This is a genomic window from Pantoea leporis, assembly GCF_028048155.1.
Lineage (GTDB): Bacteria > Pseudomonadota > Gammaproteobacteria > Enterobacterales > Enterobacteriaceae > Pantoea > Pantoea leporis.
The window spans coordinates 1-202356 of record NZ_JALMEU010000008.1; the positions used below are offsets into that span (position 1 = coordinate 1).

Consider the following 202356-nt stretch of genomic DNA (forward strand, 5'->3'; position numbering starts at 1 on the left):
CCTAATTAGGGGCGTAGTTCAATTGGTAGAGCACCGGTCTCCAAAACCGGGTGTTGGGGGTTCGAGTCCCTCCGCCCCTGCCAGAAAATAATCCTTTGCTTCGGCAAAGGATTTTTTTTGTCCAAAATTCGGCAGTGAAATGAGTTTGAGTTTCACTGTGATCCACTCAAACTCCCTCATTTATTATCTTATTGTGTCAAAACCGGATATTTAAGCAGCTGACGAATGTGACTTTGCTGATCGCTATTCTGCAGCCACACCGCATATAACGGTCGCACGGCGACGGGTGTATCTGGAATAACCATCAAATCACTATAAATGCCGTGCCAAAAATCAGGTAAAAAGGCACAAGCACCGGTGGTATGCAGTAATTCGCGTGTTAAATGTGCGGATGTGGTGGTTAATACGGGAACATCATCACTGGACAGATAACTTTCATGCTGATGAAAATCTGCGCCCCATTCCAGCTTGATATAGTCATATTTTTCACGCTTCTCGGTTTTACGCGCCCGGAATAATGCGAGCGAAATATGCCCTATTTGCTGGCTGGTTAACTCATCCATTTTTGGCGCTTCAGTTGTGATCAACAGGTCCAACTGACGTTCATGCAATTGCTTAACCAGTAAATGTCGCTGGGCGATAAGTGCCTCGAGATGAAGGCTTTCGCGATTCTCATAAAGTGTTTGCAACCAGGGAGTTAAGTACGCTTCCCAAAGGGATGCGCTACCTCCTATTGAAAGCTCATGATGCTGTTGTGTATGCGAAACTTCCTTTTTGGCCATCAGCCAGGTGCTCATCAAGCTTTCGGCATAGGGTAATAAACGCTCGCCTGCTGAAGTCAGCCGGATGTTATTACGGTGACGAGTAAAAAGGTTTACGCCCAGCTGATTTTCCAGCTGACGAATGCGAAAACTAACGGCAGATTGCGTGAGGTAAAGCGCTTCAGCAGCACGCCCGAAATGGCGTGTTCTGCTCACTTCGAGGAAAGTTTTCAGTAATTCCGTATCCACTGCATTCTCCCAAAAATTGTTTGTCGTACTGATTTAAATGTTTTGTTTTACACTCTGTCAAGCCTATCTAATACTCCGCGCCATAAATAGCACGGCCATATGAGAGTCAGGAGCGTGTAAAATGGCGGATAGCTTCGCAACAACGAATCGTTTCTTTGATAACAAACATTACCCACGTGGTTTTTCGCGTCATGGTGATTTCACCATTAAAGAAGCTCAGCTTCTGGAGCGCCACGGTTACGCCTTTAATGAACTGGATCTCGCTAAGCGTGAACCCATTACAGAAGAAGAGCGTTCATTTTTAGAAGTATGTCGTGGTCTTCGTGAGCCACAAACGGAAGCTGAACGTGTATGGTCGAAATACACCGCACGTATCAAGCGACCTAAGCGTTTCCATACGCTATCTGGCGGCAAGCCGCAGATGGATACGGTGGAAGATTTTAGCGATAGCGATGATTAAGAATAGCGGGGCTTATATAAGCCCCGTTTTTTATTCCAGAGTCTTGTGCAGATAGATCATTAAGCGGTCGATGCTGCGATATCCCACCGCTTCCTGCAAATGACTACGAGTAATCTGCTCTTCACCTGCTAAATCAGCTATTGTCCTGGCCACCTTTAAAATCCGCTGCCAGGCGCGTACTGAAAGCCCCAACGAATTCAACACTTCTTCCAGCCATTCAGCATCCTGCTGCTTCAATGGACACCAGCGCAAAATCTCTGGGTTAGAGAGATGAGCATTCACTTTTCCGCTGCGTGCTGTTTGAATCTTTCGTGCGGCGAGGACGCGAGTTAAAACTTCAGCGCTGCTTTCGCTGACTTGTTGTTTCTTACTCAGAGACCCACTGGGAAGAAGTGGGACCTCTAACGATAAATCAAAGCGATCGAGAAAAGGTCCTGATAACCGATTGAGATAGCGCAACACCTGCTGAGGTGATGAGCGATTATGGTTGCCCTGATAATGCCCGGTCGGGCTGGGATTCATCGCGCCGATCAATTGAAAGCGCGCGGGATACGTCACTTTAGCGCGCGTGCGTGAAATGGCGATTTCCCCGGATTCAATCGGTTCGCGCAAAGCATCAAGCGTTCTGCGCTCGAATTCTGGCAGCTCATCGAGGAATAACACGCCATTGTGTGCCAAGGAGATTTCTCCCGGCCGCGGCAAGGAGCCGCCCCCAACCAGCGCATAGAGTGATGAACTGTGATGAGGCGCTCTGAACGGCCGTTTGCGCCACTGATGATGGAGATTGCCACTGCTTACCAGACTGGCGATAGCGGCGCACTCCAGCGCTTCCTGGTCGTCTAACGGTGGCATGATACCGGGCAGACGCGTCGCTAACATGGTCTTGCCGGTGCCAGGCGGCCCAATCAGTAATAGGTTATGCCCGCCAGCTGCGGTGATCTCCAGTGCACGTCGGCCCTGATCCTGGCCAATGATATCGCTGAGGTCCTGCTTTTCCTGTTCAAGCGTTTCGGGCTGATAATGCGCGACAGTGAGAGTGGTTTTGTTATGGAGAAACGCACAGATTTCTACCAGATGTTTGCCAACCAGCGTCTCGCCTTGTTGAATCAACCCTACATCCTGTTGATTCTGTTCAGCTAACACCATTTGTCTGCCTGCTTGCAGTGCCGCCATCGCAGCTGGAATAGCGGCCTGAACGCCACAGAGCGCGCCGTTAAGTGCTAACTCACCCAGGAATTCAAATTGCCCCAGTTTTGCGTCTGGCAGCTGCTCAGAGGCCGCCAGAATGGCGATAGCGATGGGGAGGTCATAGCGTCCGCCCTCTTTTGGCAGATCGGCAGGCGCCAGATTGATGGTGACGCGTTTCGCCGGGAAGGTGAACCCGCTATTAATAATCGCGCTTCGCACCCGTTCCCGCGCTTCTTTTACCGTGGTTTCAGGCAGTCCAACCAGCGTCAGGGCCGGCAAGCCGTTGCTGATGTGCACTTCCACCGTCACCAGCGGAGCCTGAACACCCAGCGCAGCTCGTGTTAATACCTTCGATAAAGACATAACCGCTCCTTGTTGTCCTTATCATCAAAGCAGCCAGACAGATGAACAATGGCTTACTGCTCAACTTCAGAGCCAGATTCCTTACATTCCCTGATAATTGCCGCTCTTTCACTGAAAATCAGAGCTTGCTCGTAAACTCCAAATGAAGATTACGACGCGGGAGTTATGAATTTTTATCACAAATGTAAATAACCTTTTATTTACAATGTGATAACGGCGGGCCGCCAGCGGCATCATAAAATTTTCCAATGAAAATTATTGTCAACGGCACGCTAACTATGGTAACTCTGTAGGTATTACTTCGAACAATCGAAAAAACAAACAACACATGAAAGCCCTTCTACAAGTGATTAGCCTAGTCGTGATTAGCGTGGTGGTGATTATTATCCCACCGTGCGGGGCATCGCTTGGAGAAAGAAAGGCTTAAAAATCAAGTCTGGAATTCCAAAAACCCCCGCACCGAAAGGTCCGGGGGTTTTTTTTTGACCAGGCTAAATATCAGCAAATTAGCGAGGAACAGATTATGAGCAGTAGCATAAAATTCTGTTGTTCCCCTAGGAATACAGGAGAATAACCATGACAGGTGCACAGTGGGTAGTTCAGGCTTTACGCGCGCAGGGTGTCGATACAGTGTTTGGCTATCCTGGCGGCGCAATCATGCCAGTGTACGATGCGCTCTACGATGGCGGCGTGGAACATCTACTGTGTCGTCATGAGCAAGGTGCGGTGATGGCTGCTATCGGTTATGCCCGCGCAACCGGCAAGACTGGCGTATGTATCGCCACTTCGGGGCCCGGCGCCACCAACCTGATCACCGGTTTGGCGGATGCGATGATGGATTCGATCCCGGTTGTGGCGATCACCGGCCAGGTATCATCGGCCTTCATCGGCACCGACGCCTTCCAGGAAATAGACGTTCTTGGTTTATCGTTAGCCTGCACCAAACACAGTTTCCTCGTTGAATCGCTTGATGATTTACCCTCAGTGATGGCAGAAGCTTTTGCCATCGCGCAATCGGGTCGTCCCGGCCCGGTACTGGTCGATATCCCGAAAGACATTCAGATCGCCAATGGCGAACTGACGCCTCATCTGCTGCCAGTTGAGGAAGAAATCGGCCACTCCGCGCAGCACATTGCAGAGGCGCGCACATTGATGGCGCAATCGCATAAGCCGATGCTGTATATCGGTGGCGGCGTGGGTATGGCGCAGGCGGTTCCAGCCTTACGTGCCATGGCGCAGGAAACCGGTATTCCGATGGTTTCTACGCTGAAAGGTCTTGGCAGCGCGGATGCCAGCAGCGATCTCTATCTCGGGATGCTGGGCATGCACGGCACCAAAGCCGCTAACCTCGCGGTACAATCCTGTGATTTGCTGATTGCGGTTGGCGCGCGTTTTGACGACCGCGTTACTGGCAAGCTGGACACCTTCGCGCCGCACGCCAGCGTCATCCATATCGATATTGATCCTGCCGAGCTGAACAAACTGCGCCGTGCTCACGTTTCACTACAAGGCGATATGAATCAGGTGCTGCCGGCACTGAGCATGCCAATGCACATTGATGGCTGGCGCAAGGAAGTTAGCGCGATGAAAAGCGAGTTTGACTGGCGCTACGATCATCCAGGCGAAGCCATTTATGCGCCGTTGTTGCTGAAGCAGTTGTCTGACCGCAAAGCGGACAGCGCCGTGGTCACCACCGATGTAGGTCAACACCAGATGTGGGCCGCTCAGCACATGAGTTTCACCGCGCCAGAAAACTTCATCACCTCGAGCGGTCTCGGCACTATGGGCTTTGGCCTGCCGGCGGCGATTGGGGCGCAGGTAGCACGTCCGGAGGACACAGTGATCTGCGTGTCTGGCGATGGTTCTATCATGATGAACATTCAGGAGCTGGGCACCATCAAGCGCGGCAAGCTGCCGGTGAAAATTCTGCTGCTGGATAACCAGCGTCTCGGCATGGTGCGCCAGTGGCAGCAACTGTTCTTTGATGGTCGCTACAGCGAAACCATTCTGACCGACAACCCCGATTTCCTCACGCTGGCCAGCGCGTTTGATATCCCAGGCCAGCACATTAGCCGTAAAGATCAGGTCGACGCCGCCCTCGATGCTCTGCTGAACAGTGAAGGTCCTTACTTCCTGCATGTTTCGATAGATGAGCATGAAAACGTCTGGCCATTGGTACCGCCGGGTGCCAGCAACGCAAACATGATGGAGAAAACCGCATGAATCAGCATCAATTGTCTATTGAAGCCCGCTTTCGTCCTGAAATATTGGAGCGCATTTTGCGTGTCGTGCGTCACCGTGGTTTCCAGGTGTGTGCGATGAATATGGCCACCGCGGTCAATGCGGAGAACATTAATATCGAAATGACCGTTGCCAGCCAACGCTCAGTCGATTTACTGTCTTCGCAGTTAAGCAAACTTATGGATGTCGCTTGCGTCGAGATCCAACAACAGACAACACAACAAATCCGCGCATAGTCGCCAAAGGAAAAAGCAATGAGTACGAAGAAAGCAGACTTTATTTGGTTCAATGGTGAGATGGTTAAGTGGGAAGACGCCAAGGTCAGCGTTATGTCTCACGCCCTGCACTACGGTACTTCTGTGTTTGAAGGCGTGCGTTGCTACGACTCACACAAAGGTCCAGTGGTGTTCCGCCACCGTGAGCATATGAAGCGTCTGCATGAATCCGCTAAAATTTATCGTTTCCCGATTAAAGCCAGCGTTGATGAGTTGATGGAAGCGTGCCGCGAAGTGATCCGCGTGAACAAACTGAAAAGCGCTTATATCCGTCCGCTGGCCTTCGTGGGTGACGTGGGTCTGGGTGTGAACCCGCCAGATGGCTACACCACCGATGTAATCATCGCTGCCTTCCCTTGGGGTGCTTACCTGGGCGCTGAAGCGCTGGAAAACGGTATCGATGCCATGGTTTCTTCGTGGAACCGCGTTGCACCAAACACCTTGCCAACCGCCGCGAAAGCGGGTGGTAACTATCTCTCCTCTCTGCTGGTAGGCAGCGAAGCGCGCCGCCACGGCTATCAGGAAGGTATCGCGCTCGACACCAACGGCTATATTTCAGAAGGTGCTGGCGAAAACTTGTTCGAAGTGAAAGATGGCATTCTGTTCACGCCGCCGTTCACCTCTTCAGCGCTGCCGGGCATCACCCGTGACGCGATCATCAAGCTGGCGCAAGACATGGGTATTGAAGTGCGTGAGCAGGTTCTGTCGCGCGAATCCCTGTATCTGGCCGACGAAGTCTTCATGTCAGGTACTGCAGCGGAGATCACTCCGGTGCGCAGCGTCGACGGCATTCAAGTCGGTGAAGGTAAACGTGGTCCGGTCACCGGTCGTATCCAGAAGGCATTCTTTGGCCTGTTCACTGGCGAGACGGAAGACAAGTGGGGCTGGTTGGATCCGGTTAACGCATAACGAGATTTTTTGCGGGCGTCAGATGGCGCCCGCAACCTTATTATTACTGGAGTAAATAGAGCATGCCTAAGTACCGTTCCGCCACCACCACCCATGGACGTAACATGGCCGGTGCCCGTGCCTTGTGGCGCGCGACAGGAATGACCGACGACGATTTCGGTAAGCCGATTATCGCCGTGGTCAACTCATTCACCCAATTCGTACCGGGCCACGTGCACCTGCGCGATCTTGGCAAACTGGTTGCTGAGGAAATCGAAGCAGCTGGCGGCGTGGCCAAAGAGTTCAACACCATTGCGGTGGATGACGGTATCGCCATGGGTCATGGCGGCATGCTGTATTCACTGCCTTCACGTGAGCTGATTGCCGATTCAGTGGAGTACATGGTTAACGCGCACTGCGCCGATGCCATGGTGTGTATCTCCAACTGCGACAAAATCACCCCAGGCATGCTAATGGCGTCACTGCGCCTCAATATTCCGGTGATCTTTGTGTCTGGCGGCCCGATGGAAGCCGGTAAAACCAAACTGTCTGATCAAATCATCAAGCTGGATCTGGTTGATGCAATGATTCAGGGCGCCAATCCGAACGTCAGCGATGCCGACAGCGATCAGATCGAACGTTCTGCTTGTCCAACCTGCGGTTCCTGTTCCGGTATGTTCACCGCCAACTCGATGAACTGTCTGACCGAAGCGCTGGGCTTGTCGCAGCCGGGTAACGGTTCACTGCTGGCCACACACGCCGATCGTAAAGAGCTGTTCATCAATGCCGGCAAGCGCATCGTTAGCCTGACCAAACGCTACTACGAGCAGGATGACGTCAACATGCTGCCGCGTAACATCGCCACCAAAGCGGCGTTCGAGAATGCGATGACGCTGGATATCGCTATGGGCGGTTCCACCAACACCGTTCTCCATCTTCTGGCTGCCGCGCAGGAAGGCGAGATCGATTTCAATATCTCCGATATCGACCGTCTGTCACGCAAAGTGCCGCAGTTGTGCAAAGTGGCGCCAAGTACGCCGAAATATCACATGGAAGATGTGCACCGTGCGGGTGGCGTTATCGCCATTCTCGGTGAGTTAGATCGCGCCGGTTTGATCGACACCAGCGCGCGCAACATCCTGCAGCAGAGCATGCGTGAAACCCTGGATCAGTACGACATCATGCTGACCAAAGATCAGGCGGTGAAGGATATGTTCCGCGCCGGTCCTGCTGGTATTCGTACCACCAAGGCGTTCTCGCAGAACTGCCGTTGGGACACGCTGGATGATGACCGTACCGAGGGTTGTATTCGTACTCGCGAACACGCGTACTCGCAGGATGGCGGCTTAGCTGTGCTTTACGGCAACATTGCCGAAGATGGCTGTATCGTTAAAACCGCGGGTGTAGACAAAGAGATCCTCACCTTCAAAGGCCCGGCGAAGGTGTACGAAAGCCAGGATGATGCAGTTGAAGCGATCCTTGGCGGCAAAGTGGTAGCCGGCGACGTCGTGGTGATCCGCTACGAAGGACCGAAAGGCGGACCGGGCATGCAGGAAATGCTCTATCCGACCACTTATCTGAAATCCATGGGCCTTGGCAAAAGCTGCGCACTGATCACCGATGGTCGCTTCTCTGGCGGCACGTCAGGCTTATCGATTGGTCACGCCTCTCCGGAAGCGGCGAGCGGCGGCACCATCGCGCTGGTGAAAGATGGCGACATGATTGAGATCGATATCCCGAACCGTGGCATCAAGCTGGCGGTACCGGATAACGAACTGCACGCCCGTCGTGAAGAAGAGCAAGCGCGCGGCGATGCGGCTTATACCCCGCACGGCCGCGTACGTGAAGTCTCCTTTGCCCTGCGCGCCTATGCATCACTGGCGACCAGCGCAGACAAAGGCGCGGTGCGCGATAAGTCCAAGCTGGGAGGCTAACCGATGGCTGAGTCTCAACCGCTCTCCGCGACGCCAAACGGCGCGGAGTATTTGCGCGCAGTGCTGCGTTCACCGGTGTATGAAATTGCCCAAGTGACGCCACTGCAAAAAATGGAAAAAATTTCATCGCGTCTTGGCAACACCATTCTGGTGAAGCGTGAAGATCGTCAGCCGGTGCATAGCTTCAAGCTGCGCGGGGCTTACGCGATGATTGCCGGGCTGAACGAAGAGCAAAAAGCGCGCGGCGTGGTGACGGCTTCGGCTGGCAACCATGCGCAGGGCGTGGCACTCTCGGCCAGCACGTTGGGCATCAAATCACTGATTGTGATGCCGCTGGCCACGGCAGACATCAAGGTTGATGCAGTACGCGCATTTGGCGGTGAGGCTTATCTGTTTGGTGCCAACTTCGACGAGGCGAAAGCCAAAGCGATTGAGCTGGCAGAGCAGCAGGGTTACACCTTCGTTCCTCCGTTTGACCATCCGGCAGTGATCGCCGGGCAGGGCACGCTGGCGATGGAGTTGCTGCAGCAGGACGCGCATCTCGATCGCGTCTTCGTGCCGGTAGGCGGCGGCGGTCTGGCGGCGGGTGTCGCGGTGCTGATCAAACAGCTGATGCCGCAGATCAAAGTGATCGCCGTGGAATCGGAAGATTCAGCCTGCCTGAAGGCCGCGCTGGATGCGGGTGAACCGGTAGATTTGGCGCGCGTGGGCTTGTTTGCGGAAGGCGTGGCTGTCAAACGCATCGGCAGCGAAACCTTCCGTCTGTGTCAGGAGTATCTCGATGACATCATCACGGTGGATAGCGATGCAATTTGCGCAGCGGTGAAAGATCTGTTCGAAGATGTGCGTGCCGTGGCGGAACCTTCCGGCGCGCTGGCGCTGGCGGGTATGAAGAAGTACATCCAGCTGCACGACATCAAAGGTGAGCGCCTGGCGCACGTGTTGTCGGGTGCCAACGTCAACTTCCACGGCTTGCGCTATGTCTCCGAACGTTGCGAACTGGGCGAACAGCGTGAAGCGCTGCTGGCGGTCACCATTCCAGAACAGCAGGGCAGTTTTCTCAAGTTCTGTCAGACCATCGGCGGGCGCTCCATCACCGAGTTCAACTATCGTTACGCCGATGCGGATAACGCCTGCATTTTCGTCGGCGTGCGCTTAACGCGCGGGCTGGAGGAGCGCGGTGAGATCATCAGCCAACTGAGCGAAGCCGGTTATCACGTGGTGGATCTGTCGGATGACGAAATGGCCAAGCTGCACGTGCGCTACATGGTGGGCGGACGTCCATCGAAGCCGCTGCGCGAACGCCTGTTTAGCTTTGAATTCCCGGAAGCACCGGGCGCGCTGCTGAAGTTCCTGCAGACGTTGGGTGCGCACTGGAATATCTCGCTGTTCCATTATCGCAGCCACGGCACCGATTATGGCCGCGTGCTGGCGGCATTTGAAGCCAACGATCAGGAACCGGATTTCGAAACCCATCTCACCGCGTTGGGTTATGAATGGCATGACGAAGCGAGCAATCCGGCGTTCCGTTTCTTCCTCGCCGGGCAGTGATTACAGCTGGTGCCAGAACGCATTGATAAGCGGCTCTCCGAGCCGCTTTTTTTGTACGCAAACGCCGAGTTCCAGCGGTGCGACAGACTCCACATTCTCCAGCGTCAATACGCGATTGCGCACCGGTTCCGGGCTGTTCTCCAGCACCACATCCGGCAGCAGCGCAATACCACATCCCAGCGCCACCATCGACACAATCGCTTCATGCCCGGAAACCGTGGCATAAATCTGCGGATTGGGCATGCGCTGGCGACGGAACCATAAATCGATGCCACGGCGTGCAGGTCCTTGGTCCGGCAGGATAAACGGAATCTGCGCCCAATCGGGTTGCTCCTGCGTCGCCTGATTGCGCACCGGGCAAGGCAGCGCCGGGGCGATCAGCACCAGCGGAATCAGGCCCAGTGGCGTAAAATCTATGCTGGCCGGCAGCGATTCTGGGCGACCGGCAATGGCGAGATCGGCGTCGCCGGACTGCACCATCTCAATCGCATCGGCGGCATCACCGGTGGTGAGTTTGATCTCTACCTGCGGATGTTCAGCGCGAAAGCGATCAAGAATCGGCGGCAGATGGCTGTAAGCGGCGGTTACCGAGCAGAACAGGCGCAGTTCGCCGCTCAGCGACGGGCCGTTAAGATCCATCACATGGCGTAACTGCTGATACTGCAGCAACGTCTGCTGCGCAAACTGGCGCAGGCGCTCACCGGCTTCGGTGAGCGTGACGGTGCGGTTATCACGCAGGAACAACGCGTGACCGACATCCTCTTCCAGGCGCTGAATCTGGCGCGAAAGGGTTGAAGGGCTGACGTGCATGGCACGCGCGGTGCGACCAAAGTGGCAGCTTTCAGCCAGATGAAGGAAGAGTTTCAGGTCTCGTAAATCCATGCGCGTATCGCCTCAAGGTTATGTTGCAAATTATGCAATGTCACCTTGCTAATATATCAATTTAAGCAACGGATTTCCTGTCATATGATGGGGTCATTCGCGGCGTAAGAGACAACGTCGTTACTGAACAAAAACAAACACAACATCTAACCGGAGTACCCATGGCTAATTACTTCAACACATTGAATCTGCGCAATCAGTTAGCGCAGCTGGGCAAATGTCGTTTCATGTCACGCGACGAATTCGCAGATGGCGCTAGCTTCCTGAAAGGCAAGAAAGTGGTCATCGTTGGCTGTGGCGCTCAGGGTCTGAACCAGGGTCTGAACATGCGTGATTCTGGTCTGGACGTGGCGTATGCCCTGCGTGCTGAAGCGATTGCTGAGAAGCGTGCCTCTTTCCGCAAAGCGACCGACAACGGCTTCAAAGTCGGTACTTACGAAGAGCTGATCCCACAGGCCGATCTGGTGGTTAACCTGACGCCAGACAAGCAGCACTCGGCGGTCGTTCAGGCTGTTCAGCCGCTGATGAAAGATGGCGCTGCGCTGGGTTACTCACACGGTTTCAACATTGTTGAAGTGGGCGAAACCATCCGCAATGACATCACCGTAGTAATGGTGGCACCGAAGTGCCCAGGTACTGAAGTACGTGAAGAGTACAAGCGTGGTTTCGGTGTACCTACGCTGATTGCCGTTCACCCGGAAAACGATCCGAAAGGCGAAGGCATGGCGATTGCTAAAGCCTGGGCAGCAGCGACCGGCGGCGACCGTGCAGGCGTGCTGGAATCTTCCTTCGTTGCGGAAGTGAAATCTGACCTGATGGGCGAGCAGACCATCCTGTGCGGTATGCTGCAGGCCGGTTCTCTGCTGTGCTTCGACAAGCTGGTAGCTGAAGGTCACGACGCGGCTTACACCGAAAAACTGATTCAGTTCGGCTGGGAAACCATCACCGAATCACTGAAGTTTGGCGGCATCACGTTGATGATGGATCGCCTGTCTAATCCGGCAAAAATCCGTGCTTATGCGTTGTCTGAGCAGCTGAAAACCATCATGGCACCGCTGTTCCAGAAGCACATGGATGACATCATCTCTGGCGAATTCTCTTCAGGCATGATGGCTGACTGGGCTAACGACGACAAAAACCTGCTGACCTGGCGTGAAGAGACCGGCGCAACGGCATTCGAAAACGCACCGCAGTTTGATGGCAAAATCGAAGAGCAGGAATATTACGACAAAGGCGTCGTGATGGTTGCGATGGTGAAAGCAGGCGTTGAGCTGGCATTCGAAACCATGGTTGACGCGGGCATCATCGAAGAGTCGGCTTACTACGAATCACTGCACGAGCTGCCGCTGATTGCTAACACCATCGCACGTAAGCGTCTGTATGAAATGAACGTGGTTATCTCGGATACCGCAGAATACGGTAACTACCTGTTCTCCTTTGCGGCAGTTCCACTGCTGAAAGAGTTCATGACCACGCTGCAGCCGGGCGATCTGGGCAAAGCAGTTGAAGGTACGCAGGTGGATAACGCGCAGCTGCGTGACGTCAACGAAGCCGTTCGTCAGCACCCAATCGAATCTGTAGGCCGCAAACTGCGTGGCTACATGACCGATATGAAACGTATCGCTGTCGCTGGCTAAGCCACGCGCGACACAGTTTTCAGCACAATAAAAAACCCCGGCTTGCCGGGGTTTTTTTATTCGTGCTCGCTGTTGCTCTAGGTGTGTGCTCGGTGTCCCCCTCCTCGGTCCTCCCCCATGAATGGGGGAGGAAGATGCTGCCATTTGTTAGTTCTGAAGCTGCATGTGGCAGCGTCTCCTTCCCCCGCTAGCGGGGGAAGGCCGGGATGGGGGACAGCAAGCACGTACAAAGTACCGCCAGCTCAATCACACCGCTTCATACAGCGTCTGATTTCGCGTCTCTTTACAGGCAATCAGCGCGATCAACGTCAACACCGCCATCGAAGCCAGATAGAAGCCCACCGCCTGCAAACCGTAATGGGCGTTCAGCCAGGTGGCGATATAAGGCGCTACCGAGGCACCAAGAATCGACGACAGGTTGTAAGAGAACGATGCGCCGGTATAACGCACTTCCGTTGGGAACAGCTCTGGCAGCAGCGCGCCCATCGGACCAAACGTCAGGCCCATAATGCTTAGACCAAGGATCAGGAAGCCCATTACCAGCACCTGAGAACCGGAACCCAGCAGCATTGGGAACATCAATGCAAAGGCGATAATCATCAACGTAATGGTGATCATGGTTTTACGACGACCAAAGCGATCGGCCAGCAGACCGGCAATCGGCACCATCACACCAAAACCAATCACCGCCACCATCAGCATCCACAGGAAGCTGTTACGCGAATAGCCAAGGCCAGCCGGTGCGGGTGCAGTGCCGTAACTCATCGAATACACGGTCATGATGTAGAACAGCGTGTAAGTGGCGAGCATGATGAAGGTGCCGAGAATGGTGGCGGTCAGATGCTTACTCAGCAGCGTGCCGATCGGCATTTTCACCTGTTTGTTCTCTTTCTGCACTTTGGCGAATACCGGGCTTTCATGCAGCGAAACGCGCACATACAGGCCAATTAACACCAGCACCGCAGAGAGAATAAACGGCACGCGCCAGCCCCAGTTCATGAACTGCTCGTCGGTCAGCAACCAAGAAAGCAGCAGGAACGTGCCGTTAGCGAAGAAGAAGCCAATCGGCGCGCCGAGCTGTGGGAACGAACCATAAAGCGCACGTTTCTTCGCCGGGGCATTTTCGGTCGCCAGCAGCGCCGCGCCGCCCCATTCGCCACCAAGGCCAAGACCCTGACCAAAACGCGCCAGCGCCAGCAGCAGCGGCGCTGCCACGCCAATGGTTTCATAACCTGGCAGTAAACCAATCAGCACCGTCGAGACGCCCATGGTCAGCAGCGATGCCACCAAGGTGGCTTTACGGCCAACGCGGTCGCCAAAGTGTCCAAACACGGCAGAACCGATAGGACGCGCCACGAAGGCGATCGCGAAGGTCGCCAGCGACTGCAACGTGGCCACGGTCGGATCGCCCTGCGGGAAGAAGATGTGCGGGAAAATGATCACCGCAGCGGTGGCATAGATATAGAAATCGAAGAACTCAATGGCGGTGCCGACAAGCGATGCCACAACCACTTTGCCACGTGAATTGACCGGCGTGTCGTCGTGTTTTTTGTCGAGTGTTTCTGTGATGGAGGCTTGCATAAGTGTTTCTTAATTGTAAATGTAGACAGAGAATCTTACGCACCTGGTTTGCGGCATTCAATGGCGAAAAACCGCGTCAGACCGGGCTTTTTCGGCGAATAAGTGGATAATTTCTGAGTTGCTGCGATCAGTGGCGGATGGGAACGGGAAGTGTCACTTTTTTGGCGGGAATCTCTGCAAAAGGGCCAAATTAAAGTGACCCTTTAGCGTTTCCTGCTGGTTTTTGCTGAAAAAGCAGCCAGCAGGAGACATTTTTAGCTAGTACGGCAATTGTAACAACCTCGTTGGCTTATTTAGCCTGATGCGGCTGCGGCATCTCTTTATCATCTTTGTATTTGGCGGTGGCGATCCACGCGGCGCAGAACAGCGTCAAACGCGCAAAGAAGTAGAAGAACGCCATTAAGCCGAGTACTGAACCAAAGGCCGCGCCCGACGGCGAGCTTGCCAGCTTCGGCAGCGTCAGCGTCATTACAAACTTGATCACCTCAAAGCCAATCGCCGCCAGCAGCGTGCCGCGGAACAGCGCTTTTTTACGCGGCTTGTGGCGCGGTAAAATCCAGAAGATCCACAGGAACAGCAGATAGTTAGCCAGGATAGAGATGGATAACGCAATCACCGTCATCGCTGGACGCAGCCACTCAATGTCTTCCAGCCCCAGCGCGTTAACGATCGCTGCCTGCGCCGCGCCGGCAATCGAGGTCAGCGACAGCGTAATCACCAGCGCAAACATCAAACCCAACAGCGAAATCAGATCGCGCGCGTACTTCTTCCAGAATTTCTCCTGATCGTCCGGCGTGCGTTCCCACACGTCGCGTGACTGCGCGCGCACCGCTTCACGCAGGTTGCCCATCCAGTTAATGCCGGAGTAGAGCGCCAGCAGCAAACCGGTTAATCCCACTGTGGCACGCTGCTGAATCGCGGTATTCACCGTATTTTTCAGCGTGGTGGCCAGCGTCGGATCGCTGATGCTGTTAACGATTTTGTTGATCAACTCGGTGAGCAAATCCTGATTCGACGCCAGCACAAAACCGACTGCCGCAAAGGAGACCATCAAAATCGGTATCAGAGAGAGAAAGGAGAAGTAAGTGATCGCCGCGCCAAACTGACTACCGAGGCGATCGTTAAAGCGTTCCAGCGCGCGCATAAAGTGCGCCACCGCCGGAATCGCCTGGAACCAGGCAGCGAAGCGCGACACATTCTGAATCGAGCCGTCCACGGTTTTATTGCCGGTTTTAATATCAATCAGCGGCTTGGCTTCTGCCTCGGCCGCGGTCTGTTTAGGGGTTTTGTCCGTCATAGACGATAGTCATCCTGTTCACTGCGAAAATACAATTATAGTCTGCTAAGTTACATATTCCTGCAGGACTTGGCTGAGCCATTCCATAAACACTCGCACGCGGCGCGCCACGTTGCGGCGATGCGGATAAAGCAGCGAGATGGGCATCGGTTTCGCCGGGAAATGATGCAGCACTTCCACCAGTTGCCCCGACTCCAGTAGCGGCTGTACGCCAATCGCCGGCACCTGAATAATGCCGAGCCCTGCCATACAGGCGGCGCGATAGGTTTCGGTGCTGTTTACCGTCACTACGCCGCCGGTTTGAACGTAATGACACTGTTTGCCATCAAAATATTCAAAGCCCAATGAAGGTTGTCCCAGTTGCTGGGTGTAATGCACCATCGCGTGTTGCGACAGATCTTCCAGCCGCACCGGCATGCCGAAGCGGGAAAGGTAGCCGGGGCTGGCGCAGTTGATCAAGGCGTGCGAGCCGATTTTCCGCGCAATCAGCCCGGAATCTTTCAGCTCGCCGACGCGCACCACGCAGTCAAATCCTTCGCGAATCACATCAACCTGACGATCGCTGCTGCTCAACTCAATTTCCAGACCGGGATAGTGCTGCAAAAACTCCGGCAATCGTGGCAGCACAAAGCCGGTCGCCATCGCCACCGACATGTCCACGCGCAATTTGCCGCTTAAGGTGCCGGGATCGTGCTGGAACAGGCTGTCCATGTCGTCGAGCATCGATAGTAAATCGAGGCAGCGATCGTAATAAACCAGGCCGTCCTGCGTCAGGTGCACACGTCGTGTGGTGCGATGTAGCAGGCGCGTCCCCATTTGATTCTCCAGCGCCTGCAGCTGGCGGGATACGCTGCCTTTCGGTAAACCTAAGCTTTCTGCCGCACGGGTAAAACTGCCCATTTCTGCCACCCGCACAAAAACCTGCATAGCGTGAATTTTATCCATGTTGTTCACCGATTGTTGTTGTTAGTGAAACAGTGCTGCGTATTCCTCTGCGTTTATAGATCAATTATTCACGAATATCCTTAACACGTGTTCAATTTTCCAACTGGAGCGAAACATGAGTCATAAAATTGCATTGATTACCGGCGGAAATCGCGGTTTAGGCAAGAATGGGGCGTTGAAACTGGCTGCCAAAGGCACTGATATCCTGTTTACCTATCGCGGGCACGCGGAAGAAGCGCAGGCGGTTGTGCAGGAGATTGAAGCGCTGGGCGCGCGTGCGGTGGCGTTGCAGCTGGATGTAGGCGACACCGGCACGTTTGACGGCTTCGTGGCGCAGGTGAAAGAAGCGCTGCAGAAAACCTGGCAGCGTGACAGCTTTGATTATTTAGTGAACAACGCCGGTCACGGTCACTACAAGCTGTTTGCAGAGACCAGCGAAGATGAGTTTGATGCGCTGGTGAATGTGCACTTCAAAGGGCCGTTCTTCCTGACGCAAAAACTGCTGCCGCTGATCGTTGATGGTGGACGCATCTTGAATATCTCCAGCGGATTAACCCGTTTGACGCTGCCGGGTTCAGGCACGTACGCCTCAATTAAAGGCGCGATGGAAGTGCTAACGCGCTATCAGGCCAAAGAGTTAGGCGAGCGCCATATCCGCGTCAACATTCTGGCGCCAGGCGCGATTGAAACCGACTTCGGCGGCGGTCGCGTGCGTGATACCAAAGATCTCAACGATCATATCGCTTCCGTCACCGCGCTGGGCCGCGTCGGTTTGCCAGATGATATCGGCGATGCCATCAGCGCGATCCTCAGCGATGAAACCGGCTGGATCACCGCACAGCGCATTGAAGCCTCAGGCGGCCAAGGTCTGTAAAAATATAAACTGATGCACATATTCGTAGCGGCGCAATTTATTGCGCAATAAATTGCGCCGCTACGGATGGTGCAGATTACAATTACAGCTCAATCGTCCCGTCAATCACCGTCACGGTTTGGCCACCAATCCAGATCGCTTTATCGCTAAAACTCACCTGAATGCGACCTTCCCGCTGAATCGCGCTGCCCTGACGTGCCCGATAATCCCGCGTTTGCTTGTTAGCCTCGAAGTAGCGTGCCAGACAGGCGTTGGCGCTGCCGGTCACCGGATCCTCAGTCAAGCTGCCGTTCTCAACCAGCAATGCGCGTACTTCATACTGCTCGTTTTCGCCCGACGGCAACGCACCAAAAATTGCCGTACCGTTAACCTCAGCATGCTGATGTAAACGGTGTAAATCGGCTGCTGACGGCACCACATCCAGCACCGCTTGCGCGCTACTCATCGGAATCAGCAACCAGCGAATACCCATATCAACGATGGTCGGCATTTGGCTGAGATCGAAGCATTCACTGTTCAGCGCGCTGCTCATCAGCGCATCACTGAACGGCGTTAATGTGGCGGCAGGCGCGGCAAACGCCAGCGCACCGTCATCGCTGATTTTCACCTCAACCAGACCAACGCCGCACACCTGCACGATTTTGCCCGGCGTTTTCAGCGGCCAACCGGCTTCCAGCAGCGCATGCGCGGTGCCTAACGTCGGATGCCCGGCAAAAGGCAGTTCACCTTCGACGGTAAAAATGCGCACGCGGTAATCCGCCGCCGCATCTTGTGGCGGCAGCACAAAGGTGGTTTCCGACAGATTGGTCCAGCGCGCAATCGCCGTCATCTGCGCGTCACTCAATCCCTGTGCATCCATGATCACCGCCAGCGGATTACCTTTAAACGCCGATGAGGTAAACACGTCCACCTGTTTAAATGCGACCTTCATTGTCACTCCTTCCTCGTTGAGGTTGTCTGAAATCGGGATTTACATCCTGCTGATTGCGAAAGGCCAGCAACAGGGCTATGAATAGATTAAGAATTCTGGAATCGGAGTCCGCAATGTTAAAAGTTCTTGGCCGTACTTCATCAATAAACGTGCGAAAAGTTCTGTGGCTGTGCGCAGAACTCGATATTGCGTACGAATTAGAACCCTGGGGCGATGATCCACAATCGCTGCACTCGAAAGAGTTTATGGCACTCAATCCCAACGCCATGGTGCCGGTAATAATCGAGGACGACTTCGTGCTGTGGGAATCCAACGCTATTCTGCGCTATCTCGCCAACAGCAATGGCGGCGAATGGCTCTATCCCGACAATCCCCGCGCGCGCGCGCCAGTTGATCAGTGGATGGATTGGCAAGCCACCGAACTTAACACGTCCTGGCGTTACGCATTTATGTCGCTGGTGCGCAACTCGCCGGCGCATCAGGATCCCCGCTTGCTGGCGGCGGCGGTGAAAGGCTGGACGCACACCATGAACATACTCAACCAGCATCTGGAGAAAACCGGGCGCTATGTCGCAGGCCGCAATTTCTCGCTGGCCGATATTCCGGTTGGGCTGGCGGTGAACCGCTGGTTTGAAACCCCGCTGGAACACCCTGACTTCCCGGCGGTGCAGACTTATTACGAACGCCTGACCGAACGCGAGCCTTACACCACCTGGGGCCGCAACGGCAAACCCTGATCCTGTCCCGGCGCGAGGCCTGTCATTTCACAGGCCAGCGCGCCGGTGCGCTGCAGCGCCCACGTATAACGTTCATCAAACGGGTAGCAGCAGGAGAGGCGCAACGCATTTTTGTAGCGATCGCTCAGGGAGTAGAGCGCGCCCGGCGTCACACAGATTTGCTCCTGCAGCAGACGATGAAACATCTCTACGGTATCAATGTTCCCCGGCAGTTCGACCCAAAAAACAAATCCGCCGCGCGGCAGGGTCGCGCGCGTGCCCTGCGGAAAGTGGCGTGCCAGAATCCCGCGCGCCGCATCCAGATTGGCGGCATAGCGCCGACGCAGCGTGCGCAGATGATGATCGTAGCCGCCGCTGGCAAGAAATTCGGCCAGGGTTTCACTTAACAAGCGTGATTCCGCCATCGACGACACCGCTTTGAGGTGAGCGATAGCGTCATGAAAACGCCCGGCAGCAGTCCAGCCGACGCGGAAATCAGGCGCCACGGTTTTGGTAAAGCTGGTGCAGTAAATCACCCAACCCTCGCTATCAAACGCCTTTACCGGCGGCGACAGCGGCCACTCAAACTGCAATTCGTCGTACAAACCATCTTCCAGCAGCGGAACGTGGTAAGTGTTCACTAACTTCGCCAGCCGCTTTTTATTCTCTAGCGGCATCACATATCCCAGCGGGTTCTGCGCGCCGGGCATGGCAATCACCGCCTGAATCCGCTTCTCCTGCAGCAGCATCTCCAGCGCATCCAGCGACAATCCCTGCTGCGGATCGGTAGGAATTTCCAGCGCTTTCAGCCCCAGCGACGCCAGCAGCGGGAACAGGAAGAAATAGGTCGGCGACTCCAAACCAATGCAATCGCCGGGTTTAGTCACCGCGCGCAGCGCCAGCTGGAGTGCTTCCATGCAGCCGTGCGTCAGTGTGATCGCCTGCGGCGGCAAGTTGATGCCGTTGTGCAGGGCACGACGCGCAATCTCCTCCCGTAAGCGCTCACTACCGGGTGGAAGCGCATAGCGTCCGATAATGTCGGGATTCTGGCGCAAAATCGACGCAGTAATTCGCCCGATTCGTGCCGCCGGATAGAAGGTGCCATCCTGCGGACAGGCTAATGAGATATTGGTGTAATCGGGATTATTTTGCGCCGCGAACACTTGCTCAATCAGCTCCAGCTTCTGCGCGCTGGGATCGTTGATTTTTGCCGGCAACGGTTTTACTGAACGCGTCACGGCGGGCAGCACGCCACGCACGTAATAACCCGACTGCGGCCGCGATTCAATCAGGCCGCGATCTTCGAGGATTTGCCATGCATTGAGCACGGTATTGATACTCACCTGATGCGATTGTGCCACGCGGCGTATCGCCGGCAGCCGTTTACCCGGCTTCAGCGTGCCCTGATGTATCGACTCGGCAAAGCTATCGACCAACTGCTGATACAGCGTTTGACCGGATGAGAGTGGAAGGGACACAAAAGCCTCCGCGCGCGATGGGTACAATTCATTTTTGAGACAACTGTACCCATTACAATAGTGGTTTTGTGTCTCTGTTTCCATTGCAACATACGCATTAGCATGAAGGCATCATTGATTCTTCAGGAAGCGCATCATGCTCGATCCCTCATTCTTCAGCTACGTCACCGTGATGTCGATCACGCCGGGTCCAAATAACCTGCTGCTGGCAACGTCGGGTGTTAACTTTGGCTTTAAACGCACGCTGCCGATGCTGTTTGGCATCCTGCTAGGCTGCGCAATACAGATGCTGCTGGCGAGCGTGGCGCTGGATGCGCTGCTGCACTGGATGGGCGCGATTCGCCTGCCGCTGACGGTAGTCGGCTGTAGCTATCTGCTGTGGCTTTCGTGGAAGATTTTCCGCGCTGGCGCACCGCAGCTACGCGAACGTCCGCGTCCCATGACGCTAATTGGCGGCATCTGTTTCCAGGCGGTGAATCCCAAGGCCTGGTTGATGGTCACCAACGTGGCGCTGATGTACGCCAACAGTAACGGCGTGCTGACGGTGCTACTGGGATTCGCCGCACTGAATCTGCCGTGCATTTTGATTTGGGCAGCGCTGGGCGATCGCCTTCGCAGCCATCTGCAAGTCGCGTGGAAACGTCAGGCGTTTAACAGTTTGATGGCGCTGTCGCTGGTGGCGACAACTGCGTGGATGTTGTACGACGCGGTGCTGCTGAGCTAGCCATAAAAAAGAGGCCGCTTTCGCGGCCTCTCATCTTGCCAACATCTGATACTACCTTGTTACTTGCCCACCACGTGCGCGGTTTCGCGCGCTTCATCGTTGGCGGCATCGGGTGTAATCACCGGTTCGTAGTCGAGTTGCAGCACGCGACTGGTATCGGCCAGCACTTTCTCGGTCAGTGCGACGTCGCCGTTCAGCTTGCGGCCCCACGATGGGATCACCATGCGGATTTTGGTCTGCCACTCCGGTGAACGCATCTGTTCCGGGAAGGCTTTCGCCATCAGCTCAAGCATAATCGGTGCGGCGGTGGAGGCGCCCGGCGAGGCACCCAGCAGGGCGGAAATGGTGCCATCTTCCGAAGTCACCACTTCAGTACCAAGACGCAGCACGCCACCTTCAACGGCATCGTTCTTGATGATTTGCACGCGCTGGCCGGCAGTGACTAAACGCCAATCTTCCTGCTTCGCCTGCGGCACGTAAGCGCGCAACGCTTCCATACGATCGCTGTCGCTTTGCAGCACCTGATCAACCAGATATTTCACCAGGTCGAAACTTTTCAGGCCAACCTGCACCATCGGCTTGAGGTTGCTGGTGTTCATCGCGCCGAACATATCCAGCAGCGAACCCTCTTTGAGGAATTTGGTTGAGAAGGTAGCAAACGGCCCAAACAGCAGCACCTGTTTGCCATCCAGCACGCGGGTATCGACGTGCGGCACCGACATCGGCGGTGCGCCGACGCTGGCTTTGCCATACACCTTCGCCATATGCTGTTTCACCACGTCAGGATTTTCCGTCACCAGGAATGAACCGCCCACCGGGAAACCGGCGTAGCCTTTCACTTCCGGAATGCCGGATTTCTGCAGCAGCGGCAACGCCGCACCGCCGGCACCGATAAACAGCTGGCGCGTGGTCAGCACACGATTTTCACCGCTGGCCAGATTATGCAGCGTGACCTGCCAGCGACCGTCGCTCAGGCGTTTGATATCACGCACTTCCTGGCGCAGACGCAGGCGGAAATTGGCTTTCTTCTCTAACGAGGCAATCAGCTGACGCGTTACTTCACCGAAGTTCACGTCGGTACCCATTTCAGTCCAGGTCGCCGCCACTTTCTGTTTGCTGTCGCGGCCGTTCATCACCAGCGGAATCCACTCCGTGATTTGATCGCGATCTTCAGAGTAATTCATGCCGCGGAACAGCGTGCTTTTCTGCAGCGCATTGAAACGCTTACGCAGGAATTCAACGTTATCGTCGCCCCAGACGAAACTCATGTGCGGCGTACTGTGGATAAAGCTTTTGGGATTGCGCAGGTTGCCTTTCTGCACGTGATACGCCCAGAACTGACGCGAAATCTGGAACGATTCATTAATCGCGACCGCTTTGGCGATGTCGATGCTGCCATCCGCCTTCTGCGGCGTATAGTTGAGCTCCGCCAGCGCGGCGTGACCGGTTCCGGCGTTGTTCCAGCCATTAGAGGATTCAACGGCCACATCATCAAGACGTTCAACCATCTCGATCGACCAGTCAGGCTCGAGATCTTGCAGCCATGCGCCCAAAGTCGCACTCATCACGCCTGCGCCAATCAGCAGTACGTCGACGTCTTTTCGTTCCTGAAGGTTTGCACTTTCCATTGAAGCGGCGGCGAGCGCCAGATTTACCGCAGTAGTACTCATGAGGCGACATCTCCTCTCTCTGTTGACCTGAAGCTCAACAGGTTCGCAGGCGAAATAGCCGCGCTTCTTTCGAGCGCGTGGCGCTATCTCTCAAAGGTTAAGACTCAGGTATAAGTCACGGGGACGATAACGGTTAACTGCACGTTATGCATATGCATTCGAATATAACATTCTCGTATCGGAATTAAACGTTTGTTTATTTTTTAAAGGCGGAAATGATTCAGCATAAGAATTAATCAGCTCAACCTCGCGGTCATAAGGGATTTTTATCTCTTAATCAGACGGTTAGCGTAATGCAGTTGTTACGCTATTGTGAGGGGTTTTGACCGGGGTGAAAACGGCGGGTGATATGCATCACATTTTAATGTGTTGAAAAATATATGTTTTAACTAAATTGATTATTTATGCGGATTTTATGTTGCGCGATATTTCGCCATGTCGTGTAAAAGTAATGTTACATTTTTGTGGTGATGAATTGAGGTCTGGCCGCGTAAAGCTGCCAGAAGAAAAATGCATCACCTTGCCGGAAAAACGATCAGCGCGATCGGCGGCGCCACAGGAAGCGAATGACGAAAAACTCGATCGCGCCCAGCAGCAAAAACCACAAACTAAAGACGATGGTATACAGCTGATTAACATCCATCAGATGCAGGGTTTCCTGCAATTGTTTTGCCAGCTCAATACCAAATGAAGGCGCGGGCAGCAGCAGGGCGGAAAGAAAGCCTAGCAGCAGAATGCCGCCTGGGATGATCAGCGTTTCGAATGGGTTATTCATGGTCATTGTCCAAATCAGTTAGCGCGGGCATTAGCGCATAAAACCGCGCTACGGTGCAATCCCCGCGCCGGATCGCGCTCAGAAATTTCTTCTATTCCATTCACTTAGCGTCAAAAATAGCGGAAGTTAAGAGTTATAGCCTTTGCTATACTTAAATCCCTGATTTTACTATCTTTTTTTTGACGTTTTTGCGTGTTAGACTGCGCGCACTTTTTCATTACTGAACAATAAATGCGGACAAGTAGCGGCTTTAACGCCGGTTCCGCGGCATTGATTAAAAACCCATGACATTTATCGCAACCCTGATTTTGGCCTTTGGCATGTCGATGGACGCTTTCGCCGCAGCACTGGGCAAAGGCGCGTCGCTGCATCGCCCAGGTTTCAAAGAGGCGCTGCGAACCGGCCTGATTTTCGGCGTTATCGAAATGTTGACGCCGCTGATTGGCTGGGCAATTGGCCTCGCGGCCAGCCGCTACATCATGGCGTGGGATCATTGGGTGGCATTCGTGCTGTTAACCGTGCTGGGCGGCCGTATGATGATGGAAGGTTTTCGTCAAACCGCTGACGAGCCGTGCGAAGCGCCGCAGCGTCATGGTTTTATGGTGCTGGCGTTAACCGCCGTCGCCACCAGTCTTGATGCGCTGGCCGTCGGTGTTGGCCTGGCGTTCCTGCAGGTGAATATCATCATGACCGCCGTCACCATCGGCGCGGCGACCACTATCATGGCAACCACCGGCGTATTGGTTGGACGCTTTATCGGCCCGGTGATGGGCAAATGGGCGGAAGTGTTGGGCGGAGTAGTGCTGATCAGCATTGGCTGCACCATTTTAAGCGAGCATTTAGGCTGGTTTAACTAACCACGTTGTCGTTGTGCCATTCATGGCGACCTCTTCTTAACACCCGCACCAACCCCCAATTCTGTGATCTACTTCAAAAATAATTGCGGTAAAAACGCTCAGCGGCTATACTTTTTGCGTATTTCTTCAACAATTTTTGAACCAGGTGCTTTATGAAACGCTTTTTCCGCTACGTGTTCCGTTCTTATGTCGAGACTTTCAAACACGTACCGCCGGGTGCTTTAAACTAAGCATTCCGTCAAATACCCTCGATAATCGCGGTCAGGGATCGACCTGTGGTTATCAACGATTTTCTTATCTCTCCAGCCGCTAATCTCCCCATTTTTCCCCTAACTCGCTGATAAAACTCCTCAGCCATTAGATTTCGATCTGGCTATAGCCGCACGTTATACCCCGCTACTAAACAAGCATTCGTCACCCCATCTTCTGCGTGAAATAGTCAATTCAGGCCCTATAAACCGTCTGAAACGAGAAACATCATGCTGATCCCACAACCTTATTTACTCTTCCTCGGCGATGTAACCGATCCACTGGCCGCTAAAACCGCACGCGGCATTCACGTCTGGCGTCCAGAGCAGTGCGTTGGCGAAATCAAACTGCCGGGCTGCACCGTCACGCTTGGCCTCGACGTCCTCGACATCGCCGCTGCCAAAGCGCGCGGTGCCAAAACGCTGGTGCTCGGCACCGCCAATGCCGGCGGTTACTTGCCCACGCATTGGCTCGACACGGTAAAAAGCGCCCTCTCTGCCGGGATGAACGTGGCCAGCGGTTTGCACCATCGTCTGGTGGATGAGCCGGAGCTGGTGGCGTTGGCCAAAGAGTTCGGCGTTGAGCTGTTCGACCTGCGCCACATGCGCCCAAAACTGGAGGTCGGCAGCGGTAAAAAGCGCACAGGTAAGCGTGTACTTACTGTCGGCACCGATTGCTCGGTAGGCAAGATGTACACCTCGCTGGCGCTGGAAGCCGCGATGCGTGAACGCGGCATGCAAGCCGATTTCCGCGCCACCGGCCAGACCGGTATTTTGGTCGCGGGCGAAGGTATCGCGATTGATGCAGTGATTGCCGACTTCATCGCCGGCGCGGTCGAAGCGCTGTCGCCAGCCAATGACGCCGATCACTGGGATATCGTTGAAGGTCAGGGTTCGCTGTTCCATCCTTCCTATGCTGGCGTCAGCATGGGCCTGATCCACGGTGCGCAGCCGCACTGGCTGGTGATGTGCCATGAAATGGGGCGTCCGCATATGCGTCATCTGCCGCATCAGCCAATGGTCAGCCTGAAAGATTGCGTTGAAGCCAACCTGCGCGCAGCGCACGTTACCAGCGACGCGGTTCAGCTGGCCGGTTTCGCCATTAACACCTCGAACTACAGCGAAGACGAAGCGCGCGCCTATTGTGCAGAGATCAGCGCCGAATTCGGCGTGCCTGCCACCGATCCGGTGCGTTTCGGCATTGCGGATATCGCCGCGCTGCTGCAGGAGCGTGGCTAACATGCGGCGCATGCAGATTGAAGTGCTGGAATTGCCGCTGGCGCGTCCGTTCGCCATCTCACGCGGTACGCGCACCGCAGTCACGGTGATTCGCGTGACGCTGGAGCAGAACGGTTTTATTGGCCGCGGCGAATGTACGCCAACGCCGCGCTACGATGAAACGCCAGAAAGTGTCAACGCCGAACTGGAAGCGCTGCGCGCCGACATGGAAGCGGGCCTGAGCCGCCTCGATCTGCAAAGCCGTTTGTCTGCCGGTTCAGCGCGTAATGCGCTGGACTGTGCGCTGTGGCGTCTCGATGCCGCGCTGGCGAAGCACACGCTGTGGCAACAGTGCGAGCGTCGTCAGCCGCCATCGGTGATCACCGCCGAAACTCTCAGCCTCGACTCCATCGAAAACATGGCTGCCGCCGCTGCCGATGCGGTATCACGCGGCGCCATCCTGCTGAAAATCAAACTTAATCGCGACGACATTCTGGAGAAAGTCGCCGCGATTCGTCAGGCCGCGCCGCGCGCCACCTTAATCATTGATGCCAATGAAGCCTGGTCGGGCGTGGATTTGCCCAGCCTGTTCAACGCGCTGGCGAGTTTTAACATCGCGATGGTCGAGCAGCCGCTGCCGGCGGGTCAGGATCAGGCGTTGCAGCGCTTCACGCACCCGATTCCGGTGTGTGCCGATGAGAGCTGCCACACCCGCGAGGACATCGCGCCGCTGCGCAATCGCTACGAGATGATCAATATCAAGCTGGATAAGTGCGGCGGTTTGACCGAAGCGCTGGCGATGGTGGAGGAGGCGCAGAAGCACGATATGCGGTTGATGGTCGGCTGCATGCTCGGTTCTTCACTGGCGATGGAAGCGGCGCTGCCGGTGGCGATTGCCGCTGAACATGTCGATCTTGATGGCCCCATTTGGCTGGCCGCTGATAGCTCGCCCTTCCTTTCTTACGCTCAAGGCCAAATCTGGCTGTAACCCGCATGCGGAGCAACGATGACGGACACTTTACTCACATCCAACGCCGCCAGCGTTGCCAATTCAAAACCGGTGCTCGCGATTCAGGATCTCAGCGTCAGTTTTCGCGGCCGTAGCGGCGAAAATCAGGCGTTGAAGGGCATCAGTTTTAACATTCATCAGGGCGAAATTGTCGCCGTGGTGGGCGAAAGTGGCTCGGGTAAATCGGTCACCTCGCTGGCGGTGATGGGCTTGCTAGCCGCATCCGGGCGTATCGATCGCGGCAGCATGCAGTTCCGCGATCGTCAGGGCCACGCGCATCAGCTTGCCACGCTGAATGAAACCCAGCGCCGTGCTTTGCGTGGCCGCGAAATGGCGATGATATTTCAGGAGCCGATGACCTCGCTCAATCCGGTGCTGCGCGTCGGCGATCAGCTGACTGAAGCGCTACGTGACCATCAGATTTGCGACAAAAGTCAGGCCGACGCGCGCGCACGTGAATTACTGCGCCAGGTGCGCATCGCCGATGTGGACCGCGTAATGAAAAGCTATCCGCATTCGCTGTCGGGCGGCATGCGCCAGCGCGTGATGATTGCGCAGGTGCTGGCCTGCGATCCGCAACTGCTGATCGCCGATGAGCCGACCACCGCGCTGGATGTCACGGTGCAGGCGCGCATTCTGCACATCCTACGCGACCTGCAACGCGAGAAGCAGATGGCGGTGCTGTTCATTACTCACGACATGGGCGTGGTGGCAGAAATCGCCGATCGCGTGGTGGTAATGCTGCGCGGCGAAGTGGTTGAACAGGGCACGGTAACTGAAATCTTCAACGCGCCGCAGCATCCTTACACCAAAGCGTTACTGGCGGCGGTGCCGAAGCTCGGCGATATGCGCGAACACGCATGGCCGCAGCGTTTTCCGCTGTTGGGCAGCAATGCTAGCGATAACAGCGAGCAGCGCACCGCGCGCTATGACGAAACGCCGCTGCTGGATGTGCGTGGCCTGAAAGTGTACTACCCGATTCGCAGCGGGATTTTCTCGGCGCTCACCCATCAGGTGCACGCGGTGGAGCAGATCGACTTCAGCCTGTGGCCGGGTGAAACCCTGGCGATTGTCGGCGAAAGCGGCTGCGGTAAATCCACCACCGGCCGCGCGCTGATGCGGCTGATTAACAGCGACGCCGACAGCATCCATTTCCAGGGCAATGAAATCGCCAACCTGAAAGAAGCGCAGTTCCAGCCGCTGCGCCGTGAAATCCAGATGGTGTTTCAGGATCCTTACGCCTCGCTCAATCCACGTCTCACTGTCGGCTTCACCATTGCCGAACCGCTGCTGCTGCACGGCAGGGTGAAATCGCTGGAAGAAGCGTCGCCGCAGGTTGATGCGTTGCTGAACAGCGTGGGCTTATTGCCGGAACATGCGCGGCGCTATCCGCACGAATTTTCCGGCGGCCAGCGCCAGCGTATTGCGATTGCGCGCGCCATGGCGTTGAAACCCAAAGTGATCATCGCCGACGAAGCCGTCTCGGCGCTGGACGTCTCAATTCAGGCGCAGGTGGTGAACCTGATGATGGATCTGCAACAGCAAACCGGCGTGGCGTGGATTTTTATCTCGCACGACATGGCGGTGGTGGAACGTATCGCTAACCGCGTGGCGGTGATGTATCTCGGCCAGATTGTTGAGCTGGGCCCGCGCCAATCGGTGTTCAACCAGCCACAACATCCTTATACCCAACGTCTGCTGGCCTCGGTGCCGGTGGCCGATCCCCAGAACCGGCAACCCCGCACTTTCGAAGAGGGCGAAATTCCTTCGCCGCTGCGCAAGGTGGGAGAAACGGTCATTAAACCGCGTTATCGCCAGGTTGCCCCGCAACACTGGGTCGCTGATTTTGTTTCGCGCTAACCCTCAATACCAGGAGATTTCATGAACCCGATTTTTCGCCGTACTGCGCTTGCGCTGGGATTGACCCTCTCGCTGGCCGCCGCCGCTCAGGCGCAGGATTTGCGCATTTCGATGTATGCCGACATCACCGGCCTCGATCCGCACGATACCTCCGATAACGTCAGCTACTCGGTGCAGAGCGGCATCTTCGAGCGTCTGTTCCAGTTCGATGCAAAGATGAAGCTGCAGCCGTGGCTCGCCACCAGCTACACCAGCAACGATAGCGCCACCGAATTTACCCTGACGCTGCGTAAAGACGTGACCTTCCAGGACGGCACGCCGTTCGATGCTGAAGCGGTGAAAGCCAACCTCGATCGCCTTGCCGACCAGAGCAAAGGCCTCAAGCGCAACAGCCTTTACAAGATGATTGCTAAGGTAACGGTGCTGGCGCCGGATCAGGTGAAAATCGATCTGAACCAATCGTTTGGTGCCTTCATTAACACGCTGGCGCATCCGTCGGCGGTGATGTGGAGCCCGGCGATTCTCAAGCAGTATCCGGAAGAAGCGCAGCTCCGTCTGCATCCGGTCGGCACCGGCCCGTTCAAGTTTGTAACGTGGCAGCCGGGCAAAGCGGTGACGCTGGCGAAATACGACGGCTACTGGCAAAAAGGCTGGCCGAAAGTGGATAACGTGATCTTCTCGCCCAGCCCGGAAGATGCCACGCGCGTTGCGGCGCTGAAGTCGGGCCAGGTGGATGCGATCTGGCCGCTGCCATCCGATCTGATCGCCACCGTGCAGAGCGACAGCAAACTGGCGGTGCAGCGCGATCCAAGCATTTATCTCTATTACATGGCGATTAACACTCAGCACAAACCGCTGAATGATGTGCGCGTGCGGCAGGCGATCAACTACGCCATCGACCGCGATCTGTGGCTGAAAGTGGCGTTTGCCGGCATGGGTAAACCGGCCAGTTCAGCGATTCCGGAAGGCGTGCAGTTCTACCAGAAACAAGCTACGCCGAACTACCGCTATGCGCCAGATGAAGCCAAAGCGCTGCTGAAGGCCGCCGGTTATCCGAATGGCCTCGATCTCAAACTGTGGGTCACCAACGCCACCGCCAGCGTGCGTGCCGCACAGGTATTGAAAGCACAGCTGGCAACGGTGGGCATTCGCGCCACGGTCACGCCGATGGATTCCGGCACGCGCAACGCCAAACTATGGGGCGTGAAGGACCCGAAACAGGCGGAATTTGATCTCTACTACGGCGGCTGGTCGACCTCAACCGGTGATGCCGATTGGGCCTTGCGTCCACTCTACGCCACTGAATCCTGGGTGCCGACCTCGTATAACGTTTCGTACTTCAGCAACGCCGAAGCCGACAAAGCGATTGCCGGTGGCTTAGCCACTGCCGATCCGGCCAAGCGTGGTGAAGCCTACGCCGAAGCGCAGAAAGTGTTGTGGAAAGAGGCACCGGTAGCGTTCCTCGGCACGCCAGACAACCTGGTCGGCAAACGCAGCACGCTGAGCGGTGTGTCGATGCTGCCGGATGGTAACTTCCTGTTTAATCAGGCGACGTTTAAGTAAAGGTTGGGTGGGGTTGGGTGCTCGCTGTCCCCCTACGAATGTGCTTGCTGCACCCTACGAATGCGCTTGCTGCACCCCACGAATGTGCTCGCTGTCCCCCTCCTCGGTCCTCCCCCATAAATGGGGGAGGAAGATGCTGCCACATGCAGCTTCATCACTGGCATGTGGCAGCATCTCCTTCCCCCGCAAGCGGGGGAAGGCCGGGATGGGGGACAGCCAGCACGGTCTGGGGACAGCCAGCACGATCTGGAGACAGCCAGCACCATCTGGGAGCAACCAGCACCATCCCAAAAAATAAAGGAACCGCATGTTCGCATACATCATTCGCCGACTGCTGGAGATGATCCCCGTATTGCTGGTGGTCTCGCTGCTGGTCTTCGGCTTCATCAAACTGCTGCCTGGCGATCCGGCGCGTATCTACGCCGGGCCGGATGCGCCTTTGGCCGCGGTGGAAGCAGCGCGTCAGCATCTCGGACTTAACGATCCGCTGCCGCAGCAATATATCAACTGGATCGGCGGCCTGCTGCGTGGCGATCTGGGCGTCACTTATCGCACCCAACAGCCGGTGCTGGACGTGATCAAACAGGGCTTTATGCCGACGCTGTGGCTGGCGCTGGCCGGGTTTGCCTGGTCGGTGATTCTGGGGTTATTCCTCGGCGTATTTGCCGCACTGAAACGCGGTAAATGGCAGGACTGGACCTTAATGAGCGTCGCCGTCGGCGGCATCTCCATGCCCACTTTCTGGCTCGGTCTGCTGCTGATCCAGTTCGTCGCCATGCCGTTTGGCCTGTTCTCCGTCAGCGGCTTTAACCAGCCCAGCGACATCGTGTTACCGGCGATCACACTCGGTTCCTCGGTGGCAGCGGTGATGGCGCGCTTCACCCGTTCGGCGTTTCTTGAAGTGGCGCAGGAAGATTACGTGCGCACCGCCAAAGCCAAAGGGCTGCGCAATCGGCTGGTAACGTGGAAACACGTGATGCGCAATGCGTTGATCCCGGTGATCACCATGCTCGGTTTGCAGTTCGGTTTCTTACTCGGCGGATCGATCGTGGTCGAAAGCGTGTTCAACTGGCCGGGATTGGGCTGGCTGTTGATCGAGTCGATCAAGGCGCAGGATCAACCGGTGATCCAGGCATTAGTCATGCTGTTCGTGTTTGAATTTATCGTCATTAACCTGCTGGTCGATCTGCTGTATGCCGTGGTCAATCCAGCAATTCGCCTGCGACAGGAGCCCTGATGAGTCTGCAATCTCTGCCTGCCCACGCGCAGGAGGCGATCCGTTCGCCGTGGCGTGATTTCCTGCACGCGCTGGTGCGTAATCCGCTGGCGCTGGTCTCCGGTGGCTTTGTGCTGCTGCTGGTGCTGGTGGCTATTTTCGCACCCTGGCTGGCGCCATGGGATCCGATGGCGCCGGACTGGATGGCGCTGTCATCCCCGCCGTCCAGCACGCACTGGATGGGCACCGACGAACTCGGCCGCGATCTGTTCAGCCGCATCATTTTCGGCGCGCGTATCTCACTGTACGTTGGCGTGCTGTCGGTAACGCTCGGCATGGTGGTCGGCGTGCTGCTGGGCCTGCTGGCGGGCTATTACGGACGCTGGATCGATATGCTGATTATGCGTGGCTCCGACGTGCTGTTCGCCTTTCCCGGCATGCTGCTGGCGATTGCAGTGGTAGCGATTCTCGGTCCGGGACTCAACAACGTGATCATTGCGGTCGCCATCTTCAGCGTGCCGGTATTTGCCCGTATCGTGCGTGCTTCTACGCTGTCGCTGAAACAGGCAGCTTATGTTGAAGCGGTGCGCTGCGCCGGTGCGCCGGATCGCGTGATTCTGCTGCGCCATATTCTGCCGGGCACGCTGTCAAACGTGATTGTCTATTTCACGATGCGTATCGGCACCAGTATTCTGACCGCCGCCGGGCTGAGTTTTATCGGCCTCGGCCCGGAACCCGATGTGCCGGAGTGGGGCAATATTCTGGCGATGAGCCGCAGCATGATGATGGCGGGCTTGTGGCACGTCAGCGTGTTTCCGGGTCTGGCGATATTTATTACCGTGCTGGCGTTTAACCTGCTGGGTGATGCGCTGCGCGACACGCTCGATCCCAAACTGAAGAGCTAAGCATGGACTTTCAACAACTGCAGCGCGACCTGCTGCTGCAACGCTGGCGCAACGAGCGTCAGCTGGGACAACCGCGCAGCGCCAGCGGGCCAACCAATCGCATCAGCGATGTGCCCGGCGTGCGCGTCGGTCACTACACGCTAGCCGACGGCGAGCGACAAACCGGCGTTACCGCGATTGTGCCGCCGGGCGACAATCTGTTTATCCAGCCGCTGCCTTGTGCGGCGGCGGTGTTTAACGGTTTCGCCAAGCCGGTTGGCCTGGTGCAGGTTGAAGAGTTAGGCGTGCTGCAAACGCCGATTCTGCTGAGCAACACGCTGGCGGTTGGCACGCTGTTTACTACGCTGGTGCGCGATGCCATCAGCCGCAACCGCGAGTTGGGCCGCAGCTTGCCCACGGTCAATCCGCTGGCGCTGGAGTGCAATGACGGCTGGCTTAACGATATTCAGGCGCTGGCGATCACCGAAGCGATGGCGCAGCAAGCACTCTATGACGCCACGGCAGATTTCGAGCGCGGCAGCGTCGGTGCCGGGCGCGGCATGAGCTGTTTCAGTTTGAAAGGCGGCATTGGCACGGCATCGCGCAGTATTCCGTCGCTCAACGCCACGCTGGGCGTGCTGGTGCTGGCGAACTTTGGCGCGTTAACCGCGCTGACGCTGGATGGCGTACGCCTGGGTGAAATGATCGCGCCGCTGCTGCCGGAACTGACGCCGCAGCGCGATGCCGGTTCCATCATCATTATTATGGCGACCGATGCGCCGCTCGATGCACGTCAGCTGAAGCGCGTCGCCAAACGCGCCGGTGCCGGTTTGGGACGACTGGGCAGCTATTGGGGCCACGGTTCGGGCGATATCGCGCTGGCGTTTTCCACCCAGCCGCAGCCGCAACCGCCAGAAGAGTCCACGCTGGAACCGCTGCTCGCCGCCGCCGCCGATGCCACCGAACACGCGGTGCTGGATGCCTTACTCAGCGCCGAATCTGTCACCGGTTTTCGTGGCCATCATCGGCCGTCGTTAACGGAAGTATTGGATAAATTAATTCGATGAAAATCTTTATCTCAGCCGATATCGAAGGCATCGCCGGCGTGATGCGGCCGGAACAGTGTTCACCCGGCCACGCCGAATACCAACTGGCGCGTGGACTGATGGAACAGGAAGTTAACGCCGCAATCGATGGCGCCTTCGCTGGCGGCGCAACGGAAGTGGTGGTGGCCGACAGCCACGCGCAGATGACCAATCTGCGTGCGGAAAATATCGATCCCCGCGCGCGCATGGTGCAGGGCAAACCGCGCGGCTTATCGATGGTAGAAGGCATTGAGCAGCAGCCGTTTGATGGCCTGTTCTTTATCGGCTATCACAGCGCGGCGGGTGAACCGGGTGTGCTGGCGCACACCATTAACGGCCGTGCGTTCTGGCGCATTCACATCAACGGCAAGGTGATGGGCGAAAGCGACATTTACGCTGCAGCCGCGGCTGAACAGGGCACGCCGCTGTGGCTGGTGAGCGGCGACGACCAGCTTAAAGGCTGGATTGCCGAGCATTATCCCTCGGTGGATTACGTCTGCGTGAAACGCGCCATCTCGCACACCTGCGCCGAATCCATTAGCCCGCAGGCAGCGCAAAATGTCATTCGCGCTGCAGCGACGGCCGCCGTGCAACGCAAACGCCAGGTCAGCACCACGCGCCTGAGCGCGCCCTATGAGATGCAGCTGCAAGCCAGCAAACCGGTGCTGGCGGATCTGTTCAGCCTGATCCCCGGCGTGACGCGCATTGACGCGGTCACCGTTGGCTATCGCGCCGATGACATGAACACGTTGATTAGCCTGCTGAGCGCCTTCTCCTATCTGGCGACCACGCAGTCGTAATGTAAAATGTGCGATAAATCGCGCCGCTACCAATATGTGCACATACCGTAGCGGCGCAATTTATTGCGCGATGTGGAAAATAGCGTCATCAGGTCGGTCCGCATTTCCTGCTGAATTTTGCTAACCTGCGCGCAATTTATAGATCACAACGAGGCAGTCATGCAGCTCTGCAGTTTTTATCTTATTGACCAGCAAAGAAAAAGTTACGGTATTGTGCAGCAAGAGGGCGTGATTGATATCGGCTTGCGTCTTGGTGCTGACTGCCCGGACCTGAAAACCTTGCTGCAACGCGGCGCGTTAAGCGATCTCGACGCCTATGTGTCCCAGCCGATTGATCACCCGTTTAGCGCCATTCGCTTCCTGCCGGTGGTGGAAAATCCTGGCAAAGTGTTCTGCGTTGGCATGAACTACGCCGACAAACGCAAAGAGTTTGCCGAGACGATTGAAGCGCCGACGCTATTTGTGCGTTTCGCGGATTCGCTGGCGGCGCACCAGCAGCCGCTGCTGAAACCCATCACCACGCAGGAATTTGATTACGAAGGTGAGCTGGCGGTGATCATCGGCCAAGCGGCCTATCAGGTGAAAGCCGCCGATGCGTTGCAGCACGTTGCGGGCTACAGCTGCTTTATGGATGCCACGGTGCGCGACATGCAGTTTACCTGGTTCACCGCCGGGAAAAACTGGCAGCAGACCGGCGGTTTCGGACCGTGGATGACTACAGCTGACGAGATCCCCGATCCGCAGCAGCTGGCGATCAAAACCTGGCTCAATCAGCGCGAAGTGCAGAACGACACCACCGCCAGCATGGTGCATCCGGTGGCGAAGATCATTGAGTACATCTCCGCGTTCAGCCCGCTGTCGCCAGGCGATGTGATCATCACCGGTTCACCGGGCGGCGTCGGTAAAAAACGCACGCCACCGCTGTTTATGTTCCCCGGCGATGAGATTGAAGTCGAAATCGAGAAAATCGGCCGTTTACATCATTACGTGGCTTAGCGCCCGTCATACTTCGAGCCGCCGCTGCGTTGGCTACGTGTGCTCACCCCAGTCACTTACTGATGTAAGCTCCTGGGGATTCACCCACTTGCCGCCTTGCTGCAACTCGAATTATTTAGGGCGTGCTGTCTGTAAAAAGCGCACCACGCGGCTGCGGTTCAACAGCAGCCGCAGCGTGTCGCCTTCGCGCGCAATCGCGAAGCGCTTCTCCCACGGTCCATCCTGCGCGGTAGCTAATAGGCGATCGTTGCCCAGCGACTGCAAACGCGCACGAATCGCCGCCGGGCCGATGCCCATGATTAAGCTGTCGCCCTCAATCACCAACTCGCTGCGCCACTGCGGCGCGAACCAGCGGCCCTGCAGATGATCGAGGCTGGCCTGATCGGCCTGCACCGGCACAAAACGTCGGGCGGCATGACCAATCTCTCCCACAATCGCCGCGCCAGCATGGCGTAGTTGCATCGGGAAAGTGCTGGAGAGCGACACCGCCGTGCCGTGCACATCGTCACGCCACAAAGTTTCGCCTGCGCCGAGCCAGGTGGCGGTCGCGCCTTTGATTTCCAGCCAGTCGGCGGCGTCTTCCGCCACGTAAAGTCCGGGCGTTAAATCGTGTCCTTTCTCCGGTAACGCGCGATTGAGCAGCGCCGCCATCACGCGCAGCACGCTTTCCGACGTGGTGACATCTTCGCGGTTGGCGACCAGCGCCACGCCGATTTTCAGCTCCGGATGCAGCAGGAAATAGCTCTTATAACCGGCATGCGAACCGCCGTGACCGAACAGCGTCTGGCTGCCAAGCGTCGAGCTGGTGATGCCCAAACCGTATCCGCTGGTGCGACCATCGTTGAGATTGCGCGGCGCGCTCAGGCGCTGCAGCACGCCCGCGCCCGGCCCGCTATCGGCCAGCAGGCTTTGCAGCCAGCGCGTCAGATGATTCAGGCTGCCAGTGACGCTGCCCGATGCCGAGAGATGCAAACCGGCGCTGGAGAGTTGCCACTGCGCGCCGTTTTGCCAGTAGCCGGGCACTAAACCGGGCACAATATCGAACCAGCTTTCCGGCGCAATCAGGTTGATGTCCAGCGGATCGCAGATGTACTGCTGCAGCAGGTCATTGAATAACACGCCTTTGGCTTTCAGCGCCTCTTCAACCAGCCGATAACCGGTATTGGTGTAGGAGATTTCGCTGCCGGGCGCGTAGTTGAGATCGCCTTCGCGCGCGACAAAATCCAGCAGGTCGTCGGCGCGGGTGGCGTTGTACACCGACAATCCCAGCAGCGATAAGGTTTCGCGCACGTCCGGCAAACCGCTGCTCATATCCAGCGCCTGGCCGACGGTGATCTGGCCGTTGGCTCCGCTCAGCTGCGGCAGATGCTGCACCAGCGGATCGTCGAGCTTGAGATAGCGGCGTCCCGGTCCGGTCACCAGCGCGGCAAACAGATGTTTGGTGATGGAGGCGAAACGCACCACGCTGTCGGCGCTAAACGGCGTTTGCTGCGCCAAATCAGCTAATCCGGCGCAGTGCGTTGAGTGAATCTGCTGCGCATCAAACAGGATCATCGCACCGCCCGGCGCGCCTGGCTGTTGCCAGCTTTCAGTGATCTGTTGTGCGACATCCGCGGCGCGTTGCCAGTAAGCGGTCATGCCGGTTCCTCCAGCGTCATGCTGAGATCGAAAAGTTGGGCGGTATGTGGATGCTGGATGCGCCGCGCGCGCAGATCGTCGGCGCTCAGCTGTTCCACCATCTCGCCATTCTGCATCACGCCAATGCGCTGACACAGATGCGTTACCACCGCGAGGTTATGCGTCACCATAATGTAGGTGAGTTTGCGCTCGCTGCGGAGATCGCTGAGTAAATTGAGTATTTCGGCCTGCACCGACACATCCAGCGCCGAGGTCGGCTCATCCAGCAGCAGCACTTCCGGTTCGGCGATCAGCGCGCGCGCAATCGCCACGCGCTGACGCTGGCCGCCCGACAGCTGATGCGGATAGCGGAAACGCACCGACGCGGGCAACCCCACTTCGCTTAACCCCTGGCTGATGCGCTGTTCGGCGCGATCAAGCTGATGCACCAGCAGCGGTTCGTGCAGGATGCGATCGATGGTCTGGCGCGGATGCAGCGAACCAAACGGGTCCTGAAATACCATCTGCACCTGACGATAGAAGGCGCGGCTGCGTTTGGCGCTGAGCTGCATGCCACCAAACAGCATGCTGCCTTGCCAGTCGGCATTCAGTCCGGCGAGCGCGCGCAGGATGGTGGATTTGCCCGAGCCGCTTTCACCGACCAGGCCAAAGCTTTCGCCGTTACCGACCGAGAAACTGACGTCTTTTACCGCCGTGTGCGCACCGAAGTTGATGCGCAGGTTATCGATTTGAATCATAAATTATTCTCGCCACGCGGCATCGCGCTGCAATACGGGTAAACGCTCGCGCGGATGGCGCAACGACGGCAAACACGCCAGCAAACCGCGCGTATAGGGATGCTGCGCCTGCTGCAACTGCCCGGCATCGAGCAGCTCAACGATGCGGCCGGCGTACATCACCGCCACGCGATCGCAGAAGTGCGACACCAGCGGCAAATCGTGGCTAATCAGGATCAGCCCCATGCCGCGCGCCGATACCAGCTCGTCAATCAGCTTCAGAATCTCCGCCTGCACCGTGGCATCCAGCGCGCTGGTGGGTTCATCGGCGATCAACAATTCCGGATCGGGTGCCAGCATCATGGCAATCATCACGCGCTGACCCATGCCGCCCGAGACTTCATGCGGATAGCGTTGCGCCACGGCTTCAGGGTCGCGAATCTTCACCTGCTCCAGCAGCTCAATCGCCGCCTGCATCGCCGCTTTATGGCTGCCGCCTTTGTGCTCGCGCCAGGCTTCGGCAATCTGCTGGCCGATGGTCATCACCGGATTGAGCGAATATTTCGGGTCCTGCAGGATAAAACCGACGCGCTTGCCGCGAATTCTGCGCAGCACTTTCTCGCTGGCTCCGCGTAGATCGATGCCGTCAAAGCGCAGCACGTCGGCGCTGACTTCCGCGTTGCCCGGCAGTAGCTGCATCAGGCTACGCGCGGTCAATGACTTGCCTGAGCCGCTTTCGCCGACAATGGCGAACTTCTCGTGGCCAACGCTAAAACTGACGCCGCGCACCGCTTCAACGGTTTCGCTGCGCGAGCGGAAGGCAACGCGCAGGTTCTCAATTTCCACCAACATTTAGCGCTCCTTGGGATCCAGCACGTCACGCAGACCGTCGCCGAGAAAGTTGAACGCCAGTGACGTCAGGAAAATCGCGATACACGGCATTAATGGCACCCACCATTCGCTGAACAGGAAACGACGCGCGGTGGCGATCATCGTGCCCCATTCCGGTGACGGCGGCTGCGCGCCCATGCCGAGAAAACCGAGGCTGGCAGCGGTGATGATGATGGAGCTCATGTCCAGCGTGACGCGCACAATCAGGCTCGGCACGCACAGCGGCATGATGTGGCGCAGAATAATGCGCAGCGGCGAAGCGCCGGTCAGACGGCTGGCGGCGATAAAGTCGCTGTGGCGGAACTGCAGGGTTTCGGCCCGCGCCAGACGCGCATACGGCGGCCACGACGTCAGGGCAATCGCCAGAATCGCGCTCTCCACGCCGGGTTTCAGCGCGGCGACAAACGCCAGCGCCAGAATCAGACGCGGGAAGGCGAGGAAGATGTCGGTCAAACGCATCAGCGCTTTATCGATGAAACCGCCGGCATAGCCGGCGATGCAGCCAATCAGCAGGCCGAGCGGCGCGGTAAGCAGCACCACGGCGATCACCATGCCGAGCGTGGTGCGGCCGCCGTAGATAATGCGCGTCCAGACATCGCGCCCCAGCTCATCGGTGCCGAGCCAGTGCGCGGCGGAAGGGGCCGCCAGACGGTTTTCCAGATGCTGCATACCGGGTTCGAACGGCGTCAACCAGGGCGCAAACAGCGCCAGCAGCAGCATCACCGCCACCACCAGCAATCCGGCCATCGCCAGCGGATTACTGCGCAGGCTGAGCCACAGGCGATAACGCCGGCCCCACACCGCCTGGCGGCGATTGGCTGGCGTGTCGTCGAGCAGCCATTCTCGTGAGAAGAAGATCATTTTACGCGCGGGTCCCAAAGTCGATAGAGAAGATCAGCCAGCTGATTGAGCAGCACATACACGGTGCCGACCAGCAAAGTGGCGCCGATCACCGGGTTCATGTCGGCGTTCATCAGCGATGTAGTGAGATATTGGCCGATGCCAGGCCAGGCGAAGACGTTTTCCGTCACCACCGCGCCCTCCAGCAATCCGGCGTAGGTCAGCGCCAGCACCGTAACCAGCTGAACCGCCACGGTGGGAAACGCATGCCGCCAAATCACCCGCTGTGATGACAAACCTTTGGCGCGCGCGGTGATCACGAACTCGCCGCTCAGCGCGTTAAGCATAAAGGTGCGCGTCATACGCGTGATGTAGGCCATGCTGAAGTAGGCCAGAATCAGCACCGGCTGCGCCATGTGGGCCAGTGCATCCCAGAAGGCGTCCGTTTCTCTGGCCAGCAGCGAATCGATGGTGAGGAAGCCGGTGACCTGCGGCACCATATCCTGCCAGATGATGTCCTGCCGTCCGGGGCCGGGCGCAATGCCGAGCACCGCGTAGAACACCAGCAGGCTCAGCAGCGCCAGCACGAACACCGGCAGCGAATGGCCGGCGAGACAGATCACGCGAATGGTTTGATCGACCCACGAACGTTGACGCACCGCCGCCCACACGCCAAGCGGAATGCCAACCAGCGCCGCGATGATGATGGCCGCCGTTGCCAGCTCCATGGTGGCGGGGAAGAAGCGGGCGATATCGGTAATCACCGGATTCGAGGTGAGAATCGATTTACCGAGATCGCCATGCAGCAGTTGATTGAGGTAGTGACCAAACTGCACGTAAAGGGGCTGATCCAGCCCCATTTCCACACGTACGCGCTCAACTACCGATTGCGGTGCGTTATCACCGACCGCCGCCAGCACCGGATCGGTGGGCATGACGCGGCCAATGAAAAAGGTCAACACCGACAGACCAAACAGCGTCAGCACCAGGCTTCCCAGGGTGCTGACGATTCTCTTCAGTAACGGCATCAGGCTTTTTTCACCTGCGCATACGGCCACTGCTCCAGCACGGTCATGTGGACATCACTCAGTGCTTTGCTGGTGGCCACGTTTTTGGTCTTCTGCATCATGAAAATAAACGGACTCTTCTCGCGACCTAACTGCTGAATCTGCTGATAGAGCGCGATGCGCTTCGCCGGATCCGGCTCATGCAGCGCCTGCTCGGTGAGTTTGTTAAATTCATCGTCTGACCAGCTGCAGCGCCACGCCAGCGTTCGCGCACGCGCGTTATCACTGTTGTCGGTGTTAACGCAGAAGGCTTCGGTATTGGAGTTAGGATCAAAGTAATCGGCGCCCCACACGGTCAATGCCAGCTGATGCTGTCGTGCACGCATCTTGGTCAGCACCTGGCGGTTTTCAGCGGCGATCAGTGACACTTTGATGCCAATCGCGCCCAATTGCGTCTGAATCGCCTGCGCGATGTCCGGATACGGTTGCATGGAGTAGTGATCGAGGGTGATTTCGAAACCGTCCGGATATCCCGCTTCGGCCAGCAGCGCTTTGGCTTTCGCCAGATCTTTGTGGAATGGCGTATCGTCCAGCGCCGCCGGGAAGCCGCTCGGCAGGAAGCTTTGATGGGTAACAAAACTCATCGACAGAATGTTTTTCTGAATGCTGTCGTAATCCAGCGCCCACTTCAGCGCCTGCCACACCTGCGGTTTTTTCAGATACGGATTATTGGTGTTGCACGACATCAGCATGATGGCCGACAGCGACTGATTCACCAGCGACACGCTGCTGTCGTTTTTCACCTGCAGCAGCTGTTCGGTGGTGAGGTCATACGCGGCATCAACATCGCCTTTTTTCAGCATCAGCGCCTGCGCGGCTGGGTCGGCGATGTGTTTAAGGATCACGCGTTTGGTTTTGCTGGCGCCTTTATATTGCGGGCTAATCTCCAGAATCACCGTTTCGCTGGCATTCCAGGTGCGCAGGGTAAAGGCACCGGAACCGGCGCTGTGCTGTTTCAGCCAGCCGTTACCGAAGTCATTGTTCTGCTGGTTCGCCAGACAGGCTTTCTTCGACACGATGCTGCCGACGGTGGCGGACAAGCAGTAGAGCAGGAAGGTTTCGGCCGCCGGCGCGCCGAGTTTCATCTCCACGGTGTGCGCATCTTTCGCGGTGACCCGCTGCGTCACGTTGTCTTTGGTAAAGCCGAACTGGTTGATAATAAAGGCCGGGCTCTTATCCAGCTTGACGATACGCTCAATCGAGAACGCCACGTCTTCTGCGGTAAGCGGCGAACCATCGGCGAATTTGGCCGCCGGATCGAGATGGAAAGTGTAGGTGCCGTTATCGCTGCTGACGTCCCAGCTTTGCGCCAGTTGACCAATCACTTTATCGGCTTGCTTGGGATCGGGCGTGACTAGACGTTGATAGAGGTTGCCGCAGATCTGGCCGCCGGTGGCTTCGAAGCTTTCGTGTGGATCGAGGCTGGTGATGTTATCGAGCTGCATCGCGATCACCAGCATGGTCGGCGGCGTCGCGGCAAAGGAAGAATTCAGGCTGAGGTAGGAAACAACAGGTACAGCAGTGCATCCTGCAAGAAAACGTCTTCTGGTAACCATGTAAACTCCCAACTGATTGATAATTAAAATAAAAAATTGTTATTTGATTGTTTTTTGTCTTGACTTTACGCACCCGCCGGAGGATTAATACCGGTTCTACGTCCTTTATTTCACGCGTGTGGTTTTGCCCTTTTATGGTGCAATTTGCTCCGCCAGCTGGCAGTGCTGCGCTTTCCCCCGAACATGGAACTGAACAACATGTCTGACTCGATTACCCTCGATATTCCGGTCTTTGACGGCCACAACGATGTGCTGAATAAGCTGTGGCAGCACCATCAGCCGGACGCGGTTAATGCCTTTTTTACTGGCACCAAAACGGGCCAAATGGACTTGCCGCGTATCCGTCAGGGAAATATGGCAGGTGGCATTTTCGCCACCTGGGTGCCTTCCCATCCTCTGATTGCAAGAAGTGCGCCAGACCTCGCAGATTTTCCTCGGGAAATTATCAACTCAGCGCGCGACGCGACCTTTTCCATGCTGGCGCTGCTGCTGCGCATTGAGCAGGCCTCGAATGGCCAGGTGAAGATTTGCCGCAGCGTGCGCGAGATTCGTCACTGCATGGCGAACAAGGTGTTAGCGGTGGTGATGCACGTCGAAGGTGCGGAAGCGCTGGATACCCACGGCGAGCTGCTCGACATGCTGTACGCCAGCGGCTTGCGCACGCTGGGACCGCTGTGGAGCCGCCCGAATCAGTTCGGCGACGGCGTGCCGTTCCTCTATCCCTCGTCGCCAGATATCGGCAACGGCCTGACGGCAGCAGGCAAGCAGCTGGTGCGCGACTGTAATCGCCGCCGCATCATGGTCGACTTGTCGCATATGGATGAGAAAGGCTTCTGGCACACCGCGGAAATCAGCGATGCGCCGCTGGTGGCGAGCCACTCCAACGCGCATGTGCTCAGCGCGCAGTCGCGTAATCTCACCGATCGCCAGCTGGCGGCGATTGCCGAAACCAACGGCTTTGTCGGCGTCAATTTTGCCGTGCCGTTCCTGCGTGAAGATGGCGATCGTCATGCGCCGACCGGCGTCGATGCCATCGTGCGTCACGTTGAGTATCTGCTGGAAAAAGTGGGGGAAGAGGGCGTCGGTTTTGGTTCGGATCTTGATGGCGCCACCATGCCAGGCGATTTTAAGGACGTGGCCGGATTCCCGCTGCTGGTGCAGGCGCTGGCGCAACGCGGCTATTCACGCGAGCTGCTGGAGAAGATTTGCCACGGCAACTGGCTGCGCGTGCTTGAAGCCACCTGGGGCGAATAATCATGCGGCTGCGGCATATTGAAGTCTTTCAGGCGATTGTGCAGACCGGCAGCATCAGTGCGGCGGCGCGTTTGCTGAATGTGTCGCAGCCGAATGTCAGCCGCGTGCTTAATCACGCCGAGCAGCAGCTCGGTTTTGCGCTGTTTGAGCGGCGCGCGCAGGGCATGGTGGTGACGGCAGAAGGGCGGCGCTTGCTGCCGGAAGTGGAAGATATCTATCAGCGTTTACAGGCGATTACCCAACTGACCGAGCAACTGCGGCGCGGTGAAGGGCAAACGGTGCGCGTCGGTGCTGCGCATGCGTTTGGTCAGATGGTATTAGCACCCGCGCTGGTGAACTGGCGGCAACAGGCGGCGTCGGTCAGCGTGGAACTGGTCACCGAGCACTTCAGCACCTTGTGCCGCATGCTGATGGATAATCAGCTCGATTTCGCGCTGGTGTTTGGTCAGCAGGTGGATGCCGATTTACTGGCGGAACCGCTGTTTCAGTCGTCGATGGTGGCGTTGCTGCCGCGCGATCACACCCACCATGAGCCGGTGACGCTGGAGTGGCTGTGCGCCAACAACCTGTTGATGATGCAGAATCAGGATCCGCTTGGTCGGGTGCTGCACCGCGCGCTGCGCGATAAAGGGCTCAATCCGGCGGTATCGCTGTCGATTAAAACCTATTCGGTGATTGCTGATATGGTGCTGGCGGGCGGCGGCGTCGGGATTGTCGATCTGTTTACCGCGTGCCGTTATGCCGACCAGCTCAAGTTGTTGCCGGTCGCGCAGCCGCTACCGTTTGAGGTGATGTTAATCAGTCGCCGCGATCAACCGCAGTCGCAATCAACGCTGCAGCTGAAACAGGTGATTCGCAACAAGCTGTGGGAGATCGCGCGCCAATGCGAATCGCAGTTTTTCACCCACCCGGCATAACGCCAATTGCCGGTGCGCATATTCATAGGCATCCGGTCGCCATGCATGGCGACTTTACGGAGCTTATAGCGATTGTGAATTAAGAAAACGCATTGCTGCTGCAGCGAGGGTGTTGAGGCGACATCCCAATCCGCTGAACGATTGAGGGATTCCAGGACGAGCCGCATGGATGCGGCGAGAGGTGGCGTTGAGCAGGAGCGAATCGACACCGGTCCGTCAGGAATCGTGAATGAGTGAAGGTACCGCGAAGCGGCGGGTTGGGCTGGCGCAAGGCCTGGGAGTGCAGAGGGCGTGGCCAGACGCCCTCTGCTCGGTCGCCGCACGAAGGTGCTGCAACTGCCTCAGTACGAGGCGAACGAAAGTCGCACTGCGCTTAACTGACATGTATTACGCCATTCCTGGCGACCATTCAAACCCCATCGGTAATCGGCTTACGCACCAGCAGCAAATAGGCCAGCGCACCCACCACCGTGACACCGGCGCAAATCATCAACGCCAGGCTAAACGACTTGGTGGTATCCAGCACCCAACCGGTGATCACCGGGGCGAACGAGGCGAACACGAAGCTGGCGAAGTTCTGGATGCTGCCGACCGAGGCGGTCATGCGCGCCGTGACGTTGGCGTGAATCAGACCCCAGCACGATGTACCGGCAAAGTGGATGCAGAACAGCGCCATACCAATCATGGTGACCGCGCTGGTGGTGTCGGTGGCACGCGTTACAAAGGCGGTAAACGCGGCGGACAACAGCATGCCGGTGACGATTGAGATCTTACGCACCTTCACCGCATCATGGCCGCGACGCACCAGCGCATCGACCACATAACCGTTCAGCAGCATGCCCGCCGCGCCGAACAGGAATGGAATCGCGGCCAGTAAACCGGTGCTTTTCAGATCAAGATTATAAGTGGATTGCAGATAGCCCGGCAGCCACGCGATATACAGCCACGCGGTGTAGTTGATGCCGCTGAAGCCAATCATCATGCCCCACATGGTGCGCTGTTTGAACAGGCCGCGCCACTCGGCAAAACTCAGCGGCTCTTTGCGTGATGCCACGCTGCCCGCCTGCAGATAATGAATCTCTTCACCGCTCAGCGTGTTGTTATCGCGATCGCGGTACATCAGATACCAGCCGATGGCGAGAAACATGCCGAGCACGCCGATAGTGATAAACATGCCGCGCCAGCCCATCACCATCATCATCGCGGCCAGAATCGGTGGCGCAATCGACAAGCCAATCATCGAAGCGGCGTTAAACATGCCCATCGGCATGCCGCGATCTTTGATGTTGAACCAGTCGTTGATCACCTTCACGCCGCACGGGTTCATCGGTGCTTCGCCAATACCTAACCCGATACGCACCAAAATAAACTGGGTGAAGTTATGCACCAAACCGGCGGCCGCCTGGAACAGCGACCAGAAGAACATACCAATCGCCAGCATGATGCGCGGCCCTTTGCGATCGAGCAGCGCACCGCACGGCAGCTGCGCTAAGCCATACGCCAGCGAGAAGGCCGACAGCAGCACGCCAATTTCAGTCGCGGATAAACCCAGTTCTCCCCGGATGGTCATATTGGCCACCGACAGCGAACTGCGGTCGAGATAGTTGATCATGGCGGCGAACAGCAGCAGCAGCATGGCGGTAATCTGGATCTTTCTAATGCGCGGCGAGCGCACCACGTCACTGCGTGCCGGGATAAAATCTTGCCCGTCTGCAGCCGGTTGTGGCGCGTTTTCGCGGCCACGAGCCGAAGTATTTTCCATTGCGACCTCCCGGATCTGGGTACTTATCGTTATGCGTTTGTGTGGGATCCTGCGGCAGCAAAACGGTGCTGCCCCAACGGATTGACTTCGAGACTAGAAGCAATCAGATCGGGATGTTGCGGAGATGTTTCAGATTCGTGCGGGAGCTAATGCTTTGTGGTTTTTAATCGGTTTTTAATTGTACTGGCGGATCGAACGGATCATCGATGTCTTGGCGGTGCCGAGATGATTGTGTAGCGCACATAACGCTTCGACATCCTGACGGCTAATCAGCGCTGTCAGAATCGCCATATGTTCCTCCAGCGCCACGATATTTCTTTGCTTAAGATCGGTTTCATCCCATTGATAATGCGAGTGAAAAATCACGGAAATAATCTCCAGCGACTGATTAAAAAACGGATTGTTGGCGGCGGAGAGAATCAGCGTGTGCATCTCTTTATCCAGCGCGGCGAAGTGGCGGTAATTGCTGGCGATGGTGTCACGCATCGAACGATGGCGATCCAGCAGGTCGCGCGCCTGCATCCAGCGCTCATCCTGCGAGGGCAGGTTGAGAAAACGGGTCAGCGCGTGGGTTTCCAGCATTTCACGCAGCTCAAACAGGTTCTCGGCATACTTCTGATCGAACTTCTTCATGCGCCATTGTCCGCGCTTCACCGGTTCCAGCAGGTCATAACGCATAAAGCGCAGCAGGAATTCACGTACCACAACCGGACTGACCTTCACCTGCTGGGCTAACTGCAGCTCGCTAAAGGTATCGCCCGGCATCAGCTGACGCTGATTAATCAGGTTGAAAAAGGTCTGCTCAAACTGCAGCGCCTGCTGATCGATCGGCGGCGTCAGGGCGTTAAAACCATCTTCTTCGCTGGGATCGCGCACGATAACGTAGGTTTCATCCACCTTTTCCAGCACGCCGCGCTCATGCAGATGCTGCAAAGTGTGGCGCACCGTAGTGCGGCTGATGTTGAACATCTCGGCCAGCGCCGCCTGCGGTGGCAACGGCGAACGGATATGCCGTTTGGCAATGCCTTCCAGCATCTGATTAATCACGTTCTGACGTAGATTCTGGCTGCGGCTCATACGCGTCTCCGGTTTTTTATCTATTAAAAACCATACAAAGCCCAAAAAAAGCGGTTGGCTTCACACTTCCCCCAACGCAAAACGCCGCCATCGGCGATTTTCGCCATAACTGCGACAACAGCACAGGAGAAGCCAATGACAACGATGAAAACGCTGGTGGTCGCCGAGCCGCGCCAGATGGTATGGCAGCAGCGCGCGAAGCCGACGCCCGCCGCCCATGAAGTTCTGATCAAACCGATCGCCGCCGGCATTTGTGGCACCGATATCCACGCCTGGGCCGGAAATCAGCCGTTTTTCAGCTATCCACGTGTGTTGGGGCATGAGCTGTGTGGCGAAGTGGTAGAACTCGGCAGCCAGACCAGCGGCTTCAGGCTGGGCCAGCGCGTGGCGCTGATTCCCTACGTTGCCTGCCAGCAGTGCGATGCCTGTTTGAGTGGCAAAACCAACTGCTGCGAAAAAATCTCGGTGATTGGGGTGCATCAGGATGGCGGTTTCTGTGAATACCTTAGCGTGCCGACCAGCAATTTGCTGGCGGTGGATGAGGTTGATCCCGAAGCCGCCGCGCTGATTGAACCCTTCGCCATCAGCGCGCATGCTGTGCGCCGTGCGGCCGTTACGGCGGATGAGCAGGTTTTGGTGGTGGGCGCAGGTCCAATTGGTCTTGGCGTGGCCGCGATTGCGGCGGCAGCGGGGGCGTATGTGGTGGTGGCCGACACCAGCGAGCAGCGCCGCGCGCACGTAGCGCAGAAGCTGGGTTTGGCGACGGTGAATCCATTAGATGCCGATTTTGAAACGCAGTTGCGGGCGGAATTTGGTGGACGTTTGGCGGCCAAAGTGATTGATGCCACCGGCAGCCCTGCGGCGATGAACGGCGCGGTGAAACTGATTCGTCATGGCGGCACCATCGTGTTTGTCGGCCTGCACAAAGGCGATCTGGTGATCCCGGATATCGAGTTCCACAAAAAGGAAACCACGCTGCTGGGCAGCCGCAACGCCACGCTGGAAGATTTCGCGAAAGTAGGCGAACTGATGGCGAACGGGCAGCTTCGTGCCGACATGATGCTCAATCGCCATTATGATTTTTCTACGCTGGCAGAGCGCTTTGAAGCGGATGTGATTAACAACCGGGAACTGATTAAGGGCGTGATTCACTTCGAACGTTGATATTGGCACCAACCGTAGCGGGGCAATTTATTACGCAAAGAGGGGTTGGCACGGTGCCTTCACTGATGCGCGCGATAGATCGCGCCGCGACAAAACTGTGCCTCCTTCACCATATTGTCTGCATTGCCAAGCCAGCGTATTATCTCCCGCCTAAGGTGATGGCGTGCCACCTTCCCCAACCGCCGTTCTGGTCACAGACGGCTGATGACGCCTGACAACACTCGTATCCCTGCGCGGGAGACGGCGGTGTGTCAGGTGTTATTCTGTCCTGCCGCGGCCCTGCGCGTCATTCATATCAGGAGCTCCAAACTATGTTGAAGTCGTTACTGGCGGTGGTGCTGGGCGGTGCGGTGGGCTGTACGCTGCGTTGGTTGATCTCATTACGTTTTAACGCGCTGTTTCCTAATTTGCCGCCCGGCACCCTGATGGTCAATCTGGTAGGCGGTTTTATCATCGGCGCGGCGCTGGCCTTTTTTGTGCGTAACCCGCATATCGATCCCTTTTGGAAACTGTTAATTGTCACTGGCTTGTGTGGCGGCTTAACCACCTTTTCCACTTTTTCTGCAGAAATTGTTGGGTTGCTACAATCAGGTAAATACCTTTGGGCGATGTCGAGCGTGATGGTGCATGTTATTGGTTCGCTGCTGATGACCTTCGCCGGTTTTGCCGCGGTCAATCTGCTCGGATAACCATCGCGCTTGAAATAACTCCTCAGAGGTAGATACTGATCGCCATTCTGTGCGCGTGACGCACAGAATTTGTCACCGATTATCCGGACGATTAAGGAGCTGTGTCATGCGTTGTAACCCTAAATTCCTTAACCTGGTGTTGTTAAACGGTGAACCTGAGGAGAAGCTGCGTGCCGCACGCGCCGCCGGTTTTGAGCAGGTTGAGATCTGGCGCGACGATGTACAAGCCAGTACGCCACAGTTAGCGAAGCAGTTGCAGCTTGGCTTCACCAATGTACAGGTGCTGCGCGATTTCACCGGTGCGCCGGATCGCGACCGCCAGCAAAAACGCGAAGAGCTGCGTCAGTTTATTCAGATTGCCCAAACCATCGGCTGCGACACCATTCAGGCACCGGCCAGCACGCGTGAAGATTGTGTGGCGGCGCGTATTGATGAAGATTTACGTTGGATGGCATCGGAAGCCGCACGTTACAACATGCGCATCATGTATGAGCCGATGGCGTGGTGCAGCGTAGATAACACGCTGCCGCTGGCGTGGGAACGGCTGCAACGGCTGGACCAGCCGAATATCGGTTTGGTGGTCGATCTGTTCCACATCTGCGCGTTAGGCGGCGATGCGTCGCAGCTGGATGGCATTCCCGCTGACCGTATCTACGAAGTGCAGCTGTGCGATATGGCCGACATGCCACCACAGGATAAGCAGCCGCTCAGCGAGTACGCGCGTCACCAGCGCCTGTTGCCGGGCGATGGCATCATCGAAGTGGAACGCTTTGTCGATAAGCTGAAAAGTGCCGGTTATAGCGGGCCGGTCGGCATTGAAGTGTTCAACGATAAGTTGAAGGCGCAGCCAGCAGACGTGGCTGCGCAAAAAGCGTGGCAGGCGGTAAATCGTTACTGGCCTTAATCCTGTAAACATTGCGCAATGAAACCGGCGGCATCCATCGCACCCTGCGATGAAATGGTGTGGCCGGTTGCCGCTTCATAACGCGCTTCCACCGTCACGCCAGCCTGCTGTAAACGTTGCTCCGCCGATACGCTTTCGCTAAACGGAATCACCTCATCGGCTTTGCCGTGAATCAGCAGCGCAGGCGTATACGGCTGCGGCGTTAATGCGCCATCAAATGCCATACGGCCGGAAAAGGCCACCACGCCAGCCAGCGGATAACGGCCCGACGCCAGCGCATCTAACGCCATGATCGAACCCTGCGAAAAGCCCACCAGAATCACTTTGTCCCACGCATCCGCCATGCCGTGCTGCGCCATCAGCTGCTGCAGCGTGTTATCAAAGGCCGCGCGCGCTTCACGCACGCGCGCCGGGCGGTTTTCGGGCGTGATGCCGGTCAGGCTAAACCACTGATATCCCATCGCGTGTTCAAAAGGATAGGGCGCATTCGGCGAGGCAAACGCCACATCCGGCAGCAGGCGCGCCCAATGTTCGCCGAGCACCGCGAGATCATCGCCGTTGCTGCCGACGCCATGTAAAAAAATCACTAACGCTTTTGCCATCGCCCTATTCCTTATAAATCGTAGGCCGCCATATCCGGGCCAACCGGCACAATGCCGTTTGGATTCAGCGCTTTAATTGAATAATAGCCCTGCTTGATGTGATCGATATTCACCGTCTGACGCACGCCAGAGACCGAAAGCATACTCTTTAGATAACGATCGAGCAGCGGATAGTCGCGCAGGCGGCGCAGGTTGCATTTAAACAGGCCGTGATAGGCGGCGTCAAAGCGCACCAGCGTGACGAACAGGCGGATATCCGCTTCGGTTAAGCGCTCGCCGAGCAGGAAAGTACGGCCATCCTGCAAGCGCAGCTCCAGCTCATCTAACTGGCTGAACACATCGTTGAACGCCTGCTGATAACTCACCTGTGTGGTAGCAAAACCGGCGCGATAGACGCCGTTATTCAGGCGCGGATAGATCGATTCGTTTAGCGCGTCGATCTCAGCGCGCAGATCCTCGGGATAAAGATCGATGCGATCGTCCGCCAGCGCGCCAAAGCCGCTGTTCAGCATGCGTAGGATATCGGCTGACTCATTATTGACGATGGTTTGCGTCTTTTTGTCCCACAGCACCGGCACGGTGGCGCGGCCGGTGAAATCGGCATCGGCACGGGTGTAGAGTTCGTGAAGGTATTCGGCTTTATTCAGCCAGTCGCGATCTGCGCCAGGATAATCACCGAAGCGCCAGCCTTGCGCGCCGAGCTGCGGCTCAACCACCGACACGCTGATGACCTTATCCAGCCCTTTCAGACTGCGCGCCAGCAGCGTGCGCGAGGCCCACGGACAAATCAGCGCCACATAGAGGTGATAACGATCCGGCTCGGCAGCGAATGCGCTGGAACCATCTGCACTAATCCAGTGACGAAAACTGGAGGTCTGGCGCACAAATCCGCCTTGTTGATCGGTGGCTTGCACCGGATGCCACTCTGCACTCCACTTACCGTTTACCAGCATCGTCTTCTCTCCTCAGTGTTGATGAAGTGAGCATACAGCGCTGCTGGTTGGGCGATAATCCGGGCAAAATGGCTTTCATTGCTTCCAAAATGGAAGGAATTAGCCGGGCGGATGGTGCTGGAAATGGGCGGCGAGGAAATCGATCAGCAGCCGGGTTTTCTGCGCCAGATGACGCGCCGGCGGATAGAGCGCGAACAGGCCCATGGGCGGCGTGGCGAATTCCTCTAATAGCGAGACGATTTCACCGCGCTGCAGGGCGGGTGCGGCAATAAAACCTGGTAGCCGCGCAATGCCCAATCCGGCGATCGCCGCCTGCAAACAGGCTTCGGTATTGGAGAAACAGAGACGACCGCGAATCGGCATGCTGACGCTGTCGCCGCACGGCGTCACGAACGGCCAATGCCAGGGATCGCGGAAGTTGGTATCGCTGATGCACTGATGAGCCGCCAAATCGCGCCAGTGCTGCGGCGTGCCGTGTTGCAGCAGATAACCGGAAGACGCGGCTACGCGAATCGGCACATCGCCGAGGCGGCGCGCGATTAGGCTGCTGTCATCAAGCTTGCCGATGCGAATCGCCATATCAAAGCCTTCATCGACGATGTTAACTGCACGATCGGAGAAGTTCACGTCGAGTTCGATCTGCGGATAATGACGCGCGAACTCCACCAGCACGCTGGCCAACACCGCAGTACCAAAGGTGCCGGGCGCGCTGATTTTCAGGCGGCCGCTCGGCGTAGTGGCGCTGTCGCGCACCGTGGCATCCAGCGTATCAAAGGCTTCCAGCAGGGTTTTTACCCGCTCGTAATAGGCGCGACCGATTTCGGTGGGCGAGAGCGCGCGCGTGCTGCGTTTAAACAGCTGCACCCCGAGTTCCTGCTCCAGCCGGGAGACCAGCTTCGACGCCTGGCCGCTGCTGGTGCCAAGGCGTTCGGCAGCGCCGGCGAAGCTGCCCACTTCCAGCACGGCGACAAACATGCGGTCACAATCGAGGCGATCCATGGCGTTTCCTGACGGCTAAAAAAGCTGAGTATACACATGCCTAAAGGGCGCGCGATAAATCGCGCCGCTACGGAACTATCCACAGGTCGGTTGCGGGCACAAAGCAAGGTATACACATTCAGTGCGCTGCACCTTTTCCCACGCGGGAAAACCTGTTGAACTAGGCGCCTGCTTTCATCAGGCCGGGAGCCGTGAATGTCTTTGCTACATCTGTCGTCGCTGGCGGAGATTGCCGCCGTCGAATGGGATGCGCTGTTACCTGACGATCAACCGTTTTTACGCCACGCATTTCTCTTGTCACTTGAAGAGAGCGGCAGCGTGCGGCCCGAAAACGGCTGGCAGACGGATCACCTGCTGTGGCGCGAAAACGGCACGCTGCGTGCGGCGCTGCCGGGCTATCGCAAACGCCATTCGCGCGGTGAATATGTGTTCGACCATGCGTGGGCGGATGCCTGTCAGCGCGCCGGTATTCCTTACTATCCGAAATGGCTGGGCGCGATTCCGTTCAGTCCGGTGACTGGCGCACGCCTGCTGGGCGATGAAGAAGCGGTGCTGAAACTGCTCAGCGTGCTGCCGGATAACCTCTATCAACACGGTCTGAGCGGCGCGCACATCAACTTCACCACGCCGTTCGCCAACCACATCATGCAGCAGCAGCCAGACTGGCTGGAGCGCCTCGGCTTGCAGTATCACTGGCATAACAAAGGCTACCGCGATTTTCAGGATTTCCTCGACACGCTGATGTCGCGCAAGCGCAAACAACTGCGTAAAGAGCGTGAGCAGGTGATGAGCAGCGGCTTTGAATTCAGCTGGTATCGCGGCGATGAGCTGCGCGAGGATCAGTGGGATTTTGTTTACACCTGTTATGCCAACACTTACGCGGTGCGCGGCCAGCGGCCCTATCTGACCCGCCACTTCTTTAGCCTGCTGGCGGAGCGCATGCCGCATTCGATTCGCGTGGTGATCGCGACGCTACAAGGGCAACCGGCAGCGATGGCATTCTGCTTAATGGACGGCAACACGCTGTACGGCCGCTATTGGGGCTGTCTGGCGGAGTTTGATCGGCTGCATTTTGAAACCTGCTTCTATCAGGGCATGGATTTCGCCATCGCGGAAGGTGTGCAGCGTTTTGATGCGGGCGCGCAGGGCGAGCATAAGCTGGTGCGCGGCTTTGAGCCGCACATCACCCATTCGTGGCACTATTTGTGTCATCCCGGTTTGCGTGATGCGGTGGCGGATTTTCTGCTGCAGGAACGGGAAGGCGTGCGCGGCTGGGCAATTGAAGCGCGCGACGCCTTACCGTATCGGCGTGGTGATTAATCCGCGCCGACAAAACCGCCGGTCTGATGCTGCCACAGGCGCGCGTAAAGTCCGCCGTGCGCCAGCAGTTCGCGGTGGTTGCCCATCTCGACAATCTCACCCTGCTCCAGCACCACCAGACGATCCATTTTGGCGATAGTGGAAAGACGGTGCGCGATAGCAATCACCGTTTTGCCCTGCATCAGCGTTTCCAGGCTCTCCTGAATCGCCGCTTCCACCTCGGAATCCAGCGCCGAAGTGGCTTCGTCCATGATCAGAATCGGCGCGTCCTTCAGCAGCACGCGCGCGATGGCGATACGCTGACGTTGACCGCCCGACAGCTTCACGCCGCGCTCGCCCACGTGCGCATCCAGACCAGTGCGGCCTTGTGGATCGGAGAGCAGCGGAATGAACTCGTCGGCGCGCGCGCGGATAATCGCCGCCTGCAGCTCCTCTTCCGTCGCATCCGGACGCCCATACAGCAGGTTTTCGCGAATTGAGCGATGCAGCAGCGACGTGTCCTGCGTGATCATACCGATTTGCCCGCGCAGGCTCTCTTGCGTCACTTCGGCGATGTTCTGATCGTCAATCACAATGCGGCCGCTGTTGATGTCATACAGCCGCAGCAGCAGATTCACCAGGGTGGATTTACCGGCGCCGGACGGCCCAATCAAACCGATCTTCTCGCCCGGCTTGATGTTGAGGTTGAGGCGATTGATCACCTGACGACTGCCGCCATAATCAAAGCGCACATCCTCAAAACGAATCTGGCCGCGCGTCACCTGCATGTTTTTCGCATTCGGTTCATCCTGCACGCTCAGCGGCTGCGCGATGGTATTCAGGCCGTCCTGCACCATGCCGATGTTTTCGAAGATGCCGTTCACCACCCACATGATCCAGCCGGACATGTTCACCAGACGAATCACCAAACCGGTCGCCAGCGCAATCGCGCCAACGCTGATCAGCGACTGGCTCCACAACCACAGCGCCAGGCCGGAGGTGCTGACAATCAGCAAGCCATTCAGCGTCGAGAGCGTGATATCCATGGTGGTGACCATGCGGCTGGCGTGCTGGGTTTTGTCGGTTTGCTCCTGAATCGCCTCACGCGCGTAACGCTTCTCCAGATCGTTATGCGAAAACAGTTTGATGGTGGCGATGTTGGTGTAGCCGTCGACAATGGTGCCCATCAATTTCGAGCGCGCTTCCGATGACACCACCGAACGCTGTTTAACGCGCGGCACAAAGAAGCCCAGCGACACGCTGTAAGCCACAATCCAGATCATCAACGGAATCATCAAGCGCCAGTCGGCTTCGGCGAACAGCACCAGCGAGGTCACCGCGTAAATCACCACGTGCCAGATGGCGTCCACCAGCTGTACCGCCGAATCACGCAGCGAGTTACCGGTCTGCATGATGCGCTGGGCAATGCGCCCGGCAAAATCGTTCTGGAAGAAATTCAGGCTTTGACGCAGCACGTAGTTGTGATGCTGCCAGCGGATCATGCTGGTCATGCTCGGGTTAATACTTTGATGTACCAGCATATCGTGCGCAGCAATCACCACCGGCCGCAGAATCAGCGCGACAAAACCCATCCACAGTAATATTTGCCAGTTATCGCTGAACAGCGAAGCGGGCGTCGAGTGATTAACCAGGTCAATGATGCGGCTGAGATAGCTGAACAGCGCCACTTCGATCAGTGCTTGTGCCAGCCCGACAATCAGCAGCGCGACAAAGCTCGGCCACACCTGACGCAGATAGTAGAAGTAGAACGGCCAGACGCTGGCGGGTGGGGAATCGGTTGGCGCATCCTGGAAAATATTGATAAAACGTTCAAAACGGCGATACAACATAGAATCACTCTTCCCGAAATGGTGAGAGTTAACAGCTTAGTGCATGTGAAAAGGGATTACCGACATGGATTTACACATTCGCGGTCGTGAGCCGGGCGATGCAGCCGCCTACCAACGCCTTTACAGCCATCCTGACGTTTATCGCTGGACCACGCAGTTGCCGTGTCCGAGCATAGCGACCTGGCAGAAAAAATTCGAAAAGATGGATGAGCTGGGATACATCGGCTTTGTTGCGGAGATTGAGGGTGCGATGGTCGGTGAGCTCACGCTGTTTGTCGAACAGCGTCCGCGTACGCGTCACAGCATCAGTTTTGGTATCAGCGTCGATCCGGCGTTTGGCGGGCGCGGCATTGGTGAAAAGCTGATCCGCAACGCGATGGATTACGCCTTTAACTGGCTCGGCATTATGCGCATTGAGCTGGAAGTGTTCCACGATAACCAACGCGCGCTGCGCCTGTATCAAAAGCTGGGCTTCGAGCGCGAAGGCGTGAAGCGCAAAGCCTGCCTGCGCGACGGCGAATATCACGATATCGTGCAGATGGCTAAACTAAAAAACTGATGGGTTTTGCGCAATAAATTGCGCCGCTACGGAATTGTGCACGCATTCGTAGCGGTGCGATTCATTGCTCGCGTTTGACCTTTTACTGACTCTTCTCAACGTACTTCTGCATATTCTCTTTGGTCACCAGCTCGAACGGGATCCACACGTGTGAATCCACTTTCTCGCCTTTGATCAGCTTCTGCGCCACATCCACCGACGTTTTGCCCTGGCCGACCGCATCCTGGAAAACCGTGACCTGAATTTTGTCCTGCGACAGCGCTTTCAGGCCGTCTGGCGTAGCATCGATACCGCCAATCAGCACCTTTTTATTGCTTTTGGCCAGCGCCATGGCCGCGCCAATCGCCATCTCATCGTTATTAGCCGCAACGATATCAATCGCTTCATCGTTGCCCAGCCAGCTATTCATCAAATCCATGCCTTCATTGCGCGCGTAATTAGCGGGCTGTTTCTGTACCACTTTCATGCCGGGATATTTCGCCACCACTTGCTCAACGTCTTTGGTGCGTTGCAGCGCACCGGCGTCGGTCAGGTTACCGATCATGATCGCCACATTGCCTTTGTAGTTAGCCATTTTCGCCAGCGCTTCCATCTGCAAGGTGCCGGATTCACGCTCGTCGGAGCCGACAAACACCACGCCGGCCGGCAGCGATTTATCGCCCGGCGTGCGGTTGACGTACACCAGCGGAATTTTTGCCTGTTGCGCCAGCCTGGTGAGCTGCGGCGTGCTGGCAGAATCGACCGGATCGACGATGATGGCATCCACGCCCGCACCGATAAAACTCTGCACCTGATCGGTCTGACGTCCGACATCGCCGCGTGCATCTTCAAACTGAATATCAAGCACACGCGCTTTGGCTTCTTTATCAATCGACTGACGAATAATGGTGAGGAAGTTTTGATCGAAGTAGGCCATCGACACGCCAATTTTTTCCGCCAGCGCCGATAGTGACGTCGAGAGCAGGCCGAGCAACACAATCGCCTTGAGGATTTTCATCGCAGACTCCAGAGTAAGCTTGTTATTAGAATGGATGTTTCATCGATATTAAAAATGGCTCAATGAAATCATTTTTAGCCTACGAGCCCGCCACCCGGCTGACAATCAGCAAGGTTGGATTTTGCAGCTAAGCGCACACTTTGCTCTCGGGTGCGTCTTTCCTTCGCGCGCTCATAGTTGCACTGCGAATTATTTTCTTAGAGTTAGCGCACATTGCGGTGCAACAGCCTGATGATTTTTGAGGTTCTGTGCAGCACAGCACCTCACTTTGTGCCAGCGGCTAAATCTGGCGCTATTTTGCGCCGTCGATTCCGCCATTCGCACAATGACCGTGGGTGAAACTGCTTCCTATAGTTGCTCAACAGGGAAATAAAGCGGTATTCCGGCACGTTCATTTGAGGAATTCAGCCCATGCAAAAATCCAAAAATCGGCCACAAAACAGTCACGTACGCATCGGGATCCTTTGCCTGATCCTGTTTCTTTCCGTGGTGGCGTATGCCGACCGCTCGATCCTGTCGATCTCAGGATCGGCGATCAAAGATGAGTTTGGACTTTCAGCGATCCAGCTTGGCTTGATCCTCTCGGCATTTAGCTGGGCCTATGTGATCGGCCAGATCCCCGGCGGCCTGTTTCTCGATCGCTTCGGCACCAAAAAAGTGTATGGCGTGACGCTGGCGCTGTGGTCGATCTCCACGTTGCTGATGGGCTTTGTCGGCGAGTTCTCCAGCGGCATGACCATGGCGCTTACGCTGATGTTTGCGCTGCGTTTCGCGCTGGGCCTGATTGAAGCACCGAGTTTTCCCGCCAATGCGCGCGCAGTGATCATGTGGTTCCCCAGCGCTGAACGCGGCCGCGCCTCTTCACTCTTCGCCTCGGCGCAATATTTTGCCGTCGCCATCTTTTCGCCGCTTTCCGGCTGGCTGGTGTCGCGTTTCGGCTGGGAATGGCCGTTCTTTGTGCTGGGCGGCATTGGCGTGCTGGCGGTGTTTGTCTGGATGGGCTTTATGCGCAGCCCGCGCCATCATCCGCAGGTCTCGGAAAATGAATTGCGCTACATTGAGCAGGGCGGCGCGCTGGTTGATATTGATTCGGCACAAACGCTAAAAGCGCGTCCGCCGTTGAGCAAAGCGATGTTCAGGAAGCTGCTCAGCAACCGTATGCTGTGGTGCGCCTATATCGGTCAATACTGCATCATCGCGTTGAGCTACTTCTTCATTACCTGGTTCCCGATCTATCTGGTGCAGGCGCGCGGCATGAATATTCTTGATGCCGGTTTTGCCACCATCGCACCAGCGGTATTTGGTTTCCTCGGCGGCATCAGCGGTGGCTATATCTCCGACAAACTGCTGGCAAGCGGCTGGAGTTTATCCTGGGCGCGTAAAACGCCGTATATTGTCGGCATGCTGATGGCGGCATCGCTGGTTCTGGCGGCGGTGATCCCCAGCAACGTCGGCATTATCGCCATGATGTCGTTCGCCTTCTTTGGTAAAGGCGTGGCGGCGGGCGCCGGAACCTGGACGATTGTCAGCGATACCGCACCAAAAGAAGCGGTTGGCCTGGCGGGCGCGATTTTTAACGGCATCGGCAATATGGCGGGTTTTATCACGCCGCTGCTGTTCGGCATCATCGTCGGCTTAACCGGCAGCTACAGCATCGGGCTGGTGTTTGTCGGCGCGCACTGCGTGGTCGCCGCACTGCTGTTCCTGCTGGTGATGGGACCGATTGAACGCGTTGGTGCGGAGCAGAATTCCGTAGCCCCTTATGAAAAGCCGGAGAAAGCGCGCGGTATTAAAGCGGTTTAATCGTTCAGCGAGATACCTTACTTGATGGCCGCACATACCGTAGCGGCGCGATTTATCGCGCAATAAATTGCGCCGCTACGGAAGGTGCGGTGATTTGATACGGTGCTTAACTGATCGGCATTACGCCATAAATGGCGATCCAACGTCGTAAAATTCGCATTTATACGCACCCCTCGCGCAAACCTCACCGATCGCACAAATCCACTCTGAAGATTTTTTGCTCAGCTGCCGATACCTCCTTACCACCCACTGATATTAAGGAGCGATATCGTGATAAAGCTGATTAATGTTGACGAACTGCGGCAGGGAATGTTTATCCACAAACTGGAGGTTTGGTGGGTCAAAGATAAGCGCATTCGCAACCAAATGCTGATCACTGATAAACGCCAGATCGCGATGATCCGCAATGAGGGGATCCTGCAGTTATGGATCGATCTCGACAAATCGGTACAGGCACCCGTCACGCCTGCGCCGAAAAAAGAGATTCCTCAAACCCCGTTTTTCCAGGAGATGGATCAGGCGCAAAGCATCTTCAATCAGGGGAAACCGCAGGTGCTGGCGATGTTTAACGAGGCGCGCATGGGACAAGGCCTCGACCTCGATTACACCCTTGATCTGGTTGATCAAATTGCCGGTTCGATCACCCGCGAACCCACGGCGCTGCTGAGCGTGGCGCGCCTGAAGAATCACGACGATTACACCTATCTGCACTCAATGGCGGTGTGCGGTTTGATGATCTCGCTCGGCAAAAAAATGGGCCTCGATGAGCATCAGCTGCGGCGCGTTGGTATGGGCGGTTTGCTGCATGATGTGGGTAAAGCCGCGGTGCCGCTGGAGATTCTCAACAAACCCGGCAAGCTCAGCGATGAAGAGTTCACCGTGATGCGTCAGCATCCGATTGTGGGCGCGCAGATGCTAATGGAAGCCAATGCCGGTGAAGATCTGCTGGATATCGCGCTGCATCACCATGAAAAGTATGACGGCAACGGTTATCCGCACGGACTGAAAGGCGACGAAATCTCACTGTATGCGCGCATGGCATCGGTATGCGACGTCTATGATGCCGTCACCTCGAATCGTCCTTATCGCCAAGGCTGGACGCCTGCCGAAGCGATGCACAACATGTTGAGCTGGCGTGGACACTTCGACAACACGCTGCTGCACGCCTTCGTACGCACCATCGGCATTTATCCGGTGGGATCGCTGGTGCGACTGGCTTCCGGGCGCGTGGCGCTGGTGGTACAGGCTGGCGAAAAATCGCTGCTCAAGCCCAAAGTACATGTGTTCTGGTCGCTGCACGCGCAGCGCGAAGTGAAACCGGAAGCGCTCGATCTCGGCGACAGCTTCTGCACCGACAGCATCACTGGCGCGGAAGACAGCGGCTTATGGCAGAACATCGATCTGAACCGCATCTGGGCGTTAGAAAGCGCTTAATTCTTCACCATTTTTATACTTTATTTACGCCCGCTTCCCGCCTTTTTACCTCTTCTTTATGCCGCGCCGCGCATGCTTGCAGCATTACCAAAATCCTCTGGAGGTTGCTGTGAGCGTGGGCGTGATAGCCGGCATCGTGCTGGTGTTTGTTCTTCTGGGCTACCTGATTTATGCCCTGCTTAATGCGGAGGCATTCTGATGGCGGCGAATGCATTCATGCTAATTGCGGTGTTTCTGCTGGTACTGATGGTGTTGGCACAACCGCTGGGACGTTATCTCGCCCTGTTTGTGGCTGACAAGCCGCTGCTGCCGCGCACCGAAGGCGCGCTGTGGCGACTGGCCGGTGCCGACGGCGATGCCATGCGCTGGCCGCACTATCTGTTGGCGATTCTGCTGTTTAACGCGCTGGGTTTTGCCTTGCTGCTGCTGATGTTGATGACGCAGGCTGCGCTGCCGCTGAACCCGCAGCATCTGCCTAATCTCAGCTGGGATCTGGCGCTCAATACCGCCATCAGCTTCGTTACCAACACCAACTGGCAATCCTACGCCGGGGAAAGCACGCTGAGCTATTTCAGTCAGATGGCGGGCCTCACGGTGCAGAACTTCCTGTCGGCGGCGACCGGTATCGCCGTGGCGTTTGCGCTGATTCGTGGTTTTGCCAACCGTTCGCTGGATACGCTCGGCAACGCATGGCGTGACCTGACGCGCATTACCCTTTACGTGCTGCTGCCGATCAGCCTGGTTATCGCGTTGTTCTTCGTCAGCCAGGGCAGTATTCAAACCTTCGAACCTTACCATGCGCTCACCACGCTGGAAGGCGCGCAGCAGACGCTGCCGCTCGGGCCGGTGGCATCGCAGGAAGCGATCAAAATGCTCGGCACCAACGGCGGCGGTTTCTTCAACGTTAACTCTGCGCACCCGTTCGAAAACCCGACGGCGCTGACCAACTTCGTGCAGATGCTGAGCATCTTCCTGATCCCGGCGGCGCTCTGTTTCACCTTTGGTCAGCATCTGGGCGATCGTCGTCAGGGCCACATGCTGCTGTGGGCGATGACCATCATGTTTGTGCTGGCGGTGATCACCGTGATGTGGGCCGAACTGCGTGGTAATCCGCACTTCCTCGCGCTCGGCGCAGACAGCGCCATCAACATGGAAGGCAAGGAGACGCGCTTCGGCATTCTCAACTCCAGCTTGTTTGCGGTGATCACCACGGCGGCGTCGTGCGGTGCGGTTAACGCCATGCATGACCCCTTCACCGCGCTCGGCGGCATGGTGCCGATGTGGTTGATGCAGCTGGGTGAAGTGGTGTTCGGCGGCGTCGGTGCTGGCCTGTACGGCATGCTGCTGTTCGTGCTGCTCGGCGTGTTTATCGCCGGGTTGATGATCGGTCGCACCCCAGAATACATGGGCAAAAAAATCGACGTGTGGGAGATGAAGATGACCGCGCTGGCGATCCTGGTGACGCCAACGCTGGTGCTGCTCGGCACCGCGCTGGCGATGATGACCGACGCCGGTCGCGCCGGTATGGCCAATCCTGGTATTCATGGCTTCAGCGAAGTGCTGTACGCGGTTTCCTCTGCATCCAATAACAACGGCAGCGCCTTCGCCGGACTGAGCGCTAACACGCCGTTCTGGAACCTGCTGCTGGGCTTCTGCATGTTGGTGGGCCGCTTCGGCATCATCATTCCGGTGCTGGCGATTGCCGGTTCGCTGGCGGCGAAGAAAATTCAGCCAGTCGGCAACGGCACGCTGCCAACGCACGGCCCGCTGTTTATCGCGCTGCTGATTGGCACCGTCTTGCTGGTGGGCGCATTGACGTTCATCCCCGCGCTGGCATTGGGCCCGGTCGCGGAACATCTGCAATTAATTCAGGGATAACGGAATCATGAGTCGTCAACAACTGGCGCTGTTTGATGCGGCGCTAACCCGCGTTGCCATGCTGGATGCGCTGAAAAAACTCGATCCACGCGTGCAGTTCCGCAACCCGGTGATGTTTTTGGTGTGGATCGGCAGCGTGCTGACCTCGGTATTGGCGGTGGGCATGGCCAGCGGCGCGCTCAGCGGTAACGCGGGCTTTACCGCCGGCGTCGCCATCTGGCTGTGGTTCACCGTGCTTTTCGCCAACTTCGCCGAAGCGCTGGCGGAAGGGCGCAGCAAGGCGCAGGCCAACAGCCTGAAAGGCATCAGTAAAACCAGCGATGCGAAAAAACTGGCCGAAGCGCGCTACGGCGCAGCCTGGCACAACGTGGCGGCCGATACGCTGCGCAAAGGCGATGTGGTGCTGGTGGAAGCCGGTGACATCATTCCGTGCGACGGCGAGGTGCTGGAGGGCGGCGCATCGGTGGATGAGAGCGCCATCACCGGTGAATCCGCGCCGGTGATCCGTGAATCGGGCGGGGATTTCTCCTCGGTGACCGGCGGTACGCGCATTCTTTCCGACTGGCTGGTGATTCAGTGCAGCGTCAATCCGGGCGAAACCTTCCTTGACCGCATGATTGCGATGGTGGAAGGCGCGAAACGCCGTAAAACGCCGAACGAAGTGGCGCTGACCATTCTGCTGGTGTCGCTTACGATTGTGTTCCTGCTGGCGACCGCCACGCTGTGGCCGTTCTCAGCGTATGGCGGCACGCCGGTCAGCATCACGGTGCTGGTGGCGCTGCTGGTGTGTTTGATCCCCACCACCATCGGCGGCCTGCTGTCGGCCATCGGTGTGGCGGGCATGAGCCGCATGCTGGGCGCGAACGTTATCGCCACCAGCGGCCGTGCTGTGGAAGCGGCGGGCGACGTAGATGTGCTGATGCTGGATAAAACCGGCACCATCACGCTTGGCAACCGTCAGGCGACGCAGTTTCTGCCCGCGCCGGGTGTCAGCGAACAGCAGCTGGCCGATGCGGCGCAGCTGGCATCGCTGGCCGATGAAACGCCGGAAGGGCGCAGCATCGTGGTGTTGGCGAAGCAGAAATTTAACCTGCGTGAGCGTGACTTGAGCAGCATGGGGGCGAGCTTCATTCCCTTCTCGGCGCAAACGCGCATGAGCGGCGTAAACGTGCAGGATCGTCTGATCCGCAAAGGCGCGGTCGATGCGGTTCGTCGCCACATTGAAGCCAATCATGGCCGCTTCCCGTTAGAAGTGAATGCCGCCGTCGAAGAAGTGGCGCGCGCTGGCGGCACGCCGCTGGTGGTGGCCGAAGGCGCGCAGGTGCTGGGCGTGGTGGCGCTGAAAGATATCGTCAAAGGCGGCATCAAAGAGCGCTTTGCCGAGCTGCGCAAGATGGGCATCAAGACGGTGATGATCACCGGCGATAATCCGTTAACTGCGGCGGCGATTGCGGCGGAAGCCGGCGTCGATGACTTCCTGTCTGAAGCGACGCCGGAAGCCAAGCTGGCGCTGATTCGTCAGTATCAGGCCGAAGGGCGCTTAGTGGCGATGACCGGCGACGGCACCAACGACGCACCGGCGCTGGCGCAGGCCGACGTGGCGGTGGCGATGAACTCGGGAACCCAGGCGGCGAAAGAGGCCGGCAACATGGTCGATCTCGACTCGAATCCGACCAAGCTGCTGGAAGTGGTGCACATCGGTAAACAGATGCTGATGACGCGCGGTTCGCTTACCACCTTCAGTATCGCCAACGACGTGGCGAAGTATTTCGCCATTATTCCGGCCGCGTTTGCCGCCACCTATCCGCAGCTCAACATGCTCAACGTGATGGGGCTGCATTCGCCGAACTCGGCGATTCTGTCGGCGGTAATTTTTAACGCGCTGGTGATTGTGTTCCTGATCCCGCTGGCGCTGAAAGGCGTGAGTTATCGTCCGCTGAGCGCGGCGGCGCTGCTGCGTCGCAACCTGTGGATTTACGGTGCGGGCGGATTAGTGGTGCCGTTTATAGGTATTAAAGCCATCGACCTGCTGCTAACGCTGCTTGGTCTGGCTTAAGGAGAAGAGAAATGAGTCAGTTACGTCCGGCTATTGTATTGTTACTGGTGCTTACGCTGCTCACCGGCGCGGTCTATCCGCTGCTGACCACCGGTCTGGCGCAGTGGTGGTTCCCATCGCAGGCCAACGGTTCGCTGATTGAGCAGGATGGCGCGGTACGCGGTTCCGAGCAGATTGGTCAAATGTTTAATCAGCCGGGCCACTTTTGGGGTCGACCTTCCGCTACCGGCGATGCGCCTTATAATGCGTTGGCCTCCAGCGGCAGCAATCTGGCAGGCAGCAATCCGGCGCTGGATAAAGCGGTAGCGGAACGCGTCGCCGTGCTGCGTGCGGCGAATCCGCAAGCGCCCAAAGCGGTGCCGGTGGAGTTGGTCACCGCATCGGCGAGCGGATTAGATCCGGATATTTCGCCAGAAGCCGCGTTGTGGCAGGCACCGCGCATCGCCGCCGCGCGCAAGATGGCGCTGAAAGATGTCGAGGCGCTGATTGTGCGCCACACCGAGCGCCCGCTGCTGCCGTTTGTTGGCGAAGAGACGGTAAACGTGCTGCGTCTAAATCTGGCGCTGGATGATTTACAAGGATAAACACCTCGCGCAATGCATTGCGCCGCTACGGTATATGCACGCAATCGTAGCGACGCGATTTATCACGCTGTTTTTACGATGGACGATCGATGAACGACGAAATTGCCCGCCCCGATCCCGATGCGCTGCTGCTGAACCACAGCGACAGCCATCGCGGTAAGCTGAAAATCTACTTTGGCGCCTGTGCGGGCGTGGGCAAAACGTTCGCCATGCTGCAGGAGGCGCAGCGCCTGCGGGCGCAAGGTCTCGACGTGTTAGCCGGCGTGGTAGAAACCCACGATCGTGCAGAGACCGCCGCGCTGCTCAACGGGCTGGCGCTGTTGCCACGGCGTACCACCGGCCGTTCGCGCCATGCCGAATTCGATCTCGATGCCGCGCTGGCGCGCCATCCGGCGGTGATCCTGATGGATGAACTGGCGCACACCAACGTGCAGGGTTCGCGTCATCCCAAGCGCTGGCAGGACATTGAAGAGCTGCTCGAAGCGGGCATTGACGTCATCACCACCGTTAACGTCCAGCATCTGGAAAGCCTGAATGATGTGGTCGGCGGCGTCACCGGCATTCAGGTGCGTGAAACCGTGCCCGATCCCTTCTTTGATAGCGCCGACGAAGTGGTGCTGGTGGATCTGCCGCCGGACGATCTGCGTCAGCGGCTGAAAGAGGGCAAAGTCTACGTCGGCGACCGCGCCGAACGCGCCATCGAAAACTTCTTCCGTAAAGGCAATCTGTTCGCGCTGCGTGAGCTGGCGTTGCGTCGTACCGCCGATCGCGTGGATGACCAGATGCGTGCCTGGCGCGATCGGCAAGGCCGCGACAAAGTGTGGCACACGCGTGACGCCATTCTGCTGTGCATCGGCGACGATACCGGCAGCGAAAAACTGGTGCGCACCGCCGCGCGTTTAGCGGCACGGCTCGGCAGCGAATGGCACGCGGTGTATGTGGAAACGCCGCGCCTCAATCGGCTGCCGGAAGCGCGCCGTCGCGCCATTTTACGCACGCTGCAACTGGCGCAGGAACTTGGCGCTGAAACCGCCACGCTCTCCGATCCCGATGAAGCGCGCGCGGTGCTGCGTTACGCGCGCGAGCACAACCTCGGCAAAATCGTGACCGGCCGTCAGCCACAACGGCGTTGGCGGCGCGACAGCTTTGCCCAGCGCCTCGGCGAACTCGGCCCGGATCTCGATTTGCTGGTGGTGGCGCTGGATGAACCGGTGCGCGATGCGCCGCATCCGCTCAGCGGCCAGCGCGCCAGCAACGAAAAATGGCGGCTCTATCTGCGCGGCTGTGTGATGGCGCTACTGCTGTGTATTTTGGTCACCGGCGTCGGCCGCTGGTTGCTGGTGGCGTTTGATCCCGCCAACAGCGTGATGATTTATCTGCTGGCGGTGGTGCTGGTGGCGCTGCGCTATGGCCGCTGGCCGTCGGTGTTCGCCACGGTGATCAATATCATCGCTTTCGACCTGTTCTTTGTCGCGCCCACCGGCACCGTTGCGGTGTCGGATTTGCAGTATCTGGTGACCTTTGCGGTGATGCTGGCGGTGGGCGTGATTGTCGGGAATCTGACAGCGGGCGTGCGCTATCAGGCCAAAGTGGCGCGCTACCGTGAACAGCGCGCGCGGCATCTGTATGAGATGGCGAAAGCACTCGGCAGCGATTTGACGCCGCAGGATATCGCCACCACCAGCCAGCGCATCATCGATGTCACCCTGCAGGCGCGCAGTTTACTGCTGCTGCCGGATGAGCAGGGCGAGCTGCAAACCGTGGGCGATACGGCGATCGGTACGCCGCCGGATCTGGCCATCGCCAAATGGAGTTACAGCAAAGGCCAACCGGCGGGCGCGGGCACCGATACCTTGCCGGCGGTGCCGTACCAGATTCTGCCGCTGAAAAGTGGTAATCACTGTCTCGGCTTGCTGGTGGTGGAACCGGAAAACCTGCGTCAGCTGATGATCCCCGAGCAGCAGCGTTTACTGGAAACCTTCACTGTGTTGATTGCTAACGCGCTGGAACGCATGGCGCTGTCGCACAGTGAAGCGGCGTCGCGGCTGGCCGCCGAGCGCGAGCAGCTACGCAATGCGCTGCTGTCAGCGCTGTCGCACGATCTGCGTACGCCGCTAACGGTGCTGTTTGGTCAGGCGGAGATGCTGATGCTCGATCTCGCCAGCGAAGAGTCGAAGTATGTCGACCAGGCCAATCAGATTCGTGAACAGACGCTGAGTACCATTCGGCTGGTGAGTAACATGCTGGATATGGCGCGCATACAATCCGGCGGACTCAATCTGCGCGAAGAGTGGGTGGCGCTGGATGAGGTGATTGGCGGCGCGCTGAGCAGCATGGGCCCGTCGCTGAAGGGCCATGAATTTATCCTCGAATTACCCGAGATGGTGCTGATCAAAGGCGACAGCGCCATGCTGGAGCGCGTGTTTACCAATCTGATCGAAAACAGCCTGAAATACGCAGGCAACGCGGCGCAGCACGGTATTCGGGCGTGGCGCGATCGCGATCGGTTGGAGATTGCGGTGTGGGACAGCGGTCCCGGCATCGCGCCGGAGAACCTCACGCGTATTTTTGACAAGTTTGCGCGCGGTGATAAAGAGTCGGCGGTGCCGGGCGTCGGCTTGGGTTTGGCGATCGGTAAAACCATTATCGAATCCCATCGCGGGCGCATCTGGGCGGAGAATCGGCCGGAAGGCGGCGCGGTGTTCCGTTTGTCATTGCCGCTGCCCGCCGCGCCTGAAATTTCTGAAGAAGGGCTGAAATAACTTCACATAAGTTCGGTTATACTCGCCCACTTGTCTGTTGATTAATGGGAACTTATGGAACGTTTTATCGAAAACCTGATGTATTCATCGCGCTGGCTGCTGGCTCCGGTTTACATGGGACTTTCGTTGGGCCTGCTGGCGCTGACCATCAAATTCTTCCAGGAAATTTTTCACCTGTTGCCGCATGTCTTCAGCATTGCGGAGAACGATTTGATTCTGCTGCTGCTGTCGCTGGTGGATATGACGCTGGTCGGCGGTTTGCTGGTGATGGTGATGCTCTCGGGTTACGAGAACTTTGTCTCCAAGCTGGATATTGATGAGCACAGAGAGAAGCTGAGCTGGCTCGGTAAAATGGACTCCGGCTCGTTGAAAAACAAAGTTGCGGCCTCGATTGTGGCGATTTCGTCGATTCACCTGCTGCGTATCTTTATGGACGCGCGCAACATCGAAAACGAAAAGCTGATGTGGTACGTGATTATCCACCTGACGTTTGTGCTGTCGGCCTTTGTGATGGGCTGGCTGGACAATATGTCGAAGGGGGATAAGAAAGCGGTGAAGATGTAGTTTGTGCGCGCTGTCCCTCACCCCAGCCCTCTCCCGCAAGCGGGCGAGGGGGCTGAGGGTGCTACCATCGACACAAGCGGGCGAGGAGGCTGACCGCGCTACCATCGGTTCCCTCTCCCGTTGGGAGAGGGTTAGGGTGAGGGAAAACCGCTACCGCGTCGCTGGCTGCGTCCCGGCTAACTTCGGCATCACGTCCCGAATCATGGCGAAAAACTTCTGTAACCGCGCCGGATAGTAGCTGGCCCACGGATAAGTCAGCCACACCGGCAGCGGCGGCGCTTGCCACTCCGGCAACAGCTGAATCAAATCCCCTTTCGCTAAATCCTCCTGCACCACCCACGATGACACCACCGCCGCGCCCATCCCGGCAACGGCGGCTTTGCGCACCGCGTATAAACTGTCGCTGGCGAGGCGCGGGGCAATCGCCAGGTTCACAGGCTGACCATCGTTAATACGCTGCAGGGCGATTTCGTTGCGATAAAAACTGGTCAGCGCCAGCCAGGGCAGGTTGGTGAGCTGCGAGACGTCCTCAATCGGCGGGTGCGCGGCCAGCAGCGACGGTGCCGCCACCACAAAGCGCGGCACTTCCGCCAGCAGCACCGCCACGATGGACGCATCGCTGGGCGCACCGACCTGAATGGCGCAGTCGATGTTTTCGCTGATGAAGTCTGGCGTGCGGTCATTCAGCGTCCACTCCACGTTTAAGCGTGGATAGCGATGCAGATAATCAATCAGCGGTTCAATCAGCTGATCCTGACCAAACGCATGCGGTGCCCGCACGCGCAGGGTGCCAATCGGGTCGTCGCTGGCACCGGTGAGGTCATCCTCCAGCGCGTGCCAGGTCGCGACCAGCTGACGCGCCTGCGCATAACAGCGCTCGCCATCGTCGGTGAGTTTCAGCGCATGCGTGGTGCGCATAATCAGTTTGAGACCAAGCCGCTGCTCAAGCGCCTGCAGCCGTCGGCTGATAGTGGGCTGCGTGGTGCCGAGCTGGGCGGCGGCGGCGGAGAGCGAGCCGCTCTCGACGATGCGGATAAAGGTCTGCATCAGTTCGATACGATCAAGGCTGGATGGGTTGTTCATACGCACCGCGCATAACAGTTCTGTGTTTGAGCAGTCTACCGCGTATGGCGGCAACGCGCTTTAATAAGCGCACTTTCACGGGGGAATCCACTATGTCAGCTATATCAACGTCAGCCATGCCAGCTGAAAAACTGCCCGCGCCGCTGGTCTTCACGCTCGCGGCCGGTGCCGGACTCAGCGTTGCATCGATTTACTACAGCCAGCCGATGCTGGATATCATCAGCAAACAGTTCAACGTTGGGATTGGCAGCGTCGGCATGGTGCCAATGCTGACGCAAGCCGGTTACGCGCTGGGGATTCTGCTGCTGGCTCCACTTGGCGACCGCCACGATCGTCGCACCATTATTCTGATTAAAGGTTTGCTGCTGGTTGCCGCGCTGCTGCTGTGTGGCTTCTCGGGCGGATTGAACGCCTTGCTGATCGCCAGCTTCGTCACCGGTTTAACCGCCACCGTGGCGCAGGACATCGTGCCCGCTTCAGCGGCGTTAGCGCCGGAGCGCAGCCGCGGCAAAATCGTCGGCACGGTAATGACGGGATTGCTGGTGGGAATTTTGCTGTCACGCGTGGTAAGCGGCGTGGTGGCGGAGTATTTCGGCTGGCGCACCATGTACATGATTGCGGCGGCGGCGGTGTTGCTGATTAGCGTGGCGCTGTGGCGCGTGCTGCCGCGCTTTACGCCGGGCACTTCGGTGAGCTATCCGCGTTTGCTGCTGTCGCTGGCGCATCTGTGGCAGCACCATCAAACGCTGCGCCGCGCCGCGCTGGCACAAGGTTTGTTGTCGGTGGGCTTTAGCGCCTTCTGGTCAACGCTGGCGTTAATGCTGAGTCAAAACTTCCATCTCGACAGTGCGGTCGCTGGCGCATTCGGCCTCGCTGGAGCCGCGGGCGCTTTAGCCGCGCCGTTAGCGGGCAGCGTGGCGGATCGCATCGGTCCGGCGCGTGTTACGCAGTACGGTGCCACGCTGGTAATGGTGTCGTTCGCGCTGATGTTCCTGCTGCCGCTGCTGCCGATGCCGGCTCAGCTTGGTCTGATTATCATCAGCACCATCGGTTTTGATTTGGGGGTGCAGGCCACGCTGGTGGCGCATCAGACGCTGGTTTATAGCCTGGCGCCAGAAGCACGCAGCCGCCTTAACGCCTTGATGTTTACCGTTGTTTTCATCGGCATGGCGACCGGCGCGGCGCTGGGTAGCCTGGCGCTGGCACATTGGGGCTGGACCGGCGTAGTCGCACTCGCAACATTGGCCGCTGCGCTTGCCCTGATGATTCGCCTCGCAAGCCGTCATCTGAAAAACTGATCGCCCAACATGTGCCAGGCTTAAAGGAGAATGTTATTTAAAAACGGAGCGTTATGAATTTCCTGGCCTGGACCGCCGCCACCGGCGGTCTTTTACTTCTTATGTCACTGGCTTCCGGTTGGATACACCGCGGGCCAGTGACCTCATTTGGTCTCTACCTGTTCGCGGGCATTCTATGTGGCCCGTGGATGCTCAATCTACTGCAAGTCGACATCATCGGTCACGCCAACCTCGCCGCGCATCTTACTGAAATCGCGATGGCAGCCTCGCTGTTTATCACCGGGCTGAAACTGCGCTTACCGCTCAACGCGCATGCGTGGCGGCTTGGGGTCAGGCTGGCGTTTCCCGCGATGCTGCTCACCGTCGGCGGCATGACGGTGCTGGTGCACTGGATCACCGGCTTTGACTGGGCGATGTCGCTGGCGTTTGGTGCCATTGTCGCGCCGACCGATCCGGTGCTCGCCAGCCTGATTTCAGTGAACGATGCGCGGGATGACGATGCCCTGCGCGTGGCGCTCTCCAGCGAAGCGGGCATGAACGACGGCTCGGCGCTACCGCTGCTGATGCTGGCGATTTTGCTGTTGCAGCCGGGCGAACTCAGCACCGCTGCGCTCGGTGAATGGTTCGCCAAAGATGCGCTGTGGGCGATTGGCGGCGGGCTGGGAATCGGCTTTGCGCTGGGCTGGCTGATCGGCCAGCTGGCGACGCATTTACGGACCGCCAATCAGGATCTGGCACCCAACGATCTGTTCGCGCTGGCGCTGATTGCGCTCAGCTATGCCGCCGCGCAGTCGGTGGATGCGTCGGGCTTCCTCGCCACCTTTGCGGCTGGCGTCGGTTTACGTCGTGCGGAATTGCGCGTGGTGAAGCACTATCCGCAAGATGAGATGTCTGAAGAGGAGCGTTTCTTACCGGCTGAAGCGCGCGTGAATACCGGTCAGCGGATGGCGCAGGGCAGCAGCGGCATGGTGAAATCGGTGGGTTTGGTGATCGGCGATGCGCTCTCCTTTGGTGATACTATCGAGCGTTTGCTGGCGGCGGGCATGATGGTGGTGCTCGGTATTACGCTGGCGCAGCACTGGAATCTCACCGGCATTGGCCTGGCGCTGCTGCTGTTTGTGGTGGTGCGCCCGCTGGCGGTGTGGATCACCACATGGCGCTGCGATATTCCGCTGATGCGACGCTTGCTAATTGGCTGGTTGGGTATTCGCGGCATCGGCAGTATCAATTATATTGCCTATGCATGGGTGCACGGCATGCGTGGGCCGCAGGCGGAGCAGATGGTGGACATGGCGCTGACGTTAGTGGTGTGCAGCATTGTGTTGCACGGCATCACGGTCACGCCATTGTTAAACTGGCGTGCTGCCCGTCAGGCCGCCCGCGCCGAACAGAACGAAAAATGATTTATTGGAAATTATTGGAGCCTATTATGAAAGCGTTATTACTCGCCCTCGTTGGGCTGTCGCTGTCGGCCGGCGCGTTGGCTGCCGACGGTGACAATAATCAGGAAGAGAATGTTTATGCCAGCCAGCTGTGTCATCTGGTGAGCAGTGAAAAGAAGACCAGCGATTTGGATGGCTACACCGAGAAGCTGAAGTCGCAACTCGCGGCCAGCCAGTCTTCTTCGGCCATGCAGCAGCCTGAATTCAATGAAGAAATCGCCCAGGAAGTGATTAGCGCGTGGCTGGAGTTGGGCGAGGATGAGCGCGGAAAATTGCGTAAAGATCAGCAGCAGTGCGAACAAACAGTGATGACGCAATTCCAGCAACAGGATTAATACCCGTCATACTTCGAGCTGCAGGTGCGTTGGCTGCGTGTGTTCACCCCAGTCACTTACTTTTGTAAGCTCCTGGGGATTCACACCCTTGCCGCCTTCCTGCAGCTCGAATTATTTAGGGTATTCGAAAAAGCTCGCGCCTTTTTAGGCGCGTTTTTTTATGGCTTTTTTGTACGATTTACGTACATAATCGCCAACGTCGAAATCAGACACGCGTCACATAATGAGATTCAGCTGTTGAAGCTGGCATTTTTTGCATACTGGCACTGGGCAAGATGATTACACGTCGTCACTTTTTGTTGGCTACTGGAGCAACCGTTCTCTCGATGACCGCGGGCAAGCTGTTTGCCCGCGATGACGTCATTCCGTTGTGGCCCGACGATCCGCCGGGCGGCGGCGGTCCTTCCGGCTTGCTTAAAGTGAATTCGCACGGCTCCTGGACCAATATCGTTTCACCCGCGATTCAGCGTTTCCGCCCGGAAAATCCCAACGGCGAAGCGGTGATTGTGGCGGCGGGCGGCGGCTATCGTTTTATCGGCATGGGCCGCGAAGCCTGGCCGGTAGCGCGCTGGCTTAATGCCAACGGTTATACCGTGTATGTGCTCAGCTACCGTTTGCCGGGTGAGAAGTGGCAGGCGGGCAATCTGGCACCGCTGCAGGATGCGCAGCGCGCCATTCGTCTGGTGCGTTCGATGGAGCGCAAAGTGCATGTGCTGGGCTTTTCTGCCGGTGGCCATCTGCTCGGCATGGCGGCGGCGCGTCCGGATTTCGAATCCTACCCGGCGCAGGATCCGCTTGACCAGATCAGGCCGAAGGTGGATAGCGTTGGCCTGATTTATCCGGTGATCACCCTTGAAGCGCCGTATCAGCATACCAACACGCATCTGATGATGGTGGGAAAAAACGCCACGCCAAGCCAGGAAGCCAACTGGTCAGTGCAAAATTACGTCACACGTCACTATCCCCCGACGTTCCTCGCGCAGGCCGAGGACGATCGCACCTCCAATCCTCATAATACTGAACTGATGCGCGATACCTGCCGCCGCATGCGCGTACCGGTTGAGCTGATTGAGCTCAGCAGCGGCGGTCATGGTTTTGGTCTCGGCAAAGCGGGCACGCCTGCCGCGTTGTGGGATCAGGCGTATGTGCGTTGGTTGGATAATCAGAGCTGATTACGTCAAATTGAAATGCGCATCCGGCTGCAGTGGTTCCGGTAGCGGCATACCGCCATTCATCGCTTTCAAATTGCGTTCGATAGTGACGCACAGCGCATCGAGCGGCAGATGATTCGGTGCGGTGCCAAACGGATGTTCCAGCTCCTCCGCCAGCGCTTCCAGCGATAAAAAGGTGTAGGAGATAAACATCGACACCAGCGGCGTCATCAGGTGCAAATCCGCCACCAGCGCAAACGGCAGCAGCGTGCAGAACAGATAAACGGTGCGATGCAGAATCAGGCTGTAGGCGAACGGAATCGGTGTGCTGGCAATGCGATCGCAACCGCCCAGAATCGCTGATAGCTGATTCAGATTCTCATCAATGCTTTGCCAGACAATATCCGACACCAACCCTTCATCGCGGCGTAGCGCCAGCCATTCACTCAAACACACTAAAATCTGCGACGTCGGCATCGGATGATGCAACACCGCGCTGTGCCAGTTAGCCGGCAGCAAACGCTGTAAATCGGCCTGCACATCGGTTTTACGCAGGCGATGTTTCAGGCACCAGCAGAACGCCAGCAGCAAGCCGGTAAATTCCCGCACCTGTTCTTCGCTCACGCCACGCATGCTTTTGATCTGCCGCAGCAGCGAGCGCTGGGTGATATGCAGGCTGCCCCACAAGGTGCGGGCTTCAAGAAAGCGCGCATAGCTGGCGTTATTGCGAAAGCCGAGGAAGATGGCGATCGACACCCCAACCAGGCTAAAAGGCGCAGTGGTGAGGTGAATGCCGAAAGTGGAGTACCACGGATAGCCAAAGATGGCGATCAGCGACATCAGCAGGTTAAGTGACAGGCGAAACACGATGTTGCTGAGCACCGATCCATGCCAGTCAAACAGCCGGAGAAACCAGTGTTGGTGAGGACGTACGATCATTATGCGATGGTGTATTTTTTAGGTTTTGTGGCGACAGGTTACGCCGCCGGGCATCAAAGGATCAACGCCATTGCCAAAGGTTTTAAGACAAAAGCCGTGCTGCTCGCCTCACGCATGACGTGGCAGGCCGACTTTCAGCGCATCGATAAACAGCCGTAGCGCCATGGATTGATGCCGGTTGGGTGGGAACCACAGCGCAATCCCCGCCGATTGCACCCGCCAATCGGCCAGCAGCTCCACCAACTGGCCGCTGCGCATCTCCTTCTCGACATACAGCGACGGCACATAAGCAATGCCTAAACCGGCGAGAGCGGCCTGCGCCATCAGCGCGTTGCTGTCCAAAGTCAGCGTGCCTGCCACGTCAATCTCCTGCTTTTCTTCCGCCTGCGCATATTCCCACTGATAACGTTTTCCGCTCGGTAAGCGCTGGCGAATGCACTGTTGCTGTAGCAGATCGCGCGGATGATTAACCGCCGCGTTTCTCGCCAGATAAGCGGGCGCGGCGACGGTGACAAACGTCAGCGGGCCGCCAAGCGGAACGGCCACCATATCCTGCGGCACATCCTCAATCAGCCGAATGCCGGCATCAAAACCGGCGGCGGTGATATCCACCAACGCACCTTGCGCGGCAAAATCGAGCTGGATATCGGGATAGCGCGCGCTAAAGTCCGCCACCACGTGCTCCAGCAGCAAAGCGATCGCGGCATCGCTGGCGCTGATGCGCAGCGTGCCGTAATGCTGGTGGCGGCTGGCGGAGATGTCGTGCAGCACATCATCCATCTGGTTCAGCAGCGGCGACAGTCGATCCAGCAGTTGCTGCCCGGCATCGGTGAGCGACACGCTACGTGTGGTGCGTTGAAACAGCTGTACGCCCAGATTGTACTCCAGCGTTTTCACCAGATGGCTGAGTGACGAGCGCTTGAGGCCGAGCATTTCAGCGGCACGGCGAAAGCTGCGCTGCTCGCCCAGCGTTTTAATGGCCTGCAGTTCGTGCCAGGAAGGACGTCTCATTGGTGGCTTTTCCTCACCGGGTCATGCGCGATTAGGTGGATTATCTCCACCAGTAAAGCGATCTACCATCAGGTTTTCAATATGAGGAGCACAAGATGAAAACCTGGTTGATTACCGGCGCCAGCAGCGGGCTGGGCCGATTGATGAGTGAACGTTTACTGGCACGCGGCGATCGCGTAGTAGCGACGGTGCGGCGTGAACAGGTGATGGCCGATCTGCAGCAAACCTATGGCGAACGGCTGCAGGTTATTACGCTCGATCTGGCGCACACCGCCAGCATCGCGCCCACCATTAAACGCGCCTTTGCCGCCATCGATCGCATTGATGTGGTGGTGAGCAATGCCGCTTACGGCCTGTTCGGCGCAGCTGAAGAGTTGAGCGATGCGCAGATTGATCGGCAGATCGCCACCAATCTTACCGGCTCAATCCAGCTGATTCGCGCGGTGATCCCGTTCCTGCGCCAGCAAGGCGGCGGGCGCATCGCACAGGTTTCTTCGGAAGGCGGCCAGGTTGCTTATCCCAATTTCAGCCTGTATCACGCCACGAAATGGGGGATTGAGGGATTTGTCGAGGCGGTACGCCAGGAAGTCGCCAGTTTCGGTATCGATTTCCTGCTGGTCGAGCCGGGCCCCACCGCAACCCATTTTGGCGCCGGGCTGGACGTGGCAGATGCGCTAGAAGTTTATCGTGAAAACGCTGCAGGCCAGCTGCGCCAGGCAATTCTTTCAGGCGATTTCACCATTGCTGGCGATGCCGGGAAATGCGTTACGGCGATGATCGCCACGCTGGATCAGGCCAGCATGCCGCTGCGTTTAGCGCTTGGCAGTACGGCGTATCAGAACATCGAAGCGGCGCTGGAAGGGCGGTTGGCGGAGCTGCGCGGGCAACGGGATGTGGCATTCGGCGCGGATGTGTAATCGTATAATTTTAAAAATCACGCGAGTGCCATGCAGAACGCGTGGCACAAAAAAGCCGGGAAGACCGGCTTTTTGTTTAATCATCGGTAAGTTGTTCTGGCATGCACTCGTAAAGCTCAGCGAGCTTGGCGAGATTAAAATCACGCGGTTTTTCGCTTTTTTCCATCGCAGAGACAGACGCTTGCGTGATGCCAAGCGCTTCAGCAACCTGCTTTTGGGTCAGTTTACGATAGATGCGCCAAGCGGCGTGAAGAGTGACACCCTTATTAATGGCGATGTCTACGACGTCACCTGGAATCAAGGCGTCATCATTAATACCGGATTCGTAAGGGATTGATTCCCATAGTTCAGTGAAATCAGCATGTTGAGTCATTTTTTCGAACAGCTCGATGGGAACAATTGCCGCTTTGCGGTTGCCAGCACTGTCAGTGATGAATTCGATCATAGGATGTATGTTCCAGTATTCAGCGTTATCAGTTTTTTGAAAACGAGTTGAGAATCTGTGAATTAAGGCAGCAAATCTCTACCTTGATTATTTATATGTTCCGCTGGTACGTCTCATTACCTGCTGAATAGCGATGATTTTCGGTTCCTCGCCTTTGTTGTAGTCGAACAAAACACGATAATTTCCCCATCTAAGCCGATAGTCAGCCTGACCATTTTTCAAAGACTTAACATCCAGATTGGGCGGAACAAGCGGAAACTTTTTTAACTCATTCACTTGCTCATTCAGCTTCTTCCTTTCGTTAGCGTCTGCAATGGCTCGCATCTGCTTCAGAGCAGCTTTGCGCCAATGTAGCTCTGGCATTCCCTTACCTCACTTGTTACAAACACTCCTCACTGGATTTAGATATTATAGATATTCTTTTCTATATCTGCAATGTATATAGATTTTTACTGTGTTTTAGTTCTATATAATCACAAAGCAGAGGGTTTGGCGGCTATCCATCATCAACGCTTTTGAGCCATCTTCAGAATAGAATGGCGTGCACCGTCGCACGCAGCGCAATACCGAGCAGAATGCCAGGCACGGCAAAGCGGAACAGGCGCGGGAATCGGCTCGACAGGCCAAGGTAAATCCCGATGCCGGGCAGGTCAAAGGTCTGAATCAGTAATCCTGCCGAGGCGTTGATGTTGTGCGCACTGTATAATCCTTTCTCCACCAATCCCGCCACCACGCCGTAATAGGCGGTGCCGCCCGCCAGACATTTGGTCAGAGCCGGAAGAATATAGACTTCGGAAATATTCAGCTTATCCAGCAGCGGCGACACCAGACGCGTCAGCATTTCAATCCCGCCCGCTTCTTTCAACATGCCAACCACCGATAATGAAATAATCAGCATCGGCAGCGAACCCAGCGCCAGACGAATCGCATCGGATCCGGCGCTATTAATGATGCCAATCAGCCCCATTTTATTTTCACTGTTGGTAACGGCCTCATCTTCATTTAATAGCGCCGCATCGGAAAGTTTGCGGCCAAACAGGTGATAGGTTGCCGCCGCCGCTAATACACCGCCGCAGATCGAAATAATTAGCGCTGTGCTCCAGTGTAATCCCGCCGGAATCAGGGGATAAAAGGTGCTGGCCTGGCCCATCGCAAACAGCATCGCCAGCGTGGCCGCCATATGACGATCGGACGTACCGCGCTTTTCCATGATGGCCAGCGCCGCCAGCGGGGCCGCGAAGCTGACGAAATTAAGTTGAATCATGGCAAAAAATGCCAGCCCGGTAATACCGAAGGGTTTTAATAACGGTGTGGCATGACGTACAACAAAATCCAGTACGCCTTTGACCTCCAGATATTTCATGATGAATAACATCACCACCATAATCGGAATCAATGTGTAGAGCGCCACGTCTACCGAGGCTTTGCCTGCGGACATAATGATATCAATAATATTCATGCCCGATTCCGACCTTTGCTCACACCGTTCTCCCCGTAAAAATAAATAAGCTGGCAATGCCATGAAGTTTGCGGTGCGCATTAATGCGCACCCTGCAGCAAAGAAATAAATCTTATCCTGTGCGTGGATTATTGAGTAGTGAAGAAAAAGGAATGTAAATTGCAGCCATAAAAAAACCAGCCATGAATAAATGGCTGGTTTTTCAATTCCGGCGGAAAATATTAACGCATCGTCACAAACTCTTCCGCCGCTGTTGGGTGGATCGCTACGGTGTTATCGAAGTCTTGCTTGGTTGCGCCCATTTTCAGCGCCACCGCGAAGCCTTGCAGCATCTCATCCATACCGTTACCGATACCGTGAATGCCGACAATCTTCTCTTCCGGGCCAACGCACACCAGCTTCATACGGCACGGCTGGCGATGCTGGGTAACGGCGGTATACATCGCGGTGAAAGAAGATTTATACACTTTCACCTGATCGTCGCCGTACTGTTCGCGCGCCTGCGGTTCGGTCAGGCCCACGGTGCCAATCGGCGGATGGCTGAACACCACGGTCGGCACGTTGCTGTAATCCAGATGCTCGTCCGGTTTGTTGTTGAACAGGCGCTCGGAAAGACGACGACCTGCCGCCACGGCCACCGGCGTCAGTTCCACCGCGCCGGTGTTGTCACCTACCGCGTAGATGCCTTTCACGCTGGTGTTCTGGAACTTATCGACGTTGATGTAACCTTTGTCGTTCAGCGCCACGCCGGTTGCTGCCAGGTTGAGGTTGTCGGTCGCCGGCTCACGGCCAATCGCCCACACCAGGCAATCCACGGTTTGCTCGTGGCCGCTTTCCAGCTGCAGCGTCAGGCTGCCGTCGGCGTTTTTAATCACGGCTTTCGGAATCGATTCGGTGTGCAGCGTTGGGCCTTCGGCCTGCATCACTTCTACCAGCGTATCGACGATCAGCGGATCGAAGCTGCGCAGTGGCGCATGCTTACGCACGAAGAGATGCGTTTCCGCGCCCAGCGCATTGACCACGCCCGCCAGCTCCACCGCGATGTAACCCGCGCCCACGACCGCCACGCGTTTTGGCAGCGCATCGAGTTCGAAGAAACCGTCAGAATCGATACCGTATTCCGCGCCCGGCACGTTTGGATGGCTTGGACGCCCGCCGGTGGCGATCAGAATATGATCGGCAGTGAGTGTTTCACCGTTCACTTCCACGGTGTTGGCATCGATAAAGCGCGCGAAACCTTTGATCACCTCAACCTTGTTTTTACCCAGCACGTTGTCGTACGAGCTGTGAATGCGGTCGATGTAGGCGCTGCGGTTTTTCACCAGAATTGACCAGTCAAACCGGTTTACCGTGGTATCAAAGCCATAATCTGGCCCATAAAGATGAATAGCTTCAGCGATTTGTGCCGCATGCCACATGACCTTTTTCGGTACGCAGCCGACGTTGACACAGGTGCCGCCCAGCTCTTTGGCTTCAATCAGCGCGCACTTCTGGCCATGCATCGCAGCACGGTTAATCGAGGCGATACCGCCGCTGCCGCCGCCGATGGCGAGGTAGTCAAAATGTCTGGTCATCCGTTATGTCCGTCTGTTGGAAGAAAATTGGCATAGAGTTTAACGCTATGACGATTATTGACGCAAAGATTGCACCTATGATTGTAATAGCATTGATTTTTATGTCCGATTACAGGGAAGCATAGCATGCAACTAACATTCCTCGGCACCGGCGGCGGTGCGCCCAGCCTGCAACGTAACGTCACGGCGATAGCGCTGACGCTATCGAAACGTGGCGACACCTGGCTGTTTGACTGCGGCGAGGCGACGCAGCATCAATACATGCGCTCTGCGCTGAAGCCGGGCAAGCTGGAGAAAATCTTTATCACCCATCTGCACGGCGACCACATCTTTGGGCTGCCGGGCTTGCTCACCAGCCGCTCCATGGCCGGCATCCCCGAACCGATGACCATTTACGGGCCGAAAGGTATTCGCCAGTTTATCGAGACGGCGCTCAGTTTGAGTGGCTCGTACACTTCTTATCCGCTGGAGATTATCGAGATTGAAGCCGGTTTGGTGCTGGATGACGGCGAAGTGCGCGTGACGGCCTGGCCGATGAATCATGTGATTGAGTGTTATGGCTATCGCATTGAGCAGCACGATAAACCGGGCTTCCTTGATGCGCCGCGCCTGAAAGCCGAAGGCGTACCACGCGGGCCGTGGTATCAGGATTTGAAAGCGGGTAAGCGCATCCAACTGGAAGATGGTCGCGAGATCAACGGCGCGGATTATCTTGGCCCGGCAACCAAAGGCAAAGTGCTGGCGATATTTGGCGATACCGCGCCCACCGACGTGGCGCTCCAGCTGGCGGCGAATGCCGATGTGATGGTGCATGAAACCACGCTGGAGGCGGCGCTGCAGGAGAAAGCCAATGGACGCGGCCACTCAACCACCATTCAGGCTGCGGAGGTGGCGAAACAGTCGGGGGCGAAGCGCATGATCGCCACGCATTTCAGCTCGCGCTATTTGTCTAAGGATCGGGAAAAACTGTTGGCAGAGTGCCAGTCGGTGTTTGCGGCGACCGAACTGGCACATGATTTCGCGGTGTTCGAGGTTTAGTGCTGTAGCGCCGGATAGGTGAAGAACAGCAGATGCGTCATGTTGAACAGGAAATGGATGCCGGTGGCGACCCACAGGCGTCCGCTCCACTGCCACGCCAGGCCGTAAATCAATCCGGCGAGCGCGGCGAAGATCATCAGCAGCGGTCCGCCGGGGAAGTGCGCCAGACCAAACAGCAGCGACGTCAGCAACAGGGCCGCCACGGCACCAATGTGCTGGCGCAGACGCTGTTGCAGATAGCCACGAAAGAACGCTTCTTCTGCCAGTGACACGAAGAACAGGTTCGCCAGCATAAAACTGCCCAACCATTCCGGCCAGTGGGGTTCAACGGCCAGGCCACCCAACTGCACCGCGACATACAGCAGCAGCGGAATAGCCGCCAGCAGCGCCAGCCACAAAATTTTAAGTCGCGGCGGCGCGGATTGGGTGCGGAACAGCTGCGGCAAGCAGATGAGCAGCACAAACGGAATCAGCGCTTTATCGAAGTTGTACGAGAAACTAAAGGGCAGGCTGAGCGGCCCGGCCTGCACATCTTCCACCTGGCGCGGATTTTTGAAGCCCGGGAAAAAGTGTACAAACAGGCCGATGGCAATGGCAACCAGCGCGACTTCACTCACCCACTGAATCCAGCGCGCGTTATTTTCCACGCGAATCCAGGCGATGACGGCAATGGCGCCGAGCAGCACCATCGCCGGCCAATCCAGCACATCCTGGAACAGCCCAAGAATGGTGGCGAGCGTGAGCAGCAGTACCGAAAAACGTTTGGCGGGCGACAGCACAGCAAGCGCGCCAGCCAGAATGATCCACATGATAATAGTCCTAATAGGCTGGCGACGCGGTAAGGCGAACTTACTCTGGCACGATCTGCGTGACGCTGAAGTGACCGGTTCCGGCCGGCACCAGCTTCTGATGCAGCCACGGCAGCAGCTCTTCCATCTGTGCTTTCAGCTTCCACGGCGGGTTAATCACGATCATGCCGGAAGCCGTCATGCCGCGCTGATCGCTGTCTGGACGCACCGCCAGTTCAATCTGCAGAATGTTGCGGATATTGGTGGCCTGCAGATCTTTAACCATGTGTTTGATCTGCTGACGCATCACCACCGGATACCACAGCGCAAACACGCCGGTGGCGAAACGCTTGTGACCTTCCTGAATGCCTTTCACCACATCCTGATAATCGCTTTTCAACTCATATGGCGGATCGATCAGAATCAGGCCGCGACGGCTCAGCGGCGGCAGCTTGGCTTTCAGCTGTTGGTAGCCATCACCACGCGCCACGCGCGCACGGGAATCTTTGCTGAACTCGGTGCGCAGCAGCGGGTAATCGCTGGAGTGCAGCTCGGTCAGCTCCATTTTGTCTTCTTCACGCAGCAGGAAGCGGGCAATCAACGGCGAACCAGGATAGTACTTTAAGGTGCCGTGCGGATTGAGATTACGCACCGCCGAAAGATACGGCTTGAGCAACTCCGGCACATCCGGCTGCTGCCAGATGCGGCCAATGCCTTCCAGATATTCACCGGTACGCTCGGCGTGCTCTCCGCTCAGCAGGTAACGTCCGGCACCGGCGTGGGTATCCAGATAGAGGAAAGGTTTTTCCTTCTCCATCAGAGCGGTGAGGATCAGGCTTTCAACGGTGTGTTTCAGCACGTCGGCATGGTTGCCGGCATGAAAACTGTGGCGATAACTCAGCATAAAAAAAGGGGGTCCGCGGTTGCATCAAAGGGAGTGAAAACATCGTGTGTGGCGCGATTATAGCCGCGCTGCATAAAAATTGCTGACGTTTTGGCTGCCGCTTAAGTTTTGCGCCCATGCGCCGCTATAGCCCGGTGCGATCAGACTTCTTGCCGGTAAATTTGCTACGGAATGACGTGATACTCGAAATTTCATTACGGATTAAGTAAGTTAGTTTCCGATAACGAAGCGGTCATGAGCGAAATGCCAGGTGGTTCTGGCAGGAAACTTTCCGGTGAAGACCGTATAATTTTTTGCTTAAAGCATCTCAAACAACTCCTGGTGACAATAATGAAAAAAATGACTGGTGTCGCGGTGGCAAGCCTGATGGTACTGACTGGCTGCGCGAAACAACAACCCGTTCATAGTTTAGTAACGCCGCCGACTGCGGACGAACAATCCGCCGCGCAAACCGCGCCAGAGCAGCAAGGTACGCCATTTGTGGCTTCAGCGCTGGCGCAACCCGCGACGGCTTCACTCAGTGACGACCGTTCCAGCAACATTCAGCAGTGCCGTAAAGAGCTCGACGCGATGCGTCTGTACAGCCAGGCGTCATTTGACAGCTATCAGGCCGAATTCCAGAAAATCGGTGCCCAGACCAATAAATATCTGCAAATTAAAGATTCCATTGGCGCGGATATTAACGACTTAGTGATGCCGCGTTATCAATTCCAGATTCGTGAATTGTGCTTCCGTATTAAGACACGTCTGTCACAGCTGATTATTCGTCAGGCCGGTTAAACCATAACGATTTAACTGCATTCGCTAAGTAGCAGCGCGAAATTTCGTGCTGAGGATGGGCTTCATCTCTATTTTATTAATAGAGATGAAGCCTTTTGTGTTCTTAAGGCTGTTACAGGAGATTGTGATGACACAGCGTCATCTGCCGTTTGTCTTTATTATCATCGCATTGTTCTTCCCTGCTCTGGCCTGCGCGGCCGCTGAAGATGATGTATTGCAAGCGTTTGGCGATGCAGCCCGCACGTTGCCTCCTGTTCCAGTGCAAAAGCCAAAACCTCAGCTAAAACCGGTAGCGCCAAAATTAGCTGAGAAACCTGCCGTAAAATCGAAAACGCCGGAGCAGCTTCACCAGCTCCGTGCGCAAATAAGCGAGCTTGAAAAACAGAAAGCCGCACTGCAACTAAAGAATGAACAGCATGAAAAAGCGCTGAAAGAACAGCAGGCGAACAGCGATAACAAACGGGCGGCGCTGGATGAAGAAAAACAGCAGCAAACACTAAATATCATCCGGCTAACTCAAGAGCTCAAAGCCGCACAGCAGCAAACGACGGATGCAACCGCGCTACGTAAGCAACTTACCGCAGCGCAGGCTGCTGCTAAGCGCGATCAGGATGCGCTAAAAACTCAGCTGGCCGAAAGTGAAAAAATGTCGCAGGCACTACAAAAACAACAATCTGAGAGTGAGAAAAAGCTCGCGTCACTGAATGAAGTAAAAGTGATGCAGCAGCAAAACATAGTGAAACTCACCGCTGAACTGGAGGCTGCGAAAAAGCAGCCAGCAGCAGTGGTTGCAGCCGCAGAACCCAAAACCGATGCTGAGCGCGATGGCTATATGCTGGGGCAATCGATCGCCAGCAATGCGGTCGTTCAACTACAGATGGTAAAAGATACCGGTCTCACCATCAGCATTGATCAGTTGATCGCGGGATTCAGCACGCAGTTACAAACTGGCACTTCGCTAATGAACAGTGAAGAGATGTCACGGCGATATGCTGCGATGCAGGAGACGATCAATAAAAAGATGGGATCGCTGATTGAGAAGGGCTATGACCAGCTCAACAAACATTTAGAACAGCGCAAAGCGTTAGTGACGCAAAATGGTGTGCGTTGGTTTGCCGTAAAAACAGCCAAAGCTAAGCTTATTCCTGACCAGCAAGTGGAAGTCAGCGTGAAAGTTAGTACCTTAGGCGGCAAAGTGATTAACGATTTTGCTGATGACAAAGTGCCGTTTGATAACAATCTGCCTCCCATGTTGTATGAAGGGATGTCGTTAACGGGAGCCGGCGGCGCAGTAGAAGGCTGGGCACTGGCAAAAGATATTATCGAACGCGAACCGCTGCCGCCGTGGGTAGCGCCCTACGATGTGATTCACTATCAACTCGCGATTAAATAACCTCCAGCCCGCCTTCTGGCGGGCTTTTCTTCATAAGTCCAGGCTCAGTGGCATTGATTTTCCTGTCATCAAGCCGCATGTTAGTAAAATGCGTCGCGCGAGCATTCGCGCCACTACTTCATCATGAAAGGACTGCGCTTATGACCAATCCGTTACTCACGCCTTTTTCGCTGCCCCCGTTTTCTGCTATCAAACCTGAACATGTGGTTCCTGCGGTTACCGAAGCGCTGAACGACTGTCGCGCAGCGGTGGAGCGCGTTGTGGCGCAAGGCGCGCCTTACACCTGGGAAAATCTGGTGCAGCCGCTGGCTGAAGTTGACGATCGCTTAGGTCGCCTGTTCTCGCCGGTCAGCCATCTGAACTCGGTGAAAAACAGCCCGGAACTGCGCGAAGCTTACGAGCAAACGCTGCCGCTACTGTCCGAATACAGCACCTGGGTCGGCCAGAATGAAGGTTTGTATCAGGCCTATCGCAACCTGAAAGAGGGCGATAGCTACGCGGCGCTGGATACAGCGCAGAAGAAAGCGGTGGATAACAGCCTGCGTGATTTCGAGCTGTCCGGTATTGGCCTCGATAAAGAGAAGCAAAAGCGCTACGGCGAAATCGCGGCACGTCTTTCTGAACTGGGTTCGACCTACAGCAACAACGTGCTCGACGCCACCATGGGCTGGAGCAAGCTGGTGACCGATGAAGCGGAGCTGGCGGGTATGCCGGAAAGCGCGCTGGCCGCCGCCAAAGCGCAGGCCGAAGCCAAAGAGCAACAAGGCTGGCTGCTGACGCTGGATATCCCAAGCTATCTGCCGGTGATGACTTACTGCGACAACGCTGCGCTGCGTGAAGAGCTGTACCGCGCGTATTCAACGCGTGCTTCCGAACAGGGCCCGAATGCCGGCAAATGGGACAACGGTCCGGTGATGGCGGAAGAGCTGGCGCTGCGTCATGAACTGGCTCAGCTGCTGGGCTTCGACTCTTACGCCGACAAATCGCTGGCAACCAAAATGGCGGAAAATCCGGCGCAGGTCATCGACTTCCTGACCGATCTGGCGAAACGTGCCCGTCCGCAGGGTGAAAAAGAGCTGGCTCAGCTGCGCGCCTTCGCAAAGAAAGAGTACGGCGTCGACGAGATGAATCCGTGGGATCTGACGTATTACGGCGAGAAACAGAAACAGCATCTCTACACCATCAGCGACGAGCAGCTGCGTCCGTACTTCCCGGAAGCGCGCGCGGTAAGTGGCCTGTTCGAGGTGGTTAAACGCATTTACGGCATCACCGCTAAAGAGCGTAAAGACGTCGATGTTTACCATCCAGACGTGCGCTTCTTCGACCTGTTCGACGAAAGCGGTGAACTGCGCGGCAGCTTCTACCTCGATCTCTACGCACGTGAAAACAAGCGTGGCGGTGCGTGGATGGACGATTGCGTCGGCCAGATGCGTAAAGCCGACGGCAGCCTGCAGAAGCCGGTGGCCTATCTCACCTGCAACTTTAACCGTCCGCTGCAGGGCAAACCGGCGCTGTTCACGCACGATGAAGTGATCACGCTGTTCCATGAATTCGGTCACGGTCTGCATCACATGCTGACGCGCATCGAAACGCCGGGCGTGTCTGGCATCAGCGGTGTGCCGTGGGATGCCGTCGAGCTCCCGAGCCAGTTTATGGAAAACTGGTGCTGGGAGCCGGAAGCGCTGGCGTTTATCTCCGGCCACTACGAAACCGGTGAACCGCTGCCGAAGGAACTGCTGGATAAAATGCTGGCGGCGAAAAATTATCAGGCGGCGCTATTTATTCTGCGTCAGCTGGAGTTCGGCCTGTTCGATTTCCGTCTGCATACCGAGTTCGATCCCGCGCAAGGTGCGCGCATCCTCGAAACCCTGCGTGAAGTGAAGAAGCAGGTTGCCGTGGTGCCAAGCCCGGAATGGGGCCGTTTCCCGCACGCCTTCAGCCACGTCTTTGCTGGCGGATATGCGGCCGGTTATTACAGCTATCTGTGGGCCGACGTGCTGGCTGCCGATGCCTATTCGCGCTTCGAAGAAGAGGGCATTTTCAACCGTCAGACTGGTCAGTCGTTCCTCGACAACATCCTGACGCGTGGCGGTTCCGAAGAGCCAATGGAGCTGTTCAAACGCTTCCGTGGTCGTGAACCGCAGCTCGATGCGATGCTGGAACACTACGGAATTCAGGGATAAACCGGCTTGTGAAAATTGGTTTAATCGATGAAACGGGCGCCGGAGACGGCGCCTTATTACATTTAGCCGAGCGCTGGGGTTTGCAGCAGGACGAACAGGCGACGATGGCGCTGGTGTTAACCGCTGAGCATCTTGAGTTGCGTAAACTGGATGAGCCGAAACTCGGCGGCATCTTTGTGGATTTCGTCTCGGGCGCGATGGCGCATCGGCGTAAGTTTGGCGGCGGTCGCGGCGAAGCGGTGGCAAAAGCGGTCGGCATCAAAAGCGGTTATCTGCCAGACGTGGTTGATGCAACGGCCGGTTTGGGGCGCGATGCGTTTGTGCTGGCGGCGCTGGGCTGTCGCGTGCGCATGCTGGAGCGCCATCCGGTGGTGGCGGCCTTGCTGGACGATGGTTTGCGTCGCGGTTATCAGGATGCGGAGATTGGCGGCTGGCTGCGCGATCGGCTGACGTTGCTGCACGCTGTTAGCCAGCAAGCGCTGAGCGATATCACGCCCGCGCCGGATGTGGTCTATCTCGATCCGATGTATCCGCATCGCCAGAAAAGCGCGATGGTGAAGAAAGAGATGCGGGTGTTTCAGTCGTTGGTCGGTGCGGATGATGATGCTGATGCGATGCTGGAACCGGCGCGCCGTCTGGCGAAGAAGCGCATTGTGGTGAAGCGTCCGGATTACGCGCCGCCGTTAGCGGGCGTGGTGACGCAGGATGCGGTGGTGACCAAAAGCCATCGTTTTGATATTTATCCGCCGCAGGGGTAATAACGCAAACAATGCGCAATACATTGCGCCGCTACAAAAAATCAGGCCGGTAACCCGGCCTGATTTTTATTCTTCGTCTTCGTCGCGTAACGGCACAATCAACATGTCGATATGCACGGTGTTAATCAACTGGCGCGCCGATGACATCAGCTTGCTCCAGAAGTCCTGATGGTGACCACACACTACCAAATCCACATCATATTTCTTAATCGCATCCACCAGCACCTGGCCAAGATCGCCGCTGCCGCTCAGGGTTTCACTGATCGGATAACCGGCGTTAATCGACAGCTCTTTCAGCGCGGTGTGCGTCTCTTCAGAAATACGCTTCTGCATGTCGCCCAGATTGACATCAATCAGCCCGGTGTAGAGGTCTGAATAGTTCACATCAACGTGGATCAGCGAGATTTTTGCATCATAAGGACGGGCCAGCGAAACGGCTTTATCAACCAGCAACTGGCTTTCCGGGGAAAGGTCTACTGCAATCAGGATGTGTTTATAAGCCATGATAAAACTCCTTTCTCAAGATTCGGGGCAATCTTCCTGCTTTCACGGTCGGCGATTCCTTTGCGCGAGACGGCGATGAAGCGCCACCAACCAACTATTTCAGCCTTGCAGGCGGTTTTTGTTATGTCCTGAGTATAGCCAGAGTTGTTAACAAATGCTGCAAGCGCAAGTTCGCTTGTGAGGAAGATCAAGCGTTATCGGCTTTTTCACTCGCCCTGAACGAAAATCATCGCTGGAAAAAAATTCAACAGATCTCCTACACTGAAAATAAGTGCCACTGCCATATGCGTTGCGCACTCAGGTTCGCATAACAACAATGCAATCGACATCATTCAATGGCTGGTTTATTTCCCGTGCGGCGTCTACAGCAATTCCCCGCTGCGTTCGACGTCGTTGCGGCTCCAGCCGGGAGGGGAACATGATCAGCACTATCGCGCTTTTTTGGGCTCTGTGTGTGGTTTGTCTGGTGAATATGGCGCGCTATTTCTCTTCTTTGCGCTCACTTTTAGCCGTTTTGCGCGGTTGCGATCCGCTGTTATATCAATACGTGGATGGTGCGGGTTTCTTCACGTCGCACGGGCAGCCGAGTAAGCAGGTGCGGCTGGTGCGCTATATCTGGGAGAAGCGCTATCACGATCATCATGACGACGAGTTCATTCGCCGCTGTGAGCGCGTGCGCGGGCAGTTTGTGCTGACCAGCGGGCTCTGCTTTTTGGTGGTGGTGAGTTTGATTGCGATGGCGATCTGGCAATAAAAAGGGCAATAAAAAGGGCGACATCGCGTCGCCCTCATACCCGTCATACTTCGAATCACAGCCGCGTTAGCTGCGCGAGTTCACCTCAGTCACTTACTTGAGTAAGCTCCTGAGGATTCACTCACTTGCCGCCTTGCTGTCATTCGAATTATTTAGGGTATCCATCAGATCAGTTTCAGTGCAATCCAGTAGAGCGAACCCGACAGCAAAATACACACCGGCAAGGTGAACACCCACGCCATAGCGATATTTTTGATGGTGCGACTCTGCAATCCACCGCCATCGACCAGCATAGTACCGGCCACCGACGACGACAGAATGTGCGTGGTAGAAACGGGCATACCGGTGTAACTGGCCACGCCAATCGATACTGCGGCCGTCACCTGCGCCGACATCCCTTGCGCATACGTCATGCCTTTCTTACCGATTTTCTCACCAATGGTGGTGGCAACACGACGCCAGCCAATCATGGTACCGATGCCGAGCGCCAGCGCCACAGCCACAATAATCCAGATCGGTGCGTACTCAACGGTGCCCAGCAAATCGCTTTTCAGCTTATTGAGGAAGCGCTTATCGTCCGCGCTGGTTTCCGGCAGCTTGGCCACTTTATCTACGGTATCGGAAACGCACAGCAGCAGGCGACGCATCTGGCTGCGTTGATCAACCGTCAGCTGATCGTAGCTCTGCAGATTGTTCAGCAGCAGCTGCGCACGATCAATAGCCTGCAGCGCACGGCTGCTGTCGCAATGGAACTCCTGCGGACCGCCAAGCGATTCATCTGGCGTTGGCACCACAGGCGGCGCCATCTGCACCATGTGCGTCAGTGATTCGTTGTGCTGCTGATAATACTGCTCCAGATGGTTTACGGCATCGCGCGTGCGGGTGATGTCATAACCCGACGCATTCAGGTTCACCACAAAACCAGCCGGCGCAACGCCGATCAGCACCAGCATAATCAGGCCAATGCCTTTCTGACCATCGTTAGCGCCGTGTGAGTAGCTCACGCCAATCGCGGAAACGATCAGGGCAATGCGCGTCCAGAACGGGGGCTTTTTCTTGCCATCAATCTTTTCACGGTCAGCAGGCGTCATGTGGATGCGTGAACGCTTGGTGGTTCCGCTCCAGTAGCGACGCAGGATAAAGATCAGACCGCCTGCAATCACCAGACCTACAATCGGCGAAAGAATCAGGGACATGAAGATATTGATGACTTTCGGCAGGTTGAGCGCGTCAACCACCGAGGTGCCGGTCATCAGGGCGTTGGTGAGACCAATACCGATGATGGCGCCAATCAATGTGTGAGAACTGGACGCCGGCAAACCCAAATACCAGGTGCCAAGGTTCCAGATAATCGCGGCAAGCAGCATGGAGAAGACCATGGCGAGTCCGTGGGCCGAACCGACATTCAACAGTAAATCGGTCGGAAGCATGTGAACGATGGCATACGCCACGCTCAATCCACCAAGCAAAACACCTAAGAAGTTGAAAACACCCGCCATGACAACCGCCAGTTGCGCCCGCATCGCACGGGTATAAATGACAGTCGCGACCGCGTTAGCAGTGTCGTGAAAACCGTTGATTGCTTCGTAAAACAATACAAACAGCAGAGCAAGAATCAGTAACAGGCTGGTACTGAGGTCGAGACCAGCAAACAGATGTAGCATAAACGTTACGCCATTTTGGGAGGACATGAACGCGGCGCATTATCTGCGACAACGTGCGCGATATGAAAGAAAAATATAGCTCTTTATTGTCTTAAAATTGTAATGCAGCGTATAGATTTAGCTGAAAACAGCTTAAAATTAGTAAGTTACATTATGACACATTTACGGCATTTTTTTGAAGCTGGCGCTAAAAGCCGCAAATCCCTACAATCAGCGCCTTTCGGGCAAGGCGGATAAAGCAGTGGAAAAGTTTGACGTTATCATTATTGGTGCAGGCGCAGCCGGCATGTTCTGCGCGGCGCAGGCGGGGCAATTGGGTCGCCGCGTATTGCTGCTGGATAACGGCAAAAAAGCCGGTCGCAAGATTTTGATGTCGGGCGGCGGTCGCTGCAACTTCACCAACATGCACACCGAACCGGCGGCGTATCTGTCGCATAATCCGCATTTCTGCAAATCGGCGCTGGCGCGCTACAACCAGTGGGATTTCATCGATCTGGTCAATCGCCACGGCATTGCGTATCACGAGAAAACGCTCGGGCAATTATTCTGCGATGACTCCGCACAGCAGATTGTCGATCTGCTGTTGAAAGAGTGTGATGCCGGGCAGGTGACGCTGCGCCTGCGCAGTGAAGTGCTGAGCGTTGAGCGCGACGATAACGGTTATACCTTGCAGCTGAACGGCACATCGGTGCAGGCAGAAAAACTGGTGATCGCCAGCGGCGGGCTCTCGATGCCAGGCCTCGGCGCCACGCCGTTTGGCTACAAAGTGGCGGAACAGTTCGGCCTGAAAGTGTTCCCGACGCGCGCGGCATTGGTGCCGTTCACGCTGCATAAACCGCTGCTGGAACAGCTCAACACGCTGTCGGGCGTCGCGCTGCCCACCACCATCACCTCGCAGGACGGCACCTTATTTAAAGAAGCGATGCTGTTTACCCATCGCGGCTTATCGGGGCCCGCCGTGCTGCAAATCTCCAGCTACTGGCAGCCGGGTGAATTCGTCACCATTGATTTGTCACCTGCCACTTCGCTGGATGATTTCATTCATGTGCAGCGCGAGGCGCATCCCAATCTTAGCCTGAAAAACAGCCTGGCGAAAATTCTGCCAAAACGGTTGGTGGAAGTGCTGCAGGAGCTAAAGCAGATTCCTGACGTCACGCTGAAGCAGCTAAACAGCAAGCAGCAGGGCGAACTGGTCAGCACGCTGCATCAATGGCGCGTGCAGCCAAACGGCACCGAAGGCTATCGCACCGCCGAGGTGACGCTAGGCGGCGTCGATACCACCCAACTGTCGTCAAAAACCATGGAAGCGCGCGATGTGCCAGGTTTGTTCTTTATCGGCGAAGTGGTGGACGTTACCGGTTGGCTGGGCGGCTACAACTTCCAGTGGGCGTGGAGCTCGGCCTGGGCGTGCGCGCAGGCGCTTTAACTCTCGTCGCTATGATGGCGCATTTCCTTTCTCCAGCGGATGAACCTATTGATGTTAAAACTCAAATTTATTGTGCCGTTGCTGATCGTCATCAGTGCCGCCGTTTGGTGGCTGATGCCGCATTACAGCGATGAGGACAAAGGCTATTACATCGCCATGTTCTGTACGCTCACTCATGATGGACGCGGCAATGCTCCGCAAGATATGCAGCAGATTATTGAAGGCAGTAATTCCGATTACGCATTACAAAAGGTGCATTTCCAGCAAGCTTTGGCAGAGCATCTGCAAACGGTTTGGCAGGATTTGTCACCGCAACAGCAGCAACAAGCGCGGCAGGAAAGACTCTCCTGCCGCCGTTTGATGTCTGAGAAATTGCTACCGGGCCAGCCGGTTCAGTAATTATTGAACGGGCAGCGCAGGGATTAAAAGCTGCGCCGCCGTTTTAAGAAGCCGCTCAACACCTTCCCGTTCCCATATCGCAAAACGTTTCGCAGCAGAATCTGACGCCAATTTTGCGAGACGCTCCGCATCCGCTTGCACGTTACTTGTTGTACTAATTGATATTTTTCGCAGCGCCGCGCAAAATACACACAGTCACATGGTGCAGCAATCGCTCGCTGAGCATGATGTTGGCACGCGCCTCACATCAACTCAGGAGCTTCACGGATGACACTCGCGATGATGAACACACACAAAGCCTTTAAAGCACTGCAGTTGGCCGGCGTCAGCGACCAGCAGGCCGAAGCCATGGTCGAGATCTTTACTGAGATGCCGCAGGATAATGCGTTATCTCGTGCTGATTTAATGAAGGCCGGAGAAGGAATTACAGGGAGCATTAAAGAACTGGATGTTCGACTTACCGGCGATATCAGAGAGCTGGATATTCGGCTTACTGGTGCGATTAAAGAACTGGATAAGCGGCTGAGTGGTGCGATTAAAGAGCTGGATGACCGGCTTAGTGCTGCTATTCGAGAACTGGAGGTTCGGCTTACTAATCTGGATGTTCGACTGAGTAGTGAGATTAAAGCAGTCGATGTTCGCCTGACCAGAGTCGAAGCTCGCCTTGATCGCATAGAAAAAGACATTGAAGTTATCAAAGCCGATGTCTCTGCTTAAAAAAACCGATATGCGCTGGATCAAACGTTTGCTAATGGTGATGACCACCACGATGGTCATTGCAGCGATCAAATACATTTTCTCTTAGATCTTGTGCTCCTGCGGCAGGAGTACAGTCGGCTGTACTCTCAGCGCGGCGCGATTCACATTCCCGCACACGCGCTGCCAGCAAACACGCTCAGCGCTGCGTAATTTGAAGCGGCGCACACTTATCACGAAGTAAAACTACAACACTGCGCTCCAGATCATCAGACTGGAGTCCAGCATGTTGGAAATTACGCCTGTCCCCGCGCTGACGCGCGCCATTGCGATTCTCGACTTTATTGCCCAGCACGGACCGTGCAGCGCCGCCGAGATCATTGAAACGCTGGCGCTTCCCAAAAGCAGCGCCTACCTGCTGTTCGCTGAACTGAAAAAACAGCGTCTGATCACTATCGATCGCAACAACAACTATTGCCTGTGGACGCGGCTGGTGGAGTTTGCCGGTCATGCACTGCAGCGCATGGATATCCGCGATATTGCGCGTCCACCTCTGACACGTTTAATGCAGCAGACCAATCTGCTGTGCCACCTCGGCATCCTCGAGGGTGGTCACGCCTGTTACATCCTCAAACTCGAATCCGCCGCCACCATCAGCGTGCGCTCGCACGAAGGCAAAAGCCTGTCGCTCTATCGCTCGGGCATTGGCAAGTGTCTGCTCGCCTGGCAGCAACCTGAAGAGCAGGAACGCATCATCAGCGGCCTGCGCTTTGTGGCGGTGACGCCAACCTCGCTGCGCAATGCCGACGCGCTGCGTACCGAGCTGGCACGCATTCGCCGTCAGGGCTGGAGCTTTGATAACGGTGAAGATTATCCCGATGTGCGCTGCGTCGCCGCGCCGATTTTCAATGCCCGCCAGCAGCTCGTCGCCGCCATTTCGCTGGTGGGCACCCGACTCGACATTGACGACGACAAACGCGATTACCTTGCTGGCCAGGCGATTGCCTGCGCCCGCGATATTTCCCGTCTGCTGGGCTGGCGTAGCCCGGCGGAAAAACACGCCTCGTAACCAGGAGAAGAGCATGTCCCTACCTAAAATTAAAACTGTCCGCGCCTACTTTGCCGGTGGCGCTACCGCGGATAAAGCAGCGGCTGGCGGCGATTACCACGATCAAGGTGCCAATCACTGGATTGATGACCACGTCGCCACGCCCATGAGCAAATACAAGCAGTATGAGCAGTCGCGTCAATCCTTTGGCATCAACGTGTTAGGCACGCTAATTGTCGAAGTCGAAGCCGATAACGGTCAAACCGGTTTTGCCATTACCACCGGCGGCGAAATGGGCTGCTTCATTGTGGAAAAGCATCTCAACCGCTTCCTTGAAGGACGCTGCGTCAGCGATATCAAACTGATTCACGACCAGATGATGAACGCCACCCTGTATTACGCCGGATCGGGCGGCCTGGTGATGAACACCATTTCGTGCGTCGATTTGGCGCTATGGGATCTGTTCGGCAAAGTCACCGATCTGCCGGTGTACAAACTGCTGGGCGGCGCGGTACGCGATGAACTGCAGTTTTACGCCACCGGCGCACGTCCGGATCTGGCGCAGCAGATGGGCTTTATCGGCGGCAAAATGGCGGTGCAGTGGGGACCGCACGATGGCGATGAAGGCATCCGTAAAGAGGTGGCGCGCATCGCTCACTATCGCGAAAGTTGCGGCCCGGATTTCTGGCTGATGCTTGATTGCTGGATGAGCCAGGACGTCAATTTCGCCACCAAGCTGGCCCACGCCTGCGCACCTTATAACGTCAAGTGGCTGGAAGAGTGTTTGCCGCCGCAGCAGTTCGAAGGATACGCCCAGCTGAAACAGCAAGCGCCGCAGGGCATGTTGATCACCAGCGGCGAACATCACGGCACGCTGCAATCATTCCGCACGCTGGCTGAAACCGGCATCGATATTTTGCAGCCTGATGTCGGCTGGTGCGGCGGCCTGACCACGCTGGTGGAAGTGGCGGCGCTGGCGAAATCACGCGGCCAACTGGTGGTGCCGCACGGCTCCTCGGTTTACTCGCATCACGCGGTGATCACCTTCACCAACAGCCCATTCAGTGAATTCCTGATGACCAGCCCGGATTGCAGCACGCTGCGCCCGCAGTTTGATCCGCTGCTGATCAACGAACCGGTGCCGGTTAACGGTCGCATGCACAAATCGGTGCTGGATAAACCGGGCTTCGGCGTGGAACTGAATCGCGATGGACTGAAGCGTCCTTATCAACACTAATCGCAGCGGCTGCGGCGACGCGTCGCAGCCCTGCGTGAGGGTTTACCATGGATAATCTGGTGTTAAGCGCGGTTAAAAAGAATCGCACACGTCTTATTCCTTTCATGTTGATGCTCTACGTGCTGGCGTTTCTCGATCGCGCCAACATTGGTTTCGCCAAAGAGGCATATCAACTCGATACCGGCCTGAGTAATGAAGCTTACGCGTTAGGGGCTGGGATCTTCTTTGTGGTGTACGCGCTGCTTGGCGTGCCGGCAAATTTGCTGATGCGACGCTTTGGCGCGCGCAGCTGGATTGGCGGCACCACGCTGCTGTGGGGATTACTTTCGGCGGCGATGGCATTTGCTGATACCGAAGCCAAATTCCTGCTGGTGCGTACCTTGCTCGGCGCCGCTGAGGCGGGTTTCTTCCCGGGCATGATTTATCTGACCTCGCTGTGGTTCCCGCAACAGCAGCGCGCTAGCGTCATGGGACTGTTCTACATGGGCGCGCCGCTGGCGTTGACGCTGGGTTCACCGCTCTCTGGCGCACTGCTGGAAATGCACGGCGTGCTAGGCCATCCCGGCTGGTTCTGGATGTTTATCATTGAAGGATTACTGGCGGTGGCAGCCGGCGTTTTCACTTTCAGCTATATCGACGACACACCGGCGAAAGCGCGTTTTCTCAGCGCCGAAGAGAAGCAGGCGCTGCAACGTCAGCTGGAGAGCGAAGAGCAGCAGAAGCCGACTTCACATCTGCGTGATGCGCTGCGCAATGGTCGCGTCTGGCAGCTCGCCATTATCTATATGACCATTCAGATAGCAGTTTATGGCCTGATTTTCTTCCTGCCTTCTCAGGTCGCAGCGTTGTTGGGCACCAAAGTCGGTTTCCTCGCCTCGCTGGTGGCGGCCATTCCGTGGGTGGCCGCGCTGTTTGGCACCTGGCTGATTCCGCGCTATTCCGACCGCAGCGGCGAGCGTCGCCGGGTCGCGGCGTTCACCTTGCTGGCTGCTGCCGTCGGGATTGGTTTGTCCGGATTGGTTTCGCCGCTGTTGGCCATCATTGCGCTTAGCGTCGCAGCGGTGGGTTTTATTGCCGTGCAGCCGGTGTTCTGGACCATGCCGACGCAGCTGCTTTCTGGCACTGCGCTGGCGGCGGGCATCGGCTTCGTCAATTTGTTTGGTGCTGTAGGTGGCTTCCTGGCGCCGCTGATTCGCGTAAATGCCGAAATGCACTTTAACAGCAGCGCTGCCGGATTGCTGGCGCTGGCGCTAATTGCCGCCATCGGTTCACTCATTATCCTCAGCCTGAAAGTGGAGCGTCAGTTGCCACACTCTCAGCAGCCAAGTCATTAAGTAAGGAGCAGCTATGCAGGATCCGTTAAATAATCCCTTCAAAGCCGGATTGGCGAAAGGCGAAACGCAGATTGGTTTGTGGCTGAGCAGCACATCGTCGTATCTGGCCGAAATTGCTGCCACCAGCGGCTACGACTGGTTATTGATAGATGGCGAACACGCCCCGAATACCGTACAGGATCTCTATCATCAATTGCAGGCCGTTGCGCCTTATCGCAGCCAGCCGGTGATACGGCCAATCGAATTCCAGACCGCACTGATTAAGCAGGTGCTGGATATCGGTGCGCGCACCTTGCTGGTGCCGATGATCGATACCGCTGAGCAGGCACAGGCGCTGGTGAAGGCGACGCGCTATCCGCCTTACGGCACGCGCGGCGTCGGCGCAGGCGTGGCGCGGGCGGCACGTTGGGGGCGCGTGGAAAATTATATGGCGCGCGCCAATGAAGAGTTATGCCTGCTGATTCAGGCCGAAAGCAAAACGGCGATTGATAATCTCGATGCGTTGCTGGAGGTTGAGGGCGTTGACGGAATCTTTATTGGTCCGGCTGATTTGTCAGCCTCATTGGGCTATCCCGATAATGCCGGGCATCCTGAAGTGCAGAAAGTGATTGAGCAGAGTATCAAACGCATCCGCAGCGCAGGAAAAGCGGCCGGTTTTCTGGCGGTTAATCTGGAGATGGCGGAACGCGCTATTCGTTGGGGAGCTAATTTCGTTGCCGTCGGTGTGGATACCATGCTGTATACCGATGCGCTGGATAATCGGCTCGCGCATTTTAAAAAGAGCGTAAATGCGCTGAATAAATCGAGTTACTAATTGAGAAACGGATGGCATACCATCCGTTTCTATTCAATTAAAGCGTTCATGAATTGGAATGAAGAAGTCTGTTGGCGTCAAATGGCGCCAAAAAAAGAGTCAATTATTTATCAACGCATCGCACAACCAATTCGCGGTATATATTTATCGTTACGTACCGCGGGCGTGATAATTGCTTTATTGCGTTCCGTGGCGTCAAATCCCGCCTGACGGCAAAGCACACAGGGATCGCTACTTTCACGCATTGCAAGTTTGGTTTCCTCATCCATCTGGCGCTTACGGCAATAAAGAGGCGTGCAGCCCAGCACATGTTTAAATGAGCGCGTGAAAGATTGCTGGCTTTCAAAATGATATTTCACTGCCAGGCTGATAATTGGCACGTTGCTGTCTTTTAAGTCATTAATGCAATGAACCAGTTTCTTTTTTCGGATGTAGCGTGCCAGCGTCTCATTGTGATAACGGGCGAAGAGTTTCTGTAAATACCATTTCGAATAGCCAGACTTCAGTGCAATATCATCAATCGTTAAACGTTGATCCAGGTTAGCCATAATCCATTCGGTTACCGAATCAATTACCCCTTCATTATATTTTTGCTGTGTCATCATAGTCCTCCATTAACAGTGGCAGAGTGTAATTTAATTAATCTTTCCAATCTGCAATTAATGTAAAGTTTTCTGGTTATTTGGCTGTTTTAATATTTGTCATCAAGACCGGTCTCGGTTTTCGTGAATTTACAGGTTTTCTTGTTGTGATGGTGTTGAGTATTTATCGTAATAACGGGCGTTATTATTAACTCAAATTTTTCATCGCTTCGCGGCGCTTAATAGTAAAAGGTGTGCTTTCTGGCGGCACACCTCATCAATACTTAACGCGGATTAACGTGCCACACTGAAGGTTTTCACTGTTGAGGAATCACCTAATGGGTTTTCGTTTCAAACCAAAACAGTCACTTGCCGTGATTCTGGCATCAGTGGCGTTAGGCGCTGTTGCTCCGGCGCTCGCCGCCAATGTGTATGGTGAACAGCTCGAAGGCTTTAACTATCCCTATCCGCTGCAGCACTTTAACTTCTCCTCGCAGCAGCAAGCGCTGAGTATGGGTTATATGGATGTCAAACCTACGCAGCAGGCCAACGGTGAAACCGTGGTGCTGATGCACGGCAAGAACTTCTGTGGCGCAACCTGGGATGACACCATCAAAGCGCTGAGCCAGAAAGGTTATCGCGTCATCGCGCCAGATCAGATTGGCTTCTGCAGCTCAACTAAACCAGCTAACTATCAATACACCTTCCAGCAACTGGCACAGAACACCCATCAACTGTTGCAGCAACTGGGTATCGACAACGCCATTATGGTTGGGCACTCGACCGGCGGCATGCTGGCGACGCGTTATGCGCTGATGTATCCCAGACAAACGCAGAAGCTGGTGCTGGTCAATCCCATCGGCTTAGAAGACTGGAAAGCCAAAGGCGCGCCGTGGCGCTCGGTGGATCAGTGGTATCAGCGTGAACTCAAGCTGGATGCGGCGGGCATCAAGAAATATGAACAGCAGACATATTACAGCGGCCAGTGGAAGCCGGAGTATGACAAATGGGTCGATATGCTGGCTGGGCTAAATAGTGGGCCAGGCCACAAGAAAGTGGCGTGGAACTCGGCGCTCATCTACGACATGATTTTCACTCAGCCGGTGTATTACGAGTTTAAAGATCTACGCGTGCCGACCACGTTGATGATTGGCACCGCAGATACCACGGCGATTGGCAGTGATATCGCGCCGCCGGAAGTGAAAGCAAAACTCGGGCATTACAATGTATTGGGTAAGCAGGTGGCGCAACTGATTCCCGGCGCACGCTTAATCGAATTCCCGGGCATGGGGCACGCGCCGCAGATGGAAGAACCGCAGACGTTTAATCAGGCATTGATCACGGATTTAGTGGGTCATTAATTGCAGGGTCGCCATTCACGGCGACCAACATCAACTCAACTTCTTTTTCCCGTTCTTAGCGGCGTACATCCGTTCGTCGCTACCTTCCAGCAGCTGTTCCAGCGACTGCGGATGATCGGGATCGAACTCAACAATGCCCGATGAGAAGTGCAGAGCGTAGCGGCGCTCGAGGTTCTGGGTTTGCTGTTGCAGGAAACCATCAAAGCGCGCCAACACACCTTCGGCATCGGCTTGCTGCAAGCCATTAAACAGCACCACAAATTCGTCGCCGCCCAAACGAGCAAAGATATCCGCATGGCGAAAACTCACCTTCATGGCGTTGGCAAAGTCCATTAATGCGCGGTCGCCTTCGCGATGACCGAGCGTATCGTTAATGGCTTTAAAGCGATCGAGATCGAGGAAAGTCAGGCTGGCCGGTAACTGCTTCAACTGGCACTCATTCAGCGCCAGCTGGCCGAGCGTCATAAAGCCACGGCGGTTGGTGATTTGCGTCAGTTCATCGGATGTTGCGGTCTGAAACGCCACCAGCTCCGCTTCCGCCATTGCGGCTAAATCACGCAATGTATGGATATCATCCGCATCGAACTGGCGCGCATGATGATCGATAATGCACAAGGTGCCGACTTTCGCACCAGCCGGCGTGCGCAATGGGCAACCGGCGTAGAAACGCACCGGATTTTCGGCATTTTTAACCAGTGGATTATCGAAGAAGCGCTCGTCATCAAGCGCGTTTTCTACCACCATCACATCATCCTGCAGCACGGCGTGGCCACAGAAAGAGGTATTGCGCGGTGCGGTGATATCGCTTGAACCCGCAGTGGATTTGAACCACTGATGGTCCTCTTCCAGCAGGCTGACCAGCGCAACGGGTACACCAAACAAACGACGGGCAAGGCGGGTTAAACGGTCGAAACGCTCTTCTGCTGGCGTGTGCAGAATGTTGAGCGCACGTAACTGGGCCAGACGATGTGACTCGTCCGCAGGCAGTGCAGGTGCTTTCATCGCGTTACTCTTATTAATTATGGAATTACAGAAACACTGGTATTTAAGCCACAAAGGCTGAAAGCGCCTGGCAACGGTATGCGATGTCCGATGCCAGGCGTAACGATAATCAGAGCACTTTTTGCTCAGCGAGATCAAGGGCAAAATAGCTGAAAATGAGATCCGCGCCGGCACGTTTAATCGCGCCAAGGCTCTCCAGAACCACATTACGTTCGTCGATGGCACCCGCCTGCGCGGCGAATTTGATCATCGCGTACTCACCGCTCACCTGGTACGCAGCGAGCGGCAGCGTGGTGCGTTCGCGGATATCGCGCAGGATATCGAGGTAAGCGCCAGCCGGTTTTACCATCAGAGAATCTGCACCTTCCGCTTCATCAAGCAGCGACTCGCGCAGCGCTTCACGGCGGTTCATCGGATTCATCTGGTAAGTCTTACGATCGCCTTTCAGCGCGGTGCCTGCGGCTTCACGGAACGGGCCGTAGAAGGAAGACGCGAACTTCGTCGAATAAGACATGATGGCGGTATCGGTGAAGCCAGCGGCGTCGAGCGCCTGGCGAATGGCTTTCACCTGGCCATCCATCGCGGCAGAAGGAGCGATAAAGTCTGCGCCGGCTTGTGCCGCAACCACGGCTTGCTTGCCGAGGTTGATCAGCGTTTGGTCGTTATCGACGCCGTGATCGCACAGCACGCCGCAATGGCCGTGGCTGGTGTATTCGCAGAAGCAGGTATCAGACATCACGATCATTTCTGGCACTGTGTCTTTGCAGATACGCGACATACGCGCCACTAAACCGTTTTCATTCCAGGCATCGCTGCCGGTGGCGTCGGTGTGGTGGGAAATACCGAAGGTCATCACTGAACGAATGCCCGCTTTGGCAATACGTTCAATCTCATAAGCTAAACGTTTCTCGGGGATACGCACCACGCCCGGCATGGCGTTAATGGGCACATAATCGTCCACGCCTTCTTCAACGAAAATCGGCAGTGCCAAATCGTTGATGCTGAGGTGAGATTCCTGGAACATTTCGCGCATTGACGCGCTTTTGCGCAGCCTTCTTGGGCGCTGGATCAGATTAAATTCAGACATGCTCTACAACTTATGCAGGTTAAAAAAGTGGCAATAGTTTACCCCTTTTCGCGGCTGCGCATGAAGGATTGTGTGCGGAAACGAAAACTCCCGCCGGGCGGCGGGAGTAGGGAAGATTACTCGTTGATGTCCGGATGCTGCTGCACCAGGTTTTTACGTTTCGCCTCAAGCTTGGCGATCTCGTCATCAATATCTTCGATTTTCTGCTCGATGTTGTCGTGATGCTCCTGCAGGATTTCACGTGCTTCATCCATGTCCGACGCGGCTGGCGTAGCACCGCGCAGCGGCTTGTTGGCGGTCTCTTTCATGAAGATACCGGTAATCAAACCAATCACCGCGACAACCATCAGGTAGTATGCCGGCATATACAGATTGTTGGTGGCTTCCACTAGATAAGCGGCGAATGTCGGTGTTAGACCGGCAATCAGCACCGAAATATTGAAGGCACTTGCCAATGCGCTGTAGCGAATGTGGGTTGGGAACATCGCAGGTAGCGAGGATGCCATTACACCGGTAAAGGCGTTTAAGATCACAGCCATCAGCAACAGACCGGCAAAAATCAGACCCAGCACGCCACTGTTAATCAGCATGAAGGCCGGAATCGCGAAGGCAAACAGGGCGATACTGCCGATGATGACAAATGGACGACGGCCAAAGCGGTCACTCAGCATGCCCATTACTGGCTGCACAAACAACATACCCATCATAATGGCGATGATGATCAACACGCCGTGATCTTCCGAGTAGTGCAGGTTATGTGACAGGTAACTCGGCATGTAGGTCAGCAGCATGTAGTAGGTCACGTTGGTGGCAATCACCAGACCGATACAGGCCAACAGGCTTTTCCAGTGTTTGGTCGCGATCTCTTTAAACGACACTTTCGGGCCGTCGCGCAGACCTTCACGGTCGCCTTGTTCCAGCTTGTCAACGTGTTGCTGGAACGCCGGCGTTTCTTCCAGGGCATGACGCAGATACAAACCGATAATGCCGAGCGGCAGCGCAATAAAGAAAGGAATACGCCAGCCCCACTCGAGGAATTTCTCTTCACCGATAATGGTGGAGATCAGCACCACGACGCCCGCACCGAGCACAAAACCGGCGATGGAGCCGAAATCAAGCCAGCTGCCCATAAAGCCGCGCTTGCGGTCAGGCGAGTACTCGGCAACGAAGATCGATGCACCGGTATATTCACCGCCGACCGAGAAGCCCTGCGCCATTTTTGCCAACAGCAGCAGAATCGGTGCCCAAATACCAATTGAGGCATAGGACGGTATCAAGCCGATACAGAAGGTACTGATCGACATGATAACGATGGTAATAGAAAGGATTTTCTGGCGACCATATTTATCGCCCAACATGCCGAAGAACAAACCACCGAGTGGACGAATCAGGAACGGAACTGAGAACGTACCCAGTGCAGCAATCATCTGTACACTTGGAGAAGCATCCGGGAAGAACACCTTACCCAGCGCGTAAGCCACAAAGCCATAAACACCAAAATCAAACCATTCCATCGCGTTGCCCAGCGAAGCCGCGGTAATGGCTTTACGTAAACGGGAGTCATCGATAATGGTGACATCATCAATCCCGATAGGTTTTACACGCTTCCTACGTAGTTTCATGCAGATACCCTGTATTGGAATTCGAAAAATCCTCAACGCTGCGGACTCAAACAATGCCAACAGTCCGCGGCGTTGAGAAAATTAAAGCATAGCGGGGAAATAACGCTTTTTCCCTGCCCTGCCGGGCAATTATTAGGAAAGTAATGATTGCCAACCGCGACAGAGTATACCGATTTTGTGTGATATTTGTCATGTTCTCACCATTAACTGGCTATTTTTTAGCTAATGCTGTGGCCTGTTAGCGCTTAAAACGCGTCGAAAAAAGGCCACAATTTCACGCAGCGATTTGCAGTAAGCGTGCGCCATCTCGCGAAACTACATATACTTGCGTGAGTTGCTTTTTTGGAAATCAGGTTTCATATGGCGCGCTTTGTTTTATTTGCCAAAAGTCTCTGTTTTGATGCCGACCAACAGGTGTTTTATCCACTCAATTCTCCCGCTCAACGCGTGGCATTAAGTCCGCTGCAAAGCGCGGTATTACGTCGCGTGCTCAATGCCCAAGGCAAGCTGGTGCGTAATCAGGCATTGCATGTGCTGTTTCAGCGCGAACCTTCTGAGATCCCCTTTGCCGATCGCTTAACGTTGACCATTGCTGAGATCAATCGTCTGGCGCAGCAGGCGCACGCGCCAGGTGCATTGGTACATCAGGTGCCGCTGATTGGCTGCGTGCTGGCCGAGCAGGTCGATGTCGAATCCTTCAGTGAGGTCGCTACGCCTGCTGCTGAAGCTGAAAAGCCGGTCACGGTGCAGCCCGAACCTGCTGTGAAAGCGGTCGCCGTGAAGAAAAAATCCTGGCTGTGGCGTGGCGTGCTGGCGGGATTATTACTGCTAAATGTGGCGCTGGCACTGATTATCCGTCAGGAGTTTGCGCCAACCGAACATGATGGCATGCAATTTAAATTTTATGGTCAGGAAGCGCAGACGCAGGTCTTTATCAATGAAAGACTTTCTGCCGATTCTTTTGTCGTTCAGGATGCTATGCGCCGATTCCGCGAGTTAAAACCGCGCCTGCCGGATGGCTCAGTCCCGCCGTTGCTGTACATCAACCGTTCACGCATTCGTGCCTTCAGCAGTGCTTTCCTTTGCCTCCAACCCATCGAGCAAAAGAATAATGGATGTATTTCATGGTTGATATCTAATCAGGAGCTACCTGATGCGTAAGTCACTACTCACATTGGTTGTTATTATTGCGTTCATTCTTCCCTGGGCGTGGGTTCTGTTGGTCCGCCCAACCGTTGTGGTACCCGAATGGTGTGATGTTCCCTATCGCATTGATAATGAAGGGAAGCCAACGGGTACGCTGGATGCGACGGTACGCACACGTTTTAAAGCGGATGGTAGCGGCGCATCAACGCTAATCGGCACGGTAACATTGCCGGATCGCCAATATCGCTTAAATCGCGTTTCTGTCAGTAGCTGGCATCGTCAGGGCGATTTTATGCTGGTGAATACCCGTAAAGTGCAGGCGATGGCCGATGATACGGTGCCCGAGCCACTCGCTGCGCAGATACTTTTCACCTCGGCGCGAGAATCCCACAGTGATTATTATCAGATGTATCAACTCCCCAATGGCGATCAAATAATCAATTATTCTGGTATGCCGCGGCTTTATTGCCATACCTGATTGATGCGCACATAAATAAGAAAAACTTACCATTAAGCGAGGCGGTAACCTCTGCTTGCCAGCTCCAAAACATTGGGTAATACTCTGCCGCCGTGCTTTGGTGGAGTGTTCATGTCGAGGATAAACGCCCAGTCTTTTAAGAATCCCTGGCTGTCGATGAGCGACAGTGTAGAAAGCAATCTTATCAATCTTGTGCCTGCGGCACAGCGTACGACTGCCGTTTCCATTAGCTCGGTGGCGTGGATTAACTGTGGCGAACGAACCGATGCGCAGCTGGCATTATTGGCGCAACAACCCGATGAACTGCTGCAACGCCTGAAAAGCTGGCGTCAGGCCGGATTACTCTCCCGCCAGGCGACCGAGAGCTTACGTCAGCTGCAACGGTTGACGCAAACCAGCATCGCATGTAACCAACCCATCACGCAGCTTGATGAATATCAGCAGTTGGTGGGGCAGTTAACGCCGACGCTGGAGCGCATTAATCAACGTCTCAATGCCCAGCGCGATGTGCCGAATGGCGAGCTGGCGGAAGACAGCCTTGAAGTGGCGCTGCGCATTGCGGAAAAACGGCGCGCAGGCCGTTCAGAGCAGCGAGCGCAGCGGCGCACCCGTTAACCATCCCTGAATATCTTCCACCGCCTGCGTGAAGTAGGTGCGATAATTGCTGTCGGCGACATAGCCGAGATGCGGCGTCGCCAGCACGTTCGGCAGCTGACGCAGCGGATGATCGGCGGGCAGCGGCTCCTGTTCAAACACATCTAATCCCGCACCGGCTAACTGACCCGATTGCAGCGCGGCGATCATCGCCTGTTGATCGACAATGCCGGCGCGCGATGTGTTAATCAGCAGCGCGCCGGGCTTCATCTGCGTCAGCGCCGCTGCATCAATTAAATGGCGTGAGCGCTCGCTCAATACCAGATGAATGGACACCACATCGCTGCTACTGAGCAGCGCAGCCAGCGATGGCGAACGTTCTGCGCCACACTCGGCGGCACGTTCGGCGGTTAAATTCTGGCTCCACGCACACACGCGCATCCCAAACGCCTGCGCCACTTTTGCCATCTCGCCGCCGATTTTACCCAATCCAAGTAATCCCAGCGTTTTGCCCTGCAGGCTCATGCCAACGGTGTGCTGCCACGCGCCGTTGCTGCGCAGCGCCTGATTCTCCGGCACGATATGGCGCGCCAATCCCAGCAACAATCCCCACGTCAGTTCCAGCGGTGCCGCGCTGCTGCTGGCGGTACCGCACACCGCGATATAGCGTTCCGCGCAGGCATGTAAATCGATGGAGGCATTACGCATGCCGGAAGTGACTACCATTTTCAGATTGGGCAAGCGGCCAATCAGCTCGGCGCTGAGCGGCGTGCGTTCGCGCATAACCACCAAAATATCGGCGTGCGCGATGCGCTTAACCAATTCATCCTGGTCGGCGAAATGTTCAGTCAGGGAAGTGGTGTGCACCAGCGGGGCGAGAGACGCCCAATCGGCAAGCGACTGGGCGACGTTCTGGTAGTCATCAAGAATGATGCAGTTCAGGCTCATAATGTTCCTCAACGAGAAGTGGCTTGTGCCCTTGCTCGCTGAGCCAGGCACGCAGCCGGTCATTATCCAGCGGACGGGCATAATAGTAGCCCTGAATAAATATCACACCACGCTGCCGCAGGTACTCAAATTGTGTTGCGGTCTCGACGCCTTCGCCCAGCACATCCAGTTCCAGCTTGTGGCACAGATTAATAATCGCATCCAGCACCGGTGTTTCTACATCGAGGCCTTCAATGGCATTGATAAAGCCGCGATCGATTTTCAGGTAGTCCAGCGGGAAGGTGAGCAGGTAGGTCAGTGAACAGTGGCCGGTACCGAAATCATCAATCGCCACCTTCATGCCCTGCGCGCGCAAATGACGCAGTTTACACGCCACCTTTTCACCCTCTTCAATCAGGCTGCGTTCGGTCAGCTCCAGCGTGATGCACAGCTGTTTATCTTTGATGCGCTCAGCAAACAATTCAATATCGGCCACGAAATCGTCATGCTGCAGATGCTCCGCCGCCAGATTCAGCCCGAGGTGAAATCCGGGCTCGACCTGCCAGCTCTGAATATCTTCGGCCATCAACTCCAGCAGATGCTGCGTCAACGGCACAATCATCCCTTCGGCTTCAGCGGCGCTGATAAAGATATCCGGACGAATCATCACGCCGTTGGGCCGTTGCCAGCGCAGTAAGGCTTCAACACCGGCGCAGGCGTGCAAGGTATTGCTGTAAACCGGCTGATAATGCACTGAGAACTGGCGGGCGCGGATAGCGCGACCAATCTCATCGTGCCAGGAAATACGACGACGCAGCCAATTGGCGGTGAGGATCATCAGCAAAATCGAGAAAATCGCCGCCATCGGCAGGAAGATGAACAGCGCCTGACGCCAGGCTTTGAGCAGCTCAGAAGCCGGAACGGTTACATTAACAGTGATGGGATAGCGGCTGGAGTCGGCCTGAAAAGATTCACTTTTCATATACAGCTTTGGCTGCATGTCAGCCGGTCCGCTGGCGATCACTGCGCCACCGCTAAATTGCAGGCTCATGTGGTAACCGCGTGAACCGCCAATGGCGTTCATGAAATCCATCAAATATTGGCCGTCGATGACCGCCCAAAAACCGCTGGTATCGGGAAGCTGACGCATAAACACCACCGCCGGACGATTCGGCACGCCAACCGTTCCGTGCACCGAAATGCTCCACCAGGCTTTGCCGGTTATCGGCGGCGGCTGCATCATCATCTCGGTCAGGGTGCCATGTCGCAGGCCAAAGGCGGACGAGCAAATGATGTCATTGCCTTTCAGCATACCAATGGATCGAAAATAGGGATTGAGCGTACCGGCGCGCTGCAGCTGATCTTCGATTTGTGCACAAGGCTGGTACTGATACTGGCGCATCTCAGTGATCATATCCCAGGCGTTGTCACTCATCTTTTCAGCCTGAGTAATCAAGGTATTGGCGGTTGAGATCTGCTGTTGGCTGACGGTGTGGCGCGCTTCGATGGCCGTACAAAGGATGCCGAGCACCAATGGCAGCAACCCGGCACAAACGATTAAGACCCAATCAAAATCGTGATGTCGTTTTTTCAGTGGCACCAGACAATCCTCAGTCGGTTTAAGCTGCGCTTGCGGCGTCAGCAGCATACCATTTTCACAGGGCTGTGTAGGGTAGCGATTCAAGAATAAACCGGTCTGATACAGGTCAATGATCAATCTCACTTTGCGTTTAATGACATTGTTTTGCCGTTATTGGCATTTCCCAGCGGCAAAAACGCTATGCCACGATGTTAGGTAAGCACATTGACCTGAAATGAGGAGCGGAAATGAGCACGGAAACCCTGGATGTCACATCATTACGGCAGCGCATCAGCGAAGGCGAATGGCAGGCGCGCATCAAACTGGCGCAGGCTTATCATCTGGCGGCGAAGCTACGCTGGACCGACCATATTTACACCCATTTTTCCCTGCGCGTACCGGGCGATCAGCCGCACTTTCTTATCAACGCTTTCGGGCAAACCTTCGATGAAATCCAGGCGGAAACGCTGGTTAAAATCGACATCGACGGCAATATTATTGACGACCCAACCGGGCTGGGAATTAACCTTGCCGGGTTTGTTATTCACAGTGCGATTCACCGCGCGCGGCCAGATGCCCATGCGGTGCTGCATACGCACACCGCGGCCGGCATTGGCGTTTCGGCGCAGCGAAACGGCCTGCTGATGATTTCGCAACACAGCACGCGTTTCCATAATCGCCTCGGCTATCACGATTACGAAGGTATCGCGCTGGATCTCGACGAGCAGCAGCGCATCGTTGCCGATCTCGGCGATCTTAATGCGCTGATCCTGCGCAATCACGGCCTGCTGACCAGCGGCGGTAGCATTGAAGAAGCTTTCTACAACCTCTATTACCTCGAGCGCGCCTGTCAGGCACAGTTGGCGGCACAGTCGGGTGGCGCGGATCTGATCATTCTGCCGGACGCCGTTTCCGAGAAAGCCGCGCAGGCGTTTGATAACAGCATCCGCAATCGCAAATATCAGCTGCACTGGGATGCTTACATCCGCCAGCTCAACCGCAACGCACTCTGAGAATCTCCCCGATGAAATGGCTAAAACCGGTAGTTTCTGCGCTGCTGCTGTGCGCGGCGTTTGGCAGTCAGGCCGCGCCTGATTTGAGTAAAGTCACGCTGGTGCTGGGCGATCAGGCACGCAATCTGCGTTCGCTGATCGAAGCGGCAGATGTCATGAAAGACGCGCCTTATCACTATCGCTGGGCGAATTTCCAGGGCGCGGCGCCGCTGTTTGAAGCGCAGCGTGCGGGTGCGGTCGATACCTCGTACGCCGGCGATTTGCCGGTGCTGATGGCGGCATCGGGCGGCGTGCCGCTGAAGATCATCGCCACCAACGTCGGTGACGCCGGTTCAAACGGGCTGATCGTCCCTGCCGATTCGCCGATCCACAGCGTGAAAGATTTGGCTGGCAAGCAGGTTGTTGTCTCGTCGGCGCGCGGCAGTATCTCGCAGCACTTGCTGTATGAGGCGTTGGAAGAGGCGAAAGTGCCACGTGATACGGTGCCGGTGCGTTTTGTGTTGCCAACCGACGCCAGCGCGGCGTTTAACTCCGGGCAGATTGCCGCATGGGCAACCTTCGATCCCTATTTAGGTATTGCGGAAAAGCATGGCGCGCGTCTGCTGCGTGACGGCAAAGGGCTGACAACCGCGCTGTCGTTTGTCACCGCCACGCAAAGCTCGCTCGACGATCCCGCGAAGCGCGCGGCGATTGCCGATTTCACCCATCGTCTGGCCAAAGCGCGAGTGGGCGCTGGCGCATCCGCAGCAGTATAACGAGGTGTATGCGCAGTTAACGCGCCTGCAACCGGCGGACGCGCAGCAGATTACTGCGCGTATTTCCCATGGCGTACGTGGCGTGACGCCGGATGATGTGGCAAAGGTGCAGAAGGTGTCGGACTTGTTTAGCGAGTTGAATATCCTGCCAAACAAAGTTGATGTACAGGCGATTACCGACAACAGCGTGTTTCAAACGCAATAACGTAAAATCACGCCGCTACGACAACGTGAACTGAACCGTAGCGGCGCAATTTATTGCGCGACCTTGAGTAAAAGAGCCTTAACGCGCCCGTTTGCCTGGCCGTCCATTACCCAACATAATCGCCAATCGGCTTCCGCCCGGCGTGGTTTCCATCAAAATCTTGGTCACGCTGGTGAGCGGCACCGACAGCAACATGCCGACCGGACCCAGCAGCCAGCCCCAGAAAATCAACGACAGAAACACCACTAGCGTCGAGAGTCCCAGCCCGCGCCCCATCAATCTTGGCTCCAGCATGTTGCCGAACACCATATGAATCGCGCTGAACAGCGCCGCCACCAGCATGGCGTCATAAATATCATTTAACACCAGCGCCTGAATAAATGGCGGAATACCGGCGATGATCGGGCCAATGTTGGGGATGAAATTAAGGATGAACGCCACCACGCCCCAGAACAGCGCGAACTTCACGCCGAGCAGCAGCAGCGACAGCCAAACGGCCACGCCGGTAATCAAACTCACCAGGGTTTTCAGTGCCAGATAGTGCGTCACACCTTTCAGCGCACGGTGCAGACCGGCGATGCGGATTTGTGGATTAACCATCGCATTGCGCATCTTGTACGGCAGATGACGCACTTCAAACAGCATAAACACCACGGTGAGGATCAGCAGCAGGACGTTGGTCATCGCGCCGGACAGCTGTTTCAGCACCGATGTGGCCATGTCCATCACCACGTTGGGATCGAGGCGCGCAGCCAGCGCTTCGGTAGAGATGTTGATATGAAAACGCGCGGCAAAATGTTGCACCACCGCCAGTTTCTGCTCCAGCATGGCGCGGATTTGCGGATAGGTATCACTGAAATCACTGGCCGAGCTGGCGAGTACAGCAATGAGTAACAGCACGACGATAAAAATCACGGTGATCACCAGCGTAATCGCCAGGCCACGTTTGACGCCGCGTCGCATTAGCATCGTAACCAGCGGATTGAGCACAATAGCTAAAAAGCTGGCGAGTAAGAAGGGCACCAGAATGTCCGAGGCGGCGCGAATGCCCGCCAGAATAATCACCAGCATCGCCAGTTTTACCAGGATGTTCTGGCCAATTTTTTCCTGAAGCAGGTTATTCATTCTCTCTCCTGAGACGGTTTTTGCTCAGGAGAGTGTAGTTGATGGAAATTAACCATCTGTTTTTTAAGATAAAGAGAAATTTTTACAACACGCAACATCCGTAGCTACCTGCATGAACGTCAAGCGGTAGCTGTGGAATTTTCACACCTCGGCTTACCGTGCCGACATCAATACTTATTTAAACATCGGCACAGACAAACAGCGAGCAAGGTAAGGTGTTAGCTATTTTATTAAGCGATCATTCGTTCATTCCAACCATCTTTAAACTGAATATTTCCATCTACGTATTTCCACATAATAGTTTCATAACGAATCTCGACATTTTCCATATGTGTGCTTGCTATGCCTGCTGGTACGAGTGATGGAGTAATGCTGGTTATTTTTACGTTTTCAAGAACAATGTTAAAGTATTCTGTTTCAATTCCTGCCTCATTAATTCTATACATTTTTATGGTGGCTGATTTAAACATTCTGCCCTGACACAACGCGCGAAATAATAATGGCGTCGTCTGGTCAAATTCTTTCTGGAAAACTATTGGGGCATGGATTCTTGCTGCTGTTAACTTTCCGGTATGTCTGTCGGCTGGAACCGATATGTTATGCGTTAGAGTGCGCATTTCAATTGAGCCGAGTCGTGTAGGCATCAGGCATCCACCCACGATAGGGGATCCGTTTTCATCTGTTAGCCATTAATGAGCTGGAGTAGACATAGTTAAGTTCCTTTTAATTTTAACGAGGGCGGTTAAACCAGACAACAAACGCAAAGGTAATGATTATCAAAACCCCTATGGCCTGAAGTGCGTAGGGGCGAAAGTACGTTACTGCAAAAACACCGAAAGTAATAATTAAAACAAGCGGAACGTAGCCCCAAAAGAAATATGATGCCTGCGCTTTTAACCATTGTTTTAGAAAATTACGCATGCCTACTTCACCATGTTAATTATTGCGTTGGTAATGTCACTCTCAAATGCTTGAGCTTTCATAAAAGTCGGCTCGATGAGGAAATACATCATTTCGAGCCTTTGCATATGCAGGGCTTGATAATACATCGGCGCTTGCAGCCTAAGCCTTTCAGCACTATCAGCAGCTTGTTGTACGATGCCGTATAGCCCTAGCCCGGTAACAGTTAGTGCGGCGGTCTTTCCTGTCCAGGCGACGATGGATGAGTTAAAGCCTATGCCAAGGCAAACAGCTGTTGTTATTCCAATGACAAAAGTCTGGTTGTTTAGTGTGTTAGAGGAGATGATCACGCCTGCTTTTAATAAACCGGAATTGATTGCTGAAAGTTGTTCGCGTGTTTTGAATCTGAAAATTCCTTCAAAATAGATGTGAACCAGCCTAAAGATAATGTCACGTCTTTTGACCACTTCGGCAATGCCATCCAGGAAGCGCAAGTCTTCTTCTTTTAGCTTTGCACAGACATCTTGATAGTTATCGGTGAAGCAAGATGTGTAATACACCAAGCGTGTTGCTCCGTCGCCAATTTTACTGGCTTGCTGAAGTACCTGGTCTTTTACACCTATAAGAGCTTTTTCAAGCTGTGACGCCATCAACTCATCGGCTTTGATGCCCTTGAGTATCAAATCACTGTGATACATGCCGTTTCCTTACGGTTAGAAATCATCCCTAATCGAAACTATAATTTAACCATTTAAAATGTAAGGTCAATGCGGCATGGACATGGGTTTTAAAATATGTGGATAAGATGACAGTTAAACCCATAATCACGGCTTAAATAATGTTAATCATCAATGTCATATTTATGCGTGATGAATCACGCCGCTACGGTATGTATGACTATTTTTCATGACGCCGCATTAGCACCGTGGCCGCCAACATCAAACTCAAACTGGCGCAAAGCGTCAGCGTGGCCATCGCCATACCTTGTCCCACCGAGCCCTGTTCGAACTGACGCCAGATAAAGATCGCCACGGTTTGCGTGCCTGCCGGAGCCAGCAGCAGCGATGTCACCAGCTCGCGCGACGCTACGGCAAACACCATCATCATCGCCGCCAGCAAGCTGGGCGCGACTAGCGGCAGCACAATCAGACGCAGCGCCTGCACACGTGATGCGCCGTGCACGCGCGCCGCCGGTTGCAGCGTGGGTGCCAGCTGGCGCAGCGCGCTACTGACATAACGCACCGGCCACGGCAGCAGCAAACAGCTGTACGACAGCAGCAGAATAAACATCGTGTTGTAGGGCGAAACCGGCCAGAAACCGCGGTTCCACAGCAGAATCAACCCCACGCCCACCACCACGCCGGGCATCGCCGCAGGCAGCAGCGCCAGGCCATCCATCATTGCCAGCAAACGGGTTTTCCCTTCTGATAAGCGCCAGGCGATCAGAAAACCCAGCGCGCCGGTCAGCAGCGCCGCGCCGAGCGCCAGGCCAATGCTGGTGGAGAAGGCCGCCAGCGCATCGCCTTGCTGGCTGAACAGCGCGCCGAAGTGGCGCAGCGTCAGATTACTCAGATGTAATCCGCCGGAGAGCGTATTCAGCAAGCCGCTCAGGGTCATCGCGCCGAGCGGCAGCACCACCGCCAGCAGCACGGTGACAGCAAACGGCAGCAGCATTAAGATTTGTAAGCGTCCCGCATGCGCCAGTTCCTGACTCACCGGTTTGCCACCAACCGCCGTCACATCGCTGCTGCCGGTCAGTTTGCGCTGCAGCAGCCACGCCGTGAGCGCCATCAGGCTCAGCATCAGTGACAGCGACGCTGCGCCAGGCAGATCGATCGGCCAGTCGGCGAGTTTGGTTTCAATACCGACGGTCATCAGCGTCAGCTTCGCCTGCGCACCGAGCGCCGCAGGCACGCCGTACTCCTCAATCGCCAGCGTAAACGCCAGCAGCACGCCACCCGCCAGTGCCGGTAAGGTGAGCGGCAAGGTGATGTGCCAGAAGCCGCGCCACGCCGATGCGCCATGCACGCGCGCCACCCAGGCAAGACGTTGCCCGCTGGCCAGCAGCGAACGCGACACCGCGAAATAGACCACCGGGAAGATGTTCAGCGTCATCACGCCAATCATGCCGCTGCTGCTAAACAGCAGGCTGTCGAAGTTGATGCCAGTGAGTTGTTCGATATAGCCGTTGCGTTGCAGCGCCAGCGTCCATGACAGCGCCACAATATAGGGCGGCGTCAGAAAGGGGATCAGAAACAGCAGATCCCACAACGCCGCGCCCGGCAGGCGGAACAGGCCGCGCAGTACGCCGAGCGGTAAGCCCAGCAGCAAACTGCACAGCGCCACGCCGCCGCCGATTTTCAGCGTGCCCAGCCACATCGATGTCAGCTGCGGATCGTCCAGTAGCGCCGGGAAAGCGCTAAAGACACCGCGCCAGCTACCTTCGCCGAAGTAGGGAAACAGCGCTTGCAGCACGATAAACAGCAGCGGCAGCGCCACCAGCAGCAATAACGCCAGCAGAATCACGCCATTCAGGGCACGCGACATCGCTTACTGTCCGAAAAGTGCGCCAAAGCGCTTCAGCACCGCCGAACGTTCGCTGCTGCCATCCTGATTAGTCGGTAACAGCTTGATCTCAGTGAATAGCGGACGTTGCGCTTTGATATCGGTACGCGCCGGCATCAGCCAGGCTTTCGCTACTTGCTCCTGACCTTCATCCGACAGCACGTAATCGACGAATTTCTTCGCATCATCTGCGTGTTGGCTGCTTTTCAGGATCATCATCGGACGCGGTGCGACCACGGTACCGTTTTCCGGGAAGATCACCTTCACGCTCTCGCCCTGCGCGATGTTGTTATAGGTGACGTAATCGACCGCGCCAAACACCGCCGCTTTCGCGCCTTGCAGCACCGGCGTCACCGCCTGCGCGTTGGGGCCGCTCATCACCATGCCGTTGGCTTTCAGCTGGTCAAACAGCTGCCAGGCTTTTTCGCCTTCGCTGTTTTGCAGGCCAATCAGCAGATCGAGTGACGCGCCAGACAGCGCCGGATCCGGCGTGGTGACGTTATCTTTGAAGGCGGGCGCGGTGAGATCCTGCCAGGTTTTCGGCTCTGGCGTGTTGCTTTGCGTATTCCACACGATGCCGAGCGCGGAAATGCCTTGCGCGACATAGTTGGCGGTTTTGAACTGATCCGGCACCTTCGCCGCGTTGGCGCTGTTGAACGGCAGCAGCCAGCCGCGCTGTTGCAGATCTTCGGCGGTATCCCACGAAGCCGAGATCAGCACGTCGGCTTGCGGATTGGCCTGTTCCGCTTCCAGACGCGCCATCACTTTGCCGGTGGTGGCCTGGAAAATATTCACTTTGATGCCGGTCTGTTTTTCAAATCCGGCGGCAAGACTTTTCGACAGCGAACCCGGACCGGCGGTGTATACAGTCAGCGCCTGGGCGTCGTTGATCATGATGGCGGAAGTCAACATCATCGCGCTGATGGCTCCTGTTTTAACTGACTTGAGAGATGGCATTGCAGTCCCCTGAGAGGTGAGTAACGGAAACAATCTGGCCCTGCGCCAGGTGAATGATGCGGTCGGCCAGCGTGCTGGCTTCGTCGCGATCGTGCGTAACGTAAACAGCGGTGATGCGCGCCGCGCGCAGCAAATCCGCCATGGTGTGAACCAGAGTTTCACGCAGGTCGCGGTCGAGGTTGGAGAGCGGTTCGTCGAACAGCAGAATGGCCGGTTTCGCCACCAGCGCACGCGCCAGCGCCACGCGCTGCTGCTGGCCGCCTGAAAGCAGCGCCGGTTTGCGATCGCCAAAATCCTCAAGGCCCACCTGCGCCAGTGCGGCATCGGCCTGTTGCCGCGCGGCGGCTTTTTTCATGCCGCGCATACGCAGCGGAAAGGCGACGTTTTGCGCCACCGACATGTGCGGCCACAGCGCGTAATCCTGAAACACCATGCCAAGGTTACGTTTTTCCGGCGCATCGCAGTGGTGCGGCGATGCCACGCAGCGTTGGCCGATCCACAGTTCGCCGGCGGTGGGCTGCAACAAACCCGCCAGCAGTTTCAGCAGCGTGCTTTTGCCACAGCCGCTCGGGCCGAGCAGCGCCAGAATTTCGCCTGCGGGAATGGTCAGGGAGAGATCGTGCAGAATAGTCAGGTTATCCACCGACCATCTGAGATTTTTCAATTCAATAGGCAGCGCGGCATGCGTCATCGGCCACCTCGCGCGAAGGCGTGAGCGTTACGCACGCGCGCCTGAGAAATCAGGGGCGTCATCAGATTGTTATCCTCTTTGGGATTTGATTGGGGGCGAGTCTACGAGCGCGATATGACGAAATGATGACCATAAAACTGGGCATTTCACTGATGCGGATAAAACCAAATGGCGTATAGTTATCCTCTTGTTATAAAAATTCCGTCACCCACGAGCGCAATCACTCATGCCTGACTCGCCTGCCGCCGCACCTGAACACGGTCGTTTTCGCCTCAATTTACTGATCCTTTCCATCGTGAAGTTCAACTTTGCCAGCTATCTCACCATCGGCTTGCCGCTGGCGGTGCTGCCCGGTTTTGTCCATGATGGACTGGGCTACAACGCCTTCTGGGCCGGATTGGTGATCAGCCTGCAATACATCGCCACGCTGCTCAGTCGCCCACACGCGGGACGCTATGCCGATCTGTGGGGGCCGAAAAAAGTGGTGGTGCTGGGGCTGGTGGGATGCTTGCTGAGCGGCATCTGTATTTTGCTGTCGGCGCTCAGCGATGGGCAGGGCGTGCTGAGCCTGGTGCTGCTGTGTCTGGGGCGCGTGATTCTCGGCATCGGACAGAGTTTTTCCGGCACCGGTACGTCACTGTGGGGCGTGGCGCGCGTCGGTTCGCTGCATATTGGCCGGGTGATTTCGTGGAACGGCATTGTCACTTATGGCGCGATGGCGATTGGTGCGCCGCTCGGCGTGGTGATTTTCCGCAGCGGCGGCTTGCTGCTGCTCTCCAGCATCATCATTGCCATTTGTTTACTGGCAATTGCGCTGGCGCTGCCGCGTGCACCGGTGAAAGGCAGCAAAGCCAAGCCGCTGCCGTTCCGTGACGTGCTGAGCAAGGTGTACGGTTTCGGCCTGATTCTGGCGATGGGTTCCGCCGGATTTGGCGTGATCGCCACCTTTATCACGCTGTTTTATCAGGATAAAGGTTGGGATGGCGCCGCCTTCGCGTTGACCATGTTCAGCGCCGCGTTCGTCGGCACGCGTCTGCTGTTTCCGAATGCCATCAACAAGCTCGGTGGTTTGCGCGTGGCGAGTATCTGCTTTGCGGTAGAAGCGATGGGCCTGTTTCTGGTGGCCGGTTCATTCGACCCGTGGATGGCGAAGATGGGCGCGTTCCTCACCGGCGCGGGTTTCTCGCTGGTATTCCCGGCGATTGGCGTGGTGGCGGTGAAAGTGGTGCCGCAGCAGAATCAGGGCAGCGCGCTCGCCACCTATACCGCGTTTATGGATTTATCGCTGGGCATCACCGGGCCGATCGCCGGTTTCATCATGAGTTATGCCGGCGTGTCGCTGGTCTATTTCCTCACCGCACTGCTGGTGTGTTTAGCGCTGTTCTGCACGCTGCGCATGATTAAGCAGATGCCGGAAGAGCCGATGGGGGAGGTTAAAGAGAACGCATAATTTTGCTATTGAACTCAGGCATACCCTAAATAGTTTAAGTCAGAGCAAGGCGGCAAGCGTGAGAATCCCCAGGAGCTTACGCCCGTAAGTGACTGGGGTGAGCACGGGCAGCCAACGCAGCTATGGCTTAAAATATGACGGGTATGAAAAAAAGGCCTCCGACCGAGGCCAACACTAACAAAATGTGTCATTAGACACAGATAAGGGTTCGTTTTCAGGCTTGCAGCAACTCGATGCTGTAGCGAATTTGGCGTTCAATCTCAGCGGTATTCCACGTCTCCAGCGATGAGGCAAACGGCTCAAATGCGTAAATGCCTTTATAGCCCAACATCTCCAGACGTTTCACCTGCGCCACGCTGTTCAGCACATCGCGGTCGCTAAGCATGATGCGTTGTTCATCGGTCAGTTGCGCCGTTGGGCGGGTATCTTCCACGCCGGATAAATGCACCAGACCAATATGGTTGATATCAATCTCCTGCGGGAACTCGTTTTCGGCGTTCTCATACAGGTGATGATGGAAGGTATCAAGCAGCACCTTGAACGGGACTTTTGCTTGCTGAATCAGTTGCTGCGTCTGCACCGCCGAGCGCAGCGAGCTGACCGGGAAGCCCAGCGGTTCAACCAGCCCCTGAATGCCATACTTTTCAAAGCGCGGCGCCAGTACCTGCAGCGCTTCCAGCGTCTGCTGGGGCGAAATCTCAACTCCTTCATTGAGCGGACACATCACCAGCGCTTTTGCGCCGATGGCCTGAGCTTCCTGTAGCAGCGCGTCGGCTTTAGCCAGCAGCGACTCATCGGCACGGTTAAACGGATAGAGCGCGTTAATCGTCACGATTTCAATGTGGTAATTATCCGCTAGCGCGCGCAGCTGCGCCGCGCTGAGATCATCGGTTACCTTGCCGCTCTGCATGTCATTACGCAGTTCAACCTTGCTCAATCCCAGGCGTTGCACCAGCTGAAAGAAGGCTTCCAGCGTTAGCCTGGGCGCAATTTTACGGTTAATACAGAAACGGGTCGGATCGATGGCCATGTGCGGCTCCTGTAAACGGATACGGATTAGGTGCTGCAAAGAGAACATTTATTTCATTATTATTGAATTATGAAATATCAGATATTGGATCTGCCTCGCAAAAATTTCATATTTCGTTTCGCGTTGCATGGGGAAGCTGGATTTCAGACATAAATTCGGTGCGGGCAACGGCTTAGCGGCAGAGCGGTTTGGCGAGCCTTTAGCACCAGCAGTGCAGCGCTACGGGCTGATTTACACCCGGCTGTCAGCGCAGGCGGAAAAAATGCGATCCATGCCGCTAAAAGGAAATTTTCTAAAAAGAAGTATTTGAAAAATTCATTTCATTACGATAGCTTCATAGCACGCTTTAAGTATTGCCTGCACACGCAGCGTCGCGGTTCGAACGGGCTATCTGCAGGGAACTTCACATCTAAGAGGCAACGACATGACTATCGTAGGAAACTTTATCGGCGGCAAAATTACCCACAGCGCCAGCAATGAAACCATTCCCGTGTACGATCCGGCGACCGGCAAAGTCGTGCGTGAACTGACGCAGAGCACCGCCGCTGAAGTGGAAAAGGCGATTGAAGTCGCGCATGCCGCCTTCCCGGAATGGTCGAAAACCGCGCCGTTGCGTCGTGCCCGTGTGATGTTCAATTTTAAAGCGCTGATGGAAAAACACCGCGAAGAGCTGGCGGCACTGATCGTGTCTGAGCACGGTAAAGTGTGGTCCGATGCGCTGGGTGAACTGACGCGCGGTATCGAAGTGATCGAGTATGCCTGCGGTATTCCACATCTGATTAAAGGTGAGAACTCACCGAGCGTGGGCACCGGCGTTGACAGTTATTCGCTGATGCAGCCGGTCGGCGTTGTCGCCGGTATCACACCGTTTAACTTCCCGGCGATGGTGCCACTGTGGATGTTCCCCATCGCGCTGGCGTGCGGCAACACCTTTATCCTCAAGCCACCGGCGCTGGATCCTTCCGCATCTGTGCGCATGGCCGAACTGCTGAAAGAAGCGGGCCTGCCGGATGGCGTATTCAACGTGGTGCATTCGTCTAACGAAGATGCCGAGCAGCTTTACAAAGATCCGCGCATCGCCGCAGTCAGCTTCGTGGGTTCTTCCGGCGTAGCGGAGCACATCTATAAAACTGCCAGCGCCCACGGTAAACGCGTGCAGGCGTTTGGCGCGGCGAAAAACCACGCCATCGTGATGCCCGATGCCGATCTCGATGCCACCGTGAACGCCATTATGGGCGGCGCGTTTGGTTCAGCGGGTGAACGCTGCATGGCGCTGCCGGTTGTGGTTGCCGTGGGTGACGACACCGCAGACAAACTGATTGCGCGTCTGACGCCGCTGATCAAAGCGCTGCGCGTCGGTCCTGGCATCCAGAAAGGTGCCGAAGAGAATGAAATGGGGCCGGTGGTTTCTGCTGCGCACCAGAAGAAAGTGCTGGGCTACATCGACAAAGGTGAGCAGGAAGGCGCGAAGCTGGTGGTTGATGGCCGCGGCATACAGGTTGCTGGCCATGCAGAAGGTTACTACGTTGGCGGCACGCTATTCGACAATGTGACGTCGGATATGACCATCTGGCGCGAAGAGATCTTCGGGCCGGTGCTCAGCATCATGCGTTCCAGCGATTACGACAGCGCACTGCAGCTGGTTAACAGCCACGAATTCGGTAACGGTAGCGCCATCTTCACCAGCAACGGCCACACCGCGCGTGAGTTTGTGCAGAACGTCGAAGCTGGCATGGTTGGCGTTAACGTGCCGGTTCCGGTTCCGATGGCGTTCCACAGCTTCGGCGGCTGGAAGCGTTCGGTATTTGGTGCGCTGAACGTGCACGGTCCAGACGGCGTGCGTTTCTACACCCGCATGAAAACCGCCACCGTGCGTTGGCCGAGCGGCCAGCAGACCGTATCTGAGTTCAGCATGCCGACGCTGGGCTAATTTCGCTCAACAAGGAGGAACAGGATGTCTCTGATTTCGAAAGCGCAAAAACCCGACAGCAACGGCCGCATCCAGCACGTCACGCCGGAAAGCGCGGGCTGGGAATATGTCGGCTTCGACGCTTATCTGCTGAAAAAAGGGCAGAGCCTGAAGCTGAGTAGCGGCGACAAAGAGTTGTGTCTGGTGCTGGTGGCGGGCTTTGCGTCGGTGAAAACCCGTCACGCCGAGTTTCCGAATCTGGGTAAGCGTCTGTCGCCGTTTGAACGCACTCCGCCTTACTCAGTCTACGTACCGCATAACGACGAAGTGGAAGTGTATGCGGATAGCGATCTGGAGCTGGCGGTGTGTAATGCACCGAGCAGCGGCAACCTGCCGGCGCGACTGATTGCGCCGGAAGATGTTGGTGTTGAGCAGCGTGGTAAAGGGCGTAATCAGCGTCTGGTGCACAACATTCTGCCGGACAATAAAGAGGCCGACAGCCTGCTGGTGGTGGAAGTCTACACCGATGAAGGCGCGACCAGTTCGTACCCCAGCCACAAGCACGACCAGAAAAACAGCCCGGACGAAACCTATCTGGAAGAGACCTACTATCACCGTTTTGATCCTGAGCCAGGTTTCGCCATGCAGCGCGTTTATACCGACGACCGTTCACTCGACGAGTGCATGGCGCCGTATAACCGCGATGTGGTGACGGTGCCGCGCGGCTATCATCCGGTGGCAACCATTGCCGGGTACGATAACTACTATCTCAACGTGATGGCGGGCCCAAAACGTCTGTGGAAATTTACCTGGGAGAAAGATCACGCCTGGGTGAACAGCGACCAGTATCCGCGTTCGTAGATTGCACATCAATGTAAGAAGGGCAGCCAGGTGGCTGCCCTTTTTTGTTCGCTGGTCGACTCTGCGAAGAGATTATTCGCTGGCCACGTTGTTGTTCAGCGCCAGCGACACGGCGAGCGTCTGTGCCAGACACAGCGAAGCGACCTGCGAACGGAAGCCATCCACTTGCGCTTCACGCACCACAAAACACACATCGCTGAAGGCAGCCAGCGGGCTGACCTGGCTGTCGGTGATGGCGATCAGATGCGCGCCACGTTTGGCACCCAACTCAACCAACTCCACCGCTTCACGCGCGTATGGCGAATAGCTGATGGCGATCACCACGTCTTTAGGGTTCACCATGCTCAGCTGCTCGGTGAACATGCCGCCGAGGCCGTCGATCAGGAACGCACGACGCTCCAGATGGCGCAGCGCATACACCAGATACGATGCCACGCTGAATGAGCGACGCAGGCCGATGATGTAGATGTTCTCGGCTTCATCGAGCATTTTCACCGCGCGGTTGAGCTGGTCCGGATTGACCTGCATCGCCAGCTGTTGCAGCGCCTGGCTGTTGACCATGGTGAAGACGTTGAGGATTTCGGCCGGGCTTTCGGGTGAAGTGGCGCTGTCGTCAGTGGCGGTCTGGCGGAACAGACGTGCGCGCTCGGTATAGTTAACGGTCTCTTCCATCAGGTGCTGACGGAAAACCTGTTTCATTTCGTTGAAGCCGCTGAAGCCAAAGGCGTTGGCAAAGCGGATCAGCGTCGAGGGCGGCACATCGGCATGTTGTGCAATGGAAGCAACGGTATCGAAAGCGATGCTGTTACTGTTATCAAGGATATAACGAGCCACCTGCTTCAGGCGTTTGCTCAGCGTCTCATAGCGACGACGGATCTCGTCCTGTAACAAGGTTAATTGCGTTGGATTATTGGTCATTACTTCGGCCCGCTAGAAAAGAAAATATGGCTGGATAATGAGCGCTATAGTACCAGATGGATGGAAAATTTCATTTGTTTGACATCATCGTGACGCTTATTTCATCGGTTTATGAAATGCCTCACAGAATATGCAGGTTTTCCCCTCACCCTAACCCTCTCCCGCAAGCGGGCGAGGGAACCGTCTTGTGCGGCTTAGCAGATCGCGTTCAATACTCAACAGTTGCTGGATCGGTCCCTTCTCCCACTTGTGGGAGAAGGTCAGGATGAGGGCCAGCGAGCATAATCAAAAAAGCGGCCAATTGGCCGCTTTTTCCCAGCTAACTTCGCACTTAACCGCGTACAGCGCGCCAGTAGCCGATCAACCGCAGGTAGTTCCCTTTCACGGTCTCAACCAGCGCTGTATCATCCAGCTCGCCTTGCAGCCACTGGCGTGACGGCTGGCCGAAGATGGTGCGACCTACCGCGAAACCTTTCACCCACGGCGCTTGCGCTGCGGCGGCGAAACCGGCTTTCAGCGTCTCTTCCGGGGCATCGAGGCCCAGCAGCAGAATGCCGCGGCAGTGCGGATCGTTCTGCTCGATCAACCCGCTGATCGCCTGCCAGCTTTCGGCAGACAGCGGCGGCAGTTTCCACCAGTCTGGCTGAATGCCAAGGCTGTAGAAGTGGCTCAGCATGTCGTAATAGTAGGATTCGTTACGGTCCGGATTGCTCTCCGGCAGAATCAGCTCCAGCAGCAGTTCGTGCCCGCTCTTGTTACAGCCATTCCACACATCGAGCACCAGCTCATCCTGCTCTTTGCGCAGTTCCGCGCTGTCGTGCGGATGGTAGAACACCAGACATTTCACCACGTGCTCGGCTGGCCAGTCGACCAGCTGTGAGCCGATGTTGCCGTGTTCAAGGCGCAGCGGACGTGAACTTGGCAGCTCAATTGGTCGCCCAATCCACCAGTTTTTACCGGTAATCGCGTTCAGCGCTTTCTGGCCGTAAGTGGTGTCCGCGAGGATGCCGCTCTTTTCATTCAGGCCGGCTTCATTGGCCGCTTCTTCTGCGGCACGCAGCAGCAGCAGTTTCAATTCTGGGATGCGCTCTTCGCTGACGCCCGCTTCGCGCGCCATATCAGCCAGCTGTTTGCGATGGTCGAAGGCGAACACATTCAGCTCTGGCCACTGCTGTTTACGCGTGGTGACGCGATGCAAGTGATTGAGACGTACATCAAGATCCGGACGTTTCACCTCTTTATCGCGGCTTAGGAAATCATCCAGCTCTTCTTTGGTCGGCATCGCCGGTGCACAGCCGTGGCGCGAAACCACCAGCGCGCCACAGGCGTTCGCGTAACGGCACGCTTGCTCCCAGCTTTCATCATTCAGCCAGCCGCGCAGCAGGCCCGACATAAAGGCATCGCCCGCACCCAGCACGTTCAGCACTTCAACGCGCACGCCGCTCTGCAGTTTGGTCTGTTCCCAACTATCCGGGATCTCGCCCTCAAACACCACGCAACCCAGCGGACCGCGTTTGCACACTAATGTGGCCTGGCTCGATTGACGCACATTTTTCAGCGCGGTCAGCGTATCGGTGCTGCCACCGGCGATATGGAACTCTTCTTCCGTTCCGACCACCAAATCGAAATAGTGCAGCACTTCCTGCAGTTGTTGCGTCACTTCGCCCGATTCAATGAAACGCGTTTCGCCGTCGCCGAGTGAGGTCAATCCCCACAGTACCGGACGATAATCGATATCCAGCGCGGTGCGCAGGCCGTTGCGTTTGGCGATATCCAGCGCTTTCAGTACGGCGGCGCGGGTTTGCGGATGCGAAAGGTGCGTGCCGGTGACGGCGACCGCGCGTGAAGAGGTGATGAAATCTTCGTTAATATCTTCCGGCACCAGCCCCATATCGGCGCAGTTGTCGCGGTAGAAGATCAGCGGGAAGCTCTCTTCATCTTTGATCCCAAGGATCACCAGCCCGGTCAGGCGCTGCTTATCGGTAATCAGGCCATCGGTATTGCAGCCCGCACGTTGCAGCTCTTCACGCAAAAAGCGGCCGTTATGCTCGTCACCTACGCGCGCCAGCATCGCCGATTTCAGGCCCTGGATCGCCGTACCGTAGGCCACGTTGCCGGAAGACCCGCCGAGATATTTGTTGAAGCTGGTCATATCTTCCAGGCGTGATCCAATTTGCTGACCGTAGAGGTCGACGGCGATGCGTCCGATACAAATCACATCAAGCCGCTTCTGTTGTGTACTCATACCTATTGTTTCCTTCTGTGATAAGCAGACACTGCGGGCGCTGCCGCCCAACGTCGAGCGCTTTGCTTCCGGGTTCTCAAGGTGCCTGATTGGCTTTGGTCGCAGTATGAGGAATAAAAATTCCAAATTCAATATGAAATGAAACATCCATCACGATTTTGTGAGCCAGGTAAAACTCTGACCAGGCCGCAAAGCGGCGTTTGAATCGTCGGGAGTTTCAGTGATAGTCAGGCTTGTGAGCCAGGTCTCAGGAAAGTGCTGGCGAATCAAGGAAGCTACTGAAGTGAAATGAAATTTCGTTATGACCTGAAAATGACCTGTTACTGTTCCACTTTTCCCCCTTTCGCGGCTTGCGCAGCCCACGTTTCATTGCTGAATTTGATCTCCATCGCAAAATGAAATGTTTCTTCTGTAATCGTGTTTTATGAAAAAAATATTTGTTTATAATCGCCTCACGTTTCACTTAATCCGCGGGCGCCGTGAACGGCAGTTTTTACCCGAACCGCGATGTACCTCGCCGCAGGTACCAGCATGTAAAGGAAGAAGCATATGGGCACAATCAGACTCACCACGGCACAGGCGCTGGTAAAATTTCTTGATAACCAATACCTGAACGTTGACGGCGTTGAAACCAAATTTGTGAAAGGCATTTTTGCCATTTTCGGTCACGGCAACGTGCTGGGATTGGGACAGGCGCTGGAGCAGGACAGCGGCGATCTGGTGGTGCATCAGGGCCGTAACGAGCAGGGCATGGCGCACGCTGCCATTGGCTTTGCCAAGCAGTCGCTGCGTCGTCAGATTATCGCCTGTACCTCATCGGTCGGTCCCGGCGCGGCCAACATGATTACCGCTGCTGCCACCGCGACCGCCAACCGCATTCCTTTACTGCTGCTGCCGGGCGATGTGTTCGCTACGCGCCAACCGGATCCGGTATTGCAGCAGATTGAACAGAGCCACGATCTCAGCATCAGCACCAACGACGCGTTCCGCGCGGTGAGCAAATACTGGGATCGCGTCAGCCGCCCGGAACAGCTGATGACTGCCTGCATCAACGCCTTGCGCGTGTTGACCGATCCGGCAGAAACCGGCGCGGTGACGATTGCGCTGCCGCAGGACGTGCAGGGCGAAGCCTGGGACTTCCCGGAATACTTTTTCCAGAAACGTGTGCATCGTCTGGATCGCCGCTTGCCAACTGCCGCGCAATTAGAAGATGCGCTGGCGCTGATTGCGCGTAAACACAAGCCGCTGATCATTGTCGGCGGCGGCCTGAAATACTCTGATGCCGGGGATGCGCTGCTGAAATTTGCCGAGCGCTTCAACATTCCGTTTGCCGAAACTCAGGCCGGTAAAGGCACCATCGTTTCCGATCACCCGCTCAATGTCGGCGGCGTGGGCGAAACCGGCTGCCTGGCGGCCAACCTGCTGGCGAAAGAGGCCGATCTGGTGATTGGTATCGGTACGCGTTACACCGACTTCACCACCGCGTCGAAATGGATTTTCCAGAATCCGGACGTGAGCTATCTGAACCTCAACGTCAGCAACTTCGACAGCTACAAGCTGGATGCGGTGCAGCTGCTGGCGGATGCGCGTGAAGGTTTAACCGCGCTGGAAAGCGGGTTGCAAGGTTTCGAAAACCATTGGGGCGGCCAGATTGAGCTGTCGCAAAGCAAGCTGTTGAAAGAGACGCAGCGCGTCTATGCCGCCACCTATAACACCGACGATTTCATTCCGGAAATCGCCGACCACGCCGATCGCGAAGCGCTGTTTGCCGAGTTTGAGCGCCTGACGAAATCGGTGCTGACGCAGAGCAGCGTGCTGGGCACCTTAAACGAGCAGCTCCCAAAGGATGCGGTGATCGTCGCGGCAGCGGGCAGTCTGCCGGGCGACCTGCAGCGCGTGTGGCGCACCAAAGATTACAACTCGTACCACGTTGAGTACGGCTACTCCTGTATGGGTTATGAAGTGAATGCCGCGCTGGGCGTAAAGCTGGCGCAGCCGCAGCGTGAAGTCTACGTCATGGTTGGCGACGGTTCGTTCATGATGCTGCACTCCGAGCTGGTCACGTCGATTCAGGAAGGGGCGAAAATCAACGTGGTGCTGCTGGATAACATGACCAACGGTTGTATCAACAACCTGCAGATGGAACACGGCATGGACAGCTTCACCACCGAGTTCCGCTTCCGTAATCCGGAAGGTGGCAAGCTGGATGGCGGCTTTGTGCCGGTGGACTTCGCGGCGATTGCCGGCGGTTACGGCTGCAAAACCTACCGCATCACCACGCTGGAACAGCTGGAAGCCGCGTTGATCGACGCGCAGAAGCAGACCGTTTCCGTGCTGTTCGACATCAAAGTGCTGCCAAAAACCATGGTGCACAAATACTTCAGCTGGTGGCACGTTGGCGTGGCGCAAACCTCTACGTCAACGCGCACGCAAGAAGTGGCCGACAACCTTAACGTGCATATCGAACAAGCACGTAAGTATTAAAACCTCTTTTAGGCCGGAGCTCTCCGGCCTTGTTTTACCCTAACTTATCCGACTCTACAGGTGTAATTATGACGCTCAAACTCGGTGTAATTGGTACCGGTGCAATTGGTCAGGAACACATTCGTCGCTGCAATAACGTCTTGCAGGGTGCCAAAGTGGTGGCGGTTTCTGATATCAACGTGGAAGGGGCGCGCTCGGCGCTGCAACGTCTGAATATCGAAGCCGAGGTGTATCAGGATGGTCATCAGGTGATCAACTCGCCAGACGTTGACGCCGTGCTGGTGACATCCTGGGATCCGACCCACGAAGAGTTTACGCTGGCGGCAATCGCGGCCGGCAAACCGGTGTTCTGTGAAAAGCCGCTGGCGCTGAGCGCTGAAGGTTGCCGTCGCATTGTGGATGCCGAGATCAAACACGGTAAACGTCTGGTGCAAGTGGGCTTTATGCGCCCGTACGATGCCGGCTATCGCGCGCTGAAAAAAGTGATCACCGACGGTGAAATCGGCGAACCACTGATGCTGCACTGCGCGCACCGCAACCAGAGCGTCGGCGAGAATTACACCACCGACATGGCGATCACTAACACCCTGATTCACGAGCTGGACGTGCTGCGCTGGCTGACCGAAGACGACTACAAAACCGTGCAGGTGGTGTTCCCGCGCACCACGTCGAAGTCTCATGCCAGGTTGAAAGATCCGCAGATCGTGCTGTTCGAAACGCAGAAAGGTATCCGCATTGATGTGGAGATCTTTGTTAACTGCGCGTACGGCTACGACATTCAGTGTGAAGTGGTGGGCGAAGAGGGCATCGCTAAGCTGCCGGAGCCTTCGGCTATTCAAACGCGCAAAAACGCGCGTCTCGGCGTGCCGCTGCTAACCGACTGGAAAGACCGTTTCATTGATGCTTATGACGTTGAGCTGCAAGCGTTTATTAATGACGTGAAAGACGGCCAACTGACCGGACCTTCTGCCTGGGATGGTTTTGCTGCTTCCGTGGCCGCCGATGCCTGCCACAAAGCGCAGAACAGCGGTGCGATTGAGCCGGTAACCATGCCGCCGCGTCCGGATTTCTACGCCAAATAACTGAGCTGTGCGCTAAATACTCCTCGGCGGCTCAGCGGCCGCCTCTGTGAATCAGGGACAACAACATGAACAAAGACAACGTTAAACTGGCGATCGCGCCAATCGGCTGGACTAACGACGACATGCCAGAGCTGGGCAGCGAAAACACCTTCCAGCAAACCGTGAGTGAAATGGCGCTCGCGGGCTTTACCGGCAGCGAAGTGGGCAGCAAATATCCGCGCGATCCGGCGATTCTCAAGCCGATGCTCGATATCCGTGGCATTCAGATCTGCAACGCGTGGTTCAGCACCTTCTTCGCCAACGGCGACAAAGCGAAAACCATCGACGAATTTATCAATCACATGAATTTCCTGCATGCGATGGGCGCGCGCGTGATTGGTTGCTCCGAGCAGAGCAAAAGTATTCAGGGCACCACGCTGGCGGTGCTGGAGCAGAAGCCGATTTTCAGCGATGAAGAGTGGCGCTTAACCGCGGAAGGCTACAACGAGCTGGCGGAGATCGCCGCGAAAAAAGGCATGCGTTTGACGCTGCACCACCACATGGGCACCGGCATTCAGACGCCAGCCGAGATTGACCGCTTTATGGAATCGACCAATGAGAATGTTGGCCTGCTGTACGATACCGGCCACATCTACTATTCCGAAGGTTCACAGCAGGCGATGCTGGATGTGCTGACCAAATATCTGCCGCGTATTTTCCACGTGCATCTGAAAGACGTGCGCGACAGCGTGGTAGCCGAAGTGCGTGAGAAATCGCTGTCGTTCCTGGATGGCGTGAAGAAGGGGACTTTCACCGTGCCGGGCGATGGCGTGATCGATTTTAAACCGGTGTTCAAAATCCTCGATGATTACGGCTATAAAGGCTGGATGGTGGTGGAAGCGGAGCAGGATCCGGCGCTGGCCAATCCGTTCGAATATGCGGTGAAAGCGCGTAAGTACATCCGCGAGAATGCGGGGTTATAAGGGCAAATGCGCGCAGTGCATTGCGCCGCTACGGGATGTGCACGCATTCGTAGCGGCGCGATTTATCGCGCTGTTTTCCATAAAAAAAGGCCGTTATCCCATCAGGATAGCGGCCTTTTAATTGGCTGAGATTATGACGCTAACGACAACGCCGGTTTCTGTGCGTTGACCGCCAGCCACTCGGCAATGCGCGCCTGCTCGGCTTCGTTCAGCCACATACCTTGTTTGGTACGACGCCAAATCGCATCATCCAGTTCGCGTACCCATTCGTTTTTCACCAGGTAACGCAGCTCGGCTTCGTAGAACTCGTGACCGAAGTTTTCACCCAGATCGTCGATGCTCTTCGCGCCTGCCAGCAGCTCTTCGGTGCGGCTGCCGTAAGTCCGCGCAAAGTGACGCGCCATCCCTTCGCTGATAAACGGATAGCGACGACGCAGGCTGGCGGTGTAATCCTCGCGTGAACCGGAGAAATCCCCGCCCGGCAATACCGCGTTTTTGGTCCACGCCGGGCCGATATTCGGGTAGTATTTGGTCAGTTTCTCCAGCGCATGTTCCGCCAGCTTACGATAGGTGGTCAGCTTGCCGCCGAACACGGACAGCAGCGGCGCCTGGCCATTGTCGTCATGCACATCCAGCGTGTAATCACGGGTGATGGCCTGCGGCGAATCTGATTCGTCATCGCACAGCGGGCGTACGCCCGAGTAAGTCCAGACGATGTCATCTTTGCTTAGCTGTTGTTTGAAGTGTCCATTGAACACGTTCAGCAGGTAACTGATTTCGTTGTCATCGATCTTCACGTCTTTCGGATCGCCTTTGTACTCCACGTCGGTGGTGCCGATGATGGAGAACTCATCCATCCACGGAATCACAAACACGATACGGTTATCTTCGTTTTGCAGGATATACGCCTGCTTTTCGCGATGGACGCGCGGTACCACGATGTGGCTACCTTTGATCAGACGAATGCCGTACGGCGATTTCAGCTTCAGGCCATCGTCGAAGAACTCTTTTACCCACGGACCGGCCGCATTGACCAGACCTTTGGCGCGCCAGGTGTAGGTTTTACCGCTGTCGATATCTTCGGCTTCCACCATCCACAAACCGGCTTCACGCCAGGCGCGGGTCACGCGCGTGCGGGTGCGTACTTCGCCGCCCTGTTTTTCCACTTCCTGCGCATTGAGTACCACCATGCGCGCATCATCAACCCAGCAGTCAGAATATTCGAATCCGCGCGTGATCTCCGGCTTGAGGGCCGAATCCGCGCCAAAACGCAGGCTCTTACTACCCGGCAGCGTGGTGCGTTTGCCGAGGCGATCGTACATAAACAGGCCCATGCGGATCATCCACGCCGGACGCAGATGCGGACGGTGCGGCAGACGGAAGCGCATCGGGAAAGCGATGTGCGGGGCCATTTTCAGCAGCACTTCACGTTCTGCTAACGCTTCGCCCACCAGGCGGAATTCATAGTGTTCAAGGTAGCGTAGGCCGCCGTGAATCAATTTCGAGCTGTTGGAGGAGGTTGCACAGGCCAAATCCCGCGCCTCCAGCATCAGCACCGACAGTCCGCGTCCTGCAGCGTCCACTGCAATGCCGGCTCCGTTAATGCCGCCGCCGATCACGATCAGGTCTTTGGTTTCCACGTCATCTCCTCCGATGTTCGGAATAGTTCTAAAATGTTCGTTTTCGAGCGTAATAATAATCGGAAACCAACATCTACGCCAGCGGTTAACTGAATAAAAACATTTTTGCGTGATATAGCTAACATTCCGACAGGAAAAAAATCACATAACCACAGGACTTGTCAGGTTATCGCGGCGCGTTCTCAGGTTAAACTAGGCGCTAATCGTGATGAAGTAATGAGAGACACCATGGAAACCTTCGAGTGTATTAATGTCCTGCAGGCGCAAGAGCATCTGGCACAAGGTGCGCAGCTGGTGGATATCCGTGATCCGCAGAGCTTTATGATGGGCCACGCGGCGGGCGCGCAACATCTGAACAATGACAACCTGGCGGATTTCATCGCCAACGCCAATCAGGCTTTGCCGGTGCTGGTGATGTGCTATCACGGCAACAGCAGCAAAGGCGCGGCGCAGTTCCTGCTGGGCCAGGGATTCAGCGCGGCGTACAGCATTGACGGCGGATTTGATGCCTGGCGCGCGGCATTCCCGGCGCAGGTTGCCCTCGGCGACGCCTGAGCCCATCGCATAAGGAAGGAGATCACCGCATGATGCGCATTACCCAGTTCAATAATCCGCGCATGGCGCAGGCGTTTGTCGACTACATGGCGACTCGCGGCGTGACGCTACGCATTGAGCGCGAAAGCCACTTTGTCATTATGTTGGATGACGAAAGCAAGCTGGAGAGGGTCGAAAACGAACTCGCGCAGTTCGTGCGCGATCCCAACCATCCGCGCTATCAGGCGGCCAGCTGGCATAGCGGCAACACCGAAAGTGGCTTGCGCTACGAGCGCACCCACATCTGGGCGAGCATTCGCGAACGCGCAGGTCCGCTCACCATGACCATGATGATCGCCTGCGTCGCGGTATTTATCCTGATGCAGATCGTCGGTGATGATGTGGCGCTGGATTGGCTGGCGTGGCCGGCGGATTCTTCGCAATATTTCCAGGTTTGGCGCTGGTTTAGCCATGCGCTGCTGCACTTCTCGCTACTGCATATCCTGTTCAACCTGATGTGGTGGTGGTATCTCGGCGGTGCGGTCGAGAAGCGTCTCGGCAGCGGCAAGCTGTTTGTGATTATGCTGATCTCGGCGCTGCTAACCGGCTGGATGCAGGCCAAGTTCAGCGGCGTGCTGTTTGGTGGCTTGTCGGGCGTGGTTTACGCGTTGATGGGTTACTGCTGGCTGCGCGGCGAGCGCGATCCCGAAAGTGGTATTTATCTCGAGCGCGGCCTGATTGGCTTTGCGGTCGTATGGTTGGTGATTGGCTGGTACGGCGCATTTGGTCTGTCGATCGCCAACGCCGCGCACGTCACCGGCTTGCTGGTGGGTTTAGCGATGGCATTTGTTGATACGCGTAAGATTACGCGTCGTTAGCAGCACCAATAAAAGAAGCGGCCACGAGCCGAGGAGAGAGATGTGAAGCAGACGCAACGTCATGACGCCATTATCGATCTGGTCCGGCGTCAGGGATATGTCAGTACCGAAGAGCTTGTTGATCACTTTGAAGTCAGCCCGCAAACCATTCGGCGTGACCTGAACGACCTGGCCGATCAGAACAAAATCATGCGCCATCACGGCGGGGCGGCGCTGCCGTCCAGCTCAGAAAATACCGCATGGCAGGATCGTAAAATGATGTGGTCGGCGGAGAAAGCGCGCATCGCCGAGCGCGTGGCGAGCCAGATCCCTGATGGCGCCACGCTGTTTATTGATATCGGCACCACGCCGGAAGCGGTAGCGCATGCGCTGCTCAATCACAACAATCTGCGCGTCGTCACCAACAACCTCAACGTGGCGATTCTGCTGATGGCGAAAGCGGATTTCCGCGTAATTATCGCCGGCGGCGAAGTGCGCACGCGCGATGGCGGCATCATGGGCGAAGCGACGCTGGACTTCATTTCGCAGTTTCGCCTCGATTACGGCATTCTCGGCATCAGCGGCATTGATATGGATGGTTCGCTGCTGGAGTTCGATTATCACGAAGTGCGCACCAAACGCGCCATCATCGAAAACTCGCGCTGCGTGATGCTGGTGGTGGATCACTCGAAGTTTGGCCGTAATGCGATGGTCAACCTCGGCAATATGAGCCTGATTGATTACATGTATACCGATCAAAGCCCGCCGGCCAGCGTGCTGAAAGTGATTGAACAGCACGAAGTTCACCTCGAACTTTGCTAATGCCGTAGCGGCGCAATTTATTGCGCGATAAATTGCGCCGCTACAAAAATCAGCACCGATTTTTTTCACCGCACCTGCATTTCCCTGTCGCTTTTTTCTGCGCCCCCAGCTTTACTTATCCATTCACCTCTTGCGCTCGCCCGGCTTTACCGTTAACGGACTTGAAGGGATTGATATGTCGCAGCAAAAATTCAATAAAACACGTTTCGACGCCGCGCTCACCCGCCAATGGCAGCATCTCGGACTCACTTCCGCCCAGCAAATGACACCGCAGCAATGGTGGCAAGCGCTGAGCCGCGTGCTGGCAGAAATGCTGGCGACGCAGCCACCTGTGCCAGCCAAACACGGGCAGCGCCACGTCAACTATCTGTCGATGGAGTTTCTGCTGGGGCGTTTGACCGGCAACAATTTGCTCAATCTTGGCTGGTATAACGAAGTGCAAGCCGCGCTGGCGGAACATCAGGTTGAGCTGAGCGAACTGCTGGAAGAGGAGGTGGATCCGGCACTCGGTAACGGCGGATTGGGGCGTTTGGCCGCCTGCTATATGGATTCGATGGCGACCGTCGGCCAGGCTGCGATGGGCCACGGCCTCAACTATCAATACGGCCTGTTTCGTCAGACGTTTGTCGACGGAAAGCAGCAGGAAGCGCCGGATGACTGGCAGCGCGATCGCTATCCGTGGTTCCGCCACAACGCCGCGCTGGATGTGCAGGTAGGCCTCGGCGGCAAGGTCAGAGAGAACCACGATGGCAGCCTCAGCTGGCGACCTAAAATTCACCTCAAAGGCGAAGCCTGGGATTTGCCGGTGGTGGGCTATCGCAACGGTATCACGCTGCCGCTACGCCTGTGGAAAGCCAGCAGCGCGCAGCCGTTCGATCTCACCGCGTTCAACAACGGCCAGTTCCTGCAGGCTGAGCAGCAAGGCATTGCAGCCGACAAGCTGACCAAAGTGCTCTATCCCAATGATAATCATGCCGAAGGTAAGCGGCTGCGCCTGATGCAGCAGTATTTCCAGTGCGCCTGCGCGGTGGGCGATATTCTGCGGCGTCATCATCTCGCCGGGCGCGCCATTCGCACCTTGCCAGATTTCGAAGTGATCCAGCTTAACGACACGCATCCCACCATCGCCATCCCGGAGATGCTGCGCGTGCTGCTGGATGAGCATCAACTGAGTTGGGACGATGCGTGGCACATCACCAGCCGCACCTTTGCGTATACCAATCACACGCTGATGCCGGAAGCGCTGGAGCGCTGGGATGAGAAGCTGGTGCGCGACCTGCTGCCGCGCCATATGTTGATCATCCGCGAGATTAATCGCCGCCTGAAAAAGGTGGTGAAGCAACGGTGGCCAGACGATAAAGCGATCTGGCACAAGCTGGCGGTGGTGGCTGATGGTCAGGTGCGCATGGCGAATCTGTGCGTGGTGAGCTGTTTCGCCGTCAACGGTGTGGCGGCGCTGCACTCCGAGCTGGTGGTGAAAGATCTGTTCCCGGAATATCACCTGCTGTGGCCGAACAAATTCCATAACGTGACCAACGGCATCACGCCGCGCCGCTGGTTGAAACAGTGCAATCCGCTGTTGGCGACGCTGATCGATGACAGCTTGCAGGTTGAGTGGGCCAACGATCTCGATGCGCTGGCGTGGCTGGCACCTTTCGCCCGCAAGAAGGCGTTTCGTCAGCAGTTTCGCGACATCAAGCAGCAAAACAAACAGCGGCTGACGCTCTACGTCAAGCGCGTCACCGGCATTGATATCAATCCGGATGCGCTGTTTGACGTGCAGATTAAGCGACTGCATGAGTACAAACGTCAGCACCTCAGTTTGCTGCATATGCTGCACTGCTATCGCCAGCTGCGCGACAACCCGGATAACCCCGACTTTGTGCCGCGCGTGTTCCTGTTTGGCGCCAAAGCCGCGCCCAGCTACTACCTCGCCAAAAATATCATCTATGCCATCAACAAAGTGGCGGAGGTGATCAACAACGATCCACTCGTCGGCGATCGCCTCAAAGTGGTGTTTATCCCGGATTACCGCATCACCGCCGCAGAGCTGATGATTCCGGCCGCCGATCTCTCCGAGCAGATTTCCACCGCCGGTTATGAGGCTTCCGGCACCGGCAATATGAAGCTGGCGCTGAACGGCGCGCTCACCATTGGCACGCTGGACGGCGCCAATGTGGAGATTGCTGAAGCGGTGGGCGCGAAGAATATCTTTATCTTCGGCAACAGCGTGGACGAGGTGAAAGCGCTGAAGGCGGGCGGCTACAGCCCGAAAAAGCTGCGTAAACAGAATCCTTATCTGGATGGTTTGCTGAAGGAGCTGGAGAAGGGCAAGTTCAGCGACGGCGATAAGCATGCGTTTGATTTGATGCTGCAAAGCCTGACCAAAAATGGCGATCCCTGGCTGGTGCTGGCCGACTTTGATGCCTACATCGCCGCGCAGCAGCAGGTGGAAGCGTTGTGGAAAAACCCGGACGCCTGGACGCGCGCAGCGATCCTCAATACCGCTCACACCGGCCGCTTCAGCTCTGATCGTTCAATTCGCGATTATCAGCAGCGGATTTGGCAGGCGGCCCGATAAAGACACGATTGATGATTTTGGAGACACGATGACGCTCAACAAGCTGGACCAGGCGACACAGGATGCCGGCATTTCGCTGCGCTTTATTAACGCGCACGGCGAGCCGGAAACCATCAGCGATGAGACCAAACGCGCGTTGCTGGCAGTCATGGAAACGCCAACCGGTAAAGCGCCACCGCTGCCGCCGGTGCAGGTATTTGCCGCTCGCAGCAAGCGCCAACTGACGCCACAAGGCAGCGGCACCTTTTCCTGGCAGCTACAAACCGAACAGGGCAAAAGCTTCAGCGGCGAAGTGCAGGGCGGAGAACCGCTCACACTGCCGCCACGTCTGTCACAGGGTTATCACCAGCTCACGCTGCGCAAAGGTCGCCAGCAGTGGCAAACCCGCATCATCATTGCGCCACGCCGCTGTTTTATCCCGGCATCAGTCGAGCAAGGAGAGAAACTGTGGGGCGCGTTAGTACAGCTTTACACGCTGCGATCGGATGACAATTGGGGCATCGGTGACTTCGGCGATTTGGCGCAAATGCTGGAGAACGTTGCCAATAATGGCGGTGACTTCGTTGGCCTTAATCCTTTGCATGCGCTTTATCCTGCACAGCCAGAACATGCCAGTCCTTACAGCCCAACCTCACGTCGCTGGCTCAACGTGCTGTATATCGACGTTAATCGGCTGGAGGATTTTCAGCGTAGCGAGGCAGCGCAGCGTTGGTGGCAAAGGGCGAAAACACGCAAAGCGCTGGATCAGGCGCGCGCGGCTGAGTTTGTCGATTACAGCGCGGTGGCCAAACTGAAATTGGCCGCGCTGCGCTTTGCCTGGCAGCGCTTCCAGCCGCGCGCCGCTGAAGATGCCGGATTCCAGCAATTTATCGTTGAGGGCGGCGACCATCTGCGTTATCAGGCGGCGTTTGATGGCATTCTCGCCGAACGCAGCCAGCAGCATCCTGATGAATGGGGTTGGACCAACTGGCCGGAAGGCTGGCGCAACGCTTTGCTGCCGGAGGTGCAGCAATGGTGTGCGGAACACGAAGAGGAGATTCAATTCTGGAGTTGGTTGCAGTGGGTGGCACAAGAGCAGTTTGCCATCTGCTGTCAAATTAGCCAGCAGCTTGGCATGGAAGTGGGATTATATCGCGACTTAGCGGTCGGCGTGGCGCAAGGCAGCGCGGAAACCTGGCAGGATCCGGAACTGTATAAACTCGGCGCTTCCGTTGGCGCACCGCCGGATCGCCTCGGTCCGCAGGGGCAAAACTGGTGTTTGCCGCCGCTCGATCCACATGTGATGCGCGCGCGCGGTTATCAGCCTTTTATCGACCTGCTGCGCGCCAATATGCGTGACTGCGGCGCTTTGCGTATCGATCACGTGATGGCGCTGCTGCGCTTGTGGTGGATTCCCTACGGCGAAAGCGCGGATAAAGGCGCTTACGTGGCCTATCCGGTTGAGGATCTGCTAGCGATCCTGGCGCTGGAGAGTCAGCGCCATCGCTGCATGGTCATTGGCGAAGATCTCGGCACGGTGCCAAAAGAGATCGTCAGCCTGCTGCGCAAAAGCGGCATTTTCTCGTGGAAAGTGTTGTTCTTCGAGCAGCACGGCGATGGCAGCTATCGTCAGCCGCAAGAGTATCCCGTGCAGTCGATTGCCAGCGCCAGTACCCATGATTTGCCGACGTTGGCGGGATTCTGGAGATATGAGGATCTTTTTCTGGGTCACAAACTGGGCTTGTACCAGGAGAGCGTATACATGTCATTGCTAAGGCAAAGGGATACACAAAAACAGGCGCTATTGGATGCGCTGCATCAGATGAATACGTTGCCTGCGCGCCACGGTACCGTTGCCAGCCGATTGTCCTTCACACCGGTGCTCAATCGCGGCTTCCACCGCTATCTGGCGCGCACTAACAGCGCATTGCTGGGGCTGCAACCTGAAGACTGGCTTGCTATGTCTTCACCGGTCAACGTGCCGGGTACGGTAGATGAATATCCAAACTGGCGGCGCAAGTTAAGCGTCACAATCGAAAAGATGTTTAGAGGAAACGTGCCGGGCTTATTGAATGCGGTGAATACCGGGCGCAGGAAGCGTTGAAGAACGCGCGGCAGCGTCGGGTCGCTGCCGCGTGCTTAATCAGTAGTACGAGTGCTCGCCGCGCTGGTGCTCGGTCAAATCGCGCACGCCTTTCAGCTCAGGGAAGGCTGCCAGCAGCTCTTTCTCGATGCCATCTTTCAGCGTGACGTCGATCATCGAACAACCGTTACAGCCGCCGCCGAATTGCAGAATGGCGATGCCGTCATCGGTGATTTCCATCAGCGATACGCGACCGCCGTGGCCAGCCAGCTGCGGGTTAATCTGCGCTTGCAGCAGATATTCCACGCGTTCCACCATTGGCGCATCGTCAGAGACTTTCCGCATTTTGGCGTTAGGCGCTTTCAGCGTCAGCTGCGAACCGAGGTTGTCGGTAACAAAGTCGATTTCCGCGTCATCGAGGTACGGTGCGCTCAGCTCATCAACAAAGGCTGACAGTTTTTCGAACTTAAATTCGGTATCAGTCGCTTCTACTGCATCGGGTGGGCAGTAAGAAACACCGCATTCTGCGGTTGGCGTACCCGGATTAATGACGAATACGCGAATCTGAGTGCCATCTTCTTGTTTGGACAGCAATTTTGAGAAGTGCTCTTGCGCAGCATCAGTAATAACGATCATGGCGATTGCTCAATAGTTGACTAAATTACTTGGTTATAATACGCCCAACACCGACGCTCTACAAGGTACGGCACAGGCAACCAATGTGTACGCTGGCCGCGCCTTGCGCCAGCAGGATGCGGCTAATTTCCGCCACGGTACTTCCGGTCGTCACAACATCGTCGATAAGCAGGATATGGCGTCCGCGCACCGGCATTTCAAGGCGAAACGCGCCGCGCAGGTTCTTTTTGCGCGCGCTGGCGCTCAATGAATGCTGAACTGCGCCCTGTCGCACCCGCTTTACCGCTTCGCGATATTCACAGCCCAGCCAGCGAGCCAGCGGTTTTGCTAGCAGCGCCGCCTGATTGTAGCCGCGTTGCCAGGCGCGCCGACGATGCAGCGGTACGCTCAGCACCAAATCTACACGCGGCAGCCGGTAATCACGACGCATTGTTAACAATTTTAACAAAATCAGCCGCGCCAGCATCACTCTGAGTGCGGTTACGCGAGAAAACTTCAACTGCTGCACCCAATCGCTCAGCGGCGGCAGGTAATCGCTGACGCAGCTCAGGCTCTGCCACGGCGGCGGGCGGCGCAGGCAGCGCCCGCAGGGCTGCATTCCACTGGCCGGTAAACCGCAGCAGGGACAGAGTGCCGGTAGCCGCGGAATTTGCTGCACGCAGCGGCTGCACAAACCGTGGCTGGCAATCTGCAACGGCAGGCGGCATAGCCAACACAGGGCCGGGATTGGTAGCATAGCGACCTCCTTATCACTTTTCCGGAGTGTAACCGATGAGTTCGCTTTACTGGCACACCACAGGCACGGGCGATCGCGATCTTGTGCTGCTGCACGGCTGGGGTTTGAACGCCGAAGTGTGGCAAAACATCGTTCCGCGACTCAGCTCGCATTTTCGCCTGCATCTGGTGGATCTGCCGGGCTTTGGCCGCAGCCAGGGTTTTGCGCCGCTGACCTTAGCGGAAATGGCGCAACAGCTGTTGCCGCAGTTACCCGACCGCGCGGTGCTGCTCGGCTGGTCGCTGGGTGGATTGGTGGCCAGCCAGCTGGCGTTAACCCAGCCGGAGCGCGTTGCAGCGCTGATCACTGTTGCCTTATCGCCGTGTTTTACCGCGCGTGATGTATGGCCCGGCATCAAGCCCGAAACGCTGCAAAATTTTCAGCAGCAGTTGAGCACGGATTTCCAGCGCACCGTTGAGCGCTTTCTGGCGCTGCAAACCATGGGCACGGAGAACGCGCGACAGGATGCGCGTCAGTTGAAAGAGGTGGTGTTATCACAGCCGATGCCGTCGGTTGCGGTGCTGGAAGGGGGATTAGAGATTTTGCGTCAGGACGATTTGCGTGCCGCGCTCGACGATCTACCGCTGCCGTTCCTGCGTATTTACGGCTATCTCGATGGGCTGGTGCCGCGTCGTATTGCAGAAGTACTGGATTCACGCTGGCCAGCTTCATCCTCGGTGGTGATGGAGAAAGCCGCGCATGCGCCTTTCATTTCTCACCCCGATGAATTTACGCAGCTGATCATGACGTTTACCGCAGCCACATAAACTGCCACGCAGCCAGCGTTAAGGGCTGGCTGCCATCCAGCTTCTCCCCGCTAATCACATCCTGCATATGCCGCGCCAGCGGTAACTGTGTCGTCACCTCATGACGGCTGAGATTAAACACACACAGCAACCCCTCATCGCTATCCGGCTGATGGCGACGCAACACCAGCAGGCTATTTTCGCTTTCCAGCAGCGTCATCGGATTATCGGGATGAAACGCGGGCTGCCGCGTGCGCAGTTGAATCAGCGCGCTCAGGCGTTCATACACCTGTTGGCGCAGCGGGTTGCCGCCGCTGATCCACTGTTCCATTTCACGCAGGCTGTACTTCTCCCGGTTGATAGCGCGGTTATGACCGGCGGCGCGCACGCCTTCATTATCGTTGCGCGAGCCAAGAATACTTTGAATGTAGATCGCCGGTACGCCAGGAAACGACAGCAGAATCGCGTGTGCCAGCAGGAAGCGGCGCAAACGCGTGTCATCGTCGTCGTCCTGCTGATTGAGCGCATCGAAATAGGTGACATTGATTTCGTAAGGGCTGGTGGTGCCATCGGCATTGTTCTTGTAGGAGACCAGCGCGCCTTCCAGTGCTAAATCACGCACCAGCGCCACTATCTCCACTTCCGACAAAATGCCGCGCGCCGGATTGAGTCCAATGCCGTCGTGCGAGGCAAGAAAGTTAAAGAAAGTGGTGGTGCCACCGCCTAAATCCAGCGTGCTGGCCCATTGACGCAGCGCACGCGCCGATCCCGAATGAATGGCGTGCAGCACCAGCGGCGGCAGCGAAAACTGATACACCATTTGCGCTTCATCTTTGCCGTTACCGAAATAGCTGATGTTGTCTTTGTGCGGCACGTTGGTTTCGGTGACGATCACCGTACCGGGTGCCACTTCATTGGCTATGGCGCGAAACAGCTTCACCAGCTGATGCGTTTTCGGCAGGTGAATGCAGTTGGTGCCCGGCGTTTTCCACATGTAGCCCACCGCGTCGAGCCGCACATAATCCGCGCCTTTGTTCAGGTAGTCGAGCAGCACATCGACCATGCGAATCAGCACTTCCGGATTGCCAAAGTTGAGGTCGATCTGGTCGGCGCTGAAGGTGGTCCAGATATAGCGCGTCTCGCCGTCGGCCATCGCAAACGGTGTGAGCAGCGGCGAGGTGCGTGGACGCGTCACCGCGCTGAGATCGGTCGCCGGCGGCATGCTGATAAAGAAATCATCCCAACCCGGATCCTGCGCCAGAAAGTGTTGAAACCAGCGGCTGTGCGCCGACATATGGTTGCAGACAAAATCAAACATCAGCCGCGTTTCGCTGTGCAGCGCGCTGATGTGCTGCCAGTCGCCGCAGATCGGATTGACCTGGTGATAGTCGATAACTGAGAAGCCATCGTCGGAAGAGTAGGGAAAGAACGGCAACAGATGCACCAGACTGAAAGTGGATTGCAGATGCTGCTGATAAAAACGCGAGAAGCTGGCAAGGGTTGGCTGTTCAGGTTCGCGGAATTGATCGGCATAGGTAATCAGCACCACATCTTTCTCATCCCAGTGCGCCTTGCGCGGCAGTTTTGCCGTATCGCGCGCGGCACGAATGTGTGAAAGCAGGCGTTCACGCGCCGCGACCGGAAAGCTGCCGTGATAAATCTCATCGATTAAGGCGTTGATAATATCCATGGATCGCTGGGCCACGCGGAAGGTTATTTTTTCAGCGTAGTTGGATGAGGAGATTTATCAAGCTGATACGCGCAGAGACGAGGGTTTCTCCGCGCGTTATTTACGGCAGGAACTTAGCGTTTTTTACCGAATGCCGCGGCGAGCGCATCGCCCATCGCGCTGTTGCCGGCAGACGAGCTGGCAGGTTTGCCGCGACCTTTGTTATTGGCCGCCGGGCGGGCGTTTTCTTTGCCTGCGCTGCGGTTGCTGCCGCGGGCATTGCTTTCACCAGGCTGCTCGTCCAGACGCATGGTGAGCGCAATACGCTTACGCTGCATATCCACTTCCATCACCTTCACTTTGACGATATCGCCGGCCTTCACCACCTGATGGGGATCTTCAACGAACTTGTCGGAAAGGGAAGAGATGTGCACCAAACCATCCTGATGCACGCCGATATCGACGAAAGCACCGAAGTTGGTGACGTTGGTGACGGCGCCTTCCAGCACCATGCCCGGCAGCAGATCGTTGAGCGTTTCCACGCCTTCAGCAAACTGCGCGGTTTTAAACTCCGGACGTGGATCGCGGCCCGGTTTTTCCAGCTCTTTGATGATGTCTGTGACCGTGGGCAAGCCAAAGCGCTCATCGGTGAAGTCGCGGGCATTCAGATCGCGCAGACCGCCAGCATTGCCCATTAGCTCATTCAGCGCCTGCTCGGTGGCGGCCAGAATGCGCTCGACCAGCGGATAGGCTTCCGGGTGCACAGTTGAGGCATCCAGCGGGTTATCGCCGTGGTTGATGCGCAGGAAGCCCGCGCACTGCTCAAAGGCTTTCGGCCCGAGGCGGCTCACCTTTAGCAGTTGCTGACGATTCTGGAAGCGGCCATTTTCATCGCGCCAGCTAACAATATTCTGCGCCATCATGCGGGTTAAACCGGCCACGCGGGTCAGTAGCGCCACAGACGCGGTGTTGAGATCGACACCCACGGCGTTTACGCAGTCTTCCACTACCGCATCCAGCTTCTTCGCCAGCTGGCTTTGGCTGACGTCGTGCTGATATTGGCCTACGCCGATCGATTTCGGATCGATCTTCACTAGCTCGGCGAGCGGGTCCTGCAGGCGACGCGCGATGGAAACCGCGCCACGGATGGAAACGTCGAGATCCGGAAACTCCAGCGCCGCCAGCTCAGAAGCCGAATAGACCGATGCACCGGCTTCGCTGACGATTACTTTCTGCGCGTTGATTTGCGGGAACTGCTTCTGTACGTCGAGGAAGAAACGCTCGGTCTCGCGCGAGGCGGTACCGTTACCAATCGCCACCAGTTCAACCTGATGTTTGGCGCACAGCGCCGCCACGGCCGTGGCGGCTTTCGCCGCCTGGCCGGTGTGCGGATAAATGGTATCGGTGGCAACCAGCTTGCCGGTGGCATCTACCACCGCAACTTTCACACCGGTACGCAAGCCCGGATCGAGGCCCATGGTGGCGCGCATGCCCGCAGGCGCGGCCATCAGCAGATCGTGCAGGTTACGGGCAAATACGTTGATGGCTTCATCTTCGGCGCGTTCACGAAGGGTGCCCATCAATTCAGTTTCGAGGTGCAGCAGCACTTTGATGCGCCAGGTCCAGCTCACCACCGCTTTACGCCAGCTATCCGCTGGCGCGTTATTCAGGCGCAGCTTGAGGTGTTCGGCGATCAGCGTTTCGCCATAGCTTTCACGCGGGGCTTCATCGAACTGCGGATCGGCATTCAGCGACAGCTGCAGCACGCCTTCATTGCGGCCGCGGAACATCGCCAGCGCACGGTGCGACGGGACGCCGCTCAGCGCTTCGTGATGATCGAAGTAGTCGCGGAATTTCGCGCCTTCTTCCTCTTTACCTTCCACCACGCGCGAAACCACATGCGCGTTCTTCCACAGATATTCACGCACTTTCGCCAGCAGCGTCGCGTCTTCGGCAAAGCGCTCCATCAGGATGTAGCGCGCGCCATCCAGAGCAGCGCGCACGTCGGCGACACCTTTGTCGGCATCAACGTAGCTGGCGGCCAGCTGCTCGGGATCCTGCGATGGGTCCTGCCACAGCGTATCGGCCAGCGGTTCCAGACCGGCTTCAATAGCGATCTGTCCGCGCGTGCGACGCTTCTGTTTGTACGGCAGGTAAAGGTCTTCCAGCTCGGTTTTGTTCAGCGTGCTGTTGATGGCGGTGGCGAGTTCAGGCGTGAGTTTGCCCTGTTCGTCGATGGATTTCAGAATCGACTGGCGACGATCGTTCAGCTCGCGCAGGTAACTCAGACGGCTCTCCAGCAAACGCAGCTGGGTGTCGTCGAGTCCGCCGGTCACTTCCTTACGATAACGTGCGATAAACGGCACGGTGTTCCCTTCATCAAGTAAGCGAACGGCAGCATCAACCTGGTCGGCGCGTGCCTTCAGCTCACCTGCGATAATCTGGCTCAGTGAATCTTTCATCATCATTAACAATGCTTACACAGGGTTGGAAATAGCGGACAGTTATACGGAATGAGGCCGAAAATTGCCAGCCGGTGGCCCGTGAATCCGTCTTTTTCTGAATGCAGCGCGCGCAATCTTGCTGATGGTCAATCGGTCGCTTATTGTTAGCCTCTTTGCTGCGAAGAACCGCCGTCACCACGAGTTGAAGTCATGAAAACCCAACTGATTACCCGCGAAGGCTATAACAAGCTGCGTGCCGAACACGACCATTTGTGGAATGAAAAGCGTCCGGAAGTCACCAAAATCGTCTCCTGGGCTGCCAGCCTCGGCGATCGTTCGGAAAACGCGGATTACACCTACAACAAGCGTCTGCTGCGCCAGATCGATCGCCGGGTGCGCTATCTGCGTAAATGCCTCGCCGATCTGAAAATCGTCGATTACGCGCCGCAGCAGGAGGGCAAAGTGTTTTTCGGTGCCTGGGTGCAAGTGGAGAATGAGCAGGGCGACGTTAAGCGTTTCCGCATTGTTGGCCCGGATGAAATTTATGGCGAGACGATGAAAGAGTACATCTCGATCGACTCGCCGATGGCGCGCGCGCTGATCAAGAAAGAAGTGGATGACGAAGTGGTGGTCAACACGCCGGAAGGGCAGAAGTTGTGGTTTGTGAACAGCATCGATTATGTGAAAGAGACGCCTTAAAAAAGCGCAATCGCCGTTGGTGTAGTACTCAACACTCTTTCGCAAAACGCACACATCGTAGCGGCGCAATTTATTGCGCGATAAATCGCGCCGCTACGAAATGTGCGGTATTAAATGGCAGAGATTAACGGTACGGCCGTGATGCGTTATTTACCGGCCTGGGTCGCGGTGGTGGTTGAGGTACCGCTGCCACCTTTGTCGCCGCCGCCCATGGTCGCCAGCGCCACGCCGAGCAGCGCGCCTACAGCGCCAACACCGATCGCGTCCGAGTTACCCTTCGCCGTCGTGGATGCCTGCGCGCCAGCCGCTTCGCCCGCGCTGGTGGCCGCCTGAACCTGAGTGAAGCTGGTCAGTACCAGTGCGCCCAGCAGAATTACCGTTTTTTTCATTTTTCTCTCTCCACATGAACTCAATAACAACAGGTACGAATCCAGTGTCGGAGATCGAGAGAAGAGAGGAAAGAGGAGATTACTGATTGATTTGTAGGAATTAATTTAACACTGGCCTTGTTTTTCATCGCTCGGGAATTGTTCCGAAAACAGATGCGCATTCCGCAAGAGAAATGCCCTATTTTATGCTGCCATCACTCCAACTCAGGCCTATTCTTCACCATCACCTTAAGTCAAATCGCCCTGAACGCCTCTCTGGCGGCGGGATTTTTTGTCATGAACCAGTAACAGAAAGAAAATGCGCCAAATTTTCAGATAAGCGCTAAGCGGCTTGAAAGCACAGATAAAAAACGCGAAGCGAAGCGCATTTCAGAGTCAAAAATAAATATAAGCTGCTGTTTAATATGCTTTGTAACAATTTCGGCTAGAATATAAACCATTAATGACTGTCACACTGAGGCCTCTTTTTTTAACAATATTGGCTCAGGCAATGGCGCCTTTGGGAGTTGAACATGCAAGAGAACTACAAAATTCTGGTCGTCGATGATGATATGCGTTTGCGTGCGTTGCTGGAGCGCTATCTCACCGAGCAGGGCTTTCAGGTGCGTAGCGTTGCCAACGCCGAGCAAATGGACCGACTGTTAACCCGCGAATCCTTCCACTTGATGGTGCTCGACTTGATGCTGCCGGGCGAAGATGGTTTGTCTATCTGCCGCCGTTTACGCAGTCAAAGCAACCCGATGCCGATCATCATGGTCACCGCGAAAGGCGAAGAAGTGGATCGTATCGTCGGTCTGGAAATCGGTGCGGATGACTACATTCCAAAACCGTTTAACCCGCGCGAACTGCTGGCGCGTATTCGTGCCGTATTGCGTCGTCAGGCCAATGAGTTGCCGGGCGCGCCTTCGCAGGAAGAAGCGGTTATCGCCTTCGGTAAGTTTAAGCTGAACCTCGGCACCCGCGAGATGTTCCGTGAAGATGAGCCAATGCCGCTGACCAGCGGTGAGTTTGCCGTGCTGAAAGCGCTGGTGAGCCATCCGCGTGAGCCGCTGTCACGCGATAAGCTGATGAACCTGGCGCGTGGCCGTGAATACAGCGCCATGGAACGCTCCATCGACGTGCAGATCTCGCGTCTGCGCCGCATGGTGGAAGAAGATCCGGCGCATCCACGTTACATTCAGACCGTTTGGGGTCTTGGCTACGTATTCGTTCCGGACGGCAGCAAAGCATGAGGCGATTGCGCTTCTCACCCCGCAGTTCGTTTGCCCGCACCTTGTTATTGATTGTTACCTTGCTGTTCGTCAGCCTGGTAACAACCTATTTGGTGGTGCTCAATTTCGCCATTCTTCCCAGCTTGCAGCAGTTCAATAAGGTCCTCGCGTACGAAGTGCGTATGTTGATGACCGATCGGCTGCAGCTGGAAGACGGAACGCAGTTGGAAGTGCCACCGGCCTTTCGACGCGAAATTTATCGTGAGCTGGGCATCTCGTTGTATACCAACGCGGCGGCGGAAGAGAGCGGTTTGCGCTGGGCGCAACATTACGAATTCCTCAGTGAGCAGATGGGCCAGCAGCTGGGCGGTCCTACCGATGTCCGTGTCGAGGTAAATAAAAATTCGCCGGTGGTGTGGCTGAAAACCTGGCTGTCGCCGGATATCTGGGTGCGCGTGCCGCTCACCGAAATCCATCAGGGCGACTTCTCACCGCTGTTCCGCTACACGCTGGCGATTATGCTGCTGGCGATTGGCGGCGCCTGGCTGTTTATCCGCATCCAGAACCGACCCCTGGTGGATCTGGAGCATGCGGCGTTGCAGGTCGGTAAAGGCATCATTCCACCGCCGCTGCGTGAATACGGCGCGTCGGAAGTGCGTTCGGTGACGCGGGCGTTTAACCAAATGGCGGCCGGTGTGAAGCAGTTGGCCGACGATCGTACCTTGTTAATGGCGGGTGTCAGCCACGATTTGCGTACGCCGCTGACGCGCATTCGTCTCGCTACTGAGATGATGGGCGAGCAGGATGGTTATCTGGCGGAGTCGATCAACAAAGATATCGAAGAGTGCAACGCGATTATCGAGCAGTTCATCGACTATCTGCGTACCGGTCAGGAGATGCAGACCGAGCGTGCCGACCTGAACAGCGTGCTGGGCGAAGTGGTGGCGGCAGAGAGCGGCTACGAGCGCGAGATTGAGAACGCGGTGATGTCCGAGGATTTGATGCTGGATATCAACCCGCTGTCCATCAAGCGCGCGCTGGCGAATCTGGTGGTCAACGCGGCGCGTTATGGCAATGGATGGATTAAGGTCAGCAGCGGCAAGGAGCTGAACCGCGCGTGGTTCCAGGTGGAGGATGATGGTCCGGGCATCAAGCCGGATCAGCTACAGCATCTGTTCCAGCCGTTTGTGCGCGGCGACAGCGCGCGCAGTACCAGCGGCACCGGTCTCGGTTTGGCGATTGTGCAGCGTATTATCGATGCGCATGAAGGCTCGCTGGAGATTGGTGACAGCGACCGGGGCGGATTGCGGATTCGTGCCTGGTTGCCGATTCCGGAAGGCAGCAGCGCTACGGCGGTAGCGAGTATCAATCACAGTGCGTGATACCCGGCGGGCATTTATGCCCACCGGGTTTTCACATCACAACTGCGGACCCGCCTGCACTAACGCTTTACCCGCATCGTTATCGGTATATTTCTCAAAGTTAGTAATAAAGCGCTGCGCCAGATCCTGCGCGGCTTGCTGCCAGGCCGCTTCTGTCGGCCAGCTGCGGCGCGGATCGAGAATCGCGCTATCCACCTGCGGCAGAACTTTAGGCATCTGCAGGTTGAACACCGGCAAGGTGTCAGTCTCAACCTCATCCAGCTCCCCAGCCAGAATCGCATTGATGATGGCGCGCGTGTCTTTCAACGAAATGCGCTTGCCGCTGCCGTTCCAGCCGGTATTCACCAGATACGCCTGCGCACCTGCCGCTTCCATGCGCTTCACCAGCACGTCGGAATATTGCGTTGGGTGCAGCGTCAGGAACGCCGCGCCAAAGCAGGCAGAGAAGGTGGGCGTTGGCTGCGTGACGCCGCGCTCGGTGCCGGCCAGTTTGGCGGTAAAGCCAGACAGGAAATGGTATTGCGTCTGTTCTGGCGTCAAGCGTGAAACCGGCGGCAGCACGCCAAAGGCATCGGCGGTAAGGAAAATCACCCGCTTCGCATGGCCCGCTTTCGACACCGGCTGCACGATGTTCTCAATATGCTCGATCGGATAAGAGACGCGGGTGTTCTCGGTCTTGCTGCCGTCGGCGTAATCCACGCTGCCATCGGCGCGCACCACCACATTTTCCAGCAGCGCATTGCGGCGAATCGCCCGGTAGATCTCCGGCTCCGCCTGCTCAGACAGATTGATGGTTTTGGCGTAGCAGCCGCCTTCAAAATTGAACACGCCGTCGTCATCCCAGCCGTGTTCGTCATCGCCAATCAGCTGGCGATCCGGATCGGTGGACAATGTGGTTTTACCGGTGCCGGACAGGCCGAAGAACACCGCCACATCGCCCGCTTTGCCGACATTAGCCGAACAGTGCATTGAAGCGATGCCTTTCAGCGGCAGCAGGTAGTTCATGATGGCGAACAGCCCTTTCTTCATCTCGCCGCCGTACCAGGTGCCGCCAATCAGCTGCATGCGCTCGGTCAGGTTGAAGGCGACGAAGTTCTCGGAGTGCAGACCTTGCGCCAGCCAGTCTGGATTGGTGCACTGCGCGGCGTTCATCACCACGAAATCCGGTTTGAAGTCAGCCAGTTCGGCTTCGCTCGGACGGATAAACATGTTTTTGACGAAGTGCGCCTGCCAGGCCACTTCCATCACGAAGCGCACGCTGAGGCGCGTGTCAGGATTGGCACCGCAGAACGCATCAATCACAAACAGGCGTTTGCCGGAAAGCTGCTGGGTGCAGCGATCTTTCAACGCCTGCCAGGTTTCCTGTGACAGCGGCTGGTTATCATTTTTACCGTTGCCGACATCGTTCCACCACAGCGTGTCGCGCGTGGTGTCATCCCGAACGATGTACTTATCTTTTGGCGAGCGACCCGTGAAGATGCCGGTATCCACGGCAATAGCACCGCTCTGCGTCAGAATGCCTCGCGCATAACCTTCCAGCTCTGGGCGAGTTTCTTCCTGAAACAGGGTGTCGAAATCAGGGTTGTACACCACTTCGGTGGTGCCACTGATGCCCATAGAGGCGAGGTCTTGCGATGTCAGGCCGTTAACGCGCATGTGACTGCTCCTTTAATCGGTATCTGTTACTGCATATTTTTTATGGGTGATTCTGCCGCCTGCCTGCATAGCCACGCAGGGCAGATCGCGCGCAGTGTACTCTTCTGAGCACAGCGGAAAAGAGAAGATAGTCAGAAATGCGAGCTGGAACGTGACAAGTAGAGAAATCTGCCACTTATGAAACTAAAGTCAGCGTTATTTAGCTAATAACCGTGATAAATGATAGGGATACGTTCAGCATGAATGCGGGCGGATGAACCGCCCGGCAGGTAATTAATGCACGTGATCGCTGTTGTTGGTTGGCGCGTTACGAATGGCGGCAATATCCACTGCATCGAACACGTAATGCGATCCGCAATAGTCGCAATTCATATCGATTTCGCCATCCTCTGCGAGGATTTCGTCCACTTCCTCAACCGGCAGCGTGCTCAGCACTTCACCGCAGCGCTCGCGTGAACAGGTGCACTTGAAGCTGACTGGCGACGGATCGAACACGGTGGCTTCTTCCTGATGATACAGGCGCCACAGCACGTCGGTGGCGGGCAGCTCAATCAGCTCTTCGCTCTTCACGGTTTCGGTCAGCGTGGCGAGGTGATTGAAATCATCCAGGCTCGGCTCTTGCGCTGGCAGCACCTGCAGCAGAATGCCGGCTGCGCCTTTGTCGCTGGTGCGGATAAACAGGCGCGTTGGCAACTGCTCAGAACGCATGAAGTAATCTTCCAGACAACCCGCCAGCGTATCTGCTTCCAGGCCAACCACGCCCTGATAGCGCTCGCCTTTCTCTGGCGAAATGGTGATCACCAGATAGCCGTTGCCGACCATCTCTTTCAGGCTGCTGCCGGGTGCGATCTCCGCGTCTTCTTGCACGCGCGCCACGCCACGCAACTCCTGACGGTTGTTACCGTTGATCACCGCCAGCGTCAGCGGACCGTCGCCCTGTAACTGCACCGTGATATCACCGTCAAACTTCAGCGTTGCCGTTAGCAGGCTGGTGGCTACCAGCAGCTCGCCCAGCAAGGTTTTTACCGGCTCAACGTAGTTGTGATTTTCGACGATTTCACGCCAGGTTTCGCTCACATTGACCAGCTCGCCGCGCACGGCGACGTTTTCGAACAGGTAACGGTGCAGTTGATCGTTTGCAGACATAGTGTTTCTCTCGTTGGGGGCGCGTTATTTATCACCCGACAATTTAAATTTCATCAGATCGCGGCGCTCTTTCTTATCCGGGCGGCGATCGGGGTGCGGCATGGTTAAGGCATTCATCTTGCGTGCCAGCGCGGTTTTCTCGCGCTTGTCGATGCTGGCGGCGGTTTCGGCATACAGCGCCTGGGCTTCGCTGGCCGGACGACGCTGATCGGTCACGGCGGTGATCACCACGGTGCGCTCATCGTTGCCCTGACGCAGCGTCAATTCAGCATTGAGCTCCACCAGTTTGCTCGGCTTGCTGCGCTGACCGTTGTAATGCACTTTGCCGCCTTCGACCATTTCGCGTGCCAGCGCACGCGTTTTGTAGAAGCGTGCGGCCCACAGCCATTTGTCGAGGCGCACGCCTTCGCTCACTTTCTCTTTCATGGTATTGCGGCTCCTGCTTTAACGCAGCGTCTCACACAATTGGCGATAATCGCGTACCGCCGGATGACGCTGGAAAGATTGATCGGGCCGACCGGAATCCGGATTGCTGACGCCTAAGCACCAGCGGATGCCCCAGCGTGTTGCTGCATCCAGAATCGCTTCGCTGTCATCAATGAATAGCGTGCGCGCGCTGTCAAACGCAGTGTGTTGCTGAACGGCTTGCCAGAGACGCGGATCCTCTTTCGGATATCCAAAGGTATGGGTGGAAAGTAATAAATCAAGGTGGGCAGCTAATCCGGTCTGCTCCAGTTTCACATCCAGATTGTAAGGATGCGCATTGGTCAACAGAATCGTGCGCTTACCTGCGGCACGCAGCGCCTGCAATAGCGGCAGCGTATCTTCACGCATTGCCGCGCGGTGGCGCTTCTCCCACGTCATGGCGCGAATATCCAGCGCCAGTTCCTGCGACCAGTAATCGAGACAATACCAGTTTAGCGTATGCACCACGGCCTGGTATTTCTGCTCAATCAGCTGATGCGCTTCGCCCAGCGTGATGGCGCGTTCGCGGCTCAGGGTTTCCGGAACGTGTTCCAGCCAGAAGTGGCGATCAAAGGCGAGATCGAGCAAGGTGCCGTCCATATCCAGCAGCACGGTATCAATCTCTGACCAGTTAAGCGTAACCTGCATTGTCTTTCTCGCCGCAAAAAAGTGGGCGACAGGGTAGCACAGAAGGAGAGGGCTCAGAATAGCGAGCGCACGCTCTGCATAGTGTTCAGATTGTGGTTGAAGCACTTATCGTAATACTGCTGAATTTCCGCCATGCGCAGGCGATTGCGATGAATACGACGCAGCGCCAGCAAGCCGTTGATCACCGCGCTGGCAATCAGCACCAGCATCAACAGCGTGGTACCCAAATAGCGCCATTGCGCCATGGCATCCGGCTCGTTATGCAGCGCGATATGGCGTGTGCCGTTGGCATCGGTGGTAATACTGGTGATGATGCCGCTGGCGGCGAATGGCGTATGCAGCAGCATGCCAGACATGCGTTGCAGTTCGCGCCATTGCGAAGGCGCATCAAGATCGAACAGCGGTACCGACGGCTGCGGCTGCATCACCATCTGACGACCTTCATCACTGACAATCAGGAAGCCGCCCGGCGGTGGACTATTGAGGTTTTCAGCCGCACGACGCGTTTCACGCGCGAAGAAGCTGGAGGTGGCGGTGTTCACCAGATTTTCCAGCGCTTCGGCACTCACCGGACGCAGCAGGACGTTCATGCCATTCAGCTTGCCAGAATCCGCACGGTGAATCAGTGAATCCCAATCTTTGGCGTTGCCGAGATTCACCAGCGCATTTTTCAGGCGTACGCAATCCTGCTGCTGGCTGCACAGATCTTGGGTTTTCAGCACCAGATCCGAGAAGTCATCCAGCAGAATCATGCCCGATTTCTGAATCGCCGAGGCGAGCTGCGGATTGAGTTTGGGATCGGTATTGGTTTCCGGATGCAGCTGGCGCGTGGTGGTATCGAGCAGCGCCGAGGCTTTATCGATGATCTCCGATTGCGGCTGTGGCAGCGGCGCGGCGTTATTCCAGTAAATCGCCGAGCAGTCGAACGGCATGTAGGCGTAGCTGCGATTGCTTTGATAATTGCCCGGTACCGAACACATGCCGGTGCCACCCACTTTCAAAATGTCGCCGATGTGTAGCGGCAGCGCATTCAGCTTATCCACGCTATTCACTTCAATGCTCTCGGTGCCTTTCACCCACGCAAGGCTGAGTTTGATCGGCATGCTGAGAGGAATCCAGGTGAATAGCATGACCAGCACCAGCAGCGAGCCGCACGCCAGTACCAGATTTTTACGCCAGCGCTGCACCGGGAAGTTACGCACTTCATCCTGCAGCGACAGGAAGCGACCCTGACGCACTACCTGACGATTGAGGTACATATCGACGTCGGTGGTTTGGCCTAAATCGTGCGCTACATACGGCTGCCAGTGCGCGGGATAGATTAAATCAATAATGCCCAGCGAGATGTTGCTCTGCTCCTGATTGGATTCACCAAACAGGCCCCAGCGCTTGGGCGCACCGCGCAGGCAATGCACATCGCGCAAACCTTTGGCGCCAGGGAAGCGATAGAGGAACCACAGGCTAACGGCGATCATCAGGCAGCCGAGCAGCGCAATCCAGCCCATCAGGCTGCCGGGCAGCACCAGACTCAGGAAGAACAGCAGGAAAGCGAAACAGATGGCGACCGCTTCACGCGTGCCGTCGGCGCGAGAAAGCTGATACTCTTCTGAGGTCTCTTTGCGTACCTGCAGCAGCTCAACATTCTCGCTCTCTTCTTTACGAATCGACGCGTTAGTGGACATCGGACGCACCAGTGGCGGCAGCGCCGGTTGTTCTACCGCGTAATTCACCAGCGAATGTCCGTTAAGCGAAATCACCAGCGGCAGCGTTTGCGTGCGGATCAGCTCTACGTGGTTCTCTTCGGCTATGTACTGTTCCCAAAGCGGCGGAAGATGCACTTCGACTTCATCGAGATAGTAGCGCCACTTCTGCGGATCGTCGGTGGAGAGGCCATAGCGGGTGATGGAGCGGGTGACAGGATAAACATTGTTGCTTTGCGCGGTGAGCGTCAGCGCTTGAGGTTCGCGCGGCTTCTTTGCGGATCGCGCGCTGCTGTGTTGCTGCTGTTTCACTAGTAGCGCGATGTACTTTTCAACGGCAGCGCGTTCTTCGTCGGTGAGCTTGCGATTAGGCGGACTGATAAACGGCAGTGGTTTCGCCAACGGCGGACGATGCCGCATAGCGAACCAATAGCCGATACCTGCTAATAAGGAACAGGCGAGCATGACAGCCAGAATGACAATATAAGTGCTCATGCTTTGCTCAATCCAGCCAAAAAACTGCCTTCACGTTAACGAATTACTCCCGGTGAATCCATCAATACAAGTCAATTTTGGCGAGCAGATGTCATTCTGACAAGGGAAAAGTCAGATAAAATAACGCGCAAAATCATTTAATTATAGTTTGTTAGATCATTCCTTAACGGGATGTTAACCAGACATGACTCAACTAAATATCGGTATTTTCTGAATTTAACCCAACACCGTTGACTTATTGTGAATTTTTAACTGCATAGATAACAAGAAGTTGTTAGCAGCCATAAGTGAATGTGTGTCACCATAGTTTACTTACGCTGCGTGTCGCACAATAGTTCTGGCTTCGGTATGCTGGCGTCATCACGTTTCACAGGGTTGTGCTAAGTTTGAGGCTGATATGAAAACCCCAATGAAAAAACCTGACATCCTCAATGTGGCAGCGGTGGCCCGCTCCCGCCTGTTCACCATCGAAGCGGTCGATCTCGCTTTCAGCAATGGCGCGCGACGCGTCTATGAGCGGATGAAACCTTCCGACCGTGAAGCGGTGATGATTGTGCCGATTATTGGCGATGACGTGATCCTGATCCAGGAGTACGCCGTCGGTCTGGAAAGCTATGAACTGGGCTTTCCTAAAGGGCTAATCGATCCTGGCGAAAGCGCCTTTGAAGCCGCCGATCGTGAACTGAAAGAAGAAGCGGGATTTGGTGCCACCAAACTGGAAGCGCTGGGCAAGCTGACCATGGCGCCCTCATATTTCTCCAGCAAGATGAACATCGTGGTGGCGGAAGGTTTGTACGAAGAGAAGCTGGAAGGTGATGAGCCGGAGCCGCTAATTGTCCATCGCTGGCCGCTAAATAATCTGCTGGCGCTGCTGGATGAACCCGACTTCCGCGAAGCGCGTAACGTCAGCGCGCTGTTTATGGTGCGTGAGTGGCTGGTGAAGCAGGGCCGTTTAAGCTACTAAATTGCATCATCATTAAAAAAAGAAAGCCGGCGCATTTGCCGGCTTTTTTGATCAGAACAGTTCGTGGCTTTCGCCGTTGTCCATGAGGGTGGTGCCGACATCATGCACCGAATACTCGGTTGGCTGGGTGCCGTTGATGAAGTACTCCTGACGCGAGTTACCGCCGTTAGCCAACTTGCCGGTGCCGCGATCGATGTTAACGGTGACCACGCCATCTGGCGGTGTCAGCGGTTGTACCGGCACGCCTTCCAGCGCGGATTTCATATAGTCATCCCATGCTGGCTGTGCACTCTTCGCGCCGCCTTCGTAACCGGAGATTTGATCCGGTATCGCACCTGACATGGTGGATCGACCCAACGCGCGCGAATCATCGAAACCAATCCACACCGACGTCACCACGCCCGGACCATAACCAGAGAACCACGCATCTTTCGAGCTGTTGGTGGTACCGGTTTTGCCGCCGATATCGTTACGCTTCAGGTCACGACCGGCACGCCAGCCCGTTCCCATCCAGCCCGGCTCGCCGAAGATGTTGGTGTTCAGCGCGCTCTTGATCAGGAATGACAGCGGCGTGTTGATCACGTGCGGAGCATACTGCTGCTCGCCACCCGGCTGTGCAGGCACTTGCTCCAGCTCCGGTTGCGGCACGGTTTGGTTCTGCGATTGATCGGAGGTCGCGACATTCTCGACGCTCTCTTCATTCAACGCGACCGACTTTTTGGTATCGCCATAGATCACCGGCAGGTTGCACTGCGGACAGGCAATCTTCGGTTTTTCTTCGAAGATCACGCCGCCTTGTTCATTCTCGATCTTCGCGATGAAGTAAGGATCAATCAGGAAGCCGCCGTTCGCCATCACCGCGTAGCCGCGTACCACCTGCATTGGGGTAAAGGACGCCGCGCCTAAGGCTAACGATTCGGTATGCACGATGTTCTGCGCCGGGAAGCCGAAACGCTGCAGATATTCCGCCGCGTAATCAACGCCCATCGCACGCATCGCACGTACCATCACCACGTTTTTCGACTCGCCTAAGCCTTGACGCAAACGGATTGGACCTGCATACGTTGGCGGTGAGTTCTTCGGACGCCAGTCAGCACCCGCACCGGCATCCCAGCGCGAAATCGGCACGTCGTTGAGAATCGATGCCAGCGTTAAACCGCGATCCATCGCTGCGGTATACAGGAAGGGTTTGATGTTGGAACCCACCTGACGCAGCGCCTGGGTTGCGCGGTTGAACATGCTCTGATTGAAATCGAAACCGCCGACCAGCGCGCGAACCGCACCATCTTCTGGATTGAGTGACACCAGCGCCGAGTTCACCGCCGGAACCTGGCCGAGCCACCAGTCGTCATTCACTTTACGCACCCAAATCTGCTGGCCGGTCTGCAGCACCTGCGTCACGCTGCGCGGCGTTGGGCCTTGCAGCGTGTCAGATTTGTAAGCGCGTGCCCAGCGTACGCCGGCCATATTCAGCGTAACGCTGCTGCCATCTTTCAGCATCGCCGTGGCGTGATCGGCGCTGGCGCTGGTGATCACCGCAGCATTCAGCGGTCCGTAAGTTGGCAGATTTTTCAGCGCATTCTGGATGCGGGTTTGATCCCAGCTCGCTTCGCCCACTTTCCACAGCACATTGGTTGGACCGCGATAGCCGTGGCGCATGTCATACGCCATCACATTGTTACGCACCGCCTGCTGTGCGGCTTCCTGCAGATGGCGGGTGACGGTGGTGTAGACCTTGTAACCATCTTCATAGGCTTTATCGCCATAACGCTTCACCATCTCCTGACGCACCATTTCACTTAAGTAAGGTGCAGAGAAGGCGATTTCCGGGCCGTGATAGCTGGCCGTCAGCGGCGAGTTACGCGCTTCGTTATATTGCTGCTGCGTGATGTAGTTTTGATCCAGCATACGCGCCAGCACCACATTACGACGCGCCAGCGCACGCGTATGAGAATAGAGCGGGTTGAACGTCGAAGGTGCTTTTGGCAACCCAGCAATCATCGCCATTTCACTCAGCGACAGTTGATTAATAGGTTTACCAAAGTAGACCTGCGCCGCCGCGCCCACGCCGTACGCGCGATAGCCGAGATAAATCTTGTTGAGATAGAGCTCAAGGATTTCATCTTTGCTCAGCAGCTGTTCGATACGGATCGCGAGGAACGCTTCCTTAATCTTACGCATCAAGGTGCGTTCCGGGCTGAGGAAGAAGTTACGCGCCAGCTGTTGAGTAATGGTACTGGCGCCCTGCGAGGCGTGGCCGGACATCAGCGCAATGCTGGCTGCACGGAAAATCCCCACCGGATCGACACCGTGATGCTCGTAGAAACGGCTATCTTCGGTGGCAATAAACGCTTTGATTAACTCAGGCGGCATCTGTTGTAGGGTCAGCGGGACACGGCGCTTCTCGCCGTACTGGGCGATTAGATCGCCATCCGCGCTGTAAACCTGCATAGGAGTTTGCAGGCGCACATCTTTCAATGTGTTCACATCAGGCAGCTGCGGCTCTATGTATTTGTACAAACCATAAACCGTGCCGGCTCCCAGCAAAATGCAACACACTGCAAGGATCAATAAATACTTTACGAACTTCACCTGAGAATTCCCATCTGTTGTCGTTTGAGCAGTTTATAAGCAACCGCGCGGTAGTATAAAGACAAGCCTGACGCATTCATATACCTGTCAGGCTTGAAGTTGCCGGGGTATCAGCACTCTGACCTTTTAATGATAAGGAGATCGCGCGTATGGCTTTTCAGCGCTGGCAAATTGGACTGGATATCCAAAACGGACAACTGTGTGCCCTTGGCATCGAACGCCGACGTCATGGTTGGCAGTTGCGACACTGGTGGCAACAAACGCTGCCGCAAGATACGTTAAGAAACGGCGTGCTGCAAACCACGCCTGCGTTACTGGATATGTTAGGGCGCTGGCAGCGCCATCTGCCGAGGCGCTATTCACTGCGCGTTGGCCTGCCGCCGCAGTTGGTATTGCAACGCACTTTGCCGCTGCCGGAAACCTCGCTGCGTGAACCCGCGCTGGGGCGCTATGTGGCGGCTTCTGCGCAGCGTCTGTTTCCCGTCGAACCCGCTTCGCTGTCGCTGGATTATCGCTCACCGGGCAAGGATGCACCGCTTTACGTTACCGCGGCACGGCGCGAGGTGATTACGCAATGGCTGACGCCGCTCAAACAGGCAGGTCTGCGACCGGACGTGTTTGAGCTGAGTAGCCTGGCGCTGACGCAGATCGCCATGCGCCTGCCGTTACGCCACAACCACTTATTGATTCATCCACTTAGCGATCATTGGCTATGGACGCTGGTGGGGGAAAGCACCACTTCAGGCGCAGCCACCGAACCGCTCACCCTCGCGCAGCTGCGCGAAACCTTCCCGCAGATGGAAAGCGTATTCTGCACCTCAACTCAGGTTTTGCCTGAGGAGCAGGTTAAACGCTTCAAGCCGTTTTCGCTGCTGCACTATCTGCAACCGCCGTTGCCTGCACAGGAAGGTATTTTTGCCATCGCGCTTGGGCTGGCGCTGCGCCCGGAGGATGTCTGATGCTGGCGGTCAACCTGCTTCCCTGGCGCCTCCAGCAATCGCAGCGGCGGCGCCAGCAGAGTCTCTCGCTGCTGTCGCTTACGCTGGCCTGCACCTTACTGATCCTCTCATTACTGTGGTGGCGCGGCGTCATTGCACGGCAGCAACAAACGGACGCGCTGATGGATATCACCTCTATCCTCAGCGCACTGCAGCAACAGCTGGAACAGCAGCAATCGCTGTTGAAGCTGCGTGAATCACTTCTTCAGGCGCAGCAGGCACAGCTGCAACGGCAAGATCAGCATCAGCGCTGGCAGCATTTTTGGCAGCAATTATCGGAGTTAATGCCAGACACCTTGTGGCTCAATCGCCTCGAACGTCGGCAAGGGCAACTGGTGCTGGAAGGGCAAGCGCAGAGCATGGCGGCGGTCAGTGATTTTCGTCATCAGCTCATGACTCAGCCGCTGTTCAGCAGCGTAAAGCAGGGCGCTGTGAAGCGCGAAGCGGGCGGCGACTATCGTTTTGCTTTGCATGCGCGCGTGCAGGAGGTAGCCGATGAGTGAACTCCTGCAGCGCTGGCTGATGCTCACGCTGCCGCTGCGCATGCTGGGACTTTTGACGTTATCGCTGGGGCTGTTTGCGCTGACGTGGATCGTGCTGCTTCGTCCGCAGCAGCAGATGCGTGAAGCGCAAGCGCGGCAGCTGGAACAGATGCGTCAACAGCAGCAACAGCGGTTGCAACAGCTGGCTTCACTTCCGGCGATTGATGTGTTGCAGAGCGAGATTAGCCTGCTGCAGCAACCCACGAAGGATACCGGCACTCAGCAAACGCTGGAGCGAATCGTGGCAGCGCGCGGCAATCAGCTGGAAGCCTGGCATCCGGATAGCCAGCCGCAGCAGCTGCAGTTAAGGCTTGCCTGGCCGCAATTTCTGCCGCTGTTTAGTGAACTAGCCAGCACCCGATTACCGGTGCCACAACGCTTTCAGCTGCAAGCCGAGCAAGGCGTATTGAACACGCAACTGTGGCTGGAGAGTGACGATGCGGAGTAGCGCCTTGCTGTTGTTACTCTGCAGCTCGCTGGCACTGGCGCGCGATCCTTTCCAGCCGCTGGCAGCAACGCTGTGTCAGACGCAGGTTGCTGCGCCAGAAGGCTGGCGCTTACAGGGCATTATTGGCACGGCGCCGCACTACGTGGCGTGGCTGGTGTCACCTCAAGGCAAAAGCCATCGGCTGGATAATCAAGCGCCTTTTCCCCAGCCGCCCTGGCAAGTCGTGCAGCTTACGTCGCGCATGCTGGTGTTGAGCGCAGCACAAAGCTGCACGCCACAGCAAATCACATGGGTAATAAAAGGAGGTTTTTATGAAATGGATGACGTTACTGATGCTGCTGTGTCTGAGCATGCCGCTGCGCGCTAACGACGACCGATTAAGTCTGACGTTTGATGATGCGCCGGTTGAACGCATTTTGCAGGCGCTGGCAGATTATCAGCAGACCAACCTGCTGATTGCGCCGGGCGTTGAAGGTCGGCTGTCGCTGCGCTTAGACAATGTCGGCTGGGATCGCGCGCTCGCGCTGGTGACGCAGCTGGCAAAACTCATCGTGGTGCAGGAAGAGGGCGTTTTGCTGGTCTATCCGGAAAGCTGGCAGCAGCAGCAGGCGCAACAGGAAAAGGTGGAGCGTGAGGAGGAGAAGCAGCAAACGCCGCTGGAACAACAAACCGTGACGCTGCATTACGCCAGCGCCAGCGATATTTACCGCAGCCTGCAAGCCGAACGTTCGTTGATGACGCCGCGCGGTAGCGTCACGGTCGATAGCCGCACCAACAGTTTGCTGCTGCGCGATACGGCTGAGGCATTACGTGACACCGAGCGCTGGTTAAAAGCGCTGGATTTGCCGCTCGAGCAGGTTGAGCTCGCGGCACATATCGTCACCATCAATGAAGAGCATCTGCGCGAGTTAGGTGTTAACTGGGGCACGTCACCGGCAGAAGTGGTAACGCAGGCGTTGCGCAACCCGCTGCTCGAGATTCCTCTTGCGGTGAGTAATCCGGCGTTTCGCGCGGGCGTGACGCTGGGCCAGGTCAGCGGCGAATTGCTCAATCTGGAATTGAGTGCGCTGGAGCAGGAGAACCAAATCGAAATCATCGCCAGTCCGCGCTTGTTTACCTCGCATCAGCAAACTGCCAGCATCAAACAGGGCACGGAAATCCCTTATGAGGTGAAATCGGGCAACAGCGGTGCCACCGCCATTGAATTTAAGGAAGCGGTTTTAGGCATGGAAGTGACGCCGGTGGTGCTGGGAAATGGCCGCATCCAGCTCAAACTGCGGCTGAGCCAGAACTTGCCAGGGCGCAGTGTAAACATTGGCGATAACCAGGTGCTGAGCATTGATAAGCAGGAGATCGAGACTCAGGTGACGCTGCGCGATGGCGAAACCTTAGCGCTGGGCGGCATTTTCCAGCAGCAGCGTACGCAGAGCGAAAAACGCGTGCCCTGGCTGGGCGATATGCCTTTATTAGGGAATTTGTTCCGTCAGCAAACTGATGAGCAGAAGAAAAAGGAGCTGGTGATCTTTATTACTCCCAGACTGGTCAGGGAAGCAGCGCTTACTGCCGGATAAAGCGGAAAATTCGTTCTGTGAGGCCAACTGCGTTGACGCAGGGCTGGAATTAGCTTACAAGGTTTAGCGATTTTCAAAACGGTGTAACGGAACGCGGCAGAATAACCTTCCGAATGACGTTGGTCACAAGCGATACTGACGTCAAAAGAAATATCGCCAAAATAATTCGAGCTCCAGTAAGACGTTAAATGAGTGAATGCACTGTGCTTACATCGGTAAGCGATGACAGTGGATGACCCCGGCCAGCGTGCCTGTAGCACGAAATATAGCGGATCAGCGGAGGTGCGTTACCGTCTCGCGAACCACAGACCGGTCCTGTTAAGAGGTCGCCGGGGGCAATTTATTCGGTTGCCAAACGGCCATGAGTGTTGAGATAATTTTCCGTCTGACTCTTGTTAACGCTCATGAGGTCTCAGTTCCTGTCCCGCCAGCTATGCTGAACGCGGGGTATCATCAACGAATTCTTAGTAATACCGATAAAATGGCAGAGAAACGCAATATCTTTCTGGTTGGGCCGATGGGTGCCGGCAAAAGCACTATTGGTCGTCAGTTGGCTCAGCAACTCAATATGGAATTTTTCGATTCCGATCAGGAAATTGAGCGACGCACCGGAGCGGATGTAGGCTGGGTATTTGATGTGGAAGGCGAAGAAGGCTTCCGCGATCGTGAAGAAAAGATCATTAATGAGCTGACCGAGAAGCAAGGCATTGTCCTCGCGACCGGTGGCGGCTCAGTCAAATCCCGCGAGACCCGTAATCGTCTCTCCGCCCGGGGTGTGGTCGTATACCTTGAAACCACCATCGAAAAGCAACTTGCACGAACCCAGCGTGATAAAAAGCGTCCGCTGTTGCAGGTTGAATCACCGCCGCGCGAAGTACTGGAAGCGCTAGCTGGTGAACGTAATCCGCTTTATGAAGAGATCGCTGATGTCACTATTCGCACTGACGATCAGAGTGCAAAAGTGGTGGCCAATCAGATCATCAACATGCTGGAAAAGAACTAATCCAGCGCCCTGAGGGCTCAGCAATAGGTATCGGTCATCATGGAGAAGATCACTGTCTCACTCGGGGATCGCAGTTACCCCATCACCATCGCTGCCGGACTGTTTAACGATCCGGCTTCTTTTTGGCCGCTCAAAGCAGGCGACAATGCCATGCTGGTGACAAACCAGACCCTGGCGCCGATCTATCTTGAACCCCTGTCAGCGCTGCTCAGCAATGCCGGCATTAAGGTAGATCAGGTCATTTTGCCTGATGGTGAGCAGTACAAAACCCTGGCGGTCATGGACGAGGTGTTCACCGCGCTGCTGAAAAAGCCGCACGGTCGTGATACCACGTTGATTGCACTCGGTGGTGGCGTGATTGGTGACTTAACCGGATTTGCTGCAGCCAGCTATCAGCGTGGCGTGCGCTTTATTCAGGTGCCGACCACGTTGTTGTCTCAGGTTGACTCCTCCGTCGGTGGAAAAACCGCGGTAAACCATCCACTCGGCAAAAATATGATTGGGGCGTTTTATCAGCCCGCGTCTGTCGTAGTGGATACTCATTGCCTGGCCACTCTGCCACCGCGCGAATTAGCGTCCGGTCTGGCGGAAGTGATCAAATACGGCATTATCCTTGATGGCGAATTCTTCCAGTGGCTAGAGCAAAATCTTGATGCTCTGCTGGCGCTGGATGAAAAAGCCCTGGCTTACTGCATCCGTCGTTGCTGCGAGCTTAAAGCCGAAGTGGTTGCGGCTGATGAGCGCGAAACCGGCGTACGTGCACTGCTCAATCTGGGCCATACTTTTGGTCATGCGGTTGAGGCGCACATGGGCTACGGCAACTGGCTGCACGGCGAAGCGGTGTCGGCTGGCATGGTGATGGCCGCACGTACCGCTGAACGTTTAGGGCAGTTCACCTCGGTTGAAACCGATCGCATTATCGCACTGCTGCTGCGTGCTGGTTTGCCTGTACATGGCCCGGCGAGCATGGCGGCGGAAGATTATTTGCCACACATGATGCGCGATAAGAAAGTGCTGGCGGGCGAGCTGCGTCTGGTGCTGCCTCTCGCTATTGGCCGCTCTGAAGTGCGTGGCGGTGTGGCTCATGATATGGTGCTGGCAGCAATTAACGATTGCCAGAAACCCTGATTATTAGAAGTGATGAGTGGTGATGCGGCGTGTGGGAAGCGCGTCGTTTTACGGAGGAGGCTAAATGGATGAGTTCAAACCGGAAGACGAGTTAAAACCTGACGCCAGTGACCGCCGTCCGACGCGGCCACGCAAATCGTCTTCTGCGCCGAAAGTGAAAGTACCGGTTTCCCGTCAACATATGATGATGGGCATTGGTATTTTGGTTCTGCTGTTGGTGGTGCTGGGGATTGGTTCAGCATTAACCGGCCCAGATGAGAAGAAACCCGCAACCAATACTGCAAATAATGGCGCGGCACCTTCTGCCGGTGGCAGCGAAAAGAACATCGACCTTTCGGGATCGACGTCCATGAGCGGCCAGCAAAACGCCACGCCTTCTGCTGAAGGCAGCGCAGCGCAAAACACCGCGGGCACAACTGCACCAGCGGGCAGCGATGGTCAATCCATCTCGATGCCATCGGTCTCCTCGACGCCGACGCAAGCTGCGCCTGTGGATACGCCAGCTAACCAACAACGTGTCACGCTGCCGGGCGATCTCAATAGTGCGCTGAACAATCAGCAAGGTTCTGTCGATGCCGCAGCACAAGGCGCGCAGGGTAATAGCTCGCTGCCAACCGCGCCGGCCACAGTCAGCGGCAACGGTAAAGCGATCACGCCGCCAGCCATGCGTTCAGAAACCCCCGCGCGCACCAGCAACAATGGTACACGCGAGACGCACGCGTCGACGCCGCATAAAACACCGGCCGCCACTAAACCAGCAGCTGTGAAAGAGAACAACACCCGCACCACCGCGACGCGTAATCCCGCGCCTGCCAGTGCGAGCGGTGCCAGCAAATCGTTGCCGTCGGGCGGAAACTACACGCTGCAGTTGAGCGGTGCGTCGAAAGAAGAGAGCCTGAACGCCTGGGCGAGAAAACAGAACCTGAGCGGTTATCACGTGTATAAAACCACGCGTAACGGCGAACCTTGGTATGTGTTGGTGAGCGGCGCTTACGCCACGCCAGCCGATGCGAAACGCGCCGTGGCATCGCTGCCAGCGGAAGTGCGTGCGGCCAATCCGTGGGTAAAACCGCTTAGCCAGGTGAAGAAAGAAAGCCAGTAATGAGATGTGGGGCCGCAAAAATGCGGCCCCGTTTAAAGCGCAGAGCTGCTGTCGGTTCCACCACAGCCAATAATTAAGATGTAATAACCACGACAGCATGAAAAAAAATCGCGCTTTCCTGAAATGGGCCGGAGGGAAATACCCGCTCCTCGATGACATCCGTCGTCATTTGCCACAAGGTGATTGTCTAATCGAACCCTTTGTCGGCGCCGGTTCCGTGTTCCTCAACACCGACTATGACCGCTATCACCTGGCGGACATCAACGGTGATCTCATCAATCTGTATAACATCGTCAAAACGCGTACCGCGGCTTTCATTGAAGACGCGCGCCAGCTTTTCAACGCTGAAGGCAACACGGCAGAAACCTACTACGCGCAGCGCATCGCCTTTAATGCGAGCAAAGATGAATATCAGCGCGCGGTGCTGTTTCTGTATCTCAATCGACACGGTTATAACGGTCTGTGCCGCTACAATTTGCGCGGTGAGTTTAACGTGCCTTTTGGCCGGTATCGCAAGCCGTACTTCCCGGAAGCGGAGCTGCTCTGGTTTGCCGAACGGGCGCAAAAAGCGACCTTTGTCTGTGAATCGTACGATGTTACTCTGAACAACGCCGTTGAAGGCTCAGTGGTTTATTGCGATCCGCCGTATGCACCGCTTTCGGCGACAGCAAATTTTACCGCTTACCACACCAACAGTTTTAGTCTGCGCGAGCAGCAGCATCTGGCTGAGTTAGCCAATAAGCTTTCGCAGCAAAATCGCATCCCGGTACTGATTTCAAACCACGATACGGTACTCACGCGTGAGTGGTATCAGAATGCGGATTTACACATAGTCAAAGCCCGGCGTTCCATCAGCCGAAGCATAAGTGGTCGCACGCAAGTCGACGAACTGCTAGCGCTTTTCCGCTAGCCTGTTTCGTCCGCGACCAAGGCATTACGCCAGCTCAGGCTGGCGCACAAAATTGGGAGAATCGGATGAAACAATTTTTACTGGCCCCATCAATTCTGGCTGCTGACTTCGCGCGTTTGGGTGAAGACACGGCCAAAGCGCTGGCGGCAGGTGGTGATGTGGTCCATTTCGATGTGATGGATAACCACTACGTTCCCAATCTGACGATGGGGCCGATGGTGCTTAAAGCGCTGCGCGATTACGGCATCACTGCACCTATTGATGTGCATCTGATGGTTAAACCTGTGGATGCATTGATCCCGGAATTCGCTAAAGCGGGCGCCACCTTCATCACTTTCCACCCGGAAGCCAGCGAGCATGTTGATCGCACGCTGCAGCTGATCAAAGAGCATGGTTGCAAAGCGGGTCTGGTGTTCAACCCTGCGACGCCGCTCCACTACCTCGATTATGTAATGGATAAGCTGGACATCATTCTGCTGATGTCGGTGAACCCAGGCTTTGGCGGTCAATCCTTCATTCCCGGTACGCTCGACAAACTGCGTCAGGCGCGTCGCCTGATTGATGAGAGTGGCTACAACATTCGTCTGGAAGTGGATGGCGGCGTGAAAATTGATAACATCGGCCAGATTGCTGCCGCCGGTGCCGATATGTTTGTTGCCGGTTCCGCGATCTTCGGTCATCCGGATTACAAAAAAGTGATCGATGAGATGCGTGGCGAACTGGAGAAAGTCAATGGCTCATTTCACTGATATCCGCGCGCTGGCGTTTGACCTCGACGGTACGCTGGTCGATAGCGCGCCGGGCCTGTCGCAAGCCATTGATCATGCGCTGAGCGATCTGCAGCTGCCGCCGCCGGGTTTGGCATTGGCTTCTACCTGGATTGGTAACGGCGCTGACGTGATGATGACCCGCGCGTTGACCTGGGCGCTGGGACGCGAGCCGCATGCCGAAGAGCAACGCGATGCGCGTGCGCTGTTTGACAAATATTACGCGCAAACGGTAGAAGCGGGCAGTACGCTGTTCCCGCAGGTAGTAGAGACGCTGGCGGCCTTGCAGGCGAAAGGCCTGCCGTTGGCGATCGTCACCAACAAGCCAACGCCATTTGTGGCGCCGCTGCTGAAGTCGCTCGGGATTGCTGAGTACTTCACGCAGATTATCGGCGGTGACGACGTAATTGTGAAAAAGCCCCATCCGGCGGCCATTTTCCTCGTCCTTGGCCATTTTGGCGTGCTTCCGGGACAATTGCTGTTTGTCGGCGATTCTCGCAATGATATTCTCGCGGCCCAGGCGGCAGGCGTACCGAACATCGGTATGACATTCGGCTACAACTACGGCGAGCCGATTGCTACCAGCCAACCCGATTTAACTCTCGACTCTTTTGACGAACTTTTGCCCGCTATCGGGCTGTGATTATCAGGACATAACATGAGCAAACCCATCGTTTTCAGCGGCGCCCAGCCTTCCGGTGAACTGACCATTGGCAACTATATGGGTGCGCTGCGTCAGTGGGTGCAGATGCAGGATGATTTTCACTGCATTTACTGCATCGTCGATCTGCACGCCATCACCGTACGTCAGGATCCAACCGCGCTGCGTAAAGCCACGCTGGATACCTTAGCGCTCTATCTTGCCTGCGGCATCGACCCGGCGAAGAGCACCATCTTTGTTCAGTCGCACGTGCCAGAGCATGCGCAGCTGAGCTGGGTGCTGAACTGCTACGCCTATTTTGGCGAGCTGAGCCGCATGACGCAGTTCAAAGATAAATCCGCGCGCTACTCGGAAAACATCACCGCAGGCCTGTTTGATTATCCGGTGCTGATGGCGGCCGATATCCTGCTCTATCAAACCAATCAGGTGCCGGTTGGCGAAGATCAGAAGCAGCATCTGGAGCTGAGCCGCGATATCGCCCAGCGTTTCAATGCGCTGTACGGCGATGTGTTCAAAGTGCCTGAACCGTTCATTCCGAAATCGGGTGCACGCGTGATGTCGCTGCTTGAGCCGACCAAAAAAATGTCCAAGTCAGACGACAACCGTAACAACGTGATTGGTCTGCTGGAAGACACCAAAGCGGTGGTGAAGAAGATCAAACGTGCGGTAACCGACTCCGCCGAGCCGCCAGTGGTGCGCTACGACGTCAAAGAGAAAGCCGGTGTATCAAACCTGCTGGATATTCTTGCGGGCGTGACCGGTAAAACCATTGCGCAGCTGGAGCAAGAGTTCGAAGGCAAAATGTACGGCCATCTGAAAGGTGAAGTGGCTGAAGCGGTTTCCGGTATGTTGACCGAGCTGCAGGAGCGCTATCATCGTTTCCGTAATGATGAAGAGTTGCTGAATCAGGTGATGCGCGATGGCGCAGCAAAAGCCCGCGCTCATGCGCAGGAAACGCTGAAGAAAGTGTATGAAGCGGTAGGTTTTGTCGCACAGCCGTAAGCGGTTTGCGGAATAGAACAGAACGGCGGGTCATTTGACCCGCCGTTTTTTATTTGATGCGATGTAACGCCAGTTCCGCGCCATCCCAGAACAGGCGGGCGTTACCGTCAGCCAGCACGCTGATCACCGCGCCCGGCGCAGGTCCCCACGCCTGGTTGCCACAACTCACATTGAAACCGTAACGGAAGGTGAAATCACGATCCTGGCCCGCGCCATTGGCGGCGCTCAGGCGCGGTTTAGCGTTGCAGTTATCGACGGAAGGATTGATGCTGCGCTCAGCAGTGCCGCGCGTCCAGGTGATCGCATTTGGCTTAAACGCCACGCGCGCGCCCATAAACTGTGGATCATTCTTGATATACAGCTGACCGACTTCCTTCTTAGGCGTTACCGCCACCACCTGCCATTCACCCACCACGTTCGACCAGGTAACCGGTGCGGCGGTAGCAACCGCGCTTAACGGCAATAACAACGCGCAAACCCGTGAAGCAACGCGCATGGAAACTCCTTATTGACGAGAAAGATGGCCCATAGTCTGGCGACAAAGCGCAGCGCTGTACAGTTTTTTGCCGTTTCAGAACCAGCGTAACTGAGAACGCAGTTCCACCACGCGCCCAACGATAATCAGAGCCGGACTGGCAAACTGCTGCGCCAGCGTGGCCAGTTCCGCCAGCGTTGCGGTCTCTACGCGCTGCTGCGGCGTGGTGCCATTCTGCACGATCGCCACCGGCATCGCAGCATCCATGCCGTGTTGCAACAGCTGCTGCTGAATTTCCGGCGCCTGCGCCAGCCCCATATAGAACACCAGCGTTTGCTGTTCAGCCGCCAGCTTGCGCCACTCAATTTCGCCGTGCTGCTGCAAATGGCCGGTGACGAAACGCACGCTCTGCGCGTGGTCGCGATGCGTCAGCGGAATACCGCTGTAAGCAGAACAGCCCGAGGCGGCGGTGATGCCCGGTACCACGCTAAACGGGATGTTATGCTGCGCCAGCAGTTCCAGCTCTTCACCGCCGCGGCCAAAGATAAAGGGATCGCCACCTTTTAGTCGCACCACCCGCTTGCCGCTCTGCGCCTGCTCAAGTAAAACCTGGTTGATCTGCGATTGCGGTACGCAGTGATTGCCGGCTTGTTTGCCGACAAAGATGCGCTCCGCATCGCGGCGGACCAGATTAAGAATCGGCGCCGAGACCAGGCGGTCATACACCACCACATCGGCCTGCTGGATGTGCTGCAAACCTTTCAACGTCAGCAGCCCCGCATCGCCCGGCCCGGCGCCCACCAGCACCACTTCGCCTTGCTGCGATAGCGGCGCATCGAACAAGGTCTCAACGATGTGCTCGGCGCGTGGCCGATCGCCATTCGCCAGGGTTTGCGCCAGACGATCGCTCACGAAGAAGCGCTCCCAGAAAGCGCGCCGCTGCGCCATGCTGTTAAAGCTACGCTTCACACGATTGCGCAACGATCCGGCTAAGGACGCTAACTCACCCAGATGTTGTGGCAGCATCGCTTCAAGTTTTTCACGCAGCAAACGCGCCAGCACCGGCGCGCGACCGCCAGATGACACGGCGATCATCAGCGGCGAACGATCAATAATCGACGGCATAATCGCGCTGGCTTCCTGCGGCGCATCCACCAGATTGCAAAAGATGCGCCGCCGCTCAGCCGCATCGCCAACCTGCTGATTCACCGCATCATCATCGGTGGCGGCAATCACCAGCCAACAATCCGCGAGCCAGCGCTCGTCAAACGCGCCGGGGAGTAAGGTCAACTTTCCCTGTTGTGCCCACTGCTGAAAAGCGGGAGAGAAATCCAGCGCGCCAACCTGCAAATTGGCACCGGCGTCCAACAGCAAACGCGCTTTGCGTTCTGCCACATCGCCACCGCCCACCAGCAAACAGCGCTTGCCTTGCAGGCGGCAAAACAGCGGAAAGTAGTCCATAGCTCATCCTGAAAAAAGCCCGCGCAAGGCGGGCTGAAAAAGTGTTATGCGGTTTTGAGCGGCGCGGCTTGCGCTTCGGCCTGCGGGCGCTGCGCCTGCGGTGTGGCGTACCAGTAACCGAGGCCCATCAGCACCATGCCGGAGAACATATTGCCCAGCGTCACCCACAGCAGGTTGTGGCCGATGCCGCTTAGCGTGAAGTCGGCATTATGCTGACCAAACCACGACAGCGCAAAGACCGTCATGTTGGCAATCGAGTGTTCGTAGCCGGAAGCGATAAACGCCAGCAAACACCACCAGATGGCGATGAACTTCGCCGTACCTTCGGTACGCACCGCCATCCAAATCGCCAGGCAGACCAGCCAGTTACAGAGCGCGCCTTTAAAGAACAGCGCCATGGCTGGCTGCGTGGTTTTTGCCAGCGCCGCGCTGTGCAGCAGCGATCCGGCATTTGGCAGCAGCGGTCCCGCCGCATAGTAATAAATCAGCGCGACGAATACTGAACCGACAAGATTACCCAGCCAGGTTTGCGGCAGCACGCACCACATCTGGCCTTGCTTGATGCTGCCGGCTTTGACGCCGATGGTCAGGAACATGGTGTGGCCGGTGAACAACTCGGAACCAGCGATGATCACCAGCGTTAAAGCGATACCGAAAGTCGCGCCCATCAGCAGCGGACGATAAGCCGGATCGACCAGATTGCCGAGCGTGAAGATCAGGATAATCGCCAGGCCAACGTAAGCGCCCGCCATCGCCGAGCTGATCCAGAAGGCCAGCGGGCTGTGCTGCGCCGTACGCACAATGCGCGCCGCGTTGGCGGCGCATTTATTCAGGGTGTCAGTAAACATAGTGACGTCTCATAAAGTGAAGGAATGCTGTCAGGCGCAGATCTCGACCTTGCCATCGCGAACGCGCACCGGATAGCTCGCCACCGAGCACGCTTCGTCTTCCAGGCAAAGGCCATCGCTCAAGCGGAAGCGCTGTTTCTTCAGTGGACTCGCCACCCACAGCGCCTGCTGGTGCTCCGCAATCAGACCGCGTGACAACACGCTGGCCTGGGCGAAAGGATCGATATTGCTCAAGGCGTAGAGTTGCTCATCGTCGTGCGGACGGAAGAGGGCAATCTGCTGGCCTTTGATCAGCGCACATACGCCGGTCGCAGGCAGAATTTGGCTGAGTTCACACACCGAATGCCACTGGCTCATGCGTCGATCTCCTCAATCAGAGTGACCGCAATGCGCTCGGCGGGTTGCGCCGGACGATGCTGATCGCGTTGGTTGATGTGCTGTACCAGCGGATCGCGGCGATCGCTGTTGATAAAGGTGCGGAAGTGGCGCTGCTGCTGCGGATCCTGCAGCGTCGCGGTCCATTCACATTCCACTGCCGCGCGCAGACGCGTCAGCTCCGTTTCCAGCTGCGTATTCAGACCGAGTTTGTCATCAATAATCACGCGGCGTAGATAGTCAATGCCGCCTTCCATGCTTTCCAGCCACAGCGAGGTGCGCTGCAGGCGATCGCCGGTGCGGATGTAGAACATCATGAAGCGGTCGAGATAGTGCAGCAGCGTATCGCGATCAAGATCGGCAGCCAGCAAATCGGCGTGACGTGGCTTCATGCCGCCATTGCCGCACACATACAGGTTCCAGCCTTTCTCGGTGGCGATGATACCCACGTCTTTGCCCTGCGCTTCGGCGCATTCGCGCGTGCAGCCGGAGACGCCAAACTTCATCTTGTGCGGGGTACGAATGCCTTTGTAGCGATGCTCCAGCTCAATGCCGAAGCCGAGGCTGTCCCCTACGCCAAAGCGGCACCAGATGCTGCCAACGCAGGTTTTCGCCATGCGCAGCGCTTTGGCATACGCTTGTCCGGTTTCAAAACCGGCATCAATCAGCTGCGTCCAGATCGCCGGCAGATCATCGCGCTGCGCACCAAACAGGCCAATACGCTGCGAGCCAGTGATTTTGGTGTAGAGATTGTACTGGCGCGCCACGGCGCCAATCGCCATCAATCCTTCCGGCGTGATTTCGCCTCCGGCCGAGCGCGGGATCACCGAGTAAGTACCGTCTTTCTGAATATTGCCGAGGAACAGATCGTTGCTGTCCTGCAGCGGTGCGAGCTGTGGCTTCAGCACATATTCGTTCCAGCAGGAAGCCAGCAGTGAACCAACCGTCGGTTTACACACCTCGCAGCCGTAGCCCTGACCATATTTCGCCAGCAGCGCGTCGAACGATGTGATCTCTTCCACGCGAATCAGGTGATACAGCTCCTGACGCGAATAGGGGAAGTGCGCGCACAAATGATTGTTCACTTCGATGCCCTGACGGCTCAATTCAGCGTTCAGCACCTGAGTAATCAACGGAATACAGCCGCCGCAGCCGGTGCCGGCGCGGGTTTCGGTTTTCAGCGCCGCGACGGTGTGGCAACCACCTTGCACCGCTTTGACGATATCGCCTTTGCTGACGTCGAAGCAGGAACAGATTTGCGCGCTGTCCGGCAGCGCATCAGCGCCCATTACCGGTTTCTCGCCGCTGCCCGCAGGCAGGATCAGCAACGCCGGATTTTCCGGTAGCGCGATGTTATTCAGCGCCAGCTGCAGCAGATTGCCGTAATCGCTGGTGTCACCGACCAGCACCGCGCCCAGCAGCGTGCGGTTATCTTCGCTGACGATCAGGCGCTTATAGATATTTTTCTGCTCATCGAGCCACACGAAGCTGCGCGCGCCCGGCGTGCGGCCATGCGCATCACCAATGCCACCGACATCAACGCCCAGCAGTTTCAGCTTGGCGCTCATATCTGCTCCGGCAAACGCGTTGTCGCGGCCAACCAGCCGATCGCTGGCGACCTGCGCCATTTTGTAGCCCGGCGCGACTAAGCCATAAATACGGTTCTGCCACGCGGCACACTCACCAATGGCGAAGATATCCGCATCGCTGGTCTGGCAATGATCGTCAATGGCGATACCGCCGCGCGCGGCCAGCTGCAGGCCGCACTGTTTGGCCAACTTGTCTTGCGGGCGAATGCCGGTGGAGAAGACGATGAAATCGACATCCAGCGCGCTGCCGTCAGCAAACTCCAGCGTTTTACCGCCTTGCGCGTGATGGACGATCTGCTGGGTGTTTTTGCCGGTGTGAACGCACACGCCCATCTGCTCGATCTTACGACGCAGTTGCTCGCCGCCTTGCGGATCGAGCTGTTCTGCCATCAGCACCGGCGCGAACTCAATGACGTGGGTTTCGACGCCGAGGTTTTTCAGCGCGCCTGCCGCTTCCAGTCCCAACAGGCCGCCGCCAATTACCGCGCCGCGTTTGCTACGGCGTGAACAGGCTTCAATGGCGTTGAGATCTTCAATGGTGCGATAGACATAGCAATCACTGCCTTCCGCGCCGGTAATCGGTGGAATCCACGGATAAGAGCCGGTGGCGAAAATCAGCGTGTCGTAATGCACCGCGCGACCGCTATTCGAGTGAATCAGTTTTTCATCGCGGTTAATGGTGATGGCGCGTTCGCCGAGCAGCAGCTTTACCTGATGCTTTTCGTAATACCCTTCGCGAACCAGTGAGAGTTCTTCGGCGGTGTGATGGGAAAAATAGGCGGAAAGGTGGACGCGGTCATAGGCGACGCGAGGTTCTTCACAGAAAACGGTTATCGCAAACTGATTAGATTCATCTTTGTCGATAAGTTCTTCTATAAAGCGGTGGCCGACCATGCCGTTGCCAATAATAACGACACTGTGCTTGCTCATGCTTGCCTCAAAAATTGCGGTATCTGCGCCTACCTTAGCGCGGCGCTTTTGGAGCTTATTGATATACATCAAGCGCACCCTTATATACCTATTTCGAGTTATGTAACTGATTTTGAACAAATTAGTTAAGTGGCTTATTTGGTTGATAATTACCTAATCATTTCTTCGCCGCACATTCCGTAGCGGCACGATTCATCGCGCAATAAATTGCACCGCTACGGAATGTGCCCGCGGTGACAGGGGTTTTCATGCTAGCTTTAGGTTTTGTGTTTTACAGGAGTAAGGCATGGCCAACCCGTCACTGAAGTGGATCAACAACCTGCGCTTAGCGGGCCAGCAAGGCTTGTGGCAGATCGAAATCGCCAACGGCAAGATTGCGCAGATTCGCCCACAGCCGCCGCAAACTGCAGCCCAGCCTGACGCGCTGGATGCGGAGGGCGGACTGGCGAGCGCGCCGTTTATCGAGCCGCATATTCACCTCGATACCACGCAAACCGCTGGCGAACCCGCCTGGAACCAATCCGGCACGCTGTTTGAAGGCATCGAACGCTGGGCGGAGCGCAAAGCGCTACTGAGCCATGACGATGTGAAACAGCGCGCGCAGCAAACCCTGAAGTGGCAAATCGCCAATGGGATTCAGCATGTGCGGACTCACGTCGATGTCTCCGATCCCACGCTGACCGCGTTAACAGCGATGCTGGAGGTGAAAGCGGAAATGGCGCCGTGGATCGACATCCAGATTGTGGCGTTTCCGCAGGAAGGCATTCTCTCTTATCCCAACGGCGAAGCGTTGCTGGAAGAGGCGCTACGCATGGGCGCGGATGTGGTAGGTGCGATTCCGCACTACGAATTCACCCGCGAATACGGCGTGGAGTCGCTGCATAAAACCTTTGCGCTGGCTAATCGCTACGATCGGCTGGTGGATGTGCACTGCGACGAGATCGACGATGAGCAGTCGCGCTTTGTCGAAACCGTGGCGGCGCTGGCACACCGCGATGGCAACGGCGAGCGCGTCACCGCCAGCCACACCACGGCGATGCACTCCTACAACAATGCCTACACGTCGCGGCTGTTCCGTCTGCTTAAGCTCTCGAATATCAACTTTGTCGCCAATCCGCTGGTGAATATCCATCTGCAAGGGCGCTTTGATAGCTATCCGAAACGTCGCGGCATCACGCGGGTGAAAGAGCTGCTGGAAGCGAATATCAACGTCTGCTTTGGCCACGATGATGTGTTCGATCCCTGGTATCCGCTCGGCACTGCTAGCATGCTGCAGGTGCTGCACATGGGATTGCATGTCTGTCAGCTGATGGGTTACGAGCAGATTGATAATGGATTGCAGCTGATTACCGCCAACAGCGCCAAAACCCTGCAGCTGACGAATTACGGTATTGAAGCAGGTAATGATGCCAGTCTGATTATCCTGCCGGCGGAGAGTGGATTTGATTCGGTGCGGCGTCAGGTGCCGGTGCGTTATTCAGTACGTAAAGGTGTATTGGTCGCTGCGACGCAGCCCGCCAGCAGCGAGATCTATTTAGCAGGAAAAGAAGCGGTAACCTTCAAACGCTGAAGAGCAGGGCGGACCGCGGTCCGCCCGTCAAACTTAGTGGGTGACGTGACCGTGCTGGCGATGTTTGGTCACAAAGCCGAGCAGAACACACATCACAAACACCACGGCGTACAAACCGTTAGCCGTTGAGAGCGCAGCATGTGCGCCACCTTGCGCCACGATTGGGCCGGTTACTACGAAGGTCAACATGGTGCCGACGGTGCCGCAGGTCAGGATGAAGTTCACCAGCTTCGGTGAAGAGACCTTGGTTTGCAGCGATCCCAGCGTGATGATGGTGGTGTAAATCGCGCTGGAGCTGAAGCCCAGCGTCATGATGATCCAGTGCAGCATGCTGGCGTCTTTGGAGGTGACGAACCAGTACATCAAACCGGTTGCCAGCGCCGCCAGCACCATCAGGATGCGCTGCAGATCGAAGAAGCGCAGCACGAAACTGAACACCCACATGCCGACCATGTACGCGGTCCAAAAGTTACCTACCAACTGACCGGCAGCGGCGATATCCATGCCCATCGATTTGGTAGCGTATTCCGGCACCCACGAGATGAAGCCAAGCTGGCCGAGGATGTAGCACAGTGCCGCAATCGACAGGAACAGTACGCCGATGCCCCATTTCTCTTTCTCAACGCCTGGCTTAGCCGCTTCGCTTTTCAGTACCGGGAACTCAATGAACAGCGTCAGCACAAAGATCGCGACATAAATGATGCCGATGCAGGCGTAAACCCAATACCACGGCAGCGCGCGCGCCAGCAAGATACCGGCGATGATCGGAAAGATGGTGCCCGCCATGCTGAAGAACGAATCGGTAAACAGCAGACGTGCGCCGCGCTGACGGCCATCGTACAGATGGGTGATCAGGAAGGTACCGATCGACATCGTGATGCCGCTGACGACGCCGAGGATGAACATGCACAGCGAGAAGACGGTGAGATCGTGGCTGGTCATCAGACCGGCAACGGCGAGGATCATCAGCACAAAGCCAAAGATCAGCTGGCGCTTTAACGGCACAATCACCATCAGCCAGGCGTTCAGGAACACCGACACCAAAATGCCCGCATTGAGGAATGTGAAGGTGTTGCTCATTTCTGAAATAGGGCGCTGGAAATACTGCGCGATATTGTCCAGCACCATACCGGTAACGATCACCAGTGCGCCGGTGAGCGCATAGGAGAAATAGCTAATCCAGGTAAGGCCAATGCGATTACGGTTTGTCATGTTCTGAACCTGTTAAGCGCCGAAGGTGGCAAAAGTGTCATGAATTGTAAGTGTTGCTGTGATCTTAATAAACAACGAGTGTAACAAGGCGGAAATATTTCATTGAGAGTGTGATTTTCATCACGCAAATGATTGCGTGACGGCAAAAGTATGACAATAACAACATCCGCGTAAATATCGGTAAAACGCTGGCTCTTGGATCACATGCTCTTTACAATCAATCTCGTTTTTGAGCTAGCTCTCCATGGTAAGGAATCTTTCATGCTTAAACGTACTTTGACAGCGGCGGTTGCCCTGTTAGCGCTCTCTTCCGTATCGTCTGCCGCGCTCGCCGCAAAAGGCGATCCACATGTGCTGCTCACCACCTCTGCGGGCAATATTGAACTCGAACTGAACAACCAGAAAGCCCCGGTTTCGGTGAAAAACTTTGTTGATTACGTCAACAATGGTTTCTACAACAACACCATTTTCCACCGCGTTATTCCTGGCTTTATGATTCAGGGCGGCGGTTTCACTACCGACATGCAGCAGAAGCAAACGGTAGCGCCGATCAAGAACGAAGCCGACAACGGCTTGCGTAATCTGCGCGGCACCATTTCGATGGCGCGTACCGCAGATAAAGACAGCGCCACCAGCCAGTTTTTCCTCAACGTAGCCGATAATGCGTTCCTCGATCACGGTCAGCGTGATTTCGGCTATGCGGTATTTGGTAAAGTTGTGAAAGGCCAGGATGTGATCGACAAGATTGCGCAGGTCCCTACCAAAGATGTGGGACCGTACCAAAATGTGCCGTCAAAACCGATTGTTATCCTCTCCGCCAAAGTCCTGCCTTAATTCTGAAACGCGCCATTTTCGCATGGCGCGTCATTGGCTCTCCGGCAAAGCAAAAAATTGCTGCTTATACTTAGGGCTCATTGCTTGCCGGAGGCGCTATGACTAGCAAACTCACTGAGAAACAGAAAGCCACTTTGTGGCAGCAGCGCCGTGCTGCGAGCTACCAGGCCAGCTGTCGACTGGCCGGATATACCTATAGCGAAGCGCTTATCGATGCCGAACATGCTGAGGAGCGACTCGAGTCGCTGAGGAGGCAATATGGTGGATAACAGCTTAGCGGTACGCGATCCCTATTTGTGGCACAACGACAATGTGTTGAAGAATCGCCTCGATATTCATGATGAAGCCCAACTGCGCAAAGCGGAACTGGCTTTCAGCACCGCGCGCCTGGCGACGTTAGAACTTGGCCAGCGCAGCATCGGTTTGCCACGTCTTTGCCATATTCATCGCACGCTGTTTCAGGATCTCTACAGCTGGGCGGGAGAATTGCGCACCATTGATATCTGGCGCGATGAAACGCCGTATTGTCATTGCGAATACATCGAGAAAGAGGGCAACACGCTGATGCAGGCGCTGGAGGAAGAGCGCGGCCTGGCTGACCTTGAGCAGGAAGCGTTCGTGGGGCGTATCGCACATTACTATTGTGAGATCTTCGTGCTGCATCCGTTCCGCGCCGGCAATGGCCGCGCGCAGCGCATCTTCTTCGAGCAGTTGGCACTGCATGCCGGGTATCAGCTTTCGTGGGAAACACTCGAACGCGATGCGTGGCGCGCTGCGATCTCGGCGGGCGTCGCCGGCGATCTGGCACCGCTTACCGCGCAGTTTGCGAAAGTGGTGAGCCCGGCGAAGTAAAATGGGTAGAATAGCGCCGCTTTTACTGGCCTGAGGGCGCTATGCTGCTGCTAATCGATAACTACGACTCCTTCACCTGGAATCTCTACCAATATTTCTGCGAGCTGGGCGCGGATGTGCGTGTGGTGCGCAACGACGCCATTACGCTGGATGAGATAGCAGCGCTGCCGCTGACGCATCTGGTGATTTCGCCGGGCCCATGTACGCCGGATCAATCTGGCATCTCGCTCGCGGCTATTCGCCATTTTGCCGGGCGCTTGCCGATCCTCGGCGTTTGCCTTGGACATCAGGCGATTGCGCAAGCCTATGGCGCGCAGGTGGTACGCGCGCGCCAGGTGATGCATGGCAAAACCTCGCTGATTCAGCACACCAACCAAGGTGTGTTTCGTGCTCTGAATAATCCGCTTACCGTGACCCGCTATCACTCATTGATTGTGGCGCACGATACGCTGCCCGCTGAGTTTGAAGTCACCGCGTGGAGCCTGCGCGACGGCCAGCCGGATGAGATCATGGGCTTCCGCCATCGCAGCTTGCCGCTGGAAGGCGTGCAGTTCCATCCGGAAAGCATCCTCAGTGAGCAAGGGCATCAGCTGCTGGCTAATTTCCTCAACGCGTAACTTATGTTTGCCTTCGCATGACTTTTTATGCATATTTTGTGATTATAATTTCACACCAGCTCAACAAATAACCCGATGAGGTCGTCAATGGCAGCGGAAAAACTAGCGGTAACCCGGGAAACGTTCGATAACGTAATTTTGCCTGTTTATGCACCTGCGCAGTTTGTGCCGGTAAAAGGCAAAGGCAGCCGAGTGTGGGATCAGCAGGGCAAAGAGTATATCGATTTCTCTGGCGGTATCGCGGTGACTGCATTGGGCCATTGTCATCCGGCGCTGGTGGAAACGCTGAAAAACCAGGGCGAAACGCTGTGGCACACCAGCAACGTGTTCACCAACGAACCGGCGCTGCGTCTGGCGAGTAAACTGATTGCCGCGACCTTTGCCGATCGGGTGTTTTTCGGTAATTCCGGCGCGGAAGCCAATGAAGCGGCATTCAAGCTGGCGCGTTATTACGCCTGCAAAAAACACAGCCCGTTCAAAAGTAAAATCATCGCCTTCCATAACGCCTTCCACGGTCGCACGCTGTTCACCGTGTCGGTGGGCGGTCAGCCGAAATATTCTGATGGCTTCGGTCCAAAACCGGCGGATATCGTGCATGTGCCGTTCAACGATCTCGATGCGGTGAAAGCGGTGATTGACGACCATACCTGCGCCATCGTGGTCGAGCCGATTCAGGGCGAAGGCGGCGTAATGCCGGCTACGCCAGAATTTATGCAAGGCCTGCGCGCACTCTGTGATGAACATCATGCGCTGTTGGTGCTGGATGAAGTGCAGAGCGGCATGGGACGCAGCGGCAAACTCTTTGCGTATGAACATTACGGTATCAGGCCCGATATCCTCACCACCGCCAAAGCGCTGGGCGGCGGTTTCCCGGTGAGTGCGATGTTGACCACCAACGAAATCGCCTCAGTAATGGCGCCGGGCGTGCACGGCACCACTTACGGCGGCAATCCGCTGGCGTGTGCCATCGCTGAAACCGCGCTGGATATCATCAATACGCCAAAAGTGCTGGAAGGCGTTGAAGCGCGTCGTCAGCAGTTTGTTGAAGCGCTGCAAGCCATCGACAGCAAATTCGCTATCTTCAGCGAGATTCGCGGCAAAGGTCTGCTGATTGGTGCCGCGCTGAAGCCGCAGTTCGCCAGCAAAGCGCGTGACATCCTCAACGCTTCCGCTGCGGAAGGGCTGATGATTCTCACCGCCGGTACTGACGTGATCCGTTTTGTGCCGTCGCTGGTGATTGAACCAACCGATATCGCCGAAGGCATGACGCGTTTCGCCAGCGCGATTGAGAAGGTGCTGGCCGCTTAATCCGCTTTCGGACGTAACACCTTGAGCCAGCGGCCATGATGCGGTCGCTGGCTCCACGCCAGCGAAGAGATGGTGTGCATTACGCTGAGGTGCTGCAAGATCCGCTTCACATGCTGTTCGACAATCGTCACCGGCCCTTCATTAAGATTCTCCGGCGCTTCCAGAATATTGCTGTCGTTGCCCGGACCGTCATACGCCAGCCGCTGCTGACAACGCTGCAGCGCGATTTCACAGGATTGCAGATAACCTTCTGCCAGCTTCGATGTCAGCATGGTGTGCTCGCGCGCCAGAATCGTCATGGCATTAATATGCTCGACGATGAACTGACTGTGCGTAACCCACATGCGCATATCTTTCAGATATTGCAGGTTAAAGCCCGGCTCGCTCGATGCCTGGTTCAATGAGTTGAACAGCGCGTTGTGCGCCTGATTAACCTTTATGCGCTGATAAGCCAGTTTATCGGGCGACTGTTCCGGCCCCAGCAGCAGTTGCAGCGCCTCCTGATAGGCTTCCAGCGCATCATGCGCGTTCTTGCGCAGCAGCCCGCTTTGCCACTGCGGCCACAGCCAAATCATCCCGGCGAAGGCAATTAAACAGCCCATCAAGGTATCCATCATGCGCGGCAGCAGAAACTGTGCGCCGTTCAGCGACAGCAATTGCAGCGAATACACCGCCGTGACGGTAAAGCCAATCATCGACCAGCCATAATATTTCCGCGTGATCAGATAGCTCGCCAGCGTAATCCCCAGCATAAACAGCAGCGTGATCGATTCCGGCACCGCCAGCTGCAGCGACGCGGCGGCGATCAGCAATCCGGCGAAAGTACCCAGCGCACGGTGCTGAATACGCACGCGCGTGGCGTTGTAACCGTTCTGGCTGACGAACATGATGGTCATCAGAATCCAGTAAGGTTTGGGGATGTTAAAGAACAGCGCCAGCGAGCTGCCAAACATCAGCATCACAGCGAAGCGGGCTGCGGTGCGTAACGCGGTGGATTTGAATGACAGATAACTGCGCAGCGCCGGCAACAGCGGCAAACGGCGCTGGCGATCGGCCATCAGGTCACGCGTGTAGAGCGGCTTCTGCGTACGCAACACGCGGGCGATGCGACTGAAGTGGTACAGGCAGAAGTTGCCGACCGGATTATCCGGATGCTGGCGTGCAATTTTCTCCAGCGCGCCGAGCTGTTTCTCCATGTGAAAACGGTCCGGCAGCTGATGGTAGAGAATCGCATCCGCCAGCACGCGCAGCCGCGCCGAGATAATCTTGGCGTTCCAGCGAATCACCGCTTCGGCGTGGCTCTCCTCAACCAGTTTCTGCACCTCTTCGGGCTGATGCAAACTCACGGAGATGTGTTCCTGTAAATCCAGCGCAACCTGAAAGGCGCGCGTCAGGCGTTTGTGGCTGTTATCGCGGCTCGCCGACAGCATATGCATTTGCTGATAACAGGTGGTAATGAGGTCGACCGCCTTTTGCTGGCGCGCCAGCAGCGGCGGCAGCGCTTTCTCCGGATCGGTCAGCTGCGTCAGTAAGGTGTATTTGGCATCGCAGTAATCCGCCAGCTCGCGGAACAGCAGGCTGAGCGATTCGCGCATCGGCTGCTCTTTCCACAGCCAGAACCAGAACCAGTTGAACAAGCCGTACCACAGCGTGCCGCCAATGTAGAGCAGCGGCGGCACCCACATCGGCATGCGTCCCACTAAGCTGAGCGTAAAGATGGCGGCGATGAGTGTGGCGGGCAGCAGGCGCGCGTGCAGCGGGCCGATTTCGCCGGTTACGCCAATCAGCAGCGGCAGCGCCAGCAAAATCAGCGGCAGCGGAATCTGGTAAGCGGTGAGGATTTGCATCAGGAAACTGCCGGTGGCAAACAGCGAACCACCCACAATCAGGCGTTTGAAGAAGCGTTTGTGCGGCGTATCCAGTCCCGCCATGTTGCAGCAGGCGGGCACTAACGAGAACAGCAGACCTTTTTGCAGATCGCCAAACAGCCAACCGAGAGCCACAGGCAGGCACAGCACCAGCGTTTGCCGCAGCGCATAGTTAACTTCGGGATGATAGATGATTCGGCGCCACATCAGCTCATCGCAAATAGAAACGGCGCGATGTTGCCATCACGCCGTGGGTGAGAAGAAATTAGCGGGTGCCGTAAACGACGATGGTTTTACCGTGTGCGGAGATCAGGTTCTGATCTTCCAGCATTTTCAGGATACGACCCACGGTTTCGCGTGAGCAGCCCACGATCTGACCAATCTCCTGACGGGTGATTTTGATTTGCATCCCGTCTGGGTGAGTCATCGCATCTGGCTGTTTGGCCAGATTTAGCAGCGTTTGCGCAATACGTCCGGTGACATCGAGGAAGGCGAGGTTGCCCACTTTCTCAGATGTCACTTGCAGACGACGCGCCATTTGCGACGAAAGTCGCATTAAAATATCCGGGTTTACCTGAATCAGCTGACGGAATTTTTTGTATGAAATTTCAGCCACTTCGCAGGCAGACTTCGCACGCACCCAAGCACTACGTTCCTGGCCTTCTTCGAAAAGACCGAGTTCGCCGATGAAATCCCCCTGATTGAGGTAGGAGAGAATCATCTCTTTGCCTTCTTCATCTTTAATCAGTACCGCTACGGAACCTTTTACGATGTAGTACAGCGTTTCCGCTTTCTCACCCTGATGGATGAGCGTGCTTTTGGATGGATATTTGTGAATATGGCAATGGGACAGGAACCATTCGAGTGTAGGGTCTGTTTGCGGTTTGCCGAGAACCATTCGCTATTATCCTCTGTTGTAATCGTGCCCAAAACACAGGGGGCATTTTTTCCCTGTCAGGCGGTTTAATCGTCGAGCGTTTCCAGTAAAGGAAAAATTATTCCGGGTGGACTCTTAAGCTACGCTTTTGATTCTTCCGGCCTTCGTCTGTAATGACGAAAATATTTTCAGCACTGTTTGTAGCACAGCTTTTGCGAGCTGTCTTGTGTTGTCTCGCTTCAGCAGAAGGGGGATTACTCTGGATTGCTGTTTGTCAGGTGAAAGCGTACTCTGGCGGCAAAACCGCCGCTTCAGGAGAAAGAATCATGCAGGCACGAGTGAAATGGGTGGAAGGTCTTACCTTTCTCGGAGAATCCTCATCCGGCCATCAGGTATTGATGGATGGTAATTCCGGTGATAAAGCGCCAAGTCCAATGGAGATGGTGCTGATGGCCGCGGGCGGCTGTAGCGCTATTGATGTGGTGTCGATCCTGCAAAAAGGGCGCAGCGATGTGGCCGATTGCGAAGTGAAGCTCACATCGGAACGCCGTGAAGAAGCGCCACGCATTTTTACCCACATTAACCTGCATTTTATCGTTAGCGGTAAAGCGTTGAGCGACAAGGCCGTTGCGCGTGCGGTTGATCTGTCAGCGGAAAAATATTGTTCGGTAGCGATCATGCTGGGTAAAGGCGTGGAAATTACCCACAGCTATGAGGTGATCGAGTTATAACTCGGGTTGTAGCGGCGCAATAAATTGCGCCGCTACGGAATGACTTTGCTTATTCAATCCGCTTCCCTTCAATCAGTCGCTGTACCAGCGGCAGCATAATCAGCTCCATCGCCAATCCCATTTTGCCACCCGGCACCACCAGCGTATTGATGTGGGAAATAAACGATCCCTGAATCATCGCCAGCAGATAGGGGAACGCGATGCCTTCCAGACCACGGAAATGGATCACCACGAAGCTTTCGTCGAGCGACGGAATTTCGCGTGCGGCAAACGGGTTTGAGGTATCAACGGTCGGCACGCGCTGGAAGTTAATGTGGGTGCGCGAGAACTGTGGCGTGATGAAGTTAATGTAATCCTCCATTGACCGTACCACCGAATCCATCACCGCTTCGCGTGAATGGCCGCGCTCGCTGGTGTCACGCACCAGCTTCTGAATCCACTCAAGGTTAACAATCGGCACCACGCCAACCAGCAGATCGACATGCTCCGCCACATTTTGCTGCTGCGTGACCACGCCGCCGTGCAAGCCTTCATAGAACAGCACATCGGTGTTTTCCGGCAGCGGCTGCCACGGCGTAAAGGTGCCCGGCACCTGATTCCACGGCACGGCTTCATCGTAGGTATGCAGATATTTGCGCGATTCGCCAAGGCCGGTTTGGCCGTAATGTTTAAACGTCTGCTCCAGCAGGCCGAAGTCGTTGGCTTCCGGGCCGAAGTAGCTGATGTGACGCCCGAGATCGCGCGCCTTGCGGATCGCCATGTCCATTTCCGGACGTGTGTAGCGATGGAAACTGTCGCCTTCGAGTTCCGCCGCATGCAAATTCAGCTGCTGGAAAATCTTACGGAAGGCGAGGCTGGTGGTGGTGGTTCCGGCGCCGCTGGAACCGGTGACGGCAATAATTGGATGCCTGGCTGACATAACAGAGCTCCCTGTGAAGTCCGGCGATGAGCATTGTTACCACGAATTGCCGCGGGGTGCATCAGCCGCGGAATTCACCCTTCGGCATAATATTGATCGATTCATGCAGTTCCGACCACACCAGCACCACGTCGCCGCGCTCCAGTTGGCGGCGTACGTCGGCGACTTTTTGTAGCAAACTGCGTTCCTGCTCGCCGTAATCAGTGCCTTCGCGTAACACGAAGGTTTCAATCAGGTTTTCCAGCGTGTCCGCTTCGAGTTCTTGCCAGGGAATAATCACAATTACACATCCAGATAGGTTGAGAGCCAGTCGGGCACGCGCTGTTCCAGCCACATTTTCGGTTTAAGAACGGTGCCGCCGACGAAACCGACGTGGCCGCCTTGCTGCGTCAGCTGATACTGAATGGAGGCTGACAGCTGTTCAGGTTGCGGAATAACGGCATCGGTCATAAAGGGATCGTCTTGCGCGTGAATGATCAACAGTGGTTTACGCACGCCGGTCAGCAACGGCATCGCGCTGGCTCGTTGATAATAGTCGTTGGCGTCAATAAAACCGTGCGCACGTGCGGTTATCGCATCATCGAACTCGCGTAAGCGGCGGAAAGCACGTAACTGGCTGAGATCGACCGGCAGCGTGCCAGGCCAGGCGCGCAGTTTGCGCGTGGCGTTCTTTTTCAGCTGCGTCAGTAAATAGTGCTGATAAAAGCGTGAAAAACCCACATCCAGCTTGCCGCTGCACGGCTCGAGCGCCAGCGGCGCTGAGATGGCGATGCCGGCATCAATCGGTACATCGTGACCTTGCTGACCCAGCAGGCAAGCGAGCATGTTGCCGCCCAGCGAAACGCCGACGGCGGCGGTGGGTACGCTGCCCCATTCGCGCTGCAGCCAGTGAAGGAAGTAGGTGGCGTCTTCGGTTTCACCGGAGTGATAGATGCGCTTTAAGCGATTAGGCTCGCCGCTGCAGCCGCGAAAGTGCATTACCACCGCCAGCCAGCCGCGTGCCTGACACGCCTGCATCAGGCCGTGCGCATACGGGCTGCGAAAGCTGCCTTCCAGTCCGTGAAACATCACCATGCGCGGTTTATGACGCGCCTGCGCCGGATCTTCACTCCACGCTAAATCGACAAAATCGCCGTCCGGCAGGTCAAGACGCTGCCAGTGCGGACGTAACGTAACGCGGCGCCGCAGAATACGCGGCAGCAGCGTTTGCAGATGCGCGTTACTGAATCCGCGCAGGGGTTTAAAACGCTCGCCGCTGGGGCGATCAAAATAGCTTGGGTAAAGGCTTGTCTGATGCATAAGTCGCTGATAGCTTCGATGGGTTGTTCGCTTTACTGGGTGAGGAGCACCCGAATATACATGGAACTGAGTCTTTTTTTATCAATGTTAGGTTTTCTCTGGGTCGCGGCCATCACGCCCGGGCCCAATAATATGTTACTTACCGCCTCGGGTGCTAATTTTGGCTTCCTGCGCACCATTCCGCTGCTGATTGGTATCATGATTGGTATGCAAGTCATGTTGCTAATGGTGGCATTTGGCATCGGCGGCCTCATCCTGCTTTATCCCTCGCTGCATCTCATCCTGAAGATTGCCGGTAGCCTTTATCTGCTGTGGCTGGCATGGACAATCGCCAGCGCCGAGTATGAAAAACTGGAAACCGACGCTGTCACGGTGAAGCAGATGCCTTTCTGGCAAGGCGGCTTGCTGCAGTTGATCAACCCGAAAGCGTGGCTGATGGCGCTCGGCGCGGTGGCCAGCTTCAGCCTGGCGGGCAGCGAATATCTGCATTCGGTGGTGGCGATCAGCATCGGCATGTTCATGGTGAACGTGGTTTCCGGGGTGATCTGGATGGGCTTTGGCTCGCTGATTGGACGTCTGCTGCGCAGCCCACGCGCGTGGAAAATCTTCAATCTGGCGATGGGCTTGCTCACCGCTGCCTGCGTATTGCTGATTTGGCGCTAAGTTAGCTGGAAGCGCGTTCAACGCGCTTCCACGGCAATACTTCATGGACTACCGACGCGTTAGGCTGGCGGATGCGTTGCAGCAACAGCTGTACGCTGCGCACACCCATACGATTCATCGGCTGCTCAATCGTGGTCAGCGGTGGATTCAGGCTGCTGGTAAAGTTGATGCCATCAAATCCCACCACCGCTAAATCTTCCGGTACGCGTAAACCTGCTTCCAACGCCGCGTGGATGACGCCGACCGCCAACACATCTGATACCGCAAACACCGCATCCGGCGGTTCCGGCTGCGTGAGCAGTTCGCGCAAAGCCGCACTGCCCGCTTCGCAGGTGATATTCTCGGCATAAGCCACACCGCACCAGCTGAGATCCAGCTGCTCCAGCGCCGCGCGATATCCCTCTTCACGCTTATGTGAATAGAGGTAGCGCATATCACAGTTCACCAGCGCAATACGACGTCGGCCTTTGCTCGCCAGATAACGCACGGTTTCGAAAGCCGCTTCTTTATTATCAATCGCCACGCTTGAGGCGGCGATCGACGGATCGTATTCCGCGCACTGCACCCAAGGCTGATCGCCAATCAATTCTTTCAGCTCATGCAGGCTGCTGGCGGCATCCATGGTGATCACGCCGTCGACCACTTTGCCGGTGAGCAACGCAATGTAGGCCGCTTCGCGCCGCAGCTGCGATCCTGAGTTACACAGCAGAATGTGGTAACCCTGCGCTTCAGCTTCGGCTTCAATGCCCTGAACCACGCGTGAGCAGAATGGATTGGTGATGTCGGGAATCAGCACTAACAACATATGGCTTTGCGAAGTGCGCAACTGGCGCGCCAGCAGGTTGGGCTGATAGTCGCAGATGTCGATGGCCGCCAGCACTTTGGCACGCGTATCCGGGCGCACGCCGGGATTCTGGTTCAAAACCCGTGAAACGGTGGCTTTTGACACGCCAGCCAGGTGTGCGACTTTTTCTATCGACATGGATTCAGGACCGTTAGTAAAGAGTTAAAAAATGAGATCTCTATCAATATCACAGCTGCCATGTGAGCGTGTGACATATTTACCGCTTTCCTTTTCTTTCCATTTGCACTTTTTGCATAGCCTTGCCCGATGTTGATCTAAGAACGGATCGTCATTAGGGATAATTTTTAATTCCTTTATGAAATTACTGTTGCTGGAGAAACTGCCCAGACAAAACACATTGGGGTGAATGATGATGGCAATGAAAAAAACAATAACGGCGGTCACAGCGGCTCTGGCCCTGATGGCGTTCCAGGCGCAAGCGGTCAACGTTACCGTGGCGTATCAGACCTCGGCTGAACCAGCCAAAGTGGCGCAGGCGGATAACACCTTCGCCAAAGAGAGCGGTGCTACCGTCGACTGGCGCAAATTTGATAGCGGGGCCAGCGTGTTACGTGCACTGGCGTCGGGCGACGTGCAGATTGGTAATATCGGTTCCAGCCCGCTGGCGGTCGCCGCCACGCAAAAGCTGCCGATTGAAGCTTTCCTGCTGGCCTCTCAGCTCGGTAACTCCGAAGCGCTGGTGGTGAAGAAAACCATCAACGATCCTAAAGACCTGATTGGCAAGCGCATCGCCGTGCCATTCATCTCGACGACGCACTACAGCTTCCTCGCCGCGCTCAAGCATTGGGGCATCGAGCCTTCGCAAGTGACCTTAGTCAACCTGCAGCCGCCGGCGATTATTGCTGCCTGGAAACGCGGTGACATTGACGGCGCTTACGTCTGGTCTCCGGCGGTCAACGAGCTGGAGAAAGATGGCAAGGTGCTGACGGACTCTTCGCAGGTCGGCAAGTGGGGCGCGCCAACGCTCGATGTGTGGGTGGTGCGTAAAGACTTTGCGCAGCAGCATCCAGAAATCGTCACCGCCTTTGCCCGCAGCGCCGTTGAAGCGCAGCAAGCTTACATTTCCAATCCGGATCAATGGCTGAAGCAGTCAGACAACCTGAGCAAGCTGGCGCGCCTGAGCGGTGTACCCGAAGCGGATGTGCCGGTGCTGGTAAAAGGCAACACGTACCTCACCGCGCAGCAGCAGGTGGAGCAGCTCGGCAAGCCGGTGAACAAGGCGATTGTCGATACTGCCGGCTTCCTGAAAGAGCAGGGCAAAGTGCCAGAAGCGGATAGCGATTACAGCAGCTTCGTCACCACGCGCTTCGTTGCACCCTTAGTGAAATAACCGGAGGCCGTATGCTTAACATCACCCATCTCAATGCGCGTTACGCCGGACAACCCGCGCTGCAGGACATCAACCTGCAGCTGGGCAGCCGAGACCTGCTGGTGGTGTTAGGTCCCTCCGGCTGTGGCAAAACCACGCTGCTGAACCTCATCGCCGGCTTTCTGCCGCTGGAATCTGGCAGCATTACGCTGGATGGCAAAGCGGTAAAAGGGCCGGGCGCTGAGCGCGGCGTAGTGTTTCAAAATGAAGGATTACTGCCGTGGCGTAACGTGATCGATAACGTTTCGTTCGGTTTGCAACTGGCGGGTATGGCGAAGGCGGAGCGCCATACCATTGCACGCCGTTTGATCCGCAAAGTAGGACTGGAAGGTGCAGAGCAGCGTTATATCTGGCAGCTCTCTGGGGGTCAACGCCAGCGCGTGGGCATTGCGCGTGCGCTGGCGGCTGATCCTCAGTTGCTGCTGTTAGATGAGCCGTTTGGCGCGCTGGACGCCTTTACCCGTGAACAGATGCAAACCCTGCTGCTAACGCTGTGGCGTGATACCGGCAAGCAGATTCTGCTGATCACCCACGACATCGAAGAAGCGGTGTTCCTCGCCAGCGAACTGGTGCTGCTGTCGCCGGGACCGGGCCGCGTCGTGGAGCGTTTGAAACTCGACTTCGGCCAACGCTTCGCCGCCGGGGAACCGTGCCGCAGCATCAAATCCGATCCGGCGTTTATCGAACGTCGTGAATATGTACTGAATCAGGTGTTTTCCCAGCGTGAGGCGTTTATATGAGTGCGGTGATTGATGGGAAGACCCAAATGCGTCGTCGTGGACTGCGCTGGCCGTTCTCGCGCCAGTTCTCACTCAGCCTGCTCAGCGTGGGCTTGTTGCTGCTGTTGTGGTGGGCTATCACTGCGCTCGGCTTAGTGGCGCCGCTGTTTTTACCGCCGCCGCAAGTGGTGCTGCAGAAGCTGATATTGATTGCCAGCCCGCAAGGCTTTATGGACGCCACGTTATGGCAGCATCTGGGCGCCAGCCTGGCGCGTATGCTGGTGGCGCTGTTCTTTGCCGCGCTGATTGGGATTCCGGTCGGCATCGCCATGGGCCTGAGCCCGGCGATTCGCGGCTTGCTTGATCCGCTGATCGAACTCTATCGCCCGGTACCGCCGCTGGCTTATTTGCCGCTGATGGTGATCTGGTTTGGCATCGGCGAAACCTCGAAGATTTTACTGATTTATCTGGCGATTTTCGCGCCGGTGACCTTGTCGACGCTGGCGGGTGTGAAGAATGCCCAGCAGGTACGGATTCGCGCGGCGCAGGCGCTTGGCGCATCGCGCTGGCAACTGCTGCGCTACGTGATTCTGCCTGGCGCGCTGCCGGAAATCCTCACCGGTTTGCGCATTGGTCTCGGCGTAGGTTGGTCAACGCTGGTGGCGGCGGAACTGATTGCCGCTACGCGTGGACTCGGCTTTATGGTGCAGTCGGCCGGTGAGTTCCTCGCCACCGACGTGGTGCTGGCCGGTATCGCCGTGATCGCCCTGATTGCCTTTGGCTTAGAACTGGGTCTGCGCGCCTTGCAGCGCCGACTGACGCCCTGGAATGGAGAACAGCAATGAACGAACGTCTTAATTTTACCGCGCTGGGCCCGAATATTGGGGCGCAGGTCAGTGATGTCGACTTCAGCCGTCCGCTGAGCGATGCCCAGTTTGAACAGCTCTATCATGGCTTGCTGCGCCATCAGGTGCTGTTCCTGCGCAATCAAGTGATTACCCCGGAACAGCAGCGCGCGCTGGCGATTCGCTTTGGCGATCTGCATATCCATCCGGTCTATCCGCATGCGGAAGGCGTGGAAGAGATCATCGTGCTGGATACGCATCAGGATAATCCGCCGGATAATGACAACTGGCACACCGATGTCACCTTTATTCAAACTCCGCCGGCAATTGCAATCCTGGCTTCGAAGCTGCTGCCGGAAAGCGGCGGCGATACCTTGTGGTCAACCGGCATTGCGGCCTATGAAGCGCTGTCTGAACCGTTTAAGACGCTGTTGAATGGGCTGCAGGCGGAACACGATTTTAAGAAGTCGTTTCAGGAGTACAAATACCGTAAAACCGAGGAAGAGCACCAGCGCTGGCAGCAAGCGGTGGCAAAGAACCCGCCGGTGCAGCATCCGGTGATTCGTACCCACCCGGTGAGCGGACGCAAGGCGCTGTTTGTCAACGAAGGTTTTACCACGCGTTTGCTGGGCTTGAGCGAAAAAGAGAGCGATGCGCTGCTTAACTTCCTGTTTTGGCATAGCGCCAAACCGGAGTTCCAGGTGCGCTGGCGCTGGCAGGAGAATGATGTGGCGATTTGGGATAACCGCGTGACCCAACACTATGCTAATGCGGATTATTATCCGGCGCGGCGGGTGATGCATCGCGCGACGGTGTTAGGGGATAAGCCGTTTTAATTTGGAATAGTGCTCGCATTCCCCCATCCCGGCCTTCCCCCGCTTGCGGGGGAAGGAGATGCTGCCACATGCAGCTTCATCACTAACATGTGGCAGCATCTTCCTCCCCCATTTATGGGGGAGGACCGAGGAGGGGGACAGCGTGCACACTCAACCCGCCAGCATCTGCTCCAGCTGTTCCTGCGCATCCAGCCACGCCATTTCGACCTCTTCCAGCGCCGCCTTGCTCTCGGCCTGACGCTGCAGCGCCACATTCAAATCGGCTTTGCGGCTCTGATCGTAAATCGCGCTGTCGGCTAACTGGGCTTCCGCGTCGCTGAGCTGGCTCTGCCACTTCACCATCTGCTTCTCAAGCTTCTCGATCTCTTTACGCAGCGGCTGCGTTTGTGCGCGCAGTTCGGCGTCGCGGCGTTTCTGGTCTTTGCGCGATTGCGCGCTGTTGCCGTTGTCCTGCTTCGGTGCGGCATCCTGTTGCGCTTGCTGCTTCTGCAAATCGCTCAGCCACTGCTGATAATCTTCCAGATCGCCCTCAAACACGTCGACCTTGCCGTCGTGCACCAGATAAAGATCGTCGGTGGTGGCGCGCAGCAGATGGCGATCGTGCGAGACCACCACCAGCGCGCCTTCGAAATCAATCAGCGCTTCGGTCAGCGCCTGACGCATATCAAGATCGAGGTGGTTAGTTGGTTCATCAAGCAGCAGCAGGTTCGGGCGCTGCCAGACAATTAATGCCAGCACCAGACGCGCTTTTTCGCCGCCGGAGAAACGTTCGGTGATTTCGCTGACTTTATCGCCCTGGAAGCCGAAGCCGCCAAGGTAGTCGCGCAGCTGCTGCTCCAGCACTTTCGGTGCGATGCGTGATAAATGCTGCAAGGGTGATTCATCGGCGCGCAGATATTCCAGCTGATGCTGGGCGAAGTAACCGAGCTTAATGCCTTTCGCCAGGCCAACTTTGCCATCCAGCGCGTCGAGCTCACCGGCTAGCAGTTTAATCAGCGTTGATTTACCCGCGCCGTTACGGCCCAGCAGGCCAATACGTGAACCCGGCACAAGGTTGAGTTTGATGGCGTCGAGAATGATGCGTTCGCCATAACCGGCGGTAACGCGCTCCATCTTCAGCAACGGATTCGGCAAGCTTTCTGGCGCGCGGAAACTGAAGCTGAATGGGTTATCGACGTGTGCTGGCGCAATCAATTCCATGCGCTCCAGCATTTTGATGCGGCTCTGCGCCTGCTTGGCTTTGGTCGCCTGCGCGCGGAAGCGATCGATATACTTCTGCAGGTGCGCCACTTTTTCCTGCTGGCTCTGGAACAGCGCTTGCTGCTGCGCCAGCTTGGCGCCGCGCTGACGTTCGAACGAGCTGTAGTTACCGGTGTATTCAAACATCGTCTGCTGTTCGATGTGGATGATCTTATCGACCACCGGATCGAGGAAGTCGCGGTCGTGCGAAATCAGCACCAGCGTGCCTTCGTAGCTTTTCAGCCAGCGTTCAAGCCAGATCACCGCATCCAGATCGAGGTGGTTAGTCGGTTCATCCAGCAGCAGCAGATCGGAACGGCACACCAGCGCCTGCGCGAGGTTAAGGCGCATGCGCCAGCCACCGGAGAAATCGCTCACCGGCCGCATTAATTGTTCCTGGCTAAAGCCCAAACCGTGCAACAAACTTGAGGCGCGAGCAGGTATGCTCCACGCCTGAATCGCATCCAGCTTGCCGTGCAGCAGGGCGATGGCGTTGCCATCGTTGCGCGCATTGGCGTCGGCCAATTCGGATTCAAGCTGACGATATTCACGGTCGCCGTCGATAACATACTCCAGCGCGGGTTTGCTCAGCGCCGGGGTTTCCTGATTGACCCACGCCAGCGCCCAGTTGCTCGGGAACGTAGCATTACCTGCATCGCTGCTGATTTCGCCCTTCAGCAATGACAGCAGCGTTGATTTGCCGCAGCCATTTTTGCCCACTAAGCCAACTTTCTGGCCTGGGTTAATGGTGGCTGTTGCGTTATCCAGCAGCACATTGGTGCCGCGGCGAATTTGTAGTGCTGAAAAGACAATCATAAGCGCCGTATCGTCAGAATATGTTAATTTACCGGCAACATAATTCGAGAAAATTTGTTGCGTCGAGCATGGTAGCGGAATTCCTGTGCCGTGACGACGCTTTGGAGGGGAACGATGTCGCAGCCACCCAAAATATTGCTGCTTTACGCCCATCCGGAATCACAGGATTCGATTGCTAATCGGGTTTTGCTGCAGTCGGCTATGGAACTGGACCACGTCACGGTGCACGATTTATACGCCCACTATCCGGATTTTTTTATTGATATTCACTATGAGCAGCAGCTGCTGCGCGACCATCAAATCGTTGTATTCCAACATCCACTTTATACCTACAGCTGCCCGGCGCTCCTGAAGGAGTGGCTGGATCGTGTGCTGTCGCGCGGCTTTGCCAGCGGACCGGATGGTAATGCGCTGGAAGGCAAATACTGGCGCAGCGTGGTCACCACCGGCGAACCGGAAGCGGCGTATCACCCTAGCGGCCTGAATCGCTATCCGATGAGTGACATCATGCGTCCGTTTGAGCTGACGGCGCAGATGTGTCGCATGCACTGGATGACGCCGATGGTGATTTACTGGGCGCGTCGACAAACGCCGGAAGTGATGCGTAATTTTGCGCGCGCGTATGGTGACTGGCTGGCTTCACCGCTGCCGCAGGGAGGTGTGTGATGGAAGGCGAAACGTTACTGACGGCGGGCGTGATTTATCTGGTCGCGGCGGTGCTGATTGTGCCGATTGCGGCGCGTCTCGGCATTGGCGCGGTGCTGGGCTATCTGCTGGCCGGTATCGCGATTGGTCCGTGGGGTTTGGGGTTCATCAGCGACGTTGAGGAGATTCTGCACTTCTCGGAACTCGGCGTGGTGTTCCTGATGTTCATCATCGGGCTTGAACTGAACCCCTCGAAACTGTGGGCGCTGCGCCGTTCGATATTTGGCGTTGGTGCGGCTCAGGTGCTGATTTCCGCCGCCATTCTCGGCGGATTGCTGTGGCTGACCGATTTTAGCTGGCAGGCGGCGGTGATTGGCGGCATTGGTCTGGCAATGTCATCCACGGCGATGGCGCTGCAGCTGATGCGCGATAAAGGCATGAACCGCAGTGAATCGGGACAGCTCGGTTTCTCAGTGTTGCTGTTCCAGGATTTAGCGGTGATTCCCGCGTTGGCGCTGGTGCCGCTGCTGGCGGGCGGCGACAGCGGTCATGTTGACTGGTTGAAAGTTGGGATGAAAGTGCTGGCGTTCGGCGGGATGCTGATTGGTGGTCGTTATCTGCTGCGCCCGATTCTGCGCTTCATTGCCGCATCCGGCGTGCGCGAAGTGTTTACTGCCGCCTCACTGCTGCTGGTGCTGGGTTCGGCACTATTTATGGATGCGCTCGGCCTGTCGATGGCGCTCGGTACTTTCATCGCGGGTATTCTGTTGGCGGAAAGCGAGTATCGCCACGAGCTGGAAGTGGCCATTGAACCGTTCAAAGGTTTGTTGCTGGGCTTGTTCTTTATTTCGGTTGGCATGGCGCTGAATCTCGGCGTGCTTTATACCCACATCACTGAAATTTTGTTGGGCGTGCTGATTCTGGTGACGGTGAAAACGCTGGTGCTGTATGTGCTGGGGCGCATTTATGGCCTGCGCAGTTCGGAGCGCCAGCAGTTTGCCGGTGTGTTAAGCCAGGGCGGCGAGTTTGCCTTTGTGCTGTTCTCGGCGGCGTCGTCGGCCAAAATGTTCAGCGGCGACCAAATGCCGCTGCTGCTGGTGACGGTGACGTTATCCATGATGACCACGCCGCTGCTGATGAACGGCATCGATCGTCTACTGGCGCACCGCTTTAATGAGCCCGATGAAAATGCCGAGAAGCACTTTGTTGAGGACGATCGGCCGCAGGTCATTGTGGTGGGCTTTGGTCGTTTTGGTCAGGTTGTTGGCCGTTTGCTGATGGCGAACAACAAGCGCATTACCGTGCTGGAGCGTGATATCTCCGCGGTGAGCCTGATGCGTAAATATGGCTATAAGGTTTACTATGGCGACGCCACTGAGCTGGAGCTGCTGCGTGCGGCGGGCGCGGAGAATGCGCAATCCATCGTCATTACCTGTAACGATCCGGAAGATTCGATGACCATCGTGCAACTGTGTCAGCAGCATTTCCCGCAGCTGGAAATCCTGGCGCGTGCGCGTGGACGTGTTGAGGCGCACGAACTGTTGCAGGCGGGTGTTACGCTGTTCTCGCGTGAGACGTTCTCCAGTGCGCTGGAGCTGGGTCGTAAAACGCTGATCTCGCTGGGCATGCATCCGCATCAGGCGCAGCGCGCGCAGCAACATTTCCGTCGTCTGGATATGCGTATGCTGCGTGAGCTGGTGCCCAGCCACGATGACAGCGCGCAGGTTTCGCGTGTGCGTGAGGCGCGGCGCGAGCTGGAGGATATCTTCCAGCGCGAAATGCAGCACGAGAAACGTCAGTTTGACGGCTGGGATGACGAGTAGAACTATACTTACTTAATCCGTTCACTAACGACGGCAGGAAACAGTATGCGTAAACAATTTATTGCCGGTGCGGTTTGCCCGCACTGCCAGGAAAAAGACACGTTGGCATTGTGGCGTGAAAACAATGTTGATGTGGTGGAGTGCGTCGAGTGCGGTCATCAAATGCGGGAAGCGGATAAGCAGGTGCGCGATCAGGTTCGCAGCAATGAGCAAGTGATCGGCATTTTTCATCCTGAGTAGCGCAATGGCTCAGCTTTTTTTAAGCTTGAACTTACAGCGGGATTGAATTCCGTTACAATCGGCGCCATTAACGCTGAGCAGTATGCAACAACACATTTGTTGGCATCCTCAGTCTTGAACCTTTCTGGTTGGTTATTGCACGCAAAATTGACCAATGGGACGGGATCTTAGTTCTCAACGGTTAGGAGATATCATGAAAGTAGCAAAAGACCTGGTGGTGAGCCTGGCGTATCAGGTTCGTACCGAAGACGGTGTGTTGGTTGACGAGTCACCGGTGAGTGCACCGTTGGACTATCTGCACGGTCATGGTTCCCTGATTTCTGGTCTGGAAAAAGCGCTGGAAAATCATGATGTAGGCGATAAGTTTGACGTGCATATCCCGGCGAACGACGCTTACGGTCAATACGATGACAACCTCGTACAGCGCGTGCCAAAAGACGTGTTTATGGGCGTTGACGAACTGCAGGTTGGCATGCGCTTCCTGGCAGAAACCGATCAGGGTCCAGTTCCGGTTGAAATCACCGAAGTTGAAGATGAGCACGTAGTGGTTGATGGTAACCACATGCTGGCGGGTCAGAACCTGAACTTCAACGTGGAAGTTGTGGCGATTCGCGCAGCAACCGAAGAAGAGCTGGCGCACGGTCACGTGCATGGCGCTGATGGTCATCATCACGATCATGACCACGACCATGGTCACGATCACGGCCAGGGCGGTTGTGGCACTGGCGGTTGCGGCTGCAGCCACTAATTAGTGTGATGCTGGCGAGGCCACCTTCGGGTGGCCTTTTCTTTTTAGTAATGTGGCGGCGGGGTTTCTTCAGATTGCGAGGCAATTATCGACGGCGCGCTATCTTTCACTTTATCGATTAACAGACGGACCTGCTCACGCAGTCTGATCATCTCCAGCTCATGCTGAACCACCGTTTGATTGAGCTGATCGATGGTGTATTCCTGAAAAGCCAGCTTGCTCTCCAGCGCCTCAAGGCGTTGTTCCCATTCTGTTGGTTGCATGATCTTTCCTCATCTTGCGGTGCTGCACGTTAGTCTGTTTCGGGCCTGATTCTACGGCCTTTCGCTTCAGAATCACCTGATATTTTACCTTTCCGCGCCATGCTGCATTGAAACGCCGCATAACGCCTATATCTCTGATGAAACTTCCTGAAGCAAAAAAGGTCGGAGGTTGGACGGGTAATTACATTGTGGGAGTGTTCGCCGCTGCCACGTAAAGTTATAGTGTGGGCCTCAGTCCGCAATGATTCCCGAGGTTAGAGGCTTCGGTTTTGGAGAAAGGATGAATTCACTGTTTAAAGTCACATTGTTAGCTACCACCATGGCCTTCGCGCTGAATGCACCGCTGGCAATGGCAGCAGAAACCGCCGCTGCTCCAGCAGACGCCGCTCAGGCTGCGCCGCAAGCACCGAAAAATGCTGCCTTCAAAAACGAAGACCAGCAATCAGCTTATGCACTTGGCGCGTCCCTGGGTCGCTACATGGACAACTCTCTGAAGGAACAAGAGAAGCTGGGCATCAAACTTGATAAAGATCAGTTGATCGCGGGTGTTCAGGACGCCTTTGGCGGCAAGAGCAAACTCTCTGATCAAGAGATCGAGCAAACCCTGCAGGCCTTTGAAGGCCGCGTAAAAGGTGCTGCTCAGGCGAAGATGGAAAAAGACGCGAAAGAGAACTCCGATAAGGGTTCCGCTTACGCTGACAAATTCGCCAAAGAAAAAGGCGTGAAGAAAACCGAATCTGGCCTGCTGTATCAGGTAGAGAAAGAAGGTACCGGTAGCGCGCCGAAAGACAGCGACACTGTGGTTGTGAACTACAAAGGGACGCTGATCGACGGTACTGAGTTCGATAACTCTTATACCCGCGGTGAGCCGCTGTCGTTCCGTCTGGACGGTGTGATTCCGGGCTGGACCGAAGGTCTGAAGCACGTGAAGAAAGGCGGTAAAATCAAGCTGGTGATCCCACCGAACCTGGCTTACGGCAAAAATGGCGTTCCGGGTATTCCGGCGAACTCCACGCTGGTGTTCGATGTTGAACTGCTCGACATCAAACCCGCGCCGAAAGCGGACGAAAAAGCGCAGGCTCCAGTCGCTGCCGATCAGAAAGCACAGTAATCTTAACTTTCTGCATCACGCCGCCCTCGGGCGGCGTTTTTATTGCGGAGAAGAGAGTAAAGGTCTGGCTAAAGACCAGCACATTTGCCAGACTAGCGCCTGCACAATTATCACAATATGAGTCTGCCCCAATGCTGTCGAGACAGGCTCCAGCCATTTAGGGTAATGTCTTCGATGTCTAATCCATTCAATCCCGGTGAACTGACTGACTTCGATTTACTGGAGCAACGTCCGTTCGAGCAAGCAGATTACGATATCCTCAAATCCTACGAAGCCGTTGTCGATGGCCTGGCGATGCTGATTGGCTCGCACTGCGAAATCGTGCTGCACTCGCTGGAAGATTTGAAGTGTTCTGCGGTGCGTATCGCCAACGGTGAACATACCGGGCGTAAAGTGGGTTCGCCGATTACCGATTTGGCGCTGCGTATGCTGCACGATATGCACGGCGCCGACAGCAATGTCTCCAGAGCCTACTTCACGCGCGCGAAAAGCGGTGTGCTGATGAAATCGGTCACGATCGCGATTCGTAATCGCCAGCAGCGCGTTATTGGCTTGCTGTGCATCAACATGAACCTCGACGTTCCGTTCTCGCAGATTATGTCGACCTTTATGCCGCCGGAGATGCAGCAGGTGGATTCCAACGTCAACTTTGCCAGCTCGGTGGAAGATCTGGTGATGCAGACGCTTGAGTTCGCGATTGAAGAAGTGAGCGCTGACCGTAACGTTTCGAATAATGCTAAGAATCGCCAGATCGTGCTCAATATGTATGAGAAGGGTATCTTCGACATTAAAGATGCGATTAACCAGGTGGCCGATCGCCTCAATATCTCCAAGCACACGGTTTACCTCTACATTCGCCAGTTTAAAAGCGGTGATTTTCAGGGGCAGGATCGCTAATGCGCTACACCTTGCTGGTCACCGGACCGGCATACGGCACGCAACACGCCAGCAGCGCGCTGCTGTTTGCGCGCGCACTTATTAAGGCCGGGCACCAGCTGGAGAGCGTGTTCTTCTATCGTGAAGGCGTATTGAACGCCAACCAACTGAGCGCGCCGGCCAGCGATGAGGTGGATATGGTGCGTGAATGGCAGCAGTTGCGCGCTGAAAGTGGCGCCGCGCTGAATATCTGCGTGGCCGCAGCATTACGTCGTGGCGTAACCGACGCGCAGGAAGCCGCGCGCTTGCAACTGGCGGGCAGTAACTTGCAGCCGGGTTTTGAACTCAGCGGTTTGGGCGCATTGGCAGAAGCCGCGCTCAGCTGCGATCGTCTGGTGCAATTCTGATGAACCGCGTGGCTTTTCTATTTACTCAGGCACCGCACGGCAGCAGCGCGGGCAGGGAAGGGCTGGATGCTGTGCTGGCGACGGGCGCGCTAAGCGAAGATATCGGTCTGTTCTTTATCGGGGATGGCGTGCTGCAGCTCAATCGCGACCAACAACCTGAGCAAATTCTGGCGCGTAACTACATCGCGACCTTTGGCGTGCTGGAGTTGTACGATATTGACCAGTGTTTTGTCTGCGCCGATTCGCTGCTGGCGCGCGGGCAAAGTTTGACGGCCGAACGTGTGTTAAACGCTGAAGTGATGGATGCCGCATCGCTACGCGAGAAGCTGGCTTCCTATCATCGTGTTATTCGATTCTGAGAACTGATCATGCTCTACACGCTGCTGCAATCTCCCTGGCAATGCGACCTCGATAGCCTGCTGCTTTTATTGCAGGAAGGCGACGATCTGCTTTTATTGCAGGATGGCGTCACCGCCGCTTTGGCTGGCAGCCAAATGTTAATCAAGCTCAGCGCATCGCCGGCTACGCTGTGGGTATTAGAAGAAGATGTGGGCGCGCGCGGCCTGGATGAGCAAATTTCGACCAATGTAGCACGTTTGGACTATACTGGTTTCGTTGCGATGACAGCGAAGCATCCACAACAAGTGGCCTGGTAAGAGCGAAAACCTGGTTATTTCTTGACACCCTTTTGACACAGCCCTAAAATTCTGCCTCCTCGTAGTAATACGAGGCGATTTATTACGTGTTTACGAAGCAAAAAGCTAAATCCCAGGAGCTATTTAATGGCAACAGTTAACCAGCTGGTTCGCAAACCACGCGTACGCAAAGTTGCAAAGAGCAACGTGCCTGCGCTGGAAGCTTGCCCGCAGAAACGTGGTGTATGTACTCGTGTGTACACCACTACCCCTAAAAAACCAAACTCAGCACTGCGTAAAGTTTGCCGTGTGCGTTTGACCAACGGTTTTGAAGTTACCTCCTACATCGGTGGTGAAGGTCATAACCTGCAGGAACACTCAGTGATCCTGATCCGTGGCGGTCGTGTTAAAGACTTGCCAGGTGTGCGTTACCACACCGTTCGTGGCGCGCTGGACTGCTCAGGTGTTAAAGACCGTAAGCAGTCACGCTCCAAGTACGGCGTGAAGAAGCCAAAGGCTTAATGGTTCTCCGTTAAGTAAGGCCAAACGTTTTAACTTAAATGTCAAACTAAACTCGTAGAGTTTTGGACAATCCTGAATTAACAACGGAGTATTTCCATGCCACGTCGTCGCGTCATTGGTCAGCGTAAAATTCTGCCGGATCCTAAGTTCGGATCAGAGCTGCTGGCTAAATTTGTAAATATCCTGATGGTAGATGGTAAAAAATCTACTGCTGAATCTATCGTCTATACCGCGCTTGATACCCTGGCTCAACGCGCTGGTAAAGATGGCCTGGAAGCGTTCGAGGTTGCTCTCGAAAACGTACGTCCGACTGTCGAAGTTAAGTCACGTCGCGTTGGTGGTTCTACCTACCAGGTTCCAGTTGAAGTCCGTCCGGTTCGTCGTAATGCCCTGGCAATGCGTTGGATCGTAGAAGCTGCTCGTAAACGCGGTGATAAATCTATGGCTCTCCGCCTGGCGAACGAACTTTCTGATGCTGCAGAGAACAAAGGTACTGCAGTTAAGAAACGTGAAGACGTTCACCGCATGGCTGAAGCCAACAAGGCGTTCGCACACTACCGCTGGTAACAGCAACGTAGTTGTTATAAACCCAGCGGGCGTCCCAGTGACTCACCTGCTGGGCTTTTTTAACTTAGAACGTCTAAGAATCAGAGGAATCAAATGGCTCGTAAAACACCCATTGAGCGCTACCGTAACATTGGTATCAGTGCGCACATCGACGCCGGTAAGACTACAACTACCGAACGTGTTCTGTTCTACACCGGTGTAAACCACAAAATCGGTGAAGTTCATGACGGCGCAGCAACCATGGACTGGATGGAGCAGGAGCAGGAACGTGGTATTACCATCACGTCTGCTGCGACTACCTGTTTCTGGTCTGGTATGGCTAAGCAGTTTGAACCACACCACGTAAACATCATCGACACCCCGGGACACGTTGACTTCACCATCGAAGTTGAGCGTTCTATGCGTGTGCTTGATGGCGCAGTAATGGTTTACTGTGCAGTTGGTGGTGTTCAGCCACAGTCTGAAACCGTATGGCGTCAGGCTAACAAATATAAAGTTCCACGCATCGCGTTCGTTAACAAAATGGACCGCATGGGTGCTAACTTCCTGAAAGTTGTTGACCAGATGAAAGTGCGCTTGGGTGCAAACCCAGTTCCACTTCAGCTGGCTATCGGCGCAGAAGAAGGTTTCACCGGTGTTGTTGACCTGGTGAAAATGAAAGCGATCAACTGGAACGATGCCGATCAGGGCGTTACCTTCGTTTACGAAGATATTCCAGCTGATATGCAGGAACTGGCTGAAGAGTGGCGTGCGAAGCTGGTTGAAGCCGCTGCTGAAGGTTCTGATGAGCTGATGGAGAAATTCTTCGGCGGTGAAGAACTGACCGAAGAAGAGATTAAAACTTCTCTGCGTAAGCGCGTTCTGAAAAACGAAATCATCCTGGTGACCTGTGGTTCTGCATTTAAGAACAAAGGTGTTCAGGCGATGCTGGATGCGGTAGTTGAATACCTGCCAGCACCGACTGACGTTACCGCGATTAACGGTATGCTGGACGACGGTAAAGACACGCCGGCTGAGCGTCATTCCGATGACAAAGAGCCGTTTGCTGCACTGGCGTTCAAAATCGCTACCGACCCGTTTGTTGGTAACCTGACCTTCTTCCGCGTTTACTCTGGTGTTGTTAACACCGGTGACACCGTGTTCAACCCGGTTAAGTCAAACCGTGAGCGTCTGGGCCGTATCGTTCAGATGCACGCGAACAAACGCGAAGAGATCAAGGAAGTTCGTGCGGGCGATATCGCCGCTGCGATCGGTCTGAAAGACGTAACCACTGGTGACACCCTGTGTGACCCAGACAACGTCATCATTCTTGAGCGTATGGAATTCCCTGAGCCGGTAATCTCTATCGCCGTTGAGCCGAAAACCAAAGCTGACCAGGAAAAAATGGGTCTGGCTCTGGGTCGTCTGGCGAAAGAAGATCCATCATTCCGCGTATGGACTGATGAAGAAACCAACCAGACCATCATCGCAGGTATGGGTGAGCTGCACCTCGACATCATCGTTGACCGCATGAAGCGTGAATTCAACGTTGAAGCGAACGTCGGTAAACCTCAGGTTGCTTACCGTGAAGCGATTCGCGCGAAAGTTACCGATATCGAAGGTAAACACGCCAAGCAGTCTGGTGGTCGTGGTCAGTATGGTCATGTTGTTATCGACATGTACCCACTGGAGCCGGGCGTTAATCCGAAAGGTTACGAATTTGTCAACGATATCAAGGGCGGTGTGATTCCAACTGAATACATCCCTGCGGTTGATAAAGGTCTCCAGGAGCAGCTGAAATCAGGTCCACTGGCTGGTTATCCGGTAGTTGATCTGGGTGTTCGTCTGCACTTCGGTTCATACCATGATGTCGACTCCTCTGAGCTGGCGTTTAAACTGGCTGCTTCTTTAGCCTTTAAAGATGGCTTTAAGAAAGCACAACCTGTTCTGCTTGAGCCAATCATGAAGGTTGAAGTAGAAACTCCGGAAGAGAACACCGGTGACGTTATCGGTGACCTTAGCCGTCGTCGTGGTATGCTCAAAGGACAGGAATCTAACGCTACTGGCGTTCAGATCCATGCTGAAGTTCCGCTGTCTGAAATGTTCGGATATGCAACCCAGCTGCGTTCTCTGACCAAAGGCCGTGCTTCTTACTCCATGGAGTTCCTGAAGTACGATGATGCGCCGAACAACGTCGCTCAGGCCGTTATTGAAGCTCGTAGCAAATAAGCTACGGTTTAAAAATTGTGAACTGATGCCTTCATGACTCATGAAGGCACAACGTAAGGAATTATCGCCATGGCG

General features: G+C 56.2%; 189 protein-coding genes, 1 tRNA gene and 1 riboswitch. Of the genes, 115 read left to right on the forward strand and 75 right to left on the reverse strand.

Going from position 1 to position 202356, the window contains the following annotated elements:
* Positions 1 to 7: 7 nt before the first annotated feature.
* A tRNA-Trp gene (locus tag MWH02_RS17690) sits at positions 8 to 83 on the forward strand.
* Between the two features lie 105 nt (positions 84 to 188).
* On the opposite strand, the gene hdfR is transcribed toward MWH02_RS17690, so the two are convergent.
* On the reverse strand, positions 189 to 1010 hold the full coding sequence (hdfR, locus tag MWH02_RS17695) for an HTH-type transcriptional regulator HdfR (RefSeq protein ID WP_271461143.1): 822 nt from the start codon (positions 1008 to 1010) through the stop codon (positions 189 to 191).
* Positions 1011 to 1131: 121 nt separating this feature from the next.
* Between hdfR and MWH02_RS17700 the strand changes: the two genes are divergently transcribed.
* Positions 1132 to 1470 carry a MaoP family protein gene (locus MWH02_RS17700; protein ID WP_008106616.1) on the forward strand — a complete coding sequence of 113 codons (339 nt, stop codon included), beginning with the start codon at positions 1132 to 1134 and terminating at the stop codon, positions 1468 to 1470.
* A gap of 30 nt (positions 1471 to 1500) precedes the next feature.
* On the opposite strand, the gene MWH02_RS17705 is transcribed toward MWH02_RS17700, so the two are convergent.
* Positions 1501 to 3021, reverse strand: coding sequence for a YifB family Mg chelatase-like AAA ATPase (locus tag MWH02_RS17705; RefSeq protein ID WP_110867717.1), 1521 nt, complete (start codon positions 3019 to 3021; stop codon positions 1501 to 1503).
* A 328-nt stretch (positions 3022 to 3349) separates the two neighbouring features.
* On the opposite strand from MWH02_RS17705, the gene ilvL reads away from it, so the two are divergent.
* The 6 genes from ilvL to ilvA all read left to right on the forward strand — a co-directional run bounded on the left by ilvL (position 3350) and on the right by ilvA (position 9910).
* Positions 3350 to 3448 (forward strand): ilv operon leader peptide, encoded by a 99-nt coding sequence (gene ilvL, locus MWH02_RS17710; protein WP_071531048.1) that lies wholly within the window; start codon positions 3350 to 3352, stop codon positions 3446 to 3448.
* Positions 3449 to 3597: 149 nt separating this feature from the next.
* A complete protein-coding gene (gene ilvG, locus MWH02_RS17715; RefSeq protein ID WP_271461144.1) occupies positions 3598 to 5244 on the forward strand; it encodes an acetolactate synthase 2 catalytic subunit in 1647 nt (548 codons plus the stop codon).
* A complete protein-coding gene (ilvM, locus tag MWH02_RS17720; RefSeq protein WP_101762784.1) occupies positions 5241 to 5498 on the forward strand; it encodes an acetolactate synthase 2 small subunit in 258 nt (85 codons plus the stop codon). Before ilvG ends, ilvM begins: the two co-directional genes overlap by 4 nt.
* 18 nt (positions 5499 to 5516) lie before the next feature.
* The gene (locus MWH02_RS17725; protein ID WP_007888821.1) at positions 5517 to 6446 is read left to right on the forward strand and encodes a branched-chain amino acid transaminase; all 930 of its coding nucleotides are present in this window, start codon (positions 5517 to 5519) and stop codon (positions 6444 to 6446) included.
* Between the two features lie 62 nt (positions 6447 to 6508).
* Positions 6509 to 8359: a dihydroxy-acid dehydratase gene (gene ilvD, locus MWH02_RS17730; protein WP_271461145.1), complete on the forward strand. Its 1851-nt coding sequence runs from the start codon at positions 6509 to 6511 to the stop codon at positions 8357 to 8359.
* Between the two features lie 3 nt (positions 8360 to 8362).
* Positions 8363 to 9910, forward strand: a complete 1548-nt coding sequence (ilvA, locus tag MWH02_RS17735) for a threonine ammonia-lyase, biosynthetic (RefSeq protein WP_217549805.1) — start codon at positions 8363 to 8365, stop codon at positions 9908 to 9910.
* Here ilvA and ilvY read toward each other — a convergent pair whose 3' ends face one another.
* Positions 9911 to 10792 carry an HTH-type transcriptional activator IlvY gene (ilvY, locus tag MWH02_RS17740; protein WP_271461146.1) on the reverse strand — a complete coding sequence of 294 codons (882 nt, stop codon included), beginning with the start codon at positions 10790 to 10792 and terminating at the stop codon, positions 9911 to 9913. It lies immediately after the preceding gene.
* Between the two features lie 161 nt (positions 10793 to 10953).
* On the opposite strand from ilvY, the gene ilvC reads away from it, so the two are divergent.
* The gene (ilvC, locus tag MWH02_RS17745) at positions 10954 to 12429 is read left to right on the forward strand and encodes a ketol-acid reductoisomerase (RefSeq protein WP_101762782.1); all 1476 of its coding nucleotides are present in this window, start codon (positions 10954 to 10956) and stop codon (positions 12427 to 12429) included.
* Positions 12430 to 12675: 246 nt separating this feature from the next.
* Here ilvC and MWH02_RS17750 read toward each other — a convergent pair whose 3' ends face one another.
* From MWH02_RS17750 to MWH02_RS17760, 3 genes are all read right to left on the reverse strand, one after another.
* On the reverse strand, positions 12676 to 14010 hold the full coding sequence (locus MWH02_RS17750; RefSeq protein ID WP_101762781.1) for an MFS transporter: 1335 nt from the start codon (positions 14008 to 14010) through the stop codon (positions 12676 to 12678).
* Between the two features lie 289 nt (positions 14011 to 14299).
* Complete coding sequence (gene yhjD, locus MWH02_RS17755; RefSeq protein ID WP_110867713.1) at positions 14300 to 15307, reverse strand: inner membrane protein YhjD; 1008 nt, start codon at positions 15305 to 15307, stop codon at positions 14300 to 14302.
* Between the two features lie 45 nt (positions 15308 to 15352).
* Positions 15353 to 16252, reverse strand: a complete 900-nt coding sequence (locus tag MWH02_RS17760) for a LysR family transcriptional regulator (RefSeq protein ID WP_101762793.1) — start codon at positions 16250 to 16252, stop codon at positions 15353 to 15355.
* Positions 16253 to 16367: 115 nt separating this feature from the next.
* Between MWH02_RS17760 and MWH02_RS17765 the strand changes: the two genes are divergently transcribed.
* On the forward strand, positions 16368 to 17126 hold the full coding sequence (locus MWH02_RS17765) for an SDR family NAD(P)-dependent oxidoreductase (protein WP_137386742.1): 759 nt from the start codon (positions 16368 to 16370) through the stop codon (positions 17124 to 17126).
* A gap of 82 nt (positions 17127 to 17208) precedes the next feature.
* Here the strand turns inward: MWH02_RS17765 and MWH02_RS17770 are convergent, their stop codons facing one another.
* Positions 17209 to 18057, reverse strand: coding sequence for a PhzF family phenazine biosynthesis protein (locus tag MWH02_RS17770; protein ID WP_271461147.1), 849 nt, complete (start codon positions 18055 to 18057; stop codon positions 17209 to 17211).
* 113 nt (positions 18058 to 18170) lie between these two features.
* Between MWH02_RS17770 and MWH02_RS17775 the strand changes: the two genes are divergently transcribed.
* A complete protein-coding gene (locus tag MWH02_RS17775; RefSeq protein ID WP_101762777.1) occupies positions 18171 to 18794 on the forward strand; it encodes a glutathione S-transferase family protein in 624 nt (207 codons plus the stop codon).
* On the opposite strand, the gene MWH02_RS17780 is transcribed toward MWH02_RS17775, so the two are convergent.
* Positions 18761 to 20251 (reverse strand): aminotransferase-like domain-containing protein, encoded by a 1491-nt coding sequence (locus tag MWH02_RS17780; RefSeq protein ID WP_271461148.1) that lies wholly within the window; start codon positions 20249 to 20251, stop codon positions 18761 to 18763. The genes MWH02_RS17775 and MWH02_RS17780 overlap by 34 nt on opposite strands.
* A 136-nt stretch (positions 20252 to 20387) precedes the next feature.
* On the opposite strand from MWH02_RS17780, the gene MWH02_RS17785 reads away from it, so the two are divergent.
* Positions 20388 to 20975, forward strand: a complete 588-nt coding sequence (locus MWH02_RS17785) for a LysE family translocator (protein ID WP_101762775.1) — start codon at positions 20388 to 20390, stop codon at positions 20973 to 20975.
* 59 nt (positions 20976 to 21034) lie between these two features.
* Here the strand turns inward: MWH02_RS17785 and mqo are convergent, their stop codons facing one another.
* Both mqo and MWH02_RS17795 read right to left on the reverse strand, forming a co-directional pair.
* Positions 21035 to 22645 (reverse strand): malate dehydrogenase (quinone), encoded by a 1611-nt coding sequence (mqo, locus tag MWH02_RS17790; RefSeq protein ID WP_192236910.1) that lies wholly within the window; start codon positions 22643 to 22645, stop codon positions 21035 to 21037.
* A gap of 535 nt (positions 22646 to 23180) precedes the next feature.
* Positions 23181 to 23420, reverse strand: a complete 240-nt coding sequence (locus MWH02_RS17795) for a DUF1158 domain-containing protein (RefSeq protein ID WP_222185956.1) — start codon at positions 23418 to 23420, stop codon at positions 23181 to 23183.
* Between the two features lie 284 nt (positions 23421 to 23704).
* Between MWH02_RS17795 and mntP the strand changes: the two genes are divergently transcribed.
* From mntP to MWH02_RS17845, 11 genes are all read left to right on the forward strand, one after another.
* Complete coding sequence (gene mntP / locus MWH02_RS17800) at positions 23705 to 24277, forward strand: manganese efflux pump MntP (protein WP_101762773.1); 573 nt, start codon at positions 23705 to 23707, stop codon at positions 24275 to 24277.
* 152 nt (positions 24278 to 24429) lie between these two features.
* Positions 24430 to 24507, forward strand: coding sequence for a stress response protein AzuC (gene azuC / locus MWH02_RS23145; protein WP_141400269.1), 78 nt, complete (start codon positions 24430 to 24432; stop codon positions 24505 to 24507).
* 249 nt (positions 24508 to 24756) lie between these two features.
* The gene (dgcN, locus tag MWH02_RS17805; protein WP_192236912.1) at positions 24757 to 25764 is read left to right on the forward strand and encodes an N-acetyltransferase DgcN; all 1008 of its coding nucleotides are present in this window, start codon (positions 24757 to 24759) and stop codon (positions 25762 to 25764) included.
* A gap of 1 nt (position 25765) precedes the next feature.
* Entirely contained in the window at positions 25766 to 26731 is a 966-nt protein-coding gene (gene dgcA, locus MWH02_RS17810; protein WP_217549813.1) for an N-acetyl-D-Glu racemase DgcA, read from the forward strand.
* Between the two features lie 18 nt (positions 26732 to 26749).
* A complete protein-coding gene (locus MWH02_RS17815; RefSeq protein WP_271461149.1) occupies positions 26750 to 28612 on the forward strand; it encodes an ABC transporter ATP-binding protein in 1863 nt (620 codons plus the stop codon).
* Positions 28613 to 28633: 21 nt separating this feature from the next.
* Positions 28634 to 30175, forward strand: a complete 1542-nt coding sequence (locus MWH02_RS17820) for a glutathione ABC transporter substrate-binding protein (RefSeq protein ID WP_110867705.1) — start codon at positions 28634 to 28636, stop codon at positions 30173 to 30175.
* A gap of 307 nt (positions 30176 to 30482) precedes the next feature.
* Entirely contained in the window at positions 30483 to 31412 is a 930-nt protein-coding gene (locus MWH02_RS17825; RefSeq protein WP_008106670.1) for an ABC transporter permease, read from the forward strand.
* Positions 31412 to 32296, forward strand: coding sequence for an ABC transporter permease subunit (locus MWH02_RS17830; protein ID WP_007891891.1), 885 nt, complete (start codon positions 31412 to 31414; stop codon positions 32294 to 32296). Before MWH02_RS17825 ends, MWH02_RS17830 begins: the two co-directional genes overlap by 1 nt.
* A gap of 2 nt (positions 32297 to 32298) precedes the next feature.
* Positions 32299 to 33342, forward strand: a complete 1044-nt coding sequence (locus MWH02_RS17835) for a DmpA family aminopeptidase (protein WP_271461150.1) — start codon at positions 32299 to 32301, stop codon at positions 33340 to 33342.
* Positions 33339 to 34160 carry a M55 family metallopeptidase gene (locus MWH02_RS17840; RefSeq protein WP_271461151.1) on the forward strand — a complete coding sequence of 274 codons (822 nt, stop codon included), beginning with the start codon at positions 33339 to 33341 and terminating at the stop codon, positions 34158 to 34160. The genes MWH02_RS17835 and MWH02_RS17840 overlap by 4 nt, the downstream gene beginning before the upstream one ends.
* Before the next feature lie 159 nt (positions 34161 to 34319).
* Positions 34320 to 35156, forward strand: a complete 837-nt coding sequence (locus MWH02_RS17845) for a fumarylacetoacetate hydrolase family protein (RefSeq protein WP_101762766.1) — start codon at positions 34320 to 34322, stop codon at positions 35154 to 35156.
* Between the two features lie 111 nt (positions 35157 to 35267).
* Here the strand turns inward: MWH02_RS17845 and MWH02_RS17850 are convergent, their stop codons facing one another.
* Genes MWH02_RS17850 through MWH02_RS17875 form a run of 6 tightly spaced genes read right to left on the reverse strand, consistent with a single transcriptional unit; the run spans position 35268 to position 41864 of the window.
* Positions 35268 to 36794, reverse strand: a complete 1527-nt coding sequence (locus MWH02_RS17850; protein ID WP_271461152.1) for a serine hydrolase domain-containing protein — start codon at positions 36792 to 36794, stop codon at positions 35268 to 35270.
* Positions 36791 to 37531, reverse strand: coding sequence for an ABC transporter ATP-binding protein (locus MWH02_RS17855; protein WP_271461153.1), 741 nt, complete (start codon positions 37529 to 37531; stop codon positions 36791 to 36793). The genes MWH02_RS17850 and MWH02_RS17855 overlap by 4 nt, the downstream gene beginning before the upstream one ends.
* A gap of 3 nt (positions 37532 to 37534) precedes the next feature.
* A complete protein-coding gene (locus MWH02_RS17860) occupies positions 37535 to 38362 on the reverse strand; it encodes an ABC transporter ATP-binding protein (protein ID WP_192236919.1) in 828 nt (275 codons plus the stop codon).
* Positions 38363 to 39262 carry an ABC transporter permease gene (locus tag MWH02_RS17865; RefSeq protein WP_061719814.1) on the reverse strand — a complete coding sequence of 300 codons (900 nt, stop codon included), beginning with the start codon at positions 39260 to 39262 and terminating at the stop codon, positions 38363 to 38365.
* The gene (locus tag MWH02_RS17870; protein ID WP_271461154.1) at positions 39259 to 40269 is read right to left on the reverse strand and encodes an ABC transporter permease; all 1011 of its coding nucleotides are present in this window, start codon (positions 40267 to 40269) and stop codon (positions 39259 to 39261) included. Before MWH02_RS17870 ends, MWH02_RS17865 begins: the two co-directional genes overlap by 4 nt.
* The gene (locus MWH02_RS17875) at positions 40269 to 41864 is read right to left on the reverse strand and encodes an ABC transporter substrate-binding protein (protein WP_271461155.1); all 1596 of its coding nucleotides are present in this window, start codon (positions 41862 to 41864) and stop codon (positions 40269 to 40271) included. Before MWH02_RS17875 ends, MWH02_RS17870 begins: the two co-directional genes overlap by 1 nt.
* Positions 41865 to 42062: 198 nt before the next feature.
* Here MWH02_RS17875 and MWH02_RS17880 point away from each other — a divergent pair, with 198 nt between their 5' ends.
* Positions 42063 to 43118 (forward strand): dipeptidase, encoded by a 1056-nt coding sequence (locus MWH02_RS17880; RefSeq protein ID WP_271461156.1) that lies wholly within the window; start codon positions 42063 to 42065, stop codon positions 43116 to 43118.
* A gap of 2 nt (positions 43119 to 43120) precedes the next feature.
* A complete protein-coding gene (locus tag MWH02_RS17885) occupies positions 43121 to 44035 on the forward strand; it encodes a LysR family transcriptional regulator (RefSeq protein WP_110867695.1) in 915 nt (304 codons plus the stop codon).
* 409 nt (positions 44036 to 44444) lie between these two features.
* On the opposite strand, the gene MWH02_RS17890 is transcribed toward MWH02_RS17885, so the two are convergent.
* Entirely contained in the window at positions 44445 to 45797 is a 1353-nt protein-coding gene (locus MWH02_RS17890) for an MFS transporter (protein ID WP_271461157.1), read from the reverse strand.
* A 174-nt stretch (positions 45798 to 45971) separates the two neighbouring features.
* Entirely contained in the window at positions 45972 to 46874 is a 903-nt protein-coding gene (locus tag MWH02_RS17895) for a GntR family transcriptional regulator (RefSeq protein WP_101762759.1), read from the reverse strand.
* Positions 46875 to 47009: 135 nt separating this feature from the next.
* Here MWH02_RS17895 and MWH02_RS17900 point away from each other — a divergent pair, with 135 nt between their 5' ends.
* From MWH02_RS17900 to MWH02_RS17910, 3 genes are all read left to right on the forward strand, one after another.
* Positions 47010 to 48038, forward strand: coding sequence for a zinc-binding alcohol dehydrogenase family protein (locus MWH02_RS17900; protein WP_271461158.1), 1029 nt, complete (start codon positions 47010 to 47012; stop codon positions 48036 to 48038).
* Between the two features lie 145 nt (positions 48039 to 48183).
* Positions 48184 to 48259: riboswitch (Fluoride riboswitch) on the forward strand.
* Between the two features lie 90 nt (positions 48260 to 48349).
* Entirely contained in the window at positions 48350 to 48727 is a 378-nt protein-coding gene (gene crcB / locus MWH02_RS17905; protein WP_101762757.1) for a fluoride efflux transporter CrcB, read from the forward strand.
* Positions 48728 to 48833: 106 nt separating this feature from the next.
* On the forward strand, positions 48834 to 49631 hold the full coding sequence (locus tag MWH02_RS17910; RefSeq protein ID WP_271461159.1) for a sugar phosphate isomerase/epimerase family protein: 798 nt from the start codon (positions 48834 to 48836) through the stop codon (positions 49629 to 49631).
* On the opposite strand, the gene MWH02_RS17915 is transcribed toward MWH02_RS17910, so the two are convergent.
* The 3 genes from MWH02_RS17915 to MWH02_RS17925 form a co-directional block, all read right to left on the reverse strand.
* On the reverse strand, positions 49628 to 50233 hold the full coding sequence (locus tag MWH02_RS17915; RefSeq protein ID WP_271461160.1) for an alpha/beta hydrolase: 606 nt from the start codon (positions 50231 to 50233) through the stop codon (positions 49628 to 49630). The genes MWH02_RS17910 and MWH02_RS17915 overlap by 4 nt on opposite strands.
* Positions 50234 to 50244: 11 nt before the next feature.
* Positions 50245 to 51186, reverse strand: coding sequence for a glutathione S-transferase family protein (locus MWH02_RS17920; RefSeq protein WP_192415473.1), 942 nt, complete (start codon positions 51184 to 51186; stop codon positions 50245 to 50247).
* A 99-nt stretch (positions 51187 to 51285) separates the two neighbouring features.
* Positions 51286 to 52185 carry a LysR family transcriptional regulator gene (locus MWH02_RS17925; RefSeq protein WP_110867690.1) on the reverse strand — a complete coding sequence of 300 codons (900 nt, stop codon included), beginning with the start codon at positions 52183 to 52185 and terminating at the stop codon, positions 51286 to 51288.
* A 195-nt stretch (positions 52186 to 52380) separates the two neighbouring features.
* Between MWH02_RS17925 and MWH02_RS17930 the strand changes: the two genes are divergently transcribed.
* Complete coding sequence (locus MWH02_RS17930; RefSeq protein WP_271461161.1) at positions 52381 to 53505, forward strand: GNAT family N-acetyltransferase; 1125 nt, start codon at positions 52381 to 52383, stop codon at positions 53503 to 53505.
* Here the strand turns inward: MWH02_RS17930 and MWH02_RS17935 are convergent.
* Positions 53502 to 55334, reverse strand: coding sequence for an ABC transporter ATP-binding protein (locus MWH02_RS17935; protein ID WP_217549848.1), 1833 nt, complete (start codon positions 55332 to 55334; stop codon positions 53502 to 53504). The genes MWH02_RS17930 and MWH02_RS17935 overlap by 4 nt on opposite strands.
* Positions 55335 to 55398: 64 nt before the next feature.
* Between MWH02_RS17935 and MWH02_RS17940 the strand changes: the two genes are divergently transcribed.
* Positions 55399 to 55893 (forward strand): GNAT family N-acetyltransferase, encoded by a 495-nt coding sequence (locus tag MWH02_RS17940; RefSeq protein ID WP_271461162.1) that lies wholly within the window; start codon positions 55399 to 55401, stop codon positions 55891 to 55893.
* A gap of 82 nt (positions 55894 to 55975) precedes the next feature.
* On the opposite strand, the gene MWH02_RS17945 is transcribed toward MWH02_RS17940, so the two are convergent.
* Positions 55976 to 56890, reverse strand: a complete 915-nt coding sequence (locus MWH02_RS17945; protein WP_271461163.1) for a sugar ABC transporter substrate-binding protein — start codon at positions 56888 to 56890, stop codon at positions 55976 to 55978.
* 411 nt (positions 56891 to 57301) lie between these two features.
* Here MWH02_RS17945 and MWH02_RS17950 point away from each other — a divergent pair, with 411 nt between their 5' ends.
* The 8 genes from MWH02_RS17950 to MWH02_RS17985 all read left to right on the forward strand — a co-directional run bounded on the left by MWH02_RS17950 (position 57302) and on the right by MWH02_RS17985 (position 67971).
* Positions 57302 to 58693: an MFS transporter gene (locus MWH02_RS17950; protein ID WP_271461164.1), complete on the forward strand. Its 1392-nt coding sequence runs from the start codon at positions 57302 to 57304 to the stop codon at positions 58691 to 58693.
* Positions 58694 to 58963: 270 nt separating this feature from the next.
* On the forward strand, positions 58964 to 60127 hold the full coding sequence (locus tag MWH02_RS17955; RefSeq protein WP_192236933.1) for an HD-GYP domain-containing protein: 1164 nt from the start codon (positions 58964 to 58966) through the stop codon (positions 60125 to 60127).
* A gap of 109 nt (positions 60128 to 60236) precedes the next feature.
* Positions 60237 to 60326 (forward strand): K(+)-transporting ATPase subunit F, encoded by a 90-nt coding sequence (gene kdpF / locus MWH02_RS17960; RefSeq protein ID WP_081113208.1) that lies wholly within the window; start codon positions 60237 to 60239, stop codon positions 60324 to 60326.
* Complete coding sequence (kdpA, locus tag MWH02_RS17965) at positions 60326 to 62005, forward strand: potassium-transporting ATPase subunit KdpA (RefSeq protein WP_271461165.1); 1680 nt, start codon at positions 60326 to 60328, stop codon at positions 62003 to 62005. The genes kdpF and kdpA overlap by 1 nt, the downstream gene beginning before the upstream one ends.
* Positions 62006 to 62012: 7 nt before the next feature.
* Positions 62013 to 64061 (forward strand): potassium-transporting ATPase subunit KdpB, encoded by a 2049-nt coding sequence (gene kdpB / locus MWH02_RS17970; protein WP_137386708.1) that lies wholly within the window; start codon positions 62013 to 62015, stop codon positions 64059 to 64061.
* 11 nt (positions 64062 to 64072) lie between these two features.
* Positions 64073 to 64645 carry a potassium-transporting ATPase subunit KdpC gene (gene kdpC / locus MWH02_RS17975; RefSeq protein ID WP_271461166.1) on the forward strand — a complete coding sequence of 191 codons (573 nt, stop codon included), beginning with the start codon at positions 64073 to 64075 and terminating at the stop codon, positions 64643 to 64645.
* A gap of 89 nt (positions 64646 to 64734) precedes the next feature.
* The gene (gene kdpD / locus MWH02_RS17980) at positions 64735 to 67407 is read left to right on the forward strand and encodes a two-component system sensor histidine kinase KdpD (RefSeq protein WP_271461167.1); all 2673 of its coding nucleotides are present in this window, start codon (positions 64735 to 64737) and stop codon (positions 67405 to 67407) included.
* Between the two features lie 54 nt (positions 67408 to 67461).
* Positions 67462 to 67971: a TIGR00645 family protein gene (locus MWH02_RS17985; RefSeq protein ID WP_110867675.1), complete on the forward strand. Its 510-nt coding sequence runs from the start codon at positions 67462 to 67464 to the stop codon at positions 67969 to 67971.
* Positions 67972 to 68121: 150 nt separating this feature from the next.
* On the opposite strand, the gene MWH02_RS17990 is transcribed toward MWH02_RS17985, so the two are convergent.
* A complete protein-coding gene (locus tag MWH02_RS17990; RefSeq protein WP_137386705.1) occupies positions 68122 to 69054 on the reverse strand; it encodes a LysR family transcriptional regulator in 933 nt (310 codons plus the stop codon).
* A 92-nt stretch (positions 69055 to 69146) separates the two neighbouring features.
* Between MWH02_RS17990 and MWH02_RS17995 the strand changes: the two genes are divergently transcribed.
* From MWH02_RS17995 to MWH02_RS18010, 4 genes are all read left to right on the forward strand, one after another.
* Positions 69147 to 70352, forward strand: a complete 1206-nt coding sequence (locus MWH02_RS17995; protein ID WP_101762738.1) for an MFS transporter — start codon at positions 69147 to 69149, stop codon at positions 70350 to 70352.
* A gap of 53 nt (positions 70353 to 70405) precedes the next feature.
* Positions 70406 to 71755, forward strand: a complete 1350-nt coding sequence (locus MWH02_RS18000; protein ID WP_192236938.1) for a cation:proton antiporter — start codon at positions 70406 to 70408, stop codon at positions 71753 to 71755.
* 26 nt (positions 71756 to 71781) lie between these two features.
* Positions 71782 to 72129: a hypothetical protein gene (locus MWH02_RS18005; RefSeq protein ID WP_101762791.1), complete on the forward strand. Its 348-nt coding sequence runs from the start codon at positions 71782 to 71784 to the stop codon at positions 72127 to 72129.
* Positions 72130 to 72404: 275 nt separating this feature from the next.
* Positions 72405 to 73301, forward strand: a complete 897-nt coding sequence (locus MWH02_RS18010) for an alpha/beta hydrolase (protein ID WP_271461168.1) — start codon at positions 72405 to 72407, stop codon at positions 73299 to 73301.
* Here the strand turns inward: MWH02_RS18010 and MWH02_RS18015 are convergent, their stop codons facing one another.
* Positions 73302 to 74219, reverse strand: coding sequence for a bestrophin family protein (locus MWH02_RS18015; protein WP_271461169.1), 918 nt, complete (start codon positions 74217 to 74219; stop codon positions 73302 to 73304).
* 108 nt (positions 74220 to 74327) lie between these two features.
* Positions 74328 to 75230 carry a LysR family transcriptional regulator gene (locus tag MWH02_RS18020; RefSeq protein WP_271461170.1) on the reverse strand — a complete coding sequence of 301 codons (903 nt, stop codon included), beginning with the start codon at positions 75228 to 75230 and terminating at the stop codon, positions 74328 to 74330.
* Between the two features lie 95 nt (positions 75231 to 75325).
* Between MWH02_RS18020 and MWH02_RS18025 the strand changes: the two genes are divergently transcribed.
* Entirely contained in the window at positions 75326 to 76147 is an 822-nt protein-coding gene (locus MWH02_RS18025; RefSeq protein ID WP_217549863.1) for an SDR family oxidoreductase, read from the forward strand.
* 76 nt (positions 76148 to 76223) lie between these two features.
* Here MWH02_RS18025 and MWH02_RS18030 read toward each other — a convergent pair whose 3' ends face one another.
* The 4 genes from MWH02_RS18030 to gorA form a co-directional block, all read right to left on the reverse strand.
* Complete coding sequence (locus MWH02_RS18030) at positions 76224 to 76592, reverse strand: helix-turn-helix domain-containing protein (protein WP_110867668.1); 369 nt, start codon at positions 76590 to 76592, stop codon at positions 76224 to 76226.
* Positions 76593 to 76679: 87 nt separating this feature from the next.
* Positions 76680 to 76955, reverse strand: a complete 276-nt coding sequence (locus tag MWH02_RS18035) for a type II toxin-antitoxin system RelE family toxin (protein WP_101762732.1) — start codon at positions 76953 to 76955, stop codon at positions 76680 to 76682.
* 163 nt (positions 76956 to 77118) lie between these two features.
* Entirely contained in the window at positions 77119 to 78051 is a 933-nt protein-coding gene (locus tag MWH02_RS18040) for a nucleoside recognition domain-containing protein (protein WP_101762731.1), read from the reverse strand.
* A 221-nt stretch (positions 78052 to 78272) separates the two neighbouring features.
* Positions 78273 to 79625, reverse strand: a complete 1353-nt coding sequence (gene gorA / locus MWH02_RS18045) for a glutathione-disulfide reductase (protein WP_101762730.1) — start codon at positions 79623 to 79625, stop codon at positions 78273 to 78275.
* 126 nt (positions 79626 to 79751) lie between these two features.
* Between gorA and rnz the strand changes: the two genes are divergently transcribed.
* Positions 79752 to 80663, forward strand: a complete 912-nt coding sequence (rnz, locus tag MWH02_RS18050; protein WP_110867666.1) for a ribonuclease Z — start codon at positions 79752 to 79754, stop codon at positions 80661 to 80663.
* Here rnz and MWH02_RS18055 read toward each other — a convergent pair.
* Together MWH02_RS18055 and MWH02_RS18060 are read right to left on the reverse strand one after the other, a co-directional pair.
* Positions 80660 to 81472 (reverse strand): CPBP family intramembrane glutamic endopeptidase, encoded by an 813-nt coding sequence (locus MWH02_RS18055; protein WP_271461171.1) that lies wholly within the window; start codon positions 81470 to 81472, stop codon positions 80660 to 80662. The two genes, rnz and MWH02_RS18055, sit on opposite strands and share 4 nt — an antisense overlap.
* Before the next feature lie 40 nt (positions 81473 to 81512).
* Positions 81513 to 82355, reverse strand: coding sequence for a 23S rRNA (adenine(2030)-N(6))-methyltransferase RlmJ (locus MWH02_RS18060; RefSeq protein WP_101762727.1), 843 nt, complete (start codon positions 82353 to 82355; stop codon positions 81513 to 81515).
* Positions 82356 to 82685: 330 nt separating this feature from the next.
* Between MWH02_RS18060 and MWH02_RS18065 the strand changes: the two genes are divergently transcribed.
* From MWH02_RS18065 to rsmJ, 4 genes are all read left to right on the forward strand, one after another.
* Positions 82686 to 83135 carry a YuaE family lipoprotein gene (locus MWH02_RS18065; protein WP_271461172.1) on the forward strand — a complete coding sequence of 150 codons (450 nt, stop codon included), beginning with the start codon at positions 82686 to 82688 and terminating at the stop codon, positions 83133 to 83135.
* Positions 83136 to 83190: 55 nt separating this feature from the next.
* The gene (locus MWH02_RS18070) at positions 83191 to 84528 is read left to right on the forward strand and encodes a hypothetical protein (RefSeq protein ID WP_271461173.1); all 1338 of its coding nucleotides are present in this window, start codon (positions 83191 to 83193) and stop codon (positions 84526 to 84528) included.
* 140 nt (positions 84529 to 84668) lie between these two features.
* A complete protein-coding gene (gene prlC / locus MWH02_RS18075) occupies positions 84669 to 86711 on the forward strand; it encodes an oligopeptidase A (RefSeq protein ID WP_271461174.1) in 2043 nt (680 codons plus the stop codon).
* Between the two features lie 8 nt (positions 86712 to 86719).
* On the forward strand, positions 86720 to 87469 hold the full coding sequence (gene rsmJ / locus MWH02_RS18080) for a 16S rRNA (guanine(1516)-N(2))-methyltransferase RsmJ (RefSeq protein ID WP_271461175.1): 750 nt from the start codon (positions 86720 to 86722) through the stop codon (positions 87467 to 87469).
* Positions 87470 to 87535: 66 nt separating this feature from the next.
* Here the strand turns inward: rsmJ and uspA are convergent, their stop codons facing one another.
* Positions 87536 to 87973: a universal stress protein UspA gene (uspA, locus tag MWH02_RS18085; protein WP_007889892.1), complete on the reverse strand. Its 438-nt coding sequence runs from the start codon at positions 87971 to 87973 to the stop codon at positions 87536 to 87538.
* 418 nt (positions 87974 to 88391) lie between these two features.
* On the opposite strand from uspA, the gene uspB reads away from it, so the two are divergent.
* Positions 88392 to 88727, forward strand: coding sequence for a universal stress protein UspB (uspB, locus tag MWH02_RS18090; RefSeq protein ID WP_008108136.1), 336 nt, complete (start codon positions 88392 to 88394; stop codon positions 88725 to 88727).
* A 164-nt stretch (positions 88728 to 88891) separates the two neighbouring features.
* Here the strand turns inward: uspB and pitA are convergent, their stop codons facing one another.
* The gene (gene pitA, locus MWH02_RS18095; protein WP_137386695.1) at positions 88892 to 90391 is read right to left on the reverse strand and encodes an inorganic phosphate transporter PitA; all 1500 of its coding nucleotides are present in this window, start codon (positions 90389 to 90391) and stop codon (positions 88892 to 88894) included.
* 241 nt (positions 90392 to 90632) lie between these two features.
* On the opposite strand from pitA, the gene MWH02_RS18100 reads away from it, so the two are divergent.
* The 7 genes from MWH02_RS18100 (at position 90633) to yfaU (ending at position 97345) form a co-directional block, all read left to right on the forward strand.
* Positions 90633 to 91817, forward strand: a complete 1185-nt coding sequence (locus MWH02_RS18100; protein WP_271461176.1) for a BaiN/RdsA family NAD(P)/FAD-dependent oxidoreductase — start codon at positions 90633 to 90635, stop codon at positions 91815 to 91817.
* 51 nt (positions 91818 to 91868) lie between these two features.
* Positions 91869 to 92216, forward strand: a complete 348-nt coding sequence (locus MWH02_RS18105; protein WP_101762721.1) for a hypothetical protein — start codon at positions 91869 to 91871, stop codon at positions 92214 to 92216.
* Positions 92217 to 92483: 267 nt separating this feature from the next.
* A complete protein-coding gene (locus MWH02_RS18110) occupies positions 92484 to 92933 on the forward strand; it encodes a DUF1640 domain-containing protein (protein ID WP_271461177.1) in 450 nt (149 codons plus the stop codon).
* 265 nt (positions 92934 to 93198) lie between these two features.
* A complete protein-coding gene (locus MWH02_RS18115) occupies positions 93199 to 93981 on the forward strand; it encodes an IclR family transcriptional regulator (protein ID WP_101762719.1) in 783 nt (260 codons plus the stop codon).
* 13 nt (positions 93982 to 93994) lie between these two features.
* Positions 93995 to 95197, forward strand: coding sequence for an L-rhamnonate dehydratase (rhmD, locus tag MWH02_RS18120; protein ID WP_192236950.1), 1203 nt, complete (start codon positions 93995 to 93997; stop codon positions 95195 to 95197).
* A 47-nt stretch (positions 95198 to 95244) separates the two neighbouring features.
* Positions 95245 to 96531: an MFS transporter gene (locus tag MWH02_RS18125; protein WP_271461178.1), complete on the forward strand. Its 1287-nt coding sequence runs from the start codon at positions 95245 to 95247 to the stop codon at positions 96529 to 96531.
* A 13-nt stretch (positions 96532 to 96544) separates the two neighbouring features.
* Complete coding sequence (gene yfaU / locus MWH02_RS18130; RefSeq protein WP_101762716.1) at positions 96545 to 97345, forward strand: 2-keto-3-deoxy-L-rhamnonate aldolase; 801 nt, start codon at positions 96545 to 96547, stop codon at positions 97343 to 97345.
* Positions 97346 to 97455: 110 nt separating this feature from the next.
* Here the strand turns inward: yfaU and MWH02_RS18135 are convergent, their stop codons facing one another.
* Complete coding sequence (locus MWH02_RS18135; RefSeq protein ID WP_271461213.1) at positions 97456 to 97947, reverse strand: helix-turn-helix domain-containing protein; 492 nt, start codon at positions 97945 to 97947, stop codon at positions 97456 to 97458.
* 317 nt (positions 97948 to 98264) lie between these two features.
* Here MWH02_RS18135 and MWH02_RS18140 point away from each other — a divergent pair, with 317 nt between their 5' ends.
* Complete coding sequence (locus tag MWH02_RS18140) at positions 98265 to 99287, forward strand: alpha/beta fold hydrolase (RefSeq protein ID WP_101762714.1); 1023 nt, start codon at positions 98265 to 98267, stop codon at positions 99285 to 99287.
* Positions 99288 to 99317: 30 nt separating this feature from the next.
* Here MWH02_RS18140 and MWH02_RS18145 read toward each other — a convergent pair whose 3' ends face one another.
* The 3 genes from MWH02_RS18145 to proP all read right to left on the reverse strand — a co-directional run bounded on the left by MWH02_RS18145 (position 99318) and on the right by proP (position 102998).
* Positions 99318 to 100289 carry a GGDEF domain-containing protein gene (locus MWH02_RS18145; protein WP_222235061.1) on the reverse strand — a complete coding sequence of 324 codons (972 nt, stop codon included), beginning with the start codon at positions 100287 to 100289 and terminating at the stop codon, positions 99318 to 99320.
* A 109-nt stretch (positions 100290 to 100398) separates the two neighbouring features.
* On the reverse strand, positions 100399 to 101376 hold the full coding sequence (hemB, locus tag MWH02_RS18150; protein ID WP_101762712.1) for a porphobilinogen synthase: 978 nt from the start codon (positions 101374 to 101376) through the stop codon (positions 100399 to 100401).
* Between the two features lie 116 nt (positions 101377 to 101492).
* Positions 101493 to 102998, reverse strand: a complete 1506-nt coding sequence (proP, locus tag MWH02_RS18155) for a glycine betaine/L-proline transporter ProP (RefSeq protein WP_101762711.1) — start codon at positions 102996 to 102998, stop codon at positions 101493 to 101495.
* Positions 102999 to 103358: 360 nt separating this feature from the next.
* On the opposite strand from proP, the gene MWH02_RS18160 reads away from it, so the two are divergent.
* The 3 genes from MWH02_RS18160 to MWH02_RS18170 all read left to right on the forward strand — a co-directional run bounded on the left by MWH02_RS18160 (position 103359) and on the right by MWH02_RS18170 (position 105237).
* Positions 103359 to 104159, forward strand: coding sequence for a hypothetical protein (locus MWH02_RS18160; RefSeq protein ID WP_110867651.1), 801 nt, complete (start codon positions 103359 to 103361; stop codon positions 104157 to 104159).
* On the forward strand, positions 104152 to 104622 hold the full coding sequence (locus MWH02_RS18165) for a hypothetical protein (RefSeq protein ID WP_101762709.1): 471 nt from the start codon (positions 104152 to 104154) through the stop codon (positions 104620 to 104622). Before MWH02_RS18160 ends, MWH02_RS18165 begins: the two co-directional genes overlap by 8 nt.
* 111 nt (positions 104623 to 104733) lie before the next feature.
* Positions 104734 to 105237 carry a hypothetical protein gene (locus MWH02_RS18170; RefSeq protein WP_271461179.1) on the forward strand — a complete coding sequence of 168 codons (504 nt, stop codon included), beginning with the start codon at positions 104734 to 104736 and terminating at the stop codon, positions 105235 to 105237.
* On the opposite strand, the gene MWH02_RS18175 is transcribed toward MWH02_RS18170, so the two are convergent.
* The gene (locus MWH02_RS18175) at positions 105205 to 106164 is read right to left on the reverse strand and encodes a D-2-hydroxyacid dehydrogenase family protein (protein ID WP_271461180.1); all 960 of its coding nucleotides are present in this window, start codon (positions 106162 to 106164) and stop codon (positions 105205 to 105207) included. The two genes, MWH02_RS18170 and MWH02_RS18175, sit on opposite strands and share 33 nt — an antisense overlap.
* Positions 106139 to 107743, reverse strand: a complete 1605-nt coding sequence (locus MWH02_RS18180; RefSeq protein ID WP_101762789.1) for an EAL domain-containing protein — start codon at positions 107741 to 107743, stop codon at positions 106139 to 106141. The genes MWH02_RS18175 and MWH02_RS18180 overlap by 26 nt, the downstream gene beginning before the upstream one ends.
* A gap of 227 nt (positions 107744 to 107970) precedes the next feature.
* On the opposite strand from MWH02_RS18180, the gene MWH02_RS18185 reads away from it, so the two are divergent.
* Genes MWH02_RS18185 through MWH02_RS18195 form a run of 3 tightly spaced genes read left to right on the forward strand, consistent with a single transcriptional unit; the run spans position 107971 to position 109695 of the window.
* Entirely contained in the window at positions 107971 to 108735 is a 765-nt protein-coding gene (locus tag MWH02_RS18185) for a class II aldolase/adducin family protein (RefSeq protein WP_101762706.1), read from the forward strand.
* 11 nt (positions 108736 to 108746) lie between these two features.
* Positions 108747 to 109490 carry an ABC transporter substrate-binding protein gene (locus MWH02_RS18190; protein ID WP_271461181.1) on the forward strand — a complete coding sequence of 248 codons (744 nt, stop codon included), beginning with the start codon at positions 108747 to 108749 and terminating at the stop codon, positions 109488 to 109490.
* Between the two features lie 4 nt (positions 109491 to 109494).
* Positions 109495 to 109695 (forward strand): hypothetical protein, encoded by a 201-nt coding sequence (locus MWH02_RS18195; protein WP_271461182.1) that lies wholly within the window; start codon positions 109495 to 109497, stop codon positions 109693 to 109695.
* 78 nt (positions 109696 to 109773) lie between these two features.
* On the opposite strand, the gene MWH02_RS18200 is transcribed toward MWH02_RS18195, so the two are convergent.
* From MWH02_RS18200 to MWH02_RS18225, 6 genes are all read right to left on the reverse strand, one after another.
* A complete protein-coding gene (locus MWH02_RS18200) occupies positions 109774 to 110820 on the reverse strand; it encodes an AI-2E family transporter (RefSeq protein ID WP_101762704.1) in 1047 nt (348 codons plus the stop codon).
* Between the two features lie 230 nt (positions 110821 to 111050).
* On the reverse strand, positions 111051 to 111482 hold the full coding sequence (locus MWH02_RS18205) for an Hcp family type VI secretion system effector (protein WP_271461214.1): 432 nt from the start codon (positions 111480 to 111482) through the stop codon (positions 111051 to 111053).
* A 261-nt stretch (positions 111483 to 111743) separates the two neighbouring features.
* Entirely contained in the window at positions 111744 to 112418 is a 675-nt protein-coding gene (locus MWH02_RS18210; RefSeq protein WP_271461183.1) for a hypothetical protein, read from the reverse strand.
* 199 nt (positions 112419 to 112617) lie between these two features.
* Positions 112618 to 114267, reverse strand: a complete 1650-nt coding sequence (locus MWH02_RS18215) for an ABC transporter permease (RefSeq protein WP_271461184.1) — start codon at positions 114265 to 114267, stop codon at positions 112618 to 112620.
* 3 nt (positions 114268 to 114270) lie between these two features.
* Positions 114271 to 115242: an ABC transporter substrate-binding protein gene (locus MWH02_RS18220; RefSeq protein WP_271461185.1), complete on the reverse strand. Its 972-nt coding sequence runs from the start codon at positions 115240 to 115242 to the stop codon at positions 114271 to 114273.
* Complete coding sequence (locus MWH02_RS18225) at positions 115220 to 115933, reverse strand: ABC transporter ATP-binding protein (RefSeq protein WP_271461186.1); 714 nt, start codon at positions 115931 to 115933, stop codon at positions 115220 to 115222. The genes MWH02_RS18220 and MWH02_RS18225 overlap by 23 nt, the downstream gene beginning before the upstream one ends.
* Positions 115934 to 116159: 226 nt before the next feature.
* On the opposite strand from MWH02_RS18225, the gene MWH02_RS18230 reads away from it, so the two are divergent.
* A complete protein-coding gene (locus MWH02_RS18230) occupies positions 116160 to 117383 on the forward strand; it encodes an MFS transporter (protein WP_271461187.1) in 1224 nt (407 codons plus the stop codon).
* Positions 117384 to 117597: 214 nt separating this feature from the next.
* Here the strand turns inward: MWH02_RS18230 and MWH02_RS18235 are convergent, their stop codons facing one another.
* A complete protein-coding gene (locus tag MWH02_RS18235) occupies positions 117598 to 118413 on the reverse strand; it encodes a TIM barrel protein (RefSeq protein ID WP_271461188.1) in 816 nt (271 codons plus the stop codon).
* A gap of 424 nt (positions 118414 to 118837) precedes the next feature.
* Between MWH02_RS18235 and MWH02_RS18240 the strand changes: the two genes are divergently transcribed.
* Both MWH02_RS18240 and iolB read left to right on the forward strand, forming a co-directional pair.
* Positions 118838 to 120343 (forward strand): CoA-acylating methylmalonate-semialdehyde dehydrogenase, encoded by a 1506-nt coding sequence (locus tag MWH02_RS18240; RefSeq protein ID WP_008107947.1) that lies wholly within the window; start codon positions 118838 to 118840, stop codon positions 120341 to 120343.
* Between the two features lie 24 nt (positions 120344 to 120367).
* The gene (iolB, locus tag MWH02_RS18245) at positions 120368 to 121183 is read left to right on the forward strand and encodes a 5-deoxy-glucuronate isomerase (protein WP_271461189.1); all 816 of its coding nucleotides are present in this window, start codon (positions 120368 to 120370) and stop codon (positions 121181 to 121183) included.
* A gap of 72 nt (positions 121184 to 121255) precedes the next feature.
* Here the strand turns inward: iolB and MWH02_RS18250 are convergent, their stop codons facing one another.
* Together MWH02_RS18250 and MWH02_RS18255 are read right to left on the reverse strand one after the other, a co-directional pair.
* Positions 121256 to 122101 (reverse strand): MurR/RpiR family transcriptional regulator, encoded by an 846-nt coding sequence (locus tag MWH02_RS18250; protein WP_192414806.1) that lies wholly within the window; start codon positions 122099 to 122101, stop codon positions 121256 to 121258.
* Between the two features lie 331 nt (positions 122102 to 122432).
* Positions 122433 to 124346: a bifunctional 5-dehydro-2-deoxygluconokinase/5-dehydro-2-deoxyphosphogluconate aldolase gene (locus MWH02_RS18255; protein ID WP_271461190.1), complete on the reverse strand. Its 1914-nt coding sequence runs from the start codon at positions 124344 to 124346 to the stop codon at positions 122433 to 122435.
* A 549-nt stretch (positions 124347 to 124895) separates the two neighbouring features.
* Between MWH02_RS18255 and iolD the strand changes: the two genes are divergently transcribed.
* The 3 genes from iolD (at position 124896) to iolE (ending at position 128874) form a co-directional block, all read left to right on the forward strand.
* The gene (gene iolD, locus MWH02_RS18260) at positions 124896 to 126830 is read left to right on the forward strand and encodes a 3D-(3,5/4)-trihydroxycyclohexane-1,2-dione acylhydrolase (decyclizing) (protein WP_192236966.1); all 1935 of its coding nucleotides are present in this window, start codon (positions 124896 to 124898) and stop codon (positions 126828 to 126830) included.
* A 68-nt stretch (positions 126831 to 126898) separates the two neighbouring features.
* A complete protein-coding gene (gene iolG, locus MWH02_RS18265; protein WP_271461191.1) occupies positions 126899 to 127912 on the forward strand; it encodes a bifunctional inositol 2-dehydrogenase/D-chiro-inositol 1-dehydrogenase in 1014 nt (337 codons plus the stop codon).
* Positions 127913 to 127977: 65 nt separating this feature from the next.
* Complete coding sequence (gene iolE, locus MWH02_RS18270; RefSeq protein ID WP_110867635.1) at positions 127978 to 128874, forward strand: myo-inosose-2 dehydratase; 897 nt, start codon at positions 127978 to 127980, stop codon at positions 128872 to 128874.
* Between the two features lie 131 nt (positions 128875 to 129005).
* Here the strand turns inward: iolE and glpD are convergent, their stop codons facing one another.
* A complete protein-coding gene (glpD, locus tag MWH02_RS18275; RefSeq protein WP_110867634.1) occupies positions 129006 to 130514 on the reverse strand; it encodes a glycerol-3-phosphate dehydrogenase in 1509 nt (502 codons plus the stop codon).
* Positions 130515 to 130742: 228 nt separating this feature from the next.
* On the opposite strand from glpD, the gene glpE reads away from it, so the two are divergent.
* The 5 genes from glpE to malQ all read left to right on the forward strand — a co-directional run bounded on the left by glpE (position 130743) and on the right by malQ (position 137391).
* Positions 130743 to 131069 (forward strand): thiosulfate sulfurtransferase GlpE, encoded by a 327-nt coding sequence (gene glpE, locus MWH02_RS18280; RefSeq protein WP_101762689.1) that lies wholly within the window; start codon positions 130743 to 130745, stop codon positions 131067 to 131069.
* Between the two features lie 32 nt (positions 131070 to 131101).
* Entirely contained in the window at positions 131102 to 131926 is an 825-nt protein-coding gene (gene glpG / locus MWH02_RS18285) for a rhomboid family intramembrane serine protease GlpG (RefSeq protein ID WP_271461215.1), read from the forward strand.
* Between the two features lie 42 nt (positions 131927 to 131968).
* Positions 131969 to 132727, forward strand: a complete 759-nt coding sequence (locus MWH02_RS18290) for a DeoR/GlpR family transcriptional regulator (protein ID WP_101762688.1) — start codon at positions 131969 to 131971, stop codon at positions 132725 to 132727.
* Positions 132728 to 132902: 175 nt separating this feature from the next.
* A complete protein-coding gene (gene malP, locus MWH02_RS18295; protein WP_271461192.1) occupies positions 132903 to 135308 on the forward strand; it encodes a maltodextrin phosphorylase in 2406 nt (801 codons plus the stop codon).
* A 28-nt stretch (positions 135309 to 135336) separates the two neighbouring features.
* The gene (gene malQ, locus MWH02_RS18300; protein WP_271461193.1) at positions 135337 to 137391 is read left to right on the forward strand and encodes a 4-alpha-glucanotransferase; all 2055 of its coding nucleotides are present in this window, start codon (positions 135337 to 135339) and stop codon (positions 137389 to 137391) included.
* A 39-nt stretch (positions 137392 to 137430) separates the two neighbouring features.
* Here the strand turns inward: malQ and nfuA are convergent, their stop codons facing one another.
* Complete coding sequence (gene nfuA / locus MWH02_RS18305) at positions 137431 to 138006, reverse strand: Fe-S biogenesis protein NfuA (RefSeq protein ID WP_064741235.1); 576 nt, start codon at positions 138004 to 138006, stop codon at positions 137431 to 137433.
* A 58-nt stretch (positions 138007 to 138064) separates the two neighbouring features.
* On the reverse strand, positions 138065 to 138742 hold the full coding sequence (gntX, locus tag MWH02_RS18310) for a DNA utilization protein GntX (RefSeq protein ID WP_101762685.1): 678 nt from the start codon (positions 138740 to 138742) through the stop codon (positions 138065 to 138067).
* Between the two features lie 35 nt (positions 138743 to 138777).
* Between gntX and bioH the strand changes: the two genes are divergently transcribed.
* Complete coding sequence (gene bioH, locus MWH02_RS18315) at positions 138778 to 139548, forward strand: pimeloyl-ACP methyl ester esterase BioH (protein WP_271461194.1); 771 nt, start codon at positions 138778 to 138780, stop codon at positions 139546 to 139548.
* Here the strand turns inward: bioH and MWH02_RS18320 are convergent.
* Entirely contained in the window at positions 139532 to 141217 is a 1686-nt protein-coding gene (locus MWH02_RS18320) for an alpha-amylase family glycosyl hydrolase (RefSeq protein ID WP_101762683.1), read from the reverse strand. The two genes, bioH and MWH02_RS18320, sit on opposite strands and share 17 nt — an antisense overlap.
* A gap of 113 nt (positions 141218 to 141330) precedes the next feature.
* Complete coding sequence (locus MWH02_RS18325; RefSeq protein WP_439652373.1) at positions 141331 to 143658, reverse strand: Tex family protein; 2328 nt, start codon at positions 143656 to 143658, stop codon at positions 141331 to 141333.
* 192 nt (positions 143659 to 143850) lie between these two features.
* Here MWH02_RS18325 and greB point away from each other — a divergent pair, with 192 nt between their 5' ends.
* Positions 143851 to 144339, forward strand: a complete 489-nt coding sequence (gene greB / locus MWH02_RS18330; protein WP_101762682.1) for a transcription elongation factor GreB — start codon at positions 143851 to 143853, stop codon at positions 144337 to 144339.
* Positions 144340 to 144485: 146 nt separating this feature from the next.
* Here the strand turns inward: greB and yjbE are convergent, their stop codons facing one another.
* Positions 144486 to 144728 carry an exopolysaccharide production protein YjbE gene (gene yjbE, locus MWH02_RS18335; protein ID WP_101762681.1) on the reverse strand — a complete coding sequence of 81 codons (243 nt, stop codon included), beginning with the start codon at positions 144726 to 144728 and terminating at the stop codon, positions 144486 to 144488.
* A gap of 512 nt (positions 144729 to 145240) precedes the next feature.
* Here yjbE and ompR point away from each other — a divergent pair.
* Both ompR and envZ read left to right on the forward strand, forming a co-directional pair.
* A complete protein-coding gene (gene ompR, locus MWH02_RS18340) occupies positions 145241 to 145960 on the forward strand; it encodes an osmolarity response regulator transcription factor OmpR (RefSeq protein WP_001157751.1) in 720 nt (239 codons plus the stop codon).
* A complete protein-coding gene (gene envZ, locus MWH02_RS18345; RefSeq protein WP_101762680.1) occupies positions 145957 to 147321 on the forward strand; it encodes a two-component system sensor histidine kinase EnvZ in 1365 nt (454 codons plus the stop codon). Before ompR ends, envZ begins: the two co-directional genes overlap by 4 nt.
* A 36-nt stretch (positions 147322 to 147357) precedes the next feature.
* Here envZ and pckA read toward each other — a convergent pair whose 3' ends face one another.
* The 5 genes from pckA to MWH02_RS18370 form a co-directional block, all read right to left on the reverse strand.
* Positions 147358 to 148977, reverse strand: coding sequence for a phosphoenolpyruvate carboxykinase (ATP) (gene pckA / locus MWH02_RS18350; protein ID WP_271461195.1), 1620 nt, complete (start codon positions 148975 to 148977; stop codon positions 147358 to 147360).
* A 273-nt stretch (positions 148978 to 149250) separates the two neighbouring features.
* The gene (hslO, locus tag MWH02_RS18355) at positions 149251 to 150123 is read right to left on the reverse strand and encodes an Hsp33 family molecular chaperone HslO (protein ID WP_192236974.1); all 873 of its coding nucleotides are present in this window, start codon (positions 150121 to 150123) and stop codon (positions 149251 to 149253) included.
* Between the two features lie 24 nt (positions 150124 to 150147).
* Positions 150148 to 150549 carry a ribosome-associated heat shock protein Hsp15 gene (hslR, locus tag MWH02_RS18360; RefSeq protein WP_101762677.1) on the reverse strand — a complete coding sequence of 134 codons (402 nt, stop codon included), beginning with the start codon at positions 150547 to 150549 and terminating at the stop codon, positions 150148 to 150150.
* 18 nt (positions 150550 to 150567) lie between these two features.
* Positions 150568 to 151236 (reverse strand): GMP/IMP nucleotidase, encoded by a 669-nt coding sequence (gene yrfG / locus MWH02_RS18365; RefSeq protein ID WP_101762676.1) that lies wholly within the window; start codon positions 151234 to 151236, stop codon positions 150568 to 150570.
* A 53-nt stretch (positions 151237 to 151289) separates the two neighbouring features.
* Entirely contained in the window at positions 151290 to 153431 is a 2142-nt protein-coding gene (locus tag MWH02_RS18370) for an intracellular growth attenuator family protein (RefSeq protein WP_137386663.1), read from the reverse strand.
* Between the two features lie 397 nt (positions 153432 to 153828).
* Here MWH02_RS18370 and nudE point away from each other — a divergent pair, with 397 nt between their 5' ends.
* A complete protein-coding gene (gene nudE, locus MWH02_RS18375) occupies positions 153829 to 154395 on the forward strand; it encodes an ADP compounds hydrolase NudE (RefSeq protein ID WP_101762674.1) in 567 nt (188 codons plus the stop codon).
* A 51-nt stretch (positions 154396 to 154446) separates the two neighbouring features.
* Here nudE and mrcA read toward each other — a convergent pair whose 3' ends face one another.
* On the reverse strand, positions 154447 to 156987 hold the full coding sequence (gene mrcA, locus MWH02_RS18380) for a peptidoglycan glycosyltransferase/peptidoglycan DD-transpeptidase MrcA (protein ID WP_271461196.1): 2541 nt from the start codon (positions 156985 to 156987) through the stop codon (positions 154447 to 154449).
* 149 nt (positions 156988 to 157136) lie between these two features.
* On the opposite strand from mrcA, the gene pilM reads away from it, so the two are divergent.
* From pilM to trpS, 12 genes are all read left to right on the forward strand, one after another.
* Positions 157137 to 157946, forward strand: coding sequence for a type IV pilus biogenesis protein PilM (gene pilM, locus MWH02_RS18385; RefSeq protein WP_271461197.1), 810 nt, complete (start codon positions 157137 to 157139; stop codon positions 157944 to 157946).
* The gene (locus MWH02_RS18390; protein WP_271461198.1) at positions 157946 to 158488 is read left to right on the forward strand and encodes a PilN domain-containing protein; all 543 of its coding nucleotides are present in this window, start codon (positions 157946 to 157948) and stop codon (positions 158486 to 158488) included. Before pilM ends, MWH02_RS18390 begins: the two co-directional genes overlap by 1 nt.
* Positions 158481 to 158975 carry a HofO family protein gene (locus MWH02_RS18395; protein WP_271461199.1) on the forward strand — a complete coding sequence of 165 codons (495 nt, stop codon included), beginning with the start codon at positions 158481 to 158483 and terminating at the stop codon, positions 158973 to 158975. Before MWH02_RS18390 ends, MWH02_RS18395 begins: the two co-directional genes overlap by 8 nt.
* Positions 158965 to 159342 (forward strand): HofP DNA utilization family protein, encoded by a 378-nt coding sequence (locus tag MWH02_RS18400; RefSeq protein ID WP_110867621.1) that lies wholly within the window; start codon positions 158965 to 158967, stop codon positions 159340 to 159342. The genes MWH02_RS18395 and MWH02_RS18400 overlap by 11 nt, the downstream gene beginning before the upstream one ends.
* The gene (gene hofQ / locus MWH02_RS18405) at positions 159287 to 160546 is read left to right on the forward strand and encodes a DNA uptake porin HofQ (protein ID WP_271461200.1); all 1260 of its coding nucleotides are present in this window, start codon (positions 159287 to 159289) and stop codon (positions 160544 to 160546) included. The genes MWH02_RS18400 and hofQ overlap by 56 nt, the downstream gene beginning before the upstream one ends.
* 481 nt (positions 160547 to 161027) lie before the next feature.
* Complete coding sequence (gene aroK, locus MWH02_RS18410) at positions 161028 to 161549, forward strand: shikimate kinase AroK (protein WP_008107887.1); 522 nt, start codon at positions 161028 to 161030, stop codon at positions 161547 to 161549.
* 39 nt (positions 161550 to 161588) lie between these two features.
* A complete protein-coding gene (gene aroB, locus MWH02_RS18415) occupies positions 161589 to 162677 on the forward strand; it encodes a 3-dehydroquinate synthase (RefSeq protein WP_271461201.1) in 1089 nt (362 codons plus the stop codon).
* Positions 162678 to 162741: 64 nt separating this feature from the next.
* A complete protein-coding gene (locus MWH02_RS18420) occupies positions 162742 to 163779 on the forward strand; it encodes an SPOR domain-containing protein (RefSeq protein WP_271461202.1) in 1038 nt (345 codons plus the stop codon).
* 97 nt (positions 163780 to 163876) lie between these two features.
* The gene (gene dam, locus MWH02_RS18425) at positions 163877 to 164689 is read left to right on the forward strand and encodes an adenine-specific DNA-methyltransferase (RefSeq protein ID WP_101762665.1); all 813 of its coding nucleotides are present in this window, start codon (positions 163877 to 163879) and stop codon (positions 164687 to 164689) included.
* A 65-nt stretch (positions 164690 to 164754) separates the two neighbouring features.
* Positions 164755 to 165438 carry a ribulose-phosphate 3-epimerase gene (gene rpe, locus MWH02_RS18430; RefSeq protein ID WP_101762664.1) on the forward strand — a complete coding sequence of 228 codons (684 nt, stop codon included), beginning with the start codon at positions 164755 to 164757 and terminating at the stop codon, positions 165436 to 165438.
* Positions 165422 to 166099, forward strand: coding sequence for a phosphoglycolate phosphatase (locus MWH02_RS18435; protein WP_192414849.1), 678 nt, complete (start codon positions 165422 to 165424; stop codon positions 166097 to 166099). Before rpe ends, MWH02_RS18435 begins: the two co-directional genes overlap by 17 nt.
* 15 nt (positions 166100 to 166114) lie before the next feature.
* A complete protein-coding gene (trpS, locus tag MWH02_RS18440) occupies positions 166115 to 167119 on the forward strand; it encodes a tryptophan--tRNA ligase (RefSeq protein WP_101762662.1) in 1005 nt (334 codons plus the stop codon).
* A gap of 49 nt (positions 167120 to 167168) precedes the next feature.
* Here trpS and MWH02_RS18445 read toward each other — a convergent pair whose 3' ends face one another.
* The 5 genes from MWH02_RS18445 to nirB form a co-directional block, all read right to left on the reverse strand.
* On the reverse strand, positions 167169 to 167615 hold the full coding sequence (locus MWH02_RS18445; protein ID WP_217549920.1) for a hypothetical protein: 447 nt from the start codon (positions 167613 to 167615) through the stop codon (positions 167169 to 167171).
* A 75-nt stretch (positions 167616 to 167690) separates the two neighbouring features.
* Positions 167691 to 169055: a siroheme synthase CysG gene (gene cysG, locus MWH02_RS18450; RefSeq protein WP_271461203.1), complete on the reverse strand. Its 1365-nt coding sequence runs from the start codon at positions 169053 to 169055 to the stop codon at positions 167691 to 167693.
* A 44-nt stretch (positions 169056 to 169099) separates the two neighbouring features.
* Positions 169100 to 169903 carry a nitrite transporter NirC gene (nirC, locus tag MWH02_RS18455; protein ID WP_192236986.1) on the reverse strand — a complete coding sequence of 268 codons (804 nt, stop codon included), beginning with the start codon at positions 169901 to 169903 and terminating at the stop codon, positions 169100 to 169102.
* A gap of 30 nt (positions 169904 to 169933) precedes the next feature.
* Complete coding sequence (gene nirD, locus MWH02_RS18460) at positions 169934 to 170260, reverse strand: nitrite reductase small subunit NirD (protein ID WP_110867613.1); 327 nt, start codon at positions 170258 to 170260, stop codon at positions 169934 to 169936.
* Entirely contained in the window at positions 170257 to 172797 is a 2541-nt protein-coding gene (nirB, locus tag MWH02_RS18465; protein WP_271461204.1) for a nitrite reductase large subunit NirB, read from the reverse strand. Before nirB ends, nirD begins: the two co-directional genes overlap by 4 nt.
* 286 nt (positions 172798 to 173083) lie before the next feature.
* Between nirB and MWH02_RS18470 the strand changes: the two genes are divergently transcribed.
* Positions 173084 to 174367: a cytosine deaminase gene (locus MWH02_RS18470; RefSeq protein ID WP_271461205.1), complete on the forward strand. Its 1284-nt coding sequence runs from the start codon at positions 173084 to 173086 to the stop codon at positions 174365 to 174367.
* Between the two features lie 33 nt (positions 174368 to 174400).
* Here the strand turns inward: MWH02_RS18470 and tsgA are convergent, their stop codons facing one another.
* Positions 174401 to 175579: an MFS transporter TsgA gene (tsgA, locus tag MWH02_RS18475; RefSeq protein ID WP_008101801.1), complete on the reverse strand. Its 1179-nt coding sequence runs from the start codon at positions 175577 to 175579 to the stop codon at positions 174401 to 174403.
* 261 nt (positions 175580 to 175840) lie between these two features.
* On the opposite strand from tsgA, the gene ppiA reads away from it, so the two are divergent.
* The 5 genes from ppiA (at position 175841) to argD (ending at position 179190) form a co-directional block, all read left to right on the forward strand.
* Positions 175841 to 176413 carry a peptidylprolyl isomerase A gene (gene ppiA / locus MWH02_RS18480; protein ID WP_008101803.1) on the forward strand — a complete coding sequence of 191 codons (573 nt, stop codon included), beginning with the start codon at positions 175841 to 175843 and terminating at the stop codon, positions 176411 to 176413.
* Between the two features lie 98 nt (positions 176414 to 176511).
* Positions 176512 to 176682 (forward strand): YhfG family protein, encoded by a 171-nt coding sequence (locus tag MWH02_RS18485; RefSeq protein ID WP_101762654.1) that lies wholly within the window; start codon positions 176512 to 176514, stop codon positions 176680 to 176682.
* Positions 176672 to 177265, forward strand: coding sequence for a putative adenosine monophosphate-protein transferase Fic (locus tag MWH02_RS18490; RefSeq protein ID WP_271461206.1), 594 nt, complete (start codon positions 176672 to 176674; stop codon positions 177263 to 177265). The genes MWH02_RS18485 and MWH02_RS18490 overlap by 11 nt, the downstream gene beginning before the upstream one ends.
* A gap of 41 nt (positions 177266 to 177306) precedes the next feature.
* Complete coding sequence (locus MWH02_RS18495; RefSeq protein WP_271461207.1) at positions 177307 to 177882, forward strand: aminodeoxychorismate synthase component II; 576 nt, start codon at positions 177307 to 177309, stop codon at positions 177880 to 177882.
* A gap of 87 nt (positions 177883 to 177969) precedes the next feature.
* Positions 177970 to 179190: a bifunctional acetylornithine/succinyldiaminopimelate transaminase gene (gene argD / locus MWH02_RS18500; protein ID WP_271461208.1), complete on the forward strand. Its 1221-nt coding sequence runs from the start codon at positions 177970 to 177972 to the stop codon at positions 179188 to 179190.
* Here the strand turns inward: argD and MWH02_RS18505 are convergent.
* Complete coding sequence (locus tag MWH02_RS18505) at positions 179187 to 181265, reverse strand: YccS/YhfK family putative transporter (protein ID WP_101762650.1); 2079 nt, start codon at positions 181263 to 181265, stop codon at positions 179187 to 179189. The genes argD and MWH02_RS18505 overlap by 4 nt on opposite strands.
* Positions 181266 to 181323: 58 nt before the next feature.
* Entirely contained in the window at positions 181324 to 181956 is a 633-nt protein-coding gene (gene crp / locus MWH02_RS18510; RefSeq protein WP_003852956.1) for a cAMP-activated global transcriptional regulator CRP, read from the reverse strand.
* 305 nt (positions 181957 to 182261) lie between these two features.
* Here crp and MWH02_RS18515 point away from each other — a divergent pair, with 305 nt between their 5' ends.
* Positions 182262 to 182666, forward strand: coding sequence for an OsmC family protein (locus tag MWH02_RS18515; protein ID WP_049851954.1), 405 nt, complete (start codon positions 182262 to 182264; stop codon positions 182664 to 182666).
* Between the two features lie 49 nt (positions 182667 to 182715).
* Here MWH02_RS18515 and MWH02_RS18520 read toward each other — a convergent pair whose 3' ends face one another.
* From MWH02_RS18520 to MWH02_RS18530, 3 genes are all read right to left on the reverse strand, one after another.
* Positions 182716 to 183585 carry a phosphoribulokinase gene (locus MWH02_RS18520; protein WP_101762648.1) on the reverse strand — a complete coding sequence of 290 codons (870 nt, stop codon included), beginning with the start codon at positions 183583 to 183585 and terminating at the stop codon, positions 182716 to 182718.
* Between the two features lie 61 nt (positions 183586 to 183646).
* The gene (locus MWH02_RS18525; RefSeq protein ID WP_007892223.1) at positions 183647 to 183865 is read right to left on the reverse strand and encodes a YheU family protein; all 219 of its coding nucleotides are present in this window, start codon (positions 183863 to 183865) and stop codon (positions 183647 to 183649) included.
* Between the two features lie 2 nt (positions 183866 to 183867).
* Positions 183868 to 184884, reverse strand: a complete 1017-nt coding sequence (locus tag MWH02_RS18530; protein ID WP_271461209.1) for a hydrolase — start codon at positions 184882 to 184884, stop codon at positions 183868 to 183870.
* 60 nt (positions 184885 to 184944) lie between these two features.
* Here MWH02_RS18530 and MWH02_RS18535 point away from each other — a divergent pair, with 60 nt between their 5' ends.
* Complete coding sequence (locus tag MWH02_RS18535; protein WP_271461210.1) at positions 184945 to 185547, forward strand: LysE family translocator; 603 nt, start codon at positions 184945 to 184947, stop codon at positions 185545 to 185547.
* Between the two features lies 1 nt (position 185548).
* Here the strand turns inward: MWH02_RS18535 and MWH02_RS18540 are convergent, their stop codons facing one another.
* On the reverse strand, positions 185549 to 186529 hold the full coding sequence (locus tag MWH02_RS18540; protein WP_101762645.1) for a LacI family DNA-binding transcriptional regulator: 981 nt from the start codon (positions 186527 to 186529) through the stop codon (positions 185549 to 185551).
* Positions 186530 to 186761: 232 nt separating this feature from the next.
* Between MWH02_RS18540 and tauA the strand changes: the two genes are divergently transcribed.
* From tauA to tauD, 4 genes are read left to right on the forward strand one after another with little or no spacing between them, the layout of a single operon-like run.
* Positions 186762 to 187742 carry a taurine ABC transporter substrate-binding protein gene (gene tauA / locus MWH02_RS18545; RefSeq protein ID WP_439652372.1) on the forward strand — a complete coding sequence of 327 codons (981 nt, stop codon included), beginning with the start codon at positions 186762 to 186764 and terminating at the stop codon, positions 187740 to 187742.
* Positions 187743 to 187753: 11 nt separating this feature from the next.
* Positions 187754 to 188521, forward strand: coding sequence for a taurine ABC transporter ATP-binding subunit (gene tauB, locus MWH02_RS18550; RefSeq protein WP_137386642.1), 768 nt, complete (start codon positions 187754 to 187756; stop codon positions 188519 to 188521).
* A complete protein-coding gene (tauC, locus tag MWH02_RS18555) occupies positions 188518 to 189345 on the forward strand; it encodes a taurine ABC transporter permease TauC (RefSeq protein WP_101762642.1) in 828 nt (275 codons plus the stop codon). The genes tauB and tauC overlap by 4 nt, the downstream gene beginning before the upstream one ends.
* Positions 189342 to 190181: a taurine dioxygenase gene (tauD, locus tag MWH02_RS18560; protein ID WP_271461212.1), complete on the forward strand. Its 840-nt coding sequence runs from the start codon at positions 189342 to 189344 to the stop codon at positions 190179 to 190181. The genes tauC and tauD overlap by 4 nt, the downstream gene beginning before the upstream one ends.
* Positions 190182 to 190331: 150 nt before the next feature.
* Here tauD and MWH02_RS18565 read toward each other — a convergent pair whose 3' ends face one another.
* A complete protein-coding gene (locus MWH02_RS18565) occupies positions 190332 to 192236 on the reverse strand; it encodes an ABC transporter ATP-binding protein (RefSeq protein WP_192236999.1) in 1905 nt (634 codons plus the stop codon).
* A gap of 114 nt (positions 192237 to 192350) precedes the next feature.
* On the opposite strand from MWH02_RS18565, the gene kefG reads away from it, so the two are divergent.
* The 4 genes from kefG to slyD all read left to right on the forward strand — a co-directional run bounded on the left by kefG (position 192351) and on the right by slyD (position 195692).
* Positions 192351 to 192902 carry a glutathione-regulated potassium-efflux system ancillary protein KefG gene (gene kefG / locus MWH02_RS18570; protein ID WP_137386639.1) on the forward strand — a complete coding sequence of 184 codons (552 nt, stop codon included), beginning with the start codon at positions 192351 to 192353 and terminating at the stop codon, positions 192900 to 192902.
* A complete protein-coding gene (gene kefB, locus MWH02_RS18575; protein WP_110867600.1) occupies positions 192902 to 194704 on the forward strand; it encodes a glutathione-regulated potassium-efflux system protein KefB in 1803 nt (600 codons plus the stop codon). The genes kefG and kefB overlap by 1 nt, the downstream gene beginning before the upstream one ends.
* 45 nt (positions 194705 to 194749) lie before the next feature.
* Complete coding sequence (locus MWH02_RS18580) at positions 194750 to 194944, forward strand: YheV family putative zinc ribbon protein (protein WP_007892203.1); 195 nt, start codon at positions 194750 to 194752, stop codon at positions 194942 to 194944.
* 193 nt (positions 194945 to 195137) lie between these two features.
* Positions 195138 to 195692, forward strand: coding sequence for a peptidylprolyl isomerase (slyD, locus tag MWH02_RS18585; protein WP_049851962.1), 555 nt, complete (start codon positions 195138 to 195140; stop codon positions 195690 to 195692).
* Between the two features lie 44 nt (positions 195693 to 195736).
* Here slyD and MWH02_RS18590 read toward each other — a convergent pair whose 3' ends face one another.
* Positions 195737 to 195955: a protein SlyX gene (locus MWH02_RS18590; RefSeq protein WP_137386638.1), complete on the reverse strand. Its 219-nt coding sequence runs from the start codon at positions 195953 to 195955 to the stop codon at positions 195737 to 195739.
* Between the two features lie 280 nt (positions 195956 to 196235).
* On the opposite strand from MWH02_RS18590, the gene fkpA reads away from it, so the two are divergent.
* From fkpA to fusA, 8 genes are all read left to right on the forward strand, one after another.
* Positions 196236 to 197066 carry an FKBP-type peptidyl-prolyl cis-trans isomerase gene (gene fkpA, locus MWH02_RS18595; RefSeq protein WP_101762637.1) on the forward strand — a complete coding sequence of 277 codons (831 nt, stop codon included), beginning with the start codon at positions 196236 to 196238 and terminating at the stop codon, positions 197064 to 197066.
* A gap of 174 nt (positions 197067 to 197240) precedes the next feature.
* On the forward strand, positions 197241 to 197963 hold the full coding sequence (locus MWH02_RS18600; RefSeq protein WP_007886240.1) for a helix-turn-helix transcriptional regulator: 723 nt from the start codon (positions 197241 to 197243) through the stop codon (positions 197961 to 197963).
* Positions 197963 to 198349, forward strand: coding sequence for a sulfurtransferase complex subunit TusD (tusD, locus tag MWH02_RS18605; RefSeq protein ID WP_110867598.1), 387 nt, complete (start codon positions 197963 to 197965; stop codon positions 198347 to 198349). Before MWH02_RS18600 ends, tusD begins: the two co-directional genes overlap by 1 nt.
* Entirely contained in the window at positions 198349 to 198708 is a 360-nt protein-coding gene (gene tusC / locus MWH02_RS18610; RefSeq protein WP_137386635.1) for a sulfurtransferase complex subunit TusC, read from the forward strand. Before tusD ends, tusC begins: the two co-directional genes overlap by 1 nt.
* Before the next feature lie 9 nt (positions 198709 to 198717).
* On the forward strand, positions 198718 to 199005 hold the full coding sequence (tusB, locus tag MWH02_RS18615) for a sulfurtransferase complex subunit TusB (protein WP_110867596.1): 288 nt from the start codon (positions 198718 to 198720) through the stop codon (positions 199003 to 199005).
* Between the two features lie 126 nt (positions 199006 to 199131).
* Positions 199132 to 199506: a 30S ribosomal protein S12 gene (gene rpsL, locus MWH02_RS18620; protein ID WP_006120575.1), complete on the forward strand. Its 375-nt coding sequence runs from the start codon at positions 199132 to 199134 to the stop codon at positions 199504 to 199506.
* Positions 199507 to 199602: 96 nt separating this feature from the next.
* Positions 199603 to 200073: a 30S ribosomal protein S7 gene (rpsG, locus tag MWH02_RS18625; RefSeq protein WP_007886246.1), complete on the forward strand. Its 471-nt coding sequence runs from the start codon at positions 199603 to 199605 to the stop codon at positions 200071 to 200073.
* A 93-nt stretch (positions 200074 to 200166) separates the two neighbouring features.
* Positions 200167 to 202281 carry an elongation factor G gene (gene fusA, locus MWH02_RS18630; RefSeq protein ID WP_101762633.1) on the forward strand — a complete coding sequence of 705 codons (2115 nt, stop codon included), beginning with the start codon at positions 200167 to 200169 and terminating at the stop codon, positions 202279 to 202281.
* Positions 202282 to 202356: the final 75 nt, after the last annotated feature.

What these genes read in the sequence shown, in the direction of transcription:
- MWH02_RS17700 (WP_008106616.1), top strand. Translation starts at nt 1,132, where the DNA reads ATGGCGGATAGCTTCGCAACAACGAATCGTTTCTTTGATAACAAACAT.
- MWH02_RS17705 (WP_110867717.1), bottom strand. Translation starts at nt 3,021, where the DNA reads ATGTCTTTATCGAAGGTATTAACACGAGCTGCGCTGGGTGTTCAGGCT.
- ilvL (WP_071531048.1), top strand. Translation starts at nt 3,350, where the DNA reads ATGAAAGCCCTTCTACAAGTGATTAGCCTAGTCGTGATTAGCGTGGTG.
- ilvG (WP_271461144.1), top strand. Translation starts at nt 3,598, where the DNA reads ATGACAGGTGCACAGTGGGTAGTTCAGGCTTTACGCGCGCAGGGTGTC.
- ilvM (WP_101762784.1), top strand. Translation starts at nt 5,241, where the DNA reads ATGAATCAGCATCAATTGTCTATTGAAGCCCGCTTTCGTCCTGAAATA.
- MWH02_RS17725 (WP_007888821.1), top strand. Translation starts at nt 5,517, where the DNA reads ATGAGTACGAAGAAAGCAGACTTTATTTGGTTCAATGGTGAGATGGTT.
- ilvD (WP_271461145.1), top strand. Translation starts at nt 6,509, where the DNA reads ATGCCTAAGTACCGTTCCGCCACCACCACCCATGGACGTAACATGGCC.
- ilvA (WP_217549805.1), top strand. Translation starts at nt 8,363, where the DNA reads ATGGCTGAGTCTCAACCGCTCTCCGCGACGCCAAACGGCGCGGAGTAT.
- ilvY (WP_271461146.1), bottom strand. Translation starts at nt 10,792, where the DNA reads ATGGATTTACGAGACCTGAAACTCTTCCTTCATCTGGCTGAAAGCTGC.
- ilvC (WP_101762782.1), top strand. Translation starts at nt 10,954, where the DNA reads ATGGCTAATTACTTCAACACATTGAATCTGCGCAATCAGTTAGCGCAG.
- MWH02_RS17750 (WP_101762781.1), bottom strand. Translation starts at nt 14,010, where the DNA reads ATGCAAGCCTCCATCACAGAAACACTCGACAAAAAACACGACGACACG.
- yhjD (WP_110867713.1), bottom strand. Translation starts at nt 15,307, where the DNA reads ATGACGGACAAAACCCCTAAACAGACCGCGGCCGAGGCAGAAGCCAAG.
- MWH02_RS17760 (WP_101762793.1), bottom strand. Translation starts at nt 16,252, where the DNA reads ATGGATAAAATTCACGCTATGCAGGTTTTTGTGCGGGTGGCAGAAATG.
- MWH02_RS17765 (WP_137386742.1), top strand. Translation starts at nt 16,368, where the DNA reads ATGAGTCATAAAATTGCATTGATTACCGGCGGAAATCGCGGTTTAGGC.
- MWH02_RS17770 (WP_271461147.1), bottom strand. Translation starts at nt 18,057, where the DNA reads ATGAAGGTCGCATTTAAACAGGTGGACGTGTTTACCTCATCGGCGTTT.
- MWH02_RS17775 (WP_101762777.1), top strand. Translation starts at nt 18,171, where the DNA reads ATGTTAAAAGTTCTTGGCCGTACTTCATCAATAAACGTGCGAAAAGTT.
- MWH02_RS17785 (WP_101762775.1), top strand. Translation starts at nt 20,388, where the DNA reads ATGCTCGATCCCTCATTCTTCAGCTACGTCACCGTGATGTCGATCACG.
- mqo (WP_192236910.1), bottom strand. Translation starts at nt 22,645, where the DNA reads ATGAGTACTACTGCGGTAAATCTGGCGCTCGCCGCCGCTTCAATGGAA.
- MWH02_RS17795 (WP_222185956.1), bottom strand. Translation starts at nt 23,420, where the DNA reads ATGAATAACCCATTCGAAACGCTGATCATCCCAGGCGGCATTCTGCTG.
- mntP (WP_101762773.1), top strand. Translation starts at nt 23,705, where the DNA reads ATGACATTTATCGCAACCCTGATTTTGGCCTTTGGCATGTCGATGGAC.
- azuC (WP_141400269.1), top strand. Translation starts at nt 24,430, where the DNA reads ATGAAACGCTTTTTCCGCTACGTGTTCCGTTCTTATGTCGAGACTTTC.
- dgcN (WP_192236912.1), top strand. Translation starts at nt 24,757, where the DNA reads ATGCTGATCCCACAACCTTATTTACTCTTCCTCGGCGATGTAACCGAT.
- dgcA (WP_217549813.1), top strand. Translation starts at nt 25,766, where the DNA reads ATGCGGCGCATGCAGATTGAAGTGCTGGAATTGCCGCTGGCGCGTCCG.
- MWH02_RS17815 (WP_271461149.1), top strand. Translation starts at nt 26,750, where the DNA reads ATGACGGACACTTTACTCACATCCAACGCCGCCAGCGTTGCCAATTCA.
- MWH02_RS17820 (WP_110867705.1), top strand. Translation starts at nt 28,634, where the DNA reads ATGAACCCGATTTTTCGCCGTACTGCGCTTGCGCTGGGATTGACCCTC.
- MWH02_RS17825 (WP_008106670.1), top strand. Translation starts at nt 30,483, where the DNA reads ATGTTCGCATACATCATTCGCCGACTGCTGGAGATGATCCCCGTATTG.
- MWH02_RS17830 (WP_007891891.1), top strand. Translation starts at nt 31,412, where the DNA reads ATGAGTCTGCAATCTCTGCCTGCCCACGCGCAGGAGGCGATCCGTTCG.
- MWH02_RS17835 (WP_271461150.1), top strand. Translation starts at nt 32,299, where the DNA reads ATGGACTTTCAACAACTGCAGCGCGACCTGCTGCTGCAACGCTGGCGC.
- MWH02_RS17840 (WP_271461151.1), top strand. Translation starts at nt 33,339, where the DNA reads ATGAAAATCTTTATCTCAGCCGATATCGAAGGCATCGCCGGCGTGATG.
- MWH02_RS17845 (WP_101762766.1), top strand. Translation starts at nt 34,320, where the DNA reads ATGCAGCTCTGCAGTTTTTATCTTATTGACCAGCAAAGAAAAAGTTAC.
- MWH02_RS17850 (WP_271461152.1), bottom strand. Translation starts at nt 36,794, where the DNA reads ATGACCGCTTACTGGCAACGCGCCGCGGATGTCGCACAACAGATCACT.
- MWH02_RS17855 (WP_271461153.1), bottom strand. Translation starts at nt 37,531, where the DNA reads ATGATTCAAATCGATAACCTGCGCATCAACTTCGGTGCGCACACGGCG.
- MWH02_RS17860 (WP_192236919.1), bottom strand. Translation starts at nt 38,362, where the DNA reads ATGTTGGTGGAAATTGAGAACCTGCGCGTTGCCTTCCGCTCGCGCAGC.
- MWH02_RS17865 (WP_061719814.1), bottom strand. Translation starts at nt 39,262, where the DNA reads ATGATCTTCTTCTCACGAGAATGGCTGCTCGACGACACGCCAGCCAAT.
- MWH02_RS17870 (WP_271461154.1), bottom strand. Translation starts at nt 40,269, where the DNA reads ATGCCGTTACTGAAGAGAATCGTCAGCACCCTGGGAAGCCTGGTGCTG.
- MWH02_RS17875 (WP_271461155.1), bottom strand. Translation starts at nt 41,864, where the DNA reads ATGGTTACCAGAAGACGTTTTCTTGCAGGATGCACTGCTGTACCTGTT.
- MWH02_RS17880 (WP_271461156.1), top strand. Translation starts at nt 42,063, where the DNA reads ATGTCTGACTCGATTACCCTCGATATTCCGGTCTTTGACGGCCACAAC.
- MWH02_RS17885 (WP_110867695.1), top strand. Translation starts at nt 43,121, where the DNA reads ATGCGGCTGCGGCATATTGAAGTCTTTCAGGCGATTGTGCAGACCGGC.
- MWH02_RS17890 (WP_271461157.1), bottom strand. Translation starts at nt 45,797, where the DNA reads ATGGAAAATACTTCGGCTCGTGGCCGCGAAAACGCGCCACAACCGGCT.
- MWH02_RS17895 (WP_101762759.1), bottom strand. Translation starts at nt 46,874, where the DNA reads ATGAGCCGCAGCCAGAATCTACGTCAGAACGTGATTAATCAGATGCTG.
- MWH02_RS17900 (WP_271461158.1), top strand. Translation starts at nt 47,010, where the DNA reads ATGACAACGATGAAAACGCTGGTGGTCGCCGAGCCGCGCCAGATGGTA.
- crcB (WP_101762757.1), top strand. Translation starts at nt 48,350, where the DNA reads ATGTTGAAGTCGTTACTGGCGGTGGTGCTGGGCGGTGCGGTGGGCTGT.
- MWH02_RS17910 (WP_271461159.1), top strand. Translation starts at nt 48,834, where the DNA reads ATGCGTTGTAACCCTAAATTCCTTAACCTGGTGTTGTTAAACGGTGAA.
- MWH02_RS17915 (WP_271461160.1), bottom strand. Translation starts at nt 50,233, where the DNA reads ATGGCAAAAGCGTTAGTGATTTTTTTACATGGCGTCGGCAGCAACGGC.
- MWH02_RS17920 (WP_192415473.1), bottom strand. Translation starts at nt 51,186, where the DNA reads ATGCTGGTAAACGGTAAGTGGAGTGCAGAGTGGCATCCGGTGCAAGCC.
- MWH02_RS17925 (WP_110867690.1), bottom strand. Translation starts at nt 52,185, where the DNA reads ATGGATCGCCTCGATTGTGACCGCATGTTTGTCGCCGTGCTGGAAGTG.
- MWH02_RS17930 (WP_271461161.1), top strand. Translation starts at nt 52,381, where the DNA reads ATGTCTTTGCTACATCTGTCGTCGCTGGCGGAGATTGCCGCCGTCGAA.
- MWH02_RS17935 (WP_217549848.1), bottom strand. Translation starts at nt 55,334, where the DNA reads ATGTTGTATCGCCGTTTTGAACGTTTTATCAATATTTTCCAGGATGCG.
- MWH02_RS17940 (WP_271461162.1), top strand. Translation starts at nt 55,399, where the DNA reads ATGGATTTACACATTCGCGGTCGTGAGCCGGGCGATGCAGCCGCCTAC.
- MWH02_RS17945 (WP_271461163.1), bottom strand. Translation starts at nt 56,890, where the DNA reads ATGAAAATCCTCAAGGCGATTGTGTTGCTCGGCCTGCTCTCGACGTCA.
- MWH02_RS17950 (WP_271461164.1), top strand. Translation starts at nt 57,302, where the DNA reads ATGCAAAAATCCAAAAATCGGCCACAAAACAGTCACGTACGCATCGGG.
- kdpA (WP_271461165.1), top strand. Translation starts at nt 60,326, where the DNA reads ATGGCGGCGAATGCATTCATGCTAATTGCGGTGTTTCTGCTGGTACTG.
- kdpB (WP_137386708.1), top strand. Translation starts at nt 62,013, where the DNA reads ATGAGTCGTCAACAACTGGCGCTGTTTGATGCGGCGCTAACCCGCGTT.
- kdpC (WP_271461166.1), top strand. Translation starts at nt 64,073, where the DNA reads ATGAGTCAGTTACGTCCGGCTATTGTATTGTTACTGGTGCTTACGCTG.
- kdpD (WP_271461167.1), top strand. Translation starts at nt 64,735, where the DNA reads ATGAACGACGAAATTGCCCGCCCCGATCCCGATGCGCTGCTGCTGAAC.
- MWH02_RS17985 (WP_110867675.1), top strand. Translation starts at nt 67,462, where the DNA reads ATGGAACGTTTTATCGAAAACCTGATGTATTCATCGCGCTGGCTGCTG.
- MWH02_RS17990 (WP_137386705.1), bottom strand. Translation starts at nt 69,054, where the DNA reads ATGAACAACCCATCCAGCCTTGATCGTATCGAACTGATGCAGACCTTT.
- MWH02_RS17995 (WP_101762738.1), top strand. Translation starts at nt 69,147, where the DNA reads ATGTCAGCTATATCAACGTCAGCCATGCCAGCTGAAAAACTGCCCGCG.
- MWH02_RS18000 (WP_192236938.1), top strand. Translation starts at nt 70,406, where the DNA reads ATGAATTTCCTGGCCTGGACCGCCGCCACCGGCGGTCTTTTACTTCTT.
- MWH02_RS18005 (WP_101762791.1), top strand. Translation starts at nt 71,782, where the DNA reads ATGAAAGCGTTATTACTCGCCCTCGTTGGGCTGTCGCTGTCGGCCGGC.
- MWH02_RS18010 (WP_271461168.1), top strand. Translation starts at nt 72,405, where the DNA reads ATGATTACACGTCGTCACTTTTTGTTGGCTACTGGAGCAACCGTTCTC.
- MWH02_RS18015 (WP_271461169.1), bottom strand. Translation starts at nt 74,219, where the DNA reads ATGATCGTACGTCCTCACCAACACTGGTTTCTCCGGCTGTTTGACTGG.
- MWH02_RS18020 (WP_271461170.1), bottom strand. Translation starts at nt 75,230, where the DNA reads ATGAGACGTCCTTCCTGGCACGAACTGCAGGCCATTAAAACGCTGGGC.
- MWH02_RS18025 (WP_217549863.1), top strand. Translation starts at nt 75,326, where the DNA reads ATGAAAACCTGGTTGATTACCGGCGCCAGCAGCGGGCTGGGCCGATTG.
- MWH02_RS18030 (WP_110867668.1), bottom strand. Translation starts at nt 76,592, where the DNA reads ATGATCGAATTCATCACTGACAGTGCTGGCAACCGCAAAGCGGCAATT.
- MWH02_RS18035 (WP_101762732.1), bottom strand. Translation starts at nt 76,955, where the DNA reads ATGCCAGAGCTACATTGGCGCAAAGCTGCTCTGAAGCAGATGCGAGCC.
- MWH02_RS18040 (WP_101762731.1), bottom strand. Translation starts at nt 78,051, where the DNA reads ATGAATATTATTGATATCATTATGTCCGCAGGCAAAGCCTCGGTAGAC.
- gorA (WP_101762730.1), bottom strand. Translation starts at nt 79,625, where the DNA reads ATGACCAGACATTTTGACTACCTCGCCATCGGCGGCGGCAGCGGCGGT.
- rnz (WP_110867666.1), top strand. Translation starts at nt 79,752, where the DNA reads ATGCAACTAACATTCCTCGGCACCGGCGGCGGTGCGCCCAGCCTGCAA.
- MWH02_RS18055 (WP_271461171.1), bottom strand. Translation starts at nt 81,472, where the DNA reads ATGTGGATCATTCTGGCTGGCGCGCTTGCTGTGCTGTCGCCCGCCAAA.
- MWH02_RS18060 (WP_101762727.1), bottom strand. Translation starts at nt 82,355, where the DNA reads ATGCTGAGTTATCGCCACAGTTTTCATGCCGGCAACCATGCCGACGTG.
- MWH02_RS18065 (WP_271461172.1), top strand. Translation starts at nt 82,686, where the DNA reads ATGAAAAAAATGACTGGTGTCGCGGTGGCAAGCCTGATGGTACTGACT.
- MWH02_RS18070 (WP_271461173.1), top strand. Translation starts at nt 83,191, where the DNA reads ATGGGCTTCATCTCTATTTTATTAATAGAGATGAAGCCTTTTGTGTTC.
- prlC (WP_271461174.1), top strand. Translation starts at nt 84,669, where the DNA reads ATGACCAATCCGTTACTCACGCCTTTTTCGCTGCCCCCGTTTTCTGCT.
- uspA (WP_007889892.1), bottom strand. Translation starts at nt 87,973, where the DNA reads ATGGCTTATAAACACATCCTGATTGCAGTAGACCTTTCCCCGGAAAGC.
- uspB (WP_008108136.1), top strand. Translation starts at nt 88,392, where the DNA reads ATGATCAGCACTATCGCGCTTTTTTGGGCTCTGTGTGTGGTTTGTCTG.
- pitA (WP_137386695.1), bottom strand. Translation starts at nt 90,391, where the DNA reads ATGCTACATCTGTTTGCTGGTCTCGACCTCAGTACCAGCCTGTTACTG.
- MWH02_RS18105 (WP_101762721.1), top strand. Translation starts at nt 91,869, where the DNA reads ATGTTAAAACTCAAATTTATTGTGCCGTTGCTGATCGTCATCAGTGCC.
- MWH02_RS18110 (WP_271461177.1), top strand. Translation starts at nt 92,484, where the DNA reads ATGACACTCGCGATGATGAACACACACAAAGCCTTTAAAGCACTGCAG.
- MWH02_RS18115 (WP_101762719.1), top strand. Translation starts at nt 93,199, where the DNA reads ATGTTGGAAATTACGCCTGTCCCCGCGCTGACGCGCGCCATTGCGATT.
- rhmD (WP_192236950.1), top strand. Translation starts at nt 93,995, where the DNA reads ATGTCCCTACCTAAAATTAAAACTGTCCGCGCCTACTTTGCCGGTGGC.
- MWH02_RS18125 (WP_271461178.1), top strand. Translation starts at nt 95,245, where the DNA reads ATGGATAATCTGGTGTTAAGCGCGGTTAAAAAGAATCGCACACGTCTT.
- yfaU (WP_101762716.1), top strand. Translation starts at nt 96,545, where the DNA reads ATGCAGGATCCGTTAAATAATCCCTTCAAAGCCGGATTGGCGAAAGGC.
- MWH02_RS18135 (WP_271461213.1), bottom strand. Translation starts at nt 97,947, where the DNA reads ATGACACAGCAAAAATATAATGAAGGGGTAATTGATTCGGTAACCGAA.
- MWH02_RS18140 (WP_101762714.1), top strand. Translation starts at nt 98,265, where the DNA reads ATGGGTTTTCGTTTCAAACCAAAACAGTCACTTGCCGTGATTCTGGCA.
- MWH02_RS18145 (WP_222235061.1), bottom strand. Translation starts at nt 100,289, where the DNA reads ATGAAAGCACCTGCACTGCCTGCGGACGAGTCACATCGTCTGGCCCAG.
- hemB (WP_101762712.1), bottom strand. Translation starts at nt 101,376, where the DNA reads ATGTCTGAATTTAATCTGATCCAGCGCCCAAGAAGGCTGCGCAAAAGC.
- proP (WP_101762711.1), bottom strand. Translation starts at nt 102,998, where the DNA reads ATGAAACTACGTAGGAAGCGTGTAAAACCTATCGGGATTGATGATGTC.
- MWH02_RS18160 (WP_110867651.1), top strand. Translation starts at nt 103,359, where the DNA reads ATGGCGCGCTTTGTTTTATTTGCCAAAAGTCTCTGTTTTGATGCCGAC.
- MWH02_RS18165 (WP_101762709.1), top strand. Translation starts at nt 104,152, where the DNA reads ATGCGTAAGTCACTACTCACATTGGTTGTTATTATTGCGTTCATTCTT.
- MWH02_RS18170 (WP_271461179.1), top strand. Translation starts at nt 104,734, where the DNA reads ATGTCGAGGATAAACGCCCAGTCTTTTAAGAATCCCTGGCTGTCGATG.
- MWH02_RS18175 (WP_271461180.1), bottom strand. Translation starts at nt 106,164, where the DNA reads ATGAGCCTGAACTGCATCATTCTTGATGACTACCAGAACGTCGCCCAG.
- MWH02_RS18185 (WP_101762706.1), top strand. Translation starts at nt 107,971, where the DNA reads ATGAGCACGGAAACCCTGGATGTCACATCATTACGGCAGCGCATCAGC.
- MWH02_RS18190 (WP_271461181.1), top strand. Translation starts at nt 108,747, where the DNA reads ATGAAATGGCTAAAACCGGTAGTTTCTGCGCTGCTGCTGTGCGCGGCG.
- MWH02_RS18200 (WP_101762704.1), bottom strand. Translation starts at nt 110,820, where the DNA reads ATGAATAACCTGCTTCAGGAAAAAATTGGCCAGAACATCCTGGTAAAA.
- MWH02_RS18210 (WP_271461183.1), bottom strand. Translation starts at nt 112,418, where the DNA reads ATGTATCACAGTGATTTGATACTCAAGGGCATCAAAGCCGATGAGTTG.
- MWH02_RS18215 (WP_271461184.1), bottom strand. Translation starts at nt 114,267, where the DNA reads ATGTCGCGTGCCCTGAATGGCGTGATTCTGCTGGCGTTATTGCTGCTG.
- MWH02_RS18220 (WP_271461185.1), bottom strand. Translation starts at nt 115,242, where the DNA reads ATGCCATCTCTCAAGTCAGTTAAAACAGGAGCCATCAGCGCGATGATG.
- MWH02_RS18225 (WP_271461186.1), bottom strand. Translation starts at nt 115,933, where the DNA reads ATGACGCATGCCGCGCTGCCTATTGAATTGAAAAATCTCAGATGGTCG.
- MWH02_RS18230 (WP_271461187.1), top strand. Translation starts at nt 116,160, where the DNA reads ATGCCTGACTCGCCTGCCGCCGCACCTGAACACGGTCGTTTTCGCCTC.
- MWH02_RS18235 (WP_271461188.1), bottom strand. Translation starts at nt 118,413, where the DNA reads ATGGCCATCGATCCGACCCGTTTCTGTATTAACCGTAAAATTGCGCCC.
- MWH02_RS18240 (WP_008107947.1), top strand. Translation starts at nt 118,838, where the DNA reads ATGACTATCGTAGGAAACTTTATCGGCGGCAAAATTACCCACAGCGCC.
- iolB (WP_271461189.1), top strand. Translation starts at nt 120,368, where the DNA reads ATGTCTCTGATTTCGAAAGCGCAAAAACCCGACAGCAACGGCCGCATC.
- MWH02_RS18250 (WP_192414806.1), bottom strand. Translation starts at nt 122,101, where the DNA reads ATGACCAATAATCCAACGCAATTAACCTTGTTACAGGACGAGATCCGT.
- MWH02_RS18255 (WP_271461190.1), bottom strand. Translation starts at nt 124,346, where the DNA reads ATGAGTACACAACAGAAGCGGCTTGATGTGATTTGTATCGGACGCATC.
- iolD (WP_192236966.1), top strand. Translation starts at nt 124,896, where the DNA reads ATGGGCACAATCAGACTCACCACGGCACAGGCGCTGGTAAAATTTCTT.
- iolG (WP_271461191.1), top strand. Translation starts at nt 126,899, where the DNA reads ATGACGCTCAAACTCGGTGTAATTGGTACCGGTGCAATTGGTCAGGAA.
- iolE (WP_110867635.1), top strand. Translation starts at nt 127,978, where the DNA reads ATGAACAAAGACAACGTTAAACTGGCGATCGCGCCAATCGGCTGGACT.
- glpE (WP_101762689.1), top strand. Translation starts at nt 130,743, where the DNA reads ATGGAAACCTTCGAGTGTATTAATGTCCTGCAGGCGCAAGAGCATCTG.
- glpG (WP_271461215.1), top strand. Translation starts at nt 131,102, where the DNA reads ATGCGCATTACCCAGTTCAATAATCCGCGCATGGCGCAGGCGTTTGTC.
- malP (WP_271461192.1), top strand. Translation starts at nt 132,903, where the DNA reads ATGTCGCAGCAAAAATTCAATAAAACACGTTTCGACGCCGCGCTCACC.
- malQ (WP_271461193.1), top strand. Translation starts at nt 135,337, where the DNA reads ATGACGCTCAACAAGCTGGACCAGGCGACACAGGATGCCGGCATTTCG.
- nfuA (WP_064741235.1), bottom strand. Translation starts at nt 138,006, where the DNA reads ATGATCGTTATTACTGATGCTGCGCAAGAGCACTTCTCAAAATTGCTG.
- gntX (WP_101762685.1), bottom strand. Translation starts at nt 138,742, where the DNA reads ATGCTACCAATCCCGGCCCTGTGTTGGCTATGCCGCCTGCCGTTGCAG.
- bioH (WP_271461194.1), top strand. Translation starts at nt 138,778, where the DNA reads ATGAGTTCGCTTTACTGGCACACCACAGGCACGGGCGATCGCGATCTT.
- MWH02_RS18320 (WP_101762683.1), bottom strand. Translation starts at nt 141,217, where the DNA reads ATGGATATTATCAACGCCTTAATCGATGAGATTTATCACGGCAGCTTT.
- MWH02_RS18325 (WP_439652373.1), bottom strand. Translation starts at nt 143,658, where the DNA reads ATGAAAGATTCACTGAGCCAGATTATCGCAGGTGAGCTGAAGGCACGC.
- greB (WP_101762682.1), top strand. Translation starts at nt 143,851, where the DNA reads ATGAAAACCCAACTGATTACCCGCGAAGGCTATAACAAGCTGCGTGCC.
- yjbE (WP_101762681.1), bottom strand. Translation starts at nt 144,728, where the DNA reads ATGAAAAAAACGGTAATTCTGCTGGGCGCACTGGTACTGACCAGCTTC.
- ompR (WP_001157751.1), top strand. Translation starts at nt 145,241, where the DNA reads ATGCAAGAGAACTACAAAATTCTGGTCGTCGATGATGATATGCGTTTG.
- envZ (WP_101762680.1), top strand. Translation starts at nt 145,957, where the DNA reads ATGAGGCGATTGCGCTTCTCACCCCGCAGTTCGTTTGCCCGCACCTTG.
- pckA (WP_271461195.1), bottom strand. Translation starts at nt 148,977, where the DNA reads ATGCGCGTTAACGGCCTGACATCGCAAGACCTCGCCTCTATGGGCATC.
- hslO (WP_192236974.1), bottom strand. Translation starts at nt 150,123, where the DNA reads ATGTCTGCAAACGATCAACTGCACCGTTACCTGTTCGAAAACGTCGCC.
- hslR (WP_101762677.1), bottom strand. Translation starts at nt 150,549, where the DNA reads ATGAAAGAGAAAGTGAGCGAAGGCGTGCGCCTCGACAAATGGCTGTGG.
- yrfG (WP_101762676.1), bottom strand. Translation starts at nt 151,236, where the DNA reads ATGCAGGTTACGCTTAACTGGTCAGAGATTGATACCGTGCTGCTGGAT.
- MWH02_RS18370 (WP_137386663.1), bottom strand. Translation starts at nt 153,431, where the DNA reads ATGAGCACTTATATTGTCATTCTGGCTGTCATGCTCGCCTGTTCCTTA.
- nudE (WP_101762674.1), top strand. Translation starts at nt 153,829, where the DNA reads ATGAAAACCCCAATGAAAAAACCTGACATCCTCAATGTGGCAGCGGTG.
- pilM (WP_271461197.1), top strand. Translation starts at nt 157,137, where the DNA reads ATGGCTTTTCAGCGCTGGCAAATTGGACTGGATATCCAAAACGGACAA.
- MWH02_RS18390 (WP_271461198.1), top strand. Translation starts at nt 157,946, where the DNA reads ATGCTGGCGGTCAACCTGCTTCCCTGGCGCCTCCAGCAATCGCAGCGG.
- MWH02_RS18395 (WP_271461199.1), top strand. Translation starts at nt 158,481, where the DNA reads ATGAGTGAACTCCTGCAGCGCTGGCTGATGCTCACGCTGCCGCTGCGC.
- MWH02_RS18400 (WP_110867621.1), top strand. Translation starts at nt 158,965, where the DNA reads ATGCGGAGTAGCGCCTTGCTGTTGTTACTCTGCAGCTCGCTGGCACTG.
- hofQ (WP_271461200.1), top strand. Translation starts at nt 159,287, where the DNA reads ATGAAATGGATGACGTTACTGATGCTGCTGTGTCTGAGCATGCCGCTG.
- aroK (WP_008107887.1), top strand. Translation starts at nt 161,028, where the DNA reads ATGGCAGAGAAACGCAATATCTTTCTGGTTGGGCCGATGGGTGCCGGC.
- aroB (WP_271461201.1), top strand. Translation starts at nt 161,589, where the DNA reads ATGGAGAAGATCACTGTCTCACTCGGGGATCGCAGTTACCCCATCACC.
- MWH02_RS18420 (WP_271461202.1), top strand. Translation starts at nt 162,742, where the DNA reads ATGGATGAGTTCAAACCGGAAGACGAGTTAAAACCTGACGCCAGTGAC.
- dam (WP_101762665.1), top strand. Translation starts at nt 163,877, where the DNA reads ATGAAAAAAAATCGCGCTTTCCTGAAATGGGCCGGAGGGAAATACCCG.
- rpe (WP_101762664.1), top strand. Translation starts at nt 164,755, where the DNA reads ATGAAACAATTTTTACTGGCCCCATCAATTCTGGCTGCTGACTTCGCG.
- MWH02_RS18435 (WP_192414849.1), top strand. Translation starts at nt 165,422, where the DNA reads ATGGCTCATTTCACTGATATCCGCGCGCTGGCGTTTGACCTCGACGGT.
- trpS (WP_101762662.1), top strand. Translation starts at nt 166,115, where the DNA reads ATGAGCAAACCCATCGTTTTCAGCGGCGCCCAGCCTTCCGGTGAACTG.
- MWH02_RS18445 (WP_217549920.1), bottom strand. Translation starts at nt 167,615, where the DNA reads ATGCGCGTTGCTTCACGGGTTTGCGCGTTGTTATTGCCGTTAAGCGCG.
- cysG (WP_271461203.1), bottom strand. Translation starts at nt 169,055, where the DNA reads ATGGACTACTTTCCGCTGTTTTGCCGCCTGCAAGGCAAGCGCTGTTTG.
- nirC (WP_192236986.1), bottom strand. Translation starts at nt 169,903, where the DNA reads ATGTTTACTGACACCCTGAATAAATGCGCCGCCAACGCGGCGCGCATT.
- nirD (WP_110867613.1), bottom strand. Translation starts at nt 170,260, where the DNA reads ATGAGCCAGTGGCATTCGGTGTGTGAACTCAGCCAAATTCTGCCTGCG.
- nirB (WP_271461204.1), bottom strand. Translation starts at nt 172,797, where the DNA reads ATGAGCAAGCACAGTGTCGTTATTATTGGCAACGGCATGGTCGGCCAC.
- MWH02_RS18470 (WP_271461205.1), top strand. Translation starts at nt 173,084, where the DNA reads ATGGCCAACCCGTCACTGAAGTGGATCAACAACCTGCGCTTAGCGGGC.
- tsgA (WP_008101801.1), bottom strand. Translation starts at nt 175,579, where the DNA reads ATGACAAACCGTAATCGCATTGGCCTTACCTGGATTAGCTATTTCTCC.
- ppiA (WP_008101803.1), top strand. Translation starts at nt 175,841, where the DNA reads ATGCTTAAACGTACTTTGACAGCGGCGGTTGCCCTGTTAGCGCTCTCT.
- MWH02_RS18485 (WP_101762654.1), top strand. Translation starts at nt 176,512, where the DNA reads ATGACTAGCAAACTCACTGAGAAACAGAAAGCCACTTTGTGGCAGCAG.
- MWH02_RS18490 (WP_271461206.1), top strand. Translation starts at nt 176,672, where the DNA reads ATGGTGGATAACAGCTTAGCGGTACGCGATCCCTATTTGTGGCACAAC.
- MWH02_RS18495 (WP_271461207.1), top strand. Translation starts at nt 177,307, where the DNA reads ATGCTGCTGCTAATCGATAACTACGACTCCTTCACCTGGAATCTCTAC.
- argD (WP_271461208.1), top strand. Translation starts at nt 177,970, where the DNA reads ATGGCAGCGGAAAAACTAGCGGTAACCCGGGAAACGTTCGATAACGTA.
- MWH02_RS18505 (WP_101762650.1), bottom strand. Translation starts at nt 181,265, where the DNA reads ATGTGGCGCCGAATCATCTATCATCCCGAAGTTAACTATGCGCTGCGG.
- crp (WP_003852956.1), bottom strand. Translation starts at nt 181,956, where the DNA reads ATGGTTCTCGGCAAACCGCAAACAGACCCTACACTCGAATGGTTCCTG.
- MWH02_RS18515 (WP_049851954.1), top strand. Translation starts at nt 182,262, where the DNA reads ATGCAGGCACGAGTGAAATGGGTGGAAGGTCTTACCTTTCTCGGAGAA.
- MWH02_RS18520 (WP_101762648.1), bottom strand. Translation starts at nt 183,585, where the DNA reads ATGTCAGCCAGGCATCCAATTATTGCCGTCACCGGTTCCAGCGGCGCC.
- MWH02_RS18530 (WP_271461209.1), bottom strand. Translation starts at nt 184,884, where the DNA reads ATGCATCAGACAAGCCTTTACCCAAGCTATTTTGATCGCCCCAGCGGC.
- MWH02_RS18535 (WP_271461210.1), top strand. Translation starts at nt 184,945, where the DNA reads ATGGAACTGAGTCTTTTTTTATCAATGTTAGGTTTTCTCTGGGTCGCG.
- MWH02_RS18540 (WP_101762645.1), bottom strand. Translation starts at nt 186,529, where the DNA reads ATGTCGATAGAAAAAGTCGCACACCTGGCTGGCGTGTCAAAAGCCACC.
- tauA (WP_439652372.1), top strand. Translation starts at nt 186,762, where the DNA reads ATGATGGCAATGAAAAAAACAATAACGGCGGTCACAGCGGCTCTGGCC.
- tauB (WP_137386642.1), top strand. Translation starts at nt 187,754, where the DNA reads ATGCTTAACATCACCCATCTCAATGCGCGTTACGCCGGACAACCCGCG.
- tauC (WP_101762642.1), top strand. Translation starts at nt 188,518, where the DNA reads ATGAGTGCGGTGATTGATGGGAAGACCCAAATGCGTCGTCGTGGACTG.
- tauD (WP_271461212.1), top strand. Translation starts at nt 189,342, where the DNA reads ATGAACGAACGTCTTAATTTTACCGCGCTGGGCCCGAATATTGGGGCG.
- MWH02_RS18565 (WP_192236999.1), bottom strand. Translation starts at nt 192,236, where the DNA reads ATGATTGTCTTTTCAGCACTACAAATTCGCCGCGGCACCAATGTGCTG.
- kefG (WP_137386639.1), top strand. Translation starts at nt 192,351, where the DNA reads ATGTCGCAGCCACCCAAAATATTGCTGCTTTACGCCCATCCGGAATCA.
- kefB (WP_110867600.1), top strand. Translation starts at nt 192,902, where the DNA reads ATGGAAGGCGAAACGTTACTGACGGCGGGCGTGATTTATCTGGTCGCG.
- MWH02_RS18580 (WP_007892203.1), top strand. Translation starts at nt 194,750, where the DNA reads ATGCGTAAACAATTTATTGCCGGTGCGGTTTGCCCGCACTGCCAGGAA.
- slyD (WP_049851962.1), top strand. Translation starts at nt 195,138, where the DNA reads ATGAAAGTAGCAAAAGACCTGGTGGTGAGCCTGGCGTATCAGGTTCGT.
- MWH02_RS18590 (WP_137386638.1), bottom strand. Translation starts at nt 195,955, where the DNA reads ATGCAACCAACAGAATGGGAACAACGCCTTGAGGCGCTGGAGAGCAAG.
- fkpA (WP_101762637.1), top strand. Translation starts at nt 196,236, where the DNA reads ATGAATTCACTGTTTAAAGTCACATTGTTAGCTACCACCATGGCCTTC.
- MWH02_RS18600 (WP_007886240.1), top strand. Translation starts at nt 197,241, where the DNA reads ATGTCTAATCCATTCAATCCCGGTGAACTGACTGACTTCGATTTACTG.
- tusD (WP_110867598.1), top strand. Translation starts at nt 197,963, where the DNA reads ATGCGCTACACCTTGCTGGTCACCGGACCGGCATACGGCACGCAACAC.
- tusC (WP_137386635.1), top strand. Translation starts at nt 198,349, where the DNA reads ATGAACCGCGTGGCTTTTCTATTTACTCAGGCACCGCACGGCAGCAGC.
- tusB (WP_110867596.1), top strand. Translation starts at nt 198,718, where the DNA reads ATGCTCTACACGCTGCTGCAATCTCCCTGGCAATGCGACCTCGATAGC.
- rpsL (WP_006120575.1), top strand. Translation starts at nt 199,132, where the DNA reads ATGGCAACAGTTAACCAGCTGGTTCGCAAACCACGCGTACGCAAAGTT.
- rpsG (WP_007886246.1), top strand. Translation starts at nt 199,603, where the DNA reads ATGCCACGTCGTCGCGTCATTGGTCAGCGTAAAATTCTGCCGGATCCT.
- fusA (WP_101762633.1), top strand. Translation starts at nt 200,167, where the DNA reads ATGGCTCGTAAAACACCCATTGAGCGCTACCGTAACATTGGTATCAGT.